Origin of the sequence: Streptomyces solicamelliae, from assembly GCF_045348655.1 — a bacterium.
Taxonomy (GTDB): domain Bacteria; phylum Actinomycetota; class Actinomycetes; order Streptomycetales; family Streptomycetaceae; genus Streptomyces; species Streptomyces solicamelliae.
The window spans coordinates 1,881,293-2,105,288 of record NZ_CP160404.1 but is presented as its reverse complement, the minus strand read 5'-3'; the positions used below and the strand labels follow the sequence as shown (position 1 = coordinate 2,105,288).

Annotated in this window: 211 protein-coding genes, 1 tRNA gene, 1 other RNA gene, 4 pseudogenes and 1 riboswitch (2 of these 218 cut by a window edge); of the genes and pseudogenes, 94 read left to right on the top strand and 123 right to left on the bottom strand. The window is 72.2% G+C overall.

What is annotated here, in order from left to right:
• Positions 1-325, bottom strand: the beginning of a protein-coding gene (locus ABZO31_RS09770) for a L,D-transpeptidase (RefSeq protein WP_406860724.1). It extends 845 nt beyond the left edge of the window; the window shows 325 of its 1,170 coding nt (coding positions 1-325); the start codon lies at positions 323-325; its stop codon lies off the left edge, out of view.
• 203 nt (positions 326-528) lie between these two features.
• Between ABZO31_RS09770 and ABZO31_RS09765 the strand changes: the two genes are divergently transcribed.
• The 5 genes from ABZO31_RS09765 to ABZO31_RS09745 are packed head-to-tail and all read left to right on the top strand — an operon-like array spanning position 529 to position 6,100.
• On the top strand, positions 529-1,713 hold the full coding sequence (locus ABZO31_RS09765) for a lipid II:glycine glycyltransferase FemX (RefSeq protein WP_406860723.1): 1,185 nt from the start codon (positions 529-531) through the stop codon (positions 1,711-1,713).
• Complete coding sequence (murJ, locus tag ABZO31_RS09760) at positions 1,710-3,341, top strand: murein biosynthesis integral membrane protein MurJ (protein WP_406860722.1); 1,632 nt, start codon at positions 1,710-1,712, stop codon at positions 3,339-3,341. The genes ABZO31_RS09765 and murJ overlap by 4 nt, the downstream gene beginning before the upstream one ends.
• A 34-nt stretch (positions 3,342-3,375) precedes the next feature.
• Positions 3,376-4,059, top strand: a complete 684-nt coding sequence (locus ABZO31_RS09755; protein WP_406860721.1) for a response regulator — start codon at positions 3,376-3,378, stop codon at positions 4,057-4,059.
• Positions 4,056-5,570 carry a sensor histidine kinase gene (locus ABZO31_RS09750; protein WP_406860720.1) on the top strand — a complete coding sequence of 505 codons (1,515 nt, stop codon included), beginning with the start codon at positions 4,056-4,058 and terminating at the stop codon, positions 5,568-5,570. Before ABZO31_RS09755 ends, ABZO31_RS09750 begins: the two co-directional genes overlap by 4 nt.
• Complete coding sequence (locus ABZO31_RS09745) at positions 5,567-6,100, top strand: hypothetical protein (protein ID WP_406860719.1); 534 nt, start codon at positions 5,567-5,569, stop codon at positions 6,098-6,100. The genes ABZO31_RS09750 and ABZO31_RS09745 overlap by 4 nt, the downstream gene beginning before the upstream one ends.
• Before the next feature lie 28 nt (positions 6,101-6,128).
• Here ABZO31_RS09745 and ABZO31_RS09740 read toward each other — a convergent pair whose 3' ends face one another.
• Positions 6,129-6,947, bottom strand: a complete 819-nt coding sequence (locus tag ABZO31_RS09740; protein WP_406860718.1) for a serine hydrolase domain-containing protein — start codon at positions 6,945-6,947, stop codon at positions 6,129-6,131.
• Between the two features lie 52 nt (positions 6,948-6,999).
• Between ABZO31_RS09740 and ABZO31_RS09735 the strand changes: the two genes are divergently transcribed.
• Both ABZO31_RS09735 and ABZO31_RS09730 read left to right on the top strand, forming a co-directional pair.
• Positions 7,000-7,485: a MerR family transcriptional regulator gene (locus tag ABZO31_RS09735; protein WP_406860717.1), complete on the top strand. Its 486-nt coding sequence runs from the start codon at positions 7,000-7,002 to the stop codon at positions 7,483-7,485.
• Positions 7,482-8,498, top strand: coding sequence for an aldo/keto reductase (locus tag ABZO31_RS09730; protein ID WP_406860716.1), 1,017 nt, complete (start codon positions 7,482-7,484; stop codon positions 8,496-8,498). The genes ABZO31_RS09735 and ABZO31_RS09730 overlap by 4 nt, the downstream gene beginning before the upstream one ends.
• Before the next feature lie 67 nt (positions 8,499-8,565).
• Here the strand turns inward: ABZO31_RS09730 and ABZO31_RS09725 are convergent, their stop codons facing one another.
• From ABZO31_RS09725 to ABZO31_RS09690, 8 genes are all read right to left on the bottom strand, one after another.
• Complete coding sequence (locus tag ABZO31_RS09725) at positions 8,566-9,753, bottom strand: acyltransferase family protein (protein ID WP_406860715.1); 1,188 nt, start codon at positions 9,751-9,753, stop codon at positions 8,566-8,568.
• Positions 9,750-10,745, bottom strand: coding sequence for an alpha/beta hydrolase (locus tag ABZO31_RS09720; RefSeq protein ID WP_406860714.1), 996 nt, complete (start codon positions 10,743-10,745; stop codon positions 9,750-9,752). The genes ABZO31_RS09725 and ABZO31_RS09720 overlap by 4 nt, the downstream gene beginning before the upstream one ends.
• Positions 10,746-10,935: 190 nt before the next feature.
• Positions 10,936-11,460 (bottom strand): hypothetical protein, encoded by a 525-nt coding sequence (locus tag ABZO31_RS09715; RefSeq protein ID WP_406860713.1) that lies wholly within the window; start codon positions 11,458-11,460, stop codon positions 10,936-10,938.
• 92 nt (positions 11,461-11,552) lie between these two features.
• A complete protein-coding gene (locus tag ABZO31_RS09710) occupies positions 11,553-12,239 on the bottom strand; it encodes a response regulator (protein WP_406860712.1) in 687 nt (228 codons plus the stop codon).
• Positions 12,236-13,597: a sensor histidine kinase gene (locus ABZO31_RS09705; RefSeq protein WP_406860711.1), complete on the bottom strand. Its 1,362-nt coding sequence runs from the start codon at positions 13,595-13,597 to the stop codon at positions 12,236-12,238. Before ABZO31_RS09705 ends, ABZO31_RS09710 begins: the two co-directional genes overlap by 4 nt.
• A gap of 344 nt (positions 13,598-13,941) precedes the next feature.
• Positions 13,942-14,820 carry a DUF4429 domain-containing protein gene (locus ABZO31_RS09700; RefSeq protein WP_406860710.1) on the bottom strand — a complete coding sequence of 293 codons (879 nt, stop codon included), beginning with the start codon at positions 14,818-14,820 and terminating at the stop codon, positions 13,942-13,944.
• 87 nt (positions 14,821-14,907) lie between these two features.
• Complete coding sequence (locus ABZO31_RS09695; RefSeq protein WP_406860709.1) at positions 14,908-16,119, bottom strand: alpha/beta hydrolase; 1,212 nt, start codon at positions 16,117-16,119, stop codon at positions 14,908-14,910.
• Between the two features lie 286 nt (positions 16,120-16,405).
• Positions 16,406-17,056, bottom strand: coding sequence for a TetR/AcrR family transcriptional regulator (locus ABZO31_RS09690; protein ID WP_406860708.1), 651 nt, complete (start codon positions 17,054-17,056; stop codon positions 16,406-16,408).
• 115 nt (positions 17,057-17,171) lie between these two features.
• Here ABZO31_RS09690 and ABZO31_RS09685 point away from each other — a divergent pair, with 115 nt between their 5' ends.
• Positions 17,172-18,785: an MFS transporter gene (locus ABZO31_RS09685; protein ID WP_406860707.1), complete on the top strand. Its 1,614-nt coding sequence runs from the start codon at positions 17,172-17,174 to the stop codon at positions 18,783-18,785.
• Positions 18,786-18,947: 162 nt separating this feature from the next.
• Complete coding sequence (locus ABZO31_RS09680; RefSeq protein WP_406860706.1) at positions 18,948-19,367, top strand: peptidase inhibitor family I36 protein; 420 nt, start codon at positions 18,948-18,950, stop codon at positions 19,365-19,367.
• On the opposite strand, the gene ABZO31_RS09675 is transcribed toward ABZO31_RS09680, so the two are convergent.
• Together ABZO31_RS09675 and aceE are read right to left on the bottom strand one after the other, a co-directional pair.
• Complete coding sequence (locus ABZO31_RS09675; RefSeq protein WP_406860705.1) at positions 19,348-20,160, bottom strand: potassium channel family protein; 813 nt, start codon at positions 20,158-20,160, stop codon at positions 19,348-19,350. The two genes, ABZO31_RS09680 and ABZO31_RS09675, sit on opposite strands and share 20 nt — an antisense overlap.
• Positions 20,161-20,206: 46 nt before the next feature.
• On the bottom strand, positions 20,207-22,954 hold the full coding sequence (gene aceE, locus ABZO31_RS09670; protein WP_406860704.1) for a pyruvate dehydrogenase (acetyl-transferring), homodimeric type: 2,748 nt from the start codon (positions 22,952-22,954) through the stop codon (positions 20,207-20,209).
• A 421-nt stretch (positions 22,955-23,375) separates the two neighbouring features.
• Between aceE and ABZO31_RS09665 the strand changes: the two genes are divergently transcribed.
• The 6 genes from ABZO31_RS09665 (at position 23,376) to ABZO31_RS09640 (ending at position 27,732) form a co-directional block, all read left to right on the top strand.
• Complete coding sequence (locus ABZO31_RS09665; RefSeq protein WP_406860703.1) at positions 23,376-23,798, top strand: DUF3052 domain-containing protein; 423 nt, start codon at positions 23,376-23,378, stop codon at positions 23,796-23,798.
• A gap of 101 nt (positions 23,799-23,899) precedes the next feature.
• Positions 23,900-24,361, top strand: a complete 462-nt coding sequence (locus tag ABZO31_RS09660) for a peroxiredoxin (protein ID WP_406860702.1) — start codon at positions 23,900-23,902, stop codon at positions 24,359-24,361.
• A gap of 100 nt (positions 24,362-24,461) precedes the next feature.
• Positions 24,462-25,037 (top strand): TerD family protein, encoded by a 576-nt coding sequence (locus ABZO31_RS09655; RefSeq protein ID WP_406860701.1) that lies wholly within the window; start codon positions 24,462-24,464, stop codon positions 25,035-25,037.
• 91 nt (positions 25,038-25,128) lie between these two features.
• Positions 25,129-25,704 (top strand): TerD family protein, encoded by a 576-nt coding sequence (locus ABZO31_RS09650; RefSeq protein ID WP_406860700.1) that lies wholly within the window; start codon positions 25,129-25,131, stop codon positions 25,702-25,704.
• 31 nt (positions 25,705-25,735) lie between these two features.
• A complete protein-coding gene (locus ABZO31_RS09645) occupies positions 25,736-26,881 on the top strand; it encodes a DUF475 domain-containing protein (RefSeq protein WP_406860699.1) in 1,146 nt (381 codons plus the stop codon).
• A 113-nt stretch (positions 26,882-26,994) separates the two neighbouring features.
• The gene (locus ABZO31_RS09640; RefSeq protein ID WP_406860698.1) at positions 26,995-27,732 is read left to right on the top strand and encodes a TerD family protein; all 738 of its coding nucleotides are present in this window, start codon (positions 26,995-26,997) and stop codon (positions 27,730-27,732) included.
• A gap of 21 nt (positions 27,733-27,753) precedes the next feature.
• On the opposite strand, the gene ABZO31_RS09635 is transcribed toward ABZO31_RS09640, so the two are convergent.
• Positions 27,754-28,554: a TerD family protein gene (locus ABZO31_RS09635; protein ID WP_406860697.1), complete on the bottom strand. Its 801-nt coding sequence runs from the start codon at positions 28,552-28,554 to the stop codon at positions 27,754-27,756.
• A 190-nt stretch (positions 28,555-28,744) separates the two neighbouring features.
• Here ABZO31_RS09635 and ABZO31_RS09630 point away from each other — a divergent pair, with 190 nt between their 5' ends.
• From ABZO31_RS09630 to ABZO31_RS09620, 3 genes are read left to right on the top strand one after another with little or no spacing between them, the layout of a single operon-like run.
• Positions 28,745-29,920: an HpcH/HpaI aldolase/citrate lyase family protein gene (locus tag ABZO31_RS09630; RefSeq protein ID WP_406860696.1), complete on the top strand. Its 1,176-nt coding sequence runs from the start codon at positions 28,745-28,747 to the stop codon at positions 29,918-29,920.
• An 18-nt stretch (positions 29,921-29,938) separates the two neighbouring features.
• A complete protein-coding gene (locus tag ABZO31_RS09625; RefSeq protein ID WP_406860695.1) occupies positions 29,939-32,374 on the top strand; it encodes a phosphoribosyltransferase in 2,436 nt (811 codons plus the stop codon).
• Positions 32,371-33,246 carry an HAD family hydrolase gene (locus tag ABZO31_RS09620; protein ID WP_406860694.1) on the top strand — a complete coding sequence of 292 codons (876 nt, stop codon included), beginning with the start codon at positions 32,371-32,373 and terminating at the stop codon, positions 33,244-33,246. Before ABZO31_RS09625 ends, ABZO31_RS09620 begins: the two co-directional genes overlap by 4 nt.
• On the opposite strand, the gene ABZO31_RS09615 is transcribed toward ABZO31_RS09620, so the two are convergent.
• Positions 33,209-33,835 carry a DedA family protein gene (locus ABZO31_RS09615; RefSeq protein WP_406860693.1) on the bottom strand — a complete coding sequence of 209 codons (627 nt, stop codon included), beginning with the start codon at positions 33,833-33,835 and terminating at the stop codon, positions 33,209-33,211. The two genes, ABZO31_RS09620 and ABZO31_RS09615, sit on opposite strands and share 38 nt — an antisense overlap.
• Before the next feature lie 108 nt (positions 33,836-33,943).
• On the opposite strand from ABZO31_RS09615, the gene ABZO31_RS09610 reads away from it, so the two are divergent.
• Both ABZO31_RS09610 and ABZO31_RS09605 read left to right on the top strand, forming a co-directional pair.
• A complete protein-coding gene (locus ABZO31_RS09610) occupies positions 33,944-35,101 on the top strand; it encodes a sensor histidine kinase (protein ID WP_406860692.1) in 1,158 nt (385 codons plus the stop codon).
• Positions 35,092-35,748 (top strand): response regulator, encoded by a 657-nt coding sequence (locus ABZO31_RS09605; protein WP_406860691.1) that lies wholly within the window; start codon positions 35,092-35,094, stop codon positions 35,746-35,748. The genes ABZO31_RS09610 and ABZO31_RS09605 overlap by 10 nt, the downstream gene beginning before the upstream one ends.
• 13 nt (positions 35,749-35,761) lie before the next feature.
• Here ABZO31_RS09605 and ABZO31_RS09600 read toward each other — a convergent pair whose 3' ends face one another.
• From ABZO31_RS09600 to ABZO31_RS09590, 3 genes are all read right to left on the bottom strand, one after another.
• Positions 35,762-35,980 (bottom strand): FmdB family zinc ribbon protein, encoded by a 219-nt coding sequence (locus ABZO31_RS09600; protein ID WP_406860690.1) that lies wholly within the window; start codon positions 35,978-35,980, stop codon positions 35,762-35,764.
• 239 nt (positions 35,981-36,219) lie between these two features.
• Entirely contained in the window at positions 36,220-37,614 is a 1,395-nt protein-coding gene (locus ABZO31_RS09595) for a hypothetical protein (protein WP_406860689.1), read from the bottom strand.
• A gap of 34 nt (positions 37,615-37,648) precedes the next feature.
• Positions 37,649-38,413: a DUF4097 family beta strand repeat-containing protein gene (locus ABZO31_RS09590; protein ID WP_406860688.1), complete on the bottom strand. Its 765-nt coding sequence runs from the start codon at positions 38,411-38,413 to the stop codon at positions 37,649-37,651.
• A 224-nt stretch (positions 38,414-38,637) separates the two neighbouring features.
• On the opposite strand from ABZO31_RS09590, the gene ABZO31_RS09585 reads away from it, so the two are divergent.
• Positions 38,638-38,709, top strand: a tRNA-Val gene (locus tag ABZO31_RS09585).
• A gap of 63 nt (positions 38,710-38,772) precedes the next feature.
• On the opposite strand, the gene ABZO31_RS09580 is transcribed toward ABZO31_RS09585, so the two are convergent.
• The gene (locus ABZO31_RS09580) at positions 38,773-39,216 is read right to left on the bottom strand and encodes an SRPBCC family protein (protein ID WP_406860687.1); all 444 of its coding nucleotides are present in this window, start codon (positions 39,214-39,216) and stop codon (positions 38,773-38,775) included.
• Between the two features lie 186 nt (positions 39,217-39,402).
• Between ABZO31_RS09580 and ABZO31_RS09575 the strand changes: the two genes are divergently transcribed.
• Positions 39,403-39,942, top strand: a complete 540-nt coding sequence (locus tag ABZO31_RS09575) for a hypothetical protein (protein WP_406860686.1) — start codon at positions 39,403-39,405, stop codon at positions 39,940-39,942.
• A gap of 96 nt (positions 39,943-40,038) precedes the next feature.
• On the opposite strand, the gene ABZO31_RS09570 is transcribed toward ABZO31_RS09575, so the two are convergent.
• On the bottom strand, positions 40,039-40,797 hold the full coding sequence (locus tag ABZO31_RS09570) for a GntR family transcriptional regulator (RefSeq protein ID WP_406860685.1): 759 nt from the start codon (positions 40,795-40,797) through the stop codon (positions 40,039-40,041).
• Between the two features lie 234 nt (positions 40,798-41,031).
• Here ABZO31_RS09570 and ABZO31_RS09565 point away from each other — a divergent pair, with 234 nt between their 5' ends.
• Together ABZO31_RS09565 and ABZO31_RS09560 are read left to right on the top strand one after the other, a co-directional pair.
• Positions 41,032-41,274 carry a hypothetical protein gene (locus ABZO31_RS09565; RefSeq protein ID WP_406860684.1) on the top strand — a complete coding sequence of 81 codons (243 nt, stop codon included), beginning with the start codon at positions 41,032-41,034 and terminating at the stop codon, positions 41,272-41,274.
• A gap of 152 nt (positions 41,275-41,426) precedes the next feature.
• Positions 41,427-41,675, top strand: coding sequence for a DUF2277 domain-containing protein (locus ABZO31_RS09560; protein ID WP_406860683.1), 249 nt, complete (start codon positions 41,427-41,429; stop codon positions 41,673-41,675).
• On the opposite strand, the gene ABZO31_RS09555 is transcribed toward ABZO31_RS09560, so the two are convergent.
• The 4 genes from ABZO31_RS09555 to ABZO31_RS09540 all read right to left on the bottom strand — a co-directional run bounded on the left by ABZO31_RS09555 (position 41,635) and on the right by ABZO31_RS09540 (position 45,458).
• On the bottom strand, positions 41,635-42,315 hold the full coding sequence (locus tag ABZO31_RS09555; RefSeq protein WP_406865305.1) for a DedA family protein: 681 nt from the start codon (positions 42,313-42,315) through the stop codon (positions 41,635-41,637). The genes ABZO31_RS09560 and ABZO31_RS09555 overlap by 41 nt on opposite strands.
• 99 nt (positions 42,316-42,414) lie before the next feature.
• Positions 42,415-42,888, bottom strand: a complete 474-nt coding sequence (locus ABZO31_RS09550; protein WP_406860682.1) for a DoxX family protein — start codon at positions 42,886-42,888, stop codon at positions 42,415-42,417.
• A gap of 45 nt (positions 42,889-42,933) precedes the next feature.
• Complete coding sequence (locus ABZO31_RS09545) at positions 42,934-44,712, bottom strand: alkaline phosphatase D family protein (RefSeq protein ID WP_406860681.1); 1,779 nt, start codon at positions 44,710-44,712, stop codon at positions 42,934-42,936.
• A gap of 89 nt (positions 44,713-44,801) precedes the next feature.
• The gene (locus tag ABZO31_RS09540) at positions 44,802-45,458 is read right to left on the bottom strand and encodes an HNH endonuclease family protein (RefSeq protein ID WP_406860680.1); all 657 of its coding nucleotides are present in this window, start codon (positions 45,456-45,458) and stop codon (positions 44,802-44,804) included.
• Positions 45,459-45,922: 464 nt separating this feature from the next.
• Here ABZO31_RS09540 and ABZO31_RS09535 point away from each other — a divergent pair, with 464 nt between their 5' ends.
• A complete protein-coding gene (locus ABZO31_RS09535; RefSeq protein WP_406860679.1) occupies positions 45,923-46,507 on the top strand; it encodes a TMEM165/GDT1 family protein in 585 nt (194 codons plus the stop codon).
• A 111-nt stretch (positions 46,508-46,618) separates the two neighbouring features.
• Here ABZO31_RS09535 and ABZO31_RS09530 read toward each other — a convergent pair whose 3' ends face one another.
• The 5 genes from ABZO31_RS09530 to ABZO31_RS09510 all read right to left on the bottom strand — a co-directional run bounded on the left by ABZO31_RS09530 (position 46,619) and on the right by ABZO31_RS09510 (position 49,908).
• Positions 46,619-47,263, bottom strand: a complete 645-nt coding sequence (locus ABZO31_RS09530; protein ID WP_406860678.1) for an HAD-IA family hydrolase — start codon at positions 47,261-47,263, stop codon at positions 46,619-46,621.
• A gap of 161 nt (positions 47,264-47,424) precedes the next feature.
• Positions 47,425-48,261, bottom strand: coding sequence for a peptidoglycan-binding domain-containing protein (locus tag ABZO31_RS09525; protein ID WP_406860677.1), 837 nt, complete (start codon positions 48,259-48,261; stop codon positions 47,425-47,427).
• 216 nt (positions 48,262-48,477) lie between these two features.
• Complete coding sequence (locus ABZO31_RS09520) at positions 48,478-48,966, bottom strand: GNAT family N-acetyltransferase (protein ID WP_406860676.1); 489 nt, start codon at positions 48,964-48,966, stop codon at positions 48,478-48,480.
• On the bottom strand, positions 48,963-49,295 hold the full coding sequence (locus ABZO31_RS09515; protein WP_406860675.1) for an antibiotic biosynthesis monooxygenase family protein: 333 nt from the start codon (positions 49,293-49,295) through the stop codon (positions 48,963-48,965). The genes ABZO31_RS09520 and ABZO31_RS09515 overlap by 4 nt, the downstream gene beginning before the upstream one ends.
• Before the next feature lie 55 nt (positions 49,296-49,350).
• On the bottom strand, positions 49,351-49,908 hold the full coding sequence (locus tag ABZO31_RS09510) for a GNAT family N-acetyltransferase (RefSeq protein ID WP_406860674.1): 558 nt from the start codon (positions 49,906-49,908) through the stop codon (positions 49,351-49,353).
• Positions 49,909-50,033: 125 nt separating this feature from the next.
• Between ABZO31_RS09510 and ABZO31_RS09505 the strand changes: the two genes are divergently transcribed.
• A complete protein-coding gene (locus tag ABZO31_RS09505) occupies positions 50,034-51,107 on the top strand; it encodes a serpin family protein (protein WP_406860673.1) in 1,074 nt (357 codons plus the stop codon).
• Positions 51,108-51,159: 52 nt separating this feature from the next.
• Here the strand turns inward: ABZO31_RS09505 and ABZO31_RS09500 are convergent, their stop codons facing one another.
• From ABZO31_RS09500 to ABZO31_RS09490, 3 genes are all read right to left on the bottom strand, one after another.
• On the bottom strand, positions 51,160-51,828 hold the full coding sequence (locus ABZO31_RS09500; protein ID WP_406860672.1) for an O-methyltransferase: 669 nt from the start codon (positions 51,826-51,828) through the stop codon (positions 51,160-51,162).
• Entirely contained in the window at positions 51,825-52,919 is a 1,095-nt protein-coding gene (locus ABZO31_RS09495; protein ID WP_406865304.1) for a DUF2330 domain-containing protein, read from the bottom strand. Before ABZO31_RS09495 ends, ABZO31_RS09500 begins: the two co-directional genes overlap by 4 nt.
• Positions 52,920-53,003: 84 nt before the next feature.
• Complete coding sequence (locus ABZO31_RS09490; RefSeq protein WP_406860671.1) at positions 53,004-54,254, bottom strand: cytochrome P450; 1,251 nt, start codon at positions 54,252-54,254, stop codon at positions 53,004-53,006.
• 319 nt (positions 54,255-54,573) lie between these two features.
• Between ABZO31_RS09490 and ABZO31_RS09485 the strand changes: the two genes are divergently transcribed.
• Positions 54,574-55,752, top strand: coding sequence for a steroid 3-ketoacyl-CoA thiolase (locus ABZO31_RS09485; RefSeq protein ID WP_406860670.1), 1,179 nt, complete (start codon positions 54,574-54,576; stop codon positions 55,750-55,752).
• An 89-nt stretch (positions 55,753-55,841) separates the two neighbouring features.
• Here the strand turns inward: ABZO31_RS09485 and ABZO31_RS09480 are convergent, their stop codons facing one another.
• The 6 genes from ABZO31_RS09480 to ABZO31_RS09455 form a co-directional block, all read right to left on the bottom strand.
• Positions 55,842-56,249: a transglycosylase SLT domain-containing protein gene (locus ABZO31_RS09480; protein ID WP_406860669.1), complete on the bottom strand. Its 408-nt coding sequence runs from the start codon at positions 56,247-56,249 to the stop codon at positions 55,842-55,844.
• A 309-nt stretch (positions 56,250-56,558) separates the two neighbouring features.
• Positions 56,559-57,431, bottom strand: coding sequence for an ECF transporter S component (locus ABZO31_RS09475; protein WP_406860668.1), 873 nt, complete (start codon positions 57,429-57,431; stop codon positions 56,559-56,561).
• Entirely contained in the window at positions 57,428-59,284 is a 1,857-nt protein-coding gene (locus ABZO31_RS09470) for an ABC transporter ATP-binding protein (protein WP_406860667.1), read from the bottom strand. Before ABZO31_RS09470 ends, ABZO31_RS09475 begins: the two co-directional genes overlap by 4 nt.
• On the bottom strand, positions 59,281-60,378 hold the full coding sequence (locus tag ABZO31_RS09465) for an energy-coupling factor transporter transmembrane protein EcfT (protein WP_406860666.1): 1,098 nt from the start codon (positions 60,376-60,378) through the stop codon (positions 59,281-59,283). The genes ABZO31_RS09470 and ABZO31_RS09465 overlap by 4 nt, the downstream gene beginning before the upstream one ends.
• 13 nt (positions 60,379-60,391) lie before the next feature.
• Entirely contained in the window at positions 60,392-61,081 is a 690-nt protein-coding gene (locus ABZO31_RS09460; protein ID WP_406860665.1) for an SCO2322 family protein, read from the bottom strand.
• The gene (locus ABZO31_RS09455; protein WP_406860664.1) at positions 61,078-62,340 is read right to left on the bottom strand and encodes a prenyltransferase/squalene oxidase repeat-containing protein; all 1,263 of its coding nucleotides are present in this window, start codon (positions 62,338-62,340) and stop codon (positions 61,078-61,080) included. Before ABZO31_RS09455 ends, ABZO31_RS09460 begins: the two co-directional genes overlap by 4 nt.
• A gap of 402 nt (positions 62,341-62,742) precedes the next feature.
• Here ABZO31_RS09455 and ABZO31_RS09450 point away from each other — a divergent pair, with 402 nt between their 5' ends.
• Positions 62,743-63,273 carry a hypothetical protein gene (locus ABZO31_RS09450; protein WP_406860663.1) on the top strand — a complete coding sequence of 177 codons (531 nt, stop codon included), beginning with the start codon at positions 62,743-62,745 and terminating at the stop codon, positions 63,271-63,273.
• A 17-nt stretch (positions 63,274-63,290) separates the two neighbouring features.
• On the opposite strand, the gene ABZO31_RS09445 is transcribed toward ABZO31_RS09450, so the two are convergent.
• Positions 63,291-64,343, bottom strand: coding sequence for an MBL fold metallo-hydrolase (locus ABZO31_RS09445; protein WP_406860662.1), 1,053 nt, complete (start codon positions 64,341-64,343; stop codon positions 63,291-63,293).
• A gap of 307 nt (positions 64,344-64,650) precedes the next feature.
• Between ABZO31_RS09445 and ABZO31_RS09440 the strand changes: the two are divergent.
• From ABZO31_RS09440 to ABZO31_RS09430, 3 genes and pseudogenes are all read left to right on the top strand, one after another.
• Positions 64,651-65,443: pseudogene (locus ABZO31_RS09440) on the top strand (phosphotransferase).
• Between the two features lie 120 nt (positions 65,444-65,563).
• Complete coding sequence (locus ABZO31_RS09435) at positions 65,564-67,033, top strand: aldehyde dehydrogenase (RefSeq protein WP_406860661.1); 1,470 nt, start codon at positions 65,564-65,566, stop codon at positions 67,031-67,033.
• On the top strand, positions 67,033-67,272 hold the full coding sequence (locus ABZO31_RS09430) for a ferredoxin (protein WP_406860660.1): 240 nt from the start codon (positions 67,033-67,035) through the stop codon (positions 67,270-67,272). Before ABZO31_RS09435 ends, ABZO31_RS09430 begins: the two co-directional genes overlap by 1 nt.
• A gap of 32 nt (positions 67,273-67,304) precedes the next feature.
• Here ABZO31_RS09430 and ABZO31_RS09425 read toward each other — a convergent pair whose 3' ends face one another.
• Positions 67,305-67,922, bottom strand: coding sequence for a TetR family transcriptional regulator (locus ABZO31_RS09425; RefSeq protein ID WP_406860659.1), 618 nt, complete (start codon positions 67,920-67,922; stop codon positions 67,305-67,307).
• Positions 67,923-68,129: 207 nt separating this feature from the next.
• Between ABZO31_RS09425 and ABZO31_RS09420 the strand changes: the two genes are divergently transcribed.
• The 3 genes from ABZO31_RS09420 to ABZO31_RS09410 all read left to right on the top strand — a co-directional run bounded on the left by ABZO31_RS09420 (position 68,130) and on the right by ABZO31_RS09410 (position 71,435).
• Positions 68,130-69,461, top strand: coding sequence for a glycosyltransferase family 4 protein (locus tag ABZO31_RS09420; RefSeq protein WP_406860658.1), 1,332 nt, complete (start codon positions 68,130-68,132; stop codon positions 69,459-69,461).
• A gap of 166 nt (positions 69,462-69,627) precedes the next feature.
• Positions 69,628-70,359 (top strand): class I SAM-dependent methyltransferase, encoded by a 732-nt coding sequence (locus ABZO31_RS09415; protein ID WP_406860657.1) that lies wholly within the window; start codon positions 69,628-69,630, stop codon positions 70,357-70,359.
• Complete coding sequence (locus tag ABZO31_RS09410; RefSeq protein ID WP_406860656.1) at positions 70,356-71,435, top strand: prenyltransferase; 1,080 nt, start codon at positions 70,356-70,358, stop codon at positions 71,433-71,435. Before ABZO31_RS09415 ends, ABZO31_RS09410 begins: the two co-directional genes overlap by 4 nt.
• Positions 71,436-71,445: 10 nt before the next feature.
• Here the strand turns inward: ABZO31_RS09410 and ABZO31_RS09405 are convergent, their stop codons facing one another.
• Positions 71,446-72,696 carry an MFS transporter gene (locus ABZO31_RS09405; RefSeq protein ID WP_406860655.1) on the bottom strand — a complete coding sequence of 417 codons (1,251 nt, stop codon included), beginning with the start codon at positions 72,694-72,696 and terminating at the stop codon, positions 71,446-71,448.
• A gap of 154 nt (positions 72,697-72,850) precedes the next feature.
• Between ABZO31_RS09405 and ABZO31_RS09400 the strand changes: the two genes are divergently transcribed.
• The 6 genes from ABZO31_RS09400 (at position 72,851) to ABZO31_RS09375 (ending at position 78,860) form a co-directional block, all read left to right on the top strand.
• Complete coding sequence (locus tag ABZO31_RS09400; protein ID WP_406860654.1) at positions 72,851-73,873, top strand: ABC transporter substrate-binding protein; 1,023 nt, start codon at positions 72,851-72,853, stop codon at positions 73,871-73,873.
• On the top strand, positions 73,860-75,014 hold the full coding sequence (locus ABZO31_RS09395; protein ID WP_406860653.1) for a FecCD family ABC transporter permease: 1,155 nt from the start codon (positions 73,860-73,862) through the stop codon (positions 75,012-75,014). The genes ABZO31_RS09400 and ABZO31_RS09395 overlap by 14 nt, the downstream gene beginning before the upstream one ends.
• Positions 75,011-75,808, top strand: coding sequence for an ABC transporter ATP-binding protein (locus ABZO31_RS09390; protein ID WP_406860652.1), 798 nt, complete (start codon positions 75,011-75,013; stop codon positions 75,806-75,808). The genes ABZO31_RS09395 and ABZO31_RS09390 overlap by 4 nt, the downstream gene beginning before the upstream one ends.
• A 250-nt stretch (positions 75,809-76,058) precedes the next feature.
• On the top strand, positions 76,059-76,886 hold the full coding sequence (locus ABZO31_RS09385) for a Rossmann-like domain-containing protein (protein WP_406860651.1): 828 nt from the start codon (positions 76,059-76,061) through the stop codon (positions 76,884-76,886).
• On the top strand, positions 76,883-77,929 hold the full coding sequence (locus ABZO31_RS09380) for a GHMP kinase (protein WP_406860650.1): 1,047 nt from the start codon (positions 76,883-76,885) through the stop codon (positions 77,927-77,929). Before ABZO31_RS09385 ends, ABZO31_RS09380 begins: the two co-directional genes overlap by 4 nt.
• The gene (locus tag ABZO31_RS09375; RefSeq protein ID WP_406860649.1) at positions 77,850-78,860 is read left to right on the top strand and encodes a pyridoxal-phosphate dependent enzyme; all 1,011 of its coding nucleotides are present in this window, start codon (positions 77,850-77,852) and stop codon (positions 78,858-78,860) included. Before ABZO31_RS09380 ends, ABZO31_RS09375 begins: the two co-directional genes overlap by 80 nt.
• Here the strand turns inward: ABZO31_RS09375 and ABZO31_RS09370 are convergent.
• The 5 genes from ABZO31_RS09370 to ABZO31_RS09350 form a co-directional block, all read right to left on the bottom strand.
• A complete protein-coding gene (locus ABZO31_RS09370; protein WP_406860648.1) occupies positions 78,855-79,259 on the bottom strand; it encodes a DUF6463 family protein in 405 nt (134 codons plus the stop codon). The two genes, ABZO31_RS09375 and ABZO31_RS09370, sit on opposite strands and share 6 nt — an antisense overlap.
• Positions 79,256-79,831 carry a TetR/AcrR family transcriptional regulator gene (locus ABZO31_RS09365; RefSeq protein WP_406860647.1) on the bottom strand — a complete coding sequence of 192 codons (576 nt, stop codon included), beginning with the start codon at positions 79,829-79,831 and terminating at the stop codon, positions 79,256-79,258. Before ABZO31_RS09365 ends, ABZO31_RS09370 begins: the two co-directional genes overlap by 4 nt.
• Before the next feature lie 49 nt (positions 79,832-79,880).
• Positions 79,881-80,894 (bottom strand): LLM class F420-dependent oxidoreductase, encoded by a 1,014-nt coding sequence (locus tag ABZO31_RS09360; protein ID WP_406860646.1) that lies wholly within the window; start codon positions 80,892-80,894, stop codon positions 79,881-79,883.
• 104 nt (positions 80,895-80,998) lie between these two features.
• Positions 80,999-81,853: a hypothetical protein gene (locus ABZO31_RS09355; protein WP_406860645.1), complete on the bottom strand. Its 855-nt coding sequence runs from the start codon at positions 81,851-81,853 to the stop codon at positions 80,999-81,001.
• 97 nt (positions 81,854-81,950) lie between these two features.
• Positions 81,951-82,787, bottom strand: a complete 837-nt coding sequence (locus tag ABZO31_RS09350) for an N-acetylmuramoyl-L-alanine amidase (RefSeq protein WP_406865303.1) — start codon at positions 82,785-82,787, stop codon at positions 81,951-81,953.
• 329 nt (positions 82,788-83,116) lie between these two features.
• Between ABZO31_RS09350 and ABZO31_RS09345 the strand changes: the two genes are divergently transcribed.
• Positions 83,117-84,679: a hypothetical protein gene (locus ABZO31_RS09345; protein WP_406860644.1), complete on the top strand. Its 1,563-nt coding sequence runs from the start codon at positions 83,117-83,119 to the stop codon at positions 84,677-84,679.
• Here the strand turns inward: ABZO31_RS09345 and ABZO31_RS09340 are convergent.
• Positions 84,676-85,317: a class I SAM-dependent methyltransferase gene (locus ABZO31_RS09340; protein WP_406860643.1), complete on the bottom strand. Its 642-nt coding sequence runs from the start codon at positions 85,315-85,317 to the stop codon at positions 84,676-84,678. The genes ABZO31_RS09345 and ABZO31_RS09340 overlap by 4 nt on opposite strands.
• 46 nt (positions 85,318-85,363) lie before the next feature.
• Positions 85,364-85,771 (bottom strand): ATP-binding protein, encoded by a 408-nt coding sequence (locus tag ABZO31_RS09335; RefSeq protein WP_406860642.1) that lies wholly within the window; start codon positions 85,769-85,771, stop codon positions 85,364-85,366.
• Positions 85,772-85,855: 84 nt separating this feature from the next.
• Here ABZO31_RS09335 and ABZO31_RS09330 point away from each other — a divergent pair, with 84 nt between their 5' ends.
• Both ABZO31_RS09330 and ABZO31_RS09325 read left to right on the top strand, forming a co-directional pair.
• A complete protein-coding gene (locus ABZO31_RS09330) occupies positions 85,856-86,698 on the top strand; it encodes a helix-turn-helix domain-containing protein (RefSeq protein WP_406860641.1) in 843 nt (280 codons plus the stop codon).
• Positions 86,667-86,939 (top strand): DUF397 domain-containing protein, encoded by a 273-nt coding sequence (locus ABZO31_RS09325; RefSeq protein WP_406860640.1) that lies wholly within the window; start codon positions 86,667-86,669, stop codon positions 86,937-86,939. The genes ABZO31_RS09330 and ABZO31_RS09325 overlap by 32 nt, the downstream gene beginning before the upstream one ends.
• A gap of 444 nt (positions 86,940-87,383) precedes the next feature.
• On the opposite strand, the pseudogene ABZO31_RS09320 reads toward ABZO31_RS09325, so the two are convergent.
• From ABZO31_RS09320 to ABZO31_RS09305, 4 genes and pseudogenes are all read right to left on the bottom strand, one after another.
• Positions 87,384-87,938: pseudogene (locus ABZO31_RS09320) on the bottom strand (isochorismatase family protein); the annotation flags it as partial.
• Between the two features lie 17 nt (positions 87,939-87,955).
• Positions 87,956-88,372 (bottom strand): VOC family protein, encoded by a 417-nt coding sequence (locus ABZO31_RS09315; RefSeq protein ID WP_406860639.1) that lies wholly within the window; start codon positions 88,370-88,372, stop codon positions 87,956-87,958.
• Positions 88,373-88,382: 10 nt separating this feature from the next.
• Positions 88,383-88,757: a helix-turn-helix transcriptional regulator gene (locus tag ABZO31_RS09310; protein WP_406865302.1), complete on the bottom strand. Its 375-nt coding sequence runs from the start codon at positions 88,755-88,757 to the stop codon at positions 88,383-88,385.
• Positions 88,758-88,825: 68 nt separating this feature from the next.
• The gene (locus ABZO31_RS09305) at positions 88,826-89,257 is read right to left on the bottom strand and encodes a DUF4259 domain-containing protein (protein WP_406860638.1); all 432 of its coding nucleotides are present in this window, start codon (positions 89,255-89,257) and stop codon (positions 88,826-88,828) included.
• Between the two features lie 85 nt (positions 89,258-89,342).
• On the opposite strand from ABZO31_RS09305, the gene ABZO31_RS09300 reads away from it, so the two are divergent.
• On the top strand, positions 89,343-91,517 hold the full coding sequence (locus ABZO31_RS09300; RefSeq protein WP_406860637.1) for an acyl-CoA dehydrogenase: 2,175 nt from the start codon (positions 89,343-89,345) through the stop codon (positions 91,515-91,517).
• A 24-nt stretch (positions 91,518-91,541) separates the two neighbouring features.
• Complete coding sequence (locus tag ABZO31_RS09295) at positions 91,542-92,762, top strand: lipid-transfer protein (protein WP_406860636.1); 1,221 nt, start codon at positions 91,542-91,544, stop codon at positions 92,760-92,762.
• Positions 92,763-93,045: 283 nt separating this feature from the next.
• On the opposite strand, the gene ABZO31_RS09290 is transcribed toward ABZO31_RS09295, so the two are convergent.
• The gene (locus ABZO31_RS09290; protein ID WP_406860635.1) at positions 93,046-94,062 is read right to left on the bottom strand and encodes a helix-turn-helix domain-containing protein; all 1,017 of its coding nucleotides are present in this window, start codon (positions 94,060-94,062) and stop codon (positions 93,046-93,048) included.
• A 208-nt stretch (positions 94,063-94,270) separates the two neighbouring features.
• Here ABZO31_RS09290 and ABZO31_RS09285 point away from each other — a divergent pair, with 208 nt between their 5' ends.
• Both ABZO31_RS09285 and lepB read left to right on the top strand, forming a co-directional pair.
• Positions 94,271-95,722, top strand: a complete 1,452-nt coding sequence (locus ABZO31_RS09285) for an MFS transporter (protein ID WP_406860634.1) — start codon at positions 94,271-94,273, stop codon at positions 95,720-95,722.
• Positions 95,723-95,755: 33 nt separating this feature from the next.
• Complete coding sequence (gene lepB / locus ABZO31_RS09280) at positions 95,756-96,382, top strand: signal peptidase I (RefSeq protein WP_406860633.1); 627 nt, start codon at positions 95,756-95,758, stop codon at positions 96,380-96,382.
• Between the two features lie 15 nt (positions 96,383-96,397).
• Here the strand turns inward: lepB and ABZO31_RS09275 are convergent, their stop codons facing one another.
• Genes ABZO31_RS09275 through ABZO31_RS09260 form a run of 4 tightly spaced genes read right to left on the bottom strand, consistent with a single transcriptional unit; the run spans position 96,398 to position 99,849 of the window.
• The gene (locus ABZO31_RS09275; RefSeq protein ID WP_406860632.1) at positions 96,398-97,003 is read right to left on the bottom strand and encodes a response regulator; all 606 of its coding nucleotides are present in this window, start codon (positions 97,001-97,003) and stop codon (positions 96,398-96,400) included.
• Positions 97,000-98,181 (bottom strand): sensor histidine kinase, encoded by a 1,182-nt coding sequence (locus tag ABZO31_RS09270; RefSeq protein WP_406860631.1) that lies wholly within the window; start codon positions 98,179-98,181, stop codon positions 97,000-97,002. Before ABZO31_RS09270 ends, ABZO31_RS09275 begins: the two co-directional genes overlap by 4 nt.
• Before the next feature lie 16 nt (positions 98,182-98,197).
• Positions 98,198-98,917, bottom strand: coding sequence for an ABC transporter permease (locus ABZO31_RS09265; protein WP_406860630.1), 720 nt, complete (start codon positions 98,915-98,917; stop codon positions 98,198-98,200).
• Positions 98,914-99,849 (bottom strand): ATP-binding cassette domain-containing protein, encoded by a 936-nt coding sequence (locus tag ABZO31_RS09260; protein ID WP_406860629.1) that lies wholly within the window; start codon positions 99,847-99,849, stop codon positions 98,914-98,916. Before ABZO31_RS09260 ends, ABZO31_RS09265 begins: the two co-directional genes overlap by 4 nt.
• Before the next feature lie 272 nt (positions 99,850-100,121).
• Here ABZO31_RS09260 and ABZO31_RS09255 point away from each other — a divergent pair, with 272 nt between their 5' ends.
• From ABZO31_RS09255 to ABZO31_RS09245, 3 genes are read left to right on the top strand one after another with little or no spacing between them, the layout of a single operon-like run.
• Positions 100,122-100,976: a MaoC/PaaZ C-terminal domain-containing protein gene (locus tag ABZO31_RS09255; RefSeq protein ID WP_406860628.1), complete on the top strand. Its 855-nt coding sequence runs from the start codon at positions 100,122-100,124 to the stop codon at positions 100,974-100,976.
• Between the two features lie 41 nt (positions 100,977-101,017).
• Positions 101,018-102,094 carry a Zn-dependent alcohol dehydrogenase gene (locus ABZO31_RS09250; RefSeq protein ID WP_406860627.1) on the top strand — a complete coding sequence of 359 codons (1,077 nt, stop codon included), beginning with the start codon at positions 101,018-101,020 and terminating at the stop codon, positions 102,092-102,094.
• 16 nt (positions 102,095-102,110) lie between these two features.
• Positions 102,111-103,046 (top strand): 3-oxoacyl-ACP reductase, encoded by a 936-nt coding sequence (locus tag ABZO31_RS09245; protein ID WP_406865301.1) that lies wholly within the window; start codon positions 102,111-102,113, stop codon positions 103,044-103,046.
• A 116-nt stretch (positions 103,047-103,162) separates the two neighbouring features.
• Here the strand turns inward: ABZO31_RS09245 and ABZO31_RS09240 are convergent, their stop codons facing one another.
• Together ABZO31_RS09240 and ABZO31_RS09235 are read right to left on the bottom strand one after the other, a co-directional pair.
• Positions 103,163-103,300, bottom strand: coding sequence for a hypothetical protein (locus ABZO31_RS09240; protein ID WP_406860626.1), 138 nt, complete (start codon positions 103,298-103,300; stop codon positions 103,163-103,165).
• A gap of 36 nt (positions 103,301-103,336) precedes the next feature.
• Entirely contained in the window at positions 103,337-104,452 is a 1,116-nt protein-coding gene (locus ABZO31_RS09235; RefSeq protein WP_406860625.1) for a hypothetical protein, read from the bottom strand.
• 246 nt (positions 104,453-104,698) lie between these two features.
• Here ABZO31_RS09235 and ABZO31_RS09230 point away from each other — a divergent pair, with 246 nt between their 5' ends.
• The 4 genes from ABZO31_RS09230 (at position 104,699) to ABZO31_RS09215 (ending at position 108,699) form a co-directional block, all read left to right on the top strand.
• Positions 104,699-105,736, top strand: a complete 1,038-nt coding sequence (locus ABZO31_RS09230) for an ABC transporter substrate-binding protein (protein WP_406860624.1) — start codon at positions 104,699-104,701, stop codon at positions 105,734-105,736.
• A 76-nt stretch (positions 105,737-105,812) separates the two neighbouring features.
• The gene (locus ABZO31_RS09225) at positions 105,813-106,631 is read left to right on the top strand and encodes a Nif3-like dinuclear metal center hexameric protein (protein WP_406860623.1); all 819 of its coding nucleotides are present in this window, start codon (positions 105,813-105,815) and stop codon (positions 106,629-106,631) included.
• Complete coding sequence (locus ABZO31_RS09220) at positions 106,628-107,371, top strand: zinc ribbon domain-containing protein (protein ID WP_406865300.1); 744 nt, start codon at positions 106,628-106,630, stop codon at positions 107,369-107,371. The genes ABZO31_RS09225 and ABZO31_RS09220 overlap by 4 nt, the downstream gene beginning before the upstream one ends.
• A complete protein-coding gene (locus tag ABZO31_RS09215; RefSeq protein ID WP_406860622.1) occupies positions 107,371-108,699 on the top strand; it encodes a bifunctional RNase H/acid phosphatase in 1,329 nt (442 codons plus the stop codon). The genes ABZO31_RS09220 and ABZO31_RS09215 overlap by 1 nt, the downstream gene beginning before the upstream one ends.
• Positions 108,700-108,729: 30 nt before the next feature.
• Here ABZO31_RS09215 and eda read toward each other — a convergent pair whose 3' ends face one another.
• Together eda and yaaA are read right to left on the bottom strand one after the other, a co-directional pair.
• Positions 108,730-109,344 (bottom strand): bifunctional 4-hydroxy-2-oxoglutarate aldolase/2-dehydro-3-deoxy-phosphogluconate aldolase, encoded by a 615-nt coding sequence (gene eda, locus ABZO31_RS09210; protein WP_406860621.1) that lies wholly within the window; start codon positions 109,342-109,344, stop codon positions 108,730-108,732.
• A gap of 290 nt (positions 109,345-109,634) precedes the next feature.
• Positions 109,635-110,402: a peroxide stress protein YaaA gene (gene yaaA / locus ABZO31_RS09205; RefSeq protein WP_406860620.1), complete on the bottom strand. Its 768-nt coding sequence runs from the start codon at positions 110,400-110,402 to the stop codon at positions 109,635-109,637.
• 97 nt (positions 110,403-110,499) lie between these two features.
• Between yaaA and ABZO31_RS09200 the strand changes: the two genes are divergently transcribed.
• Positions 110,500-111,942, top strand: a complete 1,443-nt coding sequence (locus ABZO31_RS09200; RefSeq protein ID WP_406860619.1) for an RNB domain-containing ribonuclease — start codon at positions 110,500-110,502, stop codon at positions 111,940-111,942.
• Here the strand turns inward: ABZO31_RS09200 and ABZO31_RS09195 are convergent.
• Positions 111,929-112,732 (bottom strand): hypothetical protein, encoded by an 804-nt coding sequence (locus ABZO31_RS09195; RefSeq protein ID WP_406860618.1) that lies wholly within the window; start codon positions 112,730-112,732, stop codon positions 111,929-111,931. The two genes, ABZO31_RS09200 and ABZO31_RS09195, sit on opposite strands and share 14 nt — an antisense overlap.
• On the bottom strand, positions 112,729-113,514 hold the full coding sequence (locus ABZO31_RS09190; RefSeq protein WP_406860617.1) for a MerR family transcriptional regulator: 786 nt from the start codon (positions 113,512-113,514) through the stop codon (positions 112,729-112,731). Before ABZO31_RS09190 ends, ABZO31_RS09195 begins: the two co-directional genes overlap by 4 nt.
• A gap of 77 nt (positions 113,515-113,591) precedes the next feature.
• On the opposite strand from ABZO31_RS09190, the gene rnpB reads away from it, so the two are divergent.
• Positions 113,592-113,993, top strand: an RNA gene (gene rnpB, locus ABZO31_RS09185) — RNase P RNA component class A.
• 326 nt (positions 113,994-114,319) lie between these two features.
• Complete coding sequence (locus tag ABZO31_RS09180) at positions 114,320-114,853, top strand: SMI1/KNR4 family protein (RefSeq protein ID WP_138055683.1); 534 nt, start codon at positions 114,320-114,322, stop codon at positions 114,851-114,853.
• A 67-nt stretch (positions 114,854-114,920) separates the two neighbouring features.
• On the opposite strand, the gene ABZO31_RS09175 is transcribed toward ABZO31_RS09180, so the two are convergent.
• The 8 genes from ABZO31_RS09175 to ABZO31_RS09140 all read right to left on the bottom strand — a co-directional run bounded on the left by ABZO31_RS09175 (position 114,921) and on the right by ABZO31_RS09140 (position 127,070).
• On the bottom strand, positions 114,921-119,399 hold the full coding sequence (locus ABZO31_RS09175) for a hypothetical protein (protein WP_406860616.1): 4,479 nt from the start codon (positions 119,397-119,399) through the stop codon (positions 114,921-114,923).
• 17 nt (positions 119,400-119,416) lie between these two features.
• The gene (locus ABZO31_RS09170) at positions 119,417-120,397 is read right to left on the bottom strand and encodes a hypothetical protein (protein ID WP_406860615.1); all 981 of its coding nucleotides are present in this window, start codon (positions 120,395-120,397) and stop codon (positions 119,417-119,419) included.
• A 69-nt stretch (positions 120,398-120,466) separates the two neighbouring features.
• On the bottom strand, positions 120,467-121,714 hold the full coding sequence (locus tag ABZO31_RS09165; protein ID WP_406860614.1) for an ABC transporter permease: 1,248 nt from the start codon (positions 121,712-121,714) through the stop codon (positions 120,467-120,469).
• 17 nt (positions 121,715-121,731) lie between these two features.
• Positions 121,732-122,433 carry an ABC transporter ATP-binding protein gene (locus tag ABZO31_RS09160; RefSeq protein ID WP_406860613.1) on the bottom strand — a complete coding sequence of 234 codons (702 nt, stop codon included), beginning with the start codon at positions 122,431-122,433 and terminating at the stop codon, positions 121,732-121,734.
• Complete coding sequence (locus tag ABZO31_RS09155; RefSeq protein ID WP_406860612.1) at positions 122,430-123,845, bottom strand: peptidoglycan-binding protein; 1,416 nt, start codon at positions 123,843-123,845, stop codon at positions 122,430-122,432. The genes ABZO31_RS09160 and ABZO31_RS09155 overlap by 4 nt, the downstream gene beginning before the upstream one ends.
• Before the next feature lie 594 nt (positions 123,846-124,439).
• Positions 124,440-125,396 carry a hypothetical protein gene (locus ABZO31_RS09150; protein WP_406860611.1) on the bottom strand — a complete coding sequence of 319 codons (957 nt, stop codon included), beginning with the start codon at positions 125,394-125,396 and terminating at the stop codon, positions 124,440-124,442.
• Positions 125,397-125,463: 67 nt separating this feature from the next.
• On the bottom strand, positions 125,464-125,934 hold the full coding sequence (locus ABZO31_RS09145; RefSeq protein WP_406860610.1) for a hypothetical protein: 471 nt from the start codon (positions 125,932-125,934) through the stop codon (positions 125,464-125,466).
• Positions 125,935-126,170: 236 nt separating this feature from the next.
• Positions 126,171-127,070, bottom strand: a complete 900-nt coding sequence (locus tag ABZO31_RS09140) for an ISAs1 family transposase (protein ID WP_406860609.1) — start codon at positions 127,068-127,070, stop codon at positions 126,171-126,173.
• A gap of 62 nt (positions 127,071-127,132) precedes the next feature.
• Between ABZO31_RS09140 and ABZO31_RS09135 the strand changes: the two genes are divergently transcribed.
• Positions 127,133-127,666 carry a hypothetical protein gene (locus tag ABZO31_RS09135; RefSeq protein WP_406860608.1) on the top strand — a complete coding sequence of 178 codons (534 nt, stop codon included), beginning with the start codon at positions 127,133-127,135 and terminating at the stop codon, positions 127,664-127,666.
• 113 nt (positions 127,667-127,779) lie between these two features.
• On the opposite strand, the gene ABZO31_RS09130 is transcribed toward ABZO31_RS09135, so the two are convergent.
• Both ABZO31_RS09130 and ABZO31_RS09125 read right to left on the bottom strand, forming a co-directional pair.
• Positions 127,780-128,469, bottom strand: a complete 690-nt coding sequence (locus ABZO31_RS09130; protein ID WP_406860607.1) for a class F sortase — start codon at positions 128,467-128,469, stop codon at positions 127,780-127,782.
• Between the two features lie 79 nt (positions 128,470-128,548).
• Positions 128,549-129,184, bottom strand: coding sequence for a hypothetical protein (locus ABZO31_RS09125; RefSeq protein WP_406860606.1), 636 nt, complete (start codon positions 129,182-129,184; stop codon positions 128,549-128,551).
• A 216-nt stretch (positions 129,185-129,400) separates the two neighbouring features.
• Between ABZO31_RS09125 and ABZO31_RS09120 the strand changes: the two genes are divergently transcribed.
• The gene (locus ABZO31_RS09120) at positions 129,401-129,724 is read left to right on the top strand and encodes a nuclear transport factor 2 family protein (protein ID WP_406860605.1); all 324 of its coding nucleotides are present in this window, start codon (positions 129,401-129,403) and stop codon (positions 129,722-129,724) included.
• 10 nt (positions 129,725-129,734) lie between these two features.
• On the opposite strand, the gene ABZO31_RS09115 is transcribed toward ABZO31_RS09120, so the two are convergent.
• Entirely contained in the window at positions 129,735-130,475 is a 741-nt protein-coding gene (locus ABZO31_RS09115; protein WP_406860604.1) for an SDR family oxidoreductase, read from the bottom strand.
• Positions 130,476-130,608: 133 nt separating this feature from the next.
• On the opposite strand from ABZO31_RS09115, the gene ABZO31_RS09110 reads away from it, so the two are divergent.
• Both ABZO31_RS09110 and ABZO31_RS09105 read left to right on the top strand, forming a co-directional pair.
• Entirely contained in the window at positions 130,609-131,502 is an 894-nt protein-coding gene (locus tag ABZO31_RS09110; RefSeq protein ID WP_406860603.1) for an alkaline phosphatase D family protein, read from the top strand.
• Between the two features lie 41 nt (positions 131,503-131,543).
• The gene (locus ABZO31_RS09105; RefSeq protein ID WP_406860602.1) at positions 131,544-132,818 is read left to right on the top strand and encodes a Bcr/CflA family multidrug efflux MFS transporter; all 1,275 of its coding nucleotides are present in this window, start codon (positions 131,544-131,546) and stop codon (positions 132,816-132,818) included.
• Between the two features lie 31 nt (positions 132,819-132,849).
• Here ABZO31_RS09105 and ABZO31_RS09100 read toward each other — a convergent pair whose 3' ends face one another.
• The gene (locus ABZO31_RS09100) at positions 132,850-134,136 is read right to left on the bottom strand and encodes a hypothetical protein (RefSeq protein ID WP_406860601.1); all 1,287 of its coding nucleotides are present in this window, start codon (positions 134,134-134,136) and stop codon (positions 132,850-132,852) included.
• A 233-nt stretch (positions 134,137-134,369) separates the two neighbouring features.
• Here ABZO31_RS09100 and ABZO31_RS09095 point away from each other — a divergent pair, with 233 nt between their 5' ends.
• Positions 134,370-135,362, top strand: a complete 993-nt coding sequence (locus ABZO31_RS09095) for a small ribosomal subunit Rsm22 family protein (protein WP_406860600.1) — start codon at positions 134,370-134,372, stop codon at positions 135,360-135,362.
• A gap of 18 nt (positions 135,363-135,380) precedes the next feature.
• Here the strand turns inward: ABZO31_RS09095 and ddaH are convergent, their stop codons facing one another.
• The gene (gene ddaH, locus ABZO31_RS09090) at positions 135,381-136,205 is read right to left on the bottom strand and encodes a dimethylargininase (RefSeq protein WP_406860599.1); all 825 of its coding nucleotides are present in this window, start codon (positions 136,203-136,205) and stop codon (positions 135,381-135,383) included.
• 182 nt (positions 136,206-136,387) lie between these two features.
• Here ddaH and ABZO31_RS09085 point away from each other — a divergent pair, with 182 nt between their 5' ends.
• Both ABZO31_RS09085 and ABZO31_RS09080 read left to right on the top strand, forming a co-directional pair.
• The gene (locus tag ABZO31_RS09085; protein ID WP_406860598.1) at positions 136,388-137,047 is read left to right on the top strand and encodes a TetR/AcrR family transcriptional regulator; all 660 of its coding nucleotides are present in this window, start codon (positions 136,388-136,390) and stop codon (positions 137,045-137,047) included.
• 227 nt (positions 137,048-137,274) lie between these two features.
• Complete coding sequence (locus ABZO31_RS09080; RefSeq protein WP_406860597.1) at positions 137,275-138,054, top strand: bifunctional DNA primase/polymerase; 780 nt, start codon at positions 137,275-137,277, stop codon at positions 138,052-138,054.
• 122 nt (positions 138,055-138,176) lie between these two features.
• On the opposite strand, the gene ABZO31_RS09075 is transcribed toward ABZO31_RS09080, so the two are convergent.
• Genes ABZO31_RS09075 through efeO form a run of 4 tightly spaced genes read right to left on the bottom strand, consistent with a single transcriptional unit; the run spans position 138,177 to position 142,499 of the window.
• Positions 138,177-139,166, bottom strand: a complete 990-nt coding sequence (locus tag ABZO31_RS09075) for a hypothetical protein (protein WP_406860596.1) — start codon at positions 139,164-139,166, stop codon at positions 138,177-138,179.
• Complete coding sequence (efeU, locus tag ABZO31_RS09070; RefSeq protein ID WP_406860595.1) at positions 139,048-140,001, bottom strand: iron uptake transporter permease EfeU; 954 nt, start codon at positions 139,999-140,001, stop codon at positions 139,048-139,050. Before efeU ends, ABZO31_RS09075 begins: the two co-directional genes overlap by 119 nt.
• A 37-nt stretch (positions 140,002-140,038) precedes the next feature.
• Entirely contained in the window at positions 140,039-141,328 is a 1,290-nt protein-coding gene (gene efeB / locus ABZO31_RS09065; protein ID WP_406860594.1) for an iron uptake transporter deferrochelatase/peroxidase subunit, read from the bottom strand.
• Positions 141,329-141,341: 13 nt separating this feature from the next.
• Positions 141,342-142,499 carry an iron uptake system protein EfeO gene (gene efeO / locus ABZO31_RS09060; RefSeq protein ID WP_406860593.1) on the bottom strand — a complete coding sequence of 386 codons (1,158 nt, stop codon included), beginning with the start codon at positions 142,497-142,499 and terminating at the stop codon, positions 141,342-141,344.
• Positions 142,500-142,769: 270 nt separating this feature from the next.
• Between efeO and ABZO31_RS09055 the strand changes: the two genes are divergently transcribed.
• Complete coding sequence (locus ABZO31_RS09055) at positions 142,770-143,462, top strand: PhzF family phenazine biosynthesis protein (protein ID WP_406860592.1); 693 nt, start codon at positions 142,770-142,772, stop codon at positions 143,460-143,462.
• Positions 143,463-143,492: 30 nt separating this feature from the next.
• Here the strand turns inward: ABZO31_RS09055 and ABZO31_RS09050 are convergent, their stop codons facing one another.
• Positions 143,493-144,344 (bottom strand): transglycosylase SLT domain-containing protein, encoded by an 852-nt coding sequence (locus tag ABZO31_RS09050; RefSeq protein ID WP_406860591.1) that lies wholly within the window; start codon positions 144,342-144,344, stop codon positions 143,493-143,495.
• A gap of 3 nt (positions 144,345-144,347) precedes the next feature.
• Positions 144,348-144,534: riboswitch (cyclic di-AMP (ydaO/yuaA leader) on the bottom strand.
• Positions 144,535-144,882: 348 nt separating this feature from the next.
• Here ABZO31_RS09050 and ABZO31_RS09045 point away from each other — a divergent pair.
• Entirely contained in the window at positions 144,883-146,190 is a 1,308-nt protein-coding gene (locus ABZO31_RS09045; protein WP_406860590.1) for an acyltransferase family protein, read from the top strand.
• 24 nt (positions 146,191-146,214) lie between these two features.
• Here ABZO31_RS09045 and ABZO31_RS09040 read toward each other — a convergent pair whose 3' ends face one another.
• Together ABZO31_RS09040 and map are read right to left on the bottom strand one after the other, a co-directional pair.
• Complete coding sequence (locus tag ABZO31_RS09040; RefSeq protein WP_406860589.1) at positions 146,215-146,865, bottom strand: heme oxygenase (biliverdin-producing); 651 nt, start codon at positions 146,863-146,865, stop codon at positions 146,215-146,217.
• A gap of 121 nt (positions 146,866-146,986) precedes the next feature.
• A complete protein-coding gene (gene map / locus ABZO31_RS09035; RefSeq protein ID WP_406860588.1) occupies positions 146,987-147,844 on the bottom strand; it encodes a type I methionyl aminopeptidase in 858 nt (285 codons plus the stop codon).
• A gap of 65 nt (positions 147,845-147,909) precedes the next feature.
• Here map and ABZO31_RS09030 point away from each other — a divergent pair, with 65 nt between their 5' ends.
• Complete coding sequence (locus tag ABZO31_RS09030) at positions 147,910-148,140, top strand: hypothetical protein (RefSeq protein WP_406865299.1); 231 nt, start codon at positions 147,910-147,912, stop codon at positions 148,138-148,140.
• A 20-nt stretch (positions 148,141-148,160) separates the two neighbouring features.
• Here the strand turns inward: ABZO31_RS09030 and ABZO31_RS09025 are convergent, their stop codons facing one another.
• Positions 148,161-148,772, bottom strand: coding sequence for a hypothetical protein (locus ABZO31_RS09025; RefSeq protein WP_406860587.1), 612 nt, complete (start codon positions 148,770-148,772; stop codon positions 148,161-148,163).
• Between the two features lie 97 nt (positions 148,773-148,869).
• Between ABZO31_RS09025 and npdG the strand changes: the two genes are divergently transcribed.
• Entirely contained in the window at positions 148,870-149,574 is a 705-nt protein-coding gene (npdG, locus tag ABZO31_RS09020) for an NADPH-dependent F420 reductase (RefSeq protein ID WP_406860586.1), read from the top strand.
• A 103-nt stretch (positions 149,575-149,677) separates the two neighbouring features.
• Complete coding sequence (locus tag ABZO31_RS09015) at positions 149,678-149,854, top strand: hypothetical protein (protein ID WP_406860585.1); 177 nt, start codon at positions 149,678-149,680, stop codon at positions 149,852-149,854.
• A 55-nt stretch (positions 149,855-149,909) separates the two neighbouring features.
• On the opposite strand, the gene ABZO31_RS09010 is transcribed toward ABZO31_RS09015, so the two are convergent.
• Positions 149,910-150,710 carry a site-2 protease family protein gene (locus ABZO31_RS09010; protein ID WP_406860584.1) on the bottom strand — a complete coding sequence of 267 codons (801 nt, stop codon included), beginning with the start codon at positions 150,708-150,710 and terminating at the stop codon, positions 149,910-149,912.
• Positions 150,711-150,856: 146 nt separating this feature from the next.
• Here ABZO31_RS09010 and ABZO31_RS09005 point away from each other — a divergent pair, with 146 nt between their 5' ends.
• A complete protein-coding gene (locus tag ABZO31_RS09005; protein WP_406860583.1) occupies positions 150,857-154,177 on the top strand; it encodes an ATP-binding protein in 3,321 nt (1,106 codons plus the stop codon).
• 27 nt (positions 154,178-154,204) lie between these two features.
• On the opposite strand, the gene ABZO31_RS09000 is transcribed toward ABZO31_RS09005, so the two are convergent.
• The 3 genes from ABZO31_RS09000 to panB form a co-directional block, all read right to left on the bottom strand.
• Positions 154,205-155,068 (bottom strand): ABC transporter permease, encoded by an 864-nt coding sequence (locus tag ABZO31_RS09000; RefSeq protein ID WP_406860582.1) that lies wholly within the window; start codon positions 155,066-155,068, stop codon positions 154,205-154,207.
• Positions 155,065-156,057, bottom strand: a complete 993-nt coding sequence (locus tag ABZO31_RS08995; protein WP_406860581.1) for an ATP-binding cassette domain-containing protein — start codon at positions 156,055-156,057, stop codon at positions 155,065-155,067. The genes ABZO31_RS09000 and ABZO31_RS08995 overlap by 4 nt, the downstream gene beginning before the upstream one ends.
• A gap of 176 nt (positions 156,058-156,233) precedes the next feature.
• Positions 156,234-157,097: a 3-methyl-2-oxobutanoate hydroxymethyltransferase gene (gene panB, locus ABZO31_RS08990; protein WP_406860580.1), complete on the bottom strand. Its 864-nt coding sequence runs from the start codon at positions 157,095-157,097 to the stop codon at positions 156,234-156,236.
• Positions 157,098-157,288: 191 nt separating this feature from the next.
• Here panB and ABZO31_RS08985 point away from each other — a divergent pair, with 191 nt between their 5' ends.
• The 3 genes from ABZO31_RS08985 to ABZO31_RS08975 all read left to right on the top strand — a co-directional run bounded on the left by ABZO31_RS08985 (position 157,289) and on the right by ABZO31_RS08975 (position 160,785).
• Complete coding sequence (locus tag ABZO31_RS08985; RefSeq protein ID WP_406860579.1) at positions 157,289-158,899, top strand: MFS transporter; 1,611 nt, start codon at positions 157,289-157,291, stop codon at positions 158,897-158,899.
• A gap of 36 nt (positions 158,900-158,935) precedes the next feature.
• The gene (locus ABZO31_RS08980) at positions 158,936-159,547 is read left to right on the top strand and encodes a TetR/AcrR family transcriptional regulator (protein WP_406860578.1); all 612 of its coding nucleotides are present in this window, start codon (positions 158,936-158,938) and stop codon (positions 159,545-159,547) included.
• Between the two features lie 212 nt (positions 159,548-159,759).
• Entirely contained in the window at positions 159,760-160,785 is a 1,026-nt protein-coding gene (locus ABZO31_RS08975) for an endonuclease/exonuclease/phosphatase family protein (protein WP_406860577.1), read from the top strand.
• Positions 160,786-160,806: 21 nt separating this feature from the next.
• On the opposite strand, the gene ABZO31_RS08970 is transcribed toward ABZO31_RS08975, so the two are convergent.
• Positions 160,807-162,561 (bottom strand): NAD+ synthase, encoded by a 1,755-nt coding sequence (locus ABZO31_RS08970; protein WP_406860576.1) that lies wholly within the window; start codon positions 162,559-162,561, stop codon positions 160,807-160,809.
• A gap of 116 nt (positions 162,562-162,677) precedes the next feature.
• Here ABZO31_RS08970 and ABZO31_RS08965 point away from each other — a divergent pair, with 116 nt between their 5' ends.
• A complete protein-coding gene (locus ABZO31_RS08965) occupies positions 162,678-163,361 on the top strand; it encodes a DUF998 domain-containing protein (protein ID WP_406860575.1) in 684 nt (227 codons plus the stop codon).
• The gene (locus ABZO31_RS08960) at positions 163,358-164,239 is read left to right on the top strand and encodes an alpha/beta fold hydrolase (RefSeq protein WP_406860574.1); all 882 of its coding nucleotides are present in this window, start codon (positions 163,358-163,360) and stop codon (positions 164,237-164,239) included. Before ABZO31_RS08965 ends, ABZO31_RS08960 begins: the two co-directional genes overlap by 4 nt.
• On the opposite strand, the gene ABZO31_RS08955 is transcribed toward ABZO31_RS08960, so the two are convergent.
• The 4 genes from ABZO31_RS08955 to ABZO31_RS08940 all read right to left on the bottom strand — a co-directional run bounded on the left by ABZO31_RS08955 (position 164,224) and on the right by ABZO31_RS08940 (position 166,604).
• On the bottom strand, positions 164,224-164,643 hold the full coding sequence (locus ABZO31_RS08955; protein WP_406860573.1) for a CBS domain-containing protein: 420 nt from the start codon (positions 164,641-164,643) through the stop codon (positions 164,224-164,226). The genes ABZO31_RS08960 and ABZO31_RS08955 overlap by 16 nt on opposite strands.
• A gap of 131 nt (positions 164,644-164,774) precedes the next feature.
• The gene (locus tag ABZO31_RS08950) at positions 164,775-165,467 is read right to left on the bottom strand and encodes a DUF305 domain-containing protein (RefSeq protein WP_406860572.1); all 693 of its coding nucleotides are present in this window, start codon (positions 165,465-165,467) and stop codon (positions 164,775-164,777) included.
• Complete coding sequence (locus ABZO31_RS08945; protein WP_406860571.1) at positions 165,464-166,141, bottom strand: DUF3105 domain-containing protein; 678 nt, start codon at positions 166,139-166,141, stop codon at positions 165,464-165,466. The genes ABZO31_RS08950 and ABZO31_RS08945 overlap by 4 nt, the downstream gene beginning before the upstream one ends.
• A gap of 82 nt (positions 166,142-166,223) precedes the next feature.
• Positions 166,224-166,604, bottom strand: coding sequence for a hypothetical protein (locus ABZO31_RS08940; RefSeq protein WP_406860570.1), 381 nt, complete (start codon positions 166,602-166,604; stop codon positions 166,224-166,226).
• Between the two features lie 276 nt (positions 166,605-166,880).
• Here ABZO31_RS08940 and glnA (ABZO31_RS08935) point away from each other — a divergent pair, with 276 nt between their 5' ends.
• Entirely contained in the window at positions 166,881-168,242 is a 1,362-nt protein-coding gene (glnA, locus tag ABZO31_RS08935) for a type I glutamate--ammonia ligase (RefSeq protein WP_406860569.1), read from the top strand.
• A gap of 159 nt (positions 168,243-168,401) precedes the next feature.
• On the opposite strand, the gene ABZO31_RS08930 is transcribed toward glnA (ABZO31_RS08935), so the two are convergent.
• The 3 genes from ABZO31_RS08930 to ABZO31_RS08920 form a co-directional block, all read right to left on the bottom strand.
• Positions 168,402-168,767 (bottom strand): hypothetical protein, encoded by a 366-nt coding sequence (locus ABZO31_RS08930; protein WP_406860568.1) that lies wholly within the window; start codon positions 168,765-168,767, stop codon positions 168,402-168,404.
• A 4-nt stretch (positions 168,768-168,771) separates the two neighbouring features.
• The gene (locus ABZO31_RS08925; protein WP_406860567.1) at positions 168,772-169,278 is read right to left on the bottom strand and encodes a hypothetical protein; all 507 of its coding nucleotides are present in this window, start codon (positions 169,276-169,278) and stop codon (positions 168,772-168,774) included.
• Between the two features lie 617 nt (positions 169,279-169,895).
• The gene (locus ABZO31_RS08920) at positions 169,896-170,555 is read right to left on the bottom strand and encodes a hypothetical protein (protein ID WP_406860566.1); all 660 of its coding nucleotides are present in this window, start codon (positions 170,553-170,555) and stop codon (positions 169,896-169,898) included.
• A gap of 162 nt (positions 170,556-170,717) precedes the next feature.
• On the opposite strand from ABZO31_RS08920, the gene ABZO31_RS08915 reads away from it, so the two are divergent.
• Positions 170,718-171,356, top strand: a complete 639-nt coding sequence (locus tag ABZO31_RS08915; RefSeq protein WP_406860565.1) for a hypothetical protein — start codon at positions 170,718-170,720, stop codon at positions 171,354-171,356.
• On the opposite strand, the pseudogene ABZO31_RS08910 reads toward ABZO31_RS08915, so the two are convergent.
• A pseudogene (locus tag ABZO31_RS08910) lies at positions 171,335-171,976 on the bottom strand (transposase family protein); the annotation flags it as partial. The gene ABZO31_RS08915 and the pseudogene ABZO31_RS08910 sit on opposite strands and share 22 nt — an antisense overlap.
• On the opposite strand from ABZO31_RS08910, the pseudogene ABZO31_RS08905 reads away from it, so the two are divergent.
• Positions 171,959-172,042, top strand: a pseudogene (locus ABZO31_RS08905) (glutamine synthetase); the annotation flags it as partial. The pseudogenes ABZO31_RS08910 and ABZO31_RS08905 overlap by 18 nt on opposite strands.
• An 89-nt stretch (positions 172,043-172,131) precedes the next feature.
• Here the strand turns inward: ABZO31_RS08905 and ABZO31_RS08900 are convergent.
• Positions 172,132-172,563, bottom strand: a complete 432-nt coding sequence (locus ABZO31_RS08900; RefSeq protein ID WP_406860564.1) for a VOC family protein — start codon at positions 172,561-172,563, stop codon at positions 172,132-172,134.
• Positions 172,564-172,572: 9 nt separating this feature from the next.
• Positions 172,573-173,076: a pyridoxamine 5'-phosphate oxidase family protein gene (locus tag ABZO31_RS08895; RefSeq protein WP_406860563.1), complete on the bottom strand. Its 504-nt coding sequence runs from the start codon at positions 173,074-173,076 to the stop codon at positions 172,573-172,575.
• Between the two features lie 122 nt (positions 173,077-173,198).
• On the opposite strand from ABZO31_RS08895, the gene ABZO31_RS08890 reads away from it, so the two are divergent.
• Together ABZO31_RS08890 and ABZO31_RS08885 are read left to right on the top strand one after the other, a co-directional pair.
• Positions 173,199-176,186 carry a bifunctional [glutamine synthetase] adenylyltransferase/[glutamine synthetase]-adenylyl-L-tyrosine phosphorylase gene (locus ABZO31_RS08890; protein ID WP_406860562.1) on the top strand — a complete coding sequence of 996 codons (2,988 nt, stop codon included), beginning with the start codon at positions 173,199-173,201 and terminating at the stop codon, positions 176,184-176,186.
• Complete coding sequence (locus ABZO31_RS08885) at positions 176,183-176,377, top strand: hypothetical protein (RefSeq protein ID WP_406860561.1); 195 nt, start codon at positions 176,183-176,185, stop codon at positions 176,375-176,377. The genes ABZO31_RS08890 and ABZO31_RS08885 overlap by 4 nt, the downstream gene beginning before the upstream one ends.
• Positions 176,378-176,384: 7 nt before the next feature.
• Here ABZO31_RS08885 and ABZO31_RS08880 read toward each other — a convergent pair whose 3' ends face one another.
• From ABZO31_RS08880 to ABZO31_RS08870, 3 genes are all read right to left on the bottom strand, one after another.
• The gene (locus ABZO31_RS08880; protein ID WP_406860560.1) at positions 176,385-177,302 is read right to left on the bottom strand and encodes a phosphatase PAP2 family protein; all 918 of its coding nucleotides are present in this window, start codon (positions 177,300-177,302) and stop codon (positions 176,385-176,387) included.
• A 103-nt stretch (positions 177,303-177,405) separates the two neighbouring features.
• Positions 177,406-178,440: a LacI family DNA-binding transcriptional regulator gene (locus ABZO31_RS08875; protein WP_406860559.1), complete on the bottom strand. Its 1,035-nt coding sequence runs from the start codon at positions 178,438-178,440 to the stop codon at positions 177,406-177,408.
• A gap of 25 nt (positions 178,441-178,465) precedes the next feature.
• On the bottom strand, positions 178,466-180,115 hold the full coding sequence (locus ABZO31_RS08870; protein ID WP_406860558.1) for a glycoside hydrolase family 13 protein: 1,650 nt from the start codon (positions 180,113-180,115) through the stop codon (positions 178,466-178,468).
• A gap of 346 nt (positions 180,116-180,461) precedes the next feature.
• Here ABZO31_RS08870 and ABZO31_RS08865 point away from each other — a divergent pair, with 346 nt between their 5' ends.
• From ABZO31_RS08865 to pulA, 7 genes are all read left to right on the top strand, one after another.
• On the top strand, positions 180,462-181,739 hold the full coding sequence (locus ABZO31_RS08865; RefSeq protein ID WP_406860557.1) for an extracellular solute-binding protein: 1,278 nt from the start codon (positions 180,462-180,464) through the stop codon (positions 181,737-181,739).
• A 24-nt stretch (positions 181,740-181,763) separates the two neighbouring features.
• A complete protein-coding gene (locus ABZO31_RS08860) occupies positions 181,764-182,774 on the top strand; it encodes a carbohydrate ABC transporter permease (protein WP_406860556.1) in 1,011 nt (336 codons plus the stop codon).
• A gap of 11 nt (positions 182,775-182,785) precedes the next feature.
• Positions 182,786-183,637, top strand: coding sequence for a sugar ABC transporter permease (locus ABZO31_RS08855; protein ID WP_406865298.1), 852 nt, complete (start codon positions 182,786-182,788; stop codon positions 183,635-183,637).
• Positions 183,638-183,745: 108 nt separating this feature from the next.
• Complete coding sequence (locus ABZO31_RS08850; protein ID WP_406860555.1) at positions 183,746-185,437, top strand: alpha-amylase family glycosyl hydrolase; 1,692 nt, start codon at positions 183,746-183,748, stop codon at positions 185,435-185,437.
• On the top strand, positions 185,425-186,477 hold the full coding sequence (locus ABZO31_RS08845; protein WP_406860554.1) for a LacI family DNA-binding transcriptional regulator: 1,053 nt from the start codon (positions 185,425-185,427) through the stop codon (positions 186,475-186,477). The genes ABZO31_RS08850 and ABZO31_RS08845 overlap by 13 nt, the downstream gene beginning before the upstream one ends.
• A 137-nt stretch (positions 186,478-186,614) precedes the next feature.
• The gene (locus ABZO31_RS08840; protein ID WP_406860553.1) at positions 186,615-188,312 is read left to right on the top strand and encodes a carbohydrate-binding module family 20 domain-containing protein; all 1,698 of its coding nucleotides are present in this window, start codon (positions 186,615-186,617) and stop codon (positions 188,310-188,312) included.
• A 73-nt stretch (positions 188,313-188,385) separates the two neighbouring features.
• Positions 188,386-193,668 carry a pullulanase-type alpha-1,6-glucosidase gene (pulA, locus tag ABZO31_RS08835; protein WP_406860552.1) on the top strand — a complete coding sequence of 1,761 codons (5,283 nt, stop codon included), beginning with the start codon at positions 188,386-188,388 and terminating at the stop codon, positions 193,666-193,668.
• 16 nt (positions 193,669-193,684) lie between these two features.
• On the opposite strand, the gene ABZO31_RS08830 is transcribed toward pulA, so the two are convergent.
• Positions 193,685-194,398: a TetR/AcrR family transcriptional regulator gene (locus ABZO31_RS08830; protein ID WP_406860551.1), complete on the bottom strand. Its 714-nt coding sequence runs from the start codon at positions 194,396-194,398 to the stop codon at positions 193,685-193,687.
• Between the two features lie 38 nt (positions 194,399-194,436).
• On the opposite strand from ABZO31_RS08830, the gene ABZO31_RS08825 reads away from it, so the two are divergent.
• Complete coding sequence (locus ABZO31_RS08825; protein ID WP_406860550.1) at positions 194,437-194,925, top strand: hypothetical protein; 489 nt, start codon at positions 194,437-194,439, stop codon at positions 194,923-194,925.
• 53 nt (positions 194,926-194,978) lie between these two features.
• Here the strand turns inward: ABZO31_RS08825 and ABZO31_RS08820 are convergent, their stop codons facing one another.
• From ABZO31_RS08820 to ABZO31_RS08805, 4 genes are all read right to left on the bottom strand, one after another.
• Entirely contained in the window at positions 194,979-196,046 is a 1,068-nt protein-coding gene (locus tag ABZO31_RS08820; RefSeq protein WP_406865297.1) for a PDR/VanB family oxidoreductase, read from the bottom strand.
• The gene (locus tag ABZO31_RS08815; RefSeq protein ID WP_406860549.1) at positions 196,043-196,927 is read right to left on the bottom strand and encodes a metal-dependent hydrolase; all 885 of its coding nucleotides are present in this window, start codon (positions 196,925-196,927) and stop codon (positions 196,043-196,045) included. The genes ABZO31_RS08820 and ABZO31_RS08815 overlap by 4 nt, the downstream gene beginning before the upstream one ends.
• 125 nt (positions 196,928-197,052) lie before the next feature.
• Positions 197,053-198,945, bottom strand: coding sequence for a hypothetical protein (locus tag ABZO31_RS08810; RefSeq protein WP_406860548.1), 1,893 nt, complete (start codon positions 198,943-198,945; stop codon positions 197,053-197,055).
• Between the two features lie 56 nt (positions 198,946-199,001).
• A complete protein-coding gene (locus ABZO31_RS08805) occupies positions 199,002-199,793 on the bottom strand; it encodes a tyrosine-protein phosphatase (RefSeq protein WP_406860547.1) in 792 nt (263 codons plus the stop codon).
• Between the two features lie 114 nt (positions 199,794-199,907).
• Between ABZO31_RS08805 and ABZO31_RS08800 the strand changes: the two genes are divergently transcribed.
• Positions 199,908-200,315, top strand: coding sequence for a hypothetical protein (locus ABZO31_RS08800; protein WP_406860546.1), 408 nt, complete (start codon positions 199,908-199,910; stop codon positions 200,313-200,315).
• 19 nt (positions 200,316-200,334) lie between these two features.
• On the opposite strand, the gene ABZO31_RS08795 is transcribed toward ABZO31_RS08800, so the two are convergent.
• Positions 200,335-201,741, bottom strand: a complete 1,407-nt coding sequence (locus tag ABZO31_RS08795; protein ID WP_406860545.1) for a DUF1996 domain-containing protein — start codon at positions 201,739-201,741, stop codon at positions 200,335-200,337.
• Between the two features lie 150 nt (positions 201,742-201,891).
• Between ABZO31_RS08795 and ABZO31_RS08790 the strand changes: the two genes are divergently transcribed.
• Positions 201,892-202,524, top strand: coding sequence for a hypothetical protein (locus ABZO31_RS08790; RefSeq protein ID WP_406860544.1), 633 nt, complete (start codon positions 201,892-201,894; stop codon positions 202,522-202,524).
• Between the two features lie 43 nt (positions 202,525-202,567).
• Positions 202,568-204,016, top strand: coding sequence for a PepSY-associated TM helix domain-containing protein (locus ABZO31_RS08785; protein WP_406860543.1), 1,449 nt, complete (start codon positions 202,568-202,570; stop codon positions 204,014-204,016).
• Position 204,017: 1 nt separating this feature from the next.
• Here ABZO31_RS08785 and ABZO31_RS08780 read toward each other — a convergent pair whose 3' ends face one another.
• From ABZO31_RS08780 to ABZO31_RS08750, 7 genes are all read right to left on the bottom strand, one after another.
• Complete coding sequence (locus ABZO31_RS08780; RefSeq protein WP_406860542.1) at positions 204,018-204,536, bottom strand: winged helix-turn-helix domain-containing protein; 519 nt, start codon at positions 204,534-204,536, stop codon at positions 204,018-204,020.
• Between the two features lie 296 nt (positions 204,537-204,832).
• Complete coding sequence (locus ABZO31_RS08775; protein ID WP_406860541.1) at positions 204,833-205,744, bottom strand: DUF6891 domain-containing protein; 912 nt, start codon at positions 205,742-205,744, stop codon at positions 204,833-204,835.
• 117 nt (positions 205,745-205,861) lie between these two features.
• Positions 205,862-206,893 carry a glutamine synthetase gene (gene glnII, locus ABZO31_RS08770; RefSeq protein ID WP_393649487.1) on the bottom strand — a complete coding sequence of 344 codons (1,032 nt, stop codon included), beginning with the start codon at positions 206,891-206,893 and terminating at the stop codon, positions 205,862-205,864.
• 126 nt (positions 206,894-207,019) lie between these two features.
• Positions 207,020-208,213, bottom strand: coding sequence for an ARPP-2 domain-containing protein (locus tag ABZO31_RS08765; protein ID WP_406860540.1), 1,194 nt, complete (start codon positions 208,211-208,213; stop codon positions 207,020-207,022).
• Positions 208,210-209,616 carry a hypothetical protein gene (locus tag ABZO31_RS08760; RefSeq protein ID WP_406860539.1) on the bottom strand — a complete coding sequence of 469 codons (1,407 nt, stop codon included), beginning with the start codon at positions 209,614-209,616 and terminating at the stop codon, positions 208,210-208,212. The genes ABZO31_RS08765 and ABZO31_RS08760 overlap by 4 nt, the downstream gene beginning before the upstream one ends.
• Positions 209,617-209,827: 211 nt before the next feature.
• Positions 209,828-210,469: a hypothetical protein gene (locus tag ABZO31_RS08755; RefSeq protein WP_406860538.1), complete on the bottom strand. Its 642-nt coding sequence runs from the start codon at positions 210,467-210,469 to the stop codon at positions 209,828-209,830.
• 96 nt (positions 210,470-210,565) lie between these two features.
• Positions 210,566-210,925 carry an arsenate reductase family protein gene (locus tag ABZO31_RS08750; RefSeq protein ID WP_406860537.1) on the bottom strand — a complete coding sequence of 120 codons (360 nt, stop codon included), beginning with the start codon at positions 210,923-210,925 and terminating at the stop codon, positions 210,566-210,568.
• A gap of 147 nt (positions 210,926-211,072) precedes the next feature.
• Between ABZO31_RS08750 and ABZO31_RS08745 the strand changes: the two genes are divergently transcribed.
• The gene (locus tag ABZO31_RS08745; RefSeq protein WP_406860536.1) at positions 211,073-211,342 is read left to right on the top strand and encodes a hypothetical protein; all 270 of its coding nucleotides are present in this window, start codon (positions 211,073-211,075) and stop codon (positions 211,340-211,342) included.
• Between the two features lie 60 nt (positions 211,343-211,402).
• Here ABZO31_RS08745 and ABZO31_RS08740 read toward each other — a convergent pair whose 3' ends face one another.
• The 4 genes from ABZO31_RS08740 to glnA (ABZO31_RS08725) all read right to left on the bottom strand — a co-directional run bounded on the left by ABZO31_RS08740 (position 211,403) and on the right by glnA (ABZO31_RS08725) (position 217,775).
• Positions 211,403-212,599, bottom strand: coding sequence for a cytochrome P450 (locus tag ABZO31_RS08740; protein ID WP_406860535.1), 1,197 nt, complete (start codon positions 212,597-212,599; stop codon positions 211,403-211,405).
• Positions 212,596-213,318, bottom strand: coding sequence for a tRNA-dependent cyclodipeptide synthase (locus ABZO31_RS08735; RefSeq protein WP_406860534.1), 723 nt, complete (start codon positions 213,316-213,318; stop codon positions 212,596-212,598). Before ABZO31_RS08735 ends, ABZO31_RS08740 begins: the two co-directional genes overlap by 4 nt.
• A gap of 149 nt (positions 213,319-213,467) precedes the next feature.
• Positions 213,468-216,203: a SpoIIE family protein phosphatase gene (locus tag ABZO31_RS08730; protein WP_406860533.1), complete on the bottom strand. Its 2,736-nt coding sequence runs from the start codon at positions 216,201-216,203 to the stop codon at positions 213,468-213,470.
• 147 nt (positions 216,204-216,350) lie between these two features.
• Complete coding sequence (gene glnA / locus ABZO31_RS08725) at positions 216,351-217,775, bottom strand: type I glutamate--ammonia ligase (protein ID WP_406860532.1); 1,425 nt, start codon at positions 217,773-217,775, stop codon at positions 216,351-216,353.
• Between the two features lie 220 nt (positions 217,776-217,995).
• On the opposite strand from glnA (ABZO31_RS08725), the gene ABZO31_RS08720 reads away from it, so the two are divergent.
• The gene (locus ABZO31_RS08720; RefSeq protein WP_406860531.1) at positions 217,996-218,463 is read left to right on the top strand and encodes an RDD family protein; all 468 of its coding nucleotides are present in this window, start codon (positions 217,996-217,998) and stop codon (positions 218,461-218,463) included.
• An 88-nt stretch (positions 218,464-218,551) separates the two neighbouring features.
• Here the strand turns inward: ABZO31_RS08720 and ABZO31_RS08715 are convergent, their stop codons facing one another.
• The 4 genes from ABZO31_RS08715 to lipB form a co-directional block, all read right to left on the bottom strand.
• Positions 218,552-219,262: a DUF4191 domain-containing protein gene (locus ABZO31_RS08715; protein ID WP_406860530.1), complete on the bottom strand. Its 711-nt coding sequence runs from the start codon at positions 219,260-219,262 to the stop codon at positions 218,552-218,554.
• Positions 219,263-219,272: 10 nt separating this feature from the next.
• Complete coding sequence (locus ABZO31_RS08710) at positions 219,273-219,485, bottom strand: hypothetical protein (RefSeq protein ID WP_406860529.1); 213 nt, start codon at positions 219,483-219,485, stop codon at positions 219,273-219,275.
• A gap of 245 nt (positions 219,486-219,730) precedes the next feature.
• On the bottom strand, positions 219,731-220,696 hold the full coding sequence (gene lipA, locus ABZO31_RS08705; RefSeq protein WP_406860528.1) for a lipoyl synthase: 966 nt from the start codon (positions 220,694-220,696) through the stop codon (positions 219,731-219,733).
• A 127-nt stretch (positions 220,697-220,823) separates the two neighbouring features.
• The gene (gene lipB, locus ABZO31_RS08700; RefSeq protein WP_406860527.1) at positions 220,824-221,627 is read right to left on the bottom strand and encodes a lipoyl(octanoyl) transferase LipB; all 804 of its coding nucleotides are present in this window, start codon (positions 221,625-221,627) and stop codon (positions 220,824-220,826) included.
• Between the two features lie 309 nt (positions 221,628-221,936).
• Here lipB and ABZO31_RS08695 point away from each other — a divergent pair, with 309 nt between their 5' ends.
• Entirely contained in the window at positions 221,937-223,403 is a 1,467-nt protein-coding gene (locus ABZO31_RS08695; protein ID WP_406860526.1) for a regulator, read from the top strand.
• A 23-nt stretch (positions 223,404-223,426) separates the two neighbouring features.
• Here the strand turns inward: ABZO31_RS08695 and ABZO31_RS08690 are convergent, their stop codons facing one another.
• Positions 223,427-223,996 carry the end of an NAD(P)/FAD-dependent oxidoreductase gene (locus ABZO31_RS08690; RefSeq protein ID WP_406860525.1) on the bottom strand. Its footprint extends 777 nt past the window's final position, so 570 of the gene's 1,347 nt are visible here — the last part of the coding sequence; its start codon lies off the right edge, out of view; it ends in the stop codon at positions 223,427-223,429.

Sequence of the window (223,996 nt, the reverse complement as noted above, 5' to 3'; positions counted from 1 at the left end):
TCCGCGCGGTCGCCTCCACGCGGTACGTCGTGCCCGGCGCGGCCACCCGCTCCGACGCCCACGACGCGCCGCCGGGCGCGGTCCGGCCCGCCAGGGCGACGCCCTTCGCGTCCACGACCTTCACCGCGGTCAGCGTCCCGCCGGTCGCCGTCACCGTCACGGCCCTGCCCGCCGCGGGCTTCGCCACGGTCACCTTCGCCGCGGGCTCCGCCGCCGGGCGGTCGTCCGTGCGGGGCGAGCCGGACGCCCCAGACGAGCAGGCCGCCAGGACGGAACACAGGGCGACGGCCGCCAGGGCGGGACGTATTCGAGCACGCGCAGACATCACGGAGACCTCCAGGGCCGACATCCGAAAAGAGTGGGATGCCCGGACAGTAAGTCGCGCCGACCGCCCCAAACCCCATGTGACGGCGGCTGCAGAAGAACGGTCATCGTCCGGTCACAATCGCCGCGCGGAGCGGTCGCATTCGGCTGTGAGCCTGCTGTGCGTCCCCACCACCGAGGGGGCGGAACAAGGAGGCTCCCGTTGTGTCAGCGCTGCTCGTGACGGCCCCCGCTGCCGGGCCGGCCGGGGCGGAGATCCGGCTCCGCCCGGTCACCTCCCAGGAGTACCGGGCGTTCCTCGCCGCTCGCGCCGACGGCCCCGACGGGCCCAGCTTCCTGCAGTGCCCCTCCTGGGCCGGTGTGAAGACGGGCTGGCGGCCGCTGTTCCTCGGCTGGGGCCCCGGCGACGGTCCGCTCACCGGTGTCGCGCTCGCCCTGCTGCGGCCCTTCCCCGGCACCCGCAAGTACTTCGCCTACCTGCCCGAGGGCCCCGTCGCCGACTGGGCCGACCCGGACCTTGACCACTGGCTCACCCCGCTGCTCCGGCATCTGCGGGCGGCCGGCGCCTTCGCCGTACGCATCGGGCCCACGCCCGACTTCCGGCGCTGGAACGCCGCCCGGCTCAAGACCCTCACCGGGCGCGGCAGGCGGCTGTCCGACGTGCTCGCCTGCGAGGTCGACCCGCTCGGCACCGCCGTCTCCGAACGCCTCCGCGCCCGCGGCTGGCGCCGCTGCGGCGGCGACGCCGAGGACGGCGCGGACGCCCAGCCCCGTTTCGTCTACCGCGTACCGCTGGCCGGCCGCACCACGGACGACCTGTGGGCCGGGCTCAACCAGGAGTGGCGGCGCAACGTCCGCAAGGCCCGCAAGGCGCGTGTCGAGGTCGTCGTCGGCGGCGCCGCCGACCTGCCCGAGTTCCACCGGCTGCTGCGCATCACCGAGGAGCGCGATGGCTTCCGGCTCGGCCGCGACCTCGCGTACTACGAGCGCCAGTACGCGGTCCTCAACGCCGAGGAACCCGGCCGGATGAAGCTCTACCTCGCCCGCCACGAGGGCGAGATCCTGGCCGCCCACACCCTGGTCACCGTCGGCCGCCGGGCCTGGTACCAGACCGGTGCGTCCGCCGACCACCGCCGCGAGGTCCGCCCCTCCAACGCCCTTCAGTGGCGCATGATGTGCGACGCCCACGCCGCCGGGGCCGACGTCTACGACCTGCGCGGAGTACCCTCCACCCTCGACCCGGACGACCGCGCCCACGGGCTGCTGCGCTGGAAACTCGGCACCGGCGGACAGGTCGTCGAGACGCTGGGGGAGTGGGAGACACCTTTGCACGGCACCACGAATCACACGCTGTACCGCGCCTTCCAGGCGTACCTGGCCCGCCGATGACGACGGCGGTCGGGGAGCGGCGCGCGCCCTCCGTGCTGCGCAGCGGCGCGGTGATGGCGGCCGGTTCGGTCGTCTCGCGCGCCACCGGCTTCGTCCGCTCCGCCGTCGTCGCGGCGGCCCTCGGCATCGGGGCGCTCGCCGACGGGTACGCGGTCGGCAACTCCGTACCGACGATCGTGTACATGCTGCTGCTCGGCGGCGCGCTCAACGCCGTGTTCGTCCCCGAACTGGTCAAGGCGGCGAAGGAGCACGAGGACGGCGGCGCCGCGTACACCGACCGGCTGCTGACCGTCTGCGTCCTCGCCCTGCTCGCCCTCACCGCGGGCGCGGTCCTCGCGGCGCCCGCGATCGTCGACGCGTACACCGACTACACCGGCGAACAGCGCACCGTCACCGTCGCGTTCGCCCGGTACTGCCTGCCGCAGGTGCTGTTCCTCGGACTGTTCACGCTGCTCGGCCAGGTCCTCAACGCGCGGGGACGGTTCGGCGCGATGATGTGGACGCCGGTCCTCAACAACCTCGTCGTCATCGGGGTGTTCGCCCTGTACCTCGCGACCGCCGACGGCGGCGCGGTCACCGCGCGTGAGACCGCGCTGCTCGGCTGGGGCACCACCGCCGGCATCGCCGTACAGGCGCTGGCGCTGCTTCCCGCGCTGCGCGCGGCGAAGTTCCGCTGGCGGCCCCGGTTCGACTGGCGCGGCAGCGGCCTGACCGCCCCGCTGCGCGCGGCCGGCTGGCTGGTGCTGCTCGTCCTCACCAACCAGGCCGCGTACTGGGTGACCACCAAGCTCGCGACGGCGGCGGGGGTACGGGCGCAGGCGCTCGGCGTCGACGGCGGCGTCGGCTTCGCCGCGTACAACAACGCGTACCTGGTGTGGGCCGTGCCGCACGGCATCGTCACCGTCTCCCTGGTCACCGCGCTGATGCCGCGGATGAGCGCGGCCGCGGCGGACGGCGACCTGGCGAAGGTGCGCCAGGACGTCGGCTACGCGCTGCGCACCAGCGCGGCCGCGGTCGTCCCGGCGGCCTGCGCGCTGTTCGCGCTCGCCGTGCCGCTGCTCGCGCTGGTCTTCCAGTACGGCGTGACCGACGCGCAGGACATCCGGGCGATGGCGTACACGCTGATGGCGTTCGCGCCCGGACTGGTCGCGCTGTCCGGCCAGTACGTGCTCACCCGCGCCTTCTACGCGCTGCGCGACACCCGCACCCCGTTCCTGCTGAACCTGCTGATCGCGGGCGGCAACGCGGCGCTGTCCTGGGCGGCGTACGAACTGCTGCCGGCGCGCTGGGCGGTGACGGGTCTGGCGGCCGCGTACGCGCTGGCGCTGTGGGTGGGCTGGGCGGCGACGGGGTGGGCGCTGCGCAGGCGGCTGCGCGGGGACGCGTTCTGGTCCACGACACCTGCCGCGCTCGCCCGGCTGCTGGCCGCCGCCGTACCGGCCACGGGCCTCGGACTCGCCACGGCCACGCTCGCCGCCCCGGCCGGTCCCGCCGCCGCGGCCCTCGCGGGCGCGCTGGTGATCGTGGCCGTCTTCGCCCTGGCCGCCCGCCCGTTGCGCCTCGCCGAGGTGCAGACCCTGCTGGCCGCCGCCCGGCGGCGCGCGGCCGGCCTGCGCCGACGCGGCTGACCCCACCCCTCCGACCCCTTGGGATACTGCTCCGATGCCTCGCGTGCTGCTGATAGAAGACGACCCCTCCGTCCGTGAAGGGGTCGAACTCGGGCTCCGGCGCCGGGGACACGAGGTGCGCGGGGCCGCCACCGGCGAGGCGGGCCTGGCGCTGCTCGCCGAGTTCCGGCCGGACCTGGTGCTGCTCGACCTGATGCTGCCCGGCATGAACGGCGTCCAGGTCTGCCGCCGGGTCCGCGAGGACAGCCAGCTGCCGATCATCATGCTCACCGCCCGCGGCGACGACTTCGACGTCGTCGTCGGCCTGGAGGCCGGCGCGGACGACTACATCGTCAAACCGGCCCGCACCGAGGTCATCGAGGCCCGCATCCGCGCCGTGCTGCGACGCATCGAGGAGCCCGGCGGCGGCCGGCCCGCCGTCGAGTTCCACGGCGAACTCGCCATCGACCGCACCGGCCTCACCGTCGCCAAGTCCGGCGACCGGGTCGCCCTCGCCCCGTCCGAACTCAAGCTGCTGCTCCATCTCTCCGCCGCCCCCGAGCAGGTCTTCAGCCGCCAGCAGCTCCTGGAGCACGTCTGGGAGCACAGCTACCACGGCGACGCCCGCCTCGTGGACGCCTGCGTCCGCCGGCTCCGCAACAAGATCGAGGACGTGCCCGGCAGCCCGCGCTACATCCAGACCCTGCGCGGCTTCGGCTACCGCTTCGGACCGCTGTGAGGACGCACGTCCCGGGGGAGGACGGGGAGGACCGTGCCAAGGGCGGACACCCGTTCCGGCTGCGCCCCTTCGGCCTGCGCGCCCGGCTCGTGCTCGCGTTCCTGCTGGTCGCTGCCGTCGGCTGCGGCACCACCGCCGCGCTCACGTACCGCGCCGCCCGCAACGCCGTCCTGGAGCAGACCCAGGACACCGCCGTCACCGCCTTCCGCCAGCAGGTGGAGACCCTGACCGTGCGGCTCCCCGTCGAACCGGAGCGCCTGCGCGGCGAGTTGCTGCGCATCGCCAAGCACGGCAAGCCGCACCCCTGGCGGGTCTACGCCGAGTACGGGACCCTGCGCGTCTCCTCCACGGACCGCCCCGACTCCACCGTCCTCACCTCCGAACTGCGCACCCGGGCCCACGCCCTCGGCGCCACGCACAGCAGCTTCCAGCGGGTCGTCAAGGGCGGCGAGCCGTACCTGACCGTCGCCGTCCCCGCCCTCTTCCCCGAGGGCGGCGGCTACCCGGCGGCCCGCCCCACCGGCCTGGTGCTGTACGCGGTGATGGACCTCGGCACGGAGGAGGCCAACATCGAGGCGATGGTCCTCGCCGCCCGCGACGGCGCCGTGCCCGCCCTCGCCGTCGCCCTGATCCCGGCGCTGCTCGCCGCCCGGGGCGTACTGCGCCCGGTGCGCGAACTGCGGCTCGCCGCCCGCAGCATGGGCCGGGGCCGGCTCGACACCCGGATCCACGCCAAGGGCAGCGACGAACTCGCCGACCTGGCCCGGACGTTCAACGCCTCCGCCGCCCAGCTGGAACGCTCCGTCGCCGAACTCCGGCGGGCCGAGACCCGGGCCCGCCGCTTCGCCTCCGACGTCTCCCACGAACTGCGCACCCCGCTGGCCGGCATGCTCGCCGTCACCGAGCTGCTCGACGAGGACGCGGCCGCCCTCGACCCCGACACGGGCCGCGCCGTCCGGCTGATCAGCGCGGAGACGGTGAAGCTGGCCGCGCTCGTCGAGGACCTGATGGAGATCTCCCGCTTCGACGCCCGCGCCGCCGAACTGCACACGGACGAGGTCGACGTCGCGGAGGCGGTCCGCAAGACCCTGCAGAACCGTCGCTGGACCGAGCCGGAGACAGACGTGGAAGCGTCCGGCTCCGCCGATGTCGTCACCGAACTCCCCGACGGCCTCCGGGCCCGTCTCGACCCGCGCCGCTTCGACGTGGTCGTCGCGAACCTGGTCGGCAACGCGCTGCGGCACGGCGGTGCGCCGGTGACGGTCCGCGTGTACGAGGACCGGGGCCGGCTCGTCACGGAGGTCGCCGACCGGGGGCCGGGCATACCGGAGGACGTGCTGCCGCACGTCTTCGACCGCTTCTACAAGGGCGACCCGGCCCGTACCCGTTCGTCCGGCAGCGGCCTGGGCCTGGCGATCACGCAGGAGAACGTCCGGCTGCACGGCGGCGAGGTCGTCGCAGCCAACCGACCTGGCGGCGGCGCGGTCTTCACGGTCAGGATCCCGCTGTGAGGGCCCGGCGGGCACCGGCCGTCCTGTCCGGGCTGCTCGGCCTGTTCGCCCTGGCGGGCTGCGGCATCCAGAAGTCCGACATCGTCGAGGCCGGCGCCGGCGCGCCCGTCACCGTGCAGCCGGCGAAGGGCGCCCGGCTGATGCCGTTCTTCGTCGCCGCGGACGGCCGGCTGCTGCCGGTGGTCCGCGACCCCGGGCTGGGATCCGAGGCGGACGAGTACCGCGTCGCCACGGATCTCGCGCTCGGCATCCTGCTCAAGGGTCCCGCCGAACTCGAGCGGGCCGCCGGCGTCACCACCCGGCTGACCGACCACGAGCGGACGGTCGTGCGCGCCGGGCAGGAGGTCCGCTCCGGCGGTGTCCGGGTGATCTGGGTCCGCCTCGGGGCCCAGGTGCGGGACCTGGACCCGGTGGCCGTACGGCAATTGGTCTGTACGGCCGCCTACGCCGAGGAGCCCGAGGGCGAACTGCCGGTGGAGATCTCCGGCATCGACGGCGCCCTCCCTCTCACCCGCTGCGACATGGACTGAGGGCTGCCGGGAGGGCCGGGAGCGGGAGTCAGGAGGAACGGAGCTCCGCGAGCACCGCGTCCGTGAACGGCGGCCACGCCTCGATCGCCCACGGGCCGAAGGCCCGGTCCGTCAGCGCCACGCACGCCGCCCCCGCGTCCGGGTCGATCCACAGGAACGTGCCCGACTGCCCGAAGTGGCCGAAGGTCCGCGGCGAGGACGAAGCGCCGGTCCAGTGCGGCGACTTGGAGTCCCGCAGCTCGAAGCCGAGCCCCCAGTCGTTGGGCCGCTGGTGCCCGTAGCCCGGCAGGATGCCGGTGGAGCCCGGGTACTGCACCGTCATCGCGTCGAGCACCGTGCGCGCGTCGAGCAGCCGCGGCGCCTGCACCTCGGCGGCGAACCGCACCAGGTCGTCGACCGTCGACACGCCGTCCTTCGCGGGCGAGCCCTCCAGCGACGTCGCCGTCATGCCCAGCGGCTCCAGGACCGCCTGGCGGAGGTACTCCGCGAAGGGGATGTCCGTCGCCTTGGCGACCAGGTCGCCGAGCACCTCGAAGCCGGTGTTGGAGTAGATCCGCCTGGTGCCCGGCGCGGCCATGACCCGGTTCTCGTCGAAGGCGAGCCCCGAGGTGTGCGCCAGGAGGTGCCGTACCGTCGCGCCCTCGGGCCCGGCCGGCTCGTCGAGGTCGACCGCCCCCTCCTCGTACGCGACGAGGACGGCGTACGCGGCCAGCGGCTTGGTCACCGAGGCGAGCGGGAAACGCCGGTCCGTCGCTCCGTGCGCCCCCGCCACGGAGCCGTCCGCGCGGACGACGGCGGCGGCCGCGGTGGGGACGGGCCAGTTCTCGATCAACGCCAGGCTCTGCATGCGGACGAGCCTACTTGCTTCGAGTGCACTCCAAGGTTTTAGCGTGGTGGTCATGAGCGTGACGGAGACCACGACTGCGGACACGACGACTGCGGACACGACGACGGCGGACATGACGACGGCGGACTGCGCGACCGCGACCGCTGCTGCCGGGCCCGCCCCCAAGGACCGCTACACGATCAGCGAGGTGGCGGCCCTGACCGGGCTCACCGCACACACCCTGCGCTGGTACGAGCGGATCGGTCTGATGCCGCACGTCGACCGTTCGCACACCGGTCAGCGCCGTTTCACCCGGCGCGACCTGGACTGGCTGGCCTTCGTCGGCAAGCTGCGGCTGACCGGCATGCCGGTCGCCGACATGGTCCGGTACGCGGAGCTGGTGCGCGAGGGCGACCACACGCACGCCGAACGGCGCGCGCTGCTCGAGTCCACCCGGCGCGACGTGCTGCACCGGATCGCGGAGCTCCAGGACACGCTCGCCGTACTCGACTTCAAGATCACCCACTACGGGACACTCAGCGGAGGCAATCCCACATGACGACCAGGATCGACACCGTCCGGCTCGGTGGTCAGGACGGCCCGGAGATCGGCGTCCAGGGCTTCGGTGCCATGGGCATCAGCGAGTTCTACGGGGACACGGACGAGGCCGCGGCCCGTGACACCCTCGACGCGGCCCTGGAGGCCGGCGTCACCCTGATCGACACGGCCGACGCGTACGGACGCGGCGCCAACGAGGAGTTCCTGGCGCCGTTCGTCGCCGCGCACCGCGACGAGATCACGCTGGCCACCAAGTTCGCCATCGAGCGCACGGACGACCCCACGTACCGGGGGATCCGCAACGACCGCGCCTATGTCCGGCAGGCCGTGGAGGGCAGTCTGCGCCGCCTCGGCGTCGAAACCATCGACCTGTACTACATGCACCGCCGCGACCCGTCCGTGCCGCTGGCCGAGTCGGTCGGCGCGATGGCGGAACTGGTGCAGGAGGGGAAGGTGAAGCACCTGGGGCTGAGCGAGGTGACCGGAGCCGAGCTGCGAGAGGCGTACGCCGTGCACCCGATCGCCGCGCTGCAGTCGGAGTGGTCGCTGTTCTCCCGGGACGTGGAGCGCAGCGCGGTCGGCGCGGCGGCGGAGCTGGGCGTGACATTCGTGCCGTACTCGCCCCTCGGCCGCGGCTTCCTGACGGGCTCCTTCGCGGACGCGTCGAAGGACCTGTCGGACAGCGACTTCCGCCGCGCCCAGCCGCGCTTCAGCGGCGAGAACGCGGAGCGGAACGCGGCGCTCCTTGCCCCGGTCCACAAGATCGCGGCGGCACACGGGGCGACGGCGGCACAGGTGGCGCTGGCCTGGGTGCAGCAGCGGGCCCAGGTGCACGGCCTGACGGTCGTCCCGATCCCCGGCACCCGCAAGCGCTCCCGGCTCCTCGAGAACGCGGCGGCGACGCGGATCACGCTGACGGACGCGGAACTGGCGGACCTGGAGCCGATCGCCGCGCAGGTGGCGGGCGACCGGTACCCGGACATGTCGTTCACGGCGGTGGCCCGGGAGGCGTAGGGGCTCACGCGGCCCGCACAGCTCACACAGCCCGCACAGCTCACCCAGCCCACGCAGCTCGCGCGGCTCACGCCAGGGCGAACACCGCGAACCCGGCGGCCAGGGCCCCGGCCGTGGCCCGCAGGGCGGGCCCGGTGTTCGCCCAGGGCGCCTCGAACCGTCGCGCGTACCGTCCGATGAGGACGAGCAGCGCGGCGAACACCGGCATCCAGGCCAGCCGGGCGAGGATCCAGCCGGCCGTGTCCGGCGCGCCGACGAGGCCGGCGAGCTCGCCGCCGTACGAGGCCGGGATCGCGGCGGCGAGCATCGCCGTCTGGTGCCAGCACAGGATCGTCATCGCGGACAGGTTGATCACGACGACCGGAGCCCAGAGCGCGGGCCGGCGCAGCAGCCGGCCGAGCCGCTCCCGGAGCAGGATCGCCGCGCCGCTCTGCGCGGCGGCCAGCGCGAGCACCAGCAGCGACGGCGGATGCGAGTTGGTGCGGGCCTCGCCGGGCACCCCGACCATGGACGCCGGGTAGCCGAAGACCAGCAGCAGCGCGGCGAACAGGGCCGCGCCGCCGAGCAGCAGCCCCCTGGCGTGCCGCCGGGTCACCCGGCCCGCGGCCCAGGAGACGCCGAGCTGGTAGGCGAACATCCAGCCCGGCAGGATGTTGACGACGCTCAGCCAGCCGGGCAGCGCCTCGCCGTACGGCCCGTACCGCAGCGCGTCGACGACGGCGACCGTGGCGAGCAGCGGTGCCGCGGCCCAGACGCCGAGCCGGCGGGCGGCGCGGACGCAGTACGGGGTGAGCGCGGTGATCACCGTGTACACGCCGACGAACCACAACGGCTGCACCACCAGCGTGGACGCGGTCCGCAGCGTGCCCTCGGGGACGCCGAACCCGTAGTGCAGCAGCGCGAGGAGCGCGGCCCACACCGCGGTCACGCCGAGCACCGGCCGGCCGAGCCGGGCGAGCCGCCCCTTCAGCCAGTCGCGGGCGGGGCCGGTGTGCCGCGCGTACGACAGGGCGGAGGCGAAGCCGCCGACGAGGAAGAAGATCCCGAGCATCTGGAGCACCCAGCTGACCGGGGCGAGCCCGCCGAACGTGGAGAGCGGGCTGGCGTTGCGGATCGCGCCGTCCTCGGTGAGCGCGAACCCGCCGAGCAGCCAGTGCCCGGTGGGCACGGCGAGCAGGGCGAGGGCGCGCAGCCCGTCGACGGCGCGGTCGCGGTGGGCGGGCGTACGGCTCTCGATGGCCTGGACGATCTTCATCGGGCTTCTCCCCTGGCGATGGCGGCGAAGGCGCGCAGCGACTCGGTGCCGGGCGCGAAGTACCCGTCGTGTCCGCGGGCGTCACCGGCGGGCACGGGCCGGGCGCCGAACTCGGGGGTGGTCGGGTCGGCGCCGTGGCCGAGCCCGAGGAGCCGGACGTTCGGCACCTTGGAGATCCAGTCGTCCGGGTCCTTGGCGGCCCAGACGCGGGCCGAGGTGTGCAGTGCGGCGACATTGGCGGCGCGCATGCCGGGGGAGCCGTGGACGACGAGGTCCCGCGCCTTGAGCCGGTGCGCGGCGAGGCCGCAGACGACGGAGCCGTAGCTGTGGCAGTACACGGCGGGCTCGGGCGCGCCGGCGGCGACCAGGCCGTCCACGAACCGCGCCAGCCGGTCGGCTCCCGCCTCGGCGAGGCCACCGGTGGCGGCGTCGACCCCGACGCCGACGGGCGTGGTGTACCCGACCCAGGCGACGACGGCCGTCCCCGCTCCGGCGGCGCCGTACAGCGCCTCGGCCTTCGCGACGACGGAGGCGCTGCGCCCCGCGTCGGTGTCGGACCCGGGCACGACGACGGCGACGTGCGCGGCCCGCCGGAGATCCCCGACGACGACGGCGACCTGCCCCCGCCCACGCGGGTCGTAGGAGAGCACCTGCCGCCCGGCGAACCGCGGGTCCCCGCGCAGGGAGCGGGCGTTGGCGGCGTACCGGAGCCCGACCGGAACCCCGTCGAGATTCCCGACGACGGCGGGGTGCCGCTGCGCGAGCAGCCGCTGCTCCGGGACGCTCAACGTCCCGAAGTACCGGGCGACCTGGGCCGGAGTCAGCGTCTCGGGATCGGGCAGCCCGGCCCCCACCCAGTCGCCGCGCGCCTCTTCGGGCAGCCCCACGACGGCGCGTTGCGCCCCGGCCGAGGCCCACCCGGTGGTCCCCGCGACGGCGGTGACCGCCAGCGCGACGGCGGCCAGTGTCCTCCTGTACCGAAGTCCCCGCATCCGAATCCCTCCCCGTTCCCGCACCACGCTGTTGACGCGAGGAAGGTAGGAAGGGAAGGGCCGACGAGACGTCACTCCGAGGAGCCAACCGGCGCCTCATACCGGGGTATCCCAGGAACGACCGGCAACCCCGAGGGAGAACCTGGGGATATCCCCCGGGTGGAGCGGCCCGCTCTACGACGGCATACGGCTACCCGTCCTCCGTGATTCCGAGGTCGCGCCGCATGGCCTCGCGCATGGTCTTGATCAGCGGCCACAGGGCGCGCTGGGCCTCGGCGGCCGAGACCTCGGTCTCACCGGGCTTCGGCCTGCCCTGCTCGATCCGCTTGACCTGGGCGTAGACACGGGTGAGGGCGGTGTTCACGATGCCGGCGGGTTCGATCACGGAGTCGGGGGCGACCATGAGGGTTTCGGACCAGCAATTGCGGTGGAGGTCCTTGGCGTCCTCCAGGGCGCGGATGTCCGCATCGCTCGTCGTGCGGTCCCGCACGACGAACAGATGGGTGCTGAGCGCGGTGGCGAACTGCCGGGAGTCCCGGTGGAGTTCCGAGTAGCACCGGCGACGGAGCTCGCGTTGCTCGCGCGCCTCCTGGAAGGCCCGAGTCAGCTCCAGCTCACGCCGCTTGGTCCGGTCGGCACCTCGCTGGGTCAGCACAGCAGCCCCCAGCGTCCCCGCCACACCGACGATCGCGATCACCATGGCCCCTATACCCATGCCCCCACCCTAGGTCGAAGATCCCATGCGTGTACGGGCGTTGGCCTGCCACAACAGCGCTGCCGACGGGCCGGTGGGTGGGCGGGGGCCGGTCAGACCGCCCCGTCCCCCGGCCGTACGACCCCCGACTCGTACGCGAAGATCACCGCCTGGGCCCGGTCCCGCAGGTCCAGCTTCGCCAGTACCCGCCCCACGTGGGTCTTGACGGTCTGCTCGGCGAGGACCAGTTGTTCCGCGATCTCCTGGTTCGACAGGCCGCGCGCGATCAGTTCCAGCACCTCCGTCTCGCGCGGCGTCAGCCCGTTCAGGCGGAGGGCGACGCGGTCGCGCCGCGGGGCGGGGCGTTGTGCGGCGAAGTCGGCGATCAGCCGCCGCGTGACCGACGGCGCGAGCAGCGCCTCGCCCGCCGCGACCACCCGCACCGCCGCGATGAGGTCCGCCGGCGGCGCGTCCTTCAGCAGGAAGCCCGACGCCCCGGCGCGCAGCGCCTCGTACACGTAGTCGTCCACGTCGAACGTCGTCAGCATCAGCACCCGCGGCCGGTGCACGATCCCCACACCCCCGCCGAGGATCTCCCGCGCCGCGGTCAGCCCGTCCATCTCGGGCATCCGTACGTCCATCAGCACCACGTCCGGGTGGGTGGACCGGGCCGCCTCCACGCCGGCCCGCCCGTCCGGCGCCTCGCCGACCACGTCGATGTCGGCCTGCGCCGACAGCAGCGCGGCGAACCCCGCCCGCACCATGGCCTGGTCGTCGACGATGATCACGCGGATGGTCACGAGCTGGAGCCCTTCGTCGTCGGTGCGGCGCCGGCCGTGCGCAGCGGGAGCCGCGCCGCGACCCGGAAGCCGCCGTCCGGCAGCGGCCCGGTGTCGAGCGTGCCGCCGGTCAACCGTACGCGCTCCCGCATGCCGACAAGCCCGTGCCCGGTACCGCCGTCCTCCAGCGGCGCCCGGCGCGAACCCTGCCCGTCCGGGGCCCCGTTGACGACCAGCACCATCAGCCACTCCCCGTCCTCCTCCGCCCGCACGGAGACCCGCGTGGGCGCGCCCGGCGCGTGCCGGACGACGTTCGCGAGCGCCTCCTGCACGATGCGGTACGCGGAGAGGTCGACGGCCTGCGGCACGTCGCCGAGCTCCGCCGCCAGCGACAACTCCGTCGGTACACCCGCCCGTACCGTCGCCTCGACGAGCTGCTGCACGCGGTCGAGTCCGGGCTGCGGCGCGCGTTCCCCCTCCGTTCCCTCGCTGCGCAGCACGACCAGGAGCCGCCGCATCTCCGCGAGGGACTCCCGCGCGGACGCGGCGATCGAGCCGAACTCCTCGCGCGCCGCGTCCGGCAGGCCGGGGATCCGGTACGGCGCGGAGTCGGCCTGGACGGTGATCACGGACATGTGGTGGGCGACGACGTCGTGCAGCTCGCGCGCGATGCGGGCGCGCTCCTCGAGGAGCGTGCGGCGGGCCCGTTCGCCCTCGCTGATGGTCTCCTGCTCGACGAGCCGCCGCTGTGCGTCGCCGCGTTCGCGCAGGGTGCCGGTGATGAGCAGGAGGACGCCGCTCAGCACGAAGAGCAGGACGTGGACGGGCTGGCTGAGGTCGGGGGCGATCAGCTCACAGAGCCAGCCGGCCGCGCCGGTGACGAGCCAGACGCCGACGAGGGTCCGGCGGGGTTCGCGGAGCCCGATGGCGAGCATGAGGGCCAGGTATCCGAGGACCACCATGGGGGTCCAGGGCCACTGCTGTCCGGGTGTCCCGTCGGCCCCGATGAGGATGAGCGCCCCGACGAAGTCCGCCGTGACGATGACCCACCAGGCTTGCAGCGGCCGGGTCACGGCAAGCAGCAGCGGCGCGGTCTGCGCGGTGGCGAGGGCTCCGGCGAGCGCGCCGTTGAGCCGGTAGTCGTTCGTGAGGACGGTGACGGTGACCGGGAGCAGCGCGGCGACGAACGCGAACGCGACGACGTACGGCAGCCGGCGCACCCACACCGACGAGGCGTCCGCGAGCAGCGCCGCGCCCGGCCGCGTGGGCGTGGCGAGCGCGACCAACGGCCCGCGCGCGGACGCGGGCACGACCCGCCGCACGAGGGCCCGCAGACGGGCGAGGGACGACGTTCCGGGCGAAGACGATCCAGTACTCATGACCCGCCCACCCTAGGCACGCCCGAACCCGACAGGCGTCATACCGGGGACCGCCCTCGGACCCGATACCCAGGTATGACGGGGGCCTCGGCTCCGGGCGTCCGGTCCCGTACGGCCCGCCTTCCGACCGTCCAGGCTCGCGTTGCCGTCCCGGGGCCACCGGTCCCCTTGCCGTCCGGGAGCACGCGCCCGACGGCTCGCCCGCGAGGACGCCGGCCCTCCCGCCGGGGAGCACGCGCCCGACGGCTCGCCCGCGAGGACGCCGGCCCTCCCGCCGGGGAGCACGCGCCCGACGGCTCGCCACCGCCGCCGGGGCGACCGAGTCCGACGGCTCGCCCCGCCCCCTACAGCTCCGCCAGGAGCTCCCGCTTCTTCGTCGTGAACTCCTCGTCCGTCACCAGGCCCGCCCGGTGCAGTTCACCCAGGTGACGGATCCTTTCGGCGATGTCGGCGGGGTCGCGTCGGGCGCCCGCCGTCACCTGGGCCGGGACCGGTTCCGCCGTGCCCGCCTCGCGGATCGCCGCGAGGACCGCCGCCGCGAACGGCAGGGACTCGTGGACCGGGCCGTACCCGAGCCCGAAGACGACCGCCGCGGGGTCGAGGTCCGCCTGCGCCGGCTGCCCGCCGGCCTCGCCGTCGCGCCGCAGCAGCCGCAGATGGCCGTCGAGCACGTCGGGCGAGCGCCACTCCACCCCGCTCAACTCGCGCACCTCGAACGCCTGGTCGCCGGCCTTCCACTTCGCCGACGACGCCCCCGTCCACGACCAGCGGAACGCGACCTCGCCCTCCCCGTCGAAGCTCGCCCTGCCGTCGTACGCCTTGAAGGACTGCGGCCCTTCGGGCGCCGCCACGAGGAAGCCGTCGCTCGGCCCGGCGTCCGCCGTGACCAGCGGACGCAGCTCGTCCGCGTAGTACTCCGCCAGCGTCTCCCGGTCCGCCGGAAGCACCAGGCGGTAGGGATCGCACCCCTCCTTCAGCTGCCCCGCCGCCGCCTCCATCAACGGATCGGCACCGGGCCGCGGCACCGCGTGCAGCACGACCGTCCCGCGCTTGCCCGGCGTCAGCGTCACGCCGCTCAACGCCTCGTGCGGCACGCGCCGTTCGCCCAGCGCCTGGTACAGCCTCGGCGTACGGATCCCCCGTTCGAAGCGGATGAGCACGGCGTCGGTCTCGAACTCCCAGGTGGCATGAATTCCGGCCAGCACATCACCCATGCGCCTCATCGTATGCCGCATGCGCCCCGGAGTCGCCCCTGCCGGCCCTGCAAGTACTCCGGCGAACTCCCGTACCTGTGCCGCGCTCTACGCGCGTCAGGCACCGTCGGCGCCGGAGATTCCACGGCGGCACGCGCTGTCGGCGCTCGCACAGGTCAGCTCCTGGTACGCGCCGACGCCTATCTCGGCGAAGTTGTCCAGGCTCTCCGTACCCGGCTCGAAATAGCCCGTGTGACCGTTCGCGCCCGACGCAGAGAGCAGCCGCGCCCCGAACGCCGGCTCCACCGGGTCCGCGCCGTGCCCGACGCCCCCGAACTCCAGGTTCGGCACCCGCTGGATCCAGTCGTCCGCGTCCCGCATCGCCCACACCCGCGCCCGCGTGGCGAGTTCCGCCGCGCTGTCCACGCGCATCCCGGGGCTGCCGGCCACCGCGACGTCCGTGACGCGCTCCGGCAGCCGGCCGGCCGCGACCCCGCACAGCACGGAGCCGTAGCTGTGGCAGAACAGGGTGACCCGCGAGGTCCCGGGCAGCGCGTCCGTCATGTGCACCAGCCGGACCGCCCCGCTCTCCGCGAGCCGTCCGATCGCCGCGTCGATGCCGACGCCGACGGGCGAGGTGTAGTCGGCCCAGGCGATGACCGCGACCCGCGCGCCCGGCGCGGTCCGCCGCTCGGCGTCGTACAGCGAGCGCGCCATGCCCGCCGGAGCGGTGTAGCGGCCGCGGGTCCGCTGGAAGGTGAGCAGGTTCGTGTCGACGCCCGGCACGATCACCGACACCCGGCGCGCCCGGTCGAGGTTCCCCAGCACCTCGGCGGTACGGCCCGTTCCGGTCGGGTCGAACGCGAGGATCTGCCGGTTCCGTTCCATCAGGGAGGCGAACCGGTGCGCCCGGCGCGTCGCGTCCTGCCGGCCGTCGACGCTGAGCCGTACCTCGGCGAGGCGGCGCCGCTCGGTGGCCAGCGCCCGCTTGAGCGAGAGCCGGTTCGCGCGGTAGCGGAGGGTGACCGGTACGCCGTCGAGATTGCCGACGACGAGGGGGTGTTCGTCCGCGAGCCGCGCCCCGCGCTTGGTACCGATCGCGTGGAAGAACGCGGCGATCGCACGGGCCGGGGAGCCCGGATCCGGCAGCCGCCGGCCGCCGGCCGAACCGTGCGCCCAGGCGGCGAGCGCGGCGCGGTGCGGGTCCTCCGACCCGGGGTGACGTCGGATCGTCGTCCAGCCGGTCGTCGCGAGGAGCACGAACACCACGGCCAGCGCGAGCAGCATGCGCCAGACGGCGAGGGTGGGGGAGGAGTCGAAGGAAGTCACTGCGGGACACCCTAGGAGACGCCCGCACGGGCCTGGGCCACGGGTGACGGGGATCACGATCATCGACGGGAATACCGCCGGTTACGGTGACGGTGGGTACACACTTGCTCCCGTACGGGTGGGTGTGCGGATCTTGCTTCGGGGCGCGGTTTCTGTACGGGTGCCGGCCTCGTACGGGCGTCGCTCTCGTCCTCTACGGGAGACGGTCACGTACGGGCTCAGGCCTCGCGTGAGACGGTCTCGTACGGGCTCAGGCCTCGCGCAGAGGGCTTCGGCCCCGTACGCGCTAGCGCTCTCCGGCCCGCCAGTCCTCCGCCAGCGCCGGCCCCAGATGGTCCAGGTACCGCTCCGTCAGTGCGCGGATCGCCTCCAGTGAGGTGTCCGTGCCCTGGCCCCACAGCCGGCCGGTCACCCGCATCACGCCGCTGAACGCCGCGACCGCCACCCGGGGGCGCGGGTCCGCGTCCGGGTCCAGGCCCTCGCGCTCGGCGATCATCCGCGCGATCGTCTCCTCCATCTCGATGGAGCGCCGCAGATGGACCGCGAGCAGCGCCGGCGTGGACTCGATCGTCACGAAGGTGCGCAGGTAGAGCTCGACCGGGACGACCTCGGAGATCGCCTCGCCGATCTGCTCCCAGCTGCACAGGACCGCGTTGCGCATCGCCTCGAACGGGCCCTCCTCCGCCGGGCGTTCCGCCAGCGCCCGCAGGAAGCGCTCCTCGACGACCTGCTGGAGGGCGAAGGCGACGTCCTCCTTGCTGGCGAAGTAGCGGAAGAACGTGCGCTGCGAGACCTCGACGGAGTCCGCGATCTCGTCGACGGTGGTCCGTTCGTAGCCCTTGGTGGTGAAGGACTCCAGAGCCGCCCGCAGCAGGGCGTCCCGGGTGCGGCGCTTCTTCCGCTCGCGCAACCCGGTGGCGGGACCGCTGGACGTCACGTGATGGTTCTCTTTCTGCCACTTGGACCGGATCAGCCTACCTGTGAGCGACATGACAGTTACCGACGTGTGAACTGCTTTGTCAATTGTCAGACGCTGACACTAACCTCACGGCATGACTAGTCAGACCATCGACAAGGCGCCTCAGCCACAGGAGCCGGGTCCCGTACCGGAACAGACCAAGGGCCTCCGCGGTCACCCCTGGCTGACGCTCTTCGCCGTGGCCGTCGGCGTGATGATGGTCGCGCTGGACGGCACCATCGTCGCCATCGCCAATCCGGCCATCCAGAAGGAACTCAAGGCGTCGATGGCCGACGTCCAGTGGATCACCAACGGCTATCTGCTCGCCCTCGCCGTCGCGCTGATCACCGCCGGCAAGCTCGGCGACCGCTTCGGCCACCGCCAGACCTTCCTCATAGGCATCGCCGGCTTCGCGGCCGCCTCCGGCGCCATCGGCCTGTCCGACTCGATCGCCTTCGTGATCGGCTTCCGTGTGCTGCAGGGCCTCTTCGGCGCGCTGCTGATGCCGGCCGCGCTGGGTCTGCTGCGCGCCACCTTCCCCGCCGAGAAGCTCAACATGGCCATCGGCATCTGGGGCATGGTCATCGGCGCGTCCACCGCGGGCGGACCGATCGTCGGCGGTCTGCTCGTCGAGCACGTCAACTGGCAGTCCGTCTTCTTCATCAACGTGCCGGTGGGCGTGCTCGCCCTCGTCTTCGGCCTGGTGATCCTCAAGGACCACCGCGCGGAGAACGCGCCGCGCTCGTTCGACCTGCTCGGCATCCTGCTGCTCTCCGGCGCGATGGGCTCCCTCATCTGGGGCATCATCAAGGCCGGTGAGTCCTGGGGCTGGTCCAGCGGCAACACCTGGGGCTTCATCGGCGGTGCGCTCGCGCTCTTCGTGCTCTTCGCCGTCTGGGAGACCAAGGTCAAGGAGCCGCTCATCCCGCTGGGGATGTTCCGCTCGGTCCCGCTGTCGGCCGGTGTCGTGCTGATGGTCCTGATGGCCTTCGCCTTCATGGGCGGCCTGTTCTTCGTCACCTTCTATCTGCAGGGCGTGAAGGGGCTGAGCCCGGTCGACAGCGGTCTGCACCTGCTGCCGCTGACCGCGATGATGATCGTCTCCTCGCCGCTGGCGGGCGCGCTGATCACCAAGTTCGGCCCGCGCATCCCGCTGGTCGGCGGCATGGTCTGCACCGCGGCCGCGATGTTCGGCATGATCAGCCTGACGCCGGAGACCGGCACGCTCACCATGTCGCTGTGGTTCGCGCTGCTCGGTCTGGGCCTGGCGCCGGTCATGGTCGGCGCCACCGAGGTCATCGTCGGCAACGCGCCGCTGGAGCTGTCCGGCGTGGCCGGCGGTCTGCAGCAGGCCGCGATGCAGGTCGGCGGTGCGCTGGGCACGGCCGTCCTGGGTGCGGTGATGTCGTCCAAGGTCAACAGCGTGTTCGAGCAGAACTGGAAGGACGCGGGCATCCCGGTCCCGGCCGACCCGCGTCTGGAGCAGGCCGCCGAGTTCGGCGTGGTGCCGGCGGAGCTGGCGAAGGCGCCGGGGATGACCCCGGACCTGCTGGCCTCGATCGGCAAGGTCATCCACGACACGTTCATGTCGGGCATGGGCCTGGCGTTCACCGTCGCGGGTGTCGTGGCGGTCGTCGCGGCGCTGGTCGCCATGCTGACGAAGCGCGGCGAGAACGCGGAGGCGGGTGCGGGCGCGGCCCACATCTGACGCCGCTCGTTCGCAGGTCGCACGGAAGACCCCGCCGGCTCGGTCCGGCGGGGTCTTCCCCTGTTCGGGTGAACCGGGCCGTGGCCTCTTCCCAACGCTGCGTGACACCTCCAAGATTTCAGTTACGGAGAGTGATGAACGAGCGAACGGGGGGTTCCCGAGATGAAGACGCGTGCGAGGACGGTGGCGGCGGCGGTCGTCCCGATGATGCTGATGGGCCTGGTCGCCTTGGTGGCGGGCGCGCCCGCCACGGCGGCGCGGCCGGCGACGGCGCGGCCCGCTGCGGCGGGGCAGCCGAGCCTCGGGGTGTGTGCGCCGGGGCAGTTGTGCCTGTGGCCGAAGGCCGACTTCAAGGGCCGGGCGAGCGCCCACGAACTGGCCGACACGGACATCGAGAGCTGCGTCCCGCTCCCGACCGGGACCAGCGCGCAGGCGCTGGCCAACCGGACGGGCCGGCCGGTGACGACGTACCAGTCCGCGGAGTGCGCGGAGACCGGGCAGTTCGAGACGTACCCGGGGATGGGCACGTGGGTGCCGCAGAGTCCCTACCAGGTCAGAGCGTTCAAGATCTGGGAGCGCTAGGGGCCGGCACGGTCTCGGGGCCGGCGTCGGGGGCGGGGCCGGATACGGGGACGGGGGCCGGGACGGAGGCCGTCGGCGAGGCCTGGAGGCGGGCGACCTCGGCGCGCAGCTCGCGCACCTCGAGGGTGAGCGCCTCAAGGAGCTCGGTCTGCCGGCGCTCGACCGCGTCGTCGCGCTCGAAACGGGAGATGAACCAGGCCGCGATGTTCGCGGTGACCACACCGAGCAGGGCGATGCCGGAGAGCATCAGGCCCACCGCGAGGACGCGGCCGAGGCCGGTGGTCGGGGCGTGGTCCCCGTACCCGACGGTCGTCATCGTGGTGAACGACCACCAGACCGCGTCGCCCAGCGTCTTGATGTTGCCGTTCGGGGCCGTGCGCTCCACCGCCAGCACGGCCAGCGAGCCGAACATCAGCAGACCGACCACCGAGCCCGCCACATAGGTGGTGAGCGTGACCTGCGGGGCCATCCGGGCCCGCCGGCCGACCAGGAGGAGCGTGGAGACCAGTCGCAGCAGCCGCAGCGGCTGCACGAGAGGAAGGAGTACCGCGAGGAGATCCAGCGGATGGCTGCGGACGAACCGCCACTTGGCGGGCGCGAGCCCCAGGCGTACGGCGTAGTCGACGGCGAAGGCGCCCCAGACGACCCACTCCACGGTCAGGCACAGCTCGTGGACCCGGCGGTCGGCGTCCGGCGCGACGATCGGCACCGCGTACCCGATGCCGAAGGCCACAGCCAGCGCCAGCAGCGGCATTTGGGTGTGACGTTCCCAGCGTTCCTTCATGCGGGGCATCGTAAGCAGGGTGCGGGGGCGCGCTCGCCCCCGCACCGCCCGGTGCCTACGCGTCGCCGCCCGCGGCGCCGGGGTGTGCCGCCGCCACGTCGAGGAGCTGGTAGCGGTCCACGGCCTGCTTCAGGGCCGAGCGGTCCACCTTGCCGTCCCGGGCCAGCTCGGTCAGCACCGCCAGCACGATCGACTGCGCGTCGATGTGGAAGTAGCGGCGGGCCGCGCCCCGGGTGTCGGCGAAGCCGAAGCCGTCCGCGCCCAGCGAGGTGTACCGGCCGGGCACCCAGCGGGCGATCTGGTCCGGGACCGAGCGCATCCAGTCGGAGACGGCCACGAACGGGCCCTCGGCGCCCTGGAGCTTGCGGGTCACGTACGGGACGCGCTGCTCCTCGTCCGGGTGGAGCAGGTTGTGCTCGTCGACGGCGACGGCCTCACGGCGCAGCTCGTTCCACGAGGTCGCGGACCAGACGTCGGCCCGGACGTTCCACTCCTCGGCGAGGATCCGCTGTGCCTCCAGGGCCCACGGCACGCCGACGCCGGAGGCCATGATCTGCGCCGGGACGGACCCGGACTCGCCGCGCTTGTAGAGGTGGATGCCCTTGAGGATGCCGTCGACGTCCACGTCGGCCGGTTCCGCGGGGTGCTGGATCGGCTCGTTGTAGACGGTCAGGTAGTAGAAGACGTCCGGGCTCTCTCCCTCTCGGGGGGCGTGCCCGTACATGCGGCGCAGGCCGTCCTTGACGATGTGCGCGATCTCGAAGCCGAACGCCGGGTCGTACGCGACGCACGCCGGGTTCGTCGAGGCGAGCAGCTGCGAGTGGCCGTCGGCGTGCTGCAGGCCCTCGCCGGTCAGCGTGGTCCGGCCGGCGGTGGCGCCCAGGACGAAGCCGCGCGCCAGCTGGTCCGCCATCTGCCAGAACTGGTCGCCGGTCCGCTGGAAGCCGAACATCGAGTAGAAGACGTACACCGGGATCAGCGGCTCGCCGTGGGTGGCGTACGCCGAGCCCGCAGCGATGAGCGAGGCGGTGCAGCCGGCCTCCGAGATGCCGTCGTGCAGCATCTGGCCGGTCGGGGACTCCTTGTACGCGAGCAGCAGCTCGCGGTCCACGGACTCGTACTGCTGGCCGAGCGGGTTGTAGATCTTGGCGCTCGGGAAGAAGGAGTCCATGCCGAACGTGCGGTACTCGTCCGGCGCGATCAGCACGAACCGCTTGCCGATCTCCTTGTCCCGCATCAGGTCCTTCAGGAGCCGGACGAAGGCCATCGTGGTGGCGATCGACTGCTGGCCGGAGCCCTTCTTGACCGCCTCGTACGCCTTGTCGTCCGGCAGCGTGAGCGGCCTGGAGCGGACCACACGGGTGGGCACGTACCCGCCGAGCGCCTTGCGGCGGTCGTGCATGTACTGGATCTCCTCGGAGTTCCGGCCCGGGTGGTAGTACGGCGGCAGGCCGCTCTCCAGCTCCTTGTCCGTGATCGGGATGTGCAGCCGGTCGCGGAAGCCCTTGAGGTCGTCGACCGTCAGCTTCTTCATCTGGTGGGTCGCGTTGCGGCCCTCGAAGTTGGGGCCGAGGGTCCAGCCCTTGATGGTCTTGGCGAGGATCACCGTCGGCTGGCCCTTGTGCGCCTTGGCCGCGGAGAACGCCGCGAAGATCTTCTTGTGGTCGTGACCGCCGCGGCCCAGGTGCAGGATCTGGTCGTCGGACATGCCCTCGACCATGGCGCGCAGCCGGTGGTCGCCGCCGAAGAAGTGGTCGCGGATGTACGCGCCGGTCTCCGTCGCGTACGTCTGGAACTGGCCGTCCGGCGTGGTGTTCATCTTGTTGACGAGCACCCCGTCGCGGTCCTGCGCGAGCAGCGGGTCCCACGAACGGTCCCAGACCAGCTTGATGACGTTCCAGCCGGCACCCCGGAAGACCGACTCGAGCTCCTGGATGACCTTGCCGTTGCCGCGCACCGGGCCGTCGAGCCGCTGCAGGTTGCAGTTGACCACGAAGGTCAGGTTGTCCAGGCCCTCCCGGGCCGCGAGGGTCAGCTGGCCGAGGGACTCCGGCTCGTCCATCTCCCCGTCGCCGAGGAACGCCCACACATGCGACTGGGAGGTGTCGGCGATGCCGCGGGCCTCCATGTACCGGTTCATCCGGGCCTGGTAGATCGCGCCCAGCGGGCCGAGGCCCATGGAGACGGTCGGGAACTCCCAGAAGTCCGGCATCAGCCGCGGATGCGGGTACGAGGAAAGGCCGTTGGGGAACTTCGACTTCTCCTGACGGAAGGCGTCGAGCTGGGTCTCGTCCAGCCGGTCGAGCAGGAACGCACGGGCGTAGATGCCCGGCGAGGCGTGCCCCTGGAAGAAGATCTGGTCGCCGCCGTCGCCCTCGTCCTTGCCCCGGAAGAAGTGGTTGAAGCCGACGTCGTACAGCGAGGCGGAGGAGGCGAAGGTCGCGATGTGGCCGCCGACCCCGATGCCCGGGCGCTGGGCGCGGGAGACCATCACCGCGGCGTTCCAGCGCGTGGCGTTGAGGACCTTGCGCTCGATCTCCTCGTTGCCCGGGAAGAAGGGCTCGTCCTTGGTGGCGATGGTGTTGACGTAGTCCGTGCTGCGCATCTCGGGCACGGCCACGCGCTTCTCGCGGGCCCGCTCGATCAGGCGGAGCATCAGGTAGCGGGCCCGCTCACGGCCGCGCTCGTCGACGGCGGCGTCGAGCGAGTCGAGCCACTCCTGGGTCTCCTCGGGATCGAAGTCCGGGACCTGGCTGGGCAGGCCGCCAATGATGATCGGGGTGCGATCGGATCCGGAAGCCACGCTGTTCCTTCGCTGTCGGTGGAGCCACGGGTGACGGTCGGGGATGCGGAGAGCTGTCGCGCCGCCACCATCGTGTACCCCAGGGGTCCAGACGTCATCTCTACCGAGAGGTAACCCCCAGGGGGCACCCGGTCGGTCAAATCGCAACCTTACGCCCAAGCCGCGCATGCGTTTCGTCGCTACGTTCGGCAGACTGAAGCCGCGGAACCATTCAAAGCCGGACGAAGGGTGTGGGTGCGATCACGGAGCGTACGGCCCGGCTCCCCGGAGTTGCGGCGAGACGGCCCCAAACGTCACCGTTTCGGCGGTCTCGCCGGTCGGGTACTTGCGCGATCCGCCCGGCCCGTGTGGACTACGGCCAACACCGTGCGCACGCGCGCGGTACGCAACACATTTCCCGAAAACGATCAGGAGGCAAGCCGTGAGCGCGACCGCGGACCACGCGGAGGAGCGGACCAACCCGGCGGCGAGGCTGGGGTTCGAGCCCGGACAGGTGGTCCAGGAGATCGGTTACGACGACGACGTCGACTTCGATCTCCGCGAAGGCATCGAGTCCATCATCGGCCAGGAGCTCGCGGACGAGGAGTACGACGACGTCGCCGACGCCGTCGTCCTGTGGTTCCGCGACGAGGACGGTGACCTCACCGACGCCCTGGTGGACGCCATCGGTCTGCTGGAGGACGGCGGCAACATCTGGCTGCTGACCCCGAAGACCGGCCGCGACGGCTACATCGAGCCGAGCGACATCCAGGATGCCGCGCAGACAGCTGGTCTCTCCCAGACCAAGAGCATCAGCGTCGCCAAGGACTGGACGGGCACCCGCCTGGCCGCCCCGAAGCGCTGATCCCCACGCTGCACCGGAGCCCCCGCCGAATACACCCGGCGGGGGCTCCGTGCGTAGGGTGGGGACTCACTACTTCGGCCCAATGAAGGGAAACGTCAGCCATGACGATCGAGGTCGGCACCAAGGCCCCGGACTTCGAGCTCAAGGACAACCACGGCCGCACCGTGAAGCTCTCCGACTTCCGCGGCGAGAAGAACGTGGTCCTTCTCTTCTACCCGTTCGCCTTCACCGGCGTCTGCACCGGCGAACTGTGCGAGCTGCGGGACAACCTGCCGAAGTTCGTGAACGACGACACCCAGCTGCTCGCCGTCTCCAACGACTCCATCCACACCCTGCGCGTCTTCGCCGAGCAGGAGGGCCTGGAGTACCCGCTGCTGTCCGACTTCTGGAAGCACGGCGACGCCTCGCGCGCCTACGGCGTCTTCGACGAGGACAAGGGCTGCGCCGTGCGCGGCACCTTCATCATCGACAAGGAGGGCGTGGTCCGCTGGTCGGTCGTCAACGCCCTGCCGGACGCCCGCGACCTCAACGATTACGTGAAGGCGCTCGACACCCTCGGCTAAAAGTCTGCCTGTGTCGGGAACCGCTCACTAGGATCCAATCGTTGATCCGACTGCCAACGCACGACGGGGGCGCTGCCCCTGGAAACCAATGGAGGGACTCGTGGGAGTCAGCCTCAGCAAGGGCGGCAACGTCTCGCTGACCAAGGAGGCCCCGGGCCTGACCGCCATCACGGTCGGTCTCGGCTGGGACGTCCGCACCACCACCGGTACGGACTTCGACCTGGACGCCAGCGCCATTCTGGTCAGCGAAGCGGGCAAGGTCCGCAACGACCAGGACTTCGTCTTCTTCAACAACCTGAAGAGCGCGGACGGCTCGGTCGAGCACACCGGTGACAACCTGACCGGTGAGGGCGAGGGCGACGACGAGCAGGTCAAGGTCAACCTCGCGGGGGTGCCGGCCGACGTCGCGAAGATCGTCTTCCCGGTGTCGATCTACGACGCCGAGAACCGCCAGCAGTCCTTCGGCCAGGTGCGCAACGCGTTCATCCGCGTCGTGAACCAGGCCGGCGGCGCCGAGATCGCCCGGTACGACCTCTCCGAGGACGCCTCGACCGAGACCGCCATGGTCTTCGGCGAGCTGTACCGGCACGGTGCCGAGTGGAAGTTCCGCGCGGTCGGCCAGGGCTACGCCTCCGGCCTGCGCGGCATCGCGCAGGACTTCGGCGTCAACGTCTGAGCCGTCCAGCAGCTTCACCCGTCCGGCGCCGCACGTTCCGTGCGGCGCCGGACGCGCCTCAGCAACAACTGAACCGGGGAGGACCATCGTCATGGGCGTCACGCTCGCCAAGGGAGGCAACGTCTCCCTCTCCAAGGCCGCACCCAATCTCACCCAGGTGCTCGTCGGCCTCGGCTGGGACGCGCGCTCGACCACGGGTGCGGACTTCGACCTCGACGCCAGCGCGCTGCTGTGCCAGTCGGGTCGCGTGCTCGGGGACGAGTACTTCGTCTTCTACAACAACCTCAAGAGCCCCGAGGGCTCTGTGGAGCACACCGGTGACAACCTGACCGGCGAGGGCGACGGCGACGACGAGTCGCTCATCGTGGACCTGACCAAGGTCCCGCTGCACTGCGACAAGATCATCTTCCCGGTCTCCATCCACGAGGCCGAAAACCGCGGCCAGGCTTTCGGCCAGGTCAGCAACGCCTTCATCCGCGTGGTGAATCAGGCCGACGGCCAGGAACTCGCGCGCTACGACCTCTCCGAGGACGCGTCCACCGAAACGGCGATGATCTTCGGCGAGCTGTACCGCTACAACGGCGAATGGAAGTTCAGGGCAGTAGGACAGGGGTACGCGTCCGGGCTGCGAGGCATCGCTCTAGACTTCGGGGTCAACGTTTCGTAAAGCCGCGTACTTAACACGATGGGGTAGTTCAGTGCTTCTGAAAACCTTCGGCTGGTCGTTCGCAGTCACTGCGCTCGGCCTTGCCTTCGCCGCGTGGCAGTGGGGGTGGGAGGCGTTCGGGGTCGTTCTGATCCTGTCGATCCTCGAGATCTCGCTGTCCTTCGACAACGCGGTGGTCAACGCCGGCATCCTGAAGAAGATGAATGCCTTCTGGCAGAGGATCTTCCTCACGATCGGCATTCTCATCGCGGTCTTCGGCATGCGGCTCGTGTTCCCCGTGGCCATCGTCGCGATCAGCGCCAAGGTCGGCCCCATCGAGGCCGTTCAGCTCGCGCTGGACGAGCCGGATCAGTACGAGGCCCTGGTCACCGACGCGCACCCGGCCATCGCCGCGTTCGGTGGCATGTTCCTGCTGATGATCTTCCTCGACTTCATCTTCGAGGACCGGGACATCAAGTGGCTCGCCTGGCTGGAGCGGCCGCTGGCCAAGCTCGGCAAGGTCGACATGCTGTCGGTCTGCATCGCCCTGATCGCGCTGCTCGTCGCGGCGATGACCTTCGCCACGGAGGCGCACACCAGCACCGGACACATGGACAAGTCCGCGACCGTGCTGCTCTCCGGTGTCGCCGGTCTGATCACGTACCTCATCGTGGGCGGCCTCTCCGGCTACTTCGAGGACAAGCTCGAGGAAGAGGAGGAGCGCGAGCACGAGGAGGAGGAGAAGGCCAAGGCCGAGGGCAAGCAGGTCTCGGCGGTCGGCCTGGCGGGCAAGGCGGCGTTCTTCCTCTTCCTGTACCTCGAAGTGCTCGACGCCTCCTTCTCGTTCGACGGTGTGATCGGTGCCTTCGCCATCACCAACCACATCTTCTGGATGGCGCTCGGCCTCGGCATCGGCGCCATGTACGTCCGGTCGCTCACGGTCTACCTGGTCCGCCAGGGCACCCTCGACGACTACGTCTACCTGGAGCACGGCGCGCACTACGCCATCGGCGCGCTCGCCGTCATCCTGCTCATCACGATCCAGCACGAGATCAGCGAGATCATCACCGGTCTCATCGGTGTGGTCCTCATCGCGGCCTCCTTCGCCTCCTCCGTGATCCGCAACAAGCGGCTCGCCGAGGCCGAGGGAAGCGCTGAGGCCCCCGGCGACAAGACCGAGGTGAAGTCAGGGGTGTGACACCCCGGGCTACGAGGAACGCTTCTCTGCGGGGCGGCCGGTGCACCCGGCCGCCCCGCGGCTCATTTCCGGCAGCACGCAGGGCACGGCGGGACAGGTGGGGGTGGGGGGCCATGGCCTTCTGGGACAGTCTGTGGCGGGGCAGCGCCGTCCAGTTCGACTCGGGCAGCGCCGCGAGCAACGCGATCGAGCTGACCAAGCGGCGCCCGACGGTCTCACTGACCAAGCAGGGCGCCGCCACCGGCAATCTGCGGGTCAACCTCTCCTGGCGGATGCGCACCTCGGACATCGAGGGCCGCTCCAAGCAGAGCGGCCGGCTGCTGCGGCACCCGTCCAAGCTCTTCAAGCCCGAGGTCGTCCAGGGCCACACCCAGGCCGCCGTCAACGTCGACCTGGACATCGGCTGTCTCTGGGAGCTCAGCGACGGCAGCAAGGGCGTCGTCCAGCCGCTCGGCAGCTACTTCGGCGACGTGAACGCGGCGCCGTACGTGAAGCTCAGCGGCGACGACCGGTTCGGCTCGCCCTCCGGCGAGACGATCTACGTCAACCTCGACCACAAGGACAAGATCAAGCGTCTGCTGTTCTTCGTCTACATCTACGACCAGACGCCGGCCTTCGACCGCACCCACGCCAAGATGACGCTCTACCCGAGCAACGGGCCGCGGATCGAGATCGAACTGGACGAGCGGGCCCCGCAGGCCCGCTCCTGCGCCGTGTTCAGCGTGGAGAACGTCAAGGACGAACTCGTGGTTCGCCGGGAGGTCAAGTTCGTGTACGGATTCCAAGCCGAACTGGACCGGCTGTACGGCTGGGGACTCCAGTGGGGCCGCGGCTACAAGACGAAGGCCTGAGGCGTGACCGCGGATCCGGCCTTACGGGCGGACGAACTGCGGTCCCATGGGCGGCAGACGGAACTCCCCGGCCGGGACGGGCGGCGCGGACGACGTGACCGGCTGCGGATAGCCGTAGGCGGGCGCCGTGGCGGGAACCGGGGGAGCGACACGAGGTGTGGCGGGCTGCGGCGGAATCGGCGTGTGCACCACGGTCGCGTCGGCGTCCCCGGAGGGCGCCGGGACGGGCGTGGACTGCGGGGCGGTGCCCGCGGAGGCCGGCTCCTCGGCCGTCTCGTCCACCGAGATCCCGAAGGCGGTCGCCAGACCGACCAGGCCGGTCGGATAGCCCTGGCCCACCGCCCGGAACTTCCAGCCCTCGCCGCGGCGGTACAGCTCGCCGCAGATGACCGCCGTCTCCTCGCCGGTCTCCGCCTTCACGTCGAACAGCGCCAGCGGCTCGCGGCCGGCCGTGCCCGCGTCGTACAGCAGGATCCGCAGGTCGGTCACCGAGCGGAACGTCCCGCCGTCCGAGGACGCGGCGATCACCACCTGGTCCACCGACGGGTCCAGCGCACCCAGGTCGGCCTCGATCGTGTCGGTCAGCCCGTCGGCCTCGCGCTTCTTCGACAGCCGCCGCACCAGGCCCGAGGGATGGCGCGGCTGGTTGTAGAAGACGAAGTCCTCGTCCGAACGCACGCGCCCGTCCGGGCCGAGGAGCAGGGCGGAGGCATCCACGTCGGGGACCCCGGGGCCCGGGGTCCAGCGGAGCACGGCCCGTACGGCCGCGGTGTCGAGAGGGACGTTGGAGCCCTTCAGCATCGCGTGCGTCATGGTCGTCATCCTGCCTCCCCGCCTCCCTCCGGGACAACGCGGGGGGCGGTTCACGGCGTGCCGACTACGCATACGACAGGGGAGGGATACGGACGGGTTACCTGGATTTCATGCACAGTGGGAACTGTTGACACCCGCACCTACGTACTATTACCGGCCACATGTCATCACGGCCGCAGAAGCCAGTCGGGGGAGATTAATGCGTCATTTCGGGCACATCCCGTCCGCGTCGCGGACTGGGCTGTTCCATCAGGAGCCGGCCGAGTTCACGGCCGACTCGCCCGCGCGCACGCTCGCCGTGGCCCTGGGCGCCACGCTCTACAGCCCGGCCACCCGCCCCAAGCTCGCCGACGACGTGCGCAAACAGGCCGCGCGCGGTGTCGTCTCCATGGTGCTCTGCCTGGAGGACTCGATCGACGACCACGACGTGGAGGCCGCCGAGGCCAACCTCGTCCGTCAGTTCTCCGACCTGGCCGCCGCCTGCGCCGCCGATGGCGCGGAACCGCCGCTGCTCTTCATCCGGGTCCGTGAGCCCCGGCAGATCCCCGACCTGGTGAACCGGCTCGGAGAGACCGTTCGGCTGCTCTCCGGATTCGTGCTGCCGAAGTTCACCGAGGAGCGCGGAGCGGCCTTCCTGGAGGCCCTCACCCTCGCGGAGAACGCCTGCGGACGGCGACTCTTCGCCATGCCCGTCCTGGAGTCCCCGCAGCTGCTCCACCTCGAGACCCGGGCCGAGACCCTCGCCGGCATCGCCCGGATCGTCGACAAGTACCGCGACCGGGTCCTCGCCCTGCGCCTCGGCGTCACCGACTTCTGCTCCGCGTACGGACTGCGCCGCTCGCCCGACATGACCGCCTACGACGTCCAGCTCGTCGCCCATGTCATCGCCGATGTCGTCAACGTGCTCGGCCGCTCCGACGGCACCGGCTTCACCATCACCGGACCCGTCTGGGAGTACTTCCGCGCCCAGGAGCGCATGTTCAAGCCCCAGCTGCGACGCAGCCCCTTCCTGGAGGGGCGCGCCGAGGAACTGCGCACCGCGCTCATCGAGCACGACCTCGACGGACTGCTCCGCGAGATCGAACTCGACCGTGCCAACGGCCTGCTCGGCAAGACCTGCATCCACCCCTCGCACGTGGTGCCGGTGCACGCACTCTCCGTGGTCAGCCACGAGGAGTTCAGCGACGCCCAGGACATCCTGAGGCCCGAACGGGGCGGCGGCGGAGTGCTGCGCTCCGCGTACACGAACAAGATGAACGAAGTGAAGCCCCACCGTGCGTGGGCCGAGCGGACCCTGCTGCGCGCCGAGGTCTTCGGCGTCGCCCGCGAGGACGTCGGCTTCGTGGAGCTGCTCACCGCCGGCCTGGCCGGCTGACGAAGGGGGAACGAGGACGTGGAGTGGACGGGAACGTGGGTCGCCGAGCGACTGGGCGTCGAACTGGTCGGAGACGGTGAACTGCGGGACCTCCTCGGATTGGCCCTGCGGCGCAACCCGAAGCGGGCGCACCTGCTCGTCTCGAACGTGCTGGGCAAGCACGTCCCCCAGCGGCCCTCGGTCGTGTACGGGCACGGGCACGCCCTCGGCGTACGCGCCGCGGAACTGCTCGGCCCGGCCGCGGCGGACGCCGTCGTCGTCGGCTACGCCGAGACCGCCACCGGGCTCGGCCACTCCGTCGCCGACGGCCTCGGCCAGGTCCCGTACCTGCACTCCACCCGCCGGCCCGTCGCGGGCGTGCACGCCGCCGGCGGTTTCGAGGAGTCCCACTCCCACGCCACCTCCCATCTGCTGCTCCCCGAGGATCCCAAGCTGCTGGCCGGACCCGGCCCGCTGGTCCTCGTCGACGACGAGTTCTCCACCGGCAACACCGTCCTCAACACCATCCGCGACCTGCACGCCCGCCACCCCCGCGACCGGTACGTGGTCGTGGCCCTGGTCGACATGCGCTCCGCCGCCGACCTCGGCCGGCTCACCGCCTTCGGAGAGGAGCTCGGCGCCCGGATCGACCTCGTCACCGGCGCCCGCGGCACCGTCCGCCTCCCCGACGGCGTCCTCGCCAAGGGCCAGGAACTGGTCGCCGCCCACGAGACCCCGACCCTCCCCGTGCCCCGCACCAAGGATGCGGCCCGCACCGAGGACCCGGCCCGGCCCGCGCCCGTCCGCGTCGACCTCGCCTGGCCGGCCGGCGTCCCGGACGGCGGCCGGCACGGCTTCACCCCCGCCCACCGGGCCCTCCTGGAGGCCGCGCTGCCGGACATGGCCGCCCGCCTGTCCGCCACCCTGCCCCCGGCGACCACCGCCGACGGCCGCCCCTCGCGCGTCCTCGTCCTCGGCAACGAGGAGCTGATGTACGCCCCGCTCCGCCTCGCCCACGCGCTGGAGCAGACCGGGGCCGACGTCTTCTACTCGACCACCACCCGTTCTCCCGTCCTCGCCGTCGACGACCCCGGCTACGCGATCCGCACCCGGCTCGTCTTCCCCGCCCACGACACCCCCGCCGACGGCCCCGGCGACCGCTACGCCTACAACGTCGCCGGCTCCGGCTTCGACGCCGTCGTCGCCGTCGTCGACTCCACCGCCGACACGCCGGAGCTCCACGCCCCCGACGGCCTGCTGGCCCGGCTCGGCGCGCACATCCCGCACGTCGTGCTCGCCGTCGTCCCTTCCTACACCCCCCGAGGTGCCTCGATGCTGCCCGAGCCGCTGCGCGGTCCCGCCTTCTCCTCGTACGCCCCCGAGGAGGTCGGCTGGCTGCTGCAGGACCTCTCCGACGTCGAACTGGAAGCCCCCACCGAGGAGCGCGAGGAGGCCATCCAGAGCGGCGGCGCCCACTACGCCGAGTCCCTCCCGGTCGAGTACCAGCCCAGCGCCGCGTACCAGCAGCTCTTCCACACGGCTCTGGACGCCTCCGCCGCCCGTATCGCCCGCGCCGTCGGCACCGTCACCGAGACCGTCCTCGCCGAACGGTCCGCCCGGCCCGTCCTCGTCTCCCTCGCCCGCGCCGGCACCCCCGTCGGCGTCCTGATGCGCCGCTGGGCCCAGCACCGCCACGGCCTCGACCTGCCCCACTACGCCGTCTCCATCGTCCGCGGCCGCGGCATCGACGCCAACGCCCTGCGCTGGCTCGCCGCCCACCACGACCCCGCCGACGTCGTCTTCGTCGACGGCTGGACCGGCAAGGGCGCCATCACCCGCGAACTCGCCGAGGCCCTCAAGGACTTCGAGGGCTTCGACCCGGAGATCGCCGTCCTCGCCGACCCCGGCTCCTGCGTCCGCACCTACGGCACCCGCGAGGACTTCCTCATCCCCTCCGCCTGCCTCAACTCCACGGTCTCCGGCCTGATATCGCGTACGGTGCTCCGCGCCGACCTGGTCGGCCCGGACGACTTCCACGGCGGCAAGTTCTACCGCGAACTCGCCGGCGCCGACGTCTCCAACGACTTCCTCGACACCGTGGCCGCCCACTTCGACGAGGTCGCCGACACCGTCGACGCCGAGGTCAAGGAACTCCTCGCCGCCGACCGCACCCCCACCTGGGAGGGCTGGGCCGCCGTCGAGCGGATCAGCGAGGAGTACGGCATCCACGACGTCAACCTCGTCAAGCCCGGCGTCGGCGAGACCACCCGCGTCCTGCTGCGCCGCGTCCCCTGGAAGATCCTCGCCCAGCGCGACGCCGGCGCGGACCTCGACCACGTCCGTCTCCTCGCCGAACAGCGCGGGGTCCCCGTCGAAGAGGTCGACGAACTTCCCTACACCTGCGTCGGCCTGATCCACCCCCAGTTCACCAGGGGTGCGACAGGTGCCGACGGCAAGGCGGTGGTGTCCCAGTGACCACCTCCACCGTCCTCGTCGCCAGCGACCTCGACCGCACCCTCATCTACTCGTCCGCCGCGCTGGCCCTCGGCATGCCCGACGCCCACGCGCCCCGGCTGCTCTGCGTCGAGGTCCACGAGAGCAAGCCCCTGTCCTACCTGACGGAGACTGCCGCCGAGCTCCTCGAACAGCTCGCCACCGACACCGTCTTCGTCCCGACCACGACCCGCACCCGCAAGCAGTACCAGCGGATCCGTCTGCCCATCCCCACCCCCCGCTACGCGATCTGCGCCAACGGCGGCCACCTCCTCGTCGACGGTGTCACCGACCACGACTGGCACGCCTCCGTCCTGCGCCGCCTCGACGCCGAGTGCGCCCCGCTCGACGAGATCCGCGCCCGCTTCACCGAAACCACCGACCCCTCCTGGGTGCGCAAGCACCGTGTCGCCGAAGACCTCTTCGCCTACCTCGTCGTCGAACGCGAGCAGATGCCCGAGGACTGGCTGGAGAACTTCACGGCCTGGGCCGGCGAGCGCGGCTGGACCGTCTCCCTCCAGGGCCGCAAGGTCTACGCCGTCCCCCAGCCGCTCACCAAGAGCGCTGCGATGCGCGAGGTCGCCCATCGGGCCGGCGCCACGCTCACCCTCGCCGCCGGCGACTCGCTCCTCGACGCGGACTTGCTCCTGGCCGCCGACCGCGCCTGGCGGCCCGGCCACGGCGAACTCGCCGATGCCGCCTGGACGGCACCCCACCTCGACGCGCTGACCCATCGGGGCGTCGCGGCCGGTGAGGAGATCCTGCGCCGCTTCGGCGCGACCGCCCGGACCCACCGTGACTCGCTGCCCGGACTGCTCAGCGACGCTGCCGACGCACTCCCGGACCCGGCCTGACCATCCCGGTCAGGCGTATCCCGACGAAACAGAGCACCGCGGCCACCGCCGCCACGAGCACCGCCTTCGAGTACACCGAGACGAACCCGGTGACCTGCTCCCAGTTGTCGCCCAGGGCGTGACCGGCGAGCACGAAGGCGGTGTTCCATATCGCGCTGCCCAGGGTGGTCAGCACCAGGAACAACGGCAGCGGCATCCGCTCCACCCCGGCCGGCACCGAGACCAGACTGCGGAAGATCGGCACCATCCGGCCCAGGAACACGGCCTTCGCGCCGTGCCGGACGAACCACGCCTCCGTGCGCTCGATGTCGCTCACCTTCACCAGCGGCAGCCGGGCGGCCACCGCCAGCGTCCGCTCCCGGCCGAGCAGCGCGCCCACCCCGTACAGCGCAAGCGCACCCACGACCGAACCCGCCGTCGTCCACAACAAAGCGGCGAGCAGACCGATCCGGCCGGACGCCGAGGCGAACCCTGCCATCGGGAGGATCACTTCACTGGGTATCGGGGGAAAGAGGTTCTCCAGCGCGACCGCGATTCCCGCGCCGGGTGCGCCGAGCGTGTCCATGAGGCTGTTGATCCATTTCTCCATGCGTCCATGCTCGAATTCCGCGCCCGTCGGCGGACTGCGGAAGTCCGCACAGCTTTCTGCGGTTTTCCTCAGTACGCACGCCCGTCGCCCGCCGCTAGCGTGGCGATCATGAAACGACTGGCTCTGAAATGCGCGAGAAACGCGGTCGGGCTGGGCATCGGAGTCGGCAGCGCGGTCGTCGAGCTGCTGTGCGCGGTGCTCACGGGCGCCCTGCTGCTCCCGCTGCTCGCCTGGCCGTGCGGCCGGCGCGCGGCGCTGCGCCCGGCGACCGCCGCGGCCCGCTGGTTCGTGCGCTTCGAAGCCGGCCGGCTGGAGCGCTTCCACGACGTGGCGCTGCCACCCGGATACGCGGGCGCGCACGAGGACGGGGACGCGCAGGTCCTGCGTTATCTCGCCCTGCGCTGGCCGCTCGGACTCCTCGGCGGCACCGTCCTCCTCGTCGGCGCCTACGGGACGGGTCTCGGCGTCTTCGCGCTCATCGGCTGGATGATCACCGAGATCAACCACCCCTGGTACGTGACGATGGGAGGCTTCCTGGGGCTGTTCATGATCTTCCTCGCCGTCCAGGGGATATCCGGGGTCATCACGCTGGAGGAGCACCTGGCGGTGCGTCTGGTCGGGCCCGACCAGCACGAGCTGGAGCGCCGGATCGAACAGCTCGCCGCCAGCCGCTCCGGCGTCGTGGACGCCATCCACGACGAACGCCGCCGCATCGAACGCGATCTGCACGACGGCGTCCAGCAACGGCTCGTGGCACTGGGGATGCTGCTGGGCAGAGCCAGACGCAGCCGGGATCCCGTGCTGGCCGCCGAACTCCTGGTCCAGGCCCACGAGGAGAGCCGGCGGGCGCTCGTCGAACTGCGCGAGGTGGCCTGGCGCGTCCATCCGGCCGTCCTGGACGAGGCCGGACTGAAGGCCGCGCTGGAGTCCGTCGCCGAACGCAGCCCGCTGCCGGTGACCTTGACGTACCGGGTCGGGCGGCCGTTGAACAAGCAACTGGAGACGGTGGCGTACTTCATCGTCTCCGAGTGCGTCACCAACGTCGTGAAGCACGCCGGGGCGACCCGGATAGAGGTGTCGATCACCGACGACGAGAAAGGAGCCCTGATCGTGGGGGTGCGGGACGACGGGGACGGAGGGGCGGATCCGCGAGGCGGCGGACTGACCGGGCTGGCCAGCCGGGTGGCGGCGCTGGACGGGACGTTGGCCGTGGACAGCCCCGCGGGCGGTCCGACGGCCGTGAGAGCGGAGCTGCCGTGCGCGTGATGCTGGCGGAGGACTCGACTCTGCTGCGGGAGGGGCTCGTACGCCTTCTCGTCGAGGAGGGGCACGAGGTTCGGGCGGCCGTCGGCACGGCGGTGGAGCTCGTGGCGGCGGTGGCGGCCGAGCCGCCGGACGTGGTCGTCGCCGATGTGCGGATGCCGCCGACGCACACCGACGAAGGGCTGCGGGCGGCGCTCGAGATCCGCCGGCGCTGGCCGTCCGTGGGTGTCCTCGTGCTCTCGCAGTACGTGGAGAAGAGATACGCGACGGAGCTGCTCACCGGGGAGGTGGCGGATGCAGGAGCGGTCGGTTATCTGCTGAAGGACCGGGTGGCGCAGGTCGACGAGTTCCTGGACGCGCTGGAACGGGTGGGGGAGGGCCGGACGGCCTTCGACTCGGAGGTCGTGAAGCGGCTGCTCGCCCGCTCCACGCACACCGACCCCTTGGCCAGGCTCACGTCCCGCGAGCGGGACGTGCTGGCGGCGATGGCGCAGGGCCACACCAACGCCTCCATCGCGACCCGGCTCCACATCTCGCTGAGCGGCGTCGAGAAACACATCAACGCGATCTTCGACAAGCTGGAACTGACAGGGACGACGGAGGGATACAGCAGGCGGGTGCTGGCCGTGCTGCGGTACCTGGGCGGCTGACGGCACCGGTGGCTCAGCCGCAGCACCCGCCGCCGCAGCAGCCGCCCCCGGAGGCTGCGGCGGCGGGGGCGGGGCCGGACTTGGCCGAGCCGCCGACCGCGACGGCGGAGAGGAGTTTGACGGTGTCGGAGTGACCGGCGGGGCAGTCGGCGGGGTCGCCGGACTCGGCCATCGGGCGGCTGAGCTCGAAGGTGTCGTCGCAGGTCCGGCAGCGGTATTCGTAACGAGGCATGCGGACCAGGCTAGCGGCCCGCCACCGGCCGTCCCGCGCCATCATCGAAGGTGAGGGTGCGGACTCCGGACGGGGAGCCCGTGCCCTCACCGCCCGGCGCCCGCTGCCCGTGCCCTCGCGCCCGGCGCCCTGCGCCCCTGCCCTCGCGTAGGCGCCCGCAGCCCGCAGCCCGCAGCCCCGCAGCCCGCAGCCCGCAGCCCGCAGCCCGCAGCCCGCAGCCGCAGCCCGCAGTCCGTGCCTCACGTCCGGCCGGCGCCGCGCTCCTCGCGGATGAGGTCGACGACATGGGCGGCGGTGGTGCGGACGGCTTCCAGTTCGGTGAGGAAGTGCCAGTAGTCGGGGTGGCGGCCCTCCAGACCGGCGACGGCGCGGTCCAGGCGGGCGACGGCGTCGTCGAGGGGGCGGGCATGACGGGGGTCCGGGGTGTGGCGGCCGGCCATGGCGAGCCGCTGGGCGTCGCGGACGGTGAACCGGGCCCGGTCGATCTCCTGCTGGGGGTCCTTGGCGACGGCGTTGAGGCGCTGCAGCCGGTCTCCGGCGGCGGAGACCTCCTCGTCCGTGGTGTTCAGCAGGGCGCGGACGGTGGTCAGCAGGCTGGTGGCGTCCGCCCAGCGCTGCTCCTCGCGGGCCTTCGCGGCCTCGCCGAGCCTCGCCTCCGCCTGCCGGACGTGGTCGGTGGCCCGCTCGGGCACGTGCTGCAGGTCCTGCCAGCAGTCGGCGACGAAACGCCGCCGCAGCTCGCTCAGGACGGGCTCGACGCCGCCCGCCCGGGTGGTCAGGGCCTGGGCGCGGGTCCGCAGCGAGACGAGACGGCGGTCGATCTCCGCAGCGCGCTCCGGGAGCCGCTCCGCCTCGGCCCGTACGGCCTCGGCGTCCCGCAGGACGCGGTCGGCGCGCTGGAGGGTCTCGGCGACGCCGTGCCGGCCCGCGCCCTCGTTGAGGCGGGTCAGCTCGGGCCCGAGCTGGGCGAGCCGGGTGGCCAGGTCGTCGGCCCGCATCCCGGACTCGCGCACCGCGTCGAGGGCGGCGCCCGCGCCGCGGAGAGCCTGGCGGGCCCGTTCGACGGCGGGGGCGAGCCGGGCGAGCTGGGTCTCCGCCTTGTCCAGGAGCGGCGCGATGTTCTGCTCGAAGCGGTCGAGCTCGCCCTTGACCCGGACGAGCTCGTCCTTCGCGCGGTTCAGCTCGCCCTTGGCGCGGGCCGCGACCGAGGCCTCCAGGCCGTCGCGGTCGAGGTCGTGGGCGTCCACGGCCGTGATGTACGCATGGCTGACCTCGTCGATCCGCTGTCCGAGCGCGGCGAAGTCGGCCTCCGCCCGCCGGGCCTCCGGCGAGCCGTCGACGGCGGTGATCGTCTCGATCGAGATCCGCAGCCCGCGCTGCGCGGTGTCCAGCTCGTAGAACGCGGCGGCCGCCGCGTCCTTCGCCGCCTGGGCCTCCGCCCGCTGACTCTCGGCGCGTCCCCCGAACCAGCGGCGCGATGTGCCGCCCCCGCTCGCGAACGCGGCGGGCAGCATCGCGACCGCCAGCAACGGCACCCCGATCACCAGCCCCAGCACGGCACTCGTCGCACTGCCCCTCGCCTGGGTCGCCGCCACATCCCTCTCCCGTGCCGAGTCCGCCCTGCCCCGGTTCATTCTCCCACCAGGCAAGGACGAACACACGGGCCGTTCAGTTCACCGTGCGCACGGCGACATCCCCGTTCTCGCTGCGGGCGGACACCTTGTGGGCGCTGCCGCCGTCGGTGGGCACGTCGACGCTGACGTCCCCGTTGTCGCTGCCGCTCGTGACCGCGTACCGGGCGCCGCCGGGCAGCCGGACGTCGACGTCCCCGTTCTCGGCGTGGGCGTCCACCTTCTGCGGCGCGGTGCGGACGGTGAGGGCGACGTCCCCGTTCTCGCTCGACGCGGCGAGGGTCTTCGGCGTACCGCTGACCAGTTGCAGGTCCCCGTTGTCGCTGCGCAGCTCCAGCGGACCGCCCTGGTCGCGCACCCGGACGTCGCCGTTGTCGCTCGTCACCGTCAGCGGCGTGGTGAACCCGGAGGCCGTGACGTCCCCGTTCTCGTCCCGCACCGTGACCGCGACGCCGCGCGGCACGGTCACGGTGTGCCGGGCCCCGCAGTTGCTCGCCACGGCGTTGCACTTCACCCGCAGCACCAGCTTCGAGCCCTCCATCCTCCAGCTGGCCTCCGGCCCGTCCCCCAGGAACACCCACCCGTCGACCTGCCGGGTCACCCGGACGTCCGGTACGTCGCCCGGTACGAGCTCCAGATCCGAGTTGTCCGAGTCGATGGTGAGCGCGTCCCCCTGGAACGCGAAGTTCTTCCGCTCGACCGGCGCCCCCTCGACGTCCGTACTGCCGCACCCGGTGACCCCGAGCGCGACGCACACGGCCCCGCCGGCGGCGAGCAGAGTGCGGATGCGATGTGCGGTCACGATGTCCCCCGTCTGACGCGTCTGACTGCCCCCTCAACCTAGGCGCCCCGCCCCCGCCCCTTCGATCCGGCGCACCACCGCATCCATGGTGGGGTTAACCACAGCACGGGCGGCCACGAGCCCGGCCGGCGAGCCCTCCCCGCAAGCCCGCCCCGCCCGCGCCCCGACGGGTATCGGTTTGCCGGACCCACCTGGGAGCCATGTACGCTGTTGCCTCATTCCACGGGTGCGTAGCTCAGGGGTAGAGCGCCTGCCTTACAAGCAGGATGTCGGCGGTTCGAAACCGTCCGCGCCCACCGGTAAGAAGGCCCCCAGCCGATCTCGGCTGGGGGCCTTCGGCCTGTCGGAAGGAGCGCGACTCAGGCGGTTTCGTGTTCCTGGACGGCGATGCGGGCGAGTTTGGTGAGCATCATGCCGTTGCGGACGGCGACGACGTAGTCGACCGGGAGGCCGTGCATGCGGGTGCCGGGGCCGCGGAGGGGGTGCCAGTCCAGGATGAAGAGGGTGTGTTCGCCCCAGGGGATCAGGCGCATGGCGATGCGGGCCGCGCCGAAGGGGTCGGCCTTCGCCTCCAGTTCCAGGCGGCGTTGCGGTTCGCAGATGCGGACGACGCAGGTGTCGTCGAGGGTCAGGGGACCGGCGCCGACGCGGACCCGCAGGCGGGCGCCGACCTCCGGCCAGTTCGGGTCCGCGGCGAGGACCTGCTGGGTGCCCGTGACCCACTCCCCGTAGCGATGGCCGTCGGCGAGCAGGCTCCAGACCTCGGACGGCGAGCTCAGGATCAGACGGCGGTTCCGGGCCATGGTCACGTTCCTGGGGGGTGAGGTGCGCGGACGTCCGTTCCAGGATGCTGCCGGGCGTGGCGGGTACGTCGTTCTGCTGGGCCGGACGGGTGAGCGGGAGGCGTTCGTCACGCCGGGGAACCGTCCGGGTGGGGGTGTCGTCCTCGGTCGTTAGGGTGGGGCCGGTGCGGACGGAGGAATTGCGGTTTGCTTTCTGAGGAGCTCTGGGAGCGGTTGAACGCGCCCGACTTCAAGGCGCGTGCGTACGAGGAGAGCGAACTGCCCTGTCCGCTCGACTCCGACGTCGACGCCGCCCTCGCGGCGCTCACGAACCGGCGGGAGTTCGAGCTGCTGACCCGTTACACCGCGCGGAACGCGGTCGGCATGTTCGGCATGTACGCAGCGCGGATGGCCTCCTTGGCCGTACGGCTGAAGGAGCCGGAGCCGATCGAGCGCGGGCTGCTCGCCTACTGTCTGGCGCACTACAGCTGCAACGGGAAGTTCTACTGGACCCCGCCCGGGCCCACGCTGCTCCTCCGCGCCTGCGCCCTCCTCGAGGTCGACGCGGAGAAGTATTTCGCGGGCATTCCCGACTTCGTCCCTGAATACAGCGGTAGTGCTCTTTCGGAGTTTTTCGAGCAGAATGCGGAACACCCCGGTGTCGAGGGGCTTTTGTACGTCGAGGGGGAGGACGGAGGAGGTTTCCGGTTTCTCCGGAAGCCGTTCACGGCCGACTGGGACGTCTGAGGTCTGACGTCCGACAGCTGACGTCCGACAGCTGTCGTCCGACAGCTGTCGTCCGACAGCTGACGTCTGACGGCTGACGCCCGGCCTCCCCGCCCGCTACGCGTCGAAGTCGTACTCCAGGACGTACGAACCCGAGTCCAGCGTCATCTCGTTGAGTTCGACCGCCTGGCCCTGCTCCGTGAACGCCGTCCGGCAGATCAGGATGACCGGCGTGCCCGCGGTCAGCGCCAGGCGGTCCGACTCGTCCGCGGTCGGCATGCGGCAGCGGATCTCCTCCCGGAAGTGGGCGGGCTTGCAGCCCAGTTCCGCGAGGCGCGCGTACAAGCCGCCGGGACCGGTGTCCGGGGTCGCGATGGCCGTGCCGGCCGCGACCGCCGCCGGGAGGTACGACACCGACAGCAGGACCGGCTTGTCGTCCAGGACGAAGCGGCGGCTGCGCACGCAGAGCGGCGAGCCGTCCGGCACCCCCAGCGCCTCCGCGAGCCGCGCCGGGGCCGCGGTCTCGGTGACCTCCAGCTGGTCCACGACCAGGGCCCGTTCCTCGATGTCGGCCGACCACACCGAGCGGCCCGTGCCCCAGTGGCCCTGCGCCAGCCTCGGGATGCCGCGCCGCCGGACCGGGCGGAACGAGCGGACGAAGACGCCGGCGCCCTTGCGGGCCTCGGCCAGCCCCTCGTCCCGGAGCACCGAAAGTGCCTGACGGGCGGTCATCCGGGCCACGTCGTACACCTCCATGAGGTCGTTCTCGCCCGGGAGGCGGTCGCCGGGCCGGTACCGGCCCTCCTCGATCGCGGTCCTCAACTCGTCCGCGATCCGCCGGTACTTGGGCCGGCGGCCAGTGCCCTGGTCAGCCATGGGGGACCCACTCCCTTCGTCGGGGGACACCCTACGGCGCGCTCCTGTGACTCGGGACACGCGTGTGAGCCGTCCTGCGCGGTCGATCCATCCATCGGGGGACATCTCTAGAGAAACATTGACAGGGGCGTGTCCCAGGGATTTTCTGGGTGTATCTCTGGAGATCCGCACCCCCGGCGCCCGGAGGCGACGACGCAGGCCAGGGCGCGCAGCGCGGGCCAGGACGGAGGGACCATGACGCACCACCCCCACCTCGGTCCCGGTCTTCCCGAGGTCGGCGACCTCGTCCGGGACGCGGCCACCGGCCGCGTCGGCTTCTACGTCGACAGCGTCGCCGGGCGACTGCTGATCCGCCCGGTGCACGGCGGCTGCGAATGGGAGGCCGAGCCCGCCGACGTGGAACTCGCGACGCCGCTGAGGGAATTGCGCGCCCGCGCCGCCGAGGCCAACGCCCGCAGCCGGGGCGATCTGCTCTGAGGCCGGGCGGCGGTTCGGAGAGGCGGGTGCCCTTCGGTTCCGGCCCGGGCGGCCGGATCGTCCGCGGTTCCGGCGGGGCGGTGCTGTCGTCCGCGCATCGGCCCGTGCGGCTCCGTCCCCTCGTTGTCAGAGCCGGGGAGCACACTGGAGACATGTGCCGAAGCATCAAGACGCTCCGTCCGCCCGTCCTGCCCCACGAGGCCACCGAGGACGACATCCGGGCCGCCGCCCTGCAGTACGTCCGCAAGGTGTCCGGATTCCGCGCGCCCGCCGCGCACAACCAGGAGGTCTTCGACCGGGCCGTCGACGAGATCGCCGACGCCACCCGCGCCCTCCTGGAGCACCTGGAGGTGCGCGGGCTCAAGAAGCCGGCGTCGGAGCCGGTGCCGGACGCCGTATGACGTACCCGGCCAGCGTCCCGGCGAGGAACAGCGCCAGGACGGAGGCCGCCGCGCCCAGCCAGGTCGCGCCCAGCCACTGGCCGCCGGCGTAGCCGAGGCCGACGCTGTACGTCGCCCAGGCCACGCCCGCCAGGGCGGACCAGGGCAGGAAGTGCTGGACGGGGCGGCCCGTCGCGCCCGCCGCCAGCGAGACCACCGACCGCCCGGCGGGCACGAAGCGGGCCAGGACGACGAGGGCCCCGCCACCGCGCGCCAGCGCGCTGCCGAGACGTTCCTGCGCGGTGCGCAGGCGGCGCGAGCGCGCCAGTACACGGTCCAGGCCGCCCCGCCGGGCGATGCGGTACGCGCCGAGGTCGCCCAGCACCGAGGCCGTGGCCGCGCACAGCAGCAGGGCGGGCACGGAGGGCACGGACGCGGCGGAGGACGCCGCGGACGACACGGCGGCGGGTACGGCGGAGGACACCGCGGCCGGTACCGCCGCGGGCACGGCCGTCACCGTCGCCGCCGCGGCGGCCGTCGCCGCGGTCACCACCAGGACGCCGCTCGGCAGCACCGGCAGGAACACGTCCAGCAGGATGGACGCGGAGATCGCCGCGTAGATCCACGGGCCCGCGGTCAGCGGCGCCAGGCTGTCGAGCAGGTTCACAGCGGTAGAGCGTACGCGCGGTGATCGCACGGCGACACGGAACGGGCCGGAACCGCGCGGCGATTCCGGCCCGAGTGTCGCAAAAGGGTGCGCTTACGCGACCGCCGCAGCCTTGCGCTCCGAGGCGTCCGAGACGCCTGAGGCATCCGTGGCCTGCGCGTTCTTCGCGAACAGCCCGTCCAGGGCCAGGGCGCCCGGCCCGGTGAAGACGAGCAGCAGGAACGCCCAGCAGAAGACCGCGGACGACTCGCCGCCGTTCTGCAGCGGGAACAGCGCCTCCGGCTGGTGCACCACGAAGTACGCGTACGCCATCGAGCCGGACGCGACGAGCGCCGCGATCCGGGTGCCCAGGCCGAGCAGCACGAGCCCGCCCGCGACCAGCTGGATCACCGCCGCGTACCAGAACGGCCAGACGCCGGTCGGGACGGTGCCGCCGCCCTGGGCGCCCCCGAGCACGCCGAACAGCGAGGCGGCGCCGTGGCAGGCGAAGAGCAGGCCGATGACGATGCGGAACAGGCCGAGCGCGTACGGCTGGGCCTGATTCAGGCGCGAGACAGGGGTGTTCATGGGGGAAGGGCTCCTTCGATCAGGGGGGACGACCCGACGAGGCCCTCAGGTTAGGCAAGCCTGATCATTACTTGCAAGTTCAACATTCCAGATTTCCACCATGTGGGCCCCCTCCGTTCCCCGGCCCGCCCGCGCCTGGTCGAGCCGCACCCGCGCCGTCCTCCCGCGCAGCGTCAGTGTCATCAACTGGTTCCCGAACCAAGGCCCTCCGGATCTCCGCCATTCGAACGACGGCTTCTCCACCCGCCCGTGACGCCTCAGCGCACGCCCCAGCCGCCGCCCCGCCCGGCTCCAGGCGAAGCGGAACCCGAGCCGCACCACGGCCGGTATCGCGTTGTGCAGCGGCGAACAGGTCAGCTGCACCAGGCGGGTTCCCGCCGCGGTGGGACCCTTCGGCTCCGCCGCGTACGCGTGATGCACGTCCCCCGACAGCACGCACACCGTCGCCGGCGCCCGGGCCGGCGCCCCGGCCTTCTGCCCCGCCGCCTCGGGCCCCCGTCCCGCCGCCTCCTCCAGCAGCTCCGACAGCCAGTCGAACGAGGCCGGGAACGCCGCCCAGTGCTCCAGGTCCGAGCGCCGCCGCAGGTCCTCCCCGAAGCGCGCCCACCGCCGCCCCCGGCCGCCCCGGCACAGCGCCGCGCTCCACGCCTCCGCGTCGTGTATCAGCGGCGGCAGCAGCCACGGCAGCGAGGTCGCGACGAGCAGGTGGTCGTACGAGCCCGGCGCGTCGAGCACCTGCTCGCGCACCCAGCGCGCCTCGTCCGGGTCGAGCATCGCCCGCCCGTCCTCGTCGAGGACCCGGGCCGCGCGGGTGTCGATCGTCACCACCCGCGTCCGGCCGAAGTCTCGGCGGTGGCTCCACCGCCGAGTGTGAGGGGCCGGCGCGGAGCGCCCTCGTTGAGGGGTGGTGGCCGGGTGACGGGCGGGCGGACCGGCGTCCGCCTCGGCGGCGAAGCGGCGCAGGGCCTCCGTGCCGTCCGGACTCGCGCACACCTCGGCGTAGAGCGGGTCGGCGGCCAGTTCGGCGGGGGAGAGGTTCCCCAGGTGCTGGTACACCCAGTACGACATCAGGCCGCTCAGGATCCGCTCGCGCCACCACGGCGTGGCCCGCATGCCGGCGAGCCAGGAGGCGCTGGTGTTCCAGTCGTCGACGACGTCGTGGTCGTCGAAGATCATGCAGCTCGGGACCGTGGAGAGCAGCCAGCGCACCTCGGGGTCGCGCCAGGACTCGTCGTACAGCCAGGTGTACTCCTCGTAGTCCGCGACCTCGGTCCCCGGCGGGTCCCGGGGGTCGCGGCGGGCCGCCAGGCGGCGGCGCACGGCCGGGGAGGTCTCGTCCGCGTACACCTGGTCGCCGAGCAGCAGCAGGACGTCGGGGCGCTCGGCGTCCGGATTCGCCGCGAGGGCCCGCGCCAGCGTCGTCGCCAGGGTGTCCAGGGCGTCCGGGCCGACCGGGTCGTGCTCGCCCGCGGGCTTTGCCGCCCACCGGCAGGACCCGAACGCCACCCGCAGCGCCCCATCGGTCGAAGTGTCCGGCACCCGGATGGTGCTCGGCGGAAAGGCAGATCCGGGCAGCGGCCAGACCTGCCGCTCGTCGAGCAGCACCTCGTACGGCGTCCCGACGCCGGGCGTGAGCCCGGCCACCGGTACGAGGGCGTAGTGGTGCCCCGCGATCTGGAACGTACGGGCGCTGCCCTCCGCGCCGTCCGCGCAGCGCACGCGGGCCGTGCAGGGGCGGTCGGCCTCGACCCAGACGGTCGCCGTGCCGTCCCCCGCCCCGTCGACGTACCGCAGCAGCGGTCCCAGTCTGAGTCCGGCCGCCATGAAGAACTCCCCTCCGTCGCCCCGCCCGTCCCTGTGCATGCAGGGACGCCGACGGAACGACGGAAGGATGCTCCCGGGTTCCTGCCGGCTCAGCAGCCGTTCAGGATGGACTGCAGGGCGCTCTTCTCGGCCGAGTCGACGCTCAGGCCCCAGTAGTACTTCGTGTGCACCCACGCGCGGACGTACGTGCAGCGGTACGAGGTGACGGAGGGCAGCCACTCGGCCGGGTCCTGGTCGCCCTTGGCCTGGTTCACGTTGTCGGTGACTGCGATGAGCTGCGGGCGGGTGAGGTCGTTGGCGAAGGACTGGCGCTTGGCGGTGGTCCAGGAGTTGGCGCCGGACTTCCAGGCCTCCGAGAGCGGGACCATGTGGTCGATGTCGATGTCGGAGGCGGCGTACCAGGTGGCGCCGTCGTAGGGGGAGTACCAGCTGCCGCTGACCGCGGCGCAGCTGGAGTCCTGGACGACGTTCGAGCCGTCGCGCTTGAGGACGACCTCGCGGGTGTTGCAGGCGCCGGACTGAGTGATCCAGTGCGGGAACAGGTCCCGGCTGTAGCCGGTGGAGGAACCTTCCGCCTTGACGGTGAGCGAGGCGAGGTAGGTACGGGCGGTGGCCGCGCTGACCGGGGTGGGCATGGCCGCCTGGGCGGTCGGCGCGGTGGCCAGGAGGCCGGTGACGGTGAGGGCGGCGGTGGTGGCGAGCACGGAGATGCGGCGCGCGACTCGACGCGCGTAGACGCCGGACATGTGAACTCCCTTTTCGTGGGGGGACCTTGGCCGTGCCGTCCACCGGACGGCGCGGCCATCGTTGCGGCGCCAGGTTGCTGTGGGGCGTGCGCCGGGTTACAGAGTGGCGACATGGGCACGTCACATCAAGGGTCGCGGTGACGCGCTGCCAGTTCGCTTGCCCTGTCTTGGGGTTGGCCGGAACTTATGTCCGGTTCGTTGGAGTTGTGAGCTGGGTCACGCGGCTTGCCCGCATGGGTGTCGTATGCTTGAGCGAGCAGAAGGGGAGTAGCTCTTCGCCGGACCGTCGACACACTGCTGGGCCTGTCCCAGCCGGCGCCCGGAGGCGGCCTCGTCACAGAGGCCCGCCAGCGAGACCTTCGGCCGCGATGTCCATGTCTTTTTCATGGCGTTGCCGAGCCGAAGCGACCCCTGAAACGGATCTCTCGGTGCGGCCGCGCCCTACCGATTGAGGAACCTGCTCCGTGCTCAGCTTCACGATCATGGCGATCACCTTCGGCGTCGTCTTCCTCGCCGAGCTGCCCGACAAGACCGCCCTCGCCGGGCTGATGCTGGGCACCCGCTACAAGGCGTCGTACGTCTTCGCGGGTGTCGCCGCCGCCTTCGCCGTCCATGTCGCCCTCGCGATCGCGGCGGGCAGCGTGCTGACCCTGCTGCCGCACCGCCTGGTGCAGGCCGTGGTCGGTGTGCTGTTCCTCGCGGGCGCGGCGATGCTGCTGCTCAAGAAGGACGACGGCGACGACGAGGAGATCAAGGCCCCGGCCGACCAGTCCTTCTGGAAGGTCTCCGGCGCGGGCTTCATGCTGATCCTGGTCGCCGAGTTCGGCGATCTGACGCAGATCATGACCGCCAACCTCGCCGCCCGCTACGACAACCCCGTCTCCGTCGGCATCGGCGCGGTCCTCGCGCTCTGGGCGGTCGCCGGCCTCGGCATCGTCGGCGGCAGGACGCTGATGAAGTACGTGCCGCTGCGGCTGATCACCCGGATCGCGGCCTGCCTGATGATCGCCCTCGCAGGCTTCAGCCTGTACGAGGCGATCGCGGGCTGACGCGACCGGAGCGGCTTGGGCGCGACGAGCGGCCCGGCGCGACGCGAGCGGCCCGCAGCACAGGAAGGGGCGCCCCCGGACCGGGGGCGCCCCTTCCTGTGCTGCTCCGGATCAGGCGATGCTCAGCAGGACCGTTCCGTCGCCGCCCCGCTCCATGCGCAGCTCCGTCAGGTCCGTCACGTGCAGGTCGGGCCCGAAGGCCGCCGCGCGCGGGCCGACGCCCACCACGCGCATCCCGGCGGCGCGGCCCGCCCGGATGCCGGCCTCGGAGTCCTCGAAGACCACGCAGTCCGCCGGGGCGATCCCCAGCTCCGCGGCGCCCTTCAGGAAGCCCTCCGGGTCCGGCTTGCTGGCGCCCACGCTCTCCGCGGTCACCCGGACCGCCGGCACCGGCAGCCCGGCGGCGCCCATGCGGGCCTGCGCCAGCGCCTCGTCGGCGGAGGTGACCAGGGCGTGCGGCAGGCCGGCGAGGGCGGCCATGAAGGCGGGGGCGCCGGGGACGGGGACGACACCGTCGAGGTCGGCGGTCTCCTCGGCGAGCATCTCGCGGTTCTCGGCGAGGTTCTGCTCGACCGGGCGGTCCGGCAGCAGCTCGGCCATCGTGGCGTGGCCCTGGCGGCCGTGCACGACCTTCAGGGCCGCCTCCGGGTCCAGACCGTGCCGGAGCGCCCACCGGCGCCAGACGCGCTCCACCACGGCGTCCGAGTTGACGAGGGTTCCGTCCATGTCGAGGAGGAGGGCGCGGGCGGTGAGCATGAGGCGGTCTCCAGGGAGCCGGGTGCGACGAACGAAGCGGTCCCGCCCGCCGGTCAGGGAGTGCGGGCGGGGCCACTTTGTTTCTTCACGATACAAAACGCGGGCGCCTCCACGCCACCCGGCCCCGCGGAAGCCCCCACCCCGGTCCGCCCGGACCGGCCTCAGCCCTCCGTGACCGCCTCCAGCGCCTCGCGCGTCGCCGGTCCGTACACGCCCCACGGGTCCTCGTCGATGTCCATGTACGACTGGAAGTCCGCGACGGCGTCCTCGACCCGCTCGCCGTAGTAGCCGTTCTCGGGACCCTTGTACGCCCAGATCTGCTTCAGCCGACGCTGCAGCTCCGTCACCTCCGGCCCGGAGTCGCCGTGGCTCAGCGTCGGACCGCCGTCGCCGTCCTCCGGGTCCTGGCTCGCCGTCGCCGTGGGCGTGCGGGTCGGCGCGGCCGAGCTCGCGGTGGGCCGCGGCGGCGCGGCCGGCGTGGTCGCCGTGCGGGACGGCGAGGCCGAGGCCGACTTCGTCGGCGACGTCGACGGGGAGGGCGAGGCGGACTCCGTCGCCGACTCCGACACGGACGGCGACGGGGCCTCCGAGACCATGCTCGCCGTCGACGACGTCGCCGTCGTGTCCGGCGCCGCCCGGTCCACCGGCTCCTCGCCGCCGAGGATCCCGGCGGCGAAGGCCGCGGTCCCCGCCACGGCCAGCGCTGCGACCAGCGCGACCAGCACCCCCCGCTTCCGGCCGCCGCGCTCCCGCTCCGGCTCCTCCGCGAACGCGGAGCGGTCGAGCAGCAGAGGCATCGTCAGCTCGGCCGGCGCCTCGTCCGGTACGTCCCCGTGCGGCGGCGGAGGCGTCGGCATGGGGACGGGCGTCGTTTCGGGCATGGGCGCCGGCACCACGACCGGCTGCACGGTCGTGGCCGAAACCTGCCCCCCAGCAGGCTCCTCCGGCGGCAGCGGCACGTGCGCGAAGTCGTCCTCGTCCGGCGTCTCCAGATTCACGTACGGGCGGATCCGCAGCGGCTCGAAGGCCTCCGTGGCCGCACAGGCGCACGTCGGCCCGCCGCCTCCGCCACCCTGCCCCTCCGCAGGTCTTCCGCACTCAGGACATACGTATCCGGCCACTGTGTTCCCTCCCCTTGAACTGCCAGTGATTATGCAGCCCGCGGACGGCGGGGAGCGGCGGGGCCACCGCGTGGCGCGCCCGGAGTTCGGGGCTCAGAGTTCTCTGCCGTACCAGATGTCCATGTACGGGCCCTCGCAGTACGCCGGGATCTCCGCGTACCCGTGCCTCGTGTACAGCGCACGCGCCTCGACCAGGTCCAGGCGCGTGTTCAGGACCGCCCGGTGCGCCCCGAGCGCCCGGGCCGCGTCCTCCAGGCCGCGCAGCAGCAGCGCGGCGCCGCCCGAGCTGCGGTACGGCGGCCGGACGTACACCCGGGTCAGCTCGGCGCGCCCGGCGTCGAGGAGCAGTACCCCGCCGCAGGCCGCCGGTTCGCCGCCGTACCGGCCGACGAGGAACTGACCGGTCGGCGGGACGAGTTGCCCCACGCCGTCGTTCGTCAGGCCCTCGTCGATCTCGGCGGTGGTCGCGGGCCGCTTCCAGTACCGGCTCGCGACCTCGTCGTAGTAGTCCCGGCGCAGCGCGCTCGCGTCCGGCGTGTCGTACGCCTCGGGCGCGAACGCCCAGTCGGTCGTCACGGTCACTTGGGCGCGGCCTGCTGCACGACCTCGAAGGACCACAGCGTCGAACCGGTCGCCGCGGGCTTCGGACGCTCGGCCCCGCCCTCGCCGCCGGACGTGCCCTGGTGGGCGGCCTTCATGGAGCCGTTCATCCAGTTCTGGAAGTCCTCCTCGCTGCGCCAGCGCGTGTACACGAGGTACTGGTCGGTGCCCTCCAGGGGCCGCAGCAGCTCGAACCACTCGAAGCCGTCGGAGCCCTCCACGGCACCGGCCCGGGAGGCGAAGCGCTGCTCCAGGACCTCGCGCTGCTCGGCCGGGACGGTCAGGACGTTGATCTTCACCACGCTGGGCACGGGACACCTCTCAGAAAAGCTCGACCATGTGCCTGCAGTCTCCTACATCCCTCCGTCAAGGCGTGGTGAAGACGGGTCCGCCCGCGGACCACGAGCCGAACCACTGCGCGGCTCCGTACTCCTCGAACCGCTCCACCTCGGTGAACCCGAGCCGCGTCGCGAGGCGCATCGCGCGGCCGTTGGCGGTCTGCGTGCAGAGCACCACCGGCTCGCCGGGCAGCGCGCCGGCGAACCAGCCGAGTACCGCCGTGCAGGCCTCGGTCGCGTACCCGTGTCCCCACGCCTCCGGCAGGAACAGGTAGCCGAGTTCCGCCTCCCCGCCCTCGGGACGGACATGGCCCGGACGCTCCGGGGCGCGTCGGTCGAGCGTGATCATGCCGATCATCGCCCCGTCGCGTTCGGCCACGAAGAGGCCGTGGCGCCGCCCGGGGACCTCGGGCACCGCGCGTTCGAGCTCCTCGCGCGGCCGGGAGCCGCCGACGTGGACGCCCACCTCCGGCGAGGCGAACAGCTCGATGAACGCCGCACGGTCGCGGGCCTCCGACGCGCGGAGCACCAGCCGTTCGGTGCTGATCGGGGCGGGGGGCCAGGGGGCGGGGGAGGGTTCGGTCACGGTCGGCAACGTTATGCCCGATGATGAGCAACAGCCAGGGACGGACTGCTTCTTGGCTTGCTCACGATGCTCAAGCGGCTCACGAGGACCAAGTTGCTCACGATGCTCGGGAAGGCAGGCGGGACATGACCGTTGCGGAGACGGGGCTTCCGGTGGACGCCGTCCGGGCGGTCGCGGCGCGTTGGCTGCCGCGGCTCGGGGACGACGACTTCGTCTGCTCGCCCGCCGGGCTGTGGCTGGCACTCGGCGCGGTCGCCGCCGGTGCGGGCGGGGGCACGGCGAAGGAGCTGGGCGCGCTGCTGGGCGTGCCGGGCGAGGAGGCCGCCGGGGCGGTGACCGGGCTCGGCCGGGCGCTGGGCGCGGGCGGGGCGGTGGCCGTGGCGACCGGGGTGTGGAGCAGGGTGCCGGTGCACGCGGCGTACCGGGAGGCGCTGCCGGAGGTCGGGTTCGGGGCGCTGGAGGGGCAGGAGCCCGTCGACGCGTGGGTGCGGGAGGCGACGGGCGGGCTCATCGAGCGGCTGCCGCTGAGCCTCGGCCCCGGGGCCGCGCTCGTGCTGGTGAACGCGCTCGCCCTGAAGGCCGTCTGGCAGGCGCGGTTCGATCCCGCGCACACACGCCCCGAGCCGTTCACCGACGGGTACGGCGACACCGCCTCCGTACCCACCATGCACCGGCTGCTGCCCGGCTCGTGGGCCTGGCGGGTCGGCGCGGCGACCGTGGTGGACCTGCCCTGCGAGGGCCCCGTACGGGTGCGGCTCGTGCTCGGCGAGGAGCGGGACGGGCCGGAGGTCCTGCCCGCGGCCTGGGCGGAGCCGGAGCGGCGCACCCCGCTCGACGCCGACGGCGTCGAACTCGCGCTGCCGCGCTTCTCCGTCCGCACGACCGTCGACGTGCACGCCCAGCTCGCGGCACTCGGCGTCACCGAGGCGACCGACCCGGAGCGGGCCGACTTCTCGGGCCTGTCCCCGCAGCCCCTGTATGTCTCGGACGCCGCCCAGGAGGCGTATGTGCGGGTCGCCGAGGAGGGCGTGGAGGCGGCGGCCGTGACCGCGGTCGTCATGACCCGCGGCGCGGCGGCCCCCCGGCTCCGCCGGGTCGAACGCGTCGCCTTCGACCGGCCCTTCGGCTTCGCCGTGCTGGACGCCGCCGGCGAACTCCCGATCTTCGCCGGCTGGCGGTCCAGCGCGCCCGGGGGGTGACCAGGCGACCGCGCGGTCAACCGGTGGCCGGGCGCGCCCCGGCAACCCGTGACTAGGCGACCACGCGGGCGATCAGCAGGCCGTCGTAGCCCTTGACGCCGACCGTCTGGACCGCGGTCGCGTCGAGGCGCGGCTCGCGGGCGACCAGGTCGAACATCTCGCGGGTGCCGGTGACGGCCGGGTCGTCCGGGTTCGCCGTGGCGACCTTGCCCTCGCGGACCACGTTGTCCACGACGATCAGGCTGCCGGGACGGGAGAGCTTCAGGGCCCAGGACACGTAGTGCGGGTTGTTGACCTTGTCCGCGTCGATGAACGTGAGGTCGAACGGGCCCACGCCCTCCGCCTCCAGCTGCGGCAGGGTGTCCAGGGCCGCGCCGGTCCGGACCTCGACGACCTTGTCCAGACCGGCCCGCGCGATATTGGCGCGGGCCACGTCGGCGTTGCCCGGGTTGTACTCGAGGCTGATCAGCCGGCCGTCCGCGGGCAGCGCCCGGGCCAGCCAGATGGTGCTGTACCCGCCCAGGGTGCCGATCTCCAGGATGTTCCGCGCGCCCAGCGTCGCGGCCAGGAGGTTCAGCAGCTTGCCCTGGTTGGGCGCCACCGCGATCTCGGGCAGCCCGGCCGCCGTGCTGTCGGCCAGCGCGGCGGTCAGGGCCTCGTCGGCGGGGGCGAGACGATCGGTCAAGTATCCGTCTACGGCAGTCCATTGATCTTGGGTCATGCCGTCGAACGTACCTCAGCGCTCCGTCGCCGCACCCGTACCGCCACGACCGCTCCGGCCGCCGCCGCGGCAAGTACGCCGCCCACCGTGAGCAGCCAGACCGGGATGTCGTCACCGACGGTCATCAGACGGTCCGTGTAGTACACCTCGCGGTACGGGGTGTCGGTGTCGGCCACGCGCAGCAGGTGGTCGCTGTTGATCCGCGAGGGCGTCGGGAACCTGTGGGTGATCTCCGTCAGGTACGCCGGCTTGTTGTCCGTGAGCGCCGCCACCGGGCCCTCCGGGGTCGTGATCCGGCCGGCGAAGGCCACCTCCGGCGTGTCGCCGCCCAGGTCCGACTGCGGCTCCATGCGGTGGTCGGCGAGGACGAAGAGCCGCAGCGACTGCGGGGTCTTGGCGAGCTTGGACAGCCGCATCGGGTAGACGAGTTCGTGCGTGGCGAAGCGGATCTTCAGCGGGTCGAGCTCGCCGGACAGCTTCTTGCCCTGCTCCTCGGGAGCGAGCTTGACCGCGACGTACTCCCACTTCAGCGCGACGTACGGGCGGAGCGCGTCCCTCAGTCCGTCGGAGAGTTCGAAACCGTTCTTCTTCAGCCAGTCGCTCAGCGCCGTGGGGTCGGTCGCGGTCAGCCGCGCCACGTCGAACGGGCCGAGGCGTTCCTGCCCCACCACGCCGACGCCCCCGTCGGTCGCGCCGGGCAGGGGGGCCGCCGCGCCCGCGCCGTCGACGTCCGCGAACGGCCAGTCGCCGCCCCGCGGCCAGAAGTAGTACCGGTCCTTCTCCTCGGGCCTGGTCAGCCACTCCAGGTCGTCGAAGAGCCGCGGATCGCCGAGCTCCACGTCCGCCCGGGAGGGCACCGGCATGATCCACGCGGCCCGTTCGGCGTCGCCCTGCACGGTGAAGCGCATGACGATCTGCTCGGTACGGCCGTTGAAACGTACCGCCGAGGTCTCCTGGTCCACGCCGATCCGCTGGTTGCGGTCGGGCACCATGGCGCCGCAGCCGCAGGCGTACGCCGGAGAGATCAGCGAGCCGAGCTGCAGCGCCAGGATGGCGAACACCAGGGTGAGGATTCTTTGTCTGCCCCGCATCATGGGGTGTGAGACTACCGATCGGAGCAATCGGTTCCGGCCACGGGCGGTCCGAATCGATCAGGCCGTCGGATCGGACATCGATCAAGTCGTCGGGATGCGGACCTGGAGCTCCTTGATCCCGTTGAGCCAGGCCGCGCGCAGCCGGCGCGGCTCGCCCGCCAGGGCCAGGTCCGGCAGTTCGTCGGCGAGGGCGTTGAAGATCAGCTCGATCTCGTGGATCGCCAGCGACTTGCCGAGGCAGAAGTGCGGTCCGCCGCCGCCGAACCCGAGGTGCGGGTTGGGGTCGCGGGTGATGTCGAAGACCTCGGGGTTCTCGAAGACCTCGGGGTCGTTGTTGGCGGAGGAGTAGAACAGGCCGACCCGGTCCCCTTGTCCGATCTTCTGCCCGCCGAGCTCGGTGTCCTGGGTCGCGGTGCGCTGGAAGGAGACCACGGGCGTGGCCCAGCGGACGATCTCCTCGGCGGCGGTGGCCGGCCGGTCCCGCTTGAACAGTTCCCACTGGTCGGGGTGGGTGAGGAAGGCGTGCATGCCGTGGCTGATGGCGTTGCGCGTGGTCTCGTTCCCGGCCACCGCGAGGAGCAGCACGAAGAAGCCGAACTCGTCGGTGGAGAGGTTGCCCTGGCCCTCCGCGGCGACCAGCTGGGTCACGATGTCCTTCGCCGGGCACTCCTTGCGCGCCGCTGCCATGTTCATCGCGTAGCCGATGAGCTCCATGGCGGCCTCGGCGCCGATCTCCTCGGTGATCGCGTACTCGGGGTCGTCGTAGGCGATCATCTTGTTCGACCAGTCGAAGATCCGTGAGCGGTCCTCCTGGGGGACGCCGATGAGCTCGGCGATGGCCTGGAGCGGGAGTTCCACGGCGACCCGGGTGACGAAGTCGAAGGAGCCGTCGGCCGCCGCGTTTCGCTTCGCCTCGGCGACGATCGTGCGGGCGCGTTCGCGCAGGGTCGCCTCCAGGGTGCGGATCGCCCGGGGGGTGAAGCCGCGCTGGATGATCTGGCGGACGCGGGTGTGCTCGGGCGGGTCCATGTTGAGCATGATCAGCCGCTGGGCCTCGATCTGGTCGCGGTTGATGTGCTCGTTGAAGCGGATGACCGCGGTGTTCTCGGTGGAGGAGAACAACTCGGGGTGGGTGGAGACGTACTTGACGTCGGAGTGCCGGGTGACGGCCCAGTACCCCTCGTCGTCGAAGCCGGTGATCCCGCGCGGCTGCGGGCACCACCAGACGGGCGCGGTCTGCCGCAGGGTCGCGAACTCCGGGAAGGGGACACGGCTCTGGAGCAGGTCGGGGTCGGTGGCGTCGAACCCTTCGGGGAGGTGGGGGCAGAGCATCGCGGGCACCCTCCATGTCTGATGGCCCGTCAGAAGTTTCGGGAAAGGTAGTAACGAGTTCTACAAGTCGCAAGGGCAACGGCGGGAACTGTTGCGGGAGGCGGGGGCGGGGTGAGGCGAACTGGTGTGCGCCGGTGCGGATCTATGCGCGTTGCTGCACGTCGGGCCGTGCAAGGGTTGTGCACGACCCTTGCGTACCCGGGGTAGCAGTCATAAGACTGCTCGGAGAACTAGAACACGTACTAGTTCCTCGGTGGGGCGCCGGGACGCCCGCCGGAGCGCACGGAACCGCATGCGAGTGCGAGGAGAGGACGAGCTCATGGCCGCGGAACCCGTCATCGTCGAAGCCGTACGCACCCCCATCGGCAAGCGCGGAGGCGCGCTCGCCAATCTGCACCCCGCCTACCTCCTGGGCGAGACCTACCGTGAACTCCTCGGCCGCACCGCCATCCAGCCCGACTGCGTCGAGCAGATCGTCGGCGGCACGGTCACCCACGCCGGTGAGCAGTCCATGAACCCGGCGCGCAACGCGTGGCTCGCGATGGGGCTGCCGTACGAGACCGCCGCCACGACCGTCGACTGCCAGTGCGGCTCCTCGCAGCAGGCGAGCCACATGGTCGCGAACATGATCGCGGCGGGGGTGGTGGACGTCGGTATCTCGTGCGGCGTCGAGGCGATGTCGCGGGTGCCGCTGGGTTCCGGTTCCAAGCACGGGCCGGGCAAGCCGTTCCCCGACGAGTGGAACGTGGACCTGCCCAACCAGTTCGAGGCCGCCGAGCGCATCGCCCGCCGGCGCGGCCTCACGCGCGAGCGCGTCGACTCGCTCGGGCTGCTCTCCCAGGAGCGGGCGGCGATCGCCTGGTCCGAGGAGCGCTTCAAGCGGGAGACCTTCGCGGTGCAGGTCCCGACCACGGAGGAGGAGCAGGCCGCCGGGCAGGGCATGTGGCGGCTCGTCGACCGGGACGAGGGGCTGCGGGACACCTCGATGGAGGCGCTGGCGGGCCTGAAGCCGGTCATGCCGACCGCGGTGCACACGGCGGGCAACTCCTCGCAGATCTCCGACGGCGCGTCCGCGATCCTGTGGGCCTCCAAGCGGATGGCCCGCGCGCTGAAACTGAGGCCGCGCGCCCGGATCGTCGCCCAGGCGCTGGTCGGCGCGGACCCGCACTACCACCTGGACGGCCCGATCGACGCGACGCGGGCGGTGCTGGGCAAGGCGGGGATGTCACTGCGGGACATCGACCTGGTGGAGATCAACGAGGCGTTCGCCTCGGTGGTGCTGAGCTGGGCGCAGGAGTTCGCCGCGGACCTGGACGGCCTGGAGAAGGTCAACGTCAACGGCGGTGCGATCGCGCTGGGGCACCCGGTCGGCGCGACCGGGGCGCGGCTGATCACGACGGCGCTGCACGAGCTGGAGCGGCGGGACAAGGAATTCGCGCTGATCACGATGTGCGCGGGCGGGGCGCTGGCGACGGGCACCATCATCCAGCGGCTGTAGGGGCCGGGACCGGGTACGCCGCAGGCCCCGCCTCCTTCGAAAGGAGGCGGGGCCTTGCGGTCGCGTCGTGGGGCCGGGAGCCGGGGCTCTTAGTACCAGCCGTTGGCCTGCCAGAACGCCCAGGCGCCGTTCGGGGAGCCGTAGCGCTCGTTCATGTAGTTCAGGCCCCACTTGATCTGGGTGGCCGGGTTCGTCTTCCAGTCGGAGCCCGCCGAGGCCATCTTGTTGGCCGGCAGGGCCTGGACCAGGCCGTACGCGCCGCTGGAGGCGTTGGTGGCCTTGGGGTTCCAACCCGACTCGTGCTCCACGATCTTGCTGAAGGACGCGAACTGAGCGGCCGGGACGATCTGCTTGGCGATCGCCTTCGCGTCGGTGGGAGCGGCGGAAGCCGAGGCCGTCGTACCGAGGACCGCACCCGAGGCGCTCAGCAGCACGGCTGCGGAGACGGCGAGGGTCTTCTTGCGGGAAGCGGCACGGGTGGCGATGGAGCGGAACAAAGCGCGACCTAACGTCGGGGACAAGGGCTGTCGCCAGGCGTTTCAGGCAAGCCGGAACCAGAGCCCGGAGCTCCGGGAACTGGAGGAAGTGGCCTGTCCGAGGCGCTGCGCTGGAGTGCGCTGCTGCCCGGCGACGACTCCAGAGAAGCAGGGTCGGGAAGGGCTGGCAACGACCCCCGTGTACGAGGCGGGTTCGGAGGTGGGGGGTGGGGGAGGCGTGCCGAAATGTCGGTAATGAGGGTGGCTGGGCCGGTGATGTCGGGGTCTGGCGCGGTCTGGGCGGGGTCTGTCGAAGGGGGCCGCGGCCTACTACTCCGGGTCGAATGTGACCTGGGTCCTGTGGGGCGCCTCACCGTGCGGGGAGGGTTCGGGGGCCTCGAATGTGACCTGGGCCTCGAAGTTCGCGCGTCGGGTGGCCCGGCGGAGGGCCTTCAGGAGGGGTCCGCCGACCGTGAGGGTGAGGACGGCGGTGAGGGTGGCGCGGCCGAGGTCCCAGCCGAGGGAGGTCGTCACGTAGTAGACCGCGAAGCGCAGCAGGTTCTCGTGGACCGGGGCACCGGGCTCGAAGGACGCGCCCGAGCCCAGGCCGGTCACGATGGGCCAGCCCTGGAGGTTCATGACCGCGCCGTACGCGAACGAGGCGAGGAAGCCGTAGGCGGCGAGGAGGGGGAGCTCGGTGCGGGCGCGGCCGGGCGTGCGGGAGCGGGGCAGGAGGCCCGCGCCCATGGCGAACCAGGCCATGGAGAGCATCTGGAACGGCATCCAGGGACCGACACCGCCGGTGAGCAGGGCGGACGCGAACATCGTGACCGAGCCGAGGACGAAGCCGAAGCCGGGGCCGAGGACGCGGCCGCTGAGCACCATGAGGAAGAACATCGGCTCCAGGCCGGCCGTGCCCGCGCCCAGGGGGCGCAGCGCGGCGCCCACCGCGGCGAGTACGCCCAGCATGGCGACGGCCTTGGCGTCCATGCCGGACTCGGAGACCGTCGCGATGACGACGGCGACGAGGAGCGGGAGCAGGGCGGCGAAGAGCCACGGGGCGTCGGCGGCGTGATCGGTGACGGCGGAGTCGGCGTCGGCGAGGAGGGGCCAGCCGAAGGCCATGAGGCCGAGGACGGAGATCAGGCCGATGGCGGCGGAGGCGCGGGGGCCGAGCCGCAGAGGGTTACCGGTCGTGCTCACCCTTCCAGTGCCTCCCTGACCTGGGCCACGGTGAGCCAGGGCTCCGGGGCGAGGATCTTGGCGACCTGCGGGGCGAAGGCGGGGGAGGAGACCACGACCTCGGCGGTCGGGCCGTCGGCGACGACCTCGCCCCCGGCGAGGATCACCACGCGGTGGGCGAGCTCGGCGGCGAGCTCCACGTCGTGCGTGGCGAGCACGATGGCGTGGCCGTCGGCGGCGAGGCCGCGCAGGACCTCGACCAGGCGGGCCTTGGCGGCGTAGTCGAGACCGCGGGTCGGCTCGTCGAGGAGCAGGAGTGGGGGCCGGGCGGTCAGGACGACGGCGAGCGCGAGGGCGAGGCGCTGGCCCTCGGACAGGTCGCGGGGGTGGATGTCGTCGGCGACGCCGGGGAGCAGGGCGGTGACGAGGGCGCGGCAGGTACCGGGGGCGGCGGCCGCGTCGGAGTCGGCGGCGGCGCACTCGGCTTCGACGGTGTCCGCGTAGAGGAGGTCGCGGGGGTCCTGGGGGACGAGGCCCACGTGGCGGATCAGCTCGCGGGGGTCACTGCGGTGGGGGGTGTGACCTGCGACGACGACCTCGCCGGAGGTCGGCACGACCATGCCGACGAGGCTCCCGAGCAGGGTCGACTTGCCGGCGCCGTTGCGCCCCATGAGCGCGACGGTCTCACCGGCCCGCACGGCCAGGTCGACGCGCCGCAGCGCCTCGACGCGGCCACGGCGGACGTCGAGCCGCCGGACGTCGACGAGCGCGGCGTGGGGCGTGGCGGATTCGGTCGGCCGCGGTCGCCGCCGCCGGAACGCGAGAAGTCCCCCACCCCACCCCCTCCCGAAACCCTGCCGGGGGCTGGGGGCGGCGGGGGTACGGGCTGCGCCCGTGACCTCGGGCACGTGCGTGCCCACGTGCGCGGGCGTGGCCTGCGGCCCGCCGGCCACGCCCGCGCCTGCGGGCTGCTGCGGCGGCGCCGCGGTCGCGGTCCGGGGCGGAGCCCCGGTTCGGGAAGGGGCGGGGTGGGGGAGACGCCCCGCAGGGGCCGTCCGGCTTGCCAGCCTCTCCCGGAGCTGCCCCGCTCGGCGGCGGGCGTTGCGGACGGTCAAGGGGAGCGGGTGCCAGTCGGCCAGGTGGGAGAGGGCTACGACCGGGGGGTGGACGGGGGAGATCGTCATGATCTCTTCCGGGGGGCCCAGGCGGGCGGGTTCGGCTCCGCCCGTCAGGAGGAGGACCTGGTCCGCGTACTGGATCACGCGTTCCAGGCGGTGCTCGGCCATCAGGACCGTCGTGCCCAGGTCGTGCACCAGGCGCTGCAGGACCGCGAGGACCTCCTCCGCCGCCGCAGGGTCCAGCGCGGACGTCGGTTCGTCCAGGACCAGGACCTTCGGGTGCGTCGTCAGGACCGAGCCGATCGCCACCCGCTGCTGCTGGCCGCCCGAGAGGGTGGCGATCGGGCGGTTGCGGAGGTCCGCGAGGCCCAGCAGGTCCAGGGTCTCCTCCACCCTGCGACGCATCACCGCAGGCGCCAGGCCCAGGCTCTCCATGCCGTACGCCAGCTCGTCCTCGACCGTGTCCGTGACGAAGTGCGCCCGCGGGTCCTGGCCCACCGTGCCCACCACGTCCGCCAGCTCCCGCGGCTTGTGCGTGCGGGTGTCCCGGCCCGCCACCGTCACCCGGCCCGTCAGCGTGCCGCCGGTGAAGTGGGGGACCAGGCCCGAGACCGTGCCCAGCAGGGTCGATTTGCCGGTGCCCGACTCGCCCACCAGGAGGACCAGTTCGCCCTCCGGGATCGTCAGGTTCAGAGCCGTCAGGGTCGGAGCCGGTGCCGCCTCGTACCTCACCGACACGTTCTCGAAGTTGATCATGTGTTCTCCTTCGGGACCGGCGCCAGCCATGCCGGTGCCAAGCCCATCAGCACCGCCGCCGCCGGCCACACCGGCAGCTCCGGTGCCACCAGCGGAACGACCCCGGGGTGCAGCGCCTCGTACGCCGAGCCGTTCGCCGCGATCATCGCCACGGCCACCGCCACGCCCGACCCCGCGACCAGCCACGCCCGCACCCCCCACCGGTCCGGCCGGTACCGGGTGCGCGCCGCGCGCCGGCCGCCCAGCCGCAGGCCCGCGACCGCCGCCGCGAGGCCCACGCCGAGCAGCGGCAGCCCGTAGCCCGCGCCCTGTGCCGCCAGCAGGCCGTACGTCCCCGCGCACACCCCGAGCAGCCCGCCCAGCGTCAGCACGTTCGTCGTCCGCCGGACCCCGTCCGGCACCCGCGCCGTACGGCCGTACCCCCGCGCGTCCATCGACGCCGCCACCGCGATCGACCGCTCCAGCGCGCCCTCGAGCACCGGCAGCCCGATCTGCAGCACCGCCCGCACGCCCCCCGTCGGCCGGCCCCGCAGCCGTCGCGCCGTCCGCAGCCGCGCCACGTCCGCCACCATGTTCGGCGCGAACGTCATCGCCACCACCACCGCGACCCCCGCCTCGTACAGCGCCCCCGGCAGCGACTTCAGCAGCCGCGCCGGGTTCGCCAGCGCGTTCGCCGCGCCCACGCAGATCAGCAGTGCCGCCAGCTTCGCGCCCTCGTAGAGGGAGAAGACCAATTCCTCGACCGTCACCCGTCCCCCCAGCCGAACCCCCTGCGCCCACTCGGGGAGGGGGAGTTCGGGGAGGGTCAGAAGTGTCGTCGTGCCCGGCACGGAGCTGCCCAGGACCAGCGTGAACAGCGTCCGTACCGCCACCACGAACAACGCCAGCTTCACGAACGCCCCGTACGACCGCGCCCACGGTGCGTCCGTGCGCCGCGCCGCCACCACGTAGCCGGCCACTCCGACGATCAGTCCGAGCAGCAGCGGGTTCGTCGTGCGCGAGGCGGCCGTCGCCAGACCCAGCGCCCACAGCCACCACGCCCCGGCGTGCAGGGCGTTGGAGCGGGTCGCCTCGGGGGCGGTCAGGGAGCGCACGAGGGGAGCGCGGTCAGCCGTCGCGCCGGCGCCGGCGGCTCGTCTGCCACCAGCCCGCCGCGCCCAGGGCCACGACCGCCGCCACGCCCGCGACGAGCCCCAGCGACGGCCCGCCGCCCGACCCCTCGGAAGCGGAAGCAGAAGCCGAATCCGAAGCCGAGTCAGGCTTCGGCTTCGCCTCCGCCGCGCCCTCCTTCGACACGTCCACCTGCTCGCCGCAGCCGGTCCCCGGGTACCCCGAGATCCCGCACAGCAGCGCCTCGCTGTTGTACCGCAGCGGCTTCGCCACCGCCGCCAGCGCCTCCGCGCTCGTGCCGTCCGTGCCGATCTGCGCGCAGGCCGCGCGCTGCTGCGGCGGGGTCTCGCCCGCCGGGGCGTGCTCGGGCGTGCCGAAGTCGACGACGACCGCGACACGCTTCGTGCCCGCCTTCGCCGGCGTGTCCGCGCAGATCTTCGCGAAGTCGGGGGCCGTACGCGGCTTCGCCGAGTCCGACGAGTCGGCGCTGACCGCGAAGCGGAAGCCGTTGACCGCGCCGTCCGCGGGGCGCGCGGTCGCCGGGCCCTGCGTGGCGTACGTCCACGCGCCCGCGGCGCTCTCCCAGAACGACCAGTAGCGGTAACCGGCCGCCTGAGCGGGCGAGGCGGCGCAGAACAGGGTCAGGAGCAGTGCGGCCACCACACCGCTGGCGTAACCGCGCCTCACTTCTTGCGACCGCTCAGCAGGAAGCCGATCCCGACGCCGACGACCGTGCCGATGCCGATGATCCACCACACGTTGAACGAGCTCTCGTCCTCCGCGTGGTTCCCGGTCGTCTCCGGGCCCTGCGGCGCCGGGCCGGTCGCGTTCAGCGCCTCGACCAGGTCCGTGTGGCCGAACTTGTGCGGGTCCGCGCCCATCGCCTTCGCGGCGAAGATGAGCTGCGCGTACGCGGCCGGGCCGCTGGTCTTTGCCCAGGCCGGGGCGTTCTGCTCCAGCCAGGCCAGGGCGCCCGCCGCCTCCTTGGTGTGGCCGGACGCGCCAAGCGCGACGACCGCGTCCGCGGTGTTGCCGAAGTCCGGCTGCGGCGTCGTGTCCGCCGCGCCGGGCATCGGCGGGGCGTTGAGGTGACCGGTCTTGGCGAGCGCGGCCGCCAGGTACGAGGCGCCGTTCAGCGCGGCCCGGTCCACGGTCTGCGGGGTCTTGTCCTCGCAGCTCGGGTTCTGCTGCGGCTTCACGTTGCCCGCGAGGATGCCCTTGCCGAGACCGGCGAGCGCGGCGGCGGCCGTCGCGTCGGCGTTCGCGTACAGCTTGCCGGTCTTGTCCGGCTGGTACGCGAACGCGCCCGGGCCGGACGTGTCGGCGCACGGGATCGCGAAGCCGAGCAGCGCGTCGTACGGGGTCTTGCCGGTCTTCGACGTCACGTCGCCCGGCTTCTCGCCGACCGCGGCGAACGCGCCGACGACGATCGAGGTGGAGTTGGCGTCGCTCGGGCTGCCGGGGCTGTAGCCCCAGCCGCCGTCCGCGTTCTGCACGCCCTTCAGCCAGTTCACGGCCGACTTGAACGCGACGGTCACCGGGTCGCTCGGCTTGCCCTTGACCGCCGGCTGCCGCTCGGTGCCGGCCAGGGCCTGGAGCGCGACGGCGGTCGCGTTGGTGTCCAGGAGCGTCTTCGGGTCGCAGGTCTTCGACGGGTCCGGGCGGTACGAGGCGAACGCGCCGCTGTCGCACTGCTGGGCCATCAGCCAGTCGACGGCAGGGCGGGCGGGCTCGATGCCGACCGAGTGCTGGGCGATGAAGGCGAGCGACTGCCGCCAGACACCGTCGTACGTGGGGTCGCCCGTGCCGTACAGGCCCTTCGGGAGGGCCGGGGACGGAGCGGGCGAGGGCGCGGCGGCCGCGACGGGGGCGGCGAGCCCGGCGCCCGCGGTGCAGAGCACGGCGGTGGCGGCGAGCGCCGCGGCGGCGCGGCGGACGGTGGTCATGCGGGCGGGGGCCTCTCCCTGCGGGGGGCCGGGCGCCGGCACGTTTCGGGCACCAGGCTCGGCTCCGTACTCCTCGACGGTGCCGGCGGTCACGTCCCGGACGGGGCATTCCGACTCGCCGCCCCTGGGGCGGCTCACGGATCGGGGTCTCCCCTGCTCGAGCGAAGTCGAGAGCTTGGGGAAGGGTCAGTGCCGGACTTGCACCGGCTTCCCCCCGTTCGGGCATGAGGACGACTCGCACACTCTACCGGCAGGTACTCCGCCCGCAGCGGGGGTGCGAGCGGCCTCACACCGGCCCCTGGCGCGCCCGTGCCGGGGCGCCGCCGCTGTGCCATGCTGACTGCCTGTCCGGACACGAGGGCGGCGGACGATCCTGGGACGGGGTGCGAGGTGCGGCAGGCGTTGACCGGGGACGACCCGGGCCGCGGCGCGTCCGGCAGCTCCGAGGACGCCGTCCGTGCCCTCCGCTCCGGTATGGGGCAGCCGCTGCACGGGCTGTGGTTCCTCGTGCCGATGCTCGCCTATCTCCTCGGCGGGGTGCAGCTCATGGACTGGGCCGAGCACTGGCCGGACCCGGTCGACCAGAAGGGCGGGCTGTACCGCTGGGCCCTCGGCGAATCGTGGCGGCTCCCGGCGACGCTGCTGCTCGTCGCGGCGCTGGCCTGGCTCCAGTGGTACCGCGGACGGCTGTCGACCGCGTCCGTGGTGCGGACGCGGCTGTGGTCGGCGGCGGTCGGGGTGTACTGGATCGGGCTCTGCGCCGCGCTCGTGCTGCACGTGATCTGGTTCTGGGCCGTGTACCAGGGCATCGACCACGGCAGGACCGCCGGCGAACCCGTCCTCACCTGGCTCACCGTCCCCGTGCTGCTCCTCGGCGTCGGCGTCGTCCCGGTCGTCACCACCGCGTCCGCGATCCGCATCGTCAAGGCCTGAACCGTCGAGGCCCGGCCTCACACCGCCCGGTACGCCACCGGCTCCGTCCCCGGCACCGCCTCCGCGCGGCCGAGTTTCACCAGGCGGCGCAGGTGCGCCTCGGCCTCGCTGACCGCGATGTTCCGGGAGCCGTACGGGATCTGCTCCCAGGGCCGGTTCCATTCCATCCGCACGGCCAGCTGCCAGGGTGTCAACGGTGTCGCCAGCAGCCCCAGCAGTCCGGTCAGCCGCTCCTCGTGGTGGTCGAGCAGTTCCCGCACCCGTCCGCCGGCGTCGGTGAAGGCGTGCTGGTGGGCGGGGAGCACCTCCGCGACGCCCAGCCGGCCGATCCGCTCCAGCGAGTCGAGATAGTCCCCGAGGGGATCGGTGACTGTGGCGTCGTCGGGGTCCTCGTACAGGCCGATGTGCGGCGTGATCCCCGGCAGCAGGTGGTCGCCCGAGAACAGGCGGCCGTGTCCCGGGAGTTGCGCCGGGTGCTCCTCCTCCAGGTGCAGGCAGACATGGCCGGGCGTGTGCCCGGGGGTCCAGATGCCGCGCAGGCGGCGGCCGGCGAGGTCGAGGAGTTCGCCGGGGACGATCTCGCGGTCGGGGAGCGCGGAGGAGAGCCCGGGCAGTGTCCGCAGCCGCCCGGACGCGCGGGCGGCCCGGAGCGGCGCGGTGTGCTCGTCGGGCGCGCCGACGGCGGAGAGCTTGTGCGCGAGGTAGTCCAGCCAGGTGCCGGGCTCCGCCTCCCGGGTGCGCCGGACGACCGCCGCGTCCGCCGCGTGCATCGCGATCCACGCGCCCGACTCCTCGCGGACGCGCTCGGACAGGCCGTGGTGGTCGGGGTGGTGGTGGGTGATGACGACGCCGTGCACGTCCGCGACGGACGTGCCGAGCGCCGCGAGCCCGCCGCTCAGCTCGTCCCAGGAGGCGGGGTCGTCCCAGCCGGTGTCGATGAGCACCGGCCCGCGATCGGTGTCGAGGACGTGCACGAGCGTGTGCCCGAGGGGGTTGTCCGGGATCGGCACCCGGATTCCCCAGACCCCGCCGCCGTGTTCGGTCACCTGCGGACCGACCGTCGTCGCCATGAGCGCCCTCGTCTCTCCCTGACTCCCTGACCTACCGAGTCCCCGAGTCCCCGACGGGACCCGCCCGTCGAGCCGTCGGGCCACTATAACGAGCCAAGCTGACGGATCGTCAGGGTGTGGTTCCTCACGTTTCCCCGGCCGAAACTCGGTGGCCGCCCCCGCCCGCCGACGCCAGACTCCCCGCGTGACGCTTCACGAGAACGAGATCCCCGCCGACGCGACCCTCGTCCGCTCCCTCCTCACGCAACAGCGGCCCGAGTGGTCCGAGTTGCCGCTGTCCCCGGCCGGGGCCGGGACCGACAACACCATGTACCGACTCGGCGACGAGCTGCTCGTCCGGCTGCCGCGGACCCCTGACAACGGGCGCTCTCTGCGCAAGGAGCGGGAGTGGCTGCCGCGCCTCGCGCCCCTGCTGCGCGTGACCGTGCCCGAGCCCGTGCACGCGGGGACGCCGACCGCGGAGTTCCCCGCCCCGTGGTCGGTCTACCGCTGGATCGACGGCGCCGAGGCCGGCCCGGACACGGTCCGGGACTGGGCGGCCTTCGGGGCCGATCTCGCCGCGGCCGTACGGGACCTGCACCGCGCCGACCTGATGGGCGCGGAGCGCTCGGAAGGGAGTGGCCTCGACTGGTACCGGGGCGGGGGCCCTGGCCCCGTGCGACCGGTGGGTCGCCCCGGCCATCGACGACTGCCGGGCGCTCGTGGGCGACGAGTTCGACGTCGACGCCCTCGCGGACATGTGGCGCGCCGGGCTCGAGCTGCCCGAGCCCGCCGGGCCGCACGGCTGGCTGCACGGCGACCTCAAGCCGACCAACCTGCTGGTCCGGGACGGCAGGCTGCACGCGCTCATCGACTTCGGCGGGCTGTCGGTCGGCCACCCCGACGCCGAGCACGCCACCGTCTGGGACCTGCCCGCCGCCGCCCGCCACGCCTACCGAGACGCCCTCGACCTCGACGAGGCGACCTGGACCCGCGCGCGGGCCTGGGCGGTCGCGGTGGCGGCGAGCGGCATCTCGTACTACCGGGACACCTTCCCGGCCTTCGTCGCGGAGTGCCGCGCCCGGCTCCGGAACATCGTCGCCGACGCCGCGGAGCACTGAACGCGGGGCCGGAGGGGCCGAACCGGTACCTCCTTCCCGGGCATTGCCCCTCATAACTAGAACTGATATCAGTTCTGAAACAGCGTCAGAACCGGGCGGGTTCACGGGAGGCAATCGGCCATGACCGAGCTTGTGGAGCACGGAAAGCTGTTCATCGGCGGGGAGTTGACCGACCCCCTCGGCGCCGGCGTCATCGACGTGGTCTCGCCCCACACCGAGCAGGTCATCGGGCGGGTGCCGCACGCCTCCGAGGCGGACGTCGACCGGGCCGTCGCCGCCGCGCGCCGGGCGTTCGACGAGGGGCCCTGGCCGCGGATGACGCTGGAGGAGCGGATCGAGGTCGTCGGCCGGATCAAGGACGCCGTCGCCGTGCGGCACGAGGAGATCGCCCGGTCCGTCTCCGCCCAGAACGGCTCCCCCTACTCCTGGAGCGTCCTCGCCCAGGCCCTCGGCGCGATGATGGTCTGGGACGCGGCGATCACCGTGGCGCGTGAGTTCCCGTACGAGTCGCGGCGCTCCGGTGTCCTCGGGCCGCTCCTGGTACGGCGCGAGCCGGTCGGCGTGGTCGCGGCCGTGGTGCCGTGGAACGTGCCGCAGTTCACCGCCGCCGCCAAGCTCGGACCGGCGCTGCTCGCGGGCTGCACGGTGGTCCTCAAGCCGTCGCCGGAGTCGCCGCTCGACTCGTACATCCTCGCCGACATCGCGGCCGAGGCCGGGCTGCCGGAGGGCGTGCTCTCGATCCTGCCCGCCGACCGGGAGGTCAGCGAGTACCTCGTCGGGCACCCCGGCGTCGACAAGGTCTCCTTCACCGGCTCCGTCGCCGCCGGCAAGCGCGTCATGGAGGTCGCCTCGCGCAACCTCACCCGCGTCACCCTCGAACTCGGCGGCAAGTCCGCCGCGGTCGTGCTGCCGGACGCCGACGCGGCGACCGCCGTCGCCGGCATCGTCCCGGCGGCCTGGATGAACAACGGTCAGGCGTGCGTGGCCCAGACCCGCATCCTCGTCCCGCAGGGCCGGTACGACGAGTTCGCCGACGCGTTCGCGGCGGCGGCCGGCGCGCTGGTCGTCGGCGATCCGCTCGACCCGGCCACACAGGTCGGACCGCTGGTCGCGCGGCGCCAGCAGCAGCGGTCGCTCGACTACATCCGCATCGGGCAGGAGGAGGGTGCGAAGGTGCTCGCCGGTGGCGGCCGGCCCGCCGGGCTCGACCGCGGCTGGTACGTCGAGCCCACCCTCCTCGGCGGCGTCGACAACTCCATGCGCGTCGCCCGCGAGGAGATCTTCGGCCCGGTCATCTGTCTCCTGCCGTACCGGGACGAGGCCGAGGCCCGGCGCATCGCGAACGACTCCGACTACGGCCTGAGCGGCAGCGTGTGGACCGGGGACGTCGAGCGCGGCGTCGACTTCGCCCGCGGGGTCCGCACCGGCACGTTCAACGTGAACACCTTCAGCCTCGACATGCTCGGCCCCTTCGGCGGCTACAAGAACTCCGGCCTGGGCCGCGAGTTCGGCCCCGAGGGCCTCGGCGAGTACCTGGAGCACAAGATGATCCACCTGCCCGCCGGGTACGAAGGGCCGGAGGGCGCGTGATGGGGGACCGCTGGCACGTGGAGGTCGACCGGCGGGTCTGCATCGGCTCGGCCATGTGCGTCAACCACGCCCCCGACGGCTTCCGTCTCGACGCCGCCCGCCAGTCCCACCCGCAGGCGGCCGAGTCCGACGCGGACGAGAAGGTCCTCGCGGCGGCGGAGGGCTGCCCGGTCGAGGCGATCGCCATCACGCTGCTGGGCGGCGGGGAACCGGTGCAGGTCTTCCCTCCGGAGGACTGAGCACGGAGGCCGGTAGCGGCCCTGCGGCCTCCTCAGCCGCGGGGCTCCGGCTCCCGGGCCGTCAGGTCGATGAGGCGGCAGACCGTCTCGATGTCTATCTTCACCTGGGCGATCGACGCCCGGCCGGAGAGCCAGGTGATCAGGGCCGAGTGCCAGGTGTGCTCGATCACGCGGACCGCCGACAGCTGCTGCGGCGTCGGGTTCTCCAGGCCCATCGCGTCCAGGATGATCGCGGTCGTCTGCCGCGAGACCGTGTCCACCTCGGGGCTCACGCTGCGGTCCGCGAACGTCAGGGCCCTGACCATCGCGTCCGCCAGGTGGGGCTCGCGCTGCAGGGCGCGGAAGGCGCGCATCAGGGTCTCGGCGACCCGCCGGGCCGCGTCGTCGCCGGCCGGGGGCCGCTTGCGCAGCGTGGTGTGCAGACCCTCCAGCTGGTCCTGCATCGTCGCGACCAGCAGATGGATCTTGGAAGGGAAGTAGCGGTACAGCGTGCCGAGCGCCACCCCGGCCGCCTCGGCGACCTCACGCATCTGTACGGCGTCGAAACCGCCCCGGCTCGCCAGCTGGGCGCTGGCATGGAGGATGCGGCGGCGGCGGGCCTCCTGGCGTTCCGTCAGGGGAGGCGACGCAGGTCTGTCTTCCGCGGTCATGGGTCCCGTTCCGTGGCGTAGGTTCGCGCCAGTATGGCGGCGCTCGCGCCGTGGCGCGAATCACCTGCTCCGGCTCTCACAGGGGAGCTACCTGCCGGTAGATTCGATGCTCCTTGAACGATCAAGAACGATCAAGTCTGTAACTTGTTCTAGATTAGCGCGAGCGGTTACGCTCCCGCGAAACGCAAGCCGAACAGGGGGCCGCCAGTGACCGCCGAGGCCGTAGAGGCAGGCCCCCTCCCGGGTGCCGTTGATGGTGACCGTCCGTTGCGGATCGCTCTCCTCACGTACAAGGGGAACCCCTTCTGCGGAGGCCAGGGCGTCTACGTCCGGCACCTCTCCCGCGAGCTCGCCCGGCTCGGCCACAGCGTCGAGGTCATCGGCTCCCAGCCGTACCCGGTGCTCGACGAGGGCGAGGACCTCGCCGGACTGAGCCTGACCGAGCTGGCCAGCCTCGACCTGTACCGGCAGCCCGACCCGTTCCGCACGCCGAAGCGCGACGAGTACCGGGACTGGGTCGACGCGCTCGAGGTCGCGACCATGTGGACCGGCGGCTTCCCCGAGCCGCTCACCTTCTCGCTGCGGGCGCGGCGGATGCTGGCCGCGCGCCGCGGCTCCTTCGACGTCGTGCACGACAACCAGACACTCGGGTACGGGCTGCTGGGCGGACCGGCCGCGATCGGCGCGCCGCTCGTGACCACGATCCACCACCCGATCACCGTCGACCGGCAGCTCGAGCTGGACGCCGCGGACGGGTGGAAGCGGCGGGCGTCCGTGCGGCGCTGGTACGCGTTCACGCGGATGCAGAAGCGGGTCGCGCGGCGGCTGCCGTCCGTGCTCACCGTCTCCGGCTCCTCCGAGCAGGAGATCGTCGAGCACCTCGGGGTGCGACCGGAGCGGATCCGCGTGGTGCACATCGGTGCGGACACCGATCTGTGGTCGCCGGACGCGTCGGTCGCGGAGGTTCCCGGGCGGATCGTCACGACGTCCAGCGCGGACGTCCCGCTCAAGGGGCTCGTCCATCTCGTCGAGGCGCTCGCGAAGCTGCGGACCGAGTACCAGGACGCGCATCTCGTCGTGGTCGGCAAGCGCGCCGAGGACGGGCCGGTGGCCCAGGCGATCGAGCGGTACGGGCTGGCGGACGCGGTGCGGTTCGTGAAGGGCATCTCCGACGCGGAGCTCGTCGACCTCGTGCGGTCGGCGCAGGTCGCGTGTGTGCCGTCGCTGTACGAGGGGTTCTCGCTGCCGGCCGCGGAGGCGATGGCGACGGGGACGCCGCTCGTGGCGACGACCGGTGGGGCGATTCCGGAGGTCGCCGGCCCGGACGGCGAGACCTGCCTCGCCGTGCCGCCCGGCGATGCGGGGGCGCTGGCCGCCGGCCTCGGGCGGATGTTGGGCGACTCGGCGTTGCGCGCCCGGCTCGGTGCGGCCGGGCGTGCGCGGGTGCTTGAGCGGTTCACCTGGGCGCGGGCCGCCCAAGGGACGGCCGAGCTGTATCGCGAGGCCATCGCCCGGCAAGGGGCCGGAGTCCGCCGGTGACGCCCGGGCTTGTCCGCCGGGTGCGGCCCGGTGGGTGGGTTGTGCCCACCCGTTCCTCCCCCAGGGACTTCGTCCAGGGGGGACCCCCACGGCGGAACGACTGCCCACGAACCAGGCAGCGACTTTCGCCCGCCCTCTCCTTCAACCCCGAAAGCAGGAGCACCCCGTGCTGACCGTCGACTTCACTCGCTTTCCGCTCGCCCCTGGCGACCGTGTGCTCGATCTGGGCTGTGGTGCGGGGCGGCATGCCTTTGAGTGTTACCGGCGTGGCGCCCAGGTGGTGGCCCTCGACCAGAACGGCGAGGAGATCCGCGAGGTCGCCAAGTGGTTCGCCGCCATGAAGGAGGCCGGCGAGGCGCCGGCCGGGGCGAGCGCCACGGCCATGGAGGGCGACGCGCTCAACCTGCCGTTCCCCGACGAGTCCTTCGACGTCGTGATCATCTCCGAGGTCATGGAGCACATCCCGGACGACAAGGGCGTGCTCGCCGAGATGGTCCGCGTGCTGAAGCCCGGCGGCCGGATCGCGATCACCGTCCCGCGCTACGGCCCGGAGAAGGTCTGCTGGGCGCTCTCCGACGAGTACCACGAGGTCGAGGGCGGCCACATCCGCATCTACAAGGCCGACGAGCTGTTGGGGAAGATCCGGCAGGCGGGGCTCCGCCCGTACGGGACCCACCACGCGCACGCGCTGCACTCGCCGTACTGGTGGCTGAAGTGCGCGTTCGGCGTGAACAACGACAAGGCGCTGCCGGTCAAGGCGTACCACAAGCTCCTGGTCTGGGACATCATGAAGAAGCCCGCCGTGACCCGGGTCGCCGAGCAGCTGCTCAACCCGGTCGTCGGCAAGAGCTTCGTCGTGTACTCGACCAAGCCGCACCTGCCGAAGGCCGACGCGTGACGTCTCCCGAGCGGATCGCCGAGCACCTCGTCCTGCCCGGCGTGCTCACCGCCGAGCAGGCCGCCGAGACCGTGGCCGGGATACTCGCCGTCCAGCGCGAGGACGGCGCGATCCCGTGGTTCCGCGGCCACCACCTGGACCCGTGGGACCACACCGAGGCCGCCATGGCGCTGGACACCGCCGGCGAGCACGAGGCCGCGGCCCGCGCGTACGAGTGGCTGGTCCGGCACCAGAACGCCGACGGCTCCTGGTACGCCGCCTACCACGACGGCGACCCGGACGACGTCACCGACCGCGGCCGCGAGTCCAACTTCGTCGCGTACCTCGCCGTCGGTGTCTGGCACCACTATCTCGCCACCGGCGACGACGCGTTCCTCGACCGCATGTGGCCGGCCGTCTACGCGTCCGTCGAGTTCGTGCTCGCCCTCCAGCAGCCCGGCGGGCAGATCGGCTGGAAGCGCGAGGCCGACGGCACGCCCGTGACCGACGCGCTGCTCACCGGCAGTTCCTCGATCCACCAGGCGCTGCGCTGCGCCCTCGCCATCGCCGAGGCGCGCGAGGAACCGCAGCCGGACTGGGAGCTCGCGGCCGGGGCGCTCGGCCACGCGATCCGCCGCCACCCCGAGCGTTTCCTCGACAAGTCCCGCTACTCCATGGACTGGTACTACCCCGTCCTCGGCGGCGCGGTGACCGGACCCGAGGCCAAGGCCCGCATCGACGCCCAGTGGGACGACTTCGTGGTCCCCGGCCTCGGCGTCCGCTGCGTGCTGCCCAACCCGTGGGTGACCGGCGGCGAGAGCTGCGAACTGGCGCTCACGCTCTGGGCGATGGGCGAGTCGGACCGGGCCCTGGAGATCCTCCAGTCGATCCGGCACCTGCGCGCCGAGGGCGGCATGTACTGGACCGGCTTCGTCTTCGAGGGCAACCAGGCCGTCTGGCCGGAGGAGCTCACCACCTGGACCGCCGGTTCGCTGCTGCTCGCCGTCGCGGCGCTGGGCGGCGACGAGGCGACGGTGGCGGTCTTCGGCGGCGAGCGCCTGCCGCGCGGCCTGGAACCTGACTGCTGCGCGGACTGATCCGGCTGGATCAGTCCCTCGCCGGGGCCGACCGCGCGAAGTGACGGGCGGTCGGCACCAGCGCCGCGGCGGCCGGGACGAGGAAGCAGAGTGCGGCGCACACGCCCAGGACGGCGGTGACGCCGAAGTACCCGACGGCCGGGGCGATGAGGGCGAGGCCGACCGGGGCCAGACCGTACGAGACGAGGAAGTCCAGCGAGGAGACCCGGGCCAGCTTGTCCGGGGCGACCTCGCGCTGCGTCGCCGTGAACCAGGGCACGTTGAAGAGCTCGATCCCGATCCCGGCGACGGCGTACGCGGCGACGACCACGCCCGCCGGGACGGGCAGCATCAGGCTGAGCGGGGCGAACCCGTACGCGGCGAGCCCGGCGAGGGCGGCCCAGCCCTGGGAGCGCGGCCGGATCCGGGCGACGACGAGCGCGCCGCCGAGCGCGCCCAGCGTGTACGCGGTCATGGCCGCGGCCAGCACCCACTCGCTGCCGTAGCGGTCCCGGCTGATCAGAGGCAGGGCGACGCTGGTGGCGGAGTAGCCCAGGGCGATGACCGCGACGAGGGCGGCGAGCCCGGCGAGGAACCACGGGTGGCGGCGCGCCTCGCGTATCCCCTCCATGAACTCCGCGCGGAATCCGGCCTGTCGGGCAGTCGCCACGGGACCGGCCGCGCCCTTCGCGGGCACGAGCGCGGCGACCAGCCACAGCGCGCCGATGCCCAGGAGCAGGACCCGGACGTCGAGGAACGCGGCGAGCAGCGCGGTCAGCGCGGGGCCGGCCAGGGTGGAACTCCGTACGGCCATGGTCATGGCCGCGTTGGCCTGCCGGCGGCGCTCCCCGGTCACGGTCTCGGCCGTCAGTGCCTGGAACGCCGGGCGGCAGGCGCCCTGTCCGGCGCCCGCGAGGGCGGCCGCCGCCGTCATCAGGACGAGCGAGCGGCCGAGTCCCGCCGCCAGCAGGGGTGCGGCGACCGCCGCGGCGAGGGCCGACCAGAGGACGACCGCCCGGCGTGAGTGCCGGTCGGCGAGGACACCGCCGACCGCGACCGCGAGGAGGAAGCCGGCGGTGCGGGCGGCGAGGACCAGGCCGAGTCCGGCGGCACCGAGGTCCCGGTGGAGGACGGCGAGGCCGAGGACGAAGGGGAGGGCCCAGGTCGCGAGACCCGAGGCGGTCGTCGCGGCCCACAGGCGCAGGAACGCGGTGTCGCGGAGGATCGAACGGGTGGGCGGGGACGGGGACTTGGCCGCTGCGGGGGCGGACGGTATCGCCACGGTGGGGGTGCTCCTCGGGGGGTCGGCGGGGTCGTGAAGGGGACGACCCGGGGTCGCTAATGAAAATGATTGCCATTACAGTACCCTCTGCGTGCAGCGCTTCTGCCCCGTGCACGACAACACCCACGTCCGCCTCTCAGGCATCGGAGACCCCATGCGCCACCCCGCCCGCCTCGGCATCGCCCTGACCCTCGCCCTCGCCACCGCGGGCTGCTCCGCCCCCGCCGGGGACCGCACCGGCACGGACGCCGCAGCCGGTGGCGGCACGGTCTCCGTCACCAGCTGCGGCAGCCGGCTCGCCGTCACCGCCCCGCCGAAACGTGCCGTCGCCCTCGACCAGGCGTCGACCGAGACCTTGCTCGAACTGGGCCTCCAGGACCGGATGGCCGGTACCGCCAACCTCAAGACGAAGATCCCCGCCGGCTACCGGGACGCGTACGAGAAGATCCCCGTCATCGCCCCGAAGATCGCCACCGGCGAGCAACTGCGCGCCGCCAACCCCGACTTCGTCGTCGCCGGTTCCGCCGACCTGTACACCGAGGACCGGGCCGGTACCCGCGAGGAGCTGGGCGCCCTCCGGGTCCCCGCCTTCGTCAGCGCCGTCGACTGCCCGCAGCAGAACCCGGCCGGCACCTCGCCGTTCGACCTGCTCTTCTCCGACTACGAGAACCTCGGCCGGCTCTTCGGCGTCGAGGAGAAGGCCCGCAAGCTCGCCGCCGACCAGCGGGCGGCCGTCGCGAAGGCGGGGAAGACCGGGAAGAACGCCGCACCGGCGGAGCGGCCCACCGTGGTCTATCTCTATTCCGTCTTCAACGGCATGCCCTACGTCGCCGGGAAGAGCGGTCTGCCCAGCGAGATGAGCCGGATCATCGGCGCGAGGAACGCCTTCGACGACATCGACGAGGACTGGCCGGAGGTCTCCTGGGAGGAGGTCGCCCAGCGCGACCCCGACATCATCGTCATCGGCGACCTGTCCGAGCGGGGCCGCCCCGGCGACAGCGCGCGCGAGAAGCGCGCCGTCATGACCGCACACCCGGTGATCTCCCGGCTGTCCGCCGTCCGCGACGACCGGATCATCGAGGTCCCCGGCATCGAACTCGACCCGTCCGTACGCTCCGTGCACGCCCTCGGGCTGCTCGCCGACGGCATGAAGGACCTCGATCGTGCCGCCCGCTGAACCCGCCGCCGTCCAGGGGCCGGTGGACCTGCTGCTGCCGTCGGCCCGGGGGCGGGCGGTACGAGAGGCCCCGGCGACGAGCGCCGCAGGCTCTGCTGCCGTCGGTTCCGCCCCCGGCGGCCTCGCCTCCGTCCGCTCGGCCCCCGTCGGCCCCGCCCTCCTCGCCGCCGCCGTGCTCGTCGTCTCCGTCGCCGCGGCCGTCCGCGTCGGCACCGCCGACGTCGGCTGGGCCGGGCTCGCCCGTGTCCTCGGTGCCCGTCTCGGCCTGGCCGTCGAGCCGCTGCCGCCGCTGCTGGACTCCCTCGTCTGGGACCTGCGGCTGCCGCGCGTGCTGATGGCCGCCCTCGTCGGCGCCGCGCTCGCCGTCTGCGGCACCGTCCTCCAGGCGGTCACCCGCAACGCGCTCGCCGACCCCTACCTGCTCGGCGTCTCCTCCGGCGCGTCCACCGGCGCCGTCGCCGTCGTCGTCCTCGGCGTCGGCGCGAGCACCCTCGGCGTCACCGGCGGCGCGCTCGCCGGCGCCCTGCTCTCCTTCGGACTGCTCCTGCTGCTCCTGCGGCGCAGCGGACTCGACTCGGTCCGCATCGTCCTCACCGGCGTCGTCGTCGGCCAGTTGTTCACCGCGCTGACCTCGCTGGCCCTGATGGCCTCCGCCGACGCGGACACCACCCGGGCCGTCACCCACTGGCTGCTCGGCTCGCTGGCCCCGGCCCGCTGGAACACCGTCGCGGTCTGCGCGGTCGTCACCCCGCTCGGCGTCCTGGCCGCCTGGCTCTGTGCGCACGCGCTCGACGGGCTCGCCTTCGGCGCCGACACCGCGGCCTCCCTCGGCATCGGCGTACGGCGGACCCGGATGCTGCTCCTCGTCGTCACCGCCGTGCTGACGGCCGTGGCCGTGGCGACCGTCGGCGCCATCGGCTTCGTCGGGCTGATCGTCCCGCACGGGGTGCGGTTCCTCGTCGGGCCGCTGCACCGGGCGCTGCTGCCCTGCGCGGCGCTCGCCGGCGCGGTGTTCCTGGTGTGGACGGACGCCCTCGCGCGGATCGCCTTCGCGCCCCGCGAGGTCCCCGTCGGCGTCCTCACCGCCCTGCTCGGCGTCCCGCTGTTCCTTCTCGTCCTGCGCCGGAGGGGGGAGTTGTGAGGATCACCGCCGAAGCGCTGAGCTGGTCGGCGGCCGGTACGCCGGTCGTCCGTGAGGTCGGCGCGGACATCGCCCCCGGCGAGACCGTCGGACTGCTCGGACCCAACGGCTCCGGCAAGTCCTCGCTGCTGCGCTGCCTGGCCGGCCTGCGGACCCCGGACGCGGGCACCGTCCGGTACGACGGAGAGCCGGTACGGGAGTGGAGCGCGCGCCGCATCGCCCGCCATGTCGCCTTCGTCGCCCAGGACTCGGGCGCCGACAGCGACCTGCGGGTCGCGGACGTCGTCGGCCTCGGCCGGACCCCGTTCCGGGACCGCTGGCGCGGCCCGGACGCCACCGACCGGGCCGTGATCGCCGCCGCCCTGGAACGCGTCGGACTCACCGCGCTGGCCGACCGCCCCTGGAGGGCGCTGTCCGGCGGCGAGCGGCAGCGCGCCCACCTCGCCCGCGCCCTCGCCCAGCAGCCGTACGCGCTCCTGCTGGACGAGCCGACCAACCACCTCGACGTGAAGCACCAGTTGGAGCTGATGCAGTTCCTGGCCCGGACCGGACAGACCGTCCTGGTCGCGCTCCACGACCTGTCGCTTGCCGCCCGCTACTGCGACCGGCTGCTGCTCCTGCACCACGGCCGCCTCGTCGCCTCCGGCCCGCCCGCCGCCGTCCTGACGGCGGAACGTCTGGCGCAGGTCTTCGGCGTGGACGCCGAACTGACGACCGACCCCTTGGGTCACCCGACCGTCGCCTACCGCGGCCCCCTCGGGTCCCCGACCCCCACCCCCGAACCCGCCCTGTGAAAGAAGAGACCCCATGATCCCGCACCACCCCGCCACGACCCCCACCGCCGTCGCAGGCCCCGTTCCCGCAGAGGCCCGCGCCTCCGCGACGGCCTCTGCGTCCGTTCCGGCCCCTGCCTCCGCGACGAATTCCGGCTCCGTCATAGACCCCGCCCCCGCCACGGGTTCCGCGCCCGCCACGATCCCTGCTCCCTCGCCGGGTCCCGCTCCCGCGACCGACCCGGCCCCTGCCACGCCCCCCGCGCCCGCCATGTCCCCCGTCCCCGGCGTCGACGCGCTCGTCGCGGCCGTCCTCGCCGGCGAACACGGCCCGCTCCCCGCCGCGTCCGTCGCGACCAGCGTCTTCTGGATCCACCACGGCACCCGGCTCGCGGGCGGCGCCACCACGTACCTGAACCAGTACGTCCTGGTCCGCCTCGGCGGGTCCTTCGGCGGCTGCGCCTTCGAGGACGGCGAGCTCGATCCCGCGCTCTGCCGCGTGTACTCCGGCGCCCCCCTCGACGTCCTCCTGCGGGAGGGACCCCGGGCGCTGCGGATCGCCGCGCTCGACGCGTACCTCTCCGAAGTCCGCCCGCACCGGCGGGCGGCCGAGGCCGCCGAGGCCGAGCCCGTCACGCTGCCCGCCGGCACCCCGGAGGTCCGGGCGGTCGCCCGCGACGCCGCCATCGCCGGGCTCCTCGACATCGAGGAGGGCGCCCGGGTCGGGCTCATCGGCGTGGTCAACCCGCTCGTCGCCGCGATCCGCGAGCGCGGCGGCGTCCCCCTGCCCTGCGACCTCAACCTGAAGGCCACCCAGTGGGGCGACCCCGTGACCTCCGACATGCACGAGGTCCTCGACCGTGCCGACGCCGTCGTCGCCACCGGCATGACCCTGAGCAACGGCTCCTTCGACGTCGTCCTCGAACGCTGCCGCGCCCGCGGGATCCCGCTGGTCGTGTACGCGCAGACCGGCAGCGCCGTCGCCCGCGCCTTCCTCGGCTCCGGCGTCTCCGCCCTGTCCGCGGAGCCGTTCCCCTTCTCCCAGTTCAGCGCCGAGGAGACCGTCCTGTACCGCTACCGGACCGCGAGCCGCGCGTGAATCCCACGGCCCCGCCCGCATCCGTACCCGCATCCGCACAGGTCACCGGCATCGGACACGCCCCCGGCCACCACGGCGAACTCCTCCAGGGCGTCTTCCTCGACGAGGCGGGACGCCGCGTCGCCGGTCTCGTCACCCTGCCCCTCGCCGGCCCCGGCAGCCGCGCTGTGTTCGTCCGCCGGCCCGGCACCGCGCCCGAGGCCCTGACCGTCGTCCCCGCCGACCGCACCAAGGCCGCGCAGGCCGCCGCCCTCGCCGTGGCGGAGTGCGCGCGCCGGACCGGACTGCCGCCCTGCGGCGGGGAGTTGCGGCTCACCGGCGTCCTGCCGGTGGGCCTGGGCATGGGGAGCTCCACGAGTGACGTCATCGCCGCCGTCCGGGCGGTCGCCGACGCGTACGGGCTCCGGCTCGCCCCCGAGCGGGTGGCCAGCCTCGCCGTCCACGCCGAACGGGCCTCCGACCCGCTGATGCTGGACGGCCGCCCGGTCCTCTTCGCCCAGCGGGAGGGCCGCGTCCTGGAGGTCCTCGGCCCCGCCCTGCCGCCCCTCGTGGTCGTCGGCTGCGCCCTCGGCGGCGGGGCGCCCGTCGACACCCTCGCCCTGCCCGCCCGCCGCCCCGACGAGGCGGGCGCGGCGGACGTACGCGCCTACGCGCGGCTGCGCACGCTGCTGCGGCGGGCCGTCGCCACCGGTGACGCGCGCCTGCTGGGCGAGGTCGCCACCGCCAGCGCCCGGCGCGGCCAGGAGGTGCTCGGCCACCCCGAGTTCGACGATCTGGCCCGCGTCGCCCGGAGGGCCGGCGCGGTGGGCGTGCAGATCGCGCACAGCGGCGCCGTGGCGGGCGTCCTCTTCGACCCGGCCGTGCCGGGGCTGCGCACCCGCGTGCACGACTGCGTCCGCGCCCTGGACGCCCACGGCATCCCCGCCACCCGAACGTTCACCACCACCAGCGAGGAGTTCCTGCATGGACCGGCACATGGCGGAGGCGATCGGCCGTCCCGACCTGATACGTCTCGACGACCGGCTCGTCTGCCTGCGCTTTGAGACCATGAAGGTGGTCTCCGCCCTCGCGGCGGTCCGTCACCTCCTCGACACCGGGGCCGTACGCCCCGGGGACACCCTCGTCGACAGCTCCAGCGGCATCTACGCGTACGCCCTCGCCCTGGCCTGCCACCGCCACGGGATGCGCTGCCACATCGTCGGCTCCACCACCGTCGACCACACGCTCCGGACCCAACTCGCCGTGCTGGGCGCGACCCTGGAGCAGATGGAGCCCTGCGCCGACCTCAAGCTCGACCAGAAGCGGCGCGTGGAGCGGATCCACGAGATCCTCGCCGAGCACCCCGAGTACCACTGGATGCGGCAGTACCACGACGACATCCACTACCTCGGCTACCGGGGCGTCGCCGACCGCGTGCGGGAGGCCGTCGGCACGGACGGACTCACCGTCGTGGGCGGGGTGGGCTCGGGCGCCTCCACCGGCGCCCTCGCCCGCTATCTCCGCGCCTCCGACCCCGAGGTCGAACTCGTCGGCGTCCAGCCGTACGGCAGTGTCACCTTCGGCGCCGAGCACGTCTCCGACCCCGAGATCATCATCGCCGGCATCGGCAGCTCCATCCCCTTCGGGAACGTCTCCCACGAGCTGTACGACGTCCTGCACTGGGTCTCCTTCGACGCCGCCCTCTCGGGCAGCGTCGACCTGCTGCGGCGGCACGCGGTCTTCGCGGGCCTGTCGACCGGCGCCGCCTACCTCGCCGCCCGCCACGAACGCGACCGCGCCCCGCACCGGACGGTCCTCTTCGTCGCCGCGGACACCGGCCACCGCTACGTGGACACGGTCTACGCCCGCCACCACGAGGCCCGCCCCCTGGCGGAACTCACCCCGAACGAGGCCCCCGACCGGCACGCCCTCACCCTGCCGTGGTCCCGGATGCACTGGAACCGTGCCCGAGGGGCGGCCGCACATCCCTCATGACGGGTCCGGTGCGGCGGGCCGGCGGGCGGCGACGAGGCCGAGGACGCCGACGGCGAGGACGGGCCAGCCGCCGGTGACGGGGAAGTAGAGCACGCACAGGGGGATGCCGACGGCCACCAGGTACCAGCCGACCTGGGCGGGCAGCCGGCCGGTGGTGCGGACGGCGTGCCGGGCCAGGGTGCCCATGGCGAGGAGCGCGACGCCGGAGATCATCCACCAGACGCTGAACTCGCGCAGGAAGTGGTCCCGGGCGCCGGTGTCGACGACGCTGCGTAAGACGCCGTCGCGCGCTATCGCGCCCCAGGCGTGCGGCTGGGCGACGAGACCGTAGACGAAGTGGAGCAGCGCGATGCCGATGATCAGCCGGGGGACCCAGCGGGCCAGCGGGTGCACGGTCATGACGGGTCCTCCTGAGGGGCGAGGCGCAGGGCCAGGGCGTAGACCTCGCGCAGCTGGGCGGCGGTGACCGGCGGGACGACCTGCTGGGCGCCGACGAGGACCAGGTACAGCAGCCGGGCCATGGGCTCGACGTCGGCCTCGGGGCCGCCGAGGCCCTGCCAGAGGGCCCGCAGGTAGGCGACGCGGGCGCGGTCGACGCGCTCCTGGACGGCGTGCGCCTCGGGGTCCTGCAGGGCCCAGGAGCGGATGGCGCTGTCGATGTCCTCGCCACCGCCGCCGTCGCCGCCTTCGGCGTCCAGGACGAGGTCCTGGAGGCGCTGCAGCCGCTCCCGCGCGGAGTCGCCGGCGGTCTCCGCCTCGGCGATGAAGCGGCTCGTGTGCTCGGCCTCGTAGTGCGCGAGCAGGTCGGTCCGGAAGCCGGTGATGCCCTTGAAGTGGTGGTAGAAGGAGCCTTTGGTCAGGTCGAGTTCGTCGCACAGCCGCTCGACGGTCAGCGCCCGCGCGCCGTCCTGCCGCAGCACACCGAGCCCGGTCTCCAGCCAATCCCGCTTGTTTGCCCGTTTGCTTGCCATGCGCGGAACGTACCATACGGAATGGTATGGAGTTCGTCCAACTTCCTTGTCACACCGCCCCGTTCAGCTCCGCCAGCACGCGCAGCGTCGTCTGGTCCGGGGCCGTGACCAGCAGGTCGGTGACCGGGCCCGCGCGCCAGGCCGCGAGCCGTTCGGCGATCCGTTCCCGGGGTCCTACCAGGGCGATCTCGTCGGCGAAGGCGTCCGGTACGGCCAGCACCGCCTCCTCGCGGCGGCCTTCCGCGAACAGTTCCTGGATGTGCCGGGCCTCCGCCTCGTAGCCCATGCGCCCCATCAGGTCCGCGTGGAAGTTCCGGGCCGCGTGGCCCATGCCGCCGATGTAGAAGCCGAGCATCGCCTTGACCGGCAGCAGGCCCTCGGCGACGTCGTCGCAGACCTGGGCCCGGACCATGGGGGCGACCAGGAAGTCCTCGGGGAAGGCGGTGACGCCGTACACGTCGGCGTACCGGGTCGGCGACCAGTACAGCGGCAGCCAGCCGTCGGCGATCCTCAGTGTCTGGGCGACGTTCTTCGGCCCTTCCGCGCCGAGCAGGACGGGCAGATCCGGCCGCAGCGGGTGGGTGATCGGCTTCAGCGGCTTGCCGAGGCCGGTGCCGTCCGGGCCCGCGTACGGGTGGGAGTGGAAGCGGCCGTCGAGCGCCACCGGCCCCTCGCGGCGCAGCACCTGCCGGATCACGTCCACGTACTCGCGGGTCGCGGTCAGCGGGGAGCGCGGGAAGGGCCGGCCGTACCAGCCCTCCACGACCTGCGGCCCCGACAGGCCGAGTCCGAGCAGCATCCGCCCGCCGGAGAGGTGGTCCAACGTGAGGGCGTGCATCGCGGTGGCCGTGGGCGTGCGGGCGGCCATCTGCGCGACCGCCGTGCCCAGCCTGATGCGGGAGGTGTGGGCGGCGATCCAGGTCAGCGCGGTGAACGCGTCGGAGCCCCATGCCTCGGCGGTCCACACCGAGTCGTAGCCCAGCCGCTCGGCCTCGCGGGCGAGTTCGAGGTGCGCGGGGGAGGGGCCGCGCCCCCAGTAGCCGAGGGCGAGTCCGAGTCGCATGGCGGGCAGCCTTTCTGACGATCCGTCAGCTCTGCCGGGAGGGTACGCCAACGGCCCCCCGCCCGGAAGGGCGAGGGGCCGCTGGGGAGTGGAGCGGGGCGCCGTCAGCCGCGCTGGATGCCCGTGGTGTCCTGGAGGACGCCGCGGCGCCCGTCCTGCGTCTGCGCCACCAGCGCGTCACCGCGCTGGTCGACCGCGAGGTACCACGTGCCCGGGGCCAGTTCGGCGACCGGAGCCTGCGAGCCGTCCTCGGCGTACAGCGGACGGGCCGCCGGCACTGCGAACCAGAACGGCGCGAAGTCGCCGGCCGGCTGCGGCTGACCGCCGAACGACGGGTCCTGCGCACCCGGACCCGGCTGCGGCTGGCCCTGCTGCGCGCCGAACGGCTGGCCCTGCTGCGCGTGCGGGTCGCCGTAGGGCTGCTGGTGCTGCTGCGCGCCCGGGTAGCCGTAGCCGCCCGGGACCGCCTGCTGACCGGGGCCGGGCTGGCCCGGCTGCATCCCGTACGGCTGCGGGGCCTGCGGCCGCGGCGCGCTGACCAGCGGGGCGTTCAGCGCGGGCAGCAGCGGGCCGGCGACGGCGGCACCGGCCAGCGCCAGGGCGCCGATGAGGCCGAGGATCAGGCCGGGGCCGACGCTCGGGGACTCGAAGACGTACATCAGCATCGTCCAGGCCGAGGCGACCGTGAACGCGGCGCCGACCTGGCCGAGCTCCAGACCCGCGACCTTGCGCCCCTGCAGCTGCGGCAGGCCGCGCGACAGGACCACGAGGGCCGCGCCGGCGATGCCGAGCAGGAACGTGCCCCAGCCGAGCGGGGAGTACTCCCAGGAGAACGTCGAGGGCACGTTGGCACAGAAGCTGCCGCTGCAGCTGCTGATGCTCAGGAACGAGGCGATGAACAGCACCACCGCTGCTCCGATCACCACGCCGTCGGCTCGGGTGAGCGAGCGGATATTCACGTTGAAAAGTCCTTCGTCGGGTCGTCTCGTCGGGAGGGCGCGCAAGGCACGGGGGTGGCACCGTCGTCGTCCGGACGAAATCTATCGTCCGTGGGGGCTACCCCTTCAGGTAGGTCCCGATGCCTTCCGCGATTCCGTGCGCCGCTTTCTGGCGCCATGCCGCATTGGTGAGCAATGCGGCATCCTTCGGGTCGCGCATGTTGCCGCATTCCAGGAAGACTTTCGGGACGGTCGACAGGTTGAGCCCGCCGAGGTCGTCGCGGACGTCCAATCCGGTGCCGGAGCCGATGTAGTTGGCGGGCGAGGTGCCCGTGGCACGCGCGAAGTGCGTCGCGATGCGCTCGCCGAGCGTACGCGACGGAGCGACGATCGGGGCGGTGTCCGCGGCCCCCGAGCGCACCGGTGCGGGCAGGATCACATGGAAACCGCGATTCCCGGCCGCCGAGCCGTCGGCGTGCACGGAGACCACCGCGTCGGCCTTCCTGCCGTTGCCGATGCGGGCCCGCTCGTCGATGCAGGGGCCGTAGGGGCGGTCGGCGTCGTGCGTGAGCACGACGGTCGCCCCCTGGGCCTCGAGGAGATCCCGCAGGCGGTGTGAAACATCGAGGGTGAATGCGGCCTCCGTGTAATCGTCCGCCGTCGCGGTGCCGGTGGTGTCGCATTCCTTTCGGTTCGTCCCGATGTCGACCTTCTGGTTGATCTCCTTGGTGTGCCGGAAGTTGCCCGGATTGTGCCCCGGGTCGATCACGATCGTCCGGCCGGCGAGGGAGGACGGCACGGGCCGCACGGCGGGAGAGCCGCTGCCGGACGGCTGCGGCCGCGCGGAGGACGGGGCGGAGGAGTGCGGGGCGGCCTTCGCGTCGGGCGCGGGGGTCGTACCGCACCCGGCCAGGAGGGCGCAGGCGGCGGCGGAGGTGGTGAGGACGAGGGGCATCCGGATGTGGTGGGGCACCCCGCGACTCTATTGCGCCGGGCGGCGGTGCGTCCGAGGCCCGCCGTGACAGACCGGACATTCTGGAGCACGGAGGGACTGTGAAGGGCGCGCGGCGGGTAGGTGAAGGGAAGCGCCGGCCGGGTGGCTGTGCGCGTGACCACAGAGGGGGGACTGTGGTGGGGGAAGAACCGAACGACGCACCGCGCCCGTACGCGCCGCCACCGCCCGCACAACCACCGTTCGTGCCGCCACCTGGACCGCCGGGGCCGCCGGGGCCGTCGTCCGCGGCGCCGCCGGGGCCGCCGCCGATGGGATGGCCGGTACCGCCCATGGGGCCGCCCGACCCGCCGGGCCCGCGGCCCGAGCCGAACGCGGCGCAGGCGGCACTCGTCGCGCTGCTGAACCTGTCCGGACTCGGCCTCGGCTACGCACTGCTGCGCCACTGGCGCTCGGCCGCCCTCTGCTGGGCCGCCACCGTGGCCCTGCTCGTCGCCGCCCTGCCGGCTGACGTGGACGGCGTGCCCGCCGGCATCGTCGCCGGGTACGCCGTGGTCCTGGCGGCCGCGGCCGCCGACGGCGCCCGGCGCGGACTGCGCGCCCCGCTCGCCGTCGGCCCGGGGCGGGTGCCCGTCGCCCTGCCGACGGCCCTGGCACTCGCGATGGCGCTGCTCGTCGTCCCGGTGGGCGGCTCGGTGGCCTACGGCGCGGCGCAGGACGAGGCCGTGGAGCGGTCGCTGCTCGACCGGCTCGCCGCCGCCGACGAGCTGGTGGCGGACGCGGAGGGCCAGAGCTTCACCACCGTGCAGGCCGACTACGACGAGGCCCTGAAGGTCTACACGTATCTCGGCACCGAGCGCTCCGGCTCGCGGGCCGGCCGGCTCGTGCCGGACCGCCTCCGGGCGTACTACAGGAGCGTCTCGGCCTTCCACGCCGAGCGCCGGTACTGCGAGGCCGTGCCCGGGCTCGTGCACCTGCGGGCCCTGGACGGGACGCTCGACCGCTCCCTGCTGAAGGGCCTGAGGGGCCGGGCCGACGAGCCGCTGGCCCAGTCCTGGTACGAGTGCGGGATATCCGGGCTCGGCGGCGCGGGCTCCGAGAGCACCGCCGCCGGGCACCTCAACGCCCTGCTCGCGACCTTCCCCGAGTCACCGCACGCCGGCCGCGTCGAACCGGCGGTGCGGCAGGCCGTGCGCACCAAGTCCGCCGCGGCCGTCGGCGGCGCCGAGCCGTGCGTCGGCGGCGAGGAGCTCCGCCGCGTCGCCACCACCGTCGGCCTGTTGCCGAAGGCCCGCTTCGGCACGCTCGGCCAGGAGACCCAGGAGGCCGTCCGCAAGGGCGACTTCGCCTGCGGCGTCGATCAGTTCAAGGACAAGGAGTACACCGAGGCGGCCCGGACGATGACGGAGTACACCCGGAAGTACGGCAGCAGCCGGGAGGCCGGTCAGGCGCGGAACATCGCGACGGCCGCCGAGATCGCGGACGAGGACCCGGCGGCCGGCCGCAGCCTGCCCCCGGCCGGCGCGCCCGGCGGCCCGCGCATGGTCATGGTCGTCAGCAACGACGGCCCCGGCGAGGTCGAGCTGCTCTACACGGGGCCCGTCACCGGCCGGATCACCCTGCGGCCCTGCGCGAGCTGCCGGACGTACGGCGGACTGGCCCTGCTCGACCGGTCGGCCGCCAAGCCCTGCTCCGGCCCGTCCTCGAAGTACCCCAGGGCGACGCTCCTGCTGCCCGCCGGCACGTACCACTTCCTCCAGAAGCGGTCGCAGTCGTCGCTGTACGGCGGCCAGCGCAAGGCCAGCACGACCAAGGTCCAGTCGGGCTACACGTACACGAACTGCCTGTACGTGACCACGTCGCTGCCCGGCATCGTCCCGTTGCCCCGGACCTAGATCCCGTCGCCGACGCGGCGCAGCACCCGGAGGGAGTCCGTCACCGAGACCTCCTCGAAGGCCCCGGACCCGATCGCCCGCAGATAGATCCGGTACGGGGCCTGGCCGCCGTCCTCCGGGTTCGGGAACACGTCGTGGATCACCAGCAGCCCGCCACGGGCGACCTTCGGGGCCCAGCCCTCGTAGTCGTTCGTGGCGTGCTCGTCCGTGTGCCCGCCGTCGATGAACACGAAGCCGAGCTCGCCGCCCCACGCCTTCGCCACCTGCGGCGAACGGCCGACCACGGCGATCACGTGCTCCTCCAGGCCCGCCTTGCGCAGCGTGCGGCGGAACGTCGGCAGCGTGTCCATCAGCCCGACCTCCGGGTCCACGACCGTCGGGTCGTGGTACTCCCACCCCGGCTGCTGCTCCTCGCTGCCCCGGTGGTGGTCCACCGTCACCGCCGCGACGCCCGCCTGCCGCGCCACGTCCGCCAGCAGGATCGTCGACCGCCCGCAGTACGTCCCGACCTCCAGCAGCGGCAGCCCCAGCTTCGCGGCCTCGGCCGCCGCCTCGTACAGCGCCAGCCCCTCCTTCACGGGCATGAAGCCCTTGGCCGACTCGAACGCGGCGAGGATCTCGGTCTCGGGGGCGGGCATGCGGGCTCCTACTGGTCGGTACGGGCGTACGGGCAGCCATCGTGCCCTACGCGTCGCACTCGAACCACACCCGCTTCCCCTCCGGCGTCTCCTCGACCCCCCACCGGTCCGTCACCGCCTCCACCAGCAGCAACCCCCGCCCGCCGTCGTCCAGCGGATCCCCGCCCTTCGCCGCGACCGTGCCGGCGACTCCGTCCGCGACCTCGACTCTCAGTCCGTAGGGTTCGAGCAGCACGATCACCGCGCACCGCCGGTCCGGTACGTGCCGCACGACGTTCGCGACGAGCTCGGTCAGCGCGAGCTCGGCGGCGTCGGTCAGGTGGGGCAGCCGCCAATGAGCGAGAAAGCTGCGCAGGATGCGGCGCATGTGGCGGGCCGAATGCTCACCGACGGTGAACCCCATCCGATAGTTCGCGTCAATTTCCGCCGGTGGGGGCTCGGTTGCGTGATTCATGTCACCAGGCTGCGGTCGACTGGTTACGCTCGGCTACGGACCGAACCCAACGCCTGCGGGCGTGAGCTTGGGGGTGACCTCGCGTTGGCCAACATCCGTGACCTGGATCCGAGTGCCTCGCCGCTGGACTACTACGGCGCGGAGCTGAGACGGCTGAGAGAGGAAGCCGGCCTCAACCAGCCCCAGCTCGGCAAGATCCTGTTCTGCACGGCGTCCCTCGTCGGCCAGATCGAGACGGCGAAGAAGGTGCCGACCAGGGAGTTCTCGGAACGGGTCGACGCGGCGCTGCTGACGGGCGGGTTGTTCAGCCGGTTGGTGGGGTTGGTGCTGCGGAGCCAGTTGCCGACGTGGTTCCAGGCGTATGCGGAGATGGAGGCGAAGGCGGGTTACATCTCCACGTACCAGTCGCAGGTCGTCTACGGCCTGCTGCAGACCGAGGCGTACGCGCGCGCCGTGCTGGGCGTGGACCAGCCGGAGGACCGGATCGACAAGATGGTGGCGGCGCGAATGGAGCGCCAGCGCGTCCTGGAGCGTGACCACCCACCGGTGTTGTGTGTGGTGCTGGACGAAGCGGTACTGCGCCTGGAGATCGGCGGCCGGGAGGTCATGCGTGATCAACTGGCGCGCCTGTTGGGACTCCTGGAGAGCAGGTGGATCCAGGTCCAGGTGCTTCCGTTCAGTGTCGGCGAACATGCCGGATTGATGGGCTCGTTCACCCTCCTGCGCTTCGACGACGATCCGGACCTCTTCTACTCGGAGAGCTACGACTCCGGGCACATGACGGCCAATCCGCAAGTGATCAGGGAGCGTTCGGTCGGATACGCTCGCCTGCAAGCCACAGCCCTCTCCCGGGAGGACTCGGCGGCGCTGATCACACGGGTGATGGAGGAACGCTATGGGCACGAGCCAGGAACTGCGGTGGCGTAAGTCGTCGTACAGCGGCGACACCGGCGGTCAGTGCATCGAATGCGCACCCCTCGGCTCCGCCGCCTGGCGCAAGTCCAGCTACAGCGGCAGCAGCGGCGGCGAGTGCATCGAGGTGGCCGACCTCACCCCCCACATCGCCGTCCGCGACTCCAAGAACCCCGGCGGCCCCGTCCTCACCCTCACGCCCGCCGCGTTCGCGGCGTTCGTCGAGGCTGCCGCCCGCGGGCGCGTCGGGGCGTGAGCGGGGGCGGGGACTGGTACGTCCTGGTCGAGACCGGGACGGGGACCGACGGTCGGCAGGAGCTGCAGCGGGCGATCCACGTCGAGGGCGGCCGGGACGCGGCCCTCGTCCGCGCCGCCGAGCTGGCGCGGAACTGTCAGTCCAACGGCGAGGACGGCCCCTCGCCCCTCGGCCGCCGGGTCTTCCGGATCTCCGAGACGAGCTGGCTCGTGGAGGTCCTCAGGTCCTGGTGGTTCGAGGGCGACCGAGAGCCCCACACCAGTGCGTCCCTCCTCCGCATCTCCGTCGCGGAGTTGGAGTACGCGAAGGAACTCGTCCCCGCCGAACAGCCCAAGGGCCGCCTGCGGCGCCTGCTCGGCCGGGACTAGGTCCCGCTCTGGCGTCACTCCCAGGGTCTCGGTCTCCGAGACCGGAGACGACGGCACGGCGGGGAATGCCGGACCAGGGCGCGGCGAAGTCGACCTCGGCCGCCGGGAGTACGCGGATGCGGCGGCCGGGGAAGCCGATGCCGCGGAAGATCTCGTTGTGGTGGGCGATGGCCGCGTCCGGCGGGGCGTACGGGGACGGCTCCTCGGCCGGGTCGGGGCGGACCGACGTCGTGTGGCCGTCGGACACGAGGACCAGGTCGTAGCGGTGGGCGAGGGCCGAGCGGGACGTCGTGTCGACGCAGATCTCCGTCGCGAAGCCCGTGACGACGACCTCGGTCGCGCCGAGGGACGTGAGAATCCGGTCGAGGTCGGTGTCGAGGAAGCTGTCCGCGCTGTTCTTGGCGACGACGGTCTCGTCGTCGCCCGGAGCGAACTCGGGTGTGATCCGCCAGCCGTCCGTCCCGGCGACCAGCTCGTCGTCGGCGTGCTGGACCGTGATCACCGGGACGCCGGCGGCGCGCGCCCGGGTGCGGAGGGCGGCGATCGTGGCCACCGTCTCGGCAGGGCGGTGGGCGATGGCCACGAGGGCGTTCTGCATGTCGACGACGAGCAGCGCTGCGGTGTGCGGCATGCCGCACACCGCAGTGGTCACTGCTTGCGCGGCTGGGTGAAGCGGATCATGTTGCCGGCCGGGTCGCGGAACGCGCAGTCGCGGACGCCGTACGGCTGGTCGACGGGCTCCTGGAGGACGTCGGCGCCGGCCGTGCGGATGCGTTCGAACGTGGCGTCGACGTCGTCCGTGCGGAAGATGACGCCGCGGAGCAGGCCCTTGGCCATCAGGGCGGTGACGGCGTCGCGGTCGACGGGGGAGGCGCTGGGGTCGGCGACGGGGGTCTCGAGGACGATGTCCAGGTCCGGCTGGGCCGGGGAGCCGACCGTGACCCAGCGCATGCCCTCGAAGCCGACGTCGTTGCGGACCTCCAGGCCCAGGACGTCCCGGTAGAACGGGATCGCCTTGTCGTGGTCGTCGACGGTGATGAAGCAGGTGGAGAGGTTGATGTCCATGCGCTCCACGCTAGGAGCGCGGCGCCGACTTCGCTTCTCCGTTCCTGACCGGTCGGGTGTACACCTTGGCGACGCAGGCGGGGATCGCCGCGCCGTCCTCGTGGTCGCGGGCCCGGTAGGCGCTGGGGGTCTCGCCGACCAGTTCGGTGAACCGGGAGCTGAAGGAGCCCAGGGACGTACAGCCGACCTCGAAGCAGACCTCGGTCACCGACAGGTCGCCGCGGCGCAGCAGCGCCTTGGCGCGCTCGATGCGGCGGGTCATGAGGTAGCTGTACGGGGTCTCGCCGTACGCCGCGCGGAAGCTGCGGGAGAAATGACCGGGTGACATCAGCGCCGTACGGGCGAGGGCCGTGACGTCGAGCGGCGAGGCGTACTCGCGGTCCATCTGGTCGCGGGCCCGGCGCAGGCGGCGGAGGTCGTCGACATTCACCGTTCCACGATCCCACAGAGCCGTCAGGCAGGTGGGGTCGTTGCGGCGGTCACGGCGGCGAGGACGCCGCGCAGGCGCAGGACGCCCTCCCGCCACGGGCCGCCGCTCTCGCCCTCGTCCCACAGCTCCACCAGCTCCGACTCCGGGCCCAGGATCCGGTCCAGGGCCCGTACCGCGAGCGGGCGCAGGTCCGCGGGCAGGTCGGGCAGCGGCTCGTCGGGGCCGTAGGGGGTGGTGACCGGGTCGCCGCCCGGGCACTGCGCGGCGACGAGCGCCGCGGCGGCGACGGCGGTCACCGCGATGTCCGAGTCGAGGTACTCCTCGCCCTCCTCGAACACCGCGAGGAACTGCTCGCGGATCAGCCCGGGGCGCTCGCCCTGCGGCAGGTCGTCGAGGTCCCCGCCGAAGTCCGCCGCCGTGTCGTTGTCGAAGTGTCCGATGTCCCAAGTACCCATGCGGAACATCGTGGCAGGCGGCACTGACAATCCGTCCCGCATCTGACCTTCCGTCAGAATGGAACGTGTTCTAGTCTGCCCTGCCATGAGCATCGCCCTCACGCACGAACAGCGGGAGCTCGCCCGCGCCGTCCGCGGCCTGCTCGCCCGGGTCGCGCCGGCCGAGGAGGTGCGCAAGCACCTCGATGTCCCCGGTACCGCCACCGCCCGCCCCGTCCACTGGGACGCGCTCGCCGAGCAGGGGCTGCACGCCCTGCACCTGCCCGAGGAGCACGGCGGCGGGGGCGGGACCCTGGCCGATCTGGCCGTCGCCCTGGAGGAGGCCGGGCGGGCCGTGCTGCCCGGCCCGTACCTGCCGCACGTCCTCGCGGCCGAGGTCCTGCGCCGCGCCGGGCTCGTCGCGCTCGTCGCCGAGCTGGCCTCCGGGCGGCGGATCGGGGCGGTCGCCCTCGGGGCCGGTGCGCTGACCGCCGTGCCGTCCCCGCACGGCGGATACGTCCTCACCGGGACCGCCCCGCCCGTGCTCGCCGGCGCGCAGGCGGACCTGCTGGTCCTGGCGGCTGAGGGACCGGACGGCACCGTCTGGGCGGCCGTGGACGCCGACGCGCTCGCCGTACGGGTCCACGACAGCGCCGACCCGACCCGGCCGACCGCCGAGGTCGTCGCCGACGCCGTCCCCTTACCTCCGGACCGGGTCCTCGCCCTCGGCCCCGGGCTGGTCCGCGACCTCGCCGCCGTGCTGTACGCGGCCGACGCCTGCGGCACCGCCGGCCGGGCCCTGGAGACGGCGGCGGAGTACGCCAAGGTGCGCGAGCAGTTCGGGCGGCCGATCGGGCGGTTCCAGGGGGTCAAGCACCTCTGCGCCGACATGTTGGTCACACTCGAACAGGCCCGCGCCCTGACGTGGGACGCGGCGCTCGCCGCGGACGATCCGCGCGCCCCCGACGACGTACGCGCCCTCACCGCCGCGCTCGCCGCCTCCGTCGCGCTGGACGCCGCGTACCGCTGCGCCAAGGACTGCATCCAGATCCTCGGCGGCATCGGCTTCACCTGGGAGCACGACGCCCACCTGTACCTGCGCCGCGCCGTCGTCGCCCGCCAGCTCCTCGGCGGCGGCGACGCCCACCGCGCCCGCGCCGTCCGGCTCGCCGCCGCCGGGACGCGGCGCGAGCTGCGGCTCGACCTGCCGGAGGAGGCCGAGGCGTACCGGGCCGAGGCGCGGACGGCCGTGGCGCGGGCCCGCGGGCTCGACCCCGAGGAGGCCCGCCGCGCCCTCGCCCCCACCGGGCTCGCCGCCCCGCACCTGCCGCCGCCGTACGGCCTCGGGGCCGGGCCGGTGCAGCAGCTCGCCGTCCAGCAGGAGCTCGCGGCCGCCGGGGTGAGCCCGAGCGGGCTCGGCATCGCCACCTGGGTCGTCCCGTCGCTGCTCGCGTACGGAACGGAGGAACAGAAGGAGCGGTACCTCGTCCCGACCCTCCGCGGCGACCTGCTGTGGTGCCAGCTGTTCAGCGAGCCCGGGGCCGGCTCCGACCTCGCCTCACTGCGCACCCGCGCCGAACGGACCGAGGACGGCTGGCGGATCACCGGGCAGAAGGTGTGGACGAGCGCCGCCCAGTGGGCCGACCACGGGATCCTGCTCGCCCGGACCGACGCCGACGCCCCCAAGCACCAGGGGCTCACGTACTTCGTCGTCGACATGAAGAACACCCCCGGCATCGACATCCGCCCCCTGAAGGAGATCACCGGGGACTCGCTCTTCAACGAGGTCTGGTTCGACGACGCACCGCTCCCCGCGGACGCCGTCGTCGGCGAGGTGAACGACGGCTGGCGGGTCGCCCGCAACACCCTCGGCAACGAGCGGGTCCACATGGCCGACCAGGTCGCCTTCGACACCGGCCTGGAGTCGCTGATCGACGCCTCCGGCCGCGCCGACGAGCCCGTCCGCGTACGGATCGGGGCGCTCGTCGCGGAGGCGCACGCGCTCGGCTGCATCGGGCTGCGCACCACGCTGCTCCAGGTCTCGGGGCTCGAACCGGGCGCGGGGGCCAGCGTGCGCAAGCTCGTCCAGACCGGGCACCAGCAGCGGCTCGCCGAGCTGGCCCTCGAACTCCTCGGACCGGCGGGCGCGGTGCGGGAGGGGGCGGGGGAGCGGGCGGTGCACGGGCTGCTCATGTCCCGCTGCCTGACCATCGCCGGCGGCACCACGCAGGTCCAGCTGAACGTCGTCGCCGAGCGCATTCTCGGCCTGCCCAGGGACTGAAGGACTCAGGGACCGAAGGAGACCATGGTGAGCAAGGCGTACATCGTCGGGGTCGGGATGACGGACTTCGCGAAGCCCGAGACGCGCGACTGGCAGTACTGGGACATGGCGAAGGAGGCCGGCACGGCCGCGCTCGCCGACGCGGGCGTCGCGTACGGGCAGGTGCAGCAGGTGCCGGTGGGGTACTGCTTCCAGGCGTCGACGGCCGGGCAGCGCGCCGCGTACGAACTGGGCCTGACGGGCGTGCCGGTCTACAACGTCAACAACAACTGCGCGACGGGCTCGACCGCGTTGATGATGGCCCGGCAGTTCGTGGAGGGCGGGCTCGCGGACTGCGTGCTGGCGCTGGGCTTCGAGAAGATGGCGCGCGGCGCGCTGGGCGGAGGGTCCGACGGGGGTGCCCGCGGCGGAGCCGCTGATGTCGGGGGCAAGACGTCCCCGGTGGCCCGGCATTACGGCGTCATGGCCGCCGCGCACGGCTTCGAGATGACTCCGCCGACCGCGCAGATCTTCGGCAACGCGGCGCGTGAGCACATGGACCGGTACGGGACGACCGAGGCGCAGCTCGCCGCGGTCGGGGCGAAGAACCACCGGCACTCGGCGGCCAATCCGCGCGCCCAGTTCCAGGACGTGTACACGGTCCAGGAGATCCTCGCGGCGAAGACCATCCACCGGCCGCTGACCAAGCTCCAGTGCTCGCCGACCTCGGACGGTGCGGCCGCGGCGGTCGTCGTGTCCGAGCGGTTCGTGGACGAACACGGGCTGCGGGACCGGGCGGTGGAGATCGCGGCGCAGGCCATGACCACGGACACGGAGGAGTCCTTCGCCTCCGGCTCCTGCATCGACGTCGTGGGCCGGCCGATGTCACGGGCGGCGGCGCGTCAGGTCTACGAGGCGTCCGGGCTCGGCATCGAGGACGTCGACGTCGTCGAGCTCCACGACTGCTTCTCGATCAACGAGCTGCTGACGTACGAGGCGCTCGGCATGTGCGAGGAGGGCGCGTCCGGCAAGCTCGTCGAGGCCGGCGCGACGACGTACGGCGGGCGGTGGGTCGTGAACCCGTCGGGCGGACTGATCTCCAAGGGCCACCCGCTCGGCGCGACGGGCCTGGCCCAGGCGGCCGAACTGGTCTGGCAGTTGCGGGGCGAGGCGGCGGACCGACAGGTGGCGGGGGCGCGGGTCGGGCTCGCGCACAACATCGGGCTGGGCGGCGCGGCGGTGGTGACGATGCTGCGGCGGGGGTGACGCCGCCGACGCGGCGGGAGCGAGGGCGCGTCCGGCCTGGTGTGTACGGGCGGCGTCCCCCACCGGGGGAACCGAGGGGACGCCGCCACACCGGCCCGGCAGGCGACTGCCGAGGGAGGTGGTCGTCTGCTTCTGGGACAGGCCGGGCTCAAGGCGCGCAGAGATCGCCGCGCAGCCCATGAACTGCGGTCCCCCATCTGCGCTCTCTGCGCGCACCACCGATCATGCCGGGCCGTCGGCCGGTGGTGTTGGCGCTGCGTCTCCGCTTTCTTGGCACTGCGTCTCAGCGCGGGTCCAGCTCGGGCGCGGCATTTTCCCGGCGCCGCGTCTCGGCCTGCTGCCGGTGCTCGCGCGGGGACATCCCGTACGCGCCGCGGAAGGCGCGGGTGAAGTCGGAGGCGCGGGGGAAGCCCCAGCGGGCGGCGACCGCGTGGATCGGGGTCGTACCCAGCGCGGGATCCGCGAGGTCGCGACGGGCCTGCTCCAGGCGGCGGCCGCGTATCCAGGCGGCGAGGGTCTCGCCGCCGGACTGACCGGTGAACACGCGGTGCAGGTGGCTGAGCGAGACGTGGTGCGCGGCGGCGATCGACGAGGGCGTCAGGTCCGGGTCGCGCAGATTCTGGTGCACGAACGCCCGGACGCCTTCCGCCAGAAGCTCGTGACGGGTCTCGGGCGGCAGCTCGGCCTCGGCGTCCAGCGCGCCGGCCAGCCAGCCGGAGACGAGGTCGAGCACGGTGGCGCCGAGGCGGGGCGCGTCGGCCGGACGCAGGGTGTCGGCCTGCCGCCCCAGGCCGACGAGGAAGTCCGCGAGCAGCGCGCCCATGCCCTCCCGCGCCGAGAGGCCGCGCCCGCGCAGGGCTCGGACGCGGTCCGGGGGCAGGGGGAGCAGCTCCATGGGGAAGTCCACGCCGACGCCCGACAGGACGCGGCAGTCCTGGCCGTACGGGCGGATCTCGAAGGGCTGCGCGCTGTCGAGGAGATGGAGGTCGCGGTGGCCGAGCACGGTCGTCGGCTCGGAGTCCTGGTCCAGCGTCATCGCCCCGTCGAGCAGGAGCGTGAGGTGGTAGCGCTCCTGGTCCGAACCGCGGGCCCTGCGGATGGTCCGGCTGAAGTGCGACGGCGCGAACGAGGTGTGCCAGACGCTGACCGGTCCCAGCTCCAGGTACCGGATCTCCGCCCGGAAGTCCGCGGCGTGGGGACTGGCGACGTCGGCCGACCGGGTCTGCACGATCATGTCCCGCCAGCTGTCGAACCTGCCCTCCGCGGGCACGTCCTCGGTCCGGAACACGGTTCCGATCATCGCAGTGGTCCTCCGTTCGCCCGTCGGGGGTCGCCGGGGGGCCGGTCGGGCGACCCCCACCCTGTAGACGGTACGAGGGGCGGGGATGTGACATCGGCCGTGTGCGGGGGACGGTGGGCGGGGACGGCGGGGCGGGCGGCCTAGGTCCCAAGTCCCGTACCCGGGTGGGTCCCCCATCCGATGTACGGGTCAGGGGAGGTCTGCGAGCATGACGCCCATGGCCTCCACCGAGCGCACAGAGTCAGCCGTCGTCGAACAGCCCGCCCCCGAACGCCCCGACGCCCGGGCGTGGCTCGTCGTCCTGGTCGCCTGCGCCGGGCAGTTCCTGGTGGTGCTCGACGTGTCCGTGGTGAACGTGGCGCTGCCGTCGATGCGGGCCGACCTCGGGCTGTCGGCGCTGGGGCTGCAGTGGGTGCTCAACGCGTACTCGATCGCCTTCGCCGGGTTCATGCTGCTCGGCGGGCGGGCGGTGGACCTGTTCGGGCGGAAGCGGGTGTTCCAGCTGGGGCTCGGACTGTTCACCGCCGCGTCCGTGGCCGGCGGGCTGGCGCAGGAGGGCTGGGAGCTGGTGGCCGCGCGGGCCGTACAGGGCCTCGGCGCGGCGATCCTCGCGCCCGCGACGCTCACCCTGATCACCGGTGCGGTGCCCGCCGGTCCGGCGCGGGCCAGGGCCATCGGTACCTGGACGGCGGTCGGCGCGGCCGGCGGCGCGGCGGGCGGCTTCGTGGGCGGCGTGCTCGTGGACCTGCTCTCCTGGCGCTGGGTCCTGCTCATCAACGTGCCCGTCGGCGTGGTCGTGATGGTCGCGGCGGCGGTGTGGCTGACCGAGAGCCGCGGCGCCGCCGGCCGGCGGCTCGACCTGCCCGGCGCGGTACTCGTCACCGGCGGCCTGGCGGCCGTCGCGTACGGCATCGTGCAGACGGAGGAAGCCGGCTGGGGCGCACCGGCGACCCTGGTGCCGCTGATCGGCGGGCTGGCGCTGCTCGGGGTGTTCGTCGCCGTGGAGGCGCGTACGGCGGCCCCGCTGATGCCGCTGCGGGTGTTCCGGCTCCGGGCGGTGTCGGCGGCCAACGTGGCGCTGCTCACGACGTGTTCGGCGTCCTTCGGCATGTGGTTCTTCATGACGGTGTACGCGCAGAACGTCCTCGGCTACACCCCGCTGGAGGCCGGGCTCGCCCTGGTGCCGTCCTCGGTCAGCGTCCTGCTCAGCTCCAAGCTGGCCCCGCGGCTGATGCCGGTCGTCGGCGCCCGGAACCTCGCCGTCCTCGGCGCGCTGATCGCGGCGGCCGGCTTCGGCTGGCAGTCGACGATGACCGCGGACGGCTCGTTCCTCGGGACGATCCTCGGCCCCGGCATCCTGATGATGATCGGCATGGGCCTGACCATCACCCCGCTCGCCTCCCTCGCCACCTCGGGCGCGGCCCCCGACGAGGCCGGCCTGGTCTCGGGCCTCGTCAACACCTCCCGCACCATGGGCGGCGCCCTGGGTCTGGCCACCCTCTCCACCCTCGCCGCCTCCCGCACGGCGGGCCGTACCACCCCCGAAGCCCTGACGGAGGGCTACGCGCTCGCCTTCCGCGCATCGACGGGCATTCTCCTGGCGTCCGCCGTACTCATGCTGCTGTGGCTGCCGAAGCCCTCTGTCACGGAGCGCCCATAGTCTGTGCGCCGAACGTTTCGATCAGGAGGAAACATGGGGCGGGCTGGGCGTGGAGTGCGAATCGGAGCCTGGGTGGCGGGTGTCGGGGGGTTGGCCGTCGCTCTGGGGGCGATCCTGGTCGTGCTGACCGCTTATGGGGCTGTTTCCGTGAACAGCAGTGCCATGGAGCCGACGTATGCGGCCGGTGATCCCGTCTTCGTCGAGCGGATCGACGGGAGTGAGGTGCGGCGGGGGGACGTGGTGCTCTACCGGACCGCGGAGCGTTACGAGGGGATGGCCGTGCTGCAGCGGGTCATCGGGGTCGGAGGCGATCGGGTCAGCCAGAGCCGGAGTCCCGGTGCGCCGGTCACCGTGAACGGGGAGCCCTTGGTCGAGCCGTACACGAAGGACGGGGAGCTTTCCGGCCTGGGCCGGTCGTACGACGTCGTCGTGCCCGCCGGGCGGCTCTTTCTGCTGGGCGATGACCGGGGGAACTCGTACGACTCGCGGTTCTTTCTCGAGGAGCAGGCGGGCAGTGTCGACGCCCGTGCCGTCGAGGGGCGGGTGCTCGACAGCCGGGCCGGGCTGCTCGGGTGGGCGGGGGCCGCGTTGCTCGGACTCTTCGTCGGGATCGCCGGCATCACGGTGGGGCTCGTCGCCCGGGCCCGACGGGGCGTCTGACCGGGACCGGGTCCGTCAGAGCCAGCCCTGCCGGCGGGCCGCGCGGACGGCTTCCATGCGGTTGCGGGTGCCGGTCTTGCCGATGGCCGAGGAGAGGTAGTTGCGGACCGTCGACTCCGACAGGTGCAGGGTCGTCGCGATGTCGGCGATCGTCGCGCCGTCCGCAGCCGCGCCCAGGGCATCGCGTTCGCGGGCGGTGAGGGGGTTCGGGCCGGCGCTCAGCGCGGCCGCGGCGAGCGTCGGGTCGATGACCGTCTCGCCCTGGAGGACCTTGCGGATCGCCGCCGCCAGCTCCTCCACCGGACCGTCCTTCACCAGGAAGCCCGCCGCCCCGGCCTCCATCGCCCGGCGCAGATAGCCGGGGCGGCCGAAGGTCGTCAGGATCAGCACCCGGCAGTCCGGGACCTCCGTGCGCAGGTCCGCCGCCGCGTCGAGGCCGCTGCGGCCCGGGAGTTCGATGTCGAGGAGCGCCACCTCGGGCCGGCTCGTCAGCGCCGCGTCCACGATCTCGTCGCCCCGGCCCACCTGGGCCACCACCTCGATGTCCGGCTCCATGCCGAGCAGCAGCGCCAGCGCGCCGCGCAGCATGCCCTGGTCCTCGGCGAGCAGCACTCTGATCATTCGGCCTGCTCCAGCTCTCGCGACGCGGGGGTCTCCACGGGGAGTTCCGCGACGACCCGGAAACCGCCCTTGGGGGCCGGTCCCGACTCAAGAGTGCCGCCTGCGGCCGCGACCCGCTCGCGCAACCCCGTCAGTCCGTTGCCGGGGTCGGACGTCCCACCCGTACCGCGGCCGTTGTCGGTGACCGTCAGCCGGACCCTCCCCCAGCCTCCGGCCGGGGGGACCGCCACCGGGGCGCCCGCGACCTCGATCTCGCAGCGTGTCGCCCCGCTGTGCCGCAGCACGTTGGTCGCCGCCTCCCGGACCACCCAGCTCAACAGGGCCTCCGTCTGCGGCTCCAGGGGCGGCCCCGACCGCCGTACCACCGGCTCGATCCCCGCGCCGGTCAGCGCGGACCTCGCCCGGTCCAGCTCCGTGCCGAGACTGCCCTCGCGGTACCCCGTCACCGCCTCGCGGATCTCCGTCAGCGCCTGGCGGCCCACCGACTCGATGTCCACGATCTGCGCCAGCGCCGCGTCCAGGTCCCGCGGCGCGAGCCGCCGCGCCGCCTCCGACTTCACCACGATCACCGACAGCGTGTGCCCCAGCAGATCGTGCAGGTCCCGCGAGAAGCGCAGCCGCTCCTTCTCCACCGCCGCCCGTGCCAGCTCCTGCCGGGTGGCCCGCAGTTCCTTCACCGTCTCCGACAGGGCGAGCACCGCCGCCGTCACCATGCTCGACAGGAACGTGCCGTACGCGACGTTCACCGCACCCCAGCCGTCCCGTGCCCAGGCCACCGCACCGGCGGTCACGCAGAGCGGGAACACGAGCCGGGGCAGCCATCGCCCCCGCGCGACCGAACCGACGGCCAGTCCGAGCAGCGGGAAGAACGCCAGATAGGGGCCGCCGAACGCGGTGGCCAGGAACAGCGTCACCGCCGTGATTCCGCCGAGCAGCCACCAGGTGGTCCGGGAGTTCCGCAGCCGCTTGTCGAAGGCCCGGAACACCAGGGCGACATAGAGGGAGTTGAAGGCGAGGATCGCGAAGGCCGTGACGACCGGGTACGCGTTCTCTCCCCGGATCAGGTGGGACACCGCGCCCAGGCCCATGAACAGCCACGGCAGCATCGCGAAGCCGTTCGGCGGACCCAGCTCCTCCGGCGGGCGCACCCGCCGCCGCTTCTTCCACCAGTCGCGCATAGCCGTCCCCCCGACCTCAGACCGTCCTCGCCGAGCGACGGTACGAGAAGGCCGCGTACGAACCGAAGAGCAGCGCCCAGACCGTGATCACCGCCATCGCCGCGAACCCCGGCGCCGTGCCCTCCGTCACCGCCCGGCCCACCTCGGCGAACCGGTTGGTCGGGGTGAGGCCGGAGACCGTCCGCAGCCAGTCGGGGAACAGCTGGGCCGGGAACCACAGGCCGCCGACGATCGCCAGGCCCATGGTGCAGGCCACGTTCATCACGCCCGTGGTCTGCGGCGTCAGCCGGTAGCCGTTGCCGAGGCCGAGCAGGGTGAACGGCAGCGAGCCGAGCCACAGCACCACGGCCACCGCCGGCCACTGCCAGGCGTCCATCCGCACCCCGTTGACCAGCGCGCCCGCGGCCAGTACGGCGGCGATGGCGGGCAGGACGACCACCGAGCCGGTCAGGGCGCGGCCGACCACCACCTGACGCGGGGTCATCGGGGTGATCCGCAGCTGTCGCAGCCAGCCGACCGACTTGTCCTCCGCGACCCCGCCGCCCACCGAGAGCGCCGCGTTGAGCGCCCCGTACGCGGCCATGCCGACCATGGACGCGGTCTTCCAGTCGCCCGCGTCGTCCCCGAGGTTGGTGAAGAGCAGGTACATCAGCACCGGCACGGCCACGCTGCCGATCGCGAAACCGGTGTCGCGCAGCGTGCGGCGGACTTCGAGCATCACGTACGAGGCGATCATCGGGCGTTCTCCAGGGTGCGCCGGTGGGCGGAGGTCAGGGACAGGAAGGCGTCGTTGAGCGAGAGCGGGGTGACTTCGAGGCCGCGGATCGCGTCGGCGGCGGCGAGTGCGCGGACCGTCGCGTCGGAGTCGTCGGTACGGAGCCGGGCGCGGTCGCCGCGGATCTCCACCGCGGTCACCCCGGGGAGCAGTTCGAGCCCGCCGGAGGGCCGGCCGGCCAGGTCGACCGAGACCAGGTTGCCGCCGGTGCGGCGTTTCAGCTCCTCGGCGGTGCCGTCGGCGAGGACCCGGCCGTGGTCGACGACCACGATCCGGTCGGCGTACGCGTCCGCCTCCTCCAGGTAGTGGGTGGAGAACAGGACGGTGTTGCCGCGCCGGGCGTAGCCGCGCATCGCGTCCCAGAAGGCCTGCCGGGCCTCCACGTCGAGCGCGGCGGTCGGCTCGTCGAGCACGATCAGCTCGGGGTTGCCGGCGAGGGCGACGGCGAAGCGGACGCGCTGGGCCTGGCCGCCGGAGAGCCGGTCGACGCGGCGGCCGGCGTACTCGGTGAGCCCGGCGAGCTCCAGGGCCTCGGCCACCGGCATCGGCGCGGGGTAGGCGCGGGCGACGAAGGAGACCAGTTCGCCGACGGTGACACGGGGGACGGCACGTCCCTCCTGGAGCATCGCGCCGACCCGGCCCGCCTCGACGGCCTGCGCGGGGGCGTCGCCGAAGAGCCGTACCCGGCCGGTGTCGGGCTCGTCCAGGCCGAGCAGCAGGCCGATGGAGGTCGACTTCCCGGCGCCGTTGCGGCCGAGGAGGGCGACGGTCTCGCCGCGCCGGATCGTGAGCTCGATGCCGTCGACGGCGCGGACCGCTCCGAAGGACTTGGTGACTGCCTCGAAGGCGACTGCGGGAGGTGCGGAGCGGTGGTCCGCGGGCTCGTTCGTCATGACCACGACGCTACGGAGCGGGGGTGGTGCGGGGCAGGCGTGAATGTACGGACTCGGCGGTGACAAATGTCCCGGGCGGCTTCCGCCGGAGATCTCTGACGTTGCGTCAGAAACATGCGCCGGGGAGGGTTCACAACTCCTGCCCCCTCGGCTATACATGGGGTCCATCGATCTAGAACGCGTTCTAGATGATGCCCTGTACGGCCTCGGTGCGGCCGACGGTGCGGACGGTCGCACCGAGGTCTTCCACTCCCTCAAGGAGCAGCATCCACATGCCCATCGATGCCGCCAAGGCGATCGCCGCCGAGCCCCGCAGCGCCGAGATCGCCTGGGACCACAAGGACGTCCAGCTCTACCACCTCGGCCTCGGCGCCGGCGTCCCCGCCACCGACCCCGACGAACTCCGCTACACCCTCGAGTCCAGGCTCCACGTCCTGCCCAGCTTCGCCACCGTCGCCGGCGCCGGAACGGGCATGGCCGGCGGCCTGTCCGCGCCGGGGATCGACATCGACCTCGCCGCGGTGCTGCACGGCGGGCAGACCGTCACCCTGCACCGGCCCCTCCCGGTCCGCGGCCGGGCCGTGTCCACCTCGCGGGTCGCCGCCGTGTACGACAAGGGCAAGGCCGCCGTCCTGGTGCTGCGCTCCGAGGCCGCCGACGAGGACGGCCCGCTGTGGACCAGCGACGCGCAGATCTTCGTCCGCGGCGAGGGCGGCTGGGGCGGCGACCGCGGGCCCTCCGCCCGCGTCGAACGGCCCGACCGCGCGCCCGACCGGACCGAGGAGCGGCCGATCCGCGAGGACCAGGCGCTGCTCTACCGGCTCTCCGGGGACTGGAACCCGCTGCACGCCGACCCGGAGTTCGCCAAGCTGGCGGGCTTCGACCGGCCGATCCTGCACGGGCTGTGCACGTACGGCATGACGCTCAAGGCGGTCGTCGACACGCTGCTCGACGGCGACGTCGCGCGCGTCCGCTCGTACCGCACCCGCTTCGCCGGGGTGGTCTTCCCCGGCGAGACCCTGCGCATCCGGATGTGGGCCGGGGAGGGCCGCGTCCAGGTGTCCGTGACGGCGGCGGAACGGGACGACGCCCCGGTCCTCGCCGACACCGTCGTCGAACATTCCTGACCCGAGCATTCCTGAGTGGGTATTCCGAGGGGAGCCGCACCATGCGCGCAGCCGTACTGCACGAGATCGGCCAGGACAAACTGGAGGTCCTCGACGACGTCGAGGCCGTGGGCTTCGGCCCGGGCAAGGTGCGGATCCGGGTCAGGGCGACCGGACTGTGCCACTCCGACGTGTCGGCGATGAGCGGCGTGCTGCCGCAGCCGGCGCCGTTCGTGCCCGGCCACGAGGGGGCCGGGGAGATCGTCGACGTCGGCGACGGGGTCACCGGCCTCGGGGCCGGCGACCGGGTGCTGCTGTGCTGGCTGCCGGCCTGCCGGGTCTGCGCGGCGTGCAGGCGCGGGCAGACACAGCTGTGTCTGGCGGGCTTCATGAACGCGGGCGTGCCCAACTTCAAGCGGCCCGGCGGGGACGTGTTCGGTTTCGCCGGGACCGGTACCTTCACCGAGGAGGTCGTCGTCGACGCCGGCTGCGCGGTGCCGATCCCCGACGACGTGCCCTTCGACATCGCGGCGCTCATCGGCTGCGGGGTGACCACCGGCCTCGGCGCGGCGATCAACACGGCGAAGGTGACGGCGGGTTCGTCGGTCGCGGTCATCGGCTGCGGCGGCGTCGGGATCTCCGCGATACAGGGCGCCCGGCTCCAGGGCGCGGCGCAGATCGTCGCCGTCGATCCGGTGGAGTCCCGGCGGGAGGCGGCGCTGCGGTTCGGGGCGACGGAGGCGGTCGCGCCGGACGCGCTGGCGGACGCGAAGCAGCGGGTGACCGCGGGCGAGGGCTTCGACTACGTCTTCGAGGTGGTCGGCAAGTCCGCGACCGCGCGCACGGCGTACGAGACGACGCGGCGCGGCGGCACGCTCTGCGTGGTCGGCGCGGGCGCCCTCGACGACTTCCTGCAGCTCAACATGTTCGAGCTGTTCTTCGACGAGAAGCGGATCCTGCCGTCCATGTACGGCGGCGGGGACGTCCTCACCTCGTACGAGCGGGCCATCGCGCTCTGGCGGGCGGGCCGGATCGACCTGGAGTCGCTGATCACCCACCGGGTGCCGCTGGCCGGGATCAACGAGGCGATCGACCAGATGCGTACGGGCGCGGCGCTGCGCACGTGCATCGAGATCTGAGGAGCGGGCCGTGAGTATGCCACTGGAGGGCCTGAGCGCGATCGTCACCGGCGCGGGCCGGGGGCTCGGCCGGGCCGAGGCGCTGGAACTGGCCCGGCTCGGCGCGGCCGTCGTCGTCAACGACTACGGGCAGCCGGGCCGGGACGGCTCGGGCGCGGCGTCGGCGGCGCCGGCGGAGGAGGTCGCGGAGGAGATCCGCGCGGCGGGCGGCCGCGCGGTCGCCCACCTCGGCGACGTCGCGGACTTCGAGACCGCGCGCGGCCTGGTGGACCTGGCCGTGAGCGAGTACGGGAAGCTCGACGTCCTGGTCAACAACGCGGGCATCCTGCGCGACCGGATGGTCTTCTCGATGACCGAGGAGGAGTGGGACTCGGTGATCCGGGTCCACCTCAAGGGCCACTTCAACACCACCCACTTCGCGGCGGTGCACTGGCGGGGTCGGGCGAAGGCGGGCGAGACGTCCGTGTACGGCCGGATCGTCAACACCTCGTCCGAGGCGTTCCTGGCCGGCTCGGCGGGTCAGCCGAACTACGCGGCGGCGAAGGGCGGCATCGTCGGCCTGACGACGTCCACCGCGCTGGCCCTGGCGAAGTACGGCGTGACCGCCAACGCGATCTGCCCGCGAGCGCGGACGCGGATGACGGAGGACGTCTTCGCGGGCTTCGCCGAGCCGGAGGCGGGCGAGCTGGACCCGCTGTCCCCCGAGCACGTGGCCCCGCTGGTCGGCTACCTGGCGAGCCCGGCGGCGTCCGCCGTCAACGGTCAGCTCCTGGTCGTCCACGGCGGGATGGTCGCGGTGGTGGACCGTCCGAAGGTGTCGGCGAAGTTCGACACCGCCAAGTCCGCCTTCACGTACGAGGAACTGGACTCCGTCCTCACCCCGCACTACGCGGACCGCCCGCCGGGCGAGACGTTCGCGGCGACGGAGGTCCTGGGGCTCAAGAAGGACTGAGCGGGGCGGGACGGAACGGACCCTCCCGGGGCGGGTGTTCCCCGCCCCGGGAGGGTCCGAGGTTCTCCGCGTTCTCCGGCCCCGGGGGCTGGTGTTCCCGCCCCGGCCCCCGGGTCTCAGTCCTCCGCGTCGCGGCGGTGGCGGCCGTGCGGGGACGACTCCGGCTCCTCCTGGGAGGACGGGTTGCCGCGGTGGCGGCCGTGAGGGTTGGACTCGGTCGAGTCCGTCGTGGCTTCCTGCATGGTGGTGCTCACCCCGTGATGATCGTTTCCGTCTTGCGGGGCGTGATTCTAACGAGCCTTGATGTCGGCGGCCTTGCCGCCCGGCAGCAGCGCCTGCTGCAGGGGCACCGGACGGCAGGGTTCCACCACCGGCGCCGGTTCCGGCGGCGCCGGCGGGAGTTCGAGGGCCGCCACCCCGCAGGGCGCCGCGGGCGTCGCGTACGGCAGCCGCAGCGTCCCCTGCGGCGTCCAGACGCCCGTACCGTCCAGCCAGCCCGCCGGCGCCGCCAGTTGGGCCACGCGCCGCGACGACGGGGCCCACATGCCCACCCAGCCACCCGCCCCCGCGTCCATCCGCAGCGCCACCGAGCAGCTCTCCGGCAGCAGGACCTGACCCGGCTGCACCGCGAACGGCGTGACCCGCGTGTCCGCCGGGTCCAGGCAGTCCGGGAAGCGCACCGGGCGCGTGCTGCCGAGCACGCCCCAGCCGAGCCGCTCCCGCCCCGGCGACGGCGCGTCGGAACCGATCAGCAGCAGTCCGCTGTCCGCGTCCGCGAGGAGCAGCCGGTCGTCGCTCTCCTCCGTGATCTGCAGCAGGGGCGTCACCTCGCCGCCCCGCTCCAGGTCGACCGCCACCGCCTTCGTCGGACCGTCGTCGAGCCGACGGTCGAGCGCCAGCATCCGCCCCGTACGGTCCAGCCAGACGCCGCCGGTGCAGGCGCCCTTGATCTCCGCCACCCGCTCCGGGCCGAACGCCCCGCCCGCGACCAGCCACAGCTCCGTGGTGTACGGGCCGACGGCCATCGCGTACGCGCACGTCCCGTCCGGCGACGGCGGCAGCAGCACCAGGTCCGCGTCCGACTCGACCGCGCCGAGGGACAGTTCGCCGGTGCGCGGCCCGGTCGGGTACAGCAGCGAGAACGTCCGCCGTTCCGCCACGCGCCGGCAGATCAGCACCCGCCCGTCCGCCAGCGGCAGCACCTGCGCGTCCGGGTCCTCCGGCTGGTCGAGCGGCAGCGGCACCGCGTACGGCTCCGGTCCGTCCAGCGTCCAGCGCTCCGCGTACAGCGCGTCGCCGCTCCCCGCGAGCCGGGCCGCGTAGGCGCCGCTCGCCGTGATCGTGAACTTGCTCGGCCGTGCCGCGCCTTCCCCGTCCGCGGCCGCCTCGATGGCACACGCTGTCATCGACTCGTCACCTCCGGCCATCGAAGCTAGTTTTCGCACTTCCAGCCGAACAACACGAGTCAGGTCACTTCACACATAAGGATGGCCGTGAATCGATTCTGCTGAGGGAGCGGGGTTGGCTGTGCTGGTCTGGAGGCGGGCTGAGTAAGGTAAGGCGACCCTAAGCCAGGCCCGGCGGCCCCGCGCGGGGCCGTTCGTGAAGCAGGACCCGCACCGCCCCCGCCTCCCCGCAGCGGAGCCCTCCCCATGTCCCTACGCCGCCGCGGCACCGCCGCCGCCGTCGCCCTCGCCGCCGCGCTCTCCCTCGCCTCCTGCGGCGGCGGGACCGACGCCACCTCGGAGAAGAAGGCCGACGCCGGCAAGAAGGACGTCGCCCAGGGCGGCAAGGACTTCGGGGACGCGGCGGCGAAGACCGCGGCACTCGGCACGGACGCCAAGCCGGGCCGGTTTCCCCGCACCCTCACCCACGCGATGGGCAAGACGGAGCTGAAGGCGGCCCCGAAGCGGGTCGTCGTCCTCGACGTCGGCGAGCTCGACAACGTCGTCTCGCTCGGCATCAAGCCCGTCGGCTTTGCGCCGTCCGAGGGGGACGATGGCATCCCCACGTATCTGAAGAAGGACGCCGGCAGCCCCAAGTCCGTCGGAACGATCAACAATCTCAACCTCGAGGCGATCGCCAACCTCGAGCCCGACCTGATCCTCGGCAGCCGGCTGCGGGCCGCGGACAAGTACGACGAGCTGTCGAAGATCGCGCCCACCGTCTTCTCCATCCGCCCCGGTTTCACCTGGAAGGAGAACTACCTCCTCAACGCCGCGGCGCTGGACAGGAGCGCCGAGGCGAAGGGCAAGCTCGCCGCGTACGAGACCAAGGCGAAGCAGCTCGGCGCGGACCTCGGCGCGGACAGGCCGACCGTGTCGGTGGTCCGCTACCTGCCGGGCAAGATCCGCCTCTACGCCAAGGCGTCGTTCATCGGCACGATCCTGCAGGACGTCGGCGTGCCGCGGCCGAAGAACCAGCAGATCGACGACCTGGCCGCCGAGGTCAGCCCGGAGAAGATCGACGAGGCCGACGGAGACTGGATCTTCAGCGGGGTCTACGGCGACCCGAAGGCCACCAAGAAGGACGCGGCCGTGGCCAACCCGCTCTGGAAGAACCTGAAGGCCGTCAAGGCCGGCCGGGCCAAGGACGTCCCGGACGAGACCTGGTACCTCGGCCTCGGCGTCACGGCGGCGGACAGCGTCCTCGCGGACCTGCGCGGCTACCTCGTGAAGTACACCGGCTGATCCGTGCCTGTGGACGGCCCCGCGGTCGTCCACAGGCCAGGGCGGCGGGGCGCGCGGGACAGGTAGCCTTTCCTCCGTGCCCCGTCTGTCTGAAGTCATCGCCGAACTCGACGCCCTCTGGCCCCCCGAGCGGGCCGAGCAGTGGGACGCCGTCGGCACCGTCTGCGGCGACCCCGACGCCGAGGTCACCCGTGTGCTGTTCGCCGTCGACCCCGTCCAGGGGATCGCCGACGAGGCGATCGCCTTCGGCGCGGACCTGGTCGTCACGCACCACCCGCTCTATCTGCGCGGGACGACGACGGTCGCGGCCTCCCACTTCAAGGGCCGCGTCGTGCACACCCTGATCAAGCACGACGTCGCCCTGCACGTCGCGCACACCAACGCCGACACCGCCGATCCCGGTGTCTCCGACGCGCTCGCCGGCGCGCTCGACCTGCGGGTCACCGGCCCGCTCGTGCCCGAGACCGGTCTCGGCCGGATCTGCGAGCTCGACGTCCCCGAGACCCTGGCCGCGTTCGCGGCGCGCGCCGCGAAGCGGCTGCCCGCCACCGCGCAGGGCATCCGCGTCGCCGGCGACCCCGAGATGATCCTGCGCCGGGTCGCCGTCAGCGGCGGCTCCGGCGACAGCCTCTTCGACGTCGTGCGGGCCTCCGGGGTGGACGCGTTCCTCACCGCGGACCTGCGCCACCACCCGGCGTCCGAGGCCACCCAGCGCTCGCCGCTGGGCCTCGTCGACGCCGCCCACTGGGCCACCGAGTGGCCCTGGTGCGAGCAGGCCGCCGCCCAGCTCGACGAGATCTCCGACCGCCACGGCTGGGACCTGCGCGTCCACGTCTCGAAAACGGTCACCGACCCCTGGTCTTCCCACCACACCTCATCAGGAGCCCCCAACTGAACGCCGCGCCCGCCGACCAGATCCGTCTCCTCGACGTCCAGGCCCTGGACGTCCGCCTCCAGCAGCTCGCGCACAAGCGCAAGTCGCTGCCCGAGCACGCCGAGATCGAGTCGCTGACCAAGGACCTCACGCAGCTGCGCGACCTGCTCGTCGCCGCGCAGACCGAGGAGAGCGACTGCGCCCGCGAGCAGACCAAGGCGGAGCAGGACGTCGACCAGGTGCGCCAGCGCGCGACCCGCGACCAGCAGCGCCTGGACTCCGGCGCGGTCTCCTCGCCGAAGGACCTGGAGAACCTCCAGAAGGAGATCGCCTCGCTGGCCAAGCGTCAGGGCGACCTGGAGGAGGTCGTCCTGGAGGTCATGGAGCGCCGCGAGGGCGTGCAGGAGCGGGTCGCCGAGCTGACCGAGCGCGTCTCCGCCGTCCAGGCCAAGACCGAGGACGCGACCGCGCGCCGCGACGCCGCGCAGGCCGAGCTGGACGCGGAGTCCGCGTCGGTGGGCAAGGAGCGCGAGCTCGTCGCCGGCTCCGTCCCGGCGGACCTGCTCAAGCTGTACGAGAAGCTGCGCGAGCAGCAGGGCGGCGTGGGCGCGGCCCGGCTGTACCAGCGCCGCTGCGAGGGCTGCCACATCGAGCTGAACATCACCGAGCTGAACGAGGTCCGGGCGGCCGCGGCGGACGCGGTGGTGCGCTGTGAGAACTGCCGCCGGATCCTGGTCCGCACGGCGGAGTCCGGCCTGTAATGCGGCGTCTGATCGTCGAGGCGGACGGCGGCTCCCGGGGCAACCCGGGGCCCGCCGGGTACGGCGCGGTGGTCCTGGACGCGGCGACCGGCGAGGCGCTGGCGGAGCGGGCCGAGTACATCGGCGTCGCGACGAACAACGTCGCCGAGTACAAGGGCCTGATCGCCGGGCTGAAGGCGGCGCACGAGCTGACCGCCGGCGCGGCCGACGTCTCGATCCTCGTCCGGATGGACTCCAAGCTGGTCGTCGAGCAGATGTCCGGCCGCTGGAAGATCAAGCACCCGGACATGAAGCCGCTGGCGGCCGAGGCGGGCCGGGTCCTCCCGGCCGGCCAGGTGCGCTACGAGTGGATCCCGCGCGAGCAGAACAAGCACGCGGACCGGCTCGCCAACGAGGCGATGGACGCGGGCAAGCGCGGCGAGCAGTGGCGCCCGTCGGACTCCTCCGCCGCCCTCGACGCGGCCGCGGCCCGCAACGCGGCGGCCCTGCCGCCCGCCCCGGCGGGCCCGCCCGGCGACGCGGCGGCGGGCGCGGCGAAGGCCCGCGCGGCACTGTCGGTGACGCGTTCGGCCGTCGGAGGCTCCGGGGGTGACTTCGAGGCCGCCGCGGGCGGCGCGGCGTACGCGGTCCGGCACGGCGGCACGGCGGCGGAGTCCGCGACCCCCGCGCCCGCGCAGGGCTGGGGCGGCGGTCCCGACATGGGCGCGCCCGCCACGTTCGTGCTGCTGCGGCACGGCGAGACCGCGCTCACCCCGGAGAAGCGGTTCTCCGGGAGCGGGGGCAACGACCCCGAGCTGTCCGCGGCCGGGCTGCGCCAGGCCGACGCGGTGGCCGCGGCGCTCGCCGCGCGCGGCACGATCCAGGAGATCGTCACCTCGCCGCTGAAGCGCTGCCGCCAGACCGCCGAGACCGTCGGCGCCCGCCTGGGCCTGGACGTCCGGATCGAGGAGGGCCTGCGCGAGACGGACTTCGGCGCCTGGGAGGGCCTGACGTTCGGCGAGGTGCGCGAGCGGTACGCGGACGACCTGGACGCCTGGCTGGCCTCCCCGAAGGCCGAGCCGACCGGCGGCGGCGAGAGCTTCACCACGGTCGCCCGCCGCGTGTCGGCCACCCGTGACCAGCTGACCGCCGCGCACGCGGGCCGCACTGTCCTCCTGGTCACCCACGTGACCCCGATCAAGACCCTGGTCCGCCTGGCCCTCGGCGCTCCACCGGAGTCCCTCTTCCGCATGGAACTCTCCGCCGCGTCGCTGTCCGCGGTGGCCTACTACGCGGACGGCAACGCCTCCGTACGCCTCTTCAACGACACCTCGCACCTGCGGGGCTGACGGTACGCACGAGGAGGACGGCCCTGTGCGTCAGCGCAGGGCCGCCGCCTCGCGGGCCAGGGACTCCACCCGGGGCCAGTCCTTCGCCGCCAGGGCGTCCGGCGGGAGCATCCATGTGCCGCCGACGCAGCCGACGTTGGGGAGGGCGAGGTAGGACGGGGCCGAGGCCCGGCCGACGCCGCCGGTGGGGCAGAAGCGGGCCTGGGGGAGAGGGCCGTGGAGGGATCGCAGGTACGGGACGCCGCCGGCGGCCTCCGCCGGGAAGAACTTCATCTCCGGCACCCCGTGCTCGAGCAGCGCCACGACCTCCGAGGTCGTCGAGACGCCCGGCAGGAACGGCAGTCCCGACGTCCGCATCGCGTCGAGCAGGCCCTCCGTCCAGCCGGGGCTCACCAGGAAGCGCGCGCCCGCCGCGTCCGCGTTCGACACGTTCGCCGCGGTCACCACCGTGCCCGCCCCCACGACCGCCTCCGGCACCTCGTCCGCGATCGCCCGGATCGCGTCCAGCGCGGCCGGGGTCCGCAGCGTCACCTCGATCGCCGGCAGGCCGCCCGCCACCAGCGCGCGGGCCAGGGGTGCCGCATCGGCGACGTCCTCGATCACGACGACGGGGAGGACGGGGGCCAGGTCGAGGACGCTCATCATGTCCTCATCCTGTACAGGGCGCGCGCAGGGTGCAATTCGCGTTGCGGAGGGCGCAACGGGGATCGGGTGCGGTCGCGCCGGGCGCCCTCGAAGGCCCTGGCGGGCCGCAGCCGACCGCGAGCCGACGTCTCACCAGCCCGAGGCCCGCGCCGGCGGCGTCTCCTCGGCCGGGGTCCCGCCCGCCTGCGCCGCCCGCGCCGTCCGCCTTGCGCCGTCCGCCCGCGCCGGCGGCCTGCGTCGCCCGTCCGCGCCGGCCCGCCCGCCCTGGGCGCCGCTCGGGCCCTCCGTCCTCAGTGGATCTCGTCGACCAGGACGTCCAGCACCCCGGCCTTCCCGCCCTCCTCCACCACGTACCCGAGATCGCGCAGCGCAGTCACCAGTTCCGCGCGGTCGCCCGGGGCCGCGCCCGTCTCCAGCAGGCTCCGGACGATGCGGCCCTTCGTCGCCTTGTTGAAGTGGCTGACGACCTTGCGGGTCGGCGCGTGGAGGACCCGTACCGTCGCCGTGCGCTCCGCCGCCGCCCCCTTCGGACGCCACGCCGTCGCGTACGCCGACGAGCGCAGGTCCAGGACCAGGCCGTCGCCCGCCGCCTCCGGCAGCACCTCGGCCATCGGGGCCCGCCAGTGCGCGCCCAGCGCACCGAGCCCCGGCAGCTTCACCCCCATCGAGCAGCGGTACGACGGGATCCGGTCGTCCACCCGCACCGCGCCCCACAGCCCCGAGAACACCAGGAGCGACGCGCGCGCCCGCTTCCGCGCGGCCGCGTCCAGCGTCGCCAGACCCAGCGCGTCGTACAGCACGCCCGTGTAGATCTCCCCGGCCGGCCGCGCGCCCGCCGTCCGCAGCCCGGCGTTCTTCGCGATCTCCCCGCGCAGCCCCTCGCTCAGGCCCAGCACCTCGCGGGCCTTCTCCTCGTCCGCGACACACAGTTCGACCAGCTCGTCCAGGACGGCCGCCCGCGCCCGGGCGAGCCCCGGCAGCGAGAGCGACTCCGGCTTCAGCGGCGCCCCGCGGCCGGAAGCGGCCTTGCCCTCCGACGGCGGCAACAGCACGAGCACGGTGGTTCTCCTTCGTACGTACGGGGGGCTGGGGTGCGGGCCCAGGCAGAACAGCCTACAAAGTGCCGGGCCAGGCCCCCCGCCATACGCTCGGTCCATGCCCCGCCGCCATCTGCACGTGACCGGCGCAGCCGAGGCTCCGCTGCGGGCCGCGCTGCGCGCCCTGCGCGCCGAGCTCGCGATCCCCGACGCCTTCCCGCCCGCGGTCCTCGCCGAGGCCGACGCCGCCGCGCGCGAACCGCGGCTGCCCGCCGAGGACGCCACCGACCTCCCCTTCTTCACCATCGACCCGCCCGGCTCCACCGACCTCGACCAGGCCGTGTACCTCACCCGGCGGGCCGACGGCGGCTACCGCGTGCACTACGCCATCGCCGACGTCGCCGCGTTCGTCGCGCCCGGCGGCGCGATCGACGCCGAGGCGCACCGCCGCGTCCTCACCCTCTACTTCCCTGACGGCCGGGTCCCGCTCCACCCGCCCGCCCTCTCCGAAGGCGTCGCCAGCCTCCTCCCCGACCGGACCGTGCCCGCGCTGCTCTGGCGGATCGACCTCGACGCGGAGGGCCGCCGGGTCGCCACCGACGTGCGCCGCGCCCTCGTCCGCAGCCGCGCCCGCCTCGACTACGCGGGCGTCCAGCAGCGGATCGACGACGGCACGGCCGAGGAACCGCTCGCCCTGCTCCGCGACATCGGACGGCTGCGGGAGGCGCTGGAGTCCGAACGCGGCGGGATCTCGCTCAACGTCCCGGAGCAGGAGATCGTCGAACAGGACGGCTCCTACGTGCCGGTGTACCGCGCCCCGCTGCCCGCGGACGCCTGGAACGCGCAGATCTCCCTGCTCACCGGCATGGCCGCGGCCGACCTGATGACCGCCGCCGGCACCGGCATCCTGCGCACCCTGCCGACCGCCCCGGACGGCGCGGTCGCCCGGCTGCGACGCTCCGCGAAGGCGCTCGGCGTCGACTGGCCGCACCACGTCTCGTACGCGGACGTGGTCCGCCGCCTCGACCCCGCCAACCCGCGGCACGCCGCCTTCCTGCAGGACTGCACCTCGCTGCTGCGCGGTGCGGGCTACACCGTGTTCACGGACGGCAAGCTGCCGACGCCCGCGATCCACGCGGCGGTGGCGGACGAGTACACGCACTGCACCGCGCCGCTGCGCCGCCTCGTCGACCGGTACGCGGGCGAGCTGTGCGTCGCGGCGGTCGCGGGCCGCGAGCCCCCGGAGTGGGTGACCGCGGCGCTGGCCGCGCTGCCGGACGAGATGGCGGACGGCGCGCGGCGGGCGAACACCGTGGAGCGCGAGAGCGTCGACATCGTCGAGGCGGCGCTGCTGCAGGGTCGCGTCGGGGAGATCTTCGACGCGTACGTGGTGGACGTGAGGGAGATGGAGCCGACGGTCGGCACCGTCCACCTCGACGACCCGGCGGTCGTCGCCCGCATCGCGGGCGGCAGCGACGAACTCCCGCTGGGCCGCTGGCTGCGGGTGAAGCTCACACAGGCCGACCCGGCGCACGCGAAGGTGCAGTTCACTCCGGCGTGAGAACGGCCTCGCGAAGTGCCTTCGCCAGCCCCCGGGCGTCGTCGGCATGGAACCGCAGGACGCGTACGGGCCGGGCCCCGCCGAGGAGCCTGGGCGCGTCGACGGCCTCGGTCAGCTCGACGGTCACGGAGGTCTGCGACCCCACCGCCAGATTCAGCTCCCCCTCCGTCTTCTCGTGCGTGAACAGCGACTCCTGGCGGATCGAGGCGATCCGGTCCAGCGGGACGCGCACGTCGACGTGGGCGGCCTGCCGCAGCCGCAGCTCGCCGTCGGACAGGACGTGCGGCCGGGTGACGGACGCGGCGTGCAGTCCGAGGACGAACAGGACGGTGTACACGTCGAGCACGAGCACGATCGCGTGGACGACGGGGAGGTCGGCGAGCAGGTACGACATGCCGACCGTCTCCACCAGGCAGACGAAGGCGAAGCCGTACATGAGCGCCGCCTGGTCGCGGGCGTGGGCGAACGCCCGGTCGCCGGCCGGCACCCCGACGCGCCTGCGGGCCGCCCAGAGCACGAGGCTCGCCATCAGCTTCAGTTCGTGCCCGATGATCCGCAGGACGGCCTCGGGCACGAGCACGCCCAGAGCCTCCCGGCCGGAGAGCCCGCCGCGGCGCAGCCGCGCGTACACCGCGACCTCGGCGGCGAACAGCGCGACGACCACGACTTCGGCGGCGAGCAGCAGGCCGCCGGGTATCCGCACCCCGGAGACCAGGCACACGGCGAGCACGACCTCGAACGGCAACGCCACATAGGCGAACCCCCGCAGCACCCGTACCACCCCGCTCATCGCGCACGCTCCCGCACCAGCCGCAGGGCCTGGAGCACGACGGCCTCCTGGGCGGGGGCGAGGTCGGCGAAGAACGCGGCGGCCAGGGCGTCGTCCGCCGGGACGACGTCCTCGTCCCCGAGCCCGGCGGCGACCTCGTCGGGCAGGGTGTCGGCGAGGAACCGCGCCGCCTCGGCGACACGGGGGTCGTCCGGCGCGGCGTCGGCGAGCGCGTCGAGCCGCGCGTACAGCTCGTGCGCCCGCTCCACCGCGCCCGGGGTCTCGGCCAGGTGCCGCATGGTGTCCATGAGCCGGTCCCGCGCCTCGCCCTCGGGGGCGACGGTCTCGAGCAGCGTGAGCATCTCCCGGTCCTTGGCGGCCATGGGCGACTCGCTCCGTCCGGCGGAGGACCGGGCCACATCACGGAAGAGCGAGGCGAGCGCGGGGGAGACGGGCCCGTCCGCGGTCAGGATCCCCTCCCGGGCCTGGGCGAGCAGCCCGGCGAGCCGCTCCCGCCGCTCGTGGATCACGGCCTCCTGCCGCCGCAGATCCTCGTCCAGCTCCTCCAGGACCTCGACGAGCTCCCGCCCGCCCTCGTCCGCGAGCACGTCCCGCACCTCGTCGAGCCCGAGCCCCAGCTCGGTCAGCCGCCGGATCCGCGCGAGCAGCACCGCGTCCCGCACGGTGTACTCGCGGTACCCGTTGGCCCGCCGCACGGGTTCGGGCAGCAGCCCGAGGTGGTGGTAGTGCCGCACGGCCCGCGGGGTGACCCCGACGAGCGCGGCGATCTCGCCGATTCGCATGACCTCAGTACAAACCCTGACGCTGCGACAAGGTCAAGCACGCCCGCGACGGCGGGTAACATGTGGACCACGGCAGACGAGCCGGGCGGACGGCCGCGTGGTGATCCTCGGATCGCCCCGAGGAACGTCCGGGCTCCACAGGGCAGGGTGGTGGCTAACGGCCACCCGGGGTGACCCGCGGGACAGTGCCACAGAAAGCAGACCGCCGGGGACCTCGGTCCTCGGTAAGGGTGAAACGGTGGTGTAAGAGACCACCAGCGCCTGAGGTGACTCAGGCGGCTAGGTAAACCCCACCTGGAGCAAGGTCAAGAGGGGCCGTCGCAAGACGACCCTGCGCGGACGATCGAGGGCTGCCCGCCCGAGTCCGCGGGTAGACCGCACGAGGCCGGTGGCAACGCCGGCCCTAGATGGATGGCCGTCTCCCCGGCCGCCGCGAGGCGACCGAGTGACAGAACCCGGCGTACAGCCCGACTCGTCTGCCCCCCACCTGGGGCTTTGCCTTGGAGAAGGCCTCTGACCTGCGTCGGAGGCCCTTTCCGGTCTTTCGGGGGCTTGCCGCGTTACGCGGCGGAAAGTCCCTCGGAAGTCCCTCGGGCAGCGCTGAAAGTCCCTGAAAAGTCCCTGGCGCTGAGGCGCGGGCGAAGCCTCTGAGCTGGTTCGGATCGATGGGGCATGACGCTGTTGCTCGACCCCTGCCAGGCCGTCACCGCCACACCCCCACTAAATTCGAAGACCCGCTATCCGGCTACAGTAGGTGAGCCCGTTGAGTGGCCTAGCGAATCCGTGCAGAGAGGGGCAGCGGGGAATGAGTGTGGAGAGCTGGTCCCGCGTAATGAATCTCCTCCGGGAGCATGCTCCGGCCGATCACGCGGATCTGCCCGGACCGGCTACGGAGCAGATGCTCCGGGCCGCCGAGGCACGTATGGGCATCGCTCTGCCCGGGGATCTTCGGGCCTGGCTGCTGCAGAACAACCTGGATCTCCCCGAAGAGGAGGTCGAGGATCCGGGCTACGTCGGGTTCGCCGGATTCGCCGGTTTCCCGGACGAGGGGAGCTTCTTCCTCGGCATCCGCGCGATCGAGTGGCTGCACGGGAACCATCCCATGCCCTGGCGCGCGGAGTGGATCCCGATCGTGTCCGATCAGGACAGCTGGACGGGCCTCTTCCTCGACGCCCGGGACGGACGTATCGGCAAGTGGTTCGTGGGCGAGAACATCGCCACCGGCACGTACGCATCCCTGGCGGACTACTTCGACTCGGTGGCCGGAGTGCTCCAGCGGATCGCCGACGGGACCCACCCCTACGGCTCCTTCACGGAAGGACGCCTCGTCTGGTCGTGAGGAAGGGGGGGTCCCCCCGGCGCATGGCCGAGGGGACCTGGACCTTTCCTTACGGGCCTTGCGGTCCTTACGGAGCGGGTGCGGTGAATCCGTCGAGGTCGAGCCAGTAGTTGTCGTCCTCCAACAACCGCTGCTCACCGATGAAGGTGCCGAACGGCTGCATGGACTGGGTGTTCTGCCATTTCGACATCGAGGACCGGCCGCAGGGCTCCTTCCACGTCGGGGCCGGGGTGTTCGGGCGCAGGTGCAGCGTCATGGTGTCGTCGGGGTTGCGCCGCAGATAGGTCTGCACGCACTCCGCGCCGCTGTACTGGACAGGGTTGGGACCCTTGAGGTTTCCGGCGCTCTGGAGCGAATTGGCGAAGCTGAACTCGTCACAGCTCGGACCGTCGGTGGTGGGCTTGCCCGCGTCCAGAGTCCACATGTCGGTGAACAGACCGGTCCCGCTGTAGGTCTTCCACTTCCTGGCGCAGATGATCTGGCGGTTGCGGTACTGCTGCGTCTGGGTGTCGTTGGGGGCGAGCTTGTTGGCCAGATACGTGAGCGGCTTGCCGCTGCTGCGCTGACCCCACTTGATGTTGGTCTTGCGCCACATCATGTCGATGTGCGCGGCGGCTCCCGGGAACTTCTTGGAGTTCATGACGTACGTCGGGATGTACCCCGAGAACACACAGCCGGTGCCGGAGCCTTCGCTGTCGCAGCGGACGTCCAGCTTGGCATTCTCGAATTCGGCCGGATTGGCGACCGTGGTGCTGCCGACCTTTCCGCCGAGGGTCAGGTACGGGGTGATCGTGTTCTTGGTGCTGCCGCTGGGCGTCCACTTGAACCGCGTGGTGACGGTCCGCAGAAGCGTGTCGCCCTTGGCGAAGGTCTTCGACCCGTTCCAGTCGACGCTGGTGACGGTGCAGTAGCCGCGGCACTTGGCCGCGTAGTCGAGCGTCGCGGAGGTCGCCGAACCGTCCATCATCTTCAGCCGGATCGTGGTGACCTGCGAGAACTCGGCACTCTTCGGGTCGAGGTAGTACGTGGCGTAGATATCGAAAGCCGCGTTGCCGATCGGAACGGTGTTCGAGTACTCCGTCATCCCGTAGTCGCTGTGGATACAGGCGGTGGTGCGCTTGCGGGTGAGGTTGTGGATGACCATCGAGCATGACGCGGTGCTCGTGGCGGCCAGTGCCATCGGGGCCGCCGTGGCGGTGTCCGCCGAGGATCCGGCGGCCGCGGAGAAGGTGCTGGCGGTGATGTCCTCGCCCGGCTCGACCGGCGCCGGGTCCGGAGCGGTCGGGTCGGCCGTCATATTGCCGGTCAGCTTCTGGCCGTTGTACGTGCCCGGGACGAACGCCAGCGCGTCGAAGGCGATGTCCTTCGAACCGTCGCCGCCGTTGAAGTTGTCGAGCCGCACCTCGGGGATCTGGTCACCGAACTCGTAGGCGCCCAGGTCCACCCACTTGTTGGCCTGGTTCGCCGTCTGCGAGATCGCCGCCTCCTCTTCCCCCTCGGGTGTCTGGATCCGGTAGACGGCGTTGGTGGTCTGCGCCCCGTGGTCGGGGATGTGCGCGAAGATCTTCGCCTGGCGGGTCGTGTTGGTCAGCGGAGCGTTCAGCTTCCAGGTGCCGGTGACCTTCATACGGTTCGCGTTGGCCGGGTCGGACTCCGGCGAGCGGGTGTGCGTGAACCAGAAGTGGTTGCCGTAGCCCGCGCCGATCTGGTGCGTGTCGATCTTCCCCGGATACGTGGTGACAGTGGTCGGGTTGTCCGTACCGTCGTGGGTGAGATCCATCTGGGTGTCCCACGGCACGTAGCTGAGGCTGAACGTGCCACTCGACTTCACCGCTCCGCAGCCGCGGCTGGTGTCGACTCCCGCGGGGATGGTGCCGTCGGGCAGGTCGTCGACCACCAAGGTGTGGGCGGGCAGGGACCCGATGGAGCAGTTCGGCGGGTAGGAGCCGGCATCCGGCTGCTCGCCGTAGGACGTCGTGAAGCGGTGCACACCGTTGCCGCACTTGGCCCCCGTGTTGCAGTTCTTCCACTGCGCTTCGGTGACTGACTGGTTCCACCAGCAGTGCAGCCAGTGCGGGTTGGTGTCGCTGTTGCCCGCGTCCAGGGTGCAGGCGCCCATGCCCTGGTCGTTGGAGTCGTTGTCACCGATCTTGGACGGGTTGCAGTTGTTCGACGCGTTGCAGAACAGGTCGACCGGAGGCTTGGCGCTCGCGCGGTCCGCGTTGGTGGTCCACCATGCGGGGCGATAGCCCGCCTGGAAGTCACCCGGAGCGAACATCGCTGAGATCGGGCGTGCCGCCCAGCCGATCACCTTCTCCTGGTACGGCCAGTCCTGCGGGTGCGCGGCGTGGCTGTAGTCGTCCTTGGAGGAGTCGGTGGCGTGCTGCAGGAACGGCACCCTGTTGGCCTTCCACAGCGGGTTGGCCGGGTTGTTCGTCCAGCCCACGCCCCAGTGCCCCGTGGAGTCGGCGGTGTCGTAGAAGCCGGAGTTGTACGCCCACAGGGCGAAGAACCAGTTCTCGATCCACTTGGGGTGGCCGCCGTTGATCTTCATGCCGGCGTTGTACGTCAGGTTCCACTTCTCCGACAGGATCCGCACGCCAGCCGCGACGTTCGCGGTGTAGTCCAGCGCGACCGCTTCCTGGGCGACCGTGGACAGGGCGGTCTCGCCCGGCTTGGTCTTGCCCGCCAGGCGCATGCCGTCGGTGGCCTGGGTGATGCCGTAACCGCAGTCGGCATCGGCCCAGTTGATCCGCCAGGGGTCGAGCTGCTCGCCGGAGGCAGCGTAGTCGACGCCGTAGTAGTTGCCGATCAGGGAGTTGGCGGTGACACCGGGCACGGCGAAACGGGTGGCCTGCCACATGTTGGATTCCTGCGCGGTGATGCCCAGCATCACCTGTGCGGGAATGTGCCACTTGTCGGTGACGTCGGGGTCCTCGTTGTCGAGCTTGCCGTTGGGGTCACCCGCGAGGACGGTCGGCGGGAACAGGCCCTGGGGCTGGTAGCCGCCGGCGATGCCGGTGTTCTTCCAGTTGCTGTCGCGGTAGAAGTTCAACTCACCGACGACGGCCTGGTCCACGGCCCATTCGACCTGGCGCGGAGTGGGCTGGAACGCCTGCTTCTTCACGTCGTTGCGGGCCACCGCGCAGTAGCGTTCCCCGGTGCCCTCGCTCGGGTTGTCGGCCTGTGCGGTCAGGGCCTGGGTGCGCACGGTCTGCGTGGACAGGCCGTCCGTGCTCTTCTTGCCCATGTCCGGGCCGGAGTCGACCGGGCCGCCGGTGGGTAGAGCGGGGGACAGGGCGTGCCCCTGTGCCTCGTCGCCCACGCGGTGCGCGCCGGGGCGCAGGTCGAGGGTTACGGACTTGCCCGAGTCCAGCATGCGCAGGGCCGTACGGGCGGGGCGCGGCTTGGCGGCGTCCTCCGGGTTGACCAGGGTGGTCTTCCCATCGGACCAGGTGGTGGTCAGGGCCGCCTGGGCGTGGCTGGAGATCGCCGCGCCCTTGGGGAGCTTGCCGGGGTTGTGCACCCGCTTGGGCAGGGTCTTGGACGTGGCGTCACCGGTGACGAACACCTCGCCGCGTGCCGAGCGGGTCAGGTCCCAGGCGTGCAGCCCGCCGGAGGCGACGGTGACGGGCTTGGTCTTCTTGCCCTGCTTCACCTTCGTACGGTCCAGGTGCTTGGCCCAGGCGGCCGGCTTGTCGGACGCCTTCTTGTCCAACTCGCGGTCGATGAAGGTGATACCGCCGTCGGCGTCGGCGGTGATCTGGAACGGCACCGTGGTGGTGGACGCCAGGGTCTTCTCGGCCGTGCCGTTGATCCGTACCAGCTTGTTGCCGTGGGCGGCGACGATGCCCGCGTCGGTGGGGATCGCCGAGGTGATCTGGCCGGCGAGCGTGACCGGCTTCGACTTCTTGCCGGTGGCCGCGTCGACGGTGATCAGACGGGTCTGCTGCTTGTCGTCACCGTCATGGGTGAGCTGGGTGAACACCGCCTGATCGCCCTGGCCACAGCCGGGCGAGAAGTAGGCGAGCGACGACTGGAACGGCAGCTTGGTGACCTCGCCCGAGGTCAGGTCGACCACCGCGGTGAAGGCACCGCGCACCATCAGCTCGGGCTTGTTGGTGAACATCCGCGGCGCGTACGAGACGGCCGCGTACTTGCCGGACTCGGTGACGCAGTGGTTGCCGATCCAGGTGTCCGAGGCGAAACCGTCCTCGAACAGACTGGCCACCGTGCGGAGTTGGTAGCCGTCCTTCTCCTTGCCCGCAAGGAGGTGGAAGCCGGTGCCGTCACCGGTCGCGGTGACCGCGGTGTCCGCGGACTTCTCGTAGCCCTTGCCGAGCAGGCCGGCGCGGTCCTTCGCGGGGATCGCGGAGGGCTTCAGGGAGAGCTTCTTCTGCTGCTGGGTGGTGTCGCTCCACCCCTGCGCCGCGCCCTTGGGCGGCCTTGGTGCCTCGGCCTGCGCGGGCAGGCTCAGCGGTATCGCCAGCGCGGTGGTCACCGCAAGGGTGACCGGCACGCGCAGACGGATACGTATCTGTCTCAACTGTGTTCCTTCTCTGGTTACTTGACTGCCTTCGCGGCCTCAAGGACCTCGCCCATGCGCTTCTTGACGGCGGCAAGCTGGTCCTTGTTCTCCTCGATCAGCCGCTTCTGGACGGCCGACTCCTCCTTGAACCAGACCTCGATCAGACGGGCCTGCTCCTTGCAGTCGATGTCGTCCAGCGCGAGCTCGATCGCGTTCTTGGTGGTGCCGTCGCCGTCGGCGTAGCCCTGCTCCATCGCCCGGTACGGATCGGCGGCCTTGCGGCCCTTGTCCTTCATGCAGGCCGACCAGCTCTTGAGAGCCTTCTCGACCGGCTTCAGCGGCCGGGACTCGGAGAGGCTTGTCGAGGCGAGCCCGGAGACAAAGCCCGCATCCTCCTCGTTCACCTTGAGCCGCCGCTTCGACCAGCCGGCGCAGCCGCCCTCGTGCAGCTTCTTTCCGTTGTGCTCGGCGCGCGCGGGCTCCGGGACCCTGCCGAAATGGCCGTCGCTGACCTTGGCGCCCTTGGGCGGGGCGAACTCGGGCTTCTTCCGCCCGGTCAGGACCTCCACCTCGATGCCTGAAAGCCCCTCCTCGACGGATTCGAGGCTCCGGGTCAGCTCCTTCGGCAGCCCGTACCCGTACTTCTGTGCCTGTGCGCGGTCACTGAGGCCATAACGCCGCTCGATCGAGACGGCGTTGCTGTGGGGCGGCGGGTTCGCGCCGGGACGCGGCAGATCGACGGTCAGCCCGTACTCGGACATGCACCGCATCTGCAGGGTGCGCAGCGCGGTGTCGACGGCGACCTGATCCGCGTAGGAAGGCAGGTAAGCCTCGAGCGGCAGCTCCAGGCCCTTGACCAGTCCGGAAGTAGGCACCTCAGCAGGCCAGTTGGTTCGGTCGATGGGGGCCTTGTCCTTCGCCGAGTCGGAGGCCGATCCGGACGAGGAGCAGGCACCGAGCGAGATTGCCGCGAGCATGACAGTGGTGGCGACGGTCGTTCGCCTGAGGACGTGCATGAGTTTTCCTTCTCTACGTGACGTGAGGTGGTCCGCGTGCGTGGCGCATGCCAGCCGCGCTCCTTACGCTCAGCGGCGCAGCGCCTCTACCGGCGTGATGCGGGAAGCTCTCCAAGCCGGATACAGGCCGGCCAGCAGACCAGTCGCCAGGCCGATGGCGGGCGCGGTTGTCACCGTCATGGAATGGATGACGGGCGTCCAGTCCCGGGCGATCGCGACTCCGACAACAGTCAGCGTGCCAAGGGAGGTACCAACGAGGCCACCCAGGGCCCCCAAGGTCGCGGATTCCGTGAGGAACTGAGTGGTGATGTGCCGACCGCGTGCTCCCAGCGCACGCCGCAGCCCGATCTCACTCGTGCGTTCCAGCACTGCCACGAGTGTGGTATTGGCGATACCGACGGCTCCAATGAAGAGGCAGATCGCCGCAAGGAGGAGAAAGAGCTGGTCGAGGTCCCCCGTGACCTTGCCCCGCAGGGTCCTCGGATCCGGCGGGGGGATGGCCTTGAAGTACTGGGGATGAGCGGGGTCGAGCGCCATCGGGGATTCCTGGGCCACCTGGGTCGCTGCTCCCAGACGGGTCGACACCAGCATCTTGGCACCATCTTTGGGGGTACCCCATATGTGCTGTGCCGTTGAGCGCGGGACGACAACAGACAGGAGAAGATCTGCCTTGCGTTCCACATCACCGATCACACCGATCACGGTGAACGCCTCGTCGCCGACGAAGACCGCCGGCTGAGTCTCGACGGTTGAGATACCGAGCTGGGCAGCGACCCCTGACCCAACAACGGCCACACGCTGGCGGGTTCTGTCGTGCCAGACATCAAAATTCCTGCCCTGGACAATCGAGGGACCGGCGGCATCGAGGACACCTGAGGAGGCGGCAACGACTTGGATGTCCTCCCCACCGCGTGAGACTCCGACGGGTGCCGAACGCACGGAGTTGCCGTCCTGCAACTGAACGGGCCAGTACACCCCTGCATGTTCCACGCCGTTGAGGCGCTCTACCTGCTGCTCCCCATCAGCTGGGAATGCGAGATCCACAAACTCGTTGTGGTCTTTTGCAACGTCCTCGATGGTCACTTCCGTCGCGCTCAGGGCGCTGAAACGCTCGTCGATCTGCGACGAGGCTGTTGATGTCAATCCCAGGACGGCCACGAAGGTGCCCACTCCCAGAACCGTCCCCACGGACGTGAGCAATGAGCGTGCGGGGCGCTGCAGCATGCCGGCACTCGACTCCGCCAGCACGTCACGTACGGAGAACCGCGTGACGGGTATGGACCGAGCGTTGTGGCGACCTCGGCGCAGTCGCACCATTGGCAGGAGTCTGCGCCTCATCTCCTTACCTCTTCCGTGAGTCGTCCGTCGCGGATAGTGATCGTTCGTTCGCCTTGCTGGGCCACTGTCAGATCGTGCGTAATGACAAGAATGGTCATGCCAGCCCCGTGCAGAACGTGCAGCAACTCCAGAATGGAGGCGGCAGTTGAGGTATCGAGATTGCCGGTTGGCTCATCGCACAGAAGCAGAGATGGGCGCCCAACCATCGCGCGGGCGATGGCCACCCGCTGACGCTCACCGCCCGACAGAGTAGATGGCACAGCATCGACACGATGCTCCAGGCCAACGCGAACGAGCGCTTCCCTGGCCTTCCTCATCCGTTCCTTGTGGCTGATGCTTCGGTAGACGAGAGCCAAAGCCACGTTCTCCAACGCTGTGCGGTGCGGCAGGAGATGGAAGGACTGGAAGACGAATCCGATGCGGTGGCCCCTCAGGGCGGTTCGGTCCGTGTCCCCCAGTCCAGCTGTGTCGTGGCCGTCGAGGAGATAGGTGCCGTGCGTGGGGATGTCGAGCAGGCCAATGATATTGAGCAGCGTGGATTTACCCGCGCCTGAGGGGCCCACCACCGTGACGAACTCTCCCCGCTGGACCACCAGGTCGCACGGCCGCAACGCCACGACCGGTGGGGGCCCAACGTATGTCAGACCAGCACCCCGGAGTTCGATCACGGGCGTCTCGGTCGGCTCATGGTTCGTCACAGGGGCTGCCCTTGACGCATGGCAGAATTCCGAATACCGACGATGACTCGCTCGCCTTCGGCCAGTCGATGCCCCGACTGCGGACGGACCTCCACGTAGCCATCTCCAGTGGTGCCGGTAGTGACTGGGACCTTCCGCTCCGCCCCGGCTTCTGTCAACACGGTCACAGAGGTTCGGCCGTCAACGCCTGCGGTAATCGCTGAAACCGGCACTACAAGCGCCTTCCCCTTGGTGGAGGCTGCCTGCACCGTGAGCCTGACATCCTGTCCGGCTAGTTCCGAGGGCAGCTCCTTTGTCGGCTTGACGACCAACAGGTACCCGTTGGGGGTGGACGGACCGTCCGGCTGTCCATCGGCCGTGACGGACTGCTCCTGTTGGATGGTCTCCGATACCGATGTGACTGTTGCGGGCGCGGTTGTGCCAGTGACTTCAGACAGAATCTGCACCTGTTGCCCCGGTCGCACCAGGCCCTTCTGATGCTGTTGAAGGTAGCCGTTCACCACCAGAGCTCCGGCCGAAACGGTGAGAATCTTGCCGGAAACGGCACTGCCCACCTTGGCGGTCAGGCTGTCCACCCGGGCCGGGAACCCGGAGAGGAGGACGACCTCGGAAGCGGGGAGCATCGGGCCGGCCTTGGCCTTGCTCTCGGCGAGTCGTTCACGTGCCTTGCGTAGGTCCTCGCGGGCGCGCTTGACGTTCTTACTCGTCGGGATGGCTTCCTTGGGTGACTCCTTCTGAACGTGTGCATCCTGAGGCGTGACCTGGGCGTCCTCCAGGGCGCGTTCCGCCTCTGTGACGGCCGCCTCCGCGGTCTCGACCTCGTCGGCACCTTCCGCCCTTGCCGGCAAGGGGTCATAGCCGATGCGGGAGTAGAACCCCGTTAGCGCGGCCTTGGTGCCAACCCCGAAGTGGCCCTTACGGTCTGTGCCGACGCCATGCCCAACCTGGCGGAGGGCGGTCTGCAGCTGCGCGACGTCGTCCCCCTCCATATCGGGTTTGAGATCTCGGTAAATCGGCAGTCGTCCCTGCAGGACAAAGACAGGGCGCCCCGACACTTCCGCCAGTACCTGTCCTGCTGTGAGCTGACTGCCGACAGCGGCCAACAGCTTGGTGACGACGGGAGCGGACCCTTCCGAAGTGCCTCCCGTCGGAGCGACGTCTATTGATTGTTCAGCAGTTACGGAGCCGCGGAGGATCACTGAGTCGGCGAGCACTCTGTACTCCACACCAGCCGTGATGACGCTGGGCGGCGGAGCCGCTGAATCCAGTGCGGCCTGGGCCGGTGACTTGACCATCCGTGCGGCCGCCAGCCCTGCGCCGGACGCGAGGACTGCTCCGGCAGCGACTATCACAATCCACCGGCGTCGGCGCATGAGTCCCACAGCCCGAACCCCCTGCTCGCTTTCAGCCACGAGCCCTCCCGTCCATACGTCCGCTACCAGTCGCAAACGCTGTTTCACTTACTTGTACTAGTTGCGCTCAGTTCCCCGAGAGCCCGGCTACAACGCCCTGGTGTAGATCAACTGGCGCCTGGGCGATGACCGCTCCGTGGGTCAGACACGTGGCTCGAGTCGAGGACTTCGCGGGACTACTGGCGCAGTGGGCTTCCGTGTAGCCACGCTCGGCAGCAAGCACCTTGTTCGCCACCGATCGCAACGTGCGATATCCCGTGCCGGACTTGGTCAGGTCAGCGGCAGTCCGCGCGACGCGTCCCGTTTCCGCGACCACTTCTGCACAACTGCTCGTGAAAAGACTCGAGGACGAGGACGAACACGGCGAGTTCGTGCCCTCCCCGAACCTGCCGCGCAGGTCGTTCACCATGGCGACCAGGGTTCCGTGGACGTCCCCCGCGTGAGGATCTGCCGAGGCGGCCGACTCAGGCTCCACCCCTGTGCTCTGTGAGGCACGGGCTGTTGCGCCCTCCCCCGGGTTGGTCTCGCCGGATGGGGCCGAACATGCGGCGACTGCGCAGAGGACGACCGCTGTGATGGCGGTAGCCGCGCGCCTCATCGGCGATCACCTGACAGAACAGCTGAGGCGTTCCTCAGCGAGCGGTCAGTCTCACGCCGCCCCTCTTCGAGGATCTCTTCCTTCTTCCCGATCATCGCTTTCTGTATCGCCGACTCGACAGAGTTCCACACGCCAATGAGGTTGGTTTCGTACTTACACTGAACGTCGGCCTGGGCAGTGGCCTTCTCTCGCGGTGTCGCAGATCCAACTCCCATCGTTTTGAGTGGATCGAGCGGAGACTTGAAATCATATCCATGCTTTTGCATGCACTGGGACCATCGGGCCAATACCGCCTTGACCTTTTCGTCACTCAGTGACACGCTGAAGCTGGCCATGTTGATTTCGTTCGCGGCGCGATTTGAAAGGCCGTTTCCGATTTTACGCTTAGCTTCTCCGGCGCACCCCCCCTCAGGTATCTTCTGCCCGTTCACCTCGGCACCGTCCTGCACTTTAACGGTCGGGTCAGAATTCCCCAGAAAGACGCGAGTGGCGGCTTCGCTCATTGCTGCACTCGGCGCCTGCCCCGAAGAGTCCTGAATCTCGGCTACGCCAAGCCCGTACCCGTACTTCGATGCGGCCACGGGATCCACTATCCCGTACCGTCGAGATCGGTTGGAAGCGTTGTCGTCAGGCGCAACTTTCTGTCCGGAAGGAGTGCTCCATGAGTAGCTGAATCCGAAGCGAGCCATGCAACTCTTGGCTTCCATGCGGGAAGCCTTGAGTATCTGTTCCTTCTCCTTCTGTGATACCAGGTACCCTTCGATCGGAAGGGCGGGTATCGCGGCAGACTTGACTTCCGGAGCCTGTGGAGGTTTCGAGTATTCAAGCGATGTTAGGTCGCTTCCGTTACCCGACGCCTTATCGCTCTGCGCGCCACCGGAGCATCCGAGCAGGGAGGCGGCGAGCACGAGGGTTCCTGAGAGCCTGAGTGTCGAGGCTCTGCGCTTGTGCATGAAGGCATCCGATCAAGTGGCGCCAGGCCGGCCGATGACTGCTCGGCCGACCTGGCGGGTGGGGGGTTTAACACTCGCCGCAAACTCGCGCCTGCGAGGCGTTTTCGTTCCAGGTCGCATTGAGGTTGCCGAAGTAGGTGCCCCACCCGTACGGGTCCCACTCATCCGAGGGGCCACCCCAGCCGCTGTTGAAGAACACGCGGGTGCTGGTGTCGTTGTAGTTGTAAACCGATGCGGTGTTGTTCTTTACGTACGTGCCATACCCCTTCAGAGTCGATCCCTGAGAGTACCAATACTTGCCGCATCCCTGGGAGGAGCAATTCCAAGGATTGGCGTCGTAGTTGTGAACCTTGCCGAAGATTCCAACCTTGGCACCCGAAAGGTTCTGACCCCAGTAGAGGCAAAGCGGGAAGTTACCGTATCTCCCGCATTGATATATCTTTCCGTCGTTCGGATTATCGCCGTACGCGGCACTGGGCGTGGCGCTCATCATGAGTGCCGCAAATACTCCAGCGAAGACAAGAGCGATCGATTTCATGCGCACTACTCAGTCCCCCTCCTAGTCATCTGGATAGTTGCCACCCGCATTGGGTCAACCTCAAGCAGGCAGACGGCTTACCTTGATTTCGCCCAAGCCGAGAGGGAGTGTGCGCATCTGATCGATAGCTGCACGGCGAGCGTCGACGCTCGCATGAGTTGCGATACAGGCCGCATGAGCCCCCCCGGGCCTGCTGAAATCTATGTGGATTCACCCTACACTCCGGGGTGGCCAATTCAAGATCCATAAAGCTGACCTGTCGTGCGATCAGGGGCATACGGGGCAGGGTGGCGTCGTTCGATGGATCTGTCCGGTTTGATCACGTGATGCCGAGGGTGGCGAGTGGGCGGTGGGGTCGCGGGCGTGGTAACGAAGTCCGGCGGCGATGTTGTCGTGGCCGGCGTGCCGGAGAGCGCCGAGGCGAGGTTGCGCAGACTGGCCATGGCCCGGGGTGCGGTGCCGGTGCGCACGCGGGAGGCGTCCTCGGAGTAGGTGGTGTCGCGAACGTAGTGGATCTTGTTCTCGATGCCCCAGTGACCGCGCACCCATGAAGCGAGATCGGCAGGTTCGGCCTGGTGGGGGCGCAGGCTGGTGACGCCGTAGACGCGTTCGAGGGTGACCTTGCCGGCGGTGACGGTCCGGCGGCGGCGCACAACCTGCACGGCCTGGGCGGCATGGGGGAAGTCGAGGCCGCGCGCGACGGAGCAGGTCTTGATCCGGCGGATCTCGTCGCGGCCGTGTGCGGTGGCGCGGGTTCTGCCCTGCAGCGGAACCTCCCGCCACGGCAGCTGCTTCAGCTTGTGTTGCAGGGTGCGGTGGTTGCCTTTGATCACGGCGATGTAGTGGGCCTGCTTGTCCTCGACGAGGAAGCGGGCATGCTCGGTCTGTGAGTGCAGCGCGTCGAAGGTGACCACAGCGTCGGCAAGGTCGAGCGGCGCGAGCAGCGGTTTGAAGACGGTGATTTCGTTGGTTCTCGAGCTGACCTCGCGCTGGGCGATGACCTGGCCGTTGCCGGTCATGGCGGCGAGGAGGTGGACCTGGGTGCCGTCTTGGCGGCGGGCCCCGCGGACGGTCTTGCCGTCGACGGCCAGCGTGCGGCGGGGGTGCTGGTTCGGGCGCCGCCGTACGGGAGGCACTCGCCGACCGCTACCAGATCGCGCTCGACCTCGGCGTCGGATGCGGGCTCCGACAGGGCGAGGTGTTCGGCTTCAGCCCCAGTGATGTCCACGGCGACTTCGTGCACGTAGAGCGCCAGATCCTCATGTACAAGTCGCGGCTGTACTTCGGCCCGCCCAAGGGCGGCAAGAAGCGCGACGTGCCGCTGCCGAAGGTGCTCGCGAAGCGGCTTCTCACTCACCAGGAACGCTTCGAGCCGATCGACATCACCCTGCCGTGGCTGGACCCCGAGGAGCCCGACCTCGCACGCGAAGACCGGCGCAAGGTGACCGTTCCGCTGCTCGTCTACACCGGGCGGCGTGGCGCGATCAACCGCACCACCTGGAACACCAAGGCGTGGAAGCCGGCGCTCGCCGACGTGGGGGTCATCCCGCCGCTGCCCGAGCGGCAGCCGGGCGAGAAGCCGTCGCGTGTATGGGAGCGCTCGCGAAGTGGCTGGGGCACTCCGACCCGGCGTTCACGCTCCGGACGTACACTCACTTCATGCCGCAGGCCGGCGCGCGGGGACTGTCCGCGATCGAGGCGTGGCTCACGGATCTCGGCTGAAAGTCCCTGAGAAGTCCCAGAGGGCCGGAACAGCCGCCGGATTCCCGTAAACATGCAGGTCAGAGCGTGATCGCTCCCTGAGCGGCACAGAACCCGGCCAGCCCGACTCGTCTGCCTCTCCCGCTAAGCGGTGCGGTCGAGGTGCGCGAAGACGACGAGGTTCTCGGTGTAGTCCTTCGCCTTGCGGTCGTAGGCGCCGCCACAGGTGATGAGGCGTACGAGGGCGTCCCGGGTGTCGCTGTAGACACGCTCGTCGGGGAAGTCGTCCTTGCGGAAGCTCTCCACGGAGTCGACGAGGAAGACGGCCGTGGTGCCGTCGGTGCGGTCGACCTCGAAGCGGTCTCCGCGGGTGAGTTCGCCGAGCCTGGCGAAGACCGCCGGGGCCGTGGCGGTGTCCAGGTGGCCTGCGATCAGGGCCGTGCCCCGCTGGCCGGGGGAGACGCCGGCGGCGTGCCAGCCGACGAGGTTCGTGTCGTCGGCCGGGGGCGCGTCGAGCGCGCCGGAAGGACCGATGGACAGGTCGGTGAACGGGGCGTTCACGGCGATGTCGGGGATGCGCAGGCGTACCGGCGTGGACCGGGGCAGGGACGGGCCGGTCGGCGGGGCGGTCACCGGCGGGGTCCGTTGCGTCGTGCCCCGGCTGTCCGCGACGGCGGTCGCCGCCTTGCGCGGTGGGGCGTCCTCGGAGGAGTCCGGGGCGAAGAAGTACAGAAGCCCGCCCAGGACCAGGGCCCAGACCGTGGCGGTCACGCCCCACCGGACGGGACGCCTCGACGGCCGGGCGTCGGCGGGCGGGCGGGGTCGGATCGTCACGGCGGCACGGCACCCTTCGTCGGTCGTGGCTGGTTGCGGAGGACCGGGCGCAGGGTCCCTGCGCCCGGTCCGGGAGTCGTTACGCGGCGTCCGCGGCCTTCTTGCGGCGGTACAGGACGAACGCGGCCGCACCGGCGGCGAGGACGGCCGCGCCGGTCACGTTCGTGCCGGTGCTCGCCAGACCGCCGCCTCCGGTGTGCATGCCGCCCTTGGGCTTGTCGTGGTCCTTGCGCCAGTCCTTGCCGTGGTCGTCCTTCTTGGACCAGTCCTCGGCGTTGGTGACGGTGAGGGCGCCGCCTCCGGTGTGCATGCCGCCCTTGGGCTTGTGGTGGTCCTTGCGCCAGTCCTTGCCGTGGTCGTCCTTCTTGGACCAGTCCTCGGCGTTGGTGACGGTGAGGGCGCCGCCTCCGGTGTGCATGCCGCCCTTGGGCTTGTGGTGGTCCTTGCGCCAGTCCTTGCCGTGGTCGTCCTTCTTGGACCAGTCCTCGGCGTTGGTGACGGTGAGGGCGCCGCCTCCGGTGTGGACGCCGCCCTTGGGCTTGTGGTGGTCCTTGCGCCAGTCCTTGCCGTGGTCCTTGCCGTGGTCTCGCTCCTTGCTCTGAGCGGAGCCGTCCTTCTTTCCGTCCTCGGCGGCGAACGCGTACGTGCTGGGTGCGGCGATCGCCAGGGCGCCGGCGATGGCGGCGGCGCCGAAAAGCATGCGGGCAGAGCGCATCGGTTCTCTTCCTTCTGACGCCCGCGCAGGCTGACACACTGTCCGCTCCTGGTGCGCGGGGCGACACGTCCCACCGTCAGCTGACGCTCCGACACCTGCCACTCGGGATAGTGCATCCGGAGAGACGCGCCGCGAGTGGCCCAAGGTCCCCGGGATCGGGCCCGCCGGCGTGTACGGGTGGGGGTCCAGTACGACGCCTACCGAGGAGTACGATCCGTGGCCGTTTCCGCATCACAGCTCAGCGACCCCACCGTGCGCGCCTTCGTCAGCGCGCTCAACGCCAATGACCAGGAGGCGTTCTTCGGGGTGCTCGCTCCCGACGCCACCATGGCCGACGACGGGTCCGAGAGGGATCTGCGGGAGTGGACCGAGCGGGAGATCTTCTCGTCCAACGGGCGGATGGACGTCGAGTCCGAGGGGGACGGGGGACTCTCCCTCGTGGCCACCTACCGGAACGACACCTGGGGGGCCATGCGGACCGCCTGGCGGTTCACCGTGCGGGACGGGAAGGTGGCGCGGTTCGAGACCGGCCAGGCCTGAGGCCCGAGGGTCAGCCCCTGCCGATGTACGGCATGTTCGTCGCCATCACCGTGGCGAACTGGACGTTGGCCTCCAGCGGCAGGGCCGCCATGTGGACCACCGTGCGGGCCACGTCCGCCGCGTCCATCACCGGCTCGACCTCCAGCCGGCCGCTCGGCTGGAGGATGCCGGTCTGCATGCGGGCCGTCATCTCCGTGGCCGCGTTGCCGATGTCGATCTGGCCGCAGGCGATGCGGTACGGCCGGCCGTCCAGGGAGAGCGACTTCGTCAGGCCCGTCATGGCGTGCTTGGTCGCCGTGTACGCCACCGAGTGCGGGCGCGGGACGTGGGCGGAGATCGAGCCGTTGTTGATGATCCGGCCGCCCTGGGGCGACTGCTCCTTCATCGCGCGGAACGCCGCCTGCGCACACAGGAACGACCCCGTCAGGTTGACGTCGACCACCTGACGCCACGTCTCGTACGGGAGGTCTTCGAGAGGGGTGCCGCCGCCGGCGAACGACCCCGCGTTGTTGAAGAGGAGGTCGACCCGGCCGAACCCGTCGCGGGTCGCCTCGAACAGGGACCGGACCTCCTCCGGGTCCGTGATGTCCGTCGGTACCACCGACGTCTCGCCCGCCGCCTGACGCGCCGTCTCCTCCAGCGGCTCCCGCCGCCGGCCCGCCAGGGCCACCTGCCAGCCGGCCTCCGACAGGGCCAGGGCCACACTGCGGCCGATGCCCGAACCCGCTCCCGTCACCACTGCGATGCTCATGGGCGCGCAGCGTACGGGAGATCGGTGCACGGAACACTCATCCGTCCGACACGCGGATGTTCTGTACCCGACAACCCAGGGACGTCCCACGCCACTCCAATGCGTCACATCGCAGCCGTCAGGGGAGGGGCACATGACACCCGTGCATCGTCACAATCCCGAATTCCGCGCCGCCGCACGGCACTTCGGTCGTCGCAGATTCCTCACCGCCACCGGCGCCGCCGCCGCGCTCGCCTTCGCCGTCCAGCTGCCGTCCGCCGGCGTCGCCGCCGCGGACGAACTGGACGGGCGACGCATCCCCGAGGACCCGTTCACCCTCGGCGTGGCCTCCGGCGACCCGCTGCCCGACTCCGTCCTGCTCTGGACCCGGCTCGCCCAGTTCGACATCCTCGACACCCGCCAGTACCGCTCCAACCAGGCGTACGGCGACGGCTGGCAGGTGCCGCGACCCGAGTCCGAGGACCCGAGCCGCACCATGACCGGGGCGACCCAGGAGCGCTGGCTGCTCGACGGCTGGCGCGACGCGCAGGCCCTGTGGAACGTCGTCCCCCAGCAGGTCGTTTTCGCCCGGCGGCGGAACGTCCCGACACCCGACTTGAAGCTCTCCATGGACTCCTGGGACGGCTATCCCGCCTCCCGCCGCCGCATCCTCGACGGCGCCGCCGCGGCCGGCGTCGCCAACCTGATGGTGCTCACCGGCGACGTCCACGTCGGCTACGGGCTCGACATCAAGGCCGACTTCGACGACCCCGGCTCCCGGACCGTCGGCACCGAGCTGGTCGCCACCTCCATCAGCAGCGGCAAGGACGGCTCCGACCGGCCGGCCAACCACGACGCCCTCACCACCGCCAACCCGCACATGCGGTTCTACAACGGGCGGCGCGGCTACCTGACCGTCGAGCTCGGCACCGAGCAGGCCCGCGCGGACTTCCGCACGGTCGCCAGGGTGACCACGCCCGGAGCGCCGATCACCACGGCCGCCTCGTTCGTGACCGAGGCAGGGAACCCGGGGCTGCGGCCCGCCTAACATGAGGAAGGTTTCATAGTTCAACGACTTGGAGTAGGCGGATGGCGGAGCGCGGTCGGGTCACCACCACCGAAGAGGACATATCCGGCAGTTCCCTCCCCGCCGCGCGGCGGGCGGGGCTGCTCGTCACCCTCGTCCTCGGCGGGCTGACCGCCCTCCCCCCGCTCTCCATGGACATGTACCTGCCGGCCCTGCCGCAGGTCACCGACATGCTCCGCGCGCCCGCCGCGACGGTGCAGCTCACCCTCACCGCCTGCCTCGCCGGCATGGCCCTCGGCCAGCTCGTCGTCGGCCCCATGAGCGACAAGTGGGGCCGGCGCCGGCCGCTGCTCGTCGGCATGCTCGTGTACGTCGCCGCCACCGCGGTCTGCGCCTTCGCCCCCGGCGTCGAACTGCTCGTCGCCTTCCGGCTGCTCCAGGGCCTGGCCGGCGCGGCCGGCATCGTGATCGCCCGGGCCGTGGTCCGCGACCTGTACGACGGCGTCGAGATGGCCCGGTTCTTCTCCACGCTCATGCTGATCTCCGGCGTCGCCCCGATCGTCGCCCCGCTCATCGGCGGCCAGATCCTGCGGATCACCGACTGGCGCGGCGTCTTCCACGCGCTCGCCGTCGTCGGACTGCTGCTCACCCTGGTGGTCTGGCGGTACCTGCACGAGACCCTGCCGCCCGAGCGGCGGCACTCCGGCGGCGTCGGGCAGGCACTGCGCACCATGCGCGGGCTGCTCGCCGACCGGGTGTTCACCGGCTACATGCTGGCCGGCGGGCTCGCCTTCGCCGCGCTCTTCGCGTACATCACGGCCTCCCCGTTCGTCGTCCAGGACCTCTACGGGGCCTCGCCGCAGACCTTCGGCCTGCTCTTCGGGCTCAACTCGATCGGGCTCGTCGCGGTCGGCCAGATCAACGGCAAGCTGCTGGTCGGCCGGGTCAGCCTGGACAAGGCCCTCGGCCTCGGCCTCACGGTGATCACGCTGGCCGCGGGCGCGCTGGTCCTGATGACCGCGGGCGTCTTCGGCGAGGTGGGCCTGGCCGGCATCGCCGCCGGACTGTTCGTGCTGATGTCCGCGATGGGGCTCGCGATGCCCAACACCAACGCGCTGGCCCTCATGCGCACCCCTCACGCCGCGGGCTCCGCCTCCGCGCTGCTCGGCACCTCGTCGTTCCTGATCGGCGCGCTCGTCTCGCCGCTGGTCGGCATCGCGGGCGAGGCGACGGCGGTCCCGATGGCCGTGGTCCAGCTGTCCTGCGCGGTGGCCGCGCTCGGCTGCTTCCTGCTGCTGTGCCGGCCGTGGCGTACGGCGAAGGCCCCCGCGCTCTGACGCGCGAGGGCCCCGTCCGACACAGCTGCGGCTACTCCGCGATGCGGTACGCGATCAGGTGCCGCCGGTCCTTCGCGTCCGTCCAGCGGAACAGGCCGATGCCCAGCGTCTCCGCCTGAGGGAGCCGCATGTTGGGCTCCAGGAGCTCCGGCTCGCCGGTGAACATGTCGACCGTCAGCGGCGCGCCCGCGCCCGCGAGGGCGTCCCGGGCGCTGCGCGCGCCGGCCGCGCCGTACACGATGCCCTCGTCGCCGACGGAGACCAGCGTGAGCCGGTTGCTGCCGTCCGGGTCCTCGAAGCAGTAGCCCTTCTTCTCCTTCAGGTCGAAGGCGAGGGCGCCGGAGACCAGGTACCGGCCGTCCGGGGAGACCGCGGCCGCGGGGTACTCGCTCGGCGCTATCGTCGGCCGGCGGCACTCCGCCTGGACCACGATCTTGCCGGTGTCGAGTGCGTGCACCGCCCAGATCTCGTGGGTGGCGGCCTTCTTCGCCTTCGGCGCGTGGTGCCAGCGGGCCAGCACGTGCTTGGAGGTCACCGCGGTCGGCAGACCGCTGGTGGCGTTCGCGCCGCTCGGAGCGACCGTACGGCTGAACCAGCCGCCGCGGATCCAGAACTCCTGCACGCCGCCGACCAGCAGGCCCTTGTCGGTGACGCCGAGGACCTCGGGCAGCGTGCGGCAGTTCGTGCAGCCGCTCGGGTAGCCGAGCTTGTCCGCCGGGGTCGAGGACACCTCGCCGGTCTCCGGGTCGACGACCGCGTTCTTCGCCTTGCCGTCCGCTATCAGGATGCCGGGGCCGGTGCCGGTGACGATCGGGGCGTCGGACCAGGGGACCTCGACCCGGCGGCGGTTGCCGTCGGTGGTGTCGTAGATGTCGAGGGAGACGAACGTGCCGGTGGAGTTCAGGCCCTCGCCGGCGGTGCTGCCGTACGACCACGCCACGAAGTACTGGCGGTCGCCCTTGGACACCGACAGGAGCCGCGGGAAGCTGCCCGGCGCGGACAGCGGCCGGAACGGGTCGCCCGCCCACTTCGTCGTGCCGGTCTTCGCCTCCACGACGCGCAGCCGGTACTGGAACTCGCCGGCCCGCTCGACGTAGCCGACGAGGCCGGAGGACTGCGCCAGCGCGTACTCGGCGGAGGCGTCAGGGGCCTCCCAGCCGAGGGCGGTGTCGTAGTTGGAGGGGACGGTGAGTTTGGTCGCCGGGCCCGAGACCTTCACCGGTTTCTTCTTCTTGGCCTCCTCCGCGGCCTCTCCGGCGTCGCACATGGAGAGCAACAGGAGCAGGAGAAGGATGCCGAGGCCGCCGAGCATGCTCATCCGGACGAACCGCTCGCGCGGCGTCGCCCCGAGACTCGACCCGAAGCCGGGACCTCCGGATCCGCCGTTCGTGAAACGACCGAATCCGAATCTGCTGAAGACACCACGCCTGGACAGCTTCGCCCCCTCCCCGACAACGGCGGCCAGCCTAGCAACCGTTTGGGCGCGGTACGGCTGCGGTCCGGCCGGGCGCCCGGCCCGATCCGGCCACCGGGAGCGCCTAAAATGCCGTGGTGAACGCTTCACCCCGTACCGCCGACGCCCTGCGCTCCGCCCTCGCCGGGCTGCTCGACGGGCTTCCGCCGAGCCAGGCCGCCCAGGCCGTGGAGCGGCTGATCGCCAGCTACCGGGGGACCACCCCGACCGACGCGCCCGTGCTGCGGGACCGCTCCGACGTGGCCGCGTACGCCGCGTACCGGATGCCGGCCACCTTCGAGGCCGTCCGCTCGGCGCTCGGCGCGCTGCGCGACGCCGCCCCCGACTGGCGGCCGCGCACCCACACCGACGTCGGCGGCGGCACCGGTGCGGCGAGCTGGGCGGTGGCCGAGGCGTGGGAGGACGAGCCGGAGGGCGGTCCGCGCACCACGGTCCTGGACTGGGCCGAGCCCGCGCTCGCGCTGGGCCGGGAGCTGGCGGCCGGTGCCTTCGAGGCGGAGTGGCGGCGGGCCCGGATCGGCTCGGCGCTACGGCTCGACGACACGGACCTGGTGACGGTCTCGTACGTGCTGAAGGAGCTGACCGAGGCGGACCGGACGACGGTGGTGACCGAGGCGGCGCGCGCGGCGCAGGCGGTCGTGATCGTGGAGCCGGGCACCCCGGACGGGTACGAGCGGATCATCGCGGCGCGGGACGTGCTGATCGGGGCGGGGCTGCGGGTCGCCGCGCCGTGCCCGCACAGCGGGGCCTGCCCGATCGAACCGGGCCGGGACTGGTGCCACTTCGCGGCCCGGGTGAGCCGGTCGTCGCTGCACCGGCGGGTGAAGGGCGGCTCGCTGGCGTACGAGGACGAGAAGTTCAGCTACGTCGCGGCGACCAGGTTTCCCGTAGCCCCCGTGGTCTCCCGGGTGACGCGCAGGCCGCAGATCCGCAAGGGCCAGGTGCTGCTCGACCTGTGCGGGCCGGAGGACGAGGGGCTGTCCCGGACGACCGTGACGAAGCGGCACGGCGCGCTGTACAAGGAGGCGCGGGACGCGGAATGGGGCGACGCCTGGCCCCCGGAGGGGTAGCCGCCGCCCCGGGGGGTGCTACGGGCGGAGCTCCTGCGTGCAGCACTTCACGCTGCCGCCGCCCTTGAGCATTTCGCCCAGGTCCATCGGTACGGGCTCGAAGCCGCGCTCGCGCAGCGGGTCGAACAGGCCGGTCGCCGCCTGCGGGAGGACGACGTTGCGGCCGTCGCTGACCGAGTTGAGGCCGAACGCCGCGGCGTCGTCCTCGCTCGCGATCAGGGCGCCGGGGAAGAGCCGGGCCAGGACCGCGCGGCTGCCGGGGGAGAAGGCCCCCGGGTAGTACATGATCTCGTCCGCCGCGTCGTCGAGCACGCAGAGCGCGGTGTCCAGGTGGTAGTACCGCGGGTCCACCAGCTCGAGCCCGATCACCGGACGGCCGAAGAACTCCTGTGCCTCGTCGTGCGAGAGAGGGCTGGACCGGAAGCCGCGGCCGGCCAGCAGGTACGAGGAGGTGACGGCGAAGTCGCCCTCGCCCTCGTTGACATGGTCCGGCTCGTGGATCTCGGTGTAGCCGTGGGCGCGGAACCAGGCCAGATGGGCCGCCGCCTCGGCGGTCCGCTCCGGATGGGCGAACCGCGCGCCGAGCACCCGGCCGTCGACGACGGTCGCGCCGTTGGCGGCGAAGACCATGTCGGGCAGGTCCGGGTCGGGGTCGAGCAGTTCGACGGTGTGGCCGAGGGCCAGGTAGCGGTCCCGCAGGTCCTCCCACTGGGTGAGGGCGAGCCTGAGGTCGACCGGCTTCGCGGGGTCCATCCACGGGTTGATGGAGTACGTCACCTTGAAGTGCGCGGGTGGGCACATCAGATAACGGCGGGGCGATGCCACGCGGGGCGATGAGCGCAATGAGGGCTCCTCACGGACAACGGAGCGCACGGTGTGTGCGTGGAGCCATGGTCCGCCCACGGCGGCGTGCGCGCAGTGAACCGTTCGGGTGATCCCGCTGAACTCTGTACTACACGGTGGATCATTGCCAGAACGGTGTTCTCCACTTGACGAGACGCGCCGTCTCGTTGAAGGCTGGAGGCATGACGACCGACAAGCCCGACGCCGCCCGGCCCGGCAAGACCCCCGACGCCTCCCGCCGCAGCGAACGCTCCCGCCGCGCCATCTTCGACGCCGCCCTCGCGCTGGTCAGCGAGACGGGCTACGCAAAGACCACCGTCGAGGGCATCGCCGCCCGCGCCGGCGTCGGCAAGCAGACCATCTACCGCTGGTGGCCCTCCAAGGCCGCGGTCCTCCTCGACGCCTTCCTGGACCTCGCCGCCCAGGCCAACGAGGCGCTCGGCAGGGACGTCGGCGACGGGGAAGGGGACGCGGGCATCCCCGACACCGGCGACCTCGCCGCCGACCTGCGGTACGTGCTGCGCGCCACCGTCGACGAGCTCAACGACCCCAAGTACGACGGCCCCACCCGCGCCCTCGCCGCCGAGGGTCTGGTCAGCCCCGACTTCGGCGCCCAGATGACCGAGCTGCTCATGGAGCCCCAGCTCGCCCACTACGTACGCCGCCTGGAGGCGGCCCGCGAGGACGGCGACATCGCCCCCGACGCCGACGTCCGCATCGCCGCCGAACTGCTCACCGCCCCGCTCGCCCAGCGCTGGCAGTACCGCGACCGCCCCCTCACCCACGCCTACGCCGACGCGGTCCTCACCCACGTCCTGCGCGGCCTCAGCCCCCGCCCCTGACCGGCTCCGCGGGTGTGTCACTGGTCACCCCGCCGGGCCCGGCGGGCCCGGCGGCGCAGGGGGCGGCACCGGTGTGACGTACCCCGGTTGGGAACTCCGGTCACCCGGGGCGCAGGATGGTGGGACCATGACTGCAGCGTCGACGGCCTCGACCGGGCCGTCCGACTGCTTCGACACGCGGCGGGACCCCCGCGTGCGCCGGGACGAGCACAGGTGTGAGGGGATTGATGGGCGACGGCATCGGCCGCAACCGCGGCACGGAGAGCAAACTCGCGCAGTGGCTGCGCCGACGCTCCCGGCGCACCGCCGCGGACGACGCCGGTCACCGCGAGAAGCTGCTCCTGGCCGTCGCCGGCGCCGGACTCCCGCTCGCCCCCGCCGCGTATCCCGTCGGCTACCGCTGCTCCTGCGAGCGCATCGGCTGTCCCACGCCCGCCCGCCATCCCGTCTCGTTCGCCTGGCAGACCCAGTCCACGACGGACCGCGCCCAGATCGAACGCTGGGCCCGGAACGAGCCCGAGGCCAACTTCATCACCGCGACCGGCATGGTCCACGACGTCCTGGACGTTCCGTTGGCCGCCGGTCGCGCCGCTTTGGAGCGGCTGCTCGCCGAGGGCGTCGAGGTGGGCCCGGTCGCCGAGTCCGGTGCGGCCGTCGCCGAGGGCGAACTGCCCGCCGACGAACGTCGCATGCTGTTCTTCACCGCCACCCGGGGCACCCCCGAGGACGAGGACGAGTGGTGGCCCTGTGAGCTGGACTGCCACCCCGAGACCATGGACGAGCATCCCGGTCTGCGCTGGCACTGCCGCGGCAGCTACGTCCTCGTCCCGCCCGCCCGGCTGCCCGGCGACGACCGCACGGTGGACTGGGTCCGCGGCCCGGAGCACGCCCTGCCCGACCCGCTGACCCTTCTTGAGGCCCTCACCGACGCCTGCGCCCGGTACGCCGGCGAGCGCGCCGCCGAGGACGCGGAGCACCACGAGCCGGCCTGGCCGCTCGGCCGGTAGCACGTAAGACGGGCAGCGCGTAAGACCGGCAGCGCGTAAGACCGGCAGGACGTAAGAACGGCAGCGCGTAAGAAGGGGCGGCCCGTGGCCGCCCCTTCGCCGTACGCGCTCTCCGAGCCGTCCTACGAGCCCTTCGCGCTCGTCACGCCCTGCAGCCGGCCCGCTATCGTCACCGCGTCCTTCGACGCCGCCTGGGCCGCCGGCTTCACCAGCGCCGCCTGGTTCGAGACCCATTCCTTGGTGACCGTGTTCGTCACCTCGCCGGTCATCAGCGCCTTCACGTCCGGGTCGACCTTCGGCCGGTAGCCCTGTGCCGCCGTCTGCCGCTCGAAGAAGCGGTGGGCGAAGAACACCAGCGCCCCGCCGTCCTCGGTCGCCAGCGCCAGCGGCGCGTTGTCGCCGTCGTCCATCGTCTGGTCGACGTACTGCGTCGCCAGGCCCACCCGGTTGGCGTTCCGCTCCCGCGACTGCCGCCACAGCGTGGTGTGCGCGCCGGGCGCGAACATCTTCGGCTCGCCCGTCTTCATGTACGAGGCGTACTGCCCGCCCAGGTCCTCCGGGGAGACCGCCAGCCTCGTGTCGCCCGCGGCGACCGGCACCGCGAAGCCGTCCTGCTGCTTGAAGACCGGGACCTCGTCCGGCGACAGGATCGCCAGATGCGCGGCCTCCCACAGCTGCTCGGTCCCGTTGCGCACGAAGACCACCAGCCAGCGGTCGCCGGAGCGCCGCGCGCCGCGGTCCCGGTTGGAGTCGGTGTCGGCCACGAACCAGCGCGGCCAGCCCGCCTTCTTCGGGATGACGAACTTCGCGTCCGTCAGCTCCAGCGGCTGGTGCCGCGGGTTGCCGCCCGGACTGGTGACCGAACGGGCCTTCAGACCCGCCTGGTTGATCGCGCCCAGCGGCCCGGTGACCCGGCCCGCGTCGAGCGCCGGGTCGTATGCCTTGTCGGCCGCGTTGTACGCGGTGGTGAAGTCCTTCAAGGCCTGTTCGGCCTCAGTCCTCGTCACCGCCGGGACGAGCTCCAGCTCGCCGTGCACCGTCACGCAGCCGCTCGCCGTCAGCGCCAGCACCGCCGTCGCCGCGATCGCCGTCGCCGGCCTCCGCCTTCTCATCGGCCTTCTGCTCCTCCACCCGCACCGGACGTCCGAACCCTACCGGGGCGAGGAAGATCGCGAGCGTCGGGACCAGATAGAGCGCCCACACCGTGACCTGAAGCACCGTCGGATCGGGCTGGAAGTTGAAGACGCCCTTGAGCAGGGTGCCGTACCAGCTGTCCGGCGGAACGGTGTCCGAGACGTCGAACGCCTTGGTCTCCAGACCGCCGAGGAACCGCGCCTCCTGCAGGTCGTGCACCCCGTACGCGAGCACGCCCGCGGCGACCACGACCAGCAGCCCGCCGGTCCAGGTGAAGAACTTCGCCAGGTTGATCTTCAGCGCCCCGCGGTAGAACAGCCAGCCGAGCAGCACCGCGGTGAGCAGGCCGAGCAGCACGCCGGTCAGCGGGGCGTGGGAGCCGTCCGAGGAGGCCCGTACCGACGCCCACACGAACAGCGCGGTCTCCAGGCCCTCCCGGCCGACGGCCAGGAACGCGGTCGCGACCAGCGCGCCGGTGCCCGTCCGCAGGGCCGCGTCCAGCTTCCCGTGCAGCTCGGCGCGCAGGTGCCGCGCGGTGCGCCGCATCCAGAACACCATCCAGGTGACCAGGCCCACCGCGAGGATCGACAGCGTGCCGCCGAGCGCCTCCTGCGCCTCGAACGTCAGCTCCTGCGAGCCGAACTCGAGCCCCGCGCCGAACGCCAGCGCCACACCGACGGCCACGCCGATGCCGGTCCAGATCGGCCTCAGCGCCTCCCGGCGCCCGGTCTTCACCAGGTACGCGATGAGGATGCAGACGACCAGACTGGCCTCCAGGCCCTCGCGCAGGCCGATCAGATAGTTCCCGAACACGTCGGTCCCCTCCTTGAGTTGCGGGCGGGCGCCCTCGCTACGAGAACAGCGCCCGGCCCCACCAGTCGTCCTTGCCGCGGACGCCCGGCGGGATCGCGAACAGCGCCGAACCGACGTGCTGGATGTACTCGTTGAGCACGTCGGCGCGGGCCAGCGAGGTCTGCACCGGCACGAAGCCGGTGCGCACGTCCCGCTGGTAGGCGAGGAAGAACAGGCCGGTCTCCAGGCGGCCGAGGCCGTCCGTGCCGTCGGTGAACGAGTAGCCGCGGCGCAGGATCGTCGCCCCGCGGTTGGAGTCCGGGTGCGCCAGCCGTACGTGCGAGTCCGGCTTCATCGCCGGCAGGAACGGCTCGTCGTGCTCCTTCGCCTTCCCGACCGGCGCGCCTTCCTTCTTGTCGCGGCCGAAGATGTCCTCCTGCTCCTGCAGCGGGGTGCGGTCCCAGGTCTCGACGTTCATCCGGATGCGGCGGGCGACCAGGTACGAGCCGCCGTCCATCCAGGCCGCCGGGCCCTCGGCGGCCCTGCCGGAGACCCAGACGTGCTCGGCCAGGCGGGCGGCGTCGGTGCCGGCGATGTTGCGGGTGCCGTCCTTGAAGCCGAACAGGTTCCGCGGGGTCTGGGCGTCCGGGGTCGTCGAGGACGTCTTGCCGAAGCCGAGCTGCGACCAGCGCACCGCGACCTTGCCGAAGCCGATGCGGGCCAGGTTGCGGATGGCGTGCACGGCGACCTGCGGGTCGTCCGCGCAGGCCTGGACGCAGAGGTCGCCGTTGCTGCGGGCCCGGTCGAGGTTGTCGCCGGGGAACCTCGGCAGGTCGATCAGGGCCTCGGGCCGCCGGTCCTTCAGCCCGAACCGCTCGTCGAAGAGCGAGGGGCCGAAGCCGAGGGTGAGGGTGAGCCGGGACGGCTTGAGGCCGAGCGCCTCGCCGGTGTCGTCCGGCGGGGCCTCCGGGAGGCCGCCGTACGCGCCCTCGCCGACCTCGTGACCGGCCGTCATCCGCTCGGCGGCGCGGGTCCAGTCCTGCAGGAGCCGGATCAGCTCGGCGCGGTCCTTCGTCTTCACGTCGAAGGCGGCGAAGTGCAGCCGGTCCTGGACCGCGGTGGCGATGCCTGCCTGGTGCTTCCCGTGGAAGGGCACGGCCCCGCCGGCTTCGGCGGCCGGTTCCGCGCCGTCACCCGTACGCGCGAGCGCGACGGCGCCGCCGGCCGCGGCGGCGCCGAGCGCGAGCCCGGCGCCGCCCCAGCCGATGACACGGCGCCGGGAGGGCGCCGACGCGTCGGCGGACGCGGTGGTCTCCGTGCTCTCCGTGGTCCCGGTGGTCTCGGCCATCGTCGGGTTCCCCCTACTTCACAACCGCGGCGGCGAGCTTGGACAGCGGCTCGGCCAGCGCGTTCACGCCGTCCGAGAGCTCCTTGCGCTGCTCCTTGCCGACCTTGTCGTACGAGGTGAAGACGTACGCGTTCTTGTCGGTGCGGTACTGGTCGAGCAGCGTGTTCAGGGCGGCGAACTGCTTGTCCAGTTCGGCGACCAGCTTCGGGTCGTTCTTCGAGGCGACCGGCTTCAGCAGCTCGAAGGACTTCTGCGCGCCCTCGACGTTCGCCTTGAAGTCGACCAGGTCGGTGTGGGAGTAGCGCTCCTCCTCGCCGGTGACCTTGCCGGTGGCGACCTCGTCCAGGAGCTCCTTGGCGCCGTTGGCCATGGAGGTCGGGGTGATCTCGGCCTTGCCGACCCGCTTCACCCAGTCGGCCAGGTCCTTGTCCAGGAGGTCGGCGAGCTGCTTCTCGCGGTCGCCGATCTTCTTGTCCTGCCAGAGCGCCTTCTCCAGGCGGTGCCAGCCGGTCCAGTCCTTCGCCGGGTCCTGGCCGGCCTCCAGGCCGTCCTCGCGGACGTCGACCTTCGGGTCGATGTCGCCGAAGGACTCGGCGACCGGCTCGGTGCGCTCCCAGCCGATGCGGGAGTCGGCGTACGCCTTCTTCGCGGCCTCGATGTTCCCGGCGCGGACGGCGTCGGTGAAGACCTTCACCTTCGGCAGCGTCTCGTCGGCCTGGGCCTGCACGTACTGGCGGTACGCGGCGACCGCGGCGTCCATCTCGGGGGAGCGCTTCGCGGTCTTGCCGCCGCCGGTGACGGTGACCTTCTGGCGGATGCCGTCGCCCTTCATGCCGGGCTTGCAGGCGATCTCGTAGTCGCCGGCCTTCACCTCTGCGGTGATCTTCGCCTTGGTGCCGGGGCCGATGTTCTCGCGCTCGGTGACGATGCGGTCGTCCGGGAAGAGGATGTAGACCTCGGTGACCTTGCTGCCCTTGTTCTCGACGGCCAGCTCGACGTGGCCGGCCGGGAACTCCTTGTCCGAGACCTCGCAGGAGTCGTCCTTGGCGACGACGGCGACCGCGCCGCCGGTGCCGCCCTTCGCGTCGCTCTTCTCTGCGCAGCCCGTGACGGCGGTCAGAGCCGCCGCGGTGGCGGCGGCGGTGACGACGGACAGGCGGACGGCTCGCATAGGGGCTCCCGGGGAGGTCGGCACGGGCGCGCGAAACGGCCGTGCAGGTCGGTGAGGCGGACCTAACTTAGCTCAGCCTTACCTCGGCCATACCCGTCCGTCCAGTGATTCGGCTCTCAGCCCGGCCGGCCCGGACACGGCCTGGTCACGAGGCCCTCATGGCCATGCCATGAGCGGGTCAACTCCCGGTCAAGCGGGGCGTTCTGTCCCTGTTTCGCCGATTCCGGACAGGAGCAGCGCAGAGGGGCGCCCTGATGCTTGAATTCCGCCATGAACACGACCGTGACGAGCCGTACGACCGACGGTGCGACCGACATCGACGTCCTGCGGGTCTTCTGCGCCGGCGACGGCCGGTACGGCAATGCCCTCGGCGTCGTACGCGACGGGCGCGGCCACCCCGACGAGGCGTCCCGGCAGGCGCTCGCCAAGGAGCTCGGCTTCAGCGAGACGGTGTTCGTCGACGACCCGGAGTGGGGCAGCGTCGACATCTACACCCCCGGCCTGCGGCTGCCGTTCGCCGGGCACCCGGTGGTCGGCGCGGCCTGGCTGCTCGACCTGGAGGTCGTCCGGCCGCCGGCCGGCGAGGTGTGGGTGCGCGGGGACGGCGAGTTCACCTGGATCGAGGCCCGCGCGGAATGGGCTCCGCCGCGCACTCTGCGGCGGTACGCCTCTGCGGAGGAGGTCGACGCGCTGGACGTCCCCGAGCCGGGGGAGTGGATCTACGCCTGGGCCTGGGAGGACGAGGCCGCCGGCCGGGTGCGCGCCCGGGCGTTCCCGGGGCGCGGGGACGGCATCGACGAGGACGAGGCGACCGGCGCGGCCGCCCTGCTGCTCACGGCCGAGCTGGGCCGGGCGCTGAACATCACCCAGGGCCGGGGGTCGCAGCTGCTGACGGCCCCCGGCCCGGACGGAGTGATCGAGCTGGGCGGCCGGGTGCGGCTGGAGCGGACCCTGTCGGTCTGAGCCCCGGCCGCCCGGCCGTCCCGTACGCCCCTAGTACGCCCCGAAGACGTTGTCGATGGAGCCGTACCGGTCCGCGGCGTAGTTGCACGCGGCGGTGATGTTGGCGACCGGGTCGTACGGGTCGTTGGACGTGCCCGGCACGTGGTAGGCCCGGAACGTCGGGTCGATCACCTGGAGCAGGCCCTTGGACGGGGTGCCCTTGGCGGCGTTGGAGTCCCAGTTGTTGATGGCGAGGGGGTTGCCGGAGGACTCGCGCATGATGTTGCGGTGGATGCCCTCGTACGAGCCGGGGATGCCGTGCTCGGCCATGACGTCCAGGGCCTCGTTGATCCAGCCGTCGAGGGTGTTCGTGTAGGCCTTGGGCCCGGCGTCGCGGGCGACGGTCTTGGCCGGAGCGGACTTGGCGGGCGTGGACTTGGCCGGGGCGGTGCGCTCGGCGGACCGGCTCGCGCGCTCGCTGGAGGCGGGCGCCTTCGGCTTGGCGGGGGCGGCGACGGCCTTCTTTCCGAGGGAAAGACGCAGACCCGGGTGAATGAGTGACGGATTGTCACCCACCGCGGCCTTGTTGTTCCGGTAGAGGCTCTTCCAGCCGCCGGAAATTCGATGCTCCTCGGCGATCACCGAAAGGGAATCGCCGCGCACGACGGTGTAGGACTTCGGCGCGGCTTTCGGCGCGGCCTGCGGAAGAGCGGCCGTGATCTTTTCGACGGCGGCGGTGGCGGCGGTGGTCGTCGTGGCGGGGGCGGCCTGCTGCGGGGCGGCGGCCTGGGCGCCGGTCGGGATCAGCGGCAGCGCGAGCGCGGCGCCGCCGGTACCGGCCATGGCGATGCCACGGCGCAGGGGACGGCGCTTGGGGCGGCGGTGCTTACCGGATGCGGGCATGGTCGTTCCTCTCCGGCGCCTTCGGGGTGAGCTGTCGGGTTCGGGCTGGAGCTGCCCGGCCGCACACGGCGGCTTCACCCCGAGCCGCCGCGGGATTCCGCGCCGGCGCATTCGTGGGTCCCCCGCTCCTGCCGACGGGTAGTGCTCGGTCGTTTTTACGGACGGTGGCAGGATTCGGCGATCCGTCCGGGTCGACGCGAACGTAGGCGAGAAATGCGACGGGAAACAAGACGCGAATTGACTGATCAATTGTTCTCGATCATTTCGGGCGGGACGGAAAAGTCCGAACTGCCTTGCGGCGCACGGGCTCGGGGGTGGTGCGGCAGGGGGGCGCGCCATGGTCGCGTGACGGACATCACGGGGGTGCGGGGCGGAATGCCGGAAAGGGAAAACCGAATTCCCAAAAGACGTGACAAGGGATATTAACTGCGCAATGAAAGTCTTGCGGCGGTATGTCCGAATCGTGACGACGTACTCAGGCCCCGCCTGAGTATCCGAGCCCTGACGGCGTTGCGGCCGGGCGCGGCACCGTGTCCGCATGGGAATCAGCGCGCGGGAACTCGCCGCCAACACACCGGCCACCCGGGACCGGTACGTCGACCTGCTGCGGGTCGTCTCGCTCGGCGTCGTCGTGTTCGGGCACTGGCTGATGGCCGCCGTCACGGCGGACGGCACCGTGGGCAACCTGCTGGCCGTCGTACCGGAACTCCAGCTCGTGACCTGGGTGTTCCAGATCATGCCGGTCTTCTTCTACGTCGGCGGCTTCTCGCACGCCCTCGCGCACCGCTCCCGTCCGGCGTACGCGGCGTTCCTGCGCGCCCGGCTGCAACGGCTGCTGCGGCCCACGATGGTGTTCATCGGGGTGTGGGGCGCGCTCGCCCTCGTCGTCCAACTCCTCGGCGCGGACCGGGGCCTGACGGGCGTGGCGCTGCGACTCGTCGCCCAGCCGCTGTGGTTCATCGGCATCTACCTGGCGATGGTCGCCTTCACCCCGCCGCTGCTGAAGCTCCACGAGCGGTACGGCTGGGGCGCGTTCGGCGCGCTGGTGGCCGCGGCGGCCGCGGTGGACGCGCTGCGGTTCGCGGCGGACGTGCCGTACGTGGAGTTCCTGAACTTCGCGTTCGTCTGGCTGGCGGTGCATCAGCTCGGGTTCCTGCGCGCCGACGGGATGATCCGGCTGCCGAGCGCGCTCGCCGCCGTCGGTCTCACCGGCGCGGGACTGCTCGTGGCCCTCGGCCCGTACCCGCTCTCGATGGTCGGGATGCCCGGCGAGAAGGTCTCCAACATGGCCCCGCCGACGCTGGCCCTGCTCTTCCACGGCCTCTGGCTGGTCGGCGCCGTCGAGCTGCTGCGCGGCCCCGGTACCCGGTTCGTGGCGCGGGCGAACGTCTGGCACAAGGTCGTGGCGGCGAACGGGATCGCGATGACCGCGTTCCTGTGGCACCTGTCGGCGATGCTCGGCGTGTACGGTGCGCTGCTCGCCCTGGGCGCGGAGCTCCCGGCCCCGGCGACGGCCGCGTGGTGGGCCCAGGCGCCGGTACGGATCGCGGCCGCGGCGCTGCTCACGGCGGGCCTGGTCGCCGCCTTCCGCCGCTTCGAGCGCCCCGCGCCGGTCGCGCCGGGCACGGGGCAGGGCGGTCCGGTGGCGGCGCTGGGGATCACGCTGGCGCTGCTCGGCGTCCTGGGCCTGTCGATGGTCGGCTTCGGCGGTCTGCTCGAAGGCCGCACGGCCCTGCTGATCGCCGTGCACGTGAGCGCCCCCGCGGCGGTGGGGACGGCGCTGACGGGCTGGCTGCTGGTGGAGCGGGCGGGCCGGGGCGGGCGGCGGGGCCCGGACGCGGCGTGAGGGCGCCGGCCCCGCCCCGGGGGCCTACGCGCTCATCGGGAACTCGTCCGCCAGCTCGCGGAACATGGCCCCGTTGTAGTCGAAGGCGCGCTTGCACTCGTCGACGATCCGCTGCTTCTCCAGGTCGTCCGCGTGCACGGCGTCGAGGAGCTCGCGGTACCCGCGCTTGAAGGCGGCCGGGTTGGCGATGTCGTCGAAGACGTAGAAGCGGACGCCGTCGCCCTTGCGGGCGAAGCCCCAGGTGCGCTCGGCGCGGTCGCGGATGATCTGGCCGCCGGAGAGGTCCCCGAGATAGCGGGTGTAGTGGTGGGCCACGTACCCGGCGGGCCACTCGCGGGCGCAGGAGGCGACGCGGTCGGCGTACGCGGTGGTGGCCGGGAGCGGCGAGACCCCGGCGCGCCAGCCGGGGCCGCGCAGGTGGGCGAGGTCCTGCTCCAGGGCCGCGGTGCGGAAGAGCTCGGGCCGTATGAACGGTCCGGCGACGAGGTCGGTGCGCAGCGCCTCGGCGCCCTCCTCCAGGGCGCGGTACACGAACCAGAGCTGTTCGGTGTAGCGCGCGTACGCGTCGACGCCGAGGCGGCCGCCGAGGAGGTCGGTCATGAAGCCCGACGACTCGGCCTCGGTGTGCTGCTGGTGCGACGCGGTGCGGATCAGCGTGGAGAAGGGAGTGGTCAAGGCGTGCCTCCGGGACCGAGCGGGTCGGGACGGGAACCGGCTTCCGATAGTGCTGCTTAGGCTTACCTAAGTCAACCGGTTCCCGACGGCCTGTCGGTAACGACGCTACCCCGCGAAGGGCCTACGGCAACGTGAGGATCTCCGCACCGTTCTCGGTGACGACGAGGGTGTGCTCGAACTGGGCGGTCCGCTTGCGGTCCTTGGTGACGACCGTCCAGCCGTCGTCCCACATGTCGTACTCGTGGGTGCCGAGGGTCAGCATCGGCTCGATCGTGAAGGTCATGCCGGGCTGGATCACGGTCGTGTGGTGGGGCGAGTCGTAGTGCGGGACGATCAGACCGGAGTGGAAGGACGAGTTGATGCCGTGACCGGTGAAGTCCCGGACGACGCCGTAGCCGAAGCGCTTGGCGTACGACTCGATGACCCGGCCGATGATGTTGATCTGGCGGCCGGGCTTGACGGCCTTGATGGCCCGGTTCAGGGACTCGCGGGTGCGCTCGACCAGGAGCCGGGACTCGTCGTCGACGTCGCCGCAGAGGTAGGTGGCGTTGTTGTCGCCGTGGACGCCGTGGATGTACGCGGTGACGTCGAGGTTCACGATGTCGCCGTCGCGCAGGACCGTGGAGTCCGGGATGCCGTGGCAGATGACCTCGTTGACCGAGGCGCACAGGGACTTGGGGAAGCCGCGGTAGCCGAGCGTGGAGGGGTAGGCGCCGTGGTCGCACATGTACTCGTGCGCGACGCGGTCCAGCTCGTCCGTGGTGACGCCGGGGGCGATGTGCCCGGCCGCCTCCTCCATCGCCCGGGCGGCGATGCCACCGGCGATGCGCATCCGCTCGATCGTGTCGGAGTCCTGCACCTCGGGACCGGTGTACGGGGTGGGGGCGGGCTTCCCGACGTACTCGGGACGGCGGATGGCTCCGGGGACGGAGCGGTGCGGGGAGAGCTCCCCGGGCACGAGCAGCGACTGGGCGGACATGCAGCGAGTCTAACCAGCCGAGGTGGGGCAGCATGGCGTCAGAGCGACGGATGAAGGAGCGGGAGATGTCCCTGTTCAAGAGGCGCACGACCGGCAAGCCGGGCGAGTGGTTCTACTGCCTGGAGCACAGGAAGGTCGAGGAGGGCCCGGACTGCCCGGCCAAGAACCGCTTCGGCCCGTACGCGACACGGGAGGAGGCGTCCCACGCGATGGAGACCGCCCGGGAACGCAACCAGGAGTGGGACACCGACCCGGCGTGGCACGACACCCCGAAGGACGACGACCCGAAGGGCTGACCGGGGGCGGGACCCGCGGCTCACCAGCGGGGCGGGGGCGGGGCCGTCAGGTGGTCGGCCAGCCGGGAGAGGCGGTCGCGGAGGGTGCGGCGGGGGCCCGGGGACGCGTCGGGCCGGCCGTTCTCGCCGGTGGCGGCGCTCACCAGATGCTGGAGGGTGTCCAGGTCCAGCTCCGCGGTGTCCGCGGCCACGGTGAGCGTCTCGTGGGCCAGACCGCGCAGCTCCGGGGCGCCGCCGTCCAGGGACAGCACCGTCGCGCCGGCGCGACGGGCGTCGTGGACCCGCTCCAGGAGCGGCACGTCCGGGCGGGCGGGGGCGACCATCAGCAGGGTCGAGCCGCGGCCGGCCGCCTCCAGACGGCCCAGGCCCACCGCCAGGTGAGCGGGGTCGCCCGGCCGGACCCGGTGCCGGACCAGCGTCGGCGTCAGCTCCGGGCGGCCCGACCAGGCCGCCTCGTCCACCAGATGCGCGGCCAGATGCCACGGCTCGTACTCCGCCGTGCCCACCAGGAGCAGCCCGCCGCCGTGCGGCAGCACCGACGAACGCAGGGCCCCGGCGAACCGCCGGGCCGCCGCCGGCCACTCCGTCCCGGCCAGCACCTCACGCAGCAACGCGACGCGTACGGCATCCATGGCACCGCATCCTGCCGTCCCGCCGGGCGCCCGCGTCGCCGGTTCGCTCCGGCTCACCCGTACGGGAACCGGGCGACCGGCCAGTAATGTCGAGGCCATGACTTCCACTGACAGCGCGCAGAAGGCCCCCGCCAAGGACCCCTGGGACCTCCCGGACGTCTCCGGGCTCGTCGTCGGCGTCCTCGGCGGCACCGGGGACCAGGGCCGCGGCCTCGCCTACCGTCTCGCCCGCGCCGGGCAGAAGGTGATCATCGGTTCCCGCGCCGCCGAGCGCGCCGAGGCCGCCGCGGCCGAACTCGGCCTCGGCGTCGAGGGCGCCGACAACGCCGAGTGCGCCCGGCGCAGCGACATCGTGATCGTCGCCGTGCCGTGGGACGGCCACGCCAAGACCCTCGAGTCGCTGCGCGACGACCTCGCCGGCAAGCTCGTCGTCGACTGCGTCAACCCGCTCGGCTTCGACAAGAAGGGCGCCTACGCCCTGAAGCCCGAGGAGGGCAGCGCCGCCGAGCAGGCCGCCGCGCTGCTCCCGGAGTCGCGGGTCACCGCGGCCTTCCACCACCTGTCCGCCGTGCTGCTCCAGGACACCGCGATCGAGGAGATCGACACGGACGTGATGGTGCTCGGCGAGTCCCGCGCCGACACCGACCTCGTCCAGGCGCTCGCCGCCCGCATCCCCGGCATGCGGGGCGTCTTCGCGGGGCGGCTGCGGGGCGCCCACCAGGTCGAGTCCCTCGTCGCCAACCTCATCTCCGTCAACCGTCGCTACAAGGCCCACGCGGGCCTGCGGGTCACCGACGTCTGAGCCGAGGCGCACGGCCCGGCCGATGTCGGGCCGGATCGGGGCATGGGGGACACTGGTCGGGCAGCACAGCACCGCCGCCGTACCCGGACAGGAGCCGACCCCCATGCCCCGCCTCGCTCTGTACGCCCTCGCCGTCTGCCTCCTCGCGGTCGTGGCGGCCGTCGTCTCCTTCGCCTCGGGCAGCTGGCTCGGCGTGATCTGGGTGCTCCTCGCCGGCCTCTCCTCCAACATGGCCTGGTACTACCTCCGGCGCGCCAAGCTCGCCGCCGCCGACTCCTGACGCCTCGCGGCTCCTGACGCCTCGCGGCTCCTGACGCCTCGCGGCTCCTGACGCCTCAGGACACCCCGCAGACCTCGGGCGCCTCGGCCCAGAAGCGGTACAGCTCCCAGCCGCACTGCCGCTCGAAGGGGTGCACCCCGAGGGACTGCAGCAGCGCGTCCATCCCGTCGAAGAACGCCCCGCCGACCGCCGGGACGAACAGCAGCGCGATCACCACGAAGAAGCCGTACGGCGCGACCGGCTCGATCTTCCGCCGGAAGCCCTCGCTCAGCCAGGGCTCGATCACCCCGTAGCCGTCGAGGCCGGGCACCGGCAGCAGGTTCAGCAGCGCCGCCGTGATCTGGAGCATCGCGAGGAACGCGAGCGCGTACCGGAAGGCGAGCGGCACGCCGTCCAGCGCGTCCAGCCAGAACGGCGCCGTGCAGACCACCGCGAACAGCACGTTGGTCAGCGGGCCCGCGGCCGAGATCAGGCTGTGTCTCCAGCGGCCGCGGATGCGGTGCCGCTCGATGAACACCGCCCCGCCGGGCAGACCGATCCCTCCCATGATCACGAACAGCAGGGGGAGGATGACGCTGAGCACGGCGTGCGTGTACGCCATCGGGTTCAGCGTGAGATAGCCCTTCGCACCCACCGTGAGGTCCCCGCTGTGCAGGGCGGTGCGGGCGTGCGCGTACTCGTGGAGGCAGAGGGAGACCACCCACGCGGCGGACACGAAGACGAAGACCGAGAACCCGGAGGACGCGGCGAAGCCCGTCCACACGGCCCAGCCGCCGACGCCCATGACGGCGAGGATCGCCAGGAAGACCGGGCTGATCCGTCGTTCGTGCCGACGCGCGGCGGCGGTGGTGGGCATGGGCGGGTTCCGTTCGGTCGATCGGATGCTGCCTGTCTCTTGCTGTGTGCCGGTCGAACGTGCCGCGGGGGCCACCGGGTTCCCGGCCCCGGTCCGAGTGGCGACCTCACGCCAAATCGCGTCGCCGGGCCGGGGAGAATGGGCCCGTGCGCTACTCCCTCCTCGGGCCGACGCAGGTCCACACCGCCGACGGGACACCCGTGCCGGTCGGCGGGCCCCGGCTGCGGACCCTGCTGACCGCGCTCGCCCTGCGTGCCGGGCACGTCGTACCGGTCGGCACCCTGGTGGCGGAGGTCTGGGACGGCGAACCGCCCGCCGACGACGTCGCCGCCCTGCAGGCGCTGGTCGGCCGGCTTCGCCGGGCGCTCGGGCACGGCGCCGTCGCCTCGGCGGAGGGCGGTTACCGGCTCATGGCCGGGCCCGACGACGTGGACCTGTTCCGCTTCGACCGGCTGGTCGGCGAGGGCGTACGGGAGGCGGCCGCCGGCGGCGACCAGCGGCGCGCCGGACAGCTGCTCGACGAGGCGCTGGGCCTGTGGCGCGGGCCCGTGCTCGCGGATCTCCCCGACCGCACGGCCCGGGCGGCGCACTGGGACACCCGCCGGCTGGCCGCCCGGCGCGCCCGCGCCGGGGCCGCCGTGGCCCGCGGCGACGCCGAGGCGGCGCTCCCGGAGCTGGCCGCGCTCACCGCGGAGCACCCGCTCGACGAGCCCCTGCAGGCGCTCCGTCTGCGCGCCCTGCGCGCGGCGGGACGCCCGGCGGAGGCGCTGGAGGGGTACGCGTCGGTGCGCCGGCTCCTCGCGGACGGACTCGGCACCGAACCCGGCCCCGAACTGCGCGCCCTGCACGCCGAGTTGCTCTCCCCGGACGAGCCGCCCACCCCGTCCCGAACGCCCGCTGCCCCGGTGAGACCCGTCGGCAACCTGCGCGCCCGGCTCACCAGCTTCGTCGGCCGCGAGGACGACATCGCCAGGCTCCGCACCGACCTCGGGCGGACCCGCCTCGTCACCCTGCTCGGCCCCGGCGGCGCCGGGAAGACCAGCCTCGCGGTCCAGGCGGCCGGCGCCGAGTCCGGGGCGGGCGCCTGGACCGACGGCGTCTGGGTCGTCGAACTCGCCCCGGTCACCGACCCCGACGCGGTCGCCGAGGCCGCGCTCGGCGCGCTCGGGGCGCGCGGGACGGTCGTCCGCTCGGCACTCCCCGAGGAGCTGCGCAGCACCGACCCGCTCGACCTGCTCCTGGAGCACTGCGCCGAGCTGCGGCTGCTGCTCGTCCTCGACAACTGCGAGCACCTGGTCGACGCGGCGGCCGCGCTCGCGGAGACGGTCCTGGCCCACTGCCCCGGCGTGACCATCCTCGCCACGAGCCGCGAACCCCTCGGCGTCCCGGGCGAAGCGGTACGCCCCGTCGAACCGCTGCCCGAGCCGACGGCACTCCGCCTCTTCGCCGAGCGCGGCGCGGCGGTCCGCCCCGGCTTCGCGGTGGACGAGGACCCGGAGGCGGCCGCGGAGATCTGCCACCGTCTGGACGGCCTCCCGCTGGCCATCGAACTCGCCGCGGCCCGGCTGCGCCTGCTCACCCCGCGCCAGATCGCCGACCGCCTCGACGACCGCTTCCGCCTCCTGACCACCGGCGCCCGCACGGTCCTGCCCCGCCAGCAGACGCTGCGTGCGGTCGTCGACTGGTCGTGGGACCTCCTCGACACCTCCGAACGCACCGTCCTGCGCCGTCTGTCGGTCTTCTCCGGCGGCTGTGACCTGGCGGCCGCCGAAGCCGTCTGTACGCAGCTGCCGGCTCCCGCCGCAGGGCCCACCACCCTCGACCTCCTCGGTGCACTTGTCGACAAATCGCTCGTCGTCGCCGCCCCCGACCCCGCCACCGGCGAGATGCGGTACCGGCTGCTCGAGACCGTGGCCGAGTACGGGGCCGAACGGCTCGACGAGGCCGGCGACCGGGAGGACGCCGAGCGCCGGCACCTCGTGCACTACCGCGAGCTGGCCCGGGCCGCCGATCCCGAGCTGCGGGGCCCCGGCCAGGTACCGGCGCTCGCGCGGATCCGGACCGAGTACGAGAACCTGCGGACCGCGCTCCGGCGCGCCGTCGCCGCGCGGGACGAGGACGAGGCGCTGATGCTCGTCCACGCCCTGCTCTGGTACTGGCAGATGCGGGACCTGCGCACCGACGCCCGGCACTGGTCCGCGGCCGCCGCCGGGCTCGGACCCGACCCGTTCGCCGCCCCGGCCGCACCCGTCGTCCCCCTCCGGACACCGCTCACCGCCGCCCCGCCGCCGCTGGACGAGGCGCGTCGCTGGGAGGCGCGCCGCGGGGTGCGGCTCGTCGAACTGCTCAACATGGACCACGACACGGCGCACTGGACCAGCCCCGAAGGGGTGGTCCGACTGGAGCAGATCATCGATGTGTACCCCCCCGGGCTCCCGCAGACCTGCCGGCTGCCCGGCTCCTTCGCGCTCGTCGCCGTCCTCCTCACCGGCGACGAAGCGCGGACCCGCCGGGCGCTCGACGCCACCGTCTCCGCCTGCCGCGAGCACGGCTTCGACTGGGAGCTGGCCAACGCGCTCCAGCTGCGCGCCAACATCCTGGCCAACCGAGCCGACTGGGCCGGCGAGGCCGTCGTCGACGCCGACGAGGCCCTGAAGCTCTTCCTCCGCCTCGGCGACTCCTGGGGCGTCGCCGAGGCGCTCTCCTCCCGCGGCGAGGCCCGCGAGCGGCGGCTGGAATTCGCCGGCGCCGCCGAGGACTTCGCGGCCGCCGTCGGCCACGCCGAGCGGATCGGCGCCCAGTCGCAGACCGCGCTGCTGCGCGCCCGGCACGCCTGCATGCTGGTGGAGACCGACCGCCGCGCCGAGGGCGAGGAGATCCTGCGGCAGATCGTCGACGGCGAGCACGGCCGCGGGGTCGAGGCGACGGTCGTCGCCCGCAGCTTCCTCGCCGTCCACCTCGGCCGCACCGGCCGTACGACCGAGGCCCGCGACCATTTCCAGCGGCTGATCGGCGAGTTCAACTCCGAGACCTTCGCCATCTTCGAGGGCTTCACCCTCGGCGGCCTCGGCTGGCTGGACAACGTCGACGGCGCGTACGACTCCGCCTTCACCCTGGTCCACGAGGCGTACGACCGCTCCCTGGGCGCGCTGTCCCTGATGGTCGCCCCGCAGATGCCGGCCTCCCACCTGGTCAACGCCGCCTGGGCGCTCGCCGGACTCGGCGGGCGCTGCGCCCCGATCGCGGCCCCGCTCCTCGGTGCGGCCGCCGCCGTCCGGCCCGGCGGGCATCTGCTCGCGCCCCAGGAGCAGGAGGGCCTGGAGACCGCCACCGCGCTGGTCCGCGAGCGGCTCGGCGCGGCCGCGTTCGAGGCCGGGTACGCCGAGGGCGGCGGCCTCTCCCTGGAGGAGGCCGCCGCCCTGCTCGACCGCGCCGACGCGATCAGACGGAGCGCCGCCGAGTCCTGAACCCCCGTGCGGACCCCCGTCGTTCCGTCATGTCCTGTTGCGGAACCTCGCCACTGCCAGCGGCGCCGTGACGACGGTGATCGCCACCGCCCAGCCCAGCGTCATCCACACCGAGTGCGCCACCGGACCGCCGTTGACCAGGTTCCGGGCCGCGTCGGCCAGGTTCGACAGCGGGTTGTAGTCGGTGAAGGTCTGCAGCCAGCCCGGCATCGACGTCGGCGGAGCGAAGATCGACGAGCCGAACTGCAGCGGCATCAGCACCATCATCGCCATCCCCTGGACAGCCTGCGCGGTCTTCAGCGTCAGCCCCAGCAGGATGAAGATCCACATCAGCGAGGCCCCGAACGCCATCGAGAGACCGATCGCCGCACACAGGTGCAGGAACGAGGTGTGGATCTCCAGACCGAGCAGGAAGCCCATCCCCAGCAGGATCGCCGTGGCGATCAGCATCCGGCCGATCTCCACCACGATCTTCGCGATGAGCACCGACGACCGGGCGATCGGCATCGTCCGGAAGCGGTCCATGACCCCCTTCTTGATGTCGTCGTTGATGCCGACACCGACGGCCATGGCGATGTTCATGCCCATCATCGCCATCAGGCCGGGCGTCACGTAGTTGACGTACGCGTCGTTGTTGCCCTTGCCGGCGATCGCGCCGCCGAAGACGTACACGAACAGCAGGATGAAGATGACCGGCGCGAACACCGCGTCGAACATCGACTCCGGGTCCTGCTTGATCTGCAGCGCGTTGCGCCGGGCCAGCGCCCCGATGTGTCGCAGATTGGCGCGCAGCCCGATCCGGCCCTCGCCCTCGGGGACGGGCCCCTTCACGGGCGCGGGGCCGTCCGCCGCGCCCGTCGAGGAGCGGATCGGCGTGGTCGTGGTGCTCATGCGGCGACCTCCTGGGCGATCGCGTCGGAGACGGCGGTCTTCTCGCCGGTGAGGGCGAGGAACACCTCGTCGAGGCTGGGCAGATGGGTGCCGATGTCGGCGATGCCGAAGCCGCGCGCGCCGAGCAGGCTCACGACCGCGGTCAGCTGGATGTCGCTGAGGATCGGGACGTACAGCAGGTCCTCGTCCGGGACGACGGTGGCGCCGGCGATGCCGTCCAGGCCGGTCTCGCGCAGGGCCGCGGCCATGGCGGGCAGGTCGGCCCGGTCCGCCGGGCGGACCTGCAGCGTGCGGCCGCCGACGCGGGACTTGAGCTCCGCGACCCCGCCGTTGGCGATGACCTTGCCCCGGTCGACGACCGTCAGCTCGCTCGCGAGCTGCTCGGCCTCCTCCATGTACTGCGTGGTCAGCAGGACCGTCGCGCCCTCCGCGACCATCCGCCGGACCTCGTCCCAGACCTCGTTGCGGGTGCGCGGGTCGAGGCCGGTGGTCGGCTCGTCCAGGTACAGCACGGCCGGGCTGCCGATCATCGAGGCGGCCAGGTCGAGCCGGCGGCGCATGCCGCCGGAGTACTCCATCGCCGGGCGCTTGGCGGCCTCGGTGAGGGAGAACCGTTCCAGCATGGCGTCTGCGCGGCGCCGGGCGTCGGCCCGGGACAGGTCGAGCAGCCGGCCGATCATGTACAGGTTCTCCCAGCCGGAGAGCTTCTCGTCGACCGAGGCGTACTGGCCGGTCAGGCCGATGGTGCGGCGCAGCTGCCGGGGCTGCTTCACGACGTCGTACCCGGCCACGAAGGCCGTCCCGGCGTCCGGCCGGAGCAGCGTGGACAGGCAGCGGACGAGGGTGGTCTTGCCGGCGCCGTTCGGGCCGAGCACCCCGAGGACGGTGCCCTCACGGACGTCGAGGTCGATGCCGTCCAGCGCCTTCGTCTCGCCGAAGTGCTTCACGAGGCCCCGTACCTCGACGGCGTTGGTGTGTGATCGCGTCATGCCTCGTATGGCATCAGCCGCCGCCGACATCGCACCGACAGACGGCCGACAGGCGACCGACAGTACGCCGACGGGTACGGACGGCAGCACGCCGACGGCCCGCCGATGGGGGAAGTCGGCGGGCCGTCGTCCGTACCGCGATGGTCAGTGGCGGCGCGCGGTGCGCCGGACGTGCGTCAGTGGAACGTGTGCTCCTCGGCCGGGAACGCCCCGCCCGCGACGTCCTCCGCGAACGCCTTCGCGGCGTCGCCGAGGGTGGCCCGGAGGTTCGCGTACTGCTTGGTGAACCGCGGCACCTTGCCCCCGGTCAGGCCGGCCATGTCCGTCCACACCAGCACCTGCGCGTCGGTCCCGGCGCCGGCGCCGATGCCGATGGTCGGGATGTGCAGCGAACGGGTGACCTCGGCCGCCAGCTCCGCCGGGACGAGCTCCAGGACGAGCGCGAACGCGCCCGCGTCCTGCGCCGCCTTGGCGTCGCGGATCAGCCGGTGCGCGGCCTCGTCGGAGCGGCCCTGCACCCGGTAGCCCATGGTGTTCACGGACTGCGGGGTCAGGCCCAGGTGCGACATGACCGGGATGCCGGACTGTACGAGCAGCTCGGTCTGCGGCAGGGAGCGCTCGCCGCCCTCCAGCTTGATCGCGCCGACGCCCGCCTCCTTGACCAGCCGGGTCGCGTTGCGCAGGGCCTGGACGGGCCCTTCCTGGTACGAGCCGAAGGGCAGGTCGCCGACGACGAGGGCCCGCTTGGTGCCCCGGACGACGGCGGCGGACAGGAGCGTCATCTCGTCCATCGTGACGGGCACGGTGTCGTCGTAGCCGAGGTGACAGTTGCCCATCGAGTCCCCGACGAGGATCACCGGGATGCCGGCCTCGTCGAAGACCGACGCGGTCATCGCGTCGTAGGCGGTGAGCATGGGCCACTTCTCGCCGCGGGTCTTGGCGGCGGCGATGTCGTGGACGGTGATGCGGCGCGTGCCCTTGCCGCCGTACAGCGCCTTGGTGCTGTCGGGGGCCTGCTTCGGGGCAGCCTGAAGCGTCATGTGAACGGCTCCTTCGTCATCTCGAGGCGCCCTGACGGCGTCCCCGGACCAGATCCATGGTGGCACTTCGCGCGGCGGCGGGGGAAGGGCGGGGGCGCGGGGCGCCAGTGGCGCTGTTCACATCGCGCCACGCGGCATAAAGAATTTCTTTACGAGACGGTCTCGTATCGAAATGGCGCTAGGCTGAGCCCATGCCCGACTCTCCTGCCCTGCCGTCTCCGCCCCGCGTCCCGGAGGCCGTGCACCGACGCCGCTGGGCGATCCTCGGTGTGCTCATGCTGAGCCTGCTGATCGTCGTCCTCGACAACTCGATCCTGAACGTGGCGGTCAAGACCATCGCCGCCCCCGCCCCCGCCGGCCTCGGCGCCACCCAGAGCGAGCTGGAGTGGGCGATCAACTCGTACACCCTGGTCTTCGCCGGCCTGCTGTTCACCGCCGGACTCCTCGGCGACCGGCTCGGCCGCAAGAAGGTGCTGCTCTTCGGCATCGTCGTCTTCGGCGTCGGCTCCGCGCTGGCCGCGCTGGCCGGCTCGCCCGCCGAACTGATCGCCTACCGGGCCGTGATGGGCTTCGGCGGGGCGTTCGTGATGCCCGCGACGCTCGCCGTGCTGATCAACGTCTTCGAACGCGACGAGCAGCCCCGCGCCATCGGCATCTGGGCCGGCGGCGTGGGCCTGGCCATCGCCATCGGCCCGATCACCGGCGGCATCCTCCTCGAGCACTTCTGGTGGGGCTCGATCTTCCTGGTCAACGTCCCCGTGGTGCTGCTCGCCCTGGTGCTGATGGCCTGGCTGGTGCCCGACTCCAAGGACCCGAGGCCGGGCCGGATCGACCTGACCGGCGTCCTGCTGTCCGTGCTCGGCCTGGTCCTGCTGGTGTACGGGATCATCCGCGGCGGCGAGCTCGCGAGTTCCACGGACGTCGAGGTGCTCGTCCCGGTCCTCGGCGGCCTGGCCGTCCTCGTGCTGTTCGTGCTGCACGAGAGGCGCAGCGACCACCCGGCCGTCGACATGGCGTACTTCCGGATGCCCGCCTTCTCGGCCGGCGTCGCCGCCGTCGCCCTGGTCTTCTTCGCCCTCATGGGCGTGACCTTCTTCTCCGCCTTCTACCTGCAGAGCGTCCGCGGCTACAGCGCCCTGCAGGCCGGGCTGCTGATCCTGCCGCTGGCGATCGCCCAGACGGTCTTCGCGCCGCGGGTCCGGCTGGTCGTGGAGCGCTTCGGGGCCAAGGCGGTCTGCACGACCGGCATGCTCGCGCTCGCCGTCGGGCTCGGGGCCTTCGCGTTCTTCGACGCGTCGACGCCGGTGTGGGTCATGGAGGTGGTCTTCTTCCTCCAGGGCACGGGCATGGCGCACGTCATGACGCCGGTCACCGTCGCCGTGATGCAGACGCTGCCCCGCGAGAAGGCGGGCGCCGGCTCGGCGATCAACAACACCTTCCGGCAGGTCGGCGGGGCGCTGGGCGTCGCGGTCCTCGGCTCGGTGCTGTCCGCCGCGTACCGCGGCGAGATCGCGGGGCACCTCGGGGCGGTCCCGGCGGGCCTGCGGGGGGCGGCCGGCGAGTCGATCGAGGCGACGCTGGGCGTCGCCGAGAAGCTCGGCCCGGCCGGGAAGGCGCTGGTCCAGCCCGCGTACACCGCCTTCGTGGACGCCATGCACGTCACCGCCCTCGCCTCGGCGGGCGTGGCGGTGCTCGGCGCACTGGTGGTGGCCCGCTACCTCCCCGGCCGCGCCCCGGCGGGCGCCCCCGGACCCTCCGCGGTGCCGGAGCGGCCGGCGGAGGCGGGAGAATCGGTGCGGTAGGAAAAGACGACTGCGGGAGAGAGGCGGAGCGGAGACGTGACCCTGGAAGAAGAGCCGCCCGCCGGCCCCGTCCGGCGCGGCCGTCCCCGTAGTGAGGCGGCCGAGCAGGCGATCGTCGGGGCCGTGATCACGCTGCTCGAGGAGGGCGTGCCGCTCACCGGGCTGTCCATCGAGCGGATCGCCCGCACCGCCGGCGTCGGCAAGGCCACGATCTACCGCCGCTGGCAGGGCAAGGAGGAGCTCTTCGTCGACGTCGTCCGGTCGATCGAGCCGCCGGACCCGGTCCTGCCCGGCACCTCCGTCCGCGACGACCTGGTCGTCATGCTGTCCTCGATGCGCGAGCGCGGTCTGGCCAAGCGCTCCGCGCTGCTGCGGAACGTGTTCTCCCAGATGCAGCTCTATCCGAAGCTCTGGGACCAGTACCACCGCATCGCCATCGAGCCGCGCCGCCGGCTCGGCATCGAGGCGCTGCGCCGCGGGGTCGCGACCGGCGAGATCCGCGCCGACCTCGACCTGGAGCTGGTCAACGACCTCTTCGTCGGCCCGTTGCTGCTGCGTACGGTGCTCCAGCCCACCGCCGACCTCTCCCCGGACTTCCCCGCGTCGGTCGTCGACGCGATCCTCGACGGGGTGCGCGCCCGGGACTGACCGCGGGCCGACCGGGGCCCGGCCGAGGAGCGTCCCGGGACCGAAGCGTACGAATGTGCGCGTTCTGTCACAGCCGTTCCCCCCGCGCCACCTGCAGGAACCCGCCACGCCGTTCCGTCGTCCTCGTGGCAGTACGGCCGACCCGTCATCGCCTAGTGTCGACGTCGGGTCGCAGACGCAAGGCAGTGACGCAAAGCAGTGAGGACGGCGTGATGGCGCGAGTGGACATGACGGAGACCGGGAACGGCGAGGCGAGGGACGACCGCCCCCGCCCGCGGCTCCGGTCCCTCGCCCACCGGCTGCGCCACGACCCGGGGATCTGGCGGCGTGGCATCGTCCTCGCGGTGTGCGCCGTGCTGGTGACGCTCCTGATGGCGTTCCACGCCGAGATCCCCAACAGCGTCGGCAACCTCGGCAGCCTCACCGAGACCTTCCTGCCCTGGCTGGGCGTCCTCGTCCCGCTGCTGTTCGTGCTCGCCCTGCTGCGCCGCTCCGCGACCGCGCTGATCGCCCTGCTGCTGCCGGCGGTGGTCTGGCTCAACCTGTTCGGCGGGCTGCTGCTCGACGACAAGTCCGGCGCCGGCGGCGACCTCACCGTGGTCAGCCACAACGTCAACGCCGACAACCCGCGCCCCGAGGACACCGCCCGCGAGCTCGCCGCCTCCGGCGCGCAGGTGGTGGCCCTGGAGGAGCTGGCGCCGCACATGGTGAAGGTGTACGAGAAGGCCCTCGCCGAGGCGTACCCGCACCACGCGGTCCAGGGCACGGTCGGCCTGTGGAGCAAGTACCCGCTGAGCGGCACCCGCCCCGTCGACATCAGGATGGGCTGGACCCGCGCCATGCGCTCCGTGGTCGCCGCCCCGCAGGGCGAGGTCGCCGTCTACGTCGCCCATCTGCCGTCGGTACGGGTTCGGATGGACTCCGGCTTCACCGCGGGGCAGCGCGACGGCAGCGCCGACCACCTCGGCGAGGCCATCGCGGGCGAGCCGGTGAAGCGGGTGGTCCTGCTCGGCGACCTCAACGGCACCATGAACGACCGCTCGCTCAAGGCCGTGACGTCCCAGATGCGTTCCACCCAGGGCGCGGCCGGCGACGGCTTCGGCTTCAGCTGGCCGGCCGCGTTCCCGATGGCCCGGATCGACCAGATCATGGTCAAGGGCGTCGAGCCGGTGTCCTCCTGGACCCTGCCCCGCACGGACAGCGACCATCTCCCGGTCGCCGCCCGTGTGAAGCTCTGAGCCCGCGTCTGCGTCAAACCGTCAGGCGTGCTCCCGCCACCGGTTGGTGATGGGGAGCCGGCGGTCCTTGCCGAAGCCCTTGCCGGAGATCTTCGTGCCCGGCGGGTACTGCCGCCGCTTGTACTCGGCGGTGTCCACGAGCCGCAGCGTCCGCGTCACCAGCTCCTCGTCGAAACCGGCCGCGACGATCGCCTCCCGGCCCTGGTCCCGGTCCACGTACAGCTCCAGGATCCGGTCCAGGACGCCGTAGTCCGGCAGCGAGTCGGTGTCCACCTGGTCGGGGCGCAGCTCGGCGCTCGGCGGCTTGACGATGGAGTTCTCCGGGATCGGCGGGACCAGGCCGCGCTCCTCGGCCGCCCGGTTGCGCCAGCGGGCCAGCCGGAACACGGTCGTCTTGTAGACGTCCTTGATCGGCCCGTACGCGCCGACGGAGTCGCCGTACAGCGTCGAATAGCCCACCGCCAGCTCGGACTTGTTGCCCGGCGCGAGCACGAGGTGACCCTCCTGGTTGGAGAGCGCCATCAGCAGCGTGCCGCGCAGCCGCGACTGCAGGTTCTCCTCCGCGAGCCCGGTGAGCTCCACCGCGTCCATGTACGCGTCGAACATCGGCGCGATGCTCACGGTGCGGAGGTTGAGCCCGGTGCGGCGGGCCAGTTCGGCCGCGTCGCCCTTGGAGTGGTCGGAGGAGTACTTGGACGGCATGGAGACGCCGTACACGTGCTCCGGGCCGAGCGCGTCGCAGGCGATCGCGGCGACCAGCGCCGAGTCGATGCCGCCGGACAGGCCGATCAGGACGGACGAGAAGCCGTTCTTGGCGACGTACGCGCGCAGGCCCACGACCAGCGCCGAGTACACCTCCTCGTCGTCGTCGAGGCGGTCCGCGTGACCGCCCGTCAGCTCCGGCTCGTACGCGGGCACCGGGTCCTCCGAGAGCACCACGCGTTCGATCCGCAGCCCGTCGTCGACCGTTCCGGTGGGCGCGTCGGCAGCGGCCGCCGGCAGGTCCAGGTCGAGCAGCACGCTGCCCTCCGCGAACTGCGGGGCCCGCGCGAGGACCTCGCCGTCGCGGTCGACGACGATCGAGTCGCCGTCGAAGACCAGCTCGTCCTGACCGCCCATCATCGCCACGTAGGCCAGCGTGCAGCCGGCCTCCTGGGCGCGCTTGCGGACCAGTTCGAGCCGCGAGTCGTCCTTGTTCCGCTCGTACGGCGAGGCGTTGACCGAGATCAGCAGGCCCGCGCCGGCGCTGCGCGCGGCCGGCACCCGGCCGCCGTCCTGCCACAGGTCCTCGCAGATGGCGAGCGCCACGTCGACGCCGCGCACCCGGACCACGGGCAGGGTGTCGCCCTGCACGAAGTAGCGGTACTCGTCGAAGACGCCGTAGTTCGGCAGGTGGTGCTTGGCGAAGCGCAGCACCACCTCGCCGCGGTGCAGCACGGCGGCGGCGTTCTCCGGCGAGCCGGCGGGGCGGCCGAGGCGGGGCAGGTCCTTCTCGGAGCGGTCCAGGTAGCCGACGATCACCGGCAGGTCCCCGAGGCCCTCCTCGGCGAGCCGGGCGGCGAGCGCGCGCAGGGACTCCCGGGAGGCTTCGACGAAGGAGGCGCGCAGCGCCAGGTCCTCGACGGGGTAGCCGGTCAGCACCATCTCGGGGAACGCGACCAGATGCGCGCCCTGCTCGGCGGAGTGCCGGGTCCAGCGGACGATCGCCTCGGCGTTCCCGGCGAGATCGCCGACGGTCGAGTCGATCTGGTTCAGTGCGAGGCGTAGTTGAGGCACGCCGCCCAGTGTAATCGTCAAACCGACGCTATGTCTCGGGAGTACGGTCTCCGGGGCGCCGGGAACCCTCCGGAGATCCCGGCCGTTCACCCCGTGTGTCCAGGAAAGCCCCGCGCGTGACCGCCGCGCTGCTGCTGTTCGGCGCGCTCGCGTACACCGCGTGGGTGCCGGAGTTCGTCGTGCGCTCCGGGCTCGACCCGGTGCGCACGTACGTCTCGGAGCTGGCCGCCGCCGACCAGCCGTACGGGGTGGTGTTCCGGGCCGCCGACCTGGTGGCCGGGCTGCTGCTGCTCGCCGGGGCGTGCTGGGGGCTGCTGCGGTCGCGGGGCCGGTGGTGGTCGGTGACCGGCTGGCTGGGGCTCGCGCTGTTCGGGGCCGCGACGGCCGCTGACTCGCGGCTGCCGCTGAGCTGCGCGCCCACCGTGGACGCGGCGTGCGCCGCCCGCGAGGACGCCGGACTGGTCCCCTTCACCCATACCGCGCACGCGGTCAGCTCCAGCCTCGCCATGGCCGGCGCGCTCGTCGCGATGATCGCGCTCACGGTCGCCGCCCGCCGCCACGGGGACCGGCCGCTGCTGGCCCGCACGGGACCGGCGCTCGTCGCCGTCGCGGTACTGGCCACGGGCTGGACGCTGGCGGCCATCACCGCGTTCGACGCGGGGCACGGCGTCTGGGGCCTCGGCGCCGGGCAGCGGCTCCAACTGCTGGCCGTGGCGGTCTGGCTCGCCGTGCTCGCCCGCTCCGAGTACACCGCGCGAGACCGGGTGCCGGACCGAAGACCCCTGGCGGCGGCGCGATGAGCGCCGAGCGCTTCGTCCGCGTCGGGGGAGTGGCCCACCATGTCGTCGTCGAGGGGAGCGGGCCGGTCTGCGTGCTCAGCGCCGGGCTCGCGCTGAGCTGGTTCGACTGGGACCCGGTCGTCCCGCTGCTCGCCCCGCACCGCACCGTCGTCCGCTTCGACCGCCCCGGCCACGGCCTGTCCGCCCCCGCACCGGCCGCACCCACCGCGGCGGGCGAGGCGCACCGGATCGCCGGGCTGCTTGACGCGCTCGGACTGACCGGGCCCGCCACCGTCGTCGGCCACTCGATCGCCGGCTTCCACGCGGAGGCGTACGCCCGGCTGCACCCGGACCGCACCGCCGGGCTGGTCCTCGTCGACTCCTCCGTCGAGGAGCACGCCCGCGTCCCGGCCGCCCCCGGGCTGCGCACCGCCGCGGCCTGCGGTCTCGGCGCGGCCCTCTCGGCCGTCGGCGTGCCCGCCGCGCTCGGCCCGCTCGCCCGCCGTGCCTCGGTCCGCCTCTCCCGGCACTCCGGCGGCGACCCGGCACCGGCCGCGCTCGTCCGCCGCTGCTACACGACCTCACGCGTGACGGCCGGCGCGCTCCTGGAGAACGCGCACTACGGGGCCGTCGCCGCCGAGCTCCTCGCGCTGCGCGAGGACGCGCCGCTGCGGTCCGGACTGCCCGTCACCGTCCTCGCCGCACCCGACGGCTCGCGCCGCTGGGGCGCCCGGCAGCGCGCCCTGGCCGAGCGGCTCGGGGCCCGCTTCGAGGCGGTCGAGCCGTCCGGGCACCTGATGATGCTGGACCGCCCGGACACGGTGGCCCGGGCGGTCCTGGAGCAGAGTGGTGCGCCGGAGGGCGCGGGGAGGAGCGGCGCGGATCAGGCGCGCGCGTAGACGGCCTCGCAGAACGACTTCAGCTGGTCGTCCGAGAGGTGCTGGGCGAGGTCGGCCTCGCTGATCATGCCGACCAGCTTCTTGTTCTCGATGACGGGCAGCCGGCGGATCTGGTGGCCCTCCATCTCCGTCAGCACCTCGGAGACGTCGGAGCCCGCTTCGATCCAGCGCGGCGTGCCCTGCGCCATCTCGCCGCAGGTCACCTTCGCCGGGTCGTGGCCCATGGCGACACAGCGGACGACGATGTCGCGGTCCGTGATGATGCCGCACAGGCGCTCGTTCTCGTCGGCGACCGGCAGCGCGCCCACGTTCAGGTCGCGCATCATCTGGGCCGCCCGGTCCAGGGTCTCGTGCCGGGGGATCCACTGGGCCCCGGAGTGCATGATGTCCTTCGCCGTGGTCATGGGGTGCGTACCTCCGTAGACGTGGAACCGCGTGCGTACGTCCCCGAGCACTGACCATTGTCCGTGGACGGCGCGGCCCCCGCGACCGCAGCGGGTCGCGGGGGCCGGGCCCTCCGCCGGAGGTGTACGGCTCAGGGGCGCGGCGCCGCGCCCCGCTTCTTCAGCAGGTCCGTCATCAGGGCGATCTCCGACTGCTGCGCGTCGACCATGCCCTGCGCCAGCTTCCGTTCGACATCCACGGTGCACTGCGTCGCACAGCCCTGGGCCATGGCCACGCCGCCCTCGTGATGGTCGATCATGAGCTGCAGATAGAGGATCTCCGCCTGCTTGCCGCCGAGCTTGTTCAGCTGTCCCAGCTCGGCGGCCGTGGCCATGCCCGGCATCAGCGCGCCGCCCGCGGCACCCGCGGCATCGCCCCCGCCGTGACCGCCGTGACCGCTGCTCCCGCCGTGGCCGGAGTGCCCGCCGCCGGTGTTCATCCAGGCCATCGGCTCGGTGCCGGACTCCACCTTCGGCAGCCCCCACAGGTCCAGCCAGCCCAGCATCATGCCGCGCTGGTTGGCCTGTGTGTTGGCGATGTCGTACGCGAGGCGGCGCACCTCCTCGTCCTGCGTGCGGTCCCGCACCAGGAACGACATCTCCACCGCCTGCTGGTGGTGGACCGACATGTCACGGGCGAAGCCCGCGTCCGCCGAGTCCCGGGCCGGCGACGCCTGCGCCGCGGGCTCGTCGCCCCACGCGGAGCTGACCGTCGCGTACCCGGCGAACAGCAGCGCCAGGATCACCGCGGCGGCCGCGGCCCGCTGCGTACGGGTGAGGGTCACTGCCCCATCCCCGCGCCGCCCTGGCCCTCCGCGCCCATGCCGCCGGTGCACGCGGCACCCGGCTCGGGCGTCTGCGGGCCCTGCACGTACTTGGTGAAGAACTGGTCCACGCGCGGGTCGTCCGCGCCGTCCACGGTGACCTGCTTGCCCCAGGCGGACAGCATGATCGCCCCGGCCTGGTCCTTCACCGGGCTCATCAGCGTGTACGGCGTCTTGCCGACCTTCGCCTCCAGGGCCTTCACGTCGTCGGCGGACGCCTTGTCGTTGTACGTCACCCAGACCGCGCCGTGCTCCAGGGAGTGCACGGCGTTCATCTCCGGGACGGCGGCCTTGTAGACGTCGCCGGAGCAGTTCATCCAGACCTGGTGGTGGTCGCCGCCGACCGCGGGCTTCATCGGGTAGGTGACCTGCTTGGTCACGTGGTTGCGGCCGAGCTTCTTGGCGTCCCAGCTCTGCTCGCTCTTCACCGGGGCCTTGGCGAGGGCCTCCTTCTCGGCCTTCTCGTCGGCCTCCTTCTTGAGCACCCAGCCGCCGAAGCCGACGAGGCCGAGGACGACGACGCCGGCGATGCCCAGCGTCAGGATGCGGTTGCGGCGCTCGCGGGCCTGCTCGGCGCGGCGCATCTCCTCTATCCGGGCGCGGCGGTCGGCGGTGGCGGAACGGTTGGCAGCCATGGGGGTATACGTCCTTCTTCGTGACGGGGGAAACGGGTCGGTGTGCGTGCGGGACGAACGGTCCGGCGACATCCGGTCCGGCTCAGGACCTCAGCACCTGGAGGACGTGCAGGTCCGGCGCGCGCGGCCGCGCGTCGGCGGGGAGCGTCCGGCCCCCGACGTCCCTCGCCCCGGCGCCCGCGGCCGGGCCCGCCGCGTGGACCGGAGGGTCCAGGGGCGGGGCCGTGAGCACCGCGGGACCGAGCGCCGCCAGCAGTCGGCAGTCGCCGCGGTCGTACGGGCAGACGTACGCGGGCGCGGCGGGCGGCCCGGCCGCCGTCAGGGTCCGCGCGGTCGCCGTCAGGTTCCGCGCGGCCGCCGGGGTCGCGGCGGCGCGTTCGTGGTGCGGGGCCGAGGCCCTGACGATGTCCGGGCAGACGAGGAGTACGCCGAGGAGCGCCGCCACGGCACTCAGCAGTGCCATGGGACGCGCGTGACGTGGGATGCGGCCGTGCCGCGTGACCCCCATGGGCCGAGATCGTAGTGGTCCGGACCGCTCGGGCGGCAGGGTGGGCGGCAACGGACGGGGCGACCCGGGCGGCATTCGGCCCGTCCCCCGTTACCTGCGCCACATCCGAACAGGCAGTATGGGTGTGCAACGTGCACGAAACCATGTGGTGGGATGCTCAGGTGCCCCCCGTAAGAGCCCCGAGGCGGTGGGAGCAGGCGGCCTGACCGGCAAGGATGGGTAGGAACGTAGATGGACAAGCAGCAGGAGTTCGTCCTCCGCACGCTCGAGGAGCGCGACATCCGGTTCGTGCGCCTGTGGTTCACCGACGTGCTCGGCTTCCTGAAGTCGGTGGCCGTGGCCCCGGCCGAGCTGGAACAGGCCTTCGACGAGGGCATCGGCTTCGACGGCTCCGCGATCGAGGGATTCGCCCGCGTCTACGAGTCCGACATGATCGCCAAGCCCGACCCGGGCACCTTCCAGATCCTGCCGTGGCGGGCCGAGGCACCCGGCACGGCGCGGATGTTCTGCGACATCCTCATGCCGGACGGCTCGCCGTCCTTCGCCGACCCGCGCTTCGTGCTCAAGCGGATGCTGGCCAAGACCTCTGACCTGGGCTTCACCTTCTACACCCACCCCGAGATCGAGTTCTTCCTCCTGAAGGACAAGCCGCTCGACGGCTCCCGTCCGACCCCCGCCGACAACTCCGGCTACTTCGACCACACCCCGCAGAACGTGGGGATGGACTTCCGCCGCCAGGCCATCACGATGCTCGAGTCCATGGGCATCTCCGTGGAGTTCAGCCACCACGAGGGCGCGCCGGGTCAGCAGGAGATCGACCTGCGCTACGCGGACGCGCTGTCGACCGCCGACAACATCATGACCTTCCGTCTGGTGATGAAGCAGGTCGCGCTGGAGCAGGGCGTGCAGGCCACGTTCATGCCGAAGCCGTTCTCCGAGTACCCCGGCTCGGGCATGCACACCCACCTCTCCCTCTTCGAGGGCGACCGGAACGCGTTCTACGAGTCCGGCGCGGAGTACCAGCTCTCCAAGGTCGGCCGCTCCTTCATCGCCGGCCTGCTCAAGCACGCCGCCGAGATCGCGGCCGTCACCAACCAGTGGGTCAACTCCTACAAGCGCATCTGGGGCGGCTCCGGCCGCGCCGCCGGCGCCGGCGGCGAGGCCCCCGCGTACATCTGCTGGGGCCACAACAACCGCTCGGCCCTGATCCGCGTCCCGATGTACAAGCCCGGCAAGATGGGCTCCTCGCGCGTCGAGGTCCGCTCCATCGACTCCGGCGCCAACCCGTACCTGACCTACGCGGTCCTGCTCGCCGCGGGCCTGAAGGGCATCGAGGAGGGCTACGAACTCCCCGCCGGCGCCGACGACGACGTCTGGGCCCTCTCCGACGCCGAACGCCGCGCCATGGGCATCGAGCCCCTCCCGCAGAACCTCGGCGAGGCGATCTCCCTGATGGAACGCAGCGAACTGGTCGCCGAGACCCTCGGCGAGCACGTCTTCGACTTCTTCCTGCGCAACAAGAAGCAGGAGTGGGAGGAGTACCGCTCCGAGGTGACGGCCTTCGAGCTGCGGAAGAACCTGCCGGTGCTGTAACCGCAGGTCAGAGCGGATATCGAGACGAAACGACGATCAGGGCCAACGGCAGTCTGCCGCTGGCCCTGAGCCGCATCAGGCCCTGGGCCGCCTGTGGGCCGTCTTACGTCGGAGCAGCGCCCCCGTACCGCGATCCTCGTCTGAACCGACGCCGACGACTCAGGCACGCTCTCCGCGGCCTGGGGGGAATTCGTTGCCGTCGCAGTCAGAGACCGTCGCGAACCAGGAGGTGGCCCAGACGGTGAGACAGTCGGTCTCGTGGATCGTCTCGAACGGGTGGCCATTCCACGTCCCGTACGAGGTGACGTACACAGCCTCCCCGGGCTTCAGCCAGTAGTCCTGCCCGAACGGCTCGAGCCACAGCTGCAGATACTCCTTGCCGTCGTTTTGCACGAGCAGCGGCACCGGGTTCCCCAACTGCTGGATTGCCTCGAAGCTGAGGTCTCCAGCGTCGGGCATGTTCGTCTTCAGCGGATCGATGATCCGGTCGATTTCCGCCCGCTGAACCGAGTCCTGTCCCTCCACGTGATCATTGTGCCCTCGCGAGCAACTCGTCGTCCGCGGCCGCGGCGAGGACGGCCGAGACGCTGGCGAAGATGACGCGCCGGTACGACGACACCGGCAGTTCCTGGTCCAGCTCCGCGAGCCACTCGCGGATGTGCTCGGGACGGAACGAGTCGATCGGCCTGTTCCCGAGGTACGGGAACCCGTGGAGGCGAAGATGCACGCCCACGGTCGTGCATGTCGTCGGGTCAGTGGTCTGGGCGGCGACCCACTTGTCGCCGTATTTCCTGAACGTGATTCGACCCGCGGCAGGATCGATGCACTGCGCCCGGGACATGTCCGCCTCGGTGTGGGACAGCCACTTCTCGGCGAGGCGCTTCTGCTTGCATGCGGCGTCTCTCACGGTGGAAGGCTCGGCTGGAGGCAGGAGCCGAGGCGATGCCGGCACCCGAAGGTCCGACTGGCTGTCGAGTTCGGCCGCCACAGCGACCCGAAGACTCCGCACATGTACCACTGCCACATCCTCAAGCACGAGGACGAGGACGGGGGAATGATGCCCCAGCTCGTCCTCGCGGCGGGCGCGGCGGGCGCGGCGGCGATCGGCTCCGCCCCATGCGACGACGAGGACCCCGGCCCACACACCAGTCGGGGTCCTCGTGGCCTCCTTCACCGCGGTCGGCGCGTCAGACGTTCCGGCGGTTCAGGCGGGCGCGGGACGCTCTCGCCACCAGCCCCACACGGTGATCCGATTGAGTCCCTTGCGCCTTCGCGCACAGCTTCCGCACTCCGGGATTCGAGCCCGCCGAGTGATCGCTGAGATCACATCGCCCAGGCCGATCACCTTCCGGTCGTGGCGATGCGAGCCGCCGCGACCCGGAATTTGGCCTTCGAGGCTCTCCCACGTCAGAGGGAGCCCAGGAAAGGGATCGATTCTCCTGAGGTCCTCGGCACTCAGCAGTCGCACGTCCGCGTGGCCTGCGAGTGTTCCGGCAATACCGGCGTCGGCAGTTCCGACATATGCCGAGTCCGTCCCGTAGACGATGACCGCATTTCCGGTCTCGTATTTCACGGTTGGTGATTCGATTGTTCCCGAGGGTGGCTGAACGGGAACCTCCAGCCATCGCACTGAGTTCACGTCTCTACCCTTCTTCAGTTGTCGCAGCAGCCGGCTGCCCACTTGCACCACCACGTGCAGTCGCAGGTGGCGCAGGCGGCGCACTTCACGACGCACACACCGCAGCGGCCGGCCAGGCAGATGAGGAACGCGGCCCAGTTCACCTTCGGACACGACAGTGCGGCGCTGAGACACACTCCGCCACAGTCGCGGCCGAGGCATCCGGTCAGCGCGTCCCACCAGCCGTCCCGCTCCTCCAGCACGTTCGCCGGGGTGACGCCGAGTTCCTTTGCGTTGAGCAGGTCACCGTCGCGAGCTTCGAGGACGAACGCGTCCACCTTCTTGAAGCCTGTTCCTGGTACCTCGATGACCGTCGCGCAGGCGGCCATCTGCTCTCCGTGCTCGCCCGTGAAGGTCCTGGCGAAGAAGCCGTTGTTCAGCTTCTCCACCTGGTCACGCGTGGTGACGCCGGCCGGGGTGGGGAGCGGACCGTCGAGGGTGGTCACGGACGTGAAACCGACGGTCTCCCCCTCGTTCAGCGGCGTACCCTTGGCGAGCCGCAGCCTGGTCGGCAGAGCGCCGATCATCTCGTCCAGAACGGACTCGTACCCCGCGATGCGGCGCCATTCGTCCGCGGCCGCCTGGGAATTGTGGATCTCGAACGTGGATTCCTTCACACGCGGATCGGCTGTCATCTCTTCTTCCTTTCGCATCCTGTTCCGGGAGCACCTGTGGGATTTCCCGATTGAAATCCAGCGTGCCGACGGCGAGTTACGCCTGCAACTCGACAACTCGGTCAGAAGTGGGCATTTCTGACGCCATAAAGTTTGCAAACTACGTCATGCATGATGGGAGTCATGAAGGAAGAAGGAACCGTTCCGGTAACCGTTCGACTGCCTTACGGGACACGGGGTAATCTGCGCGATTTGTTGAACAAGGAACGGAAGCGGCGGACTGTCATGGCGGCCGCCCCGCAGTGGAGCACCGAGCGCCTCAGCCGTCGCCGCATCGCCGAGGTGCGGGCTGCGTGGCGCCAGGCAGTAGCCGTCATAAGGCACGAGGGCGAACTCCTCGACACCCTCGACGCCTTGGCGGGATTCGGTGTCCGCGTGGAGCTTAGAGAGCGGGGCTGGGAGGGCCTGTGGCCGGCCTGCCCGCCGGCCGCACGCACCGCAGGTCGCTGGCCGGGTTCAAGGGAAGGCGGCTACCCCGAACAGCTGTCCTTCCGGTTGTCCGCCTCTCTTGAACGCCAGGTGCGCGCCGCGTGCTGGTATACCTCGGCGGGCGCGATCACCGAACTGCAGGACTGGCAGGACCGCTACAGACTGATCCTTCGGAAGCGTCGACGACCCCCCGCAGGTCTGGAGCACGTCTTCGACATGTACGACCGCCTGACCGCCCGAATCACCACGACGGGAGCGATCTGGCGGGCTGGAATCCAACGAGGCATAGAGACCACGCGCCTTTTCCATCCTCACTCTGAGCTGGTCAGATGAAGGTGAGGACGGCTTGGACGAGGCTGGTGATCCGGGTGGTCGAGCACCGCAGTTGGCGGAGGAGCCGCCAGGACTTGAGGGTGGCGACGGCTTGCTCGACGAGGGCCCGGATCTTCGCGTGGGACCGGTTCACCGCCTGCTGGCCTGCGGAGAGGGTTTCCCACCGTCCCCAGCACAGGATGCGGCACGTGCCGGGCGGCACCTCGGTATCCCTTGTCGGCCCAGCACGGGGTGTGTGCCCCGGTGAGGGCGTCGACGATGCCGTGTTCGCGGGCCGCACGGATGTCGTGGACGGCGCCGGGCAGGGCCGGTGATGCCCACAGCAGTCGGCCGAAGGGGGCGGCGGTGATCTGCACGTTCATCCCGTGCTTCTTGTGTTTGCCGGAGTAGAACGGCCGGTCCGCGGCAATGCGGTCGATCGGCAGAAGCGTGCCGTCCAGGGGGAGGTACGCCGTCGCCGACGCGGTCCGCACCGTGTCGGTCAGGCTGGGGGCGAGAGCGGCCAGGAGCTCGACCGCCTCGGTGGCATAGAGGTAGGCCGTCGTGGTGCCGACGCCGAATCCGGCCCCGAGCTGGAAGGATGAAGCCCCGCCGTGGCAGGTGTGCGCAACAAGAAGCAGGAGTGGGAGGAGTACCGCTCCGAGGTCACCGCCTTCGAACTGCGGAAGAACCTGCCGGTGCTGTGAGCGCGGGACGGCCCCGGGCGGGAGTCCCGTCCGGGGCCGTCGTGCGTCTGTGTGCGTCTGCGTCGCGGTCGGTCCGGTGAGTGGCGCGGTCAGCGTTCGGAGAGTTCGGACGGGGCCTCCTGGACGACCCAGGTGTTGCCGTCGGGGTCGGCGAAGGTGAGGAAGGAGTTCCAGGTCTCGCCCTTGCCGTCCTCCCAGCCCGTCGCGCCGACGTGCTGGATCCGGCTCGCCGCCACGCCGCGGTCGACGAGTTCCGCGCGGGCGGCCTCGATGTCGGTGACGCACAGCTGGAGGCCGTGCAGGGAGCCCGGTTCCATGGAGCCGGCGCCCGGGGCCTGCGGCATGCCGGAGAGCATCGCGATCGAGCAGCGCGAGCCGGGCGGGGTCAGCTGGATGATGCGCATGCCGGGGGCGACCTCGTCGTCCAGGTCCACCTTGAAACCGACCTTGTCGGCGTAGAACTCCTTCGCCCGGTCCAGGTCGGTGACGGGGACGGGCACGACTTCCAGCGTCCAGTTCATCGGGTCTCCTCAGAAGCGCCAGCGGGTCTGGCCGAACGGGTCGCCCTTGGCGAAGCCGAACACCGTGCGCGGGGCGACCGCGAACACCAGGGCGGGACCACCGTCCCCCACGAACGCGCCGTCACGCACCTCGAATCGCCAGTCCTGCCCGTACTTCTCCCGCCACGCCGCCGCCAGTTCCCGCAGCCGCGGCTCGTCCGTGACGCGGACCGCCTCGCCCTCCAGGACCAGGTCCAGGCCCTCGTCCAGCCGGCCCGAGCCGGTGGTCAGCACCACCTCGCGGTTCCGCTCCAGGTTGCGGGCCTTGCGCTCGTCCGGGCCGGTGCAGAAGTGCAGCGCCTCCCCGGACCAGACGGCGATCAGCGGCGTCACGTGCGGCCGCCCGTCCGGCCGTACCGTCGACAGCCAGAACACCTCCGCCGCCGCCAGCCGCTCCCGCGCGCCCGCCCAGGGCAGGGCCCCGGCCCGCGGGGCGCTGTAGCGGGGGTCGAGTTCCGTGCTCCGGGGTTCCATGGTGGATCCTTCCGTTCTCCCTGACGCTCTCCCTGAAGGGGAGACCGCGTTCGCGGCGGGGACTCATCGGTGCGGATAGGCTCGTTTCCGCAGCAGGCAGCGTGGGTGGAGGGAGCGGCGGGATGACGGGACCGGGGCGCAGGAGCAGCACGTTCACCCGGCTGCTGCGGCACGGTTTCACCGACCCGTCCCGCGCCGAGCGGCTGCTCGACCTGCCCGAGCTGGCCGCGCTGCGCGACGACTCCGTACTCCTCGACGCGCTCGGCGGCACCGCCGATCCCGATCTCGCGCTGCACGGGCTCGTCCGGCTGGTGGAGGCGCAGGCCGAGGCCGAGCGCCAGACCCTCACCACCACTCTGCTGTCCGCCAAGCCGTTCCGCGACCGGCTGCTCGGCGTGCTCGGCTCCTCCGAGGCGCTCGCCGACCACCTGTCCCGGCACCCCCACGACTGGCAGGCCCTGGTCACGTACGAGGCCGCCGACCTGAACCCCGGGGTCGCCGAGTTCGAGCAGGGCCTCGCCGACGCCGACGGCCCCGACTCGCTGCGCGTCGCCTACCGCCGCTGTCTGCTCGCCATCGCGGCCCGCGACGTCTGCGGCACCGCCGACGTCGCCCAGACGGCCGCCGAGCTCGCCGACCTCGCCACCGCCACCCTGCGCGCCGCGCTCGCCCTCGCCCGGACGGCCGCGCCCGCCGACGCCGCGCAGTGCCGGCTCTCGGTCATCGCGATGGGCAAGTGCGGCGGCCACGAGCTCAACTACGTCTCCGACGTCGACGTGATCTTCGTGGCCGAGCCGGCCGACGGCGCCGACGAGCACAAGGCCCTGCAGGCCGCTACCCGGCTCGCCTCCCATCTGATGCGCATCTGCTCCGACACCACCGTCGAGGGCACGATCTGGCCGGTGGACGCCAACCTGCGCCCCGAGGGCCGCAACGGCCCCCTCGTGCGCACCCTCAGCTCCCACCTCGCCTACTACCAGCGCTGGGCCAAGACCTGGGAGTTCCAGGCACTCCTCAAGGCCCGCCCGGTGGCCGGCGACCCGGAGCTGGGCGCCGCGTACATCGACGCCGTCTCGCCGATGGTCTGGCAGGCCGCCGAGCGCGAGAACTTCGTCGCCGACGTGCAGAAGATGCGCCGCCGGGTCGTCGACAACATCCCCGCCGCCCACCTCGACCGGCAGCTCAAGCTCGGCCCCGGCGGCCTCAGGGACGTCGAGTTCGCCGTCCAGCTGCTGCAGCTGGTGCACGGCCGCAGCGACGCCACGCTCCGCAGCGGCACCACCCTCGACGCGCTCGGCGCGCTCGCCGCCGGCGGCTACGTGGGCCGCGCCGACGCCGCCCAGCTCGACGACGCGTACCGTTTCCTGCGGGCCATGGAGCACCGCATCCAGCTGTACCGGCTGCGCCGCACCCACCTCGTCCCCGAGGACGACGCCGATCTGCGGCGGCTCGGCCGCTCCCTCGGGCTGCGCACCGACCCGGTCGCGGAGCTGAACAAGGAGTGGAAGCGGCACGCCTCCCTCGTCCGGCGGCTGCACGAGAAGCTGTTCTACCGGCCGCTGCTCGACGCGGTCGCCCAACTCGCGCCCGGCGAGATCCGGCTCAGCCCCAAGGCCGCCGGCCAGCGCCTCGAGGCCCTCGGGTACGCGGACCCCACCGCCGCGCTGCGCCACCTGGAGGCGCTGTCCGCGGGCGTCTCCCGCAAGGCCGCGATCCAGCGGACCCTGCTGCCGGTACTGCTCGGCTGGTTCGCCGACTCCGCGGACCCGGACGCGGGCCTGCTGGGCTTCCGCAAGGTGTCCGACGCGCTCGGCAAGACGCCCTGGTACCTGCGGCTGCTGCGCGACGAGGGCGCCGCGGCGGAGAACCTGGCCCGGGTGCTCTCCGCCGGCCGGCTCGCCCCCGACCTGCTGCTCCGCGCCCCGGAGGCGGTCGCGATCCTCGGCGCGCCCGAGGGCCTGAAGCCGCGTGGGCGGGAGCACCTGGAGCAGGAGGTGCTGGCCGCGGTCGGCCGCGCCGACGACGCCGAGCAGGCCGTCGCGGCCGCCCGCGGGGTGCGTCGCCGCGAGTTGTTCCGTACCGCCGCGGCCGACCTCATCGGCTCGTACGGCACCGAGGAGAGCCCCCGCGAGGCCGACCCCGGCGCGCTCGTCGACCGGGTCGGCAACGCGGTCACCGACCTGAACGCGGCCACCATCGCGGGCGCGCTGCGGGCCGCCGTGGCCGTCGGGTGGGGGGAGGAGCTGCCCACCCGCTTCGCGGTCATCGGCATGGGCCGCTTCGGCGGCCACGAGCTCGGCTACGGCTCCGACGCGGACGTGCTGTTCGTGCACGAGCCGCGCGAGGGCGTCGACGACCAGGAGGCCGCGCGGGCCGCGACCCGGGTCGTCGAGGAGATGCGCCGGCTGCTGCAGCTGCCGACCGCCGACCCGCCGCTGCTCATCGACGCCGACCTGCGCCCGGAGGGCAAGAGCGGCCCGCTGGTCCGCACCCTCGCCTCGTACGCCGCGTACTACCGGCGCTGGTCGCTGGTCTGGGAGGCGCAGGCGCTGCTGCGCGCCGAGCCGATGGCCGGCGACCCGGATCTCGGCGCGCGCTTCGTGGACCTGATCGACCCGCTGCGGTACCCGATGGAGGGCCTCGGCGAGGAGGCCGTCCGCGAGATCCGCCGGCTCAAGGCCCGGATGGAGAGCGAGCGGCTGCCGCGCGGCGCCGACCCGACCCTGCACGCGAAGCTGGGCCGCGGCGGGCTGTCCGACGTGGAGTGGACGGTCCAGCTGTTCCAGCTCCAGCACGGCTGGCGGCTGCCCGGACTGCGTACCACCCGCACCCGCGAGGCCCTCGCCGCCGCGCACGCCGCCGACCTGATCCCGGCCGACGAGGCGCAGATCCTGGACGAGGCGTGGGTGCTGGCCACCCGGGTGCGCAACGCGGTGATGCTGGTCCGCGGCCGCCCCGGCGACACCTTCCCCTCCGACGGCCGCGAACTGGCCGCCGTGGGCCGCTACCTCGGGTACGAGCCCGGCCACGTCGGAGAGATGGTCGACGACTACCGCCGCATCACCCGGCGCGCCCGCGCGGTCGTGGAGGAGCTGTTCTACGGGGCGTGACGCGCGGAGCAGACGGTGCGCCGCCGTCCGACGGCCGTGGAGCCGGTCGTGGTGGGGCGCTGCCTCGGCTGCGAGCCCGGTCCCACCCGACGGAGTCGGAGATCGAGTGCAGTGGCGAGACGGTCGACGACTACCGCCGCATCACCCGGCGCGCCCGCGCGGTCGTGGAGGAGCTGTTCTACGGGGCGTAGCGGGTGCCTACCGGCCGGAGCCGATGCGCTCCGGCTGCTCCGCGTCCTTGCCGGGTCTCGCCTCCGACGTGGTGATCGCGTCGGAGCCCTGGACGCGGCGGCTCTCGACCTGCTTCGGCAGGCGGTGCGGGAGCGCGCCGTACCAGAGGTACGAGACCAGGAAGCCGAAGGCCAGGCAGATCACCCCGCCGACCGCGTCCAGCCAGAAGTGGTTGGCGGTGGCCACGATGACCACCAGCGTCGCCGCCGGGTAGAGCAGGCCCAGGATCTTCGCCCACGGGGCGGAGGCCAGCAGGAAGATGATCAGTCCGCACCACAGCGACCAGCCGATGTGCATCGACGGCATCGCCGCGTACTGGTTCGACATGTGCTTGAGGTTGCCCGAGGCCATCGAGCCCCAGGTCTGGTGCACCAGCACGGTGTCGACGAAGTTCTGCCCGTTCATCAACCGGGGCGGCGCGAGCGGATACAGGTAGTAACCGACCAGCGCCACACCGGTGGTGGCGAACAGGACCGTGCGGGACGCGGCGTAACGGCCCGGCTGCCGACGGTAGAGCCACACCAGCACACCGATGGTGACGACGAAGTGCAGCGTCGCGTAGTAGTAGTTCATCGCCACGATCAGCCAGCCCACCGAGTTCGCGGCGTGGTTGACCGCCTCCTCGAAGGCCAGGCCGAGCGACTTCTCCGCCTGCCAGATCCAGTCGGCGTTCTCCAGCGCCTGTGCCTTCTGCTCCGGCACGGCGTTGCGGATCAGCGAGTACGTCCAGTAACTGACCAGGATCAGAAGGATCTCGAACCAGATCCGGGGACGTCGCGGGGTGCGCAGCCGGGCCCGCACTCCGGCACCGGTCGTGATGGGTGACGGGGGTGACGGGGGGGCCGGCTCACGGCCTGCCGAACGCTTCACGGTCGTTTCACCCATAGGAGGAGAGTCTGCCAGATTCACGCCCTACGACCGATCATCCCTCCGACGGGTTCCCGGCGCACGCGGTCCGTCTCAGGATGGAGACGGAACCACGGTTCTATCAGGGGTTTCCCCGTTCCGGGGAGGGGGCCGAGGCAGTTGATCCACGAACCACCAGCTCCGGCATGAAGACGAACTCGCTGTGCGGGGCCGGGGTGCCCCCGACCTCCTCGAGCAGGGCCCGTACCGCCGCCTGGCCCATCGCCTGCACCGGCTGCCGGATGGTGGTCAGCGGCGGGTCCGTGAACGCTATGAGCGGCGAATCGTCGAAGCCCACCACCGAGACGTCCTTCGGCACCCGCAGGCCCCGCTCGCGGGCCGCGCGGATCGCGCCGAGCGCCATCATGTCGCTGGCGCAGACGATCGCCGTGCAGCCCCGCCCGATCAGCGCGCCGGCCGCGGCCTGGCCGCCCTCCAGGGTGTACAGCGAGTGCTGGATCAGCTCCTCGGACTCCTCCGGGGAGAGCCCCAGGCGCTCCTTCATGCCCCGCTGGAAGCCCTCGATCTTGCGCAGCACCGGCACGAACCGCTTCGGGCCGACCGCGAGGCCGATCCGGGTGTGGCCGAGGGCCGCGAGGTGGGTGACCGCCAGCTGCATCGCGGCCCGGTCGTCGGGCGAGACGAACGGGGCCTGCACCTTGGGGGAGAAGCCGTTGATCAGCACGTACGGGACGCCCTTGCCGCGCAGCTGGTCGTAGCGGCCCATGTCGGCGGTGGTGTCGGCGTGCAGTCCGGAGACGAAGATGATCCCGGAGACGCCCCGCTCCACCAGCATGTCGGTGAGCTCGTCCTCGGTGGACCCGCCGGGGGTCTGGGTGGCGAGGACGGGGGTGTAGCCCTGCCGGGTCAGGGCCTGCCCGATGACCTGCGCGAGCGCGGGGAAGATCGGGTTGTCCAGTTCGGGGGTTATCAGGCCGACGAGGCCGGCGCTGCGCCGGCGCAGCCGGACCGGCCGCTCGTAACCGAGGACGTCGAGCGCGGCAAGCACGGACTCGCGGGTGGCCGCGGCCACACCGGGCTTGCCGTTGAGCACGCGGCTGACTGTGGCTTCACTGACCCCCGCCTGGGCTGCGATGTCGGCAAGCCGCGCGGTCATGGGGTTGGACTGTACCGGTCGCACGTCAGATTGCCCACCACACGCAGGAGTCGGCGGCAACCCGGACGACCCGCGCGTCGGCCGCGGATCGCCGCACGACGTCCTCGCCGCTGGCGAGCAGCACGCGCCGCGGCAGCGGCAGCGCGACCTCTCCGGCCGTCTCGCCGGTGTTGAGGGCGACGCACACGTCCCCCGCCGCGGAGGGCCGCCGGAACGCCAGGACCCCCTCCGCGGCCGGCAGCCACTCCACGTCCTCGCCCGCGCCGAGCGCCGGGTGCGAGCGGCGCAGCTCCAGGGCCCGGCGGTACAGCTCCAGGACGGACGCCGGGTCGCCGGTCTGCGCCTCGACGCTCAGGCCCGCCCACGCGGCCGGCTGCGGCAGCCAGGCGTCGCCGGGCCCGAAGCCGTACGAGGGGCCGGCGGACGTCCACGGCAGCGGCACCCGGCAGCCGTCGCGCAGCCCGTCCTGCCCGTCGCCACGCCAGAAGGCCGGGTCCTGGCGGAGCTCGTCCGGCAGGTCGGTCACCTCGGGCAGCCCCAGCTCCTCGCCCTGGTACACGTACGCCGAGCCGGGCAGCGCCAGCATCAGCAGCGCCGCCGCCCGGGCCCGGGCCCGCCCGCCGTACCGGGTGCGGTGGCGGACCACGTCGTGGTTGGAGAGCACCCAGGTCGTCGGCGCGCCGACCGCGGAGGTCGCGCGCAGTGAGTCGTCGATCACGCGGCGCAGCGCCGCCGCGTCCCACGGGCAGTTCAGGAACTGGAAGTTGAACGCCTGGTGCAGCTCGTCGGGCCGTACGTAGAGGGCGAGCCGCTCCGGCGTCGGCGCCCACGCCTCGGCGACCCCGATGCGGTCGGGGCCGTACGACTCCAGGAGCCGCCGCCAGCCGCGGTGGATCTCGTGGACGCCGTCCTGGTCGAAGAACGGCAGCCGCTGGGTGCCGATCAGGCGGGCCTGCCGGCCGTGCCCGATGTCGGGCAGGCCCTCGGCCTTGACCATGCCGTGGGCCACGTCGATCCGGAAGCCGTCCACGCCCAGATCCAGCCAGAACCGGAGCACCGCGTCGAAGTCGGCGCGGACCTCGGCGTCGTGCCAGTTCAGGTCGGGCTGCTCGGGCGCGAACAGGTGCAGGTACCAGGCGCCGTCGGCGACCCGGGTCCAGGCCGGGCCGCCGAAGACGGACTCCCAGTCGTTCGGCGGCTCGGCGCCGTCCGGGCCGCGCCCTGGCCGGAAGACGTACCGGTCGCGCTCCGGTCCCGGCCCCCTGCGGGCCGCCTCGAACCAGGGGTGGGCCTCGGAGGTGTGGTTCGGGACGACGTCGACGATCACCTTCAGACCGAGCGCGTGGGCGGCCCCGACCAGGTCGGCGGCGTCCTGCAGATCACCGAAGAGCGGGTCGACGGAGCGGTGGTCGGCCACGTCGTAGCCGCCGTCGGCCTGCGGGGACGCGTAGAACGGCGTCAGCCACACCGCGTCGACGCCGAGCCGGGCCAGGTGCGGCAGCCGCTCCCGGGCCCCGCGCAGATCGCCCACGCCGTCCCCGTCGCCGTCCGCGAAGGAGCGGACGTACACCTGGTAGATCACGGCGTCCCGCCACCACTGGGCGGAGCGTCTGGAACCGCCCTCGCAAGGGCTTGCAGGGGGTGCCGGCGACGGGGAGGTGAGCTCCTGGGTCATGTGCGGTGTCCCTCTCGCGTGGTCGGATGACGAGCGCCGAGACGTCCAACGAGGTCAGGGCGGTCGTGAAACGGTCCTGCAAGCTGTTGTGAAAAGCCTTTCAGAGCCCCGGGCGCCCTTGCAAGGGCGCATCGGCGCAGTCAGGACCTGGTGTCAAGCGACCCGTCGGCAACTCTAAGGACACGCGGATGTAACGATCCGCCGCCCTTGCAGAAAGTTCTCGCAAGGTCTTTCGGCTCGTTTTCATCCCTGTTACGTTCCTGGCAACCCGGCGCGCCGCGAGGGAGCGGTCGCATGAGGCAGGTCTTGTCCCCTCTTCCCCCCGGGATCTGTTGAAGGAGTTCACATGCGGCGTGGCATAGCGGCCACCGCGCTGGTCGCGGCCCTCGGCCTGACCGTGGCGGCGTGCGGTAACGACGGCGGCCAGGGCGACGGCAAGAAGAGCTCGGGCGAGCTCTCCGGCACCGTCACCTTCTGGGACACCTCGAACGAGGCGGAGAAGGGCACCTACCAGGCGCTCGCCGAGGGCTTCACCAAGCTTCACCCCAAGGTGAAGGTCAAGTACGTCAACGTCCCGTTCGGCGAGGCCAACGCCAAGTTCAAGAACGCGGCCGGCGGCAACTCCGGCGCCCCGGACGTCATGCGCACCGAGGTCGCCTGGGTCGCGGACTTCGCGAGCCTCGGCTACCTGGCCCCGCTCGACAAGACCCCCGCCATCGAGAACTCGAACGACTGGCTGCCGCAGGCCGCGGCCTCCACCAAGTTCGACGGCAAGACCTACGCGGTCCCGCAGGTCATCGACACCATGGCGCTCTTCTACAACAAGAAGATGCTCAAGGACGCCGGCGTCGCCGAGCCCCCGAAGACCATCGAGGAGCTGAAGGCCGCCTCGACGAAGATCAGCGCGAAGTTCCCCGGCAAGACCGGTCTGTACCTGCGCGGCGACGACCCGTACTGGTTCCTCTCCTTCCTGTACGGCGAGGGCGGCGACATGGTCGACGCCAAGGCCAAGAAGGTCGTCATCAACGAGCCGGCCGGTGTCGGCGCGTTCAAGACCATCAAGGACCTGGTCGACTCGAAGGCGGCGATCACCGACGCCTCCGACGGCTGGAACAACATGCAGAACGCGTTCAAGTCCGGCAAGGTCGCGATGATGCTGAACGGCCCGTGGGCCATCCAGGACTCCCGCGCCGGCGCCGAGTTCAAGGACCCGAAGAACCTCGGCATCGCCCCGGTCCCCGGCGGCAGCATCAAGCAGGGCTCCCCGCAGGGCGGCTGGAACCTCTCGGTCTACGCCGGCTCCAAGAACATGGACGCCTCCTACGAGTTCGCCAAGTACATGAGCTCGGCCAAGGTCCAGCAGCAGACCACCGAGAAGCTCAGCCTGCTGCCGACCCGCATCTCGGTCTACGCCCAGCCGACCGTCTCGGGCAACGAGATGGTGCAGTTCTTCAAGCCGGCCGTCGACAAGGCCGTCGAGCGCCCGTGGATCCCGCAGGGCAACTCGCTCTTCGAGCCGCTGAAGCTGCAGATGGCCAACGTCCTGGGCGGCAAGGCCACCCCGGAGAAGGCGGCGGCCGACACCGGCGAGGCGTACCGCAAGCTCCTCAAGGACTACAAGTAAAGAGTGAGAAGGGCTGACCGACCCATGGCTGTCGACACCAGCCAGTCGGTGGCGAAGGCCGCGGGCGCGCATCGCGCCCGCGGCCGCGGCCGCCGCACTGACAAGCACCCGGGCAGGCTGCGCCGTGCGCTGACCACCCACTGGTACGCGTGGAGCATGGTCGCCCCGGTGGTGGCCGTGATCGGCGTGATCATCGGCTATCCGCTGGTGCGCGGCGTCTACCTGTCGCTGACGAACGCCACCGAGGCGAACGTCGAGCGCACGATCGGCGTCAACCACATCCCGGCCACCTACGAGTTCGTCGGTCTCGACAACTACAAGGCCGTCCTCACCGACCAGGTCTTCTGGGACCGGCTCGGCTGGACGCTGGTGTGGACCGTGGTCTGCGTCGCCCTCTCCTTCGGCCTGGGACTCGTCCTGGCCAACATGCTCAACCGGAAGATCAAGGGCCGCGGCCTCTACCGCATGGCCCTGATCCTCCCCTGGGCCGTCCCCGCCTTCGTCTCCGTCTTCACCTGGCGGCTGCTCTTCAACGAGCGCAACGGCCTGCTCAACAAGCTCCTCCAGGGCGGCGGCATCGACGCCATCGCCTGGCTGAACGACCCCACCTGGGCCAAGGTCTCCGTCATCGCGGTGAACGTCTGGCTCGGCGTGCCCTTCATGCTCGTCGCCGTCCTCGGCGGCCTGCAGTCCATCCCCGGCGAGCTGTACGAGGCCGCCGAGATGGACGGCGCGAGTGCCTGGCAGCGCTTCCGGCACATCACGATGCCCGGACTGCGCCCGGTCGCCTCCACGGTGATCCTGCTCAGCGCCATCTGGACCTTCAACATGTTCCCGGTGATCTTCCTGCTGACGCGGGGCGGACCGGGCGACTCCACGGAGATCCTGGTGACGTACGCGTACCGGCTCTCCTTCATCAACAGCCCGCGCGACTTCGCGGCCTCCGCCGCCTGGGGCGTGGTGATCCTGCTCCTCCTGTCGCTGTTCGCGGTCGTCTACCGCCGCGCGCTCAAGAAGCAGGGAGACCAGTGGTGAGCGACAAGACCATGACCCCTCCGCGCAAGGTGCGCCCCCGCGGCGAGCGCTCGCCGCTGGCCTCCGTCGGCCTGCACCTCACCCTGATCGTCGCCACGATCGTCGCGATCTTCCCGCCGCTGTGGCTGGTGATCACCTCCTTCAAGCCGAAGACCGAAGCCTTCGACACCTCCCTGGTGAAGGACTTCACCCTCGGCAACTACAGCCACGTCATCGGCGACACCCAGTTCCTGACCTGGCTGGGCAACTCGCTGATCGTCGTCGGGCTGACCACCGTCATCGGCGTCTTCATCTCCGCCACCACCGGATACGCGGTCAGCCGCTTCCGCTTCCCGGGCCTGCGTCCGCTGATGTGGATGCTGCTCATCACCCAGATGTTCCCGGTCGCGGTGCTCATCGTGCCGCTGTACAACCTGCTCGCGAGCCTCGGCCTGCTCAACCAGCCGGTCGGTCTGGTCGTCACCTACCTCACCGTCGCCGTGCCCTTCTGCGCCTGGATGATGAAGGGCTACTTCGACGGCATCCCGGCGGAGATCGACGAAGCCGGTCGTGTCGACGGACTCAGCCCGTTCGGCACCTTCTGGCGGCTGATCATGCCGCTCGCCAAGCCGGGCCTCGCGGTCACCGCGTTCTACACCTTCATCACCGGCTGGGCCGAGGTCGCCTACGCGTCCGCGTTCATGACCGGCGAGGAGAACCTCACGCTCGCCGGCGGCCTGCAGACCTTCGTCAACCAGTACACCGCCGACTGGGGCTCGCTCACCGCCGCGGCAGTGCTCATCGCCGCCCCGGCCGCGGTCGTCTTCGGCCTCGTCCAGCGGCACCTCGTCTCCGGGCTGACGGCCGGCGCCACCAAGTCGTAGGCCGCCCTGCCGACCCCGCCCCCTTCCGTACGCACTCCGGTCCGCGCACGCCGGCCCGGCCCTGACACCGGGCCGGCGCAGCGCCACCCCTTACGAACCAGGGAAGACATGACCCAGCACCTCACCGCCCCGGCCGCCGCCCCGACCACCGGCACGCAGACCGGCTGGTGGAGAGACGCGGTGATCTACCAGGTCTATCCGCGCAGCTTCGCCGACGGAAACGGCGACGGCATGGGTGACCTGGAGGGCATCCGCAGCCGGCTGCCGTACCTCAGGGACCTCGGCGTCGACGCCGTCTGGCTCAGCCCCTTCTACGCCTCCCCGCAGGCCGACGCCGGTTACGACGTCGCCGACTACCGGGCCATCGACCCGATGTTCGGCAGCCTGCTCGACGCCGACGCGCTGATCCGCGAGGCGCACGAGCTGGGCCTGCGGATCATCGTCGACCTGGTGCCCAACCACTCCTCCGACCGCCACGAGTGGTTCCAGCGCGCGCTGCGCGAGGGCCCCGGCTCCCCGCTGCGCGAGCGCTACCACTTCCGCCCCGGCAGGGGCGAGAACGGCGAACTGCCGCCCAACGACTGGGAGTCCATCTTCGGCGGCCCGGCCTGGACCCGGGTGGCCGCGCCGGCAGGCGATGGGAGCACCTCCCAGCCGGAGGCTGGGGGAGAGTGGTACCTGCACCTCTTCGCCCCCGAGCAGCCGGACTTCAACTGGGAGCACCCCGCCGTCCGCGACGAGTTCCGCTCCATCCTGCGCTTCTGGCTCGACATGGGCGTCGACGGCTTCCGCGTCGACGTCGCCCACGGCCTGGTCAAGGCCGACGGACTGCCCGACATCGGCAGCCACGACCAGCTCAAGCTGCTCGGCAACGACGTCATGCCGTTCTTCGACCAGGACGGCGTCCACGAGATCTACCGCTCCTGGCGGCAGGTCCTCGCCGAGTACGACGGCGAGCGCGTCCTCGTCGCCGAGGCGTGGACCCCCACCGTCGAGCGCACCGCGAACTACGTGCGCCCCGACGAGATGCACCAGGCCTTCAACTTCCAGTATCTCGGCTCTTATTGGGATTCCGAAGAGCTGCGGACCGTCATCGACGCCTCGCTCGAGGCGATGCGCCCGGTCGGCGCGCCCACCACGTGGGTGCTGTCCAACCACGACGTCACCCGGCACGCCACCCGGTTCGCCAACCCGGCGGGCCTCGGCACCCAGCTGCGCACCCCCGGCGACCGCGCGCTCGGCCTGCGCCGCGCCCGCGCCGCGACGCTGCTGATGCTGGCGCTGCCCGGCTCCGCGTACGTGTACCAGGGCGAGGAGCTCGGCCTGCCGGACGTCACCGACCTGCCGGACGAGGTACGCCAGGACCCGTCGTTCTTCCGGGCCACCGGCCAGGACGGCTTCCGCGACGGCTGCCGCGTGCCGATCCCGTGGACCACCGAGGGCTCCTCGTACGGCTTCGGGGGCGGCGGCTCCTGGCTGCCGCAGCCGGATGCCTGGGGCGGCCTGAGCGTCGAGGCGCAGACCGGCGACCCCGGCTCCACCCTGGAGCTGTACCGCAGCGCGCTCGCCGTGCGGCGGGCGCAGCCCGGGCTCGGTGCGGGCGAATCCGTGGAGTGGCTGGACGCCCCGGAGGGCGTGCTGGCCTTCCGTCGCGACGGGTTCGTCTGCACCGCCAACACCACCGGTCGGGCGATCACCGTCCCGCTGCCCGGCCGGTTCCTTCTCTCCAACGAGGAGATCCGGATCGTCGACGGCACCGCCGAGGTGCCGGCCGACACCACCGTCTGGTGGGCGGTGTGACGATCCCCCTGCCGCGGGGCGCCGGAGGGGGCGCCCCGCGGCTCGCGGACCTCGCGGCCCAGTCCGGCGTCAGCGAGGCCACGGTCAGCCGTGTGCTCAACGGCAAGGCGGGCGTGGCCGACGCGACCCGGCACAAGGTGCTGGCCGCGCTCGACGTGCTCGGCTACGAACGGCCCGTACGGCTGCGACGGCGCAGCGCGGGCCTCGTCGGGCTCGTGGTGCCCGAGCTGACCAACCCGATCTTCCCGGCGTTCGCGCAGGTCGTCGAACAGGTCCTCGCCGGGCACGGCTACACCCCGGTGCTGTGCACCCAGATGCCCGGCGGCGCGACCGAGGACGAACTGGTCGAGCAGCTCGTGGAGCGCGGGGTCTCCGGCATCGTCTTCCTGTCGGGACTGCACGCGGACGCCTCCGCGGATCCCGGGCGGTACGCCGAACTGGCCGCCCGGGGCGTGCCGTTCGTCCTCATCAACGGCTTCAACGAGCGCATCGACGCCAACTTCGTCTCACCGGACGACCGTTCGGCGGCGCGGATGGCCGTACGGCATCTGGTGGACCTGGGCCACGAGCGGATCGGCCTGGCCATCGGACCCACCCGGTACATGCCGTCCCGGCGCAAGGCGGAGGGCTTCACGGCGGCGCTGCACGCGCTGCTCGGCATGGAGCGGGAGACGGCGGAGACGTACGTCCGGCCCACGCTGTTCGGCGTGGAGGGCGGTCACGCGGCCGCCGATCTGCTGCTCGACCAGGGCTGCACGGGCATCGTCTGCGGCTCCGACCTGATGGCCCTCGGCGCGATCCGCGCGGTACGGGCGCGGGGCCTCGACGTGCCGGCGGACGTGTCGGTGGTCGGCTTCGACGACTCGCCGCTGATCGCCTTCACCGACCCGCCGCTGACGACGGTGCGGCAGCCGGTGCAGGCGATGGCGACGGCGGCGGTGGGGACCCTGATCGAGGAGATCGAGGGCAACCCGGTGCAGCGCACGGAGTTCGTCTTCCAGCCCGAGTTGGTGGTGCGGGGGTCGACCGCGGCCGCGTAACTCCTTGCGCAAGGAGTTACATCGAGGGGTCCGGAGGGTTGACCCGCCGTCAAGGCGGTTCTAGGTTCACGGCTGAAAACAGTTGCTGATGTTTTCGGCAACTTCTTGCGACGCTGATGTCGTCAGGAGGAATCAAGATGGCCAGAAGGACCGTGGCCGCTGCACTCGCCCTCGTGGCGGGAGCCGCTGTGGCCGTCACGGAGCCCCCCACCCTCGCGCAGGCCAGCCCGCCCGGCGAGAAGGACGTCACCGCGGTGATGTTCGAGTGGAAGTTCGCGTCGGTGGCCAAGGCTTGCACCGACAGACTGGGCCCCGCCGGATACGGGTACGTGCAGGTCTCCCCACCCCAGGAGCGCATTCAGGGTGCCGCCTGGTGGACCGCGTACCAGCCGGTGAGCTACAAGATCGCCGGCCCGCTGGGCGACCGGGCGGCGTTCAAGAGCATGATCGACACCTGTCACGCGGCCGGCGTGAAGGTCGTCGCCGACTCCGTGATCAACCACATGGCGAACGCGTCGGGGACGGGAACGGGCGGGACCTCGTTCTCGAAGTACGACTACCCCGGGCTGTACTCGGGCGCCGACATGGACGACTGCCGGTCGACGATCGGCGGGTACACGAACCGCGCCGAGGTCCAGAACTGCGAACTGGTCGGCCTGCCCGACCTGGACACCGGCGAGGACTGGGTCCGCGGCCGCATCGCCGGGTACCTGAACGACCTGCTGTCGCTGGGCGTCGACGGCTTCCGCATCGACGCCGCCAAGCACATGCCGGCGGCGGACCTCGCGAACATCAAGTCCCGGCTGACGAAACCTTCCGTCTATTGGAAGCAGGAGGCGATCCACGGGGCGGGTGAAGCCGTCTCGCCGAGCGAGTACCTGGGCAACGGCGACGTGCAGGAGTTCCGCTACGCGCGGGACCTCAAGCGGGTCTTCGAGTCCGAGAACCTCGCGTACCTGAAGAACTTCGGCGAGGGCTGGGGCTACATGCCGTCCGGGCAGTCCGGGGTCTTCGTCGACAACCACGACACCGAACGGGTCGGGGACACCCTCACCTACAAGTCCGGCGCGAACTACACGCTCGCCTCGGTCTTCATGCTGGCCTGGCCGTACGGCGCACCGGACGTCCACTCGGGCTACGAGTGGACGGACAAGGACGCCGGCGCGCCGAACGGCGGTCAGGTGAACGCCTGTTACACGGACGGCTGGAAGTGCCAGCACGCCTGGCCCGAGATCGCGTCCATGGTCGGCTTCCGCAACACGGCGCGGGGCCAGGGCGTGACCGACTGGTGGGACAACGGCGGGGACGCGATCGCGTTCGGCCGGGGCGCGAAGGCGTACGTGGCGATCAACCACGAACCGGCTTCGCTGACCCGCACCTTCCAGACGTCCCTGCCGTCCGGCACGTACTGCGACATCCAGTCGAACCGTCCCGTGGCGGTGAACGCGTCGGGTCAGTTCACGGCGACCCTGCCGTCGAACACGGCGGTGGCCCTGCACGTGAACGCCACCGGCTGCGGCGGCACCGGCCAGCCGCCCGCGAGCTCCGGCGCGTCCTTCAACGTCACGGCCACGACCGTGACGGGCCAGAACATCCACGTCACCGGCAACCGCGCCGAGCTCGGCTCCTGGTCCCCGTCGGCCGCACCCAAGCTCGACCCCGCCGCCTACCCGGTCTGGAAGCTGGACGTCGCCCTGCCCGCCGGAACGACGTTCGAGTACAAGTACATCCGCAAGGACGCCGCCGGCAACGTGACCTGGGAGTCCGGCGCGAACCGCACGGCCACGGTCCCGGCCTCCGGCCAGGTCGTCCTGAACGACACCTTCCGCAGCTAGCCGACGCCTCCCCGCGTCCCAGGGCCGCCCCGCCGGGGCGGCCCTCTCTTCCCGTACTCCTGGGAGCATCCTCGTGACACGCAAGAGAAGGGCGGCCGCGGTGGCCGTCGCCCTGTGCGCGGCCCTCGTGCCCGCCCTGCCCGCCTCGGCGGCCAAGGCCCCGCCCCCGCCCCCCTCCGACAAGGCGCTCGTCTCCGCGACGCCCGCGCGGCACGACCTCACCCGCGAGCAGTTCTACTTCGTGCTGCCCGACCGGTTCGCCAACGGAAGCGCCGCCAACGACCGCGGCGGGCTCACCGGCAGCCGCCTCGGCACCGGGTTCGACCCCGCCGACAAGGGCTTCTACCAGGGCGGCGACCTCAAGGGGCTGACCCAGCGCCTCGACTACATCAAGGGGCTCGGCACCACCGCCATCTGGATGGCGCCCATCTTCAAGAACCGCCCCGTCCAGGGGACCGGCAAGGACGCCTCCGCCGGCTACCACGGTTACTGGATCACCGACTTCACCCAGGTCGACCCCCACTTCGGCACCAACGACGACCTGAAGAAGCTGATCGCCGCCGCCCACGCCAAGGGCATGAAGGTCTTCTTCGACGTCATCACCAACCACACCGCCGACACCGTCGACTACGCCGAGAAGAAGTACGGCTACCGGCCCAAGGGCGCCTACCCGTACCTCGACACCACCGGCCGGCCCTTCGACGACCGGGCCGGCATGAAGGCCGTCGACCGCGACTCGTTCCCGTACACGCCCACCACCACCGGCGGCAAGGTCCCCTCCTGGCTCAACGACCCCGCGCTCTACCACAACCGCGGCGACTCCACCTGGGCCGGCGAGTCCGCCGAGTACGGCGACTTCGTCGGGCTCGACGACCTGTGGACCGAGCGTCCCGAGGTCGTCGAGGGCATGAAGCGGATCTACCAGACGTGGGTCCGCGACTTCGACATCGACGGCTTCCGCATCGACACCGTCAAGCACGTCGACCTCGACTTCTGGACCCAGTGGGCCACCGCCCTCGACGCCTACGCGAAGACGCAGGGCCGCGAGGACTTCTTCATGTTCGGCGAGGTCTACTCCGCCGACCCCGCCGTCACCGCCCCCTACGTGACCCGCGGCCGGCTCGACGCCACCCTCGACTTCCCCTTCCAGGACGCCGCCCGCGCCTTCGCCTCGCAGGGCGCCGGTGCCGAGAAGCTCGCCAAGGTGTTCGCCGAGGACCACCGGTACACCACCGACAAGGCGAACGCCTACGAGCAGGTCACCTTCCTCGGCAACCACGACATGGGCCGCATCGGCGCGTTCCTGAAGCAGGACAACCCGGACGCCTCCGACGCCGAACTCCTCGACCGCGCCCGGCTCGCCAACGAGCTGATGTTCCTCTCCCGCGGCAACCCGGTCGTCTACTACGGCGACGAGCAGGGCTTCACCGGCCCCGGCGGCGACAAGGACGCCCGGCAGACCCTGTTCGCGTCCGAGACCCCCGACTACCTCGACGACGACCTCATCGGGACCGACCGCACCCACGCCGTCGACGCGTACGACACCAAGCACCCGATCTACACGTCGATCGCCCGGCTGTCCCGCCTCACCAAGGCGCACCCCGCCCTCCGCGACGGCGTCCAGCAGGAGCGGTACGCCGAGGGGTCCGTGTACGCGTACTCCCGTACCGACCTGAAGGCCCGGACCGAGTACGTCGTCGCCACCAACAGCGCGACCACGGCCAGGACCGTCTCGATCCCGGTCGACTCCGCCGACTTCCGTGTCCTGTACGGCGGAAGCGGCGCCGCGCGCGCCGAGGACGGGCGCGTCAGCGTCACCGTCCCCGCCCTCTCCTCCCTCGTGCTCCGCGCCGACCGGCCCCTCCCCGCCCCCACCGCCGCGCCCTCCGTCCGCCTCACCGCCAGCCCCGACGGGCAGGTCTCCGCGGACGTCTCCGGCGGCGGGCTGAACCGGGTCCTGTTCGCCGCCCAGCAGGGCACCGGGCCCTGGAAGGTGCTCGGCAGCGCCGACCACGCGCCGTACAAGGTGAGCCACCACATCACCGCCCCGGCCGGAACCCCCGTGCGCTACAAGGCCGTTGTCGTCGACTCCGCCGGCCGTACGGCGAGCGCGCTCGCCGCGACGACCGCGCCGGCCCCGCCGCCCGCCGAGAAGCCGGTGGCCGTGCAGCGCCCGTACGCCGTCGTGCACTACAAGCGCTCCGGCGGCGACTACGACGGCTGGAAGCTCAAGGCCGACGGCCACGAGGCCGCGTTCACCGGCCGGGACGCCTACGGCGCGTTCGCCTGGGTGCCGGTCGCCGAGGGCGCGTCGAGCGTCGCGTACACCGTCGAGAAGGACGGCGCCGCGGACGGCCCGCAGCGGAGCATCAGCCTCGGCCGCACCGGCCAGGTCTGGATCACGCAGGGCTCCGACGCCCAGGCCGACACCGCGCCCGACGGCGCGTACCCGCCGCAGGACACCACCAAGGCCGTCATCCACTACAACCGCCCCGACGGCGACCACGACGGCTGGGGCCTGCACCTGTGGACCGGCGCCGCCCAGCCCACCGACTGGTCCAAGCCGCTGATGCCGGTCCGCGTGGACTCCTACGGCGCGACCTACGAGGTGCCGCTGGCCCAGGGCGCGACGTCCCTCTCGTACATCCTGCACAAGGGCGACCAGAAGGACCTGCCCACCGACCAGTCCCTCGACCTCGCCACCTACGGCAACGAGGTATGGCTGCTCGCCGGCAAGCCCGCGTACCTGCTGCCGCAGACCGGCGGCACGCCGAACCTCGACCTCGGCAAGGCCGAGGCGCAGTGGATCGACCGGAACACCGTCGTCTGGAAGGTCAAGGCGACCGACGCCACCAGCCAGCAGCTGGTGTACTCCGCCGCCGGGGACATCACCGTCGCCGACGGGGCGCTCAGCGACGAGGGCCGCTGGCTCCGGCTGAACGCCGGCTCGCTCACCGACGCGCAGAAGGCCCGGTTCCCGCACCTCAAGGACTACCCGGCCTTCACCGTCGACCCGCGCGACGCCGACCGGGTCCGCGCCTCCCTGCGCGGCCAGCTGATCGCCACCCAGCGCGCCGCCAACGGCGCCCTGCTCGCCGCGACCGGCGTGCAGACCGCCGGCGTCCTCGACGACCTGTACGCGGCGAAGGCCACCGGGGCCTCCCTCGGGCCGGTCTTCCGCGCCGGCCGCCCGATCCTGTCGCTGTGGGCCCCGACGGCGCAGTCCGTGGCCCTGGAGATCGACGGCCGCACCGTGCCGATGCGCCGGGACGACGCGTCCGGCGTGTGGTCCGTGTCCGGCCCCGCGTCCTGGACCGGGAAGCCGTACCGGTACGCGGTCAAGGTCTGGGCGCCCAGCGTGCAGAAGCTGCTGACCAACAAGGTCACCGACCCGTACTCCACCGCCCTCACCACCGACTCCGCCCGCAGCCTGGTCGTCGACCTCGCCGACCCGAAGCTGGCCCCGGCCGGCTGGCGGACCCTGAGGAAGCCGGCCGCCGTGCCGCTGCGCGACGCGCAGATCCAGGAGCTGCACATCCGCGACTTCTCCGTCGCGGACCCGACCGCCGAGGCCGGACACCGCGGCACCTACCTCGCGTTCACCGACCCCGGCAGCAAGGGCTCGCGGCACCTGAAGGCGCTCGCCGCCTCCGGCACCTCGTACGTGCACCTGCTGCCCGCCTTCGACATCGGCACCATCCCCGAGAAGAAGTCGGACCAGACCACGCCCGGCTGCGACCTGAAGGTGTACGCCCCCGACTCCGAGGAGCAGCAGGCCTGCGTGGCCGCCGCCGCGGCGAAGGACGCGTACAACTGGGGCTACGACCCGCTGCACTACACCGTGCCGGAGGGCTCGTACGCCACCGACCCCGAGGGCACGAGGCGCACCGTCGAGTTCCGCCGCATGGTGCAGGCGCTCAACGGCGACGGCCTGCGCACGGTGATGGACGTGGTCTACAACCACACCGTCGCGGCCGGTCAGTCGGACAAGTCCGTGCTCGACAAGATCGTGCCCGGCTACTACCAGCGGCTCCAGGCCGACGGCTCCGTCGCCACCTCCACCTGCTGCGCCAACACCGCGCCGGAGAACGCGATGATGGGCAAGCTGGTCGTGGACTCGGTGGTCACCTGGGCCAAGGAGTACAAGGTCGACGGCTTCCGCTTCGACCTCATGGGCCACCACCCGAAGGAGAACATCCTCGCCGTCCGCAAGGCCCTGGACGCGCTGACCGTCGCGAAGGACGGCGTCGACGGCAAGGCGATCGTCCTGTACGGCGAGGGCTGGAACTTCGGCGAGATCGCCGACGACGCCCGCTTCGTCCAGGCAACCCAGAAGAACATGGCCGGGACGGGCGTCGCCACGTTCTCCGACCGGGCCCGTGACGCGGTCCGCGGCGGCGGCCCCTTCGACGAGGACCCGGGCGTCCAGGGCTTCGCCTCCGGCCTGTACACCGACCCCAACACGTCCAAGGCCAACGGCACCCCGGCCGAGCAGAAGGCCCGGCTGCTGCACTACCAGGACCTGATCAAGGTCGGGCTCTCCGGCAACCTGGCCTCGTACTCCTTCACCGACACCGCCGGGCGCACGGTCAAGGGCTCCGAGGTCGACTACAACGGCTCCCCGGCCGGTTACGCCGCCGCGCCCGGCGACGCCCTCGCGTACGCCGACGCGCACGACAACGAGACCCTGTACGACGCGCTCGCCTTCAAGCTCCCCGCGGGCACGTCACCGGCCGACCGGGCCCGGATGCAGGTCCTCGCCATGGCGACGGCGACCCTCTCGCAGGGCCCCGCGCTCTCCCAGGCGGGCTCGGACCTGCTCCGCTCCAAGTCCCTGGACCGGAACTCGTACGACAGCGGCGACTGGTTCAACGCGATCCACTGGGACTGCCGGGACGGCAACGGCTTCGGCCGCGGGCTGCCCCCGGCCGCCGACAACAAGGCGAAGTGGGGCTACGGCAAGCCGCTCCTGGTGAACCCGAACCTGACCGTCGGCTGCGCGCAGATCGACGGGACCGCCGCCGCGTACCGGGACCTCCAGCGGATCCGCACCACCGAGCCGGTGTTCTCGCTGCCGACCGCGGCGCGGGTGCAGGACGCCCTGTCCTTCCCGCTCTCCGGCACCGAGGAGACCCCCGGCGTGATCACCATGCGCCTGGGCGACCTGGTCGTGGTCTTCAACGCCACGCCGGACCGGCAGACCCAGCGCGTCGCGGCCCTGGCCGGCAAGGGCTACGCCCTGCACCCGGTCCAGGCGTCCGGCACGGACGCCACGGTGAAGTCGGCGTCCTACGAGGCCGGTTCGGGGACCTTCACGGTCCCGGCGCGGACGGTCGCGGTGTTCACCGCCCGGTAGGGCCGCCAGGGCCTGTCTAGCGCAGGCGCTGGGCCGGGACTCGCGGGGCGAGTTCCACGAGCCGGCCGACGAGGTCCCCGAAGGGCCCGTCGGCCGGCTCGTCCGCGAGCATGCGGACGAGTATGTCGGCCGTCTCCGCGTCGTACGCGGCGCTGACCGCGGTCAGCGCCGCGAAGTCGTGCACCAGCTGCAGCTCCAGCTCGCCGCGCGGCACCCGCCGCCCGTCCAGCCACAGCAGCGCCGTGGACTCCGCCAGCGACACCCAGGAGCGGACCACCAACTCCATCCGGGCGGACGGCCTCTCGATCTCCAGATGGGCCAGGATCTGCTCGTACGCGGCCTGCCGCACCTCGTCGATCATCGCGTTGGTGGTGGACGAGCCGACCGCCGGGCCGCCGCGCATCAGCGCCGCGAAACCGGGGCCGTGCTCGTCGACGAAGTCGAAGAACCGGCCCATCACCCGCAGCAGCCTGGCCCCCAACGGGCCGTGCGGCGGCTCCAGGAAGCGGCCCGCGAGCTCGTCCGCGGCCCGGCGCAGGGCCGCCTCGTACAGGCTCTGTTTGCCGGGGAAGTAGTGGTAGACCAGCGGCCGCGAGATCCCGGCGGCGGCGGCGATCTCGTCGATGGAGACCTCGTCGGGGGAGCGGTGGCTGAACAGTTCCAGTGCCACCCCGATGAGTTGCTGTCTGCGCTCCTCGACGCCCATCCTGCGCCGTACCCCGGTCGTCATGCGAACAGCCTAACGGGCGTCCATTACGCTCCCACCACATGAGCGCTTCCGACGATCAGGCCACGGCCGCCGAGGGCACGGCCGACCTGGACACCAAGGACCCGGAGACCGCGGAGGGGAAGACCTCTGCGGACCGGGAGACCTCCGCCGACCAGAAGTCCTCCGCCGACGAGGCGGCCTCGCCCGATGTGGAGCCCTCCACCGAGGAGGAGTCCTCCGACGGCGCGGACGTCCCCGCCGACGACGCGCCCGACGAGGGCGAGTCGGCGGCCGGGATGACCCCCAAGCAGGCGCGGCGGCTGCGGGTGGCCGTCGCCTCCGTGCTGCTGGTGGCCATGGCGGTGGTCCTGGTGGTCCGGCTGGCCAGCCGAACCTCCGTCCTCGTCGTCGGCGTCTACGGCCTCGCGATGATCCTGTGCGGCGTCGTCATCGAGCTCTCCCGCAACGGCCGCACCCGCCTGGGCACCTGGCTGCTCGCCGGCGGCCTGCTCGCCGCGCTGGCCGCCGACTGGCTGATCCTGCCCTAGGGGGCGTCTGACGATTCCCCGCGGCGTAGCGGCGTCAGACACCCCCTAGCGGCTCACAGGTCGAGCACGAGCCGCTCGCCCGCGCAGCGCGAGACGCAGATCAGCATCGAGTCGTCGCGCTCCGCGTCGGTGAGCAGCTCGTCCCGGTGGTCGACCTCGCCCGCGAGCACCCGCTGTTGGCAGGTGCCGCAGAAGCCCTGCTCGCAGGAGTACGAGACGTCCGGGATCTCCTCCCGGACCGCGGCCAGCACCGACCGGTCCGCCGGGACCTTCACCGTCCGCCCGGAGCGCCGCAGTTCGACCTCGAACGCGGTGCCGCCGGCCGTCGCGGCCGCCGAGAAGCGCTCGAGCCGCGGGGTACGGCCCTCGGGCAGCGCCGCGCCCACCGCGTCCATCAGACCGTCGGGCCCGCAGCAGTACACCTCGGTCTCCGCCGGCACGTCGGCGAGGAACCCCAGGTCCGGCAGGCCGGACTCGTCCTCGGCGCACACGGTGGTCCGGTCCGCGCCGAGGCGTTCGACCTCGTCGAGGTACGGCATGGTCGCCCGGCTCCGCCCGCAGTACAGCAGCCGCCAGTCGGCGCCCGCCGCCGCGGCCGCGCGGACCATCGACAGGACCGGCGTGATGCCGATGCCGCCGGCCACGAACACGTACGACGAGGCGTCGACCAGCGGGAAGCGGTTGCGCGGCCCCCGGATCTCCAGCTCGACGCCCTCGTGGAGCTGTTCGTGCACCTCCGCCGAGCCGCCCCGGCCGCCCTGCTCCGCCCCGATCAGGCGGGTGGCGACGGTGTACGCGCCGGAGTCGGCCGGGTCGCCGCAGAGCGAGTACTGGCGGACCAGGCCGGACGGCAGCACGAGGTCGAGGTGCGCGCCCGGCTGCCAGGCGGGCAGTCCGGCGCCCTCCAGGCGCAGTTCGACGACGCCCTCGGCGGGCGAGGTGCGCGCGGTGACGAGGACCATGCGCGGGACGGTGGTGTTCCGGCCGCGGCCGGATATCGGCTCGTCGAGGGTGGGCAGGGGCCAGAGCGGGGAGTGCTGGATACGCCGGCGCATCGCCCGCTTGGCGAGCAGCGCCGCCCCGGCGACCAGGACGACGGTACGCAGTCGGGGCATGGTCAGCGGCCTCCGTTGGCGCCGGGGGAACCGGCCAGGTAGGCGGCCGCCTGCTCGGTGTCGCCCTCCTGCGAGGGGTGGTAGTCCCTGCTGAGGTAGCGGGGGATGGAGCGCAGCATGTCGGGGGTGGAGGGCAGGACGCCCTCGCGGCCCTTGCGGACGAACTGGCCGACGGACGCCTTGCCGTCGAGCAGGGTCGGGTCGTTCTCCATGAAGAACCGGGCGCCGCGCTGCCAGAAGAAGACCAGCGCGCTGAAGGCCAGCGCCCAGGTGCGCACCCGGCGCCGGTAGCCGCCGTCGAGGTGCATGAACAGCTCGAAGGCGACGGAGCGGTGCTCGACCTCCTCCGCGCCGTGCCAGCGCAGCAGGTCCAGCATGGCCGGGTCGCAGCCGCGCCGGTCCAGCTCGTCGGCGTTGAGCACCCAGTTGCCGAGGAAGGCGGTGTAGTGCTCGATCGCGGCGATCAGCGCCACCCGTTCCATCAGCCACCAGCGGCGCGGCCGGCCCGGCGGCAGGGTCTTGTCGCCGAGCAGCTTCTCGAAGAACCAGTCGACCTGCGCGGTGTACGGCGTGGGGTCGAGGCCCAGTTCCTTCAGCCGCGGCAGCACGTCGTCGTGGGCCTGGGAGTGCACGGCCTCCTGGCCGATGAAGCCGATGACGTCCTCGCGCAGCCGGTCGTCGGTGATGTACGGGAGCACCTGCTTGTACACGTGGATGAACCAGCGCTCGCCCGCGGGCAGCAGCAGGTGCAGCACGTTGATGGTGTGGGTGGTGAACGGGTCGCCGGGTACCCAGTGGAGCGGGGTCTCGCGCCAGTCGAAGGAGACCTTGCGGGCCTTGAGCTCGATGTGCTCCGACGCCACCGGTGCAGGCTGCGTATTAGACATGCTGTCAATGTACTGAGAAGTAAGGTCGCGTCAACAGAGGTGTGCAGGGGGATTTCGTACGGGAGACGTGAGGTCTCCGTCCATGATCACCCTGAGGTGTCCGCCTCCGCCCCTGCCCCCGCTCCTCACCTCAGCGCGGCCACCCGCATCCCGTTCGCCAGCTTCCCGACGAGCTGGGCGCGCACCCCGCGCTCGGCCTCGACCGCCAGCAGCCGGCCCCCGCGCCGGGCCTCGACCCCGCCCGTGGTCGTCAGCGAGACGAAGTCCCGGGTGCCGGCGGCCAGCACGTACCACTGGCCGGTACGGGCCTGCCACAGCACGCCCGCCAGCACCCGCGGCTCGCGCGGGCCGCACGCCGGGGAGACCTCCGAGCGGGCCGCGAGGGCGCCGGTCGTCGCGCCCGGGGCCTGGAACTGGGCCAGCACCCGCGCACCCGTGCCCCGCCAGGTCTCCGCTCGGGTGCACAGCCAGGCCGCCCGGCCGCCCCCGGCGGGCAGCCGCTGCTCCGCGTACTGCCAGGAGTTCACCGACCGCACCCCGTGCGAGCGCACCGTCGGCAGCAGGCAGGCCGTACGGGCCCAGGACTCGCGCGCCGCCCGCCCGGTCACGTCCCCCGGCGCGCCGGGCGCGCCCCAGGTCAGCCGGGCCGGGGCCAGCTCGCCCAGGTCCGCGTACAGCCGCTCGCCCCGCTCGTCGCGCAGCTGCAGCACCGGCCACGCCGAGCAGTCCCTGGCCTGCGCCGGGCTCAGCATCGGGTCCGTCACGCCGTACCCGTCCAGGGCCAGGGGCAGGACCGGCTTCGCCGGGCGCAGCAGGTCCCGCGACGCGGTCGTCCGGACCCAGGGGGCCGTCAGGTAGCGGACGTTCGCGGAGGTGCGGGTGAGCACCAGGGCCGCCGAGCCGGCCGCGTCCGCGCCGTCCGTGCGGGCGAAGTCGAGCGACGGGCCGCCCGTGCCGTCGACCGGCTCCGCGTACCGCACCGCCCGCAGCCCGTCGTGGAACAGCACCACCCGCGAGCCGTCCACCTCGCCCGCGAACAGCAGCTGCGCCGGCCCCATCGGCGGGCCCGGCGGCGTCCCCGGCGTCGCCGAGGCGTGCACCCGCTGGCCCGGCCGCGCCCAGACCGCGAGCGCCCGGCGCAGCAGCGCGCTGTCGCCGGTCAGGCCGCCGCGCGCGGGCCAGACGGAGAAGTCCGTACGGGCCGAACTGCGCCAGACCGCCGGGTCGACCCGGCGCAGCTGCCCCGGATCGAGCGCCGCCTCGGACGCCGGGTTGCGCGCGTACGAGGGGGCCGCCGCGCCGGCCGGGCCCCAGCCGTCGCCCGGCAGCCCGAGCAGCGCGCCGCAGACCAGGGTGGCGACGGCCGCGGCCAGCGCGGCCCGGCCGTGCTGGCGCCGCCGCATCAGGTCCGTCGGCCGGGCCTGCAGCGCGCACGGGTCGAACTCCGGCGACTCCAGGAGCGCGTGCATGCCCTCCACGGAGTCCGCCTCGGCCAGTGCCGTCCTCGTGTCGGACACCCCGGCGGCGGCCAGCACCCGGCGCGCCTCGGCGTCGCCCTGCCGCTCCAGGCCGCGCAGCACGTACGCCGCCCGGCCGGCCGCGGTGAGCTCCGACAGCCGCTGGTCCAGGGCCAGTTCGTCGGTGCCGCCGGCCCGGGGGAAGACCCGCAGCCCCCAGATCCGCGGCAGCAGGGCGGGCCTCCGGGACCGGTGCCGCAGCGCGCGCCGCAGCACCTCGCCGCGCACGTACGCGTACCCCGGGTCGACCGCGTCCTCCGCCCGCCGCTGCTTCGGCAGCGGGGCCCCGGTCGGCCGGCGGCGCGGCAGCGAGCGCTGCACCAGCGCGTGGGCCGCGAGCACCCGCCGGTTCCGCCCGAGCGCCGCCGGCAGCACGAGATAGGCGATCCGCACCAGCCGCGGATAGTGCTCGACGAGGGCGGCCTCGGCCTGCTCGACGTCGAGCGGACCGTGGGCCGGGGTCCCGCCGGGGGAGGAGGTGTCGGCTTCCTGGGTGCTCACATTCAGCAGAACGAGCGATTGATGCGATGGTCACCCTGTTCTTTGATGTGTGCGGGTCAGGCGATCAGACGTCCGCGGATACGTTCCGCCTGCTCGTCCGTGACGCCCAGGCCCTCCCGGACGTACTTCTCCATCGAGCCGTGCCGCACCGCGACCTCGTCCAGGGCCGCCGCCAGGTACTCCGGCGCCACGCCGATGATCGCAAGGGCCAGTTCCGGGTCGCCGCCCTGCGCGGTGAACCCCTCCACCAGCGGCGCGAACGCCTGCCGGACCGCCGGGTTCACCGACAGGTACTCCGTCCGCACCGTCTCCTCGTCCGCGCCCAGCAGCGACAGCAGGACCGCCGCCGCCCAGCCGGTGCGGTCCTTGCCCGCCGTGCAGTGGAACAGCAGCGGCGCCGCCGCCGGGTCCGCCAGCTCCGTCAGGAACGCGCGGTACGAGGCCCGCGCCGAGTCCGTGGTCACGAACGCCCGGTAGGTCTTCTCGAAGGCCCGCCGCACCCTGCCTCCGCCCAGGTGCTGCTCCGCCAGCGCCGGGTCGCCGAGCAGTTGCTTCAGCCGGGCCGCCGGCGGCAGCCCGCTGGCCGCCAGATGGTCCGCCAGCACGTCCGCGACCACCACCCGGCTGCCCGGCAGGGGCCGGTCCGGCCGGTCCGCCCGCTCCCGGTCGGTGCGGAAGTCCACCACCGTCCGGATGCCCAGCGCGCTCACCACCCCGTCCGCCGCCTCGAGACGGTCCAGCTGCCCGGACCGGAAGACCAGCCCCGGCCGGACCGCCCGGCCCCCGGCGAGCGGCAGCGTCCCCAGATCGCGGAGGTTGGCCACGGTGGTGGCGGGGATGGCGGGCATCGGCGTCTCTTCTCGTACGTAACGTCCTTTTCCATACGAAACCGTAATGGATCGGGTCGTACCAGTCCTGGTGTTCGGCCCCCGAACGCCCCCTCGACCCGGCACGATGACCCCATGCAGACGCAGCGAAGCGCGGTGACGGCGGCCCTTCTGGCCGCGATGCTGATGGGATGCGGGGCCGGGGAACCGGACGTTCCGCAGGAGGCGAGCGGCAGCCTGGAGCAGCTCGCCGAACGGGCCCGGTGTGCGAAGCCGGACGTCCGCGCCGACACGGCCGAGCTCCGCCAGGCGTCCTGCGCCACGGACGACGGCACGTACGTGCTGCTCACCTTCGCCACCGACCGCGGCCAGCGCGAATGGATCAACCAGGCCAAGGACTACGGCGGTTCGTACCTCGTCGGCCGCCGCTGGGTGGTCTCCGGCGACGAGGACACCGTGACAGCCGTACGCGGCCGGCTCGGCGGGACGGTCGAGACCGCCGCGCCGCACCGGCCGCAGAGTTCCCACGGCTCGCATCACTGAACCGTCAGGGCTGACTGGACTAGGCGCAACGGCGACCCTGGTTCAGGCAGTCCACCATGCGCCGCATCAGCCGCTCGTCGAAGACGTTGATGAAGTCGCCGTGATCGGTGACCGGCTTGTGCAGCTGCTCCGGGAACGAGTCCACCGCGAAGCCGGGCCCCGGCGGCACGTCGTACACGATCCGCTGCACCAGCTGCGGAATCGCCCGGAAGCCGTTCTGGCAGCGCCCGCCGCGGTCCGCGAACGCCACATGGGTGCGGTGGTTCGCACTGTCGGTGTTCTGACCGTCCCAGCAGCTCTGGAACTTGAACGTCCGGACGACCTTGCTGCCCTCGGGACAGATCGGGTACTTGTCCTTCAGCTGCCGGTCCTCGAACCCGGTGCACGACCACGACGCGTTGGCGTTGCCGTTGCCGTTGGTCTGCGCCTTCGCGTCACCGGTGATGATCCGCAGGAACCGCGGCATCGCCGTCACCTTCGAGACCGGGCTGCCCTCGAACTTCAGCGTGACCTGCGCCGGCGTCTGGATCTCGCCGACGTTCTGGTCGTTGCCGCCGCCGTCCGCCTGCGCGTCCGCCTCGTTCTGGCCGTTCTGCAGGCGCAGCACCGGCCAGTAGTAGGTGGACCGGTCGCCCTGGTTGCGGCAGGTGGTCGCCCCGTCGGCCAGGTCCTCGTCGCTCGCGAAGGCGTCGTTCGCCTGGTTGCCGACGTAGTCGTGCATGTGGTGGGCGCCGTTGCTCACGCCCGGCGCGACGATCACGTTGTCCGGGTTGAACTTCCCGTTCTCGTTGCGGCCGCAGTTCGTCGTGAACGAGCCGCGGGACGCGCCGCTGCGCACCCGGGGCCGCTTCACGTTCGGCTGGACGGTGGTGATGTCGACGAAGTCGGACGCCTCGGGCCCGTTCCCCGCCTGGCCCGAACCCTGTCCGTTGCCGCCGCCGTCACCTCCGTCGTTTCCGCCGCCCTTCTCGTCATCGGCCTGCAGCGTGCACGGAGCCATCCGCTCGATCTGCCTCGGCGGTTCGCCCTCCCGGTCGATGAGCGCGACGATCCGCTGCAGGATCACCAGCCGTTCGTTCTCCAGCGGCTTCAGGATCTGCTGCTCGGCGAACTGCGGATCTTCCGCGATCCGCTCGCGGTTCTCCGCGAACCGCTGGTACGCCACGGTGATCTGGCCGTCCAGCGTGGCCAGTTCACGGTCGACGTCGCTCCGTACCCCCTGGGGCACCTCGGTCAGCTCGGCGCCCACGTCCGGGCAGTCGATGGTGGACATCGTGGGCGCGGACGGGGACGGATTGCTGTTCCATCCCTGTCCGGCCGACGCGTAGGCGTTGAGGGCCACGAGGCCGCCACCGCCCAGAACCAGTGCGGCCGACGCGGCGATCGCCCGGCGCGCGAGTGTAGAACGTTTGCGAGTCCTTCCCATGGGCCTCCATACGGACGGGGCGCCCGTGGCGTTCAACGTCTCCCGGGATCGGTGTGCGGAGGGAGGTGCGCGGGCGGAGTCCGGGTGGGGTGCGGGCCGGGTGCGGGCGGTCTCCCGCGTCCGGCGGCGGGGTGACACCATATGGCCATCATGACGAATTCCCGCTCGCCGATACGGGCCCTGCGCGCCGCGCTCTTCGCGGCCGTATGCGTGTCGTTGGCCGCGGTGGGGCATTCGTCCATGTCCGCGCACGGCATACCGGTCCGTTCCCTCGGCCTCGCCTTCGCGGTGACGGGCGTGCTCGCCTGGGCCTGCTGCGGCCGGCGGCGGGGGACCCCCGCGATCGGTGCCGGACTCCTCGCCGTGCAGACCGCGCTGCACACGATCTTCTCGGCCGGTCAGGGGCACGACGCCCCTCTCGCCCATGCCTCCCACGCGGGGACGGGCATGGGCGCGGGTGTGGAGATGAGCGTTGCCGCCGGGCACGGCCCGCTCGGCATGACCGCGGCGCACCTCCTCGCCGCCGTGATCTGCGGGCTCTGGCTGGCCCGCGGCGAGGCCGCGCTGTTCGCCCTCGCCCGCACCGCCGGCGCGGCCGCCTTCACGCCGCTGCGGCTGCTTCTCGCCGTCGCCCGCATCCGGGTCCCCGAGCCGCCGCGCCCCGTGCGCCCGCGGCCCCGCGCCCGCCGGCTGCACGGCGTCGTCCTCGCCCACGCCCTGTCCCGGCGCGGCCCGCCCCGGCTGACCACACCCCGCGCCACGGCCCTCGGAGCACACGTCTGACCCGGGGGTCTTCCCCCTGTCGACCTCGACTCCGAGGACAGTCATGACACTTGACGGTTCCGTGCGCCCGGAAACGGCCGCCGACCCCACAACCGATCCCACCCCCGACGCCGACGGGCCGGCCGAGACCCCCGGCGGCAGATCCGCCTGGAGCGCCCTGCGCCCCCTCGTCCTGCGCCTGCACTTCTACGCGGGCGTCCTCGTCGCCCCGCTGCTCCTCGTCGCCGCGACCAGCGGCCTGCTCTACGCCCTCTCCTTCCAGGCCGAGAAGGTCGTGTACGCGCACGAGCTGACCGTCCCCGTGGGCGAGCGCACCGTCCCGCTCTCGCAGCAGGTCCACGCGGCGAAGAAGGTCAACCCGGGCGGCACCGTCACGGCGGTCTGGCCTTCGGCGGAGCCCGGCGCGACCACCCGGGTCCTGATGGCCGACCCGTCCGTGAAGGAGGGCACCTCCCTCGCCGTCTTCGTCGACCCGTACACCGCCGAGGTCCGCGGACAGCTGCCCAGCTACGGCAGTTCGGGCGCGCTGCCGCTGCGTACCTGGCTCGACGAACTCCACCGCGATCTGCACCTCGGCGAACTCGGCCGCAACTACAGCGAGCTGGCCGCCAGCTGGCTGTGGGTGGTGGCGCTCGGCGGGCTCGCCCTCTGGATCGGCCGCCGCCGCAGGGCGAGGCGCGAGCTGTTCCTGCCCGAGCGGGGCCCCAAGTCCCGCCGCCGCACGCTGTCCTGGCACGGTGCGGTGGGCCTCTGGGCGGTCACCGGTCTCGTCCTGCTCTCCGCCACCGGTCTGACCTGGTCGCGCTGGGCGGGCGAGAACATCGACGCGGTCCGCTCCCAGCTCGGCGGCGCGACCCCGGCCGTCTCCGCGGTCATCGGTGCCGGGACCGGCGAGGGGACGACCGGCCACGAGGGCCACGCCGGCCACGGCGGCGGAGCGCCGGCCCAGGCCGCCACCGGCCCCGACGTCGGCATCGACAAGGTGGTCGCCGCCGCCCGCGAGGCCGGCGTCGACGGCCGGATCGCGGTGACCCTGCCCGCCGAGGGCAAGGCGTACGTGGTCAAGCAGACCGACACGCAGTTCCCCGTCCACCTGGACTCGGTGGCCGTGAACCCCGCCGACGGTGCCGTCATGGACCAGCTGCGGTTCGCGGACTACCCGTTGCTCGCGAAGCTGACCCGGTTCGGCATCGACGCCCACACCGGTGTGTTCCTCGGCCTCGCCAACCAGCTGGCGCTCGCCGCCCTCGCGCTCGCGCTGATCCTGCTGATCGTCTGGGGCTACCGCATGTGGTGGCTGCGCCGGCCCGGCCGTCCCGTCGCGCGCGGCGCGTGGCGGAAGGTTCCGCCGACGATGCTGCTGCCGCTGCTCGCCGGGACGGCCCTGGTGGGCTGGTTCGTGCCGATGCTCGGCATCAGCCTGCTGGTGTTCCTGGCCGTCGACGTCCTCCTCGGCCTGATGGCGCGGGCCCGGGCCCGTCGCGAGGCGTAGCTCAGGGGATGTACTTGTAGCCGACCCGCCGCACGGTCTGGATCGTGCGGCGGTGTTCGCCCAGCTTGCGGCGGAGCCGGGCCACATGGACGTCCACGGTCCGGCCGTCGCCGACATGGCCGTAGCCCCAGACCGTCGTGACCAGATGGTCGCGGGTGTGCACCCGGTGCGGGTGCGTCACCAGATGGGCCAGGAGCTCGAACTCCAGGTACGTCAGATCGAGGACCCTGCCGTCGACGCGGGCCAGCCGCTCGGAGGTGTCGACGGTCACCGGGCCGGCCGGCTCCGCGGCGGGCGATGCGGGCGGCCGCTGTCCGTCGGCCGGTACGAGCACCAGATAGCCGACCATCGGCGGCCGGCCGGGCAGCGTGGGCAGGGACTGCGGCGGCGCGGGCAGGAGCGTCGCTCCGGGCGGCAGGTACTCGGCGACCTGGGCGAGACCGTCGACCTCGTCGGGGGCGACGGCACGGAGACGGGGACGGGTGGGGGCGGTGAAGGGGGCAGCCTGGGTGTGGGCCATGAGAAGTCAGCTCTTTCGCGCGAGTCACGGACGGACGGTGGTCGTCGTACGTCATGCGTCCTGCGCGTCGGCCGAAGGCCCGGGGGACCGGACACGGATCCGGTCGGGGCTTTAGAGGGCCGACGCGTTCCTCACGCGCCGACAGCACCGGTCGAAGTCGTGGTGCTGCCGGGAAGGCCAGAACGGCTCGAGGTCGAAGCGCCTCGAAGCGGTGTCGTTCTGGATGCGGGCCATATCCCTATTAAACCAGGAGGGAATCGTTCCGCGCAGCCCCCTTCCACCCACCGGACGCCTCGTCAGCCCGTCAGCCGCTTGCGCCAGTCGAGCCCGGTGACCTGGATCGACGACTCCGGGGAGCCGTCCCACTCCACCGTCAGGCCCTGCCCGCGCAGCGCCTCGGCCACCTCCCGGCCCACCTCCGCGGACGACTCCGCGGTGCCGTCGAAGCCGCCGTACAGCAGGAACAGCGGGCCGCCGTTCGCCACGCCCTCGGTGCACTGGGCGTGGAAGTAGACGAAGCCGCGGGCGTCGTCGTCGCCCTCGCCGCCGATCTCCGCCGTCCCGCAGTTCCGGCAGCAGGTGAAGTTCTCCCGGGCGGTGATCCCCGCGCCGTCCAGCGCCCGGAAGGCGGCCGTGATCCGCTCCGGATACGTGACGCCCACCCAGTCCGCCGACTCCGCCACCCGCTCCAGCCACAGCCGGTCCACCAGCGCCGCCGCCTGTGCCCGGCTCACCGGCCGGACCTCGCCGTCGACCAGGTACTCCTCCGCCGTCTCGGTCAGCCACTCCCGGTCGTCGTACCCGCAGCGGAGCAGCTCCCGGACCCGCTCCTCCACCACGTCCCCCACCTCGGCGTCCAGCTCCTCCACCGGATCCGGCAGCGGCAGGTCCGCCGGCTGCCAGCCGAGCCCGCGGTCCCAGGCGACCTCGCGGCGCGCCCAACGGGCCATCACCGCGGCCACCTTCCGCGCGTCGCCGCCCTCCGTCACGTAGTGCCGATCCGGCGCGCCCGCCCGGTGCTCCAGCTGGAAGCCGCCGCCGTCCTCGTGCCACACCTGGATGAACTCGTCCGGTATGTCCGGGATTCGCTGGACGACGAGGAAGCGGTCGCCGTCCGCACCGATCCGCAGCGCCAGATCGCGCAGTGTGTCCTCCGAGACCCGCACGTGCTTCTGCCGGTTCTCGGTCCTGACCGTGATGTCGAGCATGCCCTCACTGTGGCAGAGCGCACTGACAACGACTGTGGACGCGGTCACTGACAGCGGGCACGAGAACGCCCCCGTCGTTCCCGACGGGGGCGCTCAGGCAGGAAGCCGTGCTGCGGATCAGACCTGGCCGGCCTTCGCCAGGGCCTCGCAGCAGGTGTCCACCAGCAGGCGGGTCACCGTGTACGGGTCCACGTTCGCGTTCGGACGGCGGTCCTCGATGTAGCCCTTCTGGTCCTGCTCGACCTGCCACGGGATACGGACCGAGGCGCCGCGGTCGGAGACGCCGTAGGAGTACTTGTCCCACGGGGCGGTCTCGTGCAGACCGGTCAGGCGGTCGTCGATGCCGGCGCCGTAGTTCTTGACGTGGTCGAGCGGCTTCGAGCCCTCGCCCAGCGACTCGCAGGCGGTGATGATCGCGTCGTAGCCCTCGCGCATCGCCTTGGTGGAGAAGTTGGTGTGCGCGCCCGCGCCGTTCCAGTCGCCCTTGACCGGCTTCGGGTCCAGGGTCGCGGAGACGTTGAAGTCCTCGGCGGTGCGGTAGAGCAGCCAGCGGGCCACCCACATCTGGTCGGAGACCTCGAGCGGCGCCAGCGGGCCGACCTGGAACTCCCACTGACCCGGCATGACCTCGGCGTTGATGCCGGAGATGCCCAGGCCCGCCTTCAGGCAGTTCTCCAGGTGCGCCTCGACGACGTCACGGCCGAAGATCTCGTCCGCGCCGACGCCGCAGTAGTAGCCGCCCTGCGGGGCCGGGAAGCCGCCGACCGGGAAGCCGAGCGGGCGCTCGCCGTCGAAGAAGGTGTACTCCTGCTCGATGCCGAAGATCGGCTCCTGCGCGGCGTACTTCTCGTAGGTCTCCACGAGGGCGGCGCGGGTGTTGGAGGAGTGCGGGGTCATGTCCGTGTTCAGGACCTCGCACAGGACCAGGACGTCCTCGCCGCCGCGGATCGGGTCCGGGCAGACGAAGACCGGCTTGAGGACGCGGTCCGAGGCGTGACCTTCGGCCTGGTTCGTGCTGGATCCGTCGAAGCCCCAGATGGGAAGCTCGGCGAGGGTCGCGCCGCCGCTCGTCACTATCTTCGTCTTGGAGCGGAGCTTCGCGGTCGGCTCGGTGCCGTCGATCCAGATGTACTCAGCCTTGAAGGTCACGGGTCTCATCCTTTGGGCGTGCGGGTCTGCTGGCTGCGGCTCGCGGCGCTGCGAGAGACGCGGTATGCGCGCAGCTTGGCAACACGGGATTTCCCGTCGGTTGCCCGTTTGTGAACCCCGTGTTACTCAGCCTTCCTGTGACGCGCGCAACCTCCGTGCGACCTCGTGCGCGTTGATCAGCGATCCGAATCCCGCGCGGTGGATCCGCCGGACGAGCTCCTGGTACGAGGTCCCGAGGGCCTCCGCGGTCCGGCCGAGGTGCCAGTCGCAGTCCGCCAGCCGCTGCAGCAGATAGCCCCGCCGGATCTGGTTCTCGGACAGCCGGAAGGTCTTCAGGTACGCCGCGCGCCCCTTGTGGTCGCGGATCAGCTCGCCGATGTGCTGCTCCGCCCCGCCCCGCGCGAACGGCGGCACGAAACGCAGCAGCTCGAAGCCGTCCATCCGGTACACCCGCTCGAAGCGGTACGAGGTCTCCAGGAGGTCCCGCGCCATCAGCCCGTCGTGCGCCTCGGCCCACCCGCGTTCCTGGGCGACCGCCGCCGCCCGCAGATCGGCCAGGCTGCGCACACCGCCCGCCGCGTCCCGGATCCGGGCGGTGAACTCGGGCACGGGGGCGCCGTAGTACGCGTACTGGTGGACCAGCTCCCCGTACAGGTCCTCCACCAGGGTGGGGTGCAGGAGCCGGTAGTCGTCCGGGTGCGGGACGACGAAGGCGGCGGCCAGCGCGTCCGCGACGTACAGCAGCAGTCCGCACTGCCCCGGATGGATCTCGAACACCCGCAGCGCCTCGCCCAGCCCCGGCACCGACCAGCCCGCGTACGCGGCCTCCGCGCGCGGCGACAGGCCCTCGCGCACCGCCTGCCGCGACCACTCCTCCCACACCACCGACGGCCCGCCGAAGTGCAGCGCCAGATAGCCCTCCAGGGCCAGGTGCAGCGGCAGGAACCGCAGCCGGGACTCGGCCCGGCCGCCGCCCTTCCCCCGCTTGCGCTTCGCCAGCCGGTGGTGCACGCCGCGGACCACCGGGACGGTCTCGGGCTCGCCGCCGAGCCGGGTGCCGTACGCCGCCGACTCGCGCGCCGCGTCCCCGTCGCCGGCGTTGCCGGTCCAGTCCGCGACGAAGCCGTGCGGGATGTACGAGGTGTACGCCGTGCCGTCGCCGACGTCCACGACGTCCGCGAGGTGCGCCTGCCGCCCGTACACCTCGCGGTGCAGCCGCAGCCCGGACACCGGCTCCGCCCGCACCAGCGGGACCAGCCGGACCCCGCCCCACACCTGCGCGGGGCGCGTCTCCAGACCGGTCAGGTCGATCCGGGTCATGCGCCGGCCTCCTTCAGGAACAGCTCGACCCGGCGGTCCAGATGGGCCCGCAGCTCCGCGAGACCCGTCCGGCCCTCCGCGAACTGCGCGATCTCCACCAGCGCCGGCAGGTCCTCCGCGTCGCGCACCCCGGCCGTCGGCACGCTCGGCGCCAGCCGGCGCACGTCGAAGCCGCCCGCGTCGTATACGGGGTTCAGATGCACGGCGGCGGTGCGGCGCTCCGGGTCGAGCCGGCCGCGCCACACCCGCAGCACCTCGCCGGCGAGCCCCGGCGGGGCGTTGTCCCAGCCGTCCGAGACGATCACCAGCCGGTCCGGGGCCGGGCCGGGGGCCTCGAGGGCGTCCAGGATCCGCAGGCCCAGCGGGGTCGGCCCGTGCGGGCGGACCAGCAGCGGATCGGTGCCGCCCGACGTCCAGCGCACGGTGTACGACTCCGCCAGCGCCTCCAGCAGGTAGTGGCAGCCGAGCGCCACGGCGAGCGGGCGGCGGCGCTTCACGCCCGAACCGGACGACGAGTAGCTGTCGTCGAGGACCGCCGCGACCCGGCCCCAGGTCCCGGCCTGCGGCCCCGCCGCCCGCAGCGCGGCGGCGCGCAGGGCGCCGGTCAGCTCGGCGCGCCGGGCCGCACGCTCCTCGAAGGGGAGCGCGAGGACGTACAGCGCGAGCCGGGTCAGCGGCATCGTGGAAAGATCGGCGCGAGCCCGCGCGCCACGCTGGGTGCGCAGCCGCTCCAGGCGGGTCATCCGGGGCGCGATCCGCTCCAGGAACACCGCGCGCGGTACGCCGTGCTTGGCGGCGAAGCCCTCCGCGACGGTGAACGGCAGCTCGTACACCGCCCGCTGGTCGTGGTGGGCGCGGCGGTACGCGTCGAGCAGCGGGTGGTCGTAGCGGGCCCGGCGGCGCGGCGCGAACAGGAAGTCGCCGGTCTCGGGGCCGGGCGTCAGGTGCAGGTGCCGGACGGCGGTCTTCAGCCCGGTGCGGTACTTCACCGCGTCCAGGCCCAGGTCGGGCCGGGCGGCCAGCCAGTCGCGCATGATCGCGCGGGTGCGGCGGTTGTTGACCTTCGCGGTGCGCAGCGCGCCGAACAGCCGGTACACCCGCTGGGGCGGCAGCAGCGCGAGCCGGGCCGCGATCAGCCGGCCCTCGTCCGCGCCGCCCTCGTGCGGGGTGCGCAGCAGGTGCTCGGCGATCAGCGCCGCGTTGTGGTCGTTGATGTCGAGGGCGAGGCAGGAGGCGTACAGGGGACGGTAGTTGACCCGTACGTACTCGTGGAGGAAGGCGAGCGACAGCCGCTGCTCGGCGGCGGAGGAACGGAACTCGCGCTGGCCGGTGGCGGTGACGGCCGCGTTGACGAAGAGCAGCACGTCCTCGGCGGCGACGAGATCGGTGATCGTCTCCGACATGGTTCCCCCCGGAGTCGGATGTACGGAGGCCGGCCGGGGAATGGGGGCACGAACAGCGAAAACGTTGCTTCAAAGGCAGGTCCCGGAAGTCGCACCGGAGTCCCGCGGCCGGCGGGGCCAAGGTAACACCGGGGGAGGGACGGGCCGTACGGGATTTCGCCCTGGGACGGTGCCGTGCGCGCCGCGGCACCGTCGGGGTGGGGGACCCCGGTCAGCCCACGCGCTCGATGCGGGCCTTGCGGATCAGGAACTTGCCGGGCTCGCGGACCTGCTCGAAGGCCGCGTTGTTGAGCAGCACGCAGCTGCCGGACACGGAGGTGACCTCCACGGTCGTCGACTTGGTGTTGTCCAGGTTGGTGACCTTCAGCTTGGTGCCCAGCGGGAACTGGTTGCTGGACGCGGCGGGCGCCCCGGCCTCGCCGGACAGGGTGACGGTGGACCCCGCGCAGACGACGTCGCCGCCGGCGGCGGGGGGTTGGGCCTGGGCGGGCGGCTCGGCCTGGGCGGGCGGCTCCTCCGCCGGGGGCTGGGCGGCGGGCGGTTGCGCGGCCGGGGGCTGTGCGGCCGGGGGCTGGGCGCCCGTGACCTCGCAGCCCGAGGCCGCCTGCTTGCGCCGGATCTCGGCGATCACCGCCTCCCGGTTGACGATCCGGGCCTGGGACAGGGCGTCGGGGTTGGCCCGCTGGTCGGCGATGAACCTCTCGTTGTTGGCGAGCGCGCCGGCCAGTCCGTCGCAGGCGACCGACGCCTGGCTGGTCCCGGTCATCACCACCGCCGTCCCGCCGACCAGCGCGGCCGCACCGGCCAGCAGCGCGACCTTCTTCTTCCGGCTGAGCGTCCTCTTGCGTGACACGTCGGGCTCCTCTCGGTTCCGTGTGCCGTTACGTACGAGTAGCCCACCGCTTCTGCTCAACCGGAGCCGCAGTCACTTCCGTTGCCCGTCGCCGGCCTAGCGTCCCAGCGCGTCCCGGACCGCCTCCTCCGACCGCGCCACCACGGCCGTGCCGTCGTCCGCGGTGATGATGGGGCGCTGGATCAGCTTCGGGTGTGCCGACAGCGCCGCGATCCAGCGGTCGCGGTCCGCCGCGTCCCGGCCCCACTCCTTCAGCCCGAGCTCCTTGGCGTCGGCCTCCTGGGTGCGGGTGATGTCCCAGGGCTCCAGGCCGAGCCGGTCGAGGACCGCCCGGATCTCGTCCTCCGTCGGCACCTCCTCCAGGTAGCGGCGCACGGTGTACTCGGCGCCCTCCGCGTCCAGCAGACTGATCGCGCTGCGGCACTTCGAACAGGCGGGATTGATCCAGATCTCCATGCCCGCAACGGTACCCCCGGCGCCCCCTCGAATGCGCCCTCAAAGCCCGTCTGGCCAGGGACGATTGTCAGTGGGGGGCACTAAAATGGAGGCATAAGCGAGGGTCCCGGGGAGGGCCCCCGCCCCCCTGCGCCAGGAGGTCGCCGCATGGCTGTCGCCACCCGTACGACGCTGCCCCTCGAAGCCTGGAAGCCCCTCACGAAGAAGCCGCTCCCGGCGGGTCTGCCCCGCGAGTGGTACATCACCCACAACCGCCGCCTCAAGGCCATGCGCCTCACGATCGCGCTGATGGACTCGGGCGTCTACGCGCCCTCCCAGGCGGACGACGCCACGATACGCACCACCGCCGACCGCATCGGCATGCACGCCCCGTCCGGCATCACCTGCCGCATGGTCCGCACACTCCTGCGCCGCTGAGCGACGGGTGCGCTCCGTACCGGGCAGGCCCGGTACGGAGCGCACCCCGCGCCATCCCTGCTACCAGGCCACCGGCAGCCGTTCCGGCAGCCGCTTCATGAAGTTGGTGCGCCACACCAACTGCTCCACCGGCACCGCCAGCCGCAGCCCCGGCAGCCGTTCGAGGACGGTCTCCAGGGCGAGTTCCGCGTGCCGCTTGCCCAGCGCGGTCGCCGGGCAGTAGTGCCGGCCGCCGCCGAAGGACAGATGGTCCGCGGCGTTCTCCCGCTCCGGCCGGAACGCCAACGGGTCGGAGAAGTGCGCCGGATCGTGGTTCGCCGCCTCGACGAGGACGAGCACCAGCTCACCGGCCCGTACGTCGACCCCGCCCAGCGTCACGTCCTCCGTCGCCAGCCGCGGCAGCCCGTCGCCGATCGACAGGTTGACCCGCAGCAGCTCGTCCATCGCCCCCGCGACGCCACGCCCGCCGCCCCCGGCGGTCAGCGCCTCCCGCACGTCCTCCCGGGTCAGCACCGACACCAGCGCCATCGTCAGGAAGCCGGCGGTGGAGATCACCCCCGCGCCGAACAGCGTCACGCCGACCGTCGCCAGCATCTCGTCCGTCAGATGCGCGTAGTCCGGGTCGTCCCGCAGCGCCGCGAGCTCCGCCATCAGCCCGCCGGTCGCCGGATCGTCCAGCCGCTCGGTCATATAGGCGATGTCCCGGTCCCAGTGCAGCCCGGCCGCCTCGATCGCGCGCGGCGCGTTCATGAACGCCACGTCCAGGCTGCGCAGCAGCCGCGGCCCGTCCTCCTCCGGGATGCCGAGCATCCGGCAGTGCAGCCCCGACGAGTACGGATCGGCGAACCCGCTCCGCAGATCCCCGGGCGCTCCCTCGGCGACCAGCACGTCGAGCAGCTGCCCGGCCCGCTCCCGCAGCCACTCCTCCAGGCCGGGCGCCTTCGGGTTGATGGCCTTCATGACGGCCTTGCGCAGCCCGGCGCCGGTGATGTTGCCCATGTTGTTCACCACGTGCGGCGGGATCGTCAGCGCGTACTGGCGCGGCGCCCCCGGTGCCGAGGTGTCCTTCAGGCTGAACCGCGGGTCCTCGAGGACCCGCCGGCACAGCTCGTACGACGAGACCAGCCAGGCCTCCGCCCCCGCGATCGTCCGCACCTTCCGCACCGGCTCGGCGCGCAGCGCGTCGAGCTCGGCGGGCAGCCGGGTCCCGTTCCAGTCGAAGGGGAACGCGGGCAGGGTCTCGACAGCGACGCTCATCGCGCGTCTCCTTCGTTCGTACCGACGGGCGTGAGAATGCCGTGCCCCTGGTTGCGCGAGGCCCGCAGGCCCGCCCCCCGGCCGTAGAGCAGATCGGCCAACGGCAGCGCCTGGTGATAGCAGTTGAGCGAGGACGGCACCCCGAGGATCGCGGGGGTGTCCAGGAACAGCGGCACCTCGGCGCAGATGTACGCCCGGCACACCTCCCGCTGCCGCTCGTCGGTCTCCTGCCCCGGCGCCAGCTTCCCGGCCAGGAAGATCCCGGTCAGCGCGTCGCAGGTCTCCCGCACCACGGGATCGGCGTCGACCGCCGCCAGAACCTCCCGGTGCAGCTCCCGGTACGCCGGGACGTCGCCGAACTCCGACATCCCCCGCGCCCGGACCCGTACCCCCGTCGGATCGGCCTCCTCGGCGGCCGCCGAGACCTTCGCCCGTACCCCCCGCAGATTCTTGACGGCCTTCCGCCGTGCCTCGTCGGCCCCGTACCCCAACGCCTCGTACATGTCCGCGACATGCAGATCGGTGTAGACGAGATCGACCTGATCGAAGTGATCCAACCCCCAGCGCGTCAGCTCGCGCAGTCGCTGGGCCGTGAAATAGCTGTTCCCCGGTGAGACGCCTATGACCACGTGTGCGCCTTCGTCGGCGATGACACGGCAGTGGTCGGTGTAAGGCTGGAGTCTGAGCGTCTCGGCAGGGGCGAAAGCCGCCTGAGTCACGTGCGAATCTTCCCCATCGCGCCACTAGTCCCAGCGGAGCCCAGTGCTCCGGGTGTGGCGGCAGCGACGACGTCACGCTATCGATCAGTTGCAGAGCGTGAAACGCCTACTCGTAGGTACGTCCGAAAGTTTTCCGTCTGTTCCTCAGATCATGGCCGGAAAGCATCGGATGTCCCGTCATGCAGCGGCTGTTCGCTCCAGATGACCTTGCCGCGCGTCGTGTAGCGCGTGCCCCACCGCTGTGCGCACTGTGCGACCAGGAACAGCCCCCGCCCGCCCTCGTCGGTGGTCTCGGCCCGGCGCAGGCGCGGGGAGGTGTTGGAGCCGTCGAACACCTCGCAGGTCAGGACGCGGTCGCACAACAGCCGCACCCGCACCGGCGGCGCCCCGTATCGGATGGCGTTGGTGACCAGCTCACTGAGGATCAGCTCCGTCGTGAACCCGATCTCCTCCAGGCCCCACTCCCGCAACCGGGCCCCGGCCTCGCCCCGTACCGGAGCGACCGCCGAGGGATCGGAGGACACCTCCCACTCCGCCACCTTCGAGGGAGACAGCAGCCGGGTCCGCGCCACCAGCAGGGCGACATCGTCGGACGGGTGCGCGGGCTGCGTCACCTCGATCACCGCCTGGCAGATCTCGTCCGGAGTGCGTTCCGCCGCCGCCCGCAGCGCCTCGCTCAGCAGGGCCAGGCCGGTGCCGACGTCCTTGTCCCGGTTCTCCACCAGCCCGTCGGTGAACAGCACCAGCCGGGAGCCCTCGGGCAGGCTCAGCCGGGCGGTCTCGAAGGGATGGCCGCCCACGCCGAGCGGCGGCGAGGCCGGCACCTCCGGGTACGCGATCGTCCCGTCCGGGTAGAGCACCGCCGGCCCCGGGTGTCCGGCCCGGGCCATCGTGCACAGTCCCGTCACGGAGTCGTAGACCGCGTACAGACAACTCGCCCCCGTGACGCCCTCGCCCTCCTCGCCCTCCTCGCCCTCCGGGCCCGCGCCGGCGCTTTCGCTCTCCTCGCTGTCGATGCGGGTGACCAGGTCGTCCAGGTGCGCCAGCAGCTCGTCGGGCGGCAGGTCCAGGGCGGAGAAGTTGTGCACGGCAGTGCGCAGCCGGCCCATCGTCGCCGCCGCGTGCAGGCCGTGACCGACCACGTCGCCGACCACCAGTGCCACCCGGGCGCCGGGCAGGGGGATGACGTCGAACCAGTCGCCGCCCACGCCGGCCTCCGCCGGGAGATACCGCCAGGCGACCTCCAGGGCATCCAGCTCCGGCAGCCCGCGGGGCAGCAGGCTGCGCTGCAGCGTCACCGCCGTCGCATGTTCCCGGGTGAAGCGGCGGGCGTTCTCGACGGCCAGCGCCGCCCGTGCCGCCAGTTCCTCCGCGAAGAACAGATCCTCCTCCTCGAACGCCGGCGAGTCCCCTCCCCGGAAGAGACTGACCATCCCCAGCAGCACGCCCCGCGCCTGCAACGGCACCGTCACCAGCGAGTGCACCCCGTGGCCGAGGACTTCCCGGGTCCGCTCCGGGTCCTGCTCCTGCCACTCCCGCGCCCGCCGCAGATCGCCCGCCAGGACCGCCCGGCCTTGCGTCAGCGCCCGCATCTGCGGAGTCGCGGGCAGAAAGGTGACCGGTTCCCCGACCGGGTACAGCGGTAGATCCTCCGGCATCCCGCTGACGGCCGTACGGCGCATCCGCCGCCCCGTCTCCCGCGCCGGCTCCTGACCCCGCACCACCACGTCCAGCAGATCCACGACGGCGATGTCGGCGAAGCGCGGCACGGCCACCTCCGCCAGCTCCTCCGCCGTCCGCACCACATCCAGCGTCGTTCCGACCCGCAGCCCCGCGTCGTACAGCAGCTTCAGCCGTTCCCTGGCCACTTCGGCCCGGCCGGTGACCGCCGCCAGCTCCGTGGTGTCCCGCAGGGTCACCACCCAGCCGGGCTGACCCCCGTACGGAGCGGTGGGCCGGGTGTTCACCGCCAGCAGCCGGTCTCCGGCCAGATGCACCGTGTCGGTGACCGGTTCGGCCGAGGTCAGCAGCCGCGCGGTCTCGCCGTCGAGACCCAGCTCCTCCACCTGGCGCTGCTCCGCGTCCGGCGGCAGGTCGAGGAGCCGCTGCGCCTCGTCGTTGGCCAGTACGATCCGTCCGTCGGCGCGGATGATCACCACGCCCTCCCGCACGGCGTGCAGCACGGCGTCGTGGTGCTCGTACATCCGGGTCATGTCGGCCGGGGCGAGGCCGTGCGTCTGCCTCCCCAGCCGCCTGGTCACCAGGACCGTCCCGGTCGTGGACAGCACGAGCGCCGCCATACCGGCGCCCAGGATGATCGGGAGTTGCTGCTCGACCTGGTCGCCGGCGTTCTCCACGGTGATCCCGGCGGACACCAGGCCGACCACTGCACCGCTCGCGTCCTTCACCGGGGCCACCGCCTGGACGGCCGCGCCCTCACCGCCCCCGGGCAGCGGCGGCCCGCCGGCCCGCTCGACGATGGTCCGCCCTTCCAGCGCGGGGGCGATGGTCCCGACGAACTTCTCCCCGATGAAGCGGGGATCGGGGTACGTGTAGCGGGTTCCCTCCCGGTCCATGACGACGATGAAGTCCACGCCCGACTGCTTCCGGGCCGCTTCGGCGCGCGGCTGCAGGATTGCCGTGGGGTCGTCGCCCTTCAGGGCCAGGGCTGTGCCGGGGGCGTTCGCGAACGTCTCGGCCGCCGTCACCGATCGGCGTTCCGCCTCCTGCGTGCCTTCGCGAGCCGCCTGGACCGCCAGCGCCACCACCCCGGCCGCGACCAGCAGCACCACGATCACGATCTGCAGCGCGAACACCTGCCCGGCCGCGGTGCGGACGTTCAGCACGACGCGCAGGGCGCGACCGAGTCCGGAAAGTCCCTTCATGTGCCCGTTCTAGCACTACCTCCCGCTTCTCCGGCGCTGCGGCCTAAGGGGCGGCGCAAAAGCAGGACCCGCGAAAGCCGCTCAGCGGCTCTCGCGGGTCCTCGCCCGTCTCCGGGGTTCCCCGCAGGGTCACCCCGGACATGATCTTTAGAGGTCGAAGTACAGCTCGAACTCGTGCGGGTGCGGGCGGAGCTGGATCGGGGCGATCTCGTTGGTGCGCTTGTAGTCGATCCAGGTCTCGATCAGGTCGGACGTGAAGACGCCGCCGGCCTGCAGGTACTCGTTGTCGTCCTCCAGGGCGCGCAGGACGGCCTCGAGGTTGGTCGGGACCTGGGCGACGCCCGCGTGCTCCTCGGGGGCCAGCTCGTAGAGGTCCTTGTCGATCGGCTCGGCCGGCTCGATCTTGTTCTTGACGCCGTCGAGGCCCGCGAGCAGCAGCGCCGAGAAGGCGAGGTACGGGTTCGACGACGGGTCCGGGGCGCGGAACTCGACGCGCTTGGCCTTCGCGTTGGAGCCCGTGATCGGGATGCGCATGGCCGCGGAGCGGTTGCGCTGCGAGTAGACCAGGTTGACCGGGGCCTCGAAGCCGGGCACCAGGCGGTGGTAGGAGTTCACCGTCGGGTTGGTGAAGGCCAGCAGCGACGGGGCGTGCTTCAGGATGCCGCCGATGTAGTAGCGGGCGGTGTCCGAGAGGCCCGCGTAGCCGGTCTCGTCGTAGAAGAGCGGCTCGCCGCCCGCCCACAGCGACTGGTGGACGTGCATGCCCGAGCCGTTGTCGCCGAAGATCGGCTTCGGCATGAAGGTCGCGGTCTTGCCGTTGCGCCAGGCGACGTTCTTCACGATGTACTTGAAGAGCATCAGGTCGTCGGCCGCGGCGAGCAGCGTGTTGAACTTGTAGTTGATCTCGGCCTGGCCGGCGGTGCCGACCTCGTGGTGCTGGCGCTCGACCTGGAGGCCGACGTTCTCCAGCTCCAGGGAGATCTCCGCGCGCAGGTCGGCGAAGTGGTCGACCGGCGGGGCCGGGAAGTAGCCGCCCTTGTAGCGGACCTTGTAGCCCCGGTTGTCCTCCTCCTTGCCGGTGTTCCAGGCGCCGGCCTCGGAGTCGATGTGGTAGAAGCCCTGGTTCGCCGAGGTCTCGAAGCGGACCGAGTCGAAGACGTAGAACTCCGCCTCCGGGCCGAAGAACGCGGTGTCCGCGATGCCGGTGGACGCGAGGTAGGCCTCGGCCTTCTTGGCGATGTTGCGCGGGTCGCGGCTGTACTGCTCGCCCGTGATCGGGTCGTGGATGAAGAAGTTGATGTTCAGCGTCTTGTCGCGGCGGAACGGGTCCAGGCGGGCCGTCGACAGGTCGGCGCGCAGGGCCATGTCCGACTCGTGGATCGCCTGGAAGCCGCGGATCGACGAACCGTCGAACGCCAGCTCCTCGGACGGGTCGAACGCCGTCGCCGGGATCGTGAAGTGCTGCATCACGCCCGGGAGGTCGCAGAAGCGGACGTCGACCATCTTGACGTCGTTGTCCTTGATGAACTTCTGGACTTCGTCGGCGTTCTGGAACCCGTGCTTCTCGGACATCCAACTCCTCCTACTCCCGGCCCGGGGAGGGGCGGGGTTGCAGCTCGGTCGTGGGGCCAGTGCGGTGGCACACGCTGGACACGACCATAGGCAGGCGGCATTTCTCAAGCATGACCCATTTGTTTCGCCCAAGTTAACCGGACCGGGGGCGGCCGCGCCCGGCGAGCACGGTCGGCACCCGGGCGGAAGTGATCGAAAACGGGCGCAGTACCGTGGTCGGGTGGACAACAGGCAAGCACTCGGATCATGGCTCTCCGGCCCGCGCGCGGCGGCCGAGGCAGCAGGCGTCGACTTCGGTTACCGGGGCGAGCAGCTCGGCCTGCCGGAGGAGGGGCCCGGCTCCATCGCCCGTCCCGGGCGCCGCATCGGCGCACTCGCCGTCGACTGGGGGCTGTGCCTCTTGATCGCATACGGCCTGGTCGCGGACAGTTATAACGAGGCGGCCCAGATCTGGGCCCCGGTCATCCTCTTCGGGCTGATCGTCCTCACGGTCGGCACGCTGGGCTTCACCCCCGGCAAGCGTCTCTTCGGCCTGCGGGTGATCGCCCTCGACACCGGACGCGCCAACCCGCTGCGCGCGCTGCTGCGCACGGTCCTGCTGTTCCTCGCGGCCCCGGCGCTGATCTGGGACCGCGACGGCCGGGGGCTGCACGACCGGCTGGCCCGCACGGTCGAGGTCCGCATCTGACGCTCCACCCCGTACGCCCCCCCGTACGCACGAGAAGGGCGCCCCGGCCATCCGGCCCGGGGCGCCCTTCTCCGTCGTACGGTGCGCGTCAGCGCATCTTGCCGCCGCCGCGCGGCATCTTCATGCCCTTGGGCATCGGGCCCTTGGGCAGCGGCATGTTGCTCATCAGGTCGCCCATCGCCCGCAGCCGGTCGTTGGCCGCGGTGACCTGGGGGCCGGTGAGCACCCGCGGGTACTTGAGCATGGTGGTGCGCAGCTTGCCCAGCGGGATCTGGCCCTCGTCGTTGCCGACGATGATGTCGCGGACGGGGACGTCCACGAGCACCCGGGCCATCTTCTTCTTCTCGGCCGCGAGCAGCGGCTTCACCCGGTTCGGGTTGCCCTCCGCGACCAGCACGATGCCCGCGCGGCCGACCGCGCGGTGCACGACGTCCTGGCTGCGGTTCATCGCGACCGCCGGGGTGGTGGTCCACTGCCGGCCGATGTTCTGCAGCACCGCGGCCGCCGCGCCCGGCTGGCCCTCCATCTGCCCGAAGGCCGCCTTCTCGGCACGCCGGCCGAAGACGATCGCCATCGCCAGCAGCGCCAGGATGAAGCCCAGGATCCCGAGATAGACCGGATGCCCGATCGCGAAGCCGATCCCGAGGAGGACACCGAGAACGACGATGCCCACACCCGCGACGACGAGACCGACCTTGGGATCGGCCTTCCTGGTCATCTTGTACGTCAGAACGATCTGCTTGAGTCGCCCGGGGTTCTCAGCGGCACCAGCGGTGTTCGTGTTTGCCTTCCTCGCCATGTCCTGAAGTTTACGTGGCGCTGGAAGCGCGACCCGCCACCGCCTCCATCACGTGCTGGGCCTCGACCCGGTCCTTGGCCCTGCGGCGGTCCTCCAGGACGGAGGTCCAGGCGTTCCGGCGGGCGGTGCGCTGGCCGCCGCGGAGCAGTACGGCCTCCACGGCGCGCAGGGCGTCGGTCAGGGACGGGAACGCTGTGGCACGGACATGTGTCGCGGCCTGCATGACGGGGTCCTCCCTCAAGAGCGGCTGAGGTGGGGGGCGGCGGTGACGGCGGTGAGTGATGCCAGGCTCACAGATTGGTGTTACCAGCGTGTGAGCCGATGGTCAAACACTGGTGAAACGTTGATGCCGCCGTCCGTACCAGCCCGCGGAACGCGGACGCGGCCCGCACCCCGCTCCGACCTGCGGAGGGTGTACGGGCCGCGTCGCCACAGTCATTACCCGTCAGTAACAGCTTGTGAGTGGATTCACACGACCTCGGGGAGGACCGTCGCCCCACGGCGCTCCATGGCCTGCTGGTACAGCCGGCCGGCGCGGTAGGAGCTGCGGACCAGCGGGCCCGACATGACGCCGGAGAAGCCGATCTCGTCGGCCTCGTCCTTCAGCTCCACGAACTCCTGCGGCTTCACCCAGCGCTCCACGGGGTGGTGCCGGACGGACGGACGCAGGTACTGCGTGATGGTGATCAGCTCGCAGCCGGCGTCGTGCAGCTGGCGCAGCGCCTCGCTGATCTCCTCGCGGGTCTCGCCCATGCCGAGGATCAGGTTCGATTTCGTGACCAGACCGTAGTCACGGGCCTTGGTGATGACCTCCAGCGAACGCTCGTACCGGAAGCCGGGGCGGATCCGCTTGAAGATCCGCGGCACGGTCTCGACGTTGTGCGCGAAGACCTCGGGACGGGAGGCGAAGACCTCGTCCAGGAGCTCCGGCACCGCGTTGAAGTCGGGGGCCAGCAGCTCGACCTTGGTCCGGCCGGCCGCGCGCTCCGCGGTCTGCTGGTGGATCTGGCGGACGGTCTCCGCGTACAGCCAGGCGCCGCCGTCCTCCAGGTCGTCGCGGGCGACGCCGGTGATGGTGGCGTAGTTCAGGTCCATCGTGACGACGGACTCGCCGACGCGGCGGGGCTCGTCACGGTCCAGCGCCTCGGGCTTGCCGGTGTCGATCTGGCAGAAGTCACAGCGCCGGGTGCACTGGTCGCCGCCGATGAGGAAGGTGGCCTCGCGGTCCTCCCAGCATTCGAAGATGTTCGGACAGCCGGCTTCCTGGCAGACCGTGTGCAGGCCCTCGCTCTTCACGAGGTTCTGCATCTTGGTGTACTCGGGGCCCATTTTCGCCCGGGTCTTGATCCACTCGGGCTTGCGCTCGATGGGGGTCTGGCTGTTGCGGACCTCCAGGCGCAGCATCTTGCGTCCGTCGGGTGCGACTGCGGACACATCGGCTCCCTGTAGCTTCGATTCTTCGGTGCACTTAACAGTACGCCCGTTATTTCGTATGTCTTGCTTCGTGTGCCTACCTGTGGCCAACCTGTGGCCAAGGCCCGGCATTCCTCGGGCCGGGAACTCAGGCCGAGGCGGGTTCGGGTTCGATCTCGCGCGGCTTGAGGTCCGCGTTCTCCAGCACGTCCCGCAGGTGCCTCTCCAGCACCGGCAGCACCTCGTCGATCGTGATGTCACGGCCGAGCTCGTTCGCCAGCGAGGCCACTCCGGCGTCCCGGATGCCGCACGGGATGATCCGGTCGAACCAGGTGTTGTCCGGGTTCACGTTCAGCGCGAAGCCGTGCATCGTGACGCCCTTGGCGACGCGGATGCCGATGGCCGCCAGCTTGCGGTCCTCGCGGCGCTGCCCGGCGTTGGAGGGGGCGTACTCCGGGCCGTTCATCCGCGGGTCGAACTCGTCGTCCGTCAGCCGCGGGTCGAAGTCCAGCGACAGCCCGCCGATCGACGGGCGCTGCTCGACCGGGTCGCCGAGGACCCAGACCCCGCTGCGGCCCTCGACCCGGCTCGTCTCCAGCCCGAAGTCGGCGGCCGTACGGATCAGCGCCTCCTCCAGGCGGCGGACGTGCGCGACCACGTCGACCGGGCGCGGCAGCTTCATGATCGGGTAGCCGACCAGCTGGCCCGGACCGTGCCAGGTGATCTTCCCGCCGCGGTCCACGTCCACGACCGGGGTGCCGTCCAGCGGGCGCTCGCTGTCCGCGGTGCGCCGCCCCGCCGTGTAGACGGGCGGGTGCTCCAGGAGCAGACAGGTGTCCGGGATCTCGTCGGCGAACCGGGCGGCGTGGACCCTGCGCTGCTCGTCCCACGCCGTCGTGTACTCGACGGCCTCCTCGCCGAAGCCCATCCGGACGAATCGCAGCTCACTCACGGCCAAGCCTCCTCATCGGGTGCCGGGGTCCCGGGGATCGGCCCGGGGCCGCGCGGCACCACGTGTCATACGCGCCCATGCCACTGTACGGCGGTCGCGCGCAACCCCGTCCGGCGGCCCGTGACCGCCCCCGCGGCCGCTCCTCCGGGCGACCCGCGTAAAGGCGGGTCGTAAATGCCCTCCGGGAATCCTCACACGATCGGATGAATGTGGGGCGAAGCTGGCGGCCCGGGCGGTACGGGCCGCTACATTCGCGCCGTTCCATGAGGGCTGCCACCCGCGCCCGGAAGGCAGGAGACCGCACAGCTGATGACGGAACGACCCCCGCAGCGCATCCCGAACCGCCAGCTCGCCGCCCTGATCGCCGAGGCGGGCTTCTCCAACGCGGGGCTGGCCAGAAGGGTCGACCAGCTCGGCCTGGAGCACGGCCTCGACCTGCGGTACGACAAGACCTCCGTGACGCGCTGGCTCCGCGGCCAGCAGCCGCGCGGCACCACGCCCGCGCTGATCGCCGAGGTCTTCACCCGGCGGCTCGGCCGCCGCCTCTCCGCGCAGGACCTCGGCCTCGACGCCTGCGCGCCGGTGTACGCCGGGCTCGAGTTCGCGGCCACCCCCGACGAGGCCGTCGACATCGTCAGCGGCCTGTGGCGCAAGGACTCCGGAAGTCACGCCGAACTCCGCAAGATCGCCTTCACCCCGGCCGGGCTCGTCGTGCCCAGCCGCGACTGGCTGATCGGCCGGGCCGACGAGCGGGTCGGCCGAGGCGAGCCCGTCCCCGTCCCCGTCCCGCAGCCCGGCCCCGCCGGCGTCCGCGTGCCGCCGCAGAGCCGGTCCTCGGTGCCCCGCCAGCGCGGCACCGACCGCGGCCCCGGCCAGCGGGTCTCCGCCGGCGACATCGCGGCGCTGCGGTCCGTCGGCGAGCTGTTCCGCACCCTCGACCACGCCTACGGCGGCGGCCACGCCCGCCAGGCCCTGGTCCGCTACCTGGAGCACGAGGCGGAGCCGATGCTGCGCGGCACCTACGGCGAGGCCGTCGGCCGCCGGCTGTTCGCGGCAGCCGCCGACCTGACCCGGCTGGCCGGCTGGACCTCGTACGACATCGCGGCGCACGGCCTCGCCCAGCGGTACTTCGTGCAGGCGCTGCGGCTCTCCCAGGCCGCCGGCGACCGCGGCTACGGCTCGTACGTGCTGATCACCATGAGCCGGCAGGCCGTCTACCTCGGCCACGGCCGCGAGGCCGTACAGCTCGCCCGCGTCGCCCAGCAGGGCGTCGGCAGCGCCGTGCCGCCCGTGGTCCAGGCGATGCTGCACGCGGTCGAGGCCCGCGGGCACGGCGTCCTCGGCGAGGTACGGGCCTGCAGTGCCGCCCTCGCCCGCGCCGAGCGGTCCCTGGAGACGGCCCGGCCCGGCGACGAGGTGCCCTACTGGGCGCGCTCCTTCGACGAGGCGCAGCTCGCCGACGAGTCCGGCCACTGCCACCGCGACCTGCAGCAGTACCGGGCCGCGGCTCAGCACGCCGAGCGCTCGCTGCAGCTGCGCGCCCCCGGGTACGCCCGCAGCCGGCTGTTCTGCCGCATCGTCCTCGCCTCCGCCCGGCTCGGCCTCGGCGAGCTCGACCAGGCGTGCGCGCTGGGCGCGGAGGCGGCTCAGCAGGCCGCCGAGATGCGCTCGGCGCGCGCCCTGGAGTACGTACGCGACTTCGAACGCCGCCTCGAGCCGTACCGTGACGCGGCCCCGGTACGGACGTACCGGGACCGTGTCGCAGCGCTCGGCTAGGGGGCCTGTCCGCCGGACAGGCCCTAGGCCGCCAGAGGGGCCTCCTCCCGCGCCGGCTCGGTCTCCCGGAGGCCGAAGTCGGCGAGCAGGGCGCGGGACGCGCGGCGGGCGGAGGCCAGGGCGGCCTGCGGGGTGCCCGTGGTGCGGTGGTCGCCGCAGACGTACAGGCCGGACAGGATCCGCACGGTGCGCTGCGGGTCGTGCGGCGGCGGCATCGCCGGGATCGCCTCCGGGTCGTGGTGCAGGCCGAGCAGCTCCCAGTCGTCCGTCGAGCAGGAGTACAGCGTCGCCAGGTGCTTGCGGACCCGGCGCTCCACGTCGTCCGGTGGCGGGCCGAGCACCGTCGAGCTGACCAGGACCCGGCCGGCCGGGGCGCGCGAGGGATCCACCGCGCTCATCACGGCGGTGTGCGCGACCGGGCCGTCCGGGTCGGACGCCAGGAGCAGCGCCGGCTCCGCGAACGGCGGCGGCACGGGCGTGGTGTGGTGCAGCACCGTGACCGTGCGGAAGTCCGGCACCCGCAGCCCGGGCAGCAGCTCCGCCGCGGCCCGGCCGCCGGTGGCGAGGACGACCGCCCGGCAGCGGAACACCCC

Excerpts from the sequence above, each read along its gene's own strand:
- ABZO31_RS08920 (WP_406860566.1), bottom strand. The coding sequence starts at position 170,555 with ATGACAGCCGATCCGCGTGTGAAGGAATCCACGTTCGAGATCCACAAT.
- ABZO31_RS09660 (WP_406860702.1), top strand. The coding sequence starts at position 23,900 with ATGACGATCGAGGTCGGCACCAAGGCCCCGGACTTCGAGCTCAAGGAC.
- ABZO31_RS09085 (WP_406860598.1), top strand. The coding sequence starts at position 136,388 with ATGACGACCGACAAGCCCGACGCCGCCCGGCCCGGCAAGACCCCCGAC.
- ABZO31_RS08915 (WP_406860565.1), top strand. The coding sequence starts at position 170,718 with ATGAAGGAAGAAGGAACCGTTCCGGTAACCGTTCGACTGCCTTACGGG.
- ABZO31_RS09255 (WP_406860628.1), top strand. The coding sequence starts at position 100,122 with ATGCCCATCGATGCCGCCAAGGCGATCGCCGCCGAGCCCCGCAGCGCC.
- ABZO31_RS09150 (WP_406860611.1), bottom strand. The coding sequence starts at position 125,396 with ATGCACAAGCGCAGAGCCTCGACACTCAGGCTCTCAGGAACCCTCGTG.
- ABZO31_RS08945 (WP_406860571.1), bottom strand. The coding sequence starts at position 166,141 with ATGGCTGCCAACCGTTCCGCCACCGCCGACCGCCGCGCCCGGATAGAG.
- ABZO31_RS09190 (WP_406860617.1), bottom strand. The coding sequence starts at position 113,514 with ATGCGAATCGGCGAGATCGCCGCGCTCGTCGGGGTCACCCCGCGGGCC.
- ABZO31_RS08730 (WP_406860533.1), bottom strand. The coding sequence starts at position 216,203 with ATGAAGGGACTTTCCGGACTCGGTCGCGCCCTGCGCGTCGTGCTGAAC.
- ABZO31_RS09595 (WP_406860689.1), bottom strand. The coding sequence starts at position 37,614 with ATGAACCGGGGCAGGGCGGACTCGGCACGGGAGAGGGATGTGGCGGCG.
- ABZO31_RS09495 (WP_406865304.1), bottom strand. The coding sequence starts at position 52,919 with ATGCGGGGCAGACAAAGAATCCTCACCCTGGTGTTCGCCATCCTGGCG.
- ABZO31_RS09260 (WP_406860629.1), bottom strand. The coding sequence starts at position 99,849 with ATGACGAACGAGCCCGCGGACCACCGCTCCGCACCTCCCGCAGTCGCC.
- ABZO31_RS09165 (WP_406860614.1), bottom strand. The coding sequence starts at position 121,714 with ATGGTGCGACTGCGCCGAGGTCGCCACAACGCTCGGTCCATACCCGTC.
- ABZO31_RS09345 (WP_406860644.1), top strand. The coding sequence starts at position 83,117 with ATGGGGCCGCCCGACCCGCCGGGCCCGCGGCCCGAGCCGAACGCGGCG.
- ABZO31_RS08745 (WP_406860536.1), top strand. The coding sequence starts at position 211,073 with ATGGCTGTCGCCACCCGTACGACGCTGCCCCTCGAAGCCTGGAAGCCC.
- ABZO31_RS08955 (WP_406860573.1), bottom strand. The coding sequence starts at position 164,643 with ATGACCACGGCGAAGGACATCATGCACTCCGGGGCCCAGTGGATCCCC.
- glnA (WP_406860532.1), bottom strand. The coding sequence starts at position 217,775 with ATGTCCGAGAAGCACGGGTTCCAGAACGCCGACGAAGTCCAGAAGTTC.
- efeO (WP_406860593.1), bottom strand. The coding sequence starts at position 142,499 with ATGCGAGCCGTCCGCCTGTCCGTCGTCACCGCCGCCGCCACCGCGGCG.
- ABZO31_RS09340 (WP_406860643.1), bottom strand. The coding sequence starts at position 85,317 with ATGCCCGCCCCCGAGACCGAGATCCTCGCCGCGTTCGAGTCGGCCAAG.
- ABZO31_RS09235 (WP_406860625.1), bottom strand. The coding sequence starts at position 104,452 with ATGACAGCGTGTGCCATCGAGGCGGCCGCGGACGGGGAAGGCGCGGCA.
- ABZO31_RS09290 (WP_406860635.1), bottom strand. The coding sequence starts at position 94,062 with ATGATCGGAACCGTGTTCCGGACCGAGGACGTGCCCGCGGAGGGCAGG.
- ABZO31_RS09600 (WP_406860690.1), bottom strand. The coding sequence starts at position 35,980 with ATGCCTCGTTACGAATACCGCTGCCGGACCTGCGACGACACCTTCGAG.
- ABZO31_RS09445 (WP_406860662.1), bottom strand. The coding sequence starts at position 64,343 with ATGGCGACGACGGTCGGTCCGCAGGTGACCGAACACGGCGGCGGGGTC.
- ABZO31_RS09550 (WP_406860682.1), bottom strand. The coding sequence starts at position 42,888 with ATGAACACCCCTGTCTCGCGCCTGAATCAGGCCCAGCCGTACGCGCTC.
- ABZO31_RS09250 (WP_406860627.1), top strand. The coding sequence starts at position 101,018 with ATGCGCGCAGCCGTACTGCACGAGATCGGCCAGGACAAACTGGAGGTC.
- ABZO31_RS09180 (WP_138055683.1), top strand. The coding sequence starts at position 114,320 with ATGAGTGTGGAGAGCTGGTCCCGCGTAATGAATCTCCTCCGGGAGCAT.
- ABZO31_RS09755 (WP_406860721.1), top strand. The coding sequence starts at position 3,376 with ATGCCTCGCGTGCTGCTGATAGAAGACGACCCCTCCGTCCGTGAAGGG.
- ABZO31_RS08975 (WP_406860577.1), top strand. The coding sequence starts at position 159,760 with ATGGCGCGAGTGGACATGACGGAGACCGGGAACGGCGAGGCGAGGGAC.
- ABZO31_RS09385 (WP_406860651.1), top strand. The coding sequence starts at position 76,059 with ATGTCCCCCGTCCCCGGCGTCGACGCGCTCGTCGCGGCCGTCCTCGCC.
- ABZO31_RS09270 (WP_406860631.1), bottom strand. The coding sequence starts at position 98,181 with ATGCGCGACTGGTGGAAGAAGCGGCGGCGGGTGCGCCCGCCGGAGGAG.
- eda (WP_406860621.1), bottom strand. The coding sequence starts at position 109,344 with ATGATGAGCGTCCTCGACCTGGCCCCCGTCCTCCCCGTCGTCGTGATC.
- ABZO31_RS08940 (WP_406860570.1), bottom strand. The coding sequence starts at position 166,604 with ATGGCACTGCTGAGTGCCGTGGCGGCGCTCCTCGGCGTACTCCTCGTC.
- ABZO31_RS09685 (WP_406860707.1), top strand. The coding sequence starts at position 17,172 with ATGACTAGTCAGACCATCGACAAGGCGCCTCAGCCACAGGAGCCGGGT.
- ABZO31_RS09145 (WP_406860610.1), bottom strand. The coding sequence starts at position 125,934 with ATGAAATCGATCGCTCTTGTCTTCGCTGGAGTATTTGCGGCACTCATG.
- ABZO31_RS08815 (WP_406860549.1), bottom strand. The coding sequence starts at position 196,927 with ATGTCTAATACGCAGCCTGCACCGGTGGCGTCGGAGCACATCGAGCTC.
- ABZO31_RS09455 (WP_406860664.1), bottom strand. The coding sequence starts at position 62,340 with ATGACCACCGTCCGCCGCGCCGCCGCGGCGCTCGCCGCCACCGCCGTG.
- ABZO31_RS09230 (WP_406860624.1), top strand. The coding sequence starts at position 104,699 with ATGTCCCTACGCCGCCGCGGCACCGCCGCCGCCGTCGCCCTCGCCGCC.
- ABZO31_RS09485 (WP_406860670.1), top strand. The coding sequence starts at position 54,574 with ATGGCCGCGGAACCCGTCATCGTCGAAGCCGTACGCACCCCCATCGGC.
- ABZO31_RS09505 (WP_406860673.1), top strand. The coding sequence starts at position 50,034 with ATGACCGTTGCGGAGACGGGGCTTCCGGTGGACGCCGTCCGGGCGGTC.
- panB (WP_406860580.1), bottom strand. The coding sequence starts at position 157,097 with ATGACGCTTCAGGCTGCCCCGAAGCAGGCCCCCGACAGCACCAAGGCG.
- ABZO31_RS09365 (WP_406860647.1), bottom strand. The coding sequence starts at position 79,831 with ATGGCAAGCAAACGGGCAAACAAGCGGGATTGGCTGGAGACCGGGCTC.
- ABZO31_RS09030 (WP_406865299.1), top strand. The coding sequence starts at position 147,910 with ATGTCCCTGTTCAAGAGGCGCACGACCGGCAAGCCGGGCGAGTGGTTC.
- ABZO31_RS08855 (WP_406865298.1), top strand. The coding sequence starts at position 182,786 with ATGACCCCTCCGCGCAAGGTGCGCCCCCGCGGCGAGCGCTCGCCGCTG.
- ABZO31_RS09275 (WP_406860632.1), bottom strand. The coding sequence starts at position 97,003 with ATGATCAGAGTGCTGCTCGCCGAGGACCAGGGCATGCTGCGCGGCGCG.
- ABZO31_RS09115 (WP_406860604.1), bottom strand. The coding sequence starts at position 130,475 with ATGAGCATCGCAGTGGTGACGGGAGCGGGTTCGGGCATCGGCCGCAGT.
- ABZO31_RS09025 (WP_406860587.1), bottom strand. The coding sequence starts at position 148,772 with ATGGATGCCGTACGCGTCGCGTTGCTGCGTGAGGTGCTGGCCGGGACG.
- ABZO31_RS09530 (WP_406860678.1), bottom strand. The coding sequence starts at position 47,263 with ATGCTCACCGCCCGCGCCCTCCTCCTCGACATGGACGGAACCCTCGTC.
- ABZO31_RS09565 (WP_406860684.1), top strand. The coding sequence starts at position 41,032 with ATGACGCACCACCCCCACCTCGGTCCCGGTCTTCCCGAGGTCGGCGAC.
- ABZO31_RS09305 (WP_406860638.1), bottom strand. The coding sequence starts at position 89,257 with ATGGGTACTTGGGACATCGGACACTTCGACAACGACACGGCGGCGGAC.
- ABZO31_RS08880 (WP_406860560.1), bottom strand. The coding sequence starts at position 177,302 with ATGGGTGAAACGACCGTGAAGCGTTCGGCAGGCCGTGAGCCGGCCCCC.
- ABZO31_RS09195 (WP_406860618.1), bottom strand. The coding sequence starts at position 112,732 with ATGAGCGGGGTGGTACGGGTGCTGCGGGGGTTCGCCTATGTGGCGTTG.
- ABZO31_RS09500 (WP_406860672.1), bottom strand. The coding sequence starts at position 51,828 with ATGACCCAAGATCAATGGACTGCCGTAGACGGATACTTGACCGATCGT.
- ABZO31_RS09110 (WP_406860603.1), top strand. The coding sequence starts at position 130,609 with ATGACACCCGTGCATCGTCACAATCCCGAATTCCGCGCCGCCGCACGG.
- lepB (WP_406860633.1), top strand. The coding sequence starts at position 95,756 with ATGGGGCGGGCTGGGCGTGGAGTGCGAATCGGAGCCTGGGTGGCGGGT.
- ABZO31_RS09105 (WP_406860602.1), top strand. The coding sequence starts at position 131,544 with ATGGCGGAGCGCGGTCGGGTCACCACCACCGAAGAGGACATATCCGGC.
- ABZO31_RS09700 (WP_406860710.1), bottom strand. The coding sequence starts at position 14,820 with ATGAGGCGCATGGGTGATGTGCTGGCCGGAATTCATGCCACCTGGGAG.
- ABZO31_RS09540 (WP_406860680.1), bottom strand. The coding sequence starts at position 45,458 with ATGTCCGGCGTCTACGCGCGTCGAGTCGCGCGCCGCATCTCCGTGCTC.
- ABZO31_RS09285 (WP_406860634.1), top strand. The coding sequence starts at position 94,271 with ATGACGCCCATGGCCTCCACCGAGCGCACAGAGTCAGCCGTCGTCGAA.
- ABZO31_RS09360 (WP_406860646.1), bottom strand. The coding sequence starts at position 80,894 with ATGCGACTCGGACTCGCCCTCGGCTACTGGGGGCGCGGCCCCTCCCCC.
- ABZO31_RS09545 (WP_406860681.1), bottom strand. The coding sequence starts at position 44,712 with ATGGCGGCCGGACTCAGACTGGGACCGCTGCTGCGGTACGTCGACGGG.
- ABZO31_RS09400 (WP_406860654.1), top strand. The coding sequence starts at position 72,851 with ATGCGCCACCCCGCCCGCCTCGGCATCGCCCTGACCCTCGCCCTCGCC.
- ABZO31_RS09350 (WP_406865303.1), bottom strand. The coding sequence starts at position 82,787 with ATGCCCCTCGTCCTCACCACCTCCGCCGCCGCCTGCGCCCTCCTGGCC.
- ABZO31_RS08895 (WP_406860563.1), bottom strand. The coding sequence starts at position 173,076 with ATGGAACCCCGGAGCACGGAACTCGACCCCCGCTACAGCGCCCCGCGG.
- ABZO31_RS09430 (WP_406860660.1), top strand. The coding sequence starts at position 67,033 with ATGGGGGACCGCTGGCACGTGGAGGTCGACCGGCGGGTCTGCATCGGC.
- murJ (WP_406860722.1), top strand. The coding sequence starts at position 1,710 with ATGACGACGGCGGTCGGGGAGCGGCGCGCGCCCTCCGTGCTGCGCAGC.
- ABZO31_RS09630 (WP_406860696.1), top strand. The coding sequence starts at position 28,745 with ATGCGTCATTTCGGGCACATCCCGTCCGCGTCGCGGACTGGGCTGTTC.
- ABZO31_RS08800 (WP_406860546.1), top strand. The coding sequence starts at position 199,908 with ATGCAGACGCAGCGAAGCGCGGTGACGGCGGCCCTTCTGGCCGCGATG.
- ABZO31_RS08795 (WP_406860545.1), bottom strand. The coding sequence starts at position 201,741 with ATGGGAAGGACTCGCAAACGTTCTACACTCGCGCGCCGGGCGATCGCC.
- ABZO31_RS09325 (WP_406860640.1), top strand. The coding sequence starts at position 86,667 with ATGGGCACGAGCCAGGAACTGCGGTGGCGTAAGTCGTCGTACAGCGGC.
- ABZO31_RS09725 (WP_406860715.1), bottom strand. The coding sequence starts at position 9,753 with ATGAAGATCGTCCAGGCCATCGAGAGCCGTACGCCCGCCCACCGCGAC.
- ABZO31_RS09080 (WP_406860597.1), top strand. The coding sequence starts at position 137,275 with ATGGGCGACGGCATCGGCCGCAACCGCGGCACGGAGAGCAAACTCGCG.
- ABZO31_RS09245 (WP_406865301.1), top strand. The coding sequence starts at position 102,111 with ATGCCACTGGAGGGCCTGAGCGCGATCGTCACCGGCGCGGGCCGGGGG.
- ABZO31_RS09560 (WP_406860683.1), top strand. The coding sequence starts at position 41,427 with ATGTGCCGAAGCATCAAGACGCTCCGTCCGCCCGTCCTGCCCCACGAG.
- ABZO31_RS09425 (WP_406860659.1), bottom strand. The coding sequence starts at position 67,922 with ATGACCGCGGAAGACAGACCTGCGTCGCCTCCCCTGACGGAACGCCAG.
- ABZO31_RS09735 (WP_406860717.1), top strand. The coding sequence starts at position 7,000 with ATGAGCGTGACGGAGACCACGACTGCGGACACGACGACTGCGGACACG.
- ABZO31_RS09200 (WP_406860619.1), top strand. The coding sequence starts at position 110,500 with ATGCCCCGCCGCCATCTGCACGTGACCGGCGCAGCCGAGGCTCCGCTG.
- ABZO31_RS09470 (WP_406860667.1), bottom strand. The coding sequence starts at position 59,284 with ATGATCAACTTCGAGAACGTGTCGGTGAGGTACGAGGCGGCACCGGCT.
- ABZO31_RS08790 (WP_406860544.1), top strand. The coding sequence starts at position 201,892 with ATGACGAATTCCCGCTCGCCGATACGGGCCCTGCGCGCCGCGCTCTTC.
- ABZO31_RS09610 (WP_406860692.1), top strand. The coding sequence starts at position 33,944 with ATGAAACGACTGGCTCTGAAATGCGCGAGAAACGCGGTCGGGCTGGGC.
- ABZO31_RS08695 (WP_406860526.1), top strand. The coding sequence starts at position 221,937 with ATGACGGAACGACCCCCGCAGCGCATCCCGAACCGCCAGCTCGCCGCC.
- ABZO31_RS08775 (WP_406860541.1), bottom strand. The coding sequence starts at position 205,744 with ATGCTCGACATCACGGTCAGGACCGAGAACCGGCAGAAGCACGTGCGG.
- ABZO31_RS08765 (WP_406860540.1), bottom strand. The coding sequence starts at position 208,213 with ATGACCCGGATCGACCTGACCGGTCTGGAGACGCGCCCCGCGCAGGTG.
- ABZO31_RS08740 (WP_406860535.1), bottom strand. The coding sequence starts at position 212,599 with ATGAGCGTCGCTGTCGAGACCCTGCCCGCGTTCCCCTTCGACTGGAAC.
- ABZO31_RS09675 (WP_406860705.1), bottom strand. The coding sequence starts at position 20,160 with ATGCCCCGCATGAAGGAACGCTGGGAACGTCACACCCAAATGCCGCTG.
- ABZO31_RS08785 (WP_406860543.1), top strand. The coding sequence starts at position 202,568 with ATGACACTTGACGGTTCCGTGCGCCCGGAAACGGCCGCCGACCCCACA.
- ABZO31_RS09000 (WP_406860582.1), bottom strand. The coding sequence starts at position 155,068 with ATGAGCACCACGACCACGCCGATCCGCTCCTCGACGGGCGCGGCGGAC.
- ABZO31_RS09050 (WP_406860591.1), bottom strand. The coding sequence starts at position 144,344 with ATGCCCGCATCCGGTAAGCACCGCCGCCCCAAGCGCCGTCCCCTGCGC.
- ABZO31_RS08710 (WP_406860529.1), bottom strand. The coding sequence starts at position 219,485 with ATGCAGGCCGCGACACATGTCCGTGCCACAGCGTTCCCGTCCCTGACC.
- ABZO31_RS09375 (WP_406860649.1), top strand. The coding sequence starts at position 77,850 with ATGGACCGGCACATGGCGGAGGCGATCGGCCGTCCCGACCTGATACGT.
- ABZO31_RS09265 (WP_406860630.1), bottom strand. The coding sequence starts at position 98,917 with ATGATCGCCTCGTACGTGATGCTCGAAGTCCGCCGCACGCTGCGCGAC.
- ABZO31_RS09435 (WP_406860661.1), top strand. The coding sequence starts at position 65,564 with ATGACCGAGCTTGTGGAGCACGGAAAGCTGTTCATCGGCGGGGAGTTG.
- ABZO31_RS08750 (WP_406860537.1), bottom strand. The coding sequence starts at position 210,925 with ATGGAGATCTGGATCAATCCCGCCTGTTCGAAGTGCCGCAGCGCGATC.
- efeB (WP_406860594.1), bottom strand. The coding sequence starts at position 141,328 with ATGGCCGAGACCACCGGGACCACGGAGAGCACGGAGACCACCGCGTCC.
- ABZO31_RS08860 (WP_406860556.1), top strand. The coding sequence starts at position 181,764 with ATGGCTGTCGACACCAGCCAGTCGGTGGCGAAGGCCGCGGGCGCGCAT.
- ABZO31_RS08890 (WP_406860562.1), top strand. The coding sequence starts at position 173,199 with ATGACGGGACCGGGGCGCAGGAGCAGCACGTTCACCCGGCTGCTGCGG.
- ABZO31_RS09570 (WP_406860685.1), bottom strand. The coding sequence starts at position 40,797 with ATGGCTGACCAGGGCACTGGCCGCCGGCCCAAGTACCGGCGGATCGCG.
- ABZO31_RS09335 (WP_406860642.1), bottom strand. The coding sequence starts at position 85,771 with ATGAATCACGCAACCGAGCCCCCACCGGCGGAAATTGACGCGAACTAT.
- ABZO31_RS09300 (WP_406860637.1), top strand. The coding sequence starts at position 89,343 with ATGAGCATCGCCCTCACGCACGAACAGCGGGAGCTCGCCCGCGCCGTC.
- ABZO31_RS08850 (WP_406860555.1), top strand. The coding sequence starts at position 183,746 with ATGACCCAGCACCTCACCGCCCCGGCCGCCGCCCCGACCACCGGCACG.
- ABZO31_RS08825 (WP_406860550.1), top strand. The coding sequence starts at position 194,437 with ATGAGCGCTTCCGACGATCAGGCCACGGCCGCCGAGGGCACGGCCGAC.
- ABZO31_RS08900 (WP_406860564.1), bottom strand. The coding sequence starts at position 172,563 with ATGAACTGGACGCTGGAAGTCGTGCCCGTCCCCGTCACCGACCTGGAC.
- ABZO31_RS08960 (WP_406860574.1), top strand. The coding sequence starts at position 163,358 with ATGAGCGCCGAGCGCTTCGTCCGCGTCGGGGGAGTGGCCCACCATGTC.
- ABZO31_RS09740 (WP_406860718.1), bottom strand. The coding sequence starts at position 6,947 with ATGCAGAGCCTGGCGTTGATCGAGAACTGGCCCGTCCCCACCGCGGCC.
- ABZO31_RS08995 (WP_406860581.1), bottom strand. The coding sequence starts at position 156,057 with ATGACGCGATCACACACCAACGCCGTCGAGGTACGGGGCCTCGTGAAG.
- ABZO31_RS09315 (WP_406860639.1), bottom strand. The coding sequence starts at position 88,372 with ATGGACATCAACCTCTCCACCTGCTTCATCACCGTCGACGACCACGAC.
- ABZO31_RS09715 (WP_406860713.1), bottom strand. The coding sequence starts at position 11,460 with ATGGGTATAGGGGCCATGGTGATCGCGATCGTCGGTGTGGCGGGGACG.
- ABZO31_RS09075 (WP_406860596.1), bottom strand. The coding sequence starts at position 139,166 with ATGAGAAGGCGGAGGCCGGCGACGGCGATCGCGGCGACGGCGGTGCTG.
- ABZO31_RS08715 (WP_406860530.1), bottom strand. The coding sequence starts at position 219,262 with ATGGCGAGGAAGGCAAACACGAACACCGCTGGTGCCGCTGAGAACCCC.
- ABZO31_RS09045 (WP_406860590.1), top strand. The coding sequence starts at position 144,883 with ATGGGAATCAGCGCGCGGGAACTCGCCGCCAACACACCGGCCACCCGG.
- ABZO31_RS08780 (WP_406860542.1), bottom strand. The coding sequence starts at position 204,536 with ATGGCCCACACCCAGGCTGCCCCCTTCACCGCCCCCACCCGTCCCCGT.
- ABZO31_RS09310 (WP_406865302.1), bottom strand. The coding sequence starts at position 88,757 with ATGGACCGCGAGTACGCCTCGCCGCTCGACGTCACGGCCCTCGCCCGT.
- ABZO31_RS09680 (WP_406860706.1), top strand. The coding sequence starts at position 18,948 with ATGAAGACGCGTGCGAGGACGGTGGCGGCGGCGGTCGTCCCGATGATG.
- ABZO31_RS09295 (WP_406860636.1), top strand. The coding sequence starts at position 91,542 with ATGGTGAGCAAGGCGTACATCGTCGGGGTCGGGATGACGGACTTCGCG.
- ABZO31_RS09635 (WP_406860697.1), bottom strand. The coding sequence starts at position 28,554 with ATGACGACCATGACGCACGCGATGCTGAAGGGCTCCAACGTCCCTCTC.
- ABZO31_RS09215 (WP_406860622.1), top strand. The coding sequence starts at position 107,371 with ATGCGGCGTCTGATCGTCGAGGCGGACGGCGGCTCCCGGGGCAACCCG.
- glnA (WP_406860569.1), top strand. The coding sequence starts at position 166,881 with ATGGACAAGCAGCAGGAGTTCGTCCTCCGCACGCTCGAGGAGCGCGAC.
- ABZO31_RS08760 (WP_406860539.1), bottom strand. The coding sequence starts at position 209,616 with ATGTCGGAGACGATCACCGATCTCGTCGCCGCCGAGGACGTGCTGCTC.
- ABZO31_RS09010 (WP_406860584.1), bottom strand. The coding sequence starts at position 150,710 with ATGCCCACCACCGCCGCCGCGCGTCGGCACGAACGACGGATCAGCCCG.
- ABZO31_RS08985 (WP_406860579.1), top strand. The coding sequence starts at position 157,289 with ATGCCCGACTCTCCTGCCCTGCCGTCTCCGCCCCGCGTCCCGGAGGCC.
- ABZO31_RS09370 (WP_406860648.1), bottom strand. The coding sequence starts at position 79,259 with ATGACCGTGCACCCGCTGGCCCGCTGGGTCCCCCGGCTGATCATCGGC.
- ABZO31_RS09125 (WP_406860606.1), bottom strand. The coding sequence starts at position 129,184 with ATGCGCTCTGCCCGCATGCTTTTCGGCGCCGCCGCCATCGCCGGCGCC.
- ABZO31_RS08830 (WP_406860551.1), bottom strand. The coding sequence starts at position 194,398 with ATGACGACCGGGGTACGGCGCAGGATGGGCGTCGAGGAGCGCAGACAG.
- ABZO31_RS09650 (WP_406860700.1), top strand. The coding sequence starts at position 25,129 with ATGGGCGTCACGCTCGCCAAGGGAGGCAACGTCTCCCTCTCCAAGGCC.
- ABZO31_RS08870 (WP_406860558.1), bottom strand. The coding sequence starts at position 180,115 with ATGACCCAGGAGCTCACCTCCCCGTCGCCGGCACCCCCTGCAAGCCCT.
- ABZO31_RS08840 (WP_406860553.1), top strand. The coding sequence starts at position 186,615 with ATGGCCAGAAGGACCGTGGCCGCTGCACTCGCCCTCGTGGCGGGAGCC.
- ABZO31_RS08805 (WP_406860547.1), bottom strand. The coding sequence starts at position 199,793 with ATGCCCGCCATCCCCGCCACCACCGTGGCCAACCTCCGCGATCTGGGG.
- map (WP_406860588.1), bottom strand. The coding sequence starts at position 147,844 with ATGTCCGCCCAGTCGCTGCTCGTGCCCGGGGAGCTCTCCCCGCACCGC.
- ABZO31_RS09100 (WP_406860601.1), bottom strand. The coding sequence starts at position 134,136 with ATGAGCATGCTCGGCGGCCTCGGCATCCTTCTCCTGCTCCTGTTGCTC.
- ABZO31_RS09055 (WP_406860592.1), top strand. The coding sequence starts at position 142,770 with ATGAACACGACCGTGACGAGCCGTACGACCGACGGTGCGACCGACATC.
- ABZO31_RS09170 (WP_406860615.1), bottom strand. The coding sequence starts at position 120,397 with ATGCACGTCCTCAGGCGAACGACCGTCGCCACCACTGTCATGCTCGCG.
- ABZO31_RS09615 (WP_406860693.1), bottom strand. The coding sequence starts at position 33,835 with ATGGAGAAATGGATCAACAGCCTCATGGACACGCTCGGCGCACCCGGC.
- npdG (WP_406860586.1), top strand. The coding sequence starts at position 148,870 with ATGACTTCCACTGACAGCGCGCAGAAGGCCCCCGCCAAGGACCCCTGG.
- ABZO31_RS09730 (WP_406860716.1), top strand. The coding sequence starts at position 7,482 with ATGACGACCAGGATCGACACCGTCCGGCTCGGTGGTCAGGACGGCCCG.
- ABZO31_RS09015 (WP_406860585.1), top strand. The coding sequence starts at position 149,678 with ATGCCCCGCCTCGCTCTGTACGCCCTCGCCGTCTGCCTCCTCGCGGTC.
- ABZO31_RS09640 (WP_406860698.1), top strand. The coding sequence starts at position 26,995 with ATGGCCTTCTGGGACAGTCTGTGGCGGGGCAGCGCCGTCCAGTTCGAC.
- ABZO31_RS09705 (WP_406860711.1), bottom strand. The coding sequence starts at position 13,597 with ATGAGTACTGGATCGTCTTCGCCCGGAACGTCGTCCCTCGCCCGTCTG.
- ABZO31_RS08865 (WP_406860557.1), top strand. The coding sequence starts at position 180,462 with ATGCGGCGTGGCATAGCGGCCACCGCGCTGGTCGCGGCCCTCGGCCTG.
- ABZO31_RS09490 (WP_406860671.1), bottom strand. The coding sequence starts at position 54,254 with ATGCTCTGCCCCCACCTCCCCGAAGGGTTCGACGCCACCGACCCCGAC.
- ABZO31_RS09580 (WP_406860687.1), bottom strand. The coding sequence starts at position 39,216 with ATGGCCCGGAACCGCCGTCTGATCCTGAGCTCGCCGTCCGAGGTCTGG.
- ABZO31_RS08875 (WP_406860559.1), bottom strand. The coding sequence starts at position 178,440 with ATGACCGCGCGGCTTGCCGACATCGCAGCCCAGGCGGGGGTCAGTGAA.
- ABZO31_RS09720 (WP_406860714.1), bottom strand. The coding sequence starts at position 10,745 with ATGCGGGGACTTCGGTACAGGAGGACACTGGCCGCCGTCGCGCTGGCG.